134 protein-coding genes and 1 pseudogene are annotated in these 171,816 nt (G+C 73.3%); 77 read left to right on the plus strand and 58 right to left on the minus strand.

Annotated features, from left to right (window positions below; all coding sequences use genetic code 11):
• Positions 1–144: 144 nt before the first annotated feature.
• Entirely contained in the window at positions 145–1,050 is a 906-nt protein-coding gene (locus ACGF7U_RS13825) for a polysaccharide deacetylase family protein (protein WP_393106279.1), read from the minus strand.
• Positions 1,051–1,102: 52 nt separating this feature from the next.
• Here ACGF7U_RS13825 and ACGF7U_RS13830 point away from each other — a divergent pair, with 52 nt between their 5' ends.
• On the plus strand, positions 1,103–1,468 hold the full coding sequence (locus ACGF7U_RS13830; protein ID WP_393106281.1) for a MerR family transcriptional regulator: 366 nt from the start codon (positions 1,103–1,105) through the stop codon (positions 1,466–1,468).
• Positions 1,469–1,737: 269 nt separating this feature from the next.
• On the opposite strand, the gene ACGF7U_RS13835 is transcribed toward ACGF7U_RS13830, so the two are convergent.
• Entirely contained in the window at positions 1,738–2,223 is a 486-nt protein-coding gene (locus tag ACGF7U_RS13835) for a nucleoside deaminase (RefSeq protein ID WP_393106283.1), read from the minus strand.
• A gap of 357 nt (positions 2,224–2,580) precedes the next feature.
• On the opposite strand from ACGF7U_RS13835, the gene ACGF7U_RS13840 reads away from it, so the two are divergent.
• The 8 genes from ACGF7U_RS13840 (at position 2,581) to ACGF7U_RS13875 (ending at position 10,914) form a co-directional block, all read left to right on the plus strand.
• Positions 2,581–3,285 (plus strand): GntR family transcriptional regulator, encoded by a 705-nt coding sequence (locus ACGF7U_RS13840; protein ID WP_393106285.1) that lies wholly within the window; start codon positions 2,581–2,583, stop codon positions 3,283–3,285.
• 160 nt (positions 3,286–3,445) lie between these two features.
• Complete coding sequence (locus ACGF7U_RS13845; protein ID WP_393106287.1) at positions 3,446–4,309, plus strand: dihydrodipicolinate synthase family protein; 864 nt, start codon at positions 3,446–3,448, stop codon at positions 4,307–4,309.
• Positions 4,309–5,310: a proline racemase family protein gene (locus ACGF7U_RS13850; protein WP_393106289.1), complete on the plus strand. Its 1,002-nt coding sequence runs from the start codon at positions 4,309–4,311 to the stop codon at positions 5,308–5,310. Before ACGF7U_RS13845 ends, ACGF7U_RS13850 begins: the two co-directional genes overlap by 1 nt.
• Positions 5,307–6,716, plus strand: coding sequence for an aldehyde dehydrogenase family protein (locus tag ACGF7U_RS13855; RefSeq protein ID WP_393106291.1), 1,410 nt, complete (start codon positions 5,307–5,309; stop codon positions 6,714–6,716). The genes ACGF7U_RS13850 and ACGF7U_RS13855 overlap by 4 nt, the downstream gene beginning before the upstream one ends.
• Entirely contained in the window at positions 6,713–8,128 is a 1,416-nt protein-coding gene (locus tag ACGF7U_RS13860; RefSeq protein WP_393106293.1) for an aminopeptidase P family protein, read from the plus strand. Before ACGF7U_RS13855 ends, ACGF7U_RS13860 begins: the two co-directional genes overlap by 4 nt.
• Positions 8,125–9,267, plus strand: a complete 1,143-nt coding sequence (locus tag ACGF7U_RS13865; RefSeq protein WP_393106295.1) for an NAD(P)/FAD-dependent oxidoreductase — start codon at positions 8,125–8,127, stop codon at positions 9,265–9,267. The genes ACGF7U_RS13860 and ACGF7U_RS13865 overlap by 4 nt, the downstream gene beginning before the upstream one ends.
• Positions 9,254–9,508, plus strand: coding sequence for a (2Fe-2S)-binding protein (locus ACGF7U_RS13870; RefSeq protein ID WP_393106297.1), 255 nt, complete (start codon positions 9,254–9,256; stop codon positions 9,506–9,508). The genes ACGF7U_RS13865 and ACGF7U_RS13870 overlap by 14 nt, the downstream gene beginning before the upstream one ends.
• Positions 9,505–10,914: an FAD-dependent oxidoreductase gene (locus tag ACGF7U_RS13875; RefSeq protein ID WP_393106299.1), complete on the plus strand. Its 1,410-nt coding sequence runs from the start codon at positions 9,505–9,507 to the stop codon at positions 10,912–10,914. Before ACGF7U_RS13870 ends, ACGF7U_RS13875 begins: the two co-directional genes overlap by 4 nt.
• 51 nt (positions 10,915–10,965) lie before the next feature.
• Here the strand turns inward: ACGF7U_RS13875 and ACGF7U_RS13880 are convergent, their stop codons facing one another.
• Positions 10,966–12,573 carry an L-lactate permease gene (locus ACGF7U_RS13880; protein WP_393106301.1) on the minus strand — a complete coding sequence of 536 codons (1,608 nt, stop codon included), beginning with the start codon at positions 12,571–12,573 and terminating at the stop codon, positions 10,966–10,968.
• Between the two features lie 238 nt (positions 12,574–12,811).
• Positions 12,812–14,026, minus strand: a complete 1,215-nt coding sequence (locus tag ACGF7U_RS13885; protein ID WP_393106303.1) for a low temperature requirement protein A — start codon at positions 14,024–14,026, stop codon at positions 12,812–12,814.
• Between the two features lie 210 nt (positions 14,027–14,236).
• Between ACGF7U_RS13885 and ACGF7U_RS13890 the strand changes: the two genes are divergently transcribed.
• From ACGF7U_RS13890 to ACGF7U_RS13930, 9 genes are all read left to right on the plus strand, one after another.
• Positions 14,237–14,827 carry a hypothetical protein gene (locus ACGF7U_RS13890; protein WP_393106305.1) on the plus strand — a complete coding sequence of 197 codons (591 nt, stop codon included), beginning with the start codon at positions 14,237–14,239 and terminating at the stop codon, positions 14,825–14,827.
• 88 nt (positions 14,828–14,915) lie between these two features.
• Entirely contained in the window at positions 14,916–15,191 is a 276-nt protein-coding gene (locus ACGF7U_RS13895; RefSeq protein WP_393106307.1) for a hypothetical protein, read from the plus strand.
• 225 nt (positions 15,192–15,416) lie between these two features.
• On the plus strand, positions 15,417–15,941 hold the full coding sequence (locus ACGF7U_RS13900; RefSeq protein ID WP_393106309.1) for a DUF421 domain-containing protein: 525 nt from the start codon (positions 15,417–15,419) through the stop codon (positions 15,939–15,941).
• 714 nt (positions 15,942–16,655) lie between these two features.
• Positions 16,656–21,020, plus strand: coding sequence for a peptidoglycan-binding protein (locus ACGF7U_RS13905; protein WP_393106312.1), 4,365 nt, complete (start codon positions 16,656–16,658; stop codon positions 21,018–21,020).
• A 55-nt stretch (positions 21,021–21,075) separates the two neighbouring features.
• Positions 21,076–24,636 carry a DUF6603 domain-containing protein gene (locus tag ACGF7U_RS13910; protein WP_393106314.1) on the plus strand — a complete coding sequence of 1,187 codons (3,561 nt, stop codon included), beginning with the start codon at positions 21,076–21,078 and terminating at the stop codon, positions 24,634–24,636.
• 1 nt (position 24,637) lies between these two features.
• On the plus strand, positions 24,638–29,425 hold the full coding sequence (locus tag ACGF7U_RS13915) for a PQQ-binding-like beta-propeller repeat protein (protein ID WP_393106316.1): 4,788 nt from the start codon (positions 24,638–24,640) through the stop codon (positions 29,423–29,425).
• Complete coding sequence (locus ACGF7U_RS13920) at positions 29,425–33,942, plus strand: hypothetical protein (RefSeq protein ID WP_393106318.1); 4,518 nt, start codon at positions 29,425–29,427, stop codon at positions 33,940–33,942. The genes ACGF7U_RS13915 and ACGF7U_RS13920 overlap by 1 nt, the downstream gene beginning before the upstream one ends.
• Positions 33,939–35,777, plus strand: coding sequence for a hypothetical protein (locus tag ACGF7U_RS13925; protein ID WP_393106320.1), 1,839 nt, complete (start codon positions 33,939–33,941; stop codon positions 35,775–35,777). Before ACGF7U_RS13920 ends, ACGF7U_RS13925 begins: the two co-directional genes overlap by 4 nt.
• 48 nt (positions 35,778–35,825) lie before the next feature.
• Positions 35,826–37,631 (plus strand): hypothetical protein, encoded by a 1,806-nt coding sequence (locus tag ACGF7U_RS13930; protein ID WP_393106322.1) that lies wholly within the window; start codon positions 35,826–35,828, stop codon positions 37,629–37,631.
• A 140-nt stretch (positions 37,632–37,771) separates the two neighbouring features.
• Here ACGF7U_RS13930 and ACGF7U_RS13935 read toward each other — a convergent pair whose 3' ends face one another.
• Both ACGF7U_RS13935 and ACGF7U_RS13940 read right to left on the minus strand, forming a co-directional pair.
• On the minus strand, positions 37,772–39,661 hold the full coding sequence (locus tag ACGF7U_RS13935) for a glycerophosphodiester phosphodiesterase family protein (RefSeq protein ID WP_393106324.1): 1,890 nt from the start codon (positions 39,659–39,661) through the stop codon (positions 37,772–37,774).
• A gap of 124 nt (positions 39,662–39,785) precedes the next feature.
• On the minus strand, positions 39,786–41,447 hold the full coding sequence (locus ACGF7U_RS13940; RefSeq protein WP_393106326.1) for a glycoside hydrolase family 10 protein: 1,662 nt from the start codon (positions 41,445–41,447) through the stop codon (positions 39,786–39,788).
• 215 nt (positions 41,448–41,662) lie between these two features.
• Here ACGF7U_RS13940 and ACGF7U_RS13945 point away from each other — a divergent pair, with 215 nt between their 5' ends.
• From ACGF7U_RS13945 to ACGF7U_RS13975, 7 genes are all read left to right on the plus strand, one after another.
• The gene (locus ACGF7U_RS13945; RefSeq protein WP_393106328.1) at positions 41,663–42,664 is read left to right on the plus strand and encodes a LacI family DNA-binding transcriptional regulator; all 1,002 of its coding nucleotides are present in this window, start codon (positions 41,663–41,665) and stop codon (positions 42,662–42,664) included.
• Positions 42,665–43,192: 528 nt separating this feature from the next.
• Positions 43,193–44,572 carry an ABC transporter substrate-binding protein gene (locus tag ACGF7U_RS13950; RefSeq protein ID WP_393106330.1) on the plus strand — a complete coding sequence of 460 codons (1,380 nt, stop codon included), beginning with the start codon at positions 43,193–43,195 and terminating at the stop codon, positions 44,570–44,572.
• 77 nt (positions 44,573–44,649) lie between these two features.
• Positions 44,650–45,600, plus strand: coding sequence for a carbohydrate ABC transporter permease (locus ACGF7U_RS13955; RefSeq protein WP_393106332.1), 951 nt, complete (start codon positions 44,650–44,652; stop codon positions 45,598–45,600).
• Between the two features lie 12 nt (positions 45,601–45,612).
• Positions 45,613–46,500 carry a carbohydrate ABC transporter permease gene (locus ACGF7U_RS13960; protein WP_393106334.1) on the plus strand — a complete coding sequence of 296 codons (888 nt, stop codon included), beginning with the start codon at positions 45,613–45,615 and terminating at the stop codon, positions 46,498–46,500.
• 142 nt (positions 46,501–46,642) lie between these two features.
• Entirely contained in the window at positions 46,643–48,316 is a 1,674-nt protein-coding gene (locus tag ACGF7U_RS13965) for a glycoside hydrolase family 13 protein (protein WP_393106336.1), read from the plus strand.
• A 119-nt stretch (positions 48,317–48,435) separates the two neighbouring features.
• A complete protein-coding gene (locus ACGF7U_RS13970) occupies positions 48,436–51,282 on the plus strand; it encodes a discoidin domain-containing protein (RefSeq protein WP_393106338.1) in 2,847 nt (948 codons plus the stop codon).
• A gap of 101 nt (positions 51,283–51,383) precedes the next feature.
• Entirely contained in the window at positions 51,384–55,670 is a 4,287-nt protein-coding gene (locus tag ACGF7U_RS13975; protein ID WP_393106340.1) for a discoidin domain-containing protein, read from the plus strand.
• Positions 55,671–55,913: 243 nt separating this feature from the next.
• Here the strand turns inward: ACGF7U_RS13975 and ACGF7U_RS13980 are convergent, their stop codons facing one another.
• Entirely contained in the window at positions 55,914–56,861 is a 948-nt protein-coding gene (locus ACGF7U_RS13980; RefSeq protein ID WP_393106342.1) for a tetratricopeptide repeat protein, read from the minus strand.
• Between the two features lie 248 nt (positions 56,862–57,109).
• Between ACGF7U_RS13980 and ACGF7U_RS13985 the strand changes: the two genes are divergently transcribed.
• The gene (locus ACGF7U_RS13985; RefSeq protein WP_393106344.1) at positions 57,110–58,504 is read left to right on the plus strand and encodes an N-acetylmuramoyl-L-alanine amidase; all 1,395 of its coding nucleotides are present in this window, start codon (positions 57,110–57,112) and stop codon (positions 58,502–58,504) included.
• Between the two features lie 87 nt (positions 58,505–58,591).
• Here the strand turns inward: ACGF7U_RS13985 and ACGF7U_RS13990 are convergent, their stop codons facing one another.
• On the minus strand, positions 58,592–59,017 hold the full coding sequence (locus tag ACGF7U_RS13990; RefSeq protein WP_393106346.1) for a nucleoside deaminase: 426 nt from the start codon (positions 59,015–59,017) through the stop codon (positions 58,592–58,594).
• Positions 59,018–59,365: 348 nt separating this feature from the next.
• Here ACGF7U_RS13990 and ACGF7U_RS13995 point away from each other — a divergent pair, with 348 nt between their 5' ends.
• Complete coding sequence (locus tag ACGF7U_RS13995; protein WP_393106348.1) at positions 59,366–59,824, plus strand: Lrp/AsnC family transcriptional regulator; 459 nt, start codon at positions 59,366–59,368, stop codon at positions 59,822–59,824.
• A 241-nt stretch (positions 59,825–60,065) separates the two neighbouring features.
• On the opposite strand, the gene ACGF7U_RS14000 is transcribed toward ACGF7U_RS13995, so the two are convergent.
• Both ACGF7U_RS14000 and ACGF7U_RS14005 read right to left on the minus strand, forming a co-directional pair.
• Positions 60,066–60,923, minus strand: coding sequence for a hypothetical protein (locus ACGF7U_RS14000; RefSeq protein ID WP_393106350.1), 858 nt, complete (start codon positions 60,921–60,923; stop codon positions 60,066–60,068).
• Positions 60,924–61,350: 427 nt separating this feature from the next.
• Positions 61,351–61,818, minus strand: coding sequence for a MarR family winged helix-turn-helix transcriptional regulator (locus tag ACGF7U_RS14005; RefSeq protein ID WP_393106352.1), 468 nt, complete (start codon positions 61,816–61,818; stop codon positions 61,351–61,353).
• Positions 61,819–62,027: 209 nt separating this feature from the next.
• Here ACGF7U_RS14005 and ACGF7U_RS14010 point away from each other — a divergent pair, with 209 nt between their 5' ends.
• The 6 genes from ACGF7U_RS14010 (at position 62,028) to ACGF7U_RS14035 (ending at position 67,153) form a co-directional block, all read left to right on the plus strand.
• A complete protein-coding gene (locus ACGF7U_RS14010) occupies positions 62,028–63,239 on the plus strand; it encodes an MFS transporter (protein ID WP_393106354.1) in 1,212 nt (403 codons plus the stop codon).
• Positions 63,240–63,333: 94 nt separating this feature from the next.
• Positions 63,334–64,074 carry a type 1 glutamine amidotransferase domain-containing protein gene (locus ACGF7U_RS14015; protein ID WP_393106355.1) on the plus strand — a complete coding sequence of 247 codons (741 nt, stop codon included), beginning with the start codon at positions 63,334–63,336 and terminating at the stop codon, positions 64,072–64,074.
• Between the two features lie 135 nt (positions 64,075–64,209).
• Positions 64,210–64,806 (plus strand): 30S ribosomal protein S4, encoded by a 597-nt coding sequence (gene rpsD, locus ACGF7U_RS14020; protein WP_393106357.1) that lies wholly within the window; start codon positions 64,210–64,212, stop codon positions 64,804–64,806.
• Between the two features lie 135 nt (positions 64,807–64,941).
• Complete coding sequence (locus ACGF7U_RS14025; RefSeq protein ID WP_393106358.1) at positions 64,942–65,472, plus strand: pyridoxamine 5'-phosphate oxidase family protein; 531 nt, start codon at positions 64,942–64,944, stop codon at positions 65,470–65,472.
• Positions 65,473–65,531: 59 nt separating this feature from the next.
• Positions 65,532–66,746: a cyanophycinase gene (locus ACGF7U_RS14030; protein ID WP_393106360.1), complete on the plus strand. Its 1,215-nt coding sequence runs from the start codon at positions 65,532–65,534 to the stop codon at positions 66,744–66,746.
• A gap of 74 nt (positions 66,747–66,820) precedes the next feature.
• A complete protein-coding gene (locus tag ACGF7U_RS14035; RefSeq protein ID WP_393106362.1) occupies positions 66,821–67,153 on the plus strand; it encodes a putative quinol monooxygenase in 333 nt (110 codons plus the stop codon).
• 121 nt (positions 67,154–67,274) lie between these two features.
• On the opposite strand, the gene ACGF7U_RS14040 is transcribed toward ACGF7U_RS14035, so the two are convergent.
• Positions 67,275–67,622: a hypothetical protein gene (locus ACGF7U_RS14040; protein ID WP_393106363.1), complete on the minus strand. Its 348-nt coding sequence runs from the start codon at positions 67,620–67,622 to the stop codon at positions 67,275–67,277.
• Positions 67,623–68,008: 386 nt separating this feature from the next.
• On the opposite strand from ACGF7U_RS14040, the gene ACGF7U_RS14045 reads away from it, so the two are divergent.
• Positions 68,009–68,719, plus strand: coding sequence for a DUF998 domain-containing protein (locus ACGF7U_RS14045; protein ID WP_393106365.1), 711 nt, complete (start codon positions 68,009–68,011; stop codon positions 68,717–68,719).
• 102 nt (positions 68,720–68,821) lie between these two features.
• Here ACGF7U_RS14045 and ACGF7U_RS14050 read toward each other — a convergent pair whose 3' ends face one another.
• Complete coding sequence (locus tag ACGF7U_RS14050; protein WP_393106367.1) at positions 68,822–69,415, minus strand: TetR/AcrR family transcriptional regulator; 594 nt, start codon at positions 69,413–69,415, stop codon at positions 68,822–68,824.
• 68 nt (positions 69,416–69,483) lie between these two features.
• On the opposite strand from ACGF7U_RS14050, the gene ACGF7U_RS14055 reads away from it, so the two are divergent.
• Both ACGF7U_RS14055 and ACGF7U_RS14060 read left to right on the plus strand, forming a co-directional pair.
• The gene (locus ACGF7U_RS14055; protein WP_393106369.1) at positions 69,484–69,948 is read left to right on the plus strand and encodes a GNAT family N-acetyltransferase; all 465 of its coding nucleotides are present in this window, start codon (positions 69,484–69,486) and stop codon (positions 69,946–69,948) included.
• Between the two features lie 104 nt (positions 69,949–70,052).
• Positions 70,053–71,237 (plus strand): MFS transporter, encoded by a 1,185-nt coding sequence (locus ACGF7U_RS14060; RefSeq protein WP_393106371.1) that lies wholly within the window; start codon positions 70,053–70,055, stop codon positions 71,235–71,237.
• Between the two features lie 195 nt (positions 71,238–71,432).
• On the opposite strand, the gene ACGF7U_RS14065 is transcribed toward ACGF7U_RS14060, so the two are convergent.
• The gene (locus tag ACGF7U_RS14065) at positions 71,433–72,857 is read right to left on the minus strand and encodes an MFS transporter (RefSeq protein WP_393106373.1); all 1,425 of its coding nucleotides are present in this window, start codon (positions 72,855–72,857) and stop codon (positions 71,433–71,435) included.
• 238 nt (positions 72,858–73,095) lie between these two features.
• On the opposite strand from ACGF7U_RS14065, the gene ACGF7U_RS14070 reads away from it, so the two are divergent.
• Positions 73,096–73,371, plus strand: coding sequence for a heavy-metal-associated domain-containing protein (locus ACGF7U_RS14070; protein WP_393106375.1), 276 nt, complete (start codon positions 73,096–73,098; stop codon positions 73,369–73,371).
• A gap of 293 nt (positions 73,372–73,664) precedes the next feature.
• On the opposite strand, the gene ACGF7U_RS14075 is transcribed toward ACGF7U_RS14070, so the two are convergent.
• Entirely contained in the window at positions 73,665–74,144 is a 480-nt protein-coding gene (locus ACGF7U_RS14075) for a MarR family winged helix-turn-helix transcriptional regulator (protein ID WP_393106377.1), read from the minus strand.
• Between the two features lie 113 nt (positions 74,145–74,257).
• Here ACGF7U_RS14075 and ACGF7U_RS14080 point away from each other — a divergent pair, with 113 nt between their 5' ends.
• On the plus strand, positions 74,258–75,343 hold the full coding sequence (locus ACGF7U_RS14080) for an epoxide hydrolase family protein (RefSeq protein ID WP_393106379.1): 1,086 nt from the start codon (positions 74,258–74,260) through the stop codon (positions 75,341–75,343).
• Between the two features lie 185 nt (positions 75,344–75,528).
• Here ACGF7U_RS14080 and ACGF7U_RS14085 read toward each other — a convergent pair whose 3' ends face one another.
• Positions 75,529–76,071 carry a GNAT family N-acetyltransferase gene (locus tag ACGF7U_RS14085; RefSeq protein WP_393106381.1) on the minus strand — a complete coding sequence of 181 codons (543 nt, stop codon included), beginning with the start codon at positions 76,069–76,071 and terminating at the stop codon, positions 75,529–75,531.
• A gap of 327 nt (positions 76,072–76,398) precedes the next feature.
• Positions 76,399–76,543, minus strand: a pseudogene (locus ACGF7U_RS14090) (response regulator); the annotation flags it as partial.
• Positions 76,544–76,644: 101 nt separating this feature from the next.
• On the opposite strand from ACGF7U_RS14090, the gene ACGF7U_RS14095 reads away from it, so the two are divergent.
• Positions 76,645–77,799: an alpha/beta hydrolase gene (locus ACGF7U_RS14095; RefSeq protein ID WP_393106383.1), complete on the plus strand. Its 1,155-nt coding sequence runs from the start codon at positions 76,645–76,647 to the stop codon at positions 77,797–77,799.
• 508 nt (positions 77,800–78,307) lie between these two features.
• Here ACGF7U_RS14095 and ACGF7U_RS14100 read toward each other — a convergent pair.
• Complete coding sequence (locus ACGF7U_RS14100) at positions 78,308–78,907, minus strand: TetR/AcrR family transcriptional regulator (protein WP_393106385.1); 600 nt, start codon at positions 78,905–78,907, stop codon at positions 78,308–78,310.
• A 100-nt stretch (positions 78,908–79,007) separates the two neighbouring features.
• On the opposite strand from ACGF7U_RS14100, the gene ACGF7U_RS14105 reads away from it, so the two are divergent.
• Positions 79,008–80,186: an FAD-dependent oxidoreductase gene (locus ACGF7U_RS14105; protein WP_393106387.1), complete on the plus strand. Its 1,179-nt coding sequence runs from the start codon at positions 79,008–79,010 to the stop codon at positions 80,184–80,186.
• Between the two features lie 22 nt (positions 80,187–80,208).
• Here the strand turns inward: ACGF7U_RS14105 and ACGF7U_RS14110 are convergent, their stop codons facing one another.
• Positions 80,209–81,105, minus strand: a complete 897-nt coding sequence (locus tag ACGF7U_RS14110; RefSeq protein WP_393106389.1) for a LysR family transcriptional regulator — start codon at positions 81,103–81,105, stop codon at positions 80,209–80,211.
• A gap of 84 nt (positions 81,106–81,189) precedes the next feature.
• Here ACGF7U_RS14110 and ACGF7U_RS14115 point away from each other — a divergent pair, with 84 nt between their 5' ends.
• Positions 81,190–82,056 carry a polysaccharide deacetylase family protein gene (locus ACGF7U_RS14115; protein WP_393106391.1) on the plus strand — a complete coding sequence of 289 codons (867 nt, stop codon included), beginning with the start codon at positions 81,190–81,192 and terminating at the stop codon, positions 82,054–82,056.
• Between the two features lie 170 nt (positions 82,057–82,226).
• Here ACGF7U_RS14115 and ACGF7U_RS14120 read toward each other — a convergent pair whose 3' ends face one another.
• From ACGF7U_RS14120 to ACGF7U_RS14135, 4 genes are all read right to left on the minus strand, one after another.
• Entirely contained in the window at positions 82,227–83,207 is a 981-nt protein-coding gene (locus tag ACGF7U_RS14120) for a hypothetical protein (RefSeq protein WP_393106393.1), read from the minus strand.
• Between the two features lie 144 nt (positions 83,208–83,351).
• Positions 83,352–84,248: an RNA polymerase sigma-70 factor gene (locus tag ACGF7U_RS14125; protein WP_393106395.1), complete on the minus strand. Its 897-nt coding sequence runs from the start codon at positions 84,246–84,248 to the stop codon at positions 83,352–83,354.
• Positions 84,249–84,546: 298 nt separating this feature from the next.
• Positions 84,547–85,734: an NAD(P)/FAD-dependent oxidoreductase gene (locus tag ACGF7U_RS14130; protein WP_393106397.1), complete on the minus strand. Its 1,188-nt coding sequence runs from the start codon at positions 85,732–85,734 to the stop codon at positions 84,547–84,549.
• An 82-nt stretch (positions 85,735–85,816) separates the two neighbouring features.
• Complete coding sequence (locus tag ACGF7U_RS14135; RefSeq protein WP_393106400.1) at positions 85,817–86,221, minus strand: MerR family transcriptional regulator; 405 nt, start codon at positions 86,219–86,221, stop codon at positions 85,817–85,819.
• Between the two features lie 93 nt (positions 86,222–86,314).
• Here ACGF7U_RS14135 and ACGF7U_RS14140 point away from each other — a divergent pair, with 93 nt between their 5' ends.
• Positions 86,315–87,277, plus strand: coding sequence for an alpha/beta hydrolase (locus ACGF7U_RS14140; RefSeq protein WP_393106402.1), 963 nt, complete (start codon positions 86,315–86,317; stop codon positions 87,275–87,277).
• A 243-nt stretch (positions 87,278–87,520) separates the two neighbouring features.
• Here the strand turns inward: ACGF7U_RS14140 and ACGF7U_RS14145 are convergent, their stop codons facing one another.
• Positions 87,521–88,489 (minus strand): TetR/AcrR family transcriptional regulator C-terminal domain-containing protein, encoded by a 969-nt coding sequence (locus ACGF7U_RS14145; RefSeq protein ID WP_393106404.1) that lies wholly within the window; start codon positions 88,487–88,489, stop codon positions 87,521–87,523.
• Positions 88,490–88,634: 145 nt separating this feature from the next.
• Between ACGF7U_RS14145 and ACGF7U_RS14150 the strand changes: the two genes are divergently transcribed.
• Complete coding sequence (locus ACGF7U_RS14150) at positions 88,635–89,744, plus strand: FAD-dependent monooxygenase (protein WP_393106406.1); 1,110 nt, start codon at positions 88,635–88,637, stop codon at positions 89,742–89,744.
• A gap of 66 nt (positions 89,745–89,810) precedes the next feature.
• On the opposite strand, the gene ACGF7U_RS14155 is transcribed toward ACGF7U_RS14150, so the two are convergent.
• Both ACGF7U_RS14155 and ACGF7U_RS14160 read right to left on the minus strand, forming a co-directional pair.
• Complete coding sequence (locus ACGF7U_RS14155; RefSeq protein ID WP_393106408.1) at positions 89,811–91,397, minus strand: serine/threonine-protein kinase; 1,587 nt, start codon at positions 91,395–91,397, stop codon at positions 89,811–89,813.
• A 273-nt stretch (positions 91,398–91,670) separates the two neighbouring features.
• Complete coding sequence (locus ACGF7U_RS14160) at positions 91,671–92,066, minus strand: RidA family protein (protein WP_393107153.1); 396 nt, start codon at positions 92,064–92,066, stop codon at positions 91,671–91,673.
• A 118-nt stretch (positions 92,067–92,184) separates the two neighbouring features.
• Here ACGF7U_RS14160 and ACGF7U_RS14165 point away from each other — a divergent pair, with 118 nt between their 5' ends.
• The 4 genes from ACGF7U_RS14165 to ACGF7U_RS14180 all read left to right on the plus strand — a co-directional run bounded on the left by ACGF7U_RS14165 (position 92,185) and on the right by ACGF7U_RS14180 (position 95,349).
• Positions 92,185–93,165 (plus strand): helix-turn-helix transcriptional regulator, encoded by a 981-nt coding sequence (locus ACGF7U_RS14165; RefSeq protein ID WP_393106410.1) that lies wholly within the window; start codon positions 92,185–92,187, stop codon positions 93,163–93,165.
• Positions 93,166–93,322: 157 nt separating this feature from the next.
• Positions 93,323–93,742: a hypothetical protein gene (locus ACGF7U_RS14170; RefSeq protein ID WP_393106412.1), complete on the plus strand. Its 420-nt coding sequence runs from the start codon at positions 93,323–93,325 to the stop codon at positions 93,740–93,742.
• A 234-nt stretch (positions 93,743–93,976) separates the two neighbouring features.
• Positions 93,977–94,381 carry a hypothetical protein gene (locus ACGF7U_RS14175; RefSeq protein ID WP_393106414.1) on the plus strand — a complete coding sequence of 135 codons (405 nt, stop codon included), beginning with the start codon at positions 93,977–93,979 and terminating at the stop codon, positions 94,379–94,381.
• A gap of 125 nt (positions 94,382–94,506) precedes the next feature.
• Positions 94,507–95,349 (plus strand): PhzF family phenazine biosynthesis protein, encoded by an 843-nt coding sequence (locus ACGF7U_RS14180; RefSeq protein ID WP_393106416.1) that lies wholly within the window; start codon positions 94,507–94,509, stop codon positions 95,347–95,349.
• A 154-nt stretch (positions 95,350–95,503) separates the two neighbouring features.
• Here the strand turns inward: ACGF7U_RS14180 and ACGF7U_RS14185 are convergent, their stop codons facing one another.
• Genes ACGF7U_RS14185 through ACGF7U_RS14195 form a run of 3 tightly spaced genes read right to left on the minus strand, consistent with a single transcriptional unit; the run spans position 95,504 to position 98,691 of the window.
• On the minus strand, positions 95,504–97,243 hold the full coding sequence (locus tag ACGF7U_RS14185; protein WP_393106418.1) for a multicopper oxidase family protein: 1,740 nt from the start codon (positions 97,241–97,243) through the stop codon (positions 95,504–95,506).
• Positions 97,240–97,692, minus strand: coding sequence for a DUF6220 domain-containing protein (locus ACGF7U_RS14190; RefSeq protein WP_393106420.1), 453 nt, complete (start codon positions 97,690–97,692; stop codon positions 97,240–97,242). Before ACGF7U_RS14190 ends, ACGF7U_RS14185 begins: the two co-directional genes overlap by 4 nt.
• A gap of 9 nt (positions 97,693–97,701) precedes the next feature.
• Positions 97,702–98,691, minus strand: coding sequence for a carboxymuconolactone decarboxylase family protein (locus ACGF7U_RS14195; protein ID WP_393106422.1), 990 nt, complete (start codon positions 98,689–98,691; stop codon positions 97,702–97,704).
• Positions 98,692–99,342: 651 nt separating this feature from the next.
• Between ACGF7U_RS14195 and ACGF7U_RS14200 the strand changes: the two genes are divergently transcribed.
• The 4 genes from ACGF7U_RS14200 (at position 99,343) to ACGF7U_RS14215 (ending at position 102,371) form a co-directional block, all read left to right on the plus strand.
• On the plus strand, positions 99,343–99,966 hold the full coding sequence (locus tag ACGF7U_RS14200; RefSeq protein WP_393107155.1) for a sensor histidine kinase: 624 nt from the start codon (positions 99,343–99,345) through the stop codon (positions 99,964–99,966).
• A 76-nt stretch (positions 99,967–100,042) separates the two neighbouring features.
• Positions 100,043–100,705, plus strand: a complete 663-nt coding sequence (locus ACGF7U_RS14205; RefSeq protein WP_393106424.1) for a response regulator — start codon at positions 100,043–100,045, stop codon at positions 100,703–100,705.
• 86 nt (positions 100,706–100,791) lie between these two features.
• Positions 100,792–101,502, plus strand: coding sequence for a DNA alkylation repair protein (locus tag ACGF7U_RS14210; RefSeq protein WP_393106426.1), 711 nt, complete (start codon positions 100,792–100,794; stop codon positions 101,500–101,502).
• Between the two features lie 203 nt (positions 101,503–101,705).
• Positions 101,706–102,371 carry a TOPRIM nucleotidyl transferase/hydrolase domain-containing protein gene (locus tag ACGF7U_RS14215; protein ID WP_393106428.1) on the plus strand — a complete coding sequence of 222 codons (666 nt, stop codon included), beginning with the start codon at positions 101,706–101,708 and terminating at the stop codon, positions 102,369–102,371.
• 169 nt (positions 102,372–102,540) lie between these two features.
• On the opposite strand, the gene ACGF7U_RS14220 is transcribed toward ACGF7U_RS14215, so the two are convergent.
• Positions 102,541–104,109: an alkaline phosphatase D family protein gene (locus ACGF7U_RS14220; protein WP_393106430.1), complete on the minus strand. Its 1,569-nt coding sequence runs from the start codon at positions 104,107–104,109 to the stop codon at positions 102,541–102,543.
• Between the two features lie 288 nt (positions 104,110–104,397).
• On the opposite strand from ACGF7U_RS14220, the gene ACGF7U_RS14225 reads away from it, so the two are divergent.
• The 6 genes from ACGF7U_RS14225 (at position 104,398) to ACGF7U_RS14250 (ending at position 110,769) form a co-directional block, all read left to right on the plus strand.
• On the plus strand, positions 104,398–107,319 hold the full coding sequence (locus ACGF7U_RS14225; RefSeq protein WP_393106432.1) for a BTAD domain-containing putative transcriptional regulator: 2,922 nt from the start codon (positions 104,398–104,400) through the stop codon (positions 107,317–107,319).
• A 65-nt stretch (positions 107,320–107,384) separates the two neighbouring features.
• Positions 107,385–107,621, plus strand: a complete 237-nt coding sequence (locus tag ACGF7U_RS14230; protein WP_393106434.1) for a hypothetical protein — start codon at positions 107,385–107,387, stop codon at positions 107,619–107,621.
• A 71-nt stretch (positions 107,622–107,692) separates the two neighbouring features.
• Entirely contained in the window at positions 107,693–108,175 is a 483-nt protein-coding gene (locus tag ACGF7U_RS14235; protein ID WP_393106436.1) for a hypothetical protein, read from the plus strand.
• 3 nt (positions 108,176–108,178) lie between these two features.
• Entirely contained in the window at positions 108,179–109,957 is a 1,779-nt protein-coding gene (locus ACGF7U_RS14240; RefSeq protein ID WP_393106438.1) for an ABC transporter ATP-binding protein, read from the plus strand.
• Positions 109,954–110,265: a S24/S26 family peptidase gene (locus ACGF7U_RS14245; protein ID WP_393106440.1), complete on the plus strand. Its 312-nt coding sequence runs from the start codon at positions 109,954–109,956 to the stop codon at positions 110,263–110,265. The genes ACGF7U_RS14240 and ACGF7U_RS14245 overlap by 4 nt, the downstream gene beginning before the upstream one ends.
• Positions 110,266–110,268: 3 nt before the next feature.
• Positions 110,269–110,769 (plus strand): MauE/DoxX family redox-associated membrane protein, encoded by a 501-nt coding sequence (locus ACGF7U_RS14250; RefSeq protein WP_393106442.1) that lies wholly within the window; start codon positions 110,269–110,271, stop codon positions 110,767–110,769.
• 159 nt (positions 110,770–110,928) lie between these two features.
• Here ACGF7U_RS14250 and ACGF7U_RS14255 read toward each other — a convergent pair whose 3' ends face one another.
• Together ACGF7U_RS14255 and ACGF7U_RS14260 are read right to left on the minus strand one after the other, a co-directional pair.
• A complete protein-coding gene (locus ACGF7U_RS14255; RefSeq protein ID WP_393106444.1) occupies positions 110,929–111,435 on the minus strand; it encodes a hypothetical protein in 507 nt (168 codons plus the stop codon).
• Positions 111,436–111,654: 219 nt separating this feature from the next.
• On the minus strand, positions 111,655–112,749 hold the full coding sequence (locus ACGF7U_RS14260) for a response regulator transcription factor (protein WP_393106446.1): 1,095 nt from the start codon (positions 112,747–112,749) through the stop codon (positions 111,655–111,657).
• 175 nt (positions 112,750–112,924) lie between these two features.
• Here ACGF7U_RS14260 and ACGF7U_RS14265 point away from each other — a divergent pair, with 175 nt between their 5' ends.
• Entirely contained in the window at positions 112,925–114,370 is a 1,446-nt protein-coding gene (locus tag ACGF7U_RS14265) for an FAD/NAD(P)-binding protein (RefSeq protein ID WP_393106448.1), read from the plus strand.
• Between the two features lie 163 nt (positions 114,371–114,533).
• On the opposite strand, the gene wrbA is transcribed toward ACGF7U_RS14265, so the two are convergent.
• On the minus strand, positions 114,534–115,193 hold the full coding sequence (gene wrbA, locus ACGF7U_RS14270) for an NAD(P)H:quinone oxidoreductase (RefSeq protein WP_393106450.1): 660 nt from the start codon (positions 115,191–115,193) through the stop codon (positions 114,534–114,536).
• A 141-nt stretch (positions 115,194–115,334) separates the two neighbouring features.
• On the opposite strand from wrbA, the gene sigJ reads away from it, so the two are divergent.
• Both sigJ and ACGF7U_RS14280 read left to right on the plus strand, forming a co-directional pair.
• Positions 115,335–116,270 carry an RNA polymerase sigma factor SigJ gene (sigJ, locus tag ACGF7U_RS14275; RefSeq protein WP_393106452.1) on the plus strand — a complete coding sequence of 312 codons (936 nt, stop codon included), beginning with the start codon at positions 115,335–115,337 and terminating at the stop codon, positions 116,268–116,270.
• A gap of 213 nt (positions 116,271–116,483) precedes the next feature.
• Complete coding sequence (locus ACGF7U_RS14280; protein ID WP_393106454.1) at positions 116,484–117,389, plus strand: hypothetical protein; 906 nt, start codon at positions 116,484–116,486, stop codon at positions 117,387–117,389.
• 75 nt (positions 117,390–117,464) lie between these two features.
• Here the strand turns inward: ACGF7U_RS14280 and ACGF7U_RS14285 are convergent, their stop codons facing one another.
• Entirely contained in the window at positions 117,465–117,842 is a 378-nt protein-coding gene (locus tag ACGF7U_RS14285) for a MarR family winged helix-turn-helix transcriptional regulator (protein WP_393106456.1), read from the minus strand.
• Between the two features lie 84 nt (positions 117,843–117,926).
• Between ACGF7U_RS14285 and ACGF7U_RS14290 the strand changes: the two genes are divergently transcribed.
• The gene (locus ACGF7U_RS14290; protein ID WP_393106458.1) at positions 117,927–118,532 is read left to right on the plus strand and encodes a flavodoxin family protein; all 606 of its coding nucleotides are present in this window, start codon (positions 117,927–117,929) and stop codon (positions 118,530–118,532) included.
• Here ACGF7U_RS14290 and ACGF7U_RS14295 read toward each other — a convergent pair.
• Genes ACGF7U_RS14295 through ACGF7U_RS14305 form a run of 3 tightly spaced genes read right to left on the minus strand, consistent with a single transcriptional unit; the run spans position 118,518 to position 119,701 of the window.
• The gene (locus ACGF7U_RS14295) at positions 118,518–119,102 is read right to left on the minus strand and encodes a TetR/AcrR family transcriptional regulator (RefSeq protein ID WP_393106460.1); all 585 of its coding nucleotides are present in this window, start codon (positions 119,100–119,102) and stop codon (positions 118,518–118,520) included. The genes ACGF7U_RS14290 and ACGF7U_RS14295 overlap by 15 nt on opposite strands.
• Positions 119,099–119,518, minus strand: coding sequence for an SRPBCC family protein (locus tag ACGF7U_RS14300; RefSeq protein WP_393106462.1), 420 nt, complete (start codon positions 119,516–119,518; stop codon positions 119,099–119,101). The genes ACGF7U_RS14295 and ACGF7U_RS14300 overlap by 4 nt, the downstream gene beginning before the upstream one ends.
• 45 nt (positions 119,519–119,563) lie before the next feature.
• The gene (locus ACGF7U_RS14305; protein ID WP_393106464.1) at positions 119,564–119,701 is read right to left on the minus strand and encodes a hypothetical protein; all 138 of its coding nucleotides are present in this window, start codon (positions 119,699–119,701) and stop codon (positions 119,564–119,566) included.
• 24 nt (positions 119,702–119,725) lie between these two features.
• Here ACGF7U_RS14305 and ACGF7U_RS14310 point away from each other — a divergent pair, with 24 nt between their 5' ends.
• The gene (locus tag ACGF7U_RS14310) at positions 119,726–120,142 is read left to right on the plus strand and encodes an SgcJ/EcaC family oxidoreductase (RefSeq protein ID WP_393106466.1); all 417 of its coding nucleotides are present in this window, start codon (positions 119,726–119,728) and stop codon (positions 120,140–120,142) included.
• 334 nt (positions 120,143–120,476) lie between these two features.
• Here the strand turns inward: ACGF7U_RS14310 and ACGF7U_RS14315 are convergent, their stop codons facing one another.
• The 4 genes from ACGF7U_RS14315 to ACGF7U_RS14330 all read right to left on the minus strand — a co-directional run bounded on the left by ACGF7U_RS14315 (position 120,477) and on the right by ACGF7U_RS14330 (position 125,415).
• A complete protein-coding gene (locus ACGF7U_RS14315; protein ID WP_393106468.1) occupies positions 120,477–121,214 on the minus strand; it encodes a VOC family protein in 738 nt (245 codons plus the stop codon).
• Between the two features lie 262 nt (positions 121,215–121,476).
• Positions 121,477–123,753: a catalase/peroxidase HPI gene (katG, locus tag ACGF7U_RS14320; protein ID WP_393106470.1), complete on the minus strand. Its 2,277-nt coding sequence runs from the start codon at positions 123,751–123,753 to the stop codon at positions 121,477–121,479.
• A 23-nt stretch (positions 123,754–123,776) separates the two neighbouring features.
• Positions 123,777–124,205, minus strand: a complete 429-nt coding sequence (locus tag ACGF7U_RS14325; protein ID WP_393106472.1) for a Fur family transcriptional regulator — start codon at positions 124,203–124,205, stop codon at positions 123,777–123,779.
• A 316-nt stretch (positions 124,206–124,521) separates the two neighbouring features.
• Positions 124,522–125,415, minus strand: coding sequence for a helix-turn-helix transcriptional regulator (locus tag ACGF7U_RS14330; RefSeq protein WP_393106474.1), 894 nt, complete (start codon positions 125,413–125,415; stop codon positions 124,522–124,524).
• Between the two features lie 267 nt (positions 125,416–125,682).
• Here ACGF7U_RS14330 and ACGF7U_RS14335 point away from each other — a divergent pair, with 267 nt between their 5' ends.
• Positions 125,683–126,705, plus strand: a complete 1,023-nt coding sequence (locus ACGF7U_RS14335; protein WP_393106476.1) for a zinc-dependent alcohol dehydrogenase family protein — start codon at positions 125,683–125,685, stop codon at positions 126,703–126,705.
• Positions 126,706–126,981: 276 nt separating this feature from the next.
• Positions 126,982–129,849: a ricin-type beta-trefoil lectin domain protein gene (locus ACGF7U_RS14340; RefSeq protein ID WP_393106478.1), complete on the plus strand. Its 2,868-nt coding sequence runs from the start codon at positions 126,982–126,984 to the stop codon at positions 129,847–129,849.
• A gap of 136 nt (positions 129,850–129,985) precedes the next feature.
• On the opposite strand, the gene ACGF7U_RS14345 is transcribed toward ACGF7U_RS14340, so the two are convergent.
• From ACGF7U_RS14345 to ACGF7U_RS14390, 10 genes are all read right to left on the minus strand, one after another.
• Complete coding sequence (locus ACGF7U_RS14345) at positions 129,986–130,900, minus strand: DMT family transporter (protein WP_393106480.1); 915 nt, start codon at positions 130,898–130,900, stop codon at positions 129,986–129,988.
• A gap of 321 nt (positions 130,901–131,221) precedes the next feature.
• Positions 131,222–134,059 carry an L-tyrosine/L-tryptophan isonitrile synthase family protein gene (locus ACGF7U_RS14350; protein WP_393106482.1) on the minus strand — a complete coding sequence of 946 codons (2,838 nt, stop codon included), beginning with the start codon at positions 134,057–134,059 and terminating at the stop codon, positions 131,222–131,224.
• The gene (locus ACGF7U_RS14355) at positions 134,056–134,886 is read right to left on the minus strand and encodes a thioesterase domain-containing protein (RefSeq protein ID WP_393106484.1); all 831 of its coding nucleotides are present in this window, start codon (positions 134,884–134,886) and stop codon (positions 134,056–134,058) included. The genes ACGF7U_RS14350 and ACGF7U_RS14355 overlap by 4 nt, the downstream gene beginning before the upstream one ends.
• Positions 134,864–136,111 (minus strand): MFS transporter, encoded by a 1,248-nt coding sequence (locus ACGF7U_RS14360; protein ID WP_393106486.1) that lies wholly within the window; start codon positions 136,109–136,111, stop codon positions 134,864–134,866. Before ACGF7U_RS14360 ends, ACGF7U_RS14355 begins: the two co-directional genes overlap by 23 nt.
• Positions 136,108–138,504, minus strand: coding sequence for an amino acid adenylation domain-containing protein (locus tag ACGF7U_RS14365; protein WP_393106488.1), 2,397 nt, complete (start codon positions 138,502–138,504; stop codon positions 136,108–136,110). Before ACGF7U_RS14365 ends, ACGF7U_RS14360 begins: the two co-directional genes overlap by 4 nt.
• The gene (locus ACGF7U_RS14370) at positions 138,501–139,673 is read right to left on the minus strand and encodes an acyl-CoA dehydrogenase family protein (protein WP_393106490.1); all 1,173 of its coding nucleotides are present in this window, start codon (positions 139,671–139,673) and stop codon (positions 138,501–138,503) included. Before ACGF7U_RS14370 ends, ACGF7U_RS14365 begins: the two co-directional genes overlap by 4 nt.
• Positions 139,670–139,918: a phosphopantetheine-binding protein gene (locus ACGF7U_RS14375; RefSeq protein ID WP_393106492.1), complete on the minus strand. Its 249-nt coding sequence runs from the start codon at positions 139,916–139,918 to the stop codon at positions 139,670–139,672. The genes ACGF7U_RS14370 and ACGF7U_RS14375 overlap by 4 nt, the downstream gene beginning before the upstream one ends.
• Entirely contained in the window at positions 139,915–141,228 is a 1,314-nt protein-coding gene (locus tag ACGF7U_RS14380; RefSeq protein WP_393106494.1) for a condensation domain-containing protein, read from the minus strand. The genes ACGF7U_RS14375 and ACGF7U_RS14380 overlap by 4 nt, the downstream gene beginning before the upstream one ends.
• On the minus strand, positions 141,225–144,365 hold the full coding sequence (locus ACGF7U_RS14385; protein WP_393106496.1) for an amino acid adenylation domain-containing protein: 3,141 nt from the start codon (positions 144,363–144,365) through the stop codon (positions 141,225–141,227). Before ACGF7U_RS14385 ends, ACGF7U_RS14380 begins: the two co-directional genes overlap by 4 nt.
• A gap of 212 nt (positions 144,366–144,577) precedes the next feature.
• Positions 144,578–145,990, minus strand: coding sequence for a DHA2 family efflux MFS transporter permease subunit (locus ACGF7U_RS14390; protein ID WP_393106498.1), 1,413 nt, complete (start codon positions 145,988–145,990; stop codon positions 144,578–144,580).
• A gap of 87 nt (positions 145,991–146,077) precedes the next feature.
• On the opposite strand from ACGF7U_RS14390, the gene ACGF7U_RS14395 reads away from it, so the two are divergent.
• The 11 genes from ACGF7U_RS14395 (at position 146,078) to ACGF7U_RS14445 (ending at position 160,496) form a co-directional block, all read left to right on the plus strand.
• A complete protein-coding gene (locus ACGF7U_RS14395; RefSeq protein ID WP_393106500.1) occupies positions 146,078–146,683 on the plus strand; it encodes a TetR/AcrR family transcriptional regulator in 606 nt (201 codons plus the stop codon).
• A 277-nt stretch (positions 146,684–146,960) separates the two neighbouring features.
• Positions 146,961–148,265, plus strand: coding sequence for a serine/threonine-protein kinase (locus tag ACGF7U_RS14400; protein ID WP_393106502.1), 1,305 nt, complete (start codon positions 146,961–146,963; stop codon positions 148,263–148,265).
• An 86-nt stretch (positions 148,266–148,351) separates the two neighbouring features.
• Positions 148,352–150,142 (plus strand): extracellular solute-binding protein, encoded by a 1,791-nt coding sequence (locus ACGF7U_RS14405; protein WP_393106504.1) that lies wholly within the window; start codon positions 148,352–148,354, stop codon positions 150,140–150,142.
• A gap of 250 nt (positions 150,143–150,392) precedes the next feature.
• The gene (locus ACGF7U_RS14410; RefSeq protein WP_393106506.1) at positions 150,393–151,097 is read left to right on the plus strand and encodes a tryptophan 2,3-dioxygenase family protein; all 705 of its coding nucleotides are present in this window, start codon (positions 150,393–150,395) and stop codon (positions 151,095–151,097) included.
• A gap of 72 nt (positions 151,098–151,169) precedes the next feature.
• Positions 151,170–152,429 carry a hypothetical protein gene (locus ACGF7U_RS14415; RefSeq protein WP_393106508.1) on the plus strand — a complete coding sequence of 420 codons (1,260 nt, stop codon included), beginning with the start codon at positions 151,170–151,172 and terminating at the stop codon, positions 152,427–152,429.
• A complete protein-coding gene (locus tag ACGF7U_RS14420; protein WP_393106510.1) occupies positions 152,426–153,604 on the plus strand; it encodes an aminotransferase class V-fold PLP-dependent enzyme in 1,179 nt (392 codons plus the stop codon). Before ACGF7U_RS14415 ends, ACGF7U_RS14420 begins: the two co-directional genes overlap by 4 nt.
• Positions 153,601–154,632, plus strand: a complete 1,032-nt coding sequence (locus ACGF7U_RS14425; RefSeq protein ID WP_393106512.1) for a methyltransferase — start codon at positions 153,601–153,603, stop codon at positions 154,630–154,632. Before ACGF7U_RS14420 ends, ACGF7U_RS14425 begins: the two co-directional genes overlap by 4 nt.
• Before the next feature lie 215 nt (positions 154,633–154,847).
• Positions 154,848–156,002, plus strand: a complete 1,155-nt coding sequence (locus ACGF7U_RS14430) for a S8 family peptidase (protein WP_393106514.1) — start codon at positions 154,848–154,850, stop codon at positions 156,000–156,002.
• A gap of 161 nt (positions 156,003–156,163) precedes the next feature.
• Positions 156,164–156,964, plus strand: coding sequence for a helix-turn-helix domain-containing protein (locus ACGF7U_RS14435; RefSeq protein WP_393106516.1), 801 nt, complete (start codon positions 156,164–156,166; stop codon positions 156,962–156,964).
• 10 nt (positions 156,965–156,974) lie between these two features.
• Positions 156,975–157,694: an SDR family oxidoreductase gene (locus ACGF7U_RS14440; protein WP_393106519.1), complete on the plus strand. Its 720-nt coding sequence runs from the start codon at positions 156,975–156,977 to the stop codon at positions 157,692–157,694.
• A 189-nt stretch (positions 157,695–157,883) separates the two neighbouring features.
• Positions 157,884–160,496: a tetratricopeptide repeat protein gene (locus ACGF7U_RS14445; RefSeq protein WP_393106521.1), complete on the plus strand. Its 2,613-nt coding sequence runs from the start codon at positions 157,884–157,886 to the stop codon at positions 160,494–160,496.
• A 110-nt stretch (positions 160,497–160,606) separates the two neighbouring features.
• On the opposite strand, the gene ACGF7U_RS14450 is transcribed toward ACGF7U_RS14445, so the two are convergent.
• The 8 genes from ACGF7U_RS14450 to ACGF7U_RS14485 all read right to left on the minus strand — a co-directional run bounded on the left by ACGF7U_RS14450 (position 160,607) and on the right by ACGF7U_RS14485 (position 169,946).
• The gene (locus tag ACGF7U_RS14450) at positions 160,607–162,091 is read right to left on the minus strand and encodes an aminotransferase class V-fold PLP-dependent enzyme (RefSeq protein WP_393106523.1); all 1,485 of its coding nucleotides are present in this window, start codon (positions 162,089–162,091) and stop codon (positions 160,607–160,609) included.
• Entirely contained in the window at positions 162,081–163,382 is a 1,302-nt protein-coding gene (locus ACGF7U_RS14455; protein ID WP_393106525.1) for an amino acid adenylation domain-containing protein, read from the minus strand. Before ACGF7U_RS14455 ends, ACGF7U_RS14450 begins: the two co-directional genes overlap by 11 nt.
• Positions 163,379–164,587 (minus strand): cytochrome P450, encoded by a 1,209-nt coding sequence (locus tag ACGF7U_RS14460; RefSeq protein WP_393106527.1) that lies wholly within the window; start codon positions 164,585–164,587, stop codon positions 163,379–163,381. Before ACGF7U_RS14460 ends, ACGF7U_RS14455 begins: the two co-directional genes overlap by 4 nt.
• Complete coding sequence (locus ACGF7U_RS14465; protein WP_393106529.1) at positions 164,584–164,814, minus strand: phosphopantetheine-binding protein; 231 nt, start codon at positions 164,812–164,814, stop codon at positions 164,584–164,586. Before ACGF7U_RS14465 ends, ACGF7U_RS14460 begins: the two co-directional genes overlap by 4 nt.
• Complete coding sequence (locus ACGF7U_RS14470) at positions 164,792–165,883, minus strand: hypothetical protein (RefSeq protein WP_393106531.1); 1,092 nt, start codon at positions 165,881–165,883, stop codon at positions 164,792–164,794. Before ACGF7U_RS14470 ends, ACGF7U_RS14465 begins: the two co-directional genes overlap by 23 nt.
• Positions 165,876–167,207, minus strand: a complete 1,332-nt coding sequence (locus tag ACGF7U_RS14475) for an MFS transporter (RefSeq protein ID WP_393106533.1) — start codon at positions 167,205–167,207, stop codon at positions 165,876–165,878. Before ACGF7U_RS14475 ends, ACGF7U_RS14470 begins: the two co-directional genes overlap by 8 nt.
• Complete coding sequence (locus ACGF7U_RS14480; protein WP_393106535.1) at positions 167,204–168,385, minus strand: condensation domain-containing protein; 1,182 nt, start codon at positions 168,383–168,385, stop codon at positions 167,204–167,206. Before ACGF7U_RS14480 ends, ACGF7U_RS14475 begins: the two co-directional genes overlap by 4 nt.
• Before the next feature lie 271 nt (positions 168,386–168,656).
• Complete coding sequence (locus tag ACGF7U_RS14485; protein WP_393106537.1) at positions 168,657–169,946, minus strand: MFS transporter; 1,290 nt, start codon at positions 169,944–169,946, stop codon at positions 168,657–168,659.
• A gap of 274 nt (positions 169,947–170,220) precedes the next feature.
• Between ACGF7U_RS14485 and ACGF7U_RS14490 the strand changes: the two genes are divergently transcribed.
• On the plus strand, positions 170,221–170,814 hold the full coding sequence (locus ACGF7U_RS14490) for a hypothetical protein (protein WP_393106539.1): 594 nt from the start codon (positions 170,221–170,223) through the stop codon (positions 170,812–170,814).
• A 301-nt stretch (positions 170,815–171,115) separates the two neighbouring features.
• On the plus strand, positions 171,116–171,676 hold the full coding sequence (locus tag ACGF7U_RS14495; RefSeq protein ID WP_393106541.1) for a ricin-type beta-trefoil lectin domain protein: 561 nt from the start codon (positions 171,116–171,118) through the stop codon (positions 171,674–171,676).
• Positions 171,677–171,816: the final 140 nt, after the last annotated feature.

Genomic DNA, 171,816 nt, shown 5'->3' on the forward strand with positions numbered 1-171,816 from the left:
ACGTCCTCTACGCCATGCTCCGCGACAAGATCCCCTACCAACCACGCCCCACCAGCCCCGTCCCCGCTTGACCAAACCCATAGGGACACCCCCCCCGCCGGCGGGGAGACCTCCCTACCGGGTGCCGGACAGGCGGACCGGGCGCTACGCCGGAGGCCGGCCGGGTGCGACGACGGTGCGCTGGTAGTGCGCGGCGATCTCGTCGCTGGTCGTCAACCAGATGTCGGGCTGCGCCGCGAGGTACGCCAACGCCTGGTCCAGGTACTTGGCGCGGAACGGCTGACCGATGACGAACGGGTGCAGGGCCAGCGCCATGACCCGGCCGCTGTGCTCGGAGTCCGCGTGCAACTGCTCGTACTGGTCCTTGACGATCTGGACGAACTCGGGCCCGGTGACGCCCCTGCCGAACAGCAGGAGGTCGTTGAGTTCGACCGAGTACGGGACGCTGACCATGCCCGGCACGTTCAGCCGGTAGGGCTGGTCGTCGTTGGTCCAGTCCAGCAGGTAGCTCAGCCCCAGCTCGGCGAGCAACGTCGGCGTGTGGAACGTCTCGGTCAGCCCCGGACCCATCCAGCCCCGCGGCCGCCGGCCGGTGGCGGCGCCGATCGTGTCGACGACATCGGTGAGGAACCGGCGCTCCTCGTCGAGCGACATGCCAGCATGCAGGATCGAGTTGGTCCGCCCGTGCGCGAGCCAGGCCCAGTCCCGGCTCAGGCCGGCCTCGATGATCTGGGGGTGGTGGTGGGCGACGGCGGAGTTCAGCAGCACACTCGCCCGGATACCGTGCCGGTCGAGGCTGTCGACGGCGCGCCAGATGCCGACGCGGGAGCCGTAGTCCCGCCAGCCGTAGTTCAGCGCGTCGGGGACCAGGTCCGCCGTTCCGGGCCAGATGCTGGTGGAGGGTCGGTCGAGCAGGAAGTGCTCGACATTCAGCCCGATGTAGGCGGCGACCCTGGCGCCACCGGGCCAGCTGATCGGTGGGCGGTCGGTGATCGGGCTGTAGTCGAAGAGCCGGTTTTCCGCTGTGTCGGTCATGCTCGTGTCCGTCATGCCGACAAGGTAGGAGCTAACATCGGTGTCAGGTTCAAGTCCGGAGGATGCGATGCGGATCGGTGAGCTCGCGCGGCGCACCGGGGTGAGCGAGCGATCGCTGCGCTACTACGAGCAGCAGGGCCTGCTGACGGCCAACCGCACGCCCGGCGGTCAGCGCGACTATCCGGAGTGGGCGGTCGACCGGGTCATCCGCATCCAGGAGTTGTTCGCCGCGGGGCTGCACAGCAAGCGGATCGCGCGGTTGCTCCCGTGCATACGCGACGCCGACGGCGGCCCCTCGGAGATCGCCACGCCCCAGTTGGTCGCCGAGCTGAGCGCGGAACGCGCCCGCATCGATCGGATGATCACCGAGCTGACCAGTTCCCGCGACGTGCTGGACGACGTGATCAGCACGGCGTCGCGGGCCCAGCGGTAGGCGGCTGCGTCCGGCGCGCGGGCCGGCGGTGCGGGCCCCGGCCATCCGACAGGAGGCCCGCACCGCCGACCCGTACCACGTCGATGCCGGCCGCCGCGGACGCGGCGACTCGGTGCGGTGTCGACCGGGCGACCGGGGCGACGTCCGACACGACGGGCACGTACGCGGCAACCCGGCATAACAGGCTCACCCCGACGCGGGAGCGTGCCTCCGCCACGCCGATCCCGGTCGGGCCGTCCCCGCTGCTGACGGCATCACCGCGTGCGCGATCACCGCGTCCGGGCGAAACGCCGCCGGTGGAGCGACTCGACCTCGGCCGCCAACTCGTCGACCGGCCCGTCGACGCGGACCCCCGGCACGACGTCGGTGATCGGCAGTGCCGCCACCGGCGCGGCCGGCACATCCCACTCCCGCAGCCAACCCCGCAACTGCGCGGACGACGCGGCGTAGACGATGCGGCCGAGCCCGACCCAGCCGTGCGCCGCCGCACACATCGGACAGTGCTCGCCGGAGGTGTACACGGTCGCCGCCGCGCGTTCGGCCGGGCTCATGTTCGCCGCGGACCAGCGGGCGATCTCGAACTCCGGATGGCGGGTCTGGTCGCCGCCCTTCACCCGGTTGCGGTCCTCGAACAACACGGCACCGGCGCCGTCGACCAGGACGGACCCGAAGGGCTCGTCGCCGTCGGCCAGGGCCTCGGCCGCGAGTTCGACACAGCGCCGCAGGTGGCGGATGTCGGTCTCCGTGATCGGCACCGCGGGAGCCTATCACCGCTGACGGTCTCCAGCCGCTGCTCTCCGCACCCCCGACCGGGCATCCCCGCCGCCGGAGAAACCGGAGGCGGTCACATTCGTCGGGCGCGGGAAGACGCACTTCCGTGACGGGCCCTCGAAGCCGCGAAAGACGCCCGGCGGGGCGGACGAGGCCGGCGCGACCGGCGCCACCGGGTAAGCTCCGGCATCGGCGTGCGGATGGCGGTGACACCGGGACGGGACGGCGCCGCACCGCTTCGGGCACCTGAAGCCGGGCGGCGGCGTCGGCCGGGCGTACGGTGGCGCGGGACGACGGTCCGAGGGGTGAGGCGCTGGCTGACGAGCCAGGGTGGGGTGGTTGTGGCAGCCGACTGGCAGGCGGGCGGCGTTCGCCCCACCGGAGGGCCGGCGCTGACGGCGCTGCGGAACCGGCAGAGCCTCCGCGAGGAGGTGGCGCAGGCGCTGCGTGCGGCGATCGTGGCCGGTCAGCTCAGGCCCGAGAAGACCTACTCGGCCCCGACGCTGGCGACCCAGTTCGGGGTCTCCCCGACCCCGGTGCGGGAGGCGATCCTCGACCTCGCCAAGGAGGGCCTGGTCACGATCGTCAAGAACAAGGGCTTCCGCATCAGGTCCCTCTCGGAACGGGAACTCGACGAGATCACGGAGATCCGGGAGCTGTTGGAGATTCCGGTGGTCGCCGACCAGGTCGGCCGGCTGTCCACCGGGCAACTGCGCGAGCTGTCAGCCCTGGCGGAGGCGATCGTCGCGGCGGCGGGTCGGGGCGACGTCGTGACGTACGTCGAGGCGGACCACGAGTTCCACCTGACCGTGCTGCGCGCGGGCGGGAACCTGCGACTGGTGGAGACCGTGGCCGACCTGCGTAGCCGCACCCGCCTGTACGGGCTCGACGCGCTGGTCGAGAGCGGGCAGTTGGTGGCGTCGGCGAACGAGCACGTCGAGCTGGTGAAGCTGCTCGCGGCGGGTGACCGGGAGGCGGTGGTCGACCTGATGCGGCGTCACCTGCGGCACGTCCGGGGCATCTGGGCCGCCCGCCCGGAGCAGTAGGGCGCGCGGGAGGCAGTCGCGACTCGTGCGGCGGCCGGCCCGCCGGTCGCCCCCGCATGGGCACGATCGGGGCTCTTGACGGCGCCGCCGACCCTGCTACGGTGCCATGTAACATATTACTGGAGGATGCATGGCGCACATGCCCTGGCGAGGCGTCCTGGTGGCGACCGCCTTGCCGTTCCACCGCACCGACCTGAGCATCGACCACGACACCTACGCCGCCCACGTCCGGTGGCTCGCCGACAACGGCTGCCACGGTGTCGTCCCCAACGGCTCCCTGGGGGAGTACCAGGTGCTCAGCGCCGACGAACGCGCGGCCGTGGTGCGCACGGCGGTACGGGCCGCACCGCCCGGGTTCGCGGTGATTCCCGGCGTGTCCGCCTACGGCGCCGACGAAGCGCGACGCTGGGCGGAGCAGGCCGGTGAGGCGGGCTGCCCGGCGGTCATGCTGCTGCCGCCCACGGCCTACCGCGCGGACGACGCCGCCGTGCTGGCGCACTACCGCAAGGCGGCCAGGGCCGGCCTGCCGATCGTCGCCTACAACAACCCGCTCGACACCCGGGTGGACCTCACGCCGACCCTGCTGCGCCGCCTGCACGACGAGGGCCTGATCGTCGCGGTCAAGGAGTTCAGCGGCGACGTCCGCCGCGCGTACACGATCGCGGAACTCGCACCCGGGCTCGACGTCCTGGCCGGCGCGGACGACGTGGCGCTCGAGCTGCTGGTCGCGGGCGCGGTCGGCTGGATCGGCGGCTACCAGAACGCCCTCCCGGCCAGCTGCGTGCGCCTCTACCGGGCCGCCGTCTCCGGGGACCTGGCCGCCGCGACGCCGCTCTACCGGGCCCTGCACCCGCTGCTGCGCTGGGACTCCCGCACCGAGTTCGTCCAGGCGATCAAGCTCTCCATGGACGTGGCCGGCCGGACCGGCGGACCCACCCGCCAGCCCCGCCAGCCGCTCGCACCGGCGGACGCCGAGGACATCCGCGCGACCACCGAGAAGCTGATCGCGGCGGGGCACCGCTGATGCGCAGCAACCGCGTCATCCACGTGGTCGACTCGCACACCGAGGGGATGCCCACCCGCGTGGTGACCGGCGGCGTCCCGGTGCTCCCCGGCGCCACCATGGCGCAGCGCCGGGAACACCTGATGACCCACCTCGACGACCTGCGGACCTTCCTGATGTACGAACCCCGGGGCCACTCGGCGATGTCCGGAGCGATCCTGCAGCCGCCGACCCGGCCGGACGCCGACGTCGGCGTGGTCTACATCGAGGTGTCCGGCTGCCTGCCGATGTGCGGGCACGGCACCATCGGCGTGGCCACCGTGCTGGTCGAGACCGGCATGGTGGCCGTCACCGAGCCGGTGACCACCGTCCGCCTGGACACCCCGGCCGGACTGGTGGTGGCGTCGGTGGCCGTCACCGACGGCCGCGCCACCGGCGTCACCATCCGCAACGTCCCGTCCTTCGTGGCGGAACTGGACGCCACCGTCGAGATACCCGGCTACGGGCAGGTCCGCTACGACCTCGCCTACGGTGGCAACTTCTACGCCATCGTGGACCTCCCCCGGCTGGGGTTGCGCCTCGACCGGGCCGACAGGCAGCGGCTGTTGGACGTCGGCCTGGCCATCATGGCGGCGATCAACGACGAGAAGGCCCCGGTACACCCGGAGCAGCCGGAGATCTCCGGCTGCCGTCACGTGCACCTGGTCGCCGAGGGGTCGACCGCCCGCCTGTCCCGGCACGCCATGGTGATCCACCCGGGCTGGTTCGACCGCTCCCCCTGCGGGACCGGCACCTCGGCGAGGATGGCCCAACTGCACGCCCGAGGGCTTCTCCCCCTGGACCAGGACTTCGTCAACGAGTCGCTGCTCGGCACCCGGTTCACCGGTCGGCTGGTCGACACGGCCACCGTGGCGGGCCGACCCGCGGTGGTACCGACCATCACAGGCCGGGCGTGGCTCACCGGCACCGCACAGCACTTCCTCGACCCTGACGACCCCTTCCCGGCGGGATTCCTGTTGTGAGTGAACTGATCCAGAGCCGTTCCCCCCAGAACCCGGACGACGTCGTCGCGGAACACGCCCCGGTCCCCCCGCACCGCGTGGCGGACCTGGCCGCCCGGGCCCGCGTGGCGCAGGCCGCATGGCGACGGGAGGGACCGGCCGGCCGCGCCGCCGCCCTGCGCGTGGCGGCGGAGCGGATGCGCGCCCGCGCCGACGCGACCGCCGCCCTGATCGTCCGCGAGGTGGGCAAGCCCGTGGCCGAGGCCCGCGCCGAGGTCGGCCGGGCCGCCGCGATCCTCGACTACTACGCGCAGTCCTGCTTCGCCGCCACCGGAGACCTGCTGCCGCCGTCCCTCCCGGCGGAGCAGCCCGGCCTGCTGTACACCGAACGGCGACCCCGCGGCGTCGCCGGGCTGGTCACCCCCTGGAACTTCCCGGTGGCGATCCCGCTGTGGAAGGCCGCCCCCGCCCTGGCCACCGGCAACGCGGTGCTCCTCAAGCCCTCCCCCGAGGCACTGGCCTGCGCGGAGGCGGTGGGGCGCCTGTTCGACGGGCTGCTTCCCGACGGGCTGCTGCAGGTCCTACCCGGCGGCGCGGAGACCGGTCAGGCCGTCATCGACGCGGCCGACGTCGTCTCGTTCACCGGGTCGGCGGCGGTGGGCGCCGAGGTGGCCGTCGCCGCCGCCCGCGCCGGCGTGCCCGTCCAGGCGGAGATGGGCGGGCAGAACGCCGCCGTGGTGCTGCCCGACGCCGACCTCGCCGCGACCGCCGCGATGCTCGCCGCCGCCGCGATGGGGTACGCCGGCCAGAAGTGCACCGCGACCAGGCGGATCGTCGTGGTCGGGGACCCCGCGCCGCTCACCGAGGCGCTGGTGGCCGCGGTGGCGGCACTGCCGTGCGGTGACCCGGCACGGGCCGACGTCACCGTCGGCCCCGTCATCACCCCGGTCGCGCGCGACCGGGTCCGCGACGCCGTCGAGGCCGCCCGGGCCGGCGGCGGACGGGTCCTCACACCCGGCGGCGACACCGGCCTCTTCGTCGCGCCGGTGCTGCTCGACCGCCTCGACCCGAACCACCCCGTGGCCCGGGAGGAGACGTTCGGGCCGCTGGCCACCATCTTCGCCGTGCCGACCCCGGCCGCCGCCGTCGCGCTCGTCAACGACGTGCGGTACGGGCTGGTGACCTCCGTGCACGGCCGCGACATCGGCCTGCTGCTCGAGGTGGCACGCGGCGTCGACAGCGGCCTGATCCGCGTCAACGCGCCGACCACCGGGGTGGACTTCCACGCGCCGTTCGGCGGTGAGAAGGCCTCCAGCCACGGTCCGCGCGAGCAGGGGACAGCCGCGCTCGACTTCTACACCTCGACGCGCACCGTCACCCTCGCCGCTCCCCCACCCCCGCCCGTCCCCGCCGAGGAGTCCGCGTGAACCGCACCGACCTGCACACCGGCAGCCACGACCTGCCGGTCAGCCCCGCCCTGGAGGAGTTCATGCTCTCCGGCTGGGCCGACAGCGAGCAGCACGACCTGCCCGTCGACGACGTCGCCGGCTGGGCCGGGGCGCGGCGGGCGCGACTGCACGCCCGGTTCGCCGGCGAACGGCTCGTCGTCCCCGCCGGCGGGTACAAGCAGCGGTCCAACGACCAGAATTACCGCTTCCGGCCGCACTCGGCGTACGCCTGGCTCACCGGCGACCAGTCCTCCGACGGGGTCCTGGTGGTCGAACCCGACGGCGAGGCGACTCTGTTCCTGCGGCCCCGCTCGGACCGGCGCGGCGGAGAGTTCTTCCGGGACCGGGTGTACGGCGAGTTGTGGGCCGGCCGCCGTCCCACCCTCGGGGAGAGCAGCCGGCGCCTGGCGGTGCCGACCCGGCACGTGGCCGAGTTGGAGGCGGCGCTGTCCGGGCCGCGCGTCCCGACCCGGGTGCTGCGCGGCGTCGACGGGCGGGTGGACGCGCTGCTCGCCGACGCGGCCGGGCCGGGCGACGCGGAGTTCGCCGCCGTGCTGGCCGAGCTGCGGCTGGTCAAGGACGCCTGGGAGATCGACCAGCTCGAGCAGGCCGTGGCGATCACCACCCGCGGGTTCGAGGACGTGGTCCGGGCCCTGCCGATGGCGAAGCGCACCTCCGAGCGGTACCTGGAGGGGGTGTTCTGGCAGCGCGCCCGCCTGGAGGGCAACGACGTCGGCTACCACTCGATCGTGGCCGCCGGCGCGCACGCGGCCACGCTGCACTGGATCGACAACGACGGGCCGGTCCGCGACGGCGACCTGTTGCTGCTCGACGCGGGCGCGGAGACCCGGTCGCTGTACACCGCGGACATCACCCGGGTCTTTCCGGTGTCCGGCCGGTTCAGCCCGTTGCAGCGTGACCTGTACGAGCTGTGCCGGCAGGCCAACGACGCCGCCCTGGAGTGCCTGAAGCCCGGCGCCGAGTTCCGGGCGTTCCACCGGGCCGCGATGACGGTGCTGGCGTACGGGCTCGCGGACCTCGGGGTGCTGCCCTGTTCGGCGGAGCAGGCCCTGGCGGAGGACTCCGGCCTGTACCGCCGGTGGACCCTGTGCGGCTCGGGTCACATGCTCGGTCTGGACGTGCACGACTGCGCCGCCGCCCGGGCCGGCAGCTATCTGGACGGGCGGCTCGAGGCCGGGCACGTGCTCACGGTCGAGCCGGGGCTGTACTTCCAGCCCGACGACGAGCTGATCCCCGCCGAGTTGCGCGGGCTGGGCCTGCGCATCGAGGAGGACGTCCTGATCACCGACGACGGGTACCGGCTGCTCTCCGACGGCCTGCCGAGGCGGGCGGACGACGTCGAGGCGTGGATGCACCAGGTCGGTTCGTGACCGCTGCGGACGTCGTCGTCGTCGGAGCCGGGATGACCGGCGCCGCCTGCGCGTACTACGCCGCCCGGGCGGGGCTGACGGTCACCGTGGTCGACCGTGGCGGGGTGGCCTCCGGCACCACCGGCGCCGGTGAGGGCAACATCCTGGTCTCCGACAAGCCACCCGGCCCGGAGCTGGACCTCGCGCGTCGTTCCGCGGAGCTGTGGCGGGAACTCGGCAACGCCGTGGGCGGGGCCCGCTTCGAGCTGGAGCACAAGGGCGGCCTGGTGGTGGCGGCCTCGCCGGCGGAGGACGCCGCGCTGCGTGCCTTCGCCGCCGGCCAGCGCGCCGCCGGGGTCGAGGCGTACGAGGTGGCCGCCGACGAGTTGTCCGACCACGAGCCGCACCTGGCGACGGACCTGGCCGGCGGCGTGCACTACCCGCAGGACATGCAGGTGCAGCCGATGCTCGCCGCCGCCCACCTGCTCCGCGCGGCCAAGGTGACGGTGCTGACCGGCACCAGGGTGGTCGGCCTGCCCCGGGACGCCGCCGGAGCGATCCGGGGCGTGCAGACCGACCGGGGGCTGCTGCCCACGAGGGCGGTGGTCAACGCCGCCGGGGTCTGGGCCGCGGAGGTCGCCGCCCTGGCCGGCGTGCACCTGCCGATCCTGCCCCGGCGCGGCTTCGTCCTGGTCACCGAGCCGCTGCCCGCGCTCATCCGGCACAAGGTGTACGCCGCCGACTACGTCGCCAACGTCGGGCGCAGCTCCAGCGACCTGCAGGTGTCCCCGGTGGTCGAGGGGACGCGGGCGGGCACGGTCCTGATCGGGTCCACCCGGGAACGGGTGGGATTCGATCCGGCCTTCTCGCTGCCGGCGCTGCGCGGGCTCGCGGCGGGGGCGGTGCGGCTGTTCCCGGTCCTCGGCGCCGTGTCGGCGATCCGCGCCTACCGGGGCTTCCGGCCGTACAGCCCGGACCACCTGCCGACGATCGGCGCCGACCCCCGGGTGCCGGGCCTGCACCACGCCGCCGGTCACGAGGGGGCGGGGATCGGTCTCGCCCCGGCGACCGGCGAGGCCGTCGCGGCCCTGCTGACCGGCCGGCCGCCGCGCACAGACCTACGACCCTTCGCACCGGAGCGTCACGATGTTCACCTTTGACGGCCGCCCGATCCCCACCGACGGGGAGCAGACGATCGCCGCCGCCCTGCTCGCCGCCGGCATCCGCTCGTGGCGGCACACCCGTGTCGGGGGCCGGCCGCGGGGAGTGTTCTGCGGGATAGGCGTCTGCTTCGACTGCCTGGTCCGCGTCAACGGCGTACCGTCCCAGCGGGCCTGCCTGGTGACCGCCCGGCCCGGCGACGCGGTCGAGCCCCAGGACGAGCTGCGGGAGCGGGCATGACCGCGTACGACGTGCTGGTGGTCGGCGCCGGCCCCGCCGGGTTGGCGGCGGCGGTCAGCGCCGCCGACGCCGGTTGCCGGGTGGCCGTGCTGGACGCCGGGCCGCGTCCGGGCGGACAGTACTGGCGCCACCGCTCCGGCGCGGACGGCCGGGGGCACCACGACTGGTCGACGTTCACCGGGCTACGGGCCCGGCTGCGCCGGGTCGACCACCGCACGGACGCCGCCGTCTGGTTCGTCGAGTCCCGCCCCGACCCCACCGGCCCGTGGTTCGCCGTCCACACCCGGGCGGGGGTCGTGCACGGCCGGCGGCTCGTCATCGCCACCGGCGCCCACGACCGGGTGGTGCCGTTCCCCGGCTGGGACCTGCCCGGCGTGGTCACCGCCGGCGGCGCTCAGGCCCTGCTCAAGGGGCAGGGCGTGGTCTTCGCGCGGAGGGTCGTGGTGGCGGGCACCGGCCCGTTCCTGCTGCCGGTCGCGACCGGCCTCGCCGAGGCGGGCGGCACGGTGGTCGGCGTGTACGAGGCCAACGACCCGCTCGGGTACGTGCGGCAGGTCCGCCCGGTCCTCGGCGCGGCCGGCAAGCTCGCCGAAGCCGGGCGGTACGGGTGGCGGATGCTGCGGCACCGGGTGCCCTACCACCGGCGGACGACGGTGGTCGCGGCGCACGGCACCGACCGGTTGACCGGGGTGACGGTCGCCGCGGTCGGCCCGCGCGGCGCCGTCGTGCCGGGCAGCGAGACCGCTGTGGAGTGCGACGGTCTCGCGGTCGGTTTCGGGTTCACCCCACAGCTGGAGCTGGCGACGGCGCTCGGCTGCGCCACCCGGATGGACCGGGACGGCAGCCTGGTGCTGGACGTCGGGTCGGACCAGGCGACCTCGGTGCCGGGGGTGTACGCCGCCGGGGAGGTCACCGGGGTCGGCGGGGCCGGGCTGGCCCTCGCCGAGGGGCAGCTCGCCGGCGGCGCCGTCGCCGTTTCCCTGGGCCGTCCCCTGCCCTGGTCCGCCAGGCGGCAGGACCGGCTGCTGCGCACCCGGCGCCGGCTACGCCGGTTCGCCGCGGCGCTGCACGCGGTGCATCCCGTGCCGCCCTCCTGGCCGGACCTGTGCCACGACGACACGCTGCTCTGCCGCTGTGAGGAGGTGCCGGTCGGGACGGTACGGCGGGCGGTGCGGGAGTTGGCCGCCGGGGACGCCCGGGGCGCGAAGCTGCTGACCCGGGCCGGCATGGGCTGGTGCCAGGGCAGGATCTGCGGCTACGCCACCGCCTGCCTGACCGCGCGGGAGGCGACGCGGCGGCCCGACGTGGCGGACCTGGCCGGGCACGCGTCGCGCCCGCTGGCGCAGCCGATCACGCTCGGCGAGCTGGCGGCCGGGGATCCGACGGGTGACGTGGGCAGCTCGTGACGGGTCTCCTCGGGCGAGCTGTCCGGTCGTGCCGAGCGGGCCGCGCCCGAACTAGGGCACCATCCAGGACAGCAGGGGCGTCGCCTGCAACCCGACCAGTAGACACATCAGGGCGAGCAGCAGCACGCTCCAGCCGAACATGCGCCGGAACAGGTCGCCCTCCCGTCCGCTGAGCCCGACGGCGGCCGCGGCGATCGTGAGGTTCTGCAGGCTGATCATCTTGCCGAGCGTGCCGCCGGAGGCGTTGGCCGCCGCGAGCAGGACCGGATCGAGGCCGGCCCGCTGCGCCGCGGCCACCTGCAGCGCGCCGAACAGCGAGTTCGACGAGGTGTCCGAGCCGGTCAGGGCGACCCCCAGCCAGCCGAGGACGGGCGCCAGGACGGCGAAGAGACCACCCGCGCCGGCCATCCAGACGCCCAGCGTCGCGACCTGCCCGGCGGCGTTCATGGTGAACGACAGGGCCAGCAGCCCGACCACCGTCAGGACGGCCCACCGCAGCTCGGCCAGGGTGCGCCCGTACAGTCGCACGGCATCGCGCGGTGACACCCGCAGCAGCCCCATCGTGATCAGGCCGGCCACGACCAGCAGCGAACCGGGCGCGGCGAGCCAGGCGAAGCGGAAGGTCGACAGCGGCGACGGGGCGCCGGAGGCGGTGCGCACGTGCAGGCCGGGCCAGGAGACCGTCAGCGTGCCGGCGTCGAGCAGCTGCTTGACGGCCGGCACCTGGGAGACGGCGAAGACCGCCACGATCGCCGCGTACGGCGCGTACGCCCGCCACTGCGAGCCCCGCGGCGGCGGCGCGTCGCGCTCGGGCAGGCCCCCACCCGCCGCCACGGGAACCGCCCGCCGCACCGCGGGCCGGCGCGTGACGAGCAGCAGGGCGACCGTCCCCGCGAAGGCCGCGACGATGTCGGCGAGCGCGGCCGTCAGGAAGTTCGTGGTGACGAACTGGGCCGCCGCGAACGCGGTGCCGCACGCCAGCGCCGGACGCCACAGCTCGCGTACGCCCCGGCGGCCGTCGACGACGACGAGCAGGACCAGCGGGACGACGACCGCGATCACCGGGACCTGCCGGCCGGCCATCATGCCCAGCTCCGTCGCGGGCAGCCCGGTCACGCCGGCGAGCGTGGTGATCGGCAGGCCGAGCGGCCCGAAGGCGGCCGGCACCGTGTTGGCGACCAGCGCCACGGCGGCCGCCCGGACCGGGGTGAAGCCGAGCGCCAGCAGCATGACCGTCGTGACGGCCACCGGCGTGCCCTGCCCGGCCAGCGCCTCGAGCAGCGACCCGAAGCAGAACGCGATCACCATGGCCTGGACACGGCGATCGTCGCTGATCCGGGCGAAGCCCTGCCGCAGCGTGTCGAAGTGCCCCGTGTGCACGGTCATCCGGTAGATCCAGATCGCCGTGCCGAACGTCCAGACGAGGGGGAAGAGGGCGAAGGTGGCGCCCTGCCCGGCGGCCAGCAGCGTCTGCGACAGCGGCATCCGCCACAGCCACCAGGCCAGCACGACCGCCACGGCCAGCGCGCCGAAGGCCGCCACCCAGGCCCGCGTGCGCACGACCCCGAGCAGGACGAACAGGGTGATCAGGGGCAGCGCGGCGCAGGCGGCGCTCAGCGCGAGCGACCCGGCGACCGGTTCCAGGGGCTGCTGGTACATCGAGACCGCCTCCGCTGCGGACGCCCCCGGTCCTACGGCGGGCGTGGCGTACGGCTCATCTCACCGGACGCGGCGGCGCGCCACGTCTCCCAGCTTGCGCAAGCCACTCGGCCTGGCCCGCGCGGCAGCCGGCGGTCGCGGTCGCCGGGCGCAGCCACGGGCCGGCCCCGGTCAGCGGTGGACGGGCCCGCCCGTTCGAGGTCGGCCGCCCACGACCGGCGACCGGTGGGGTCGGGCTCTAGAAGCCCGGCGAGGGTGCCTCGGGCGGGCGGCCGGCGGCGTGGTGGGCGTCGGCGAGGGCGATGCCGAGCAGTACGGCCGCCGCCACGACCGACGCGGCCAGTGCCGGGGCGTAGGCGAGGGGCGCGGCGGAGGCCGCCAGCACGGCGATCCCGACCAGGCGCCGGCGCGACAGCCGGTCGAACACGACCCGCTCGAGCCGGATGCGACCGTAGAGGAAGAGCACGGGTCCGCCGAGGATCGCGGCGAGCCACGCCGATTCCGGTCGACCGGTCGGGTGGGTCAGCACGATCTCGAAACCGGCGGCCATCCCGACGATGCCCACCACCATGACGACGTGGGCGACGCCGGTGGCCTGCCCGGCCACGAGCCGGTCGGTGGCCGTGACGACGGCCTCGGCGAGAACCTGACCCGAACGGTAGAAGTAGATCCGCCACAGCAGCACCGTCGACAGGTACGCCACGACCAGCGCCGCCGAGGTCGCCGCGGTGACGGGCCGGTTGGTGAAGGTGAGGCCGACGGCGAGCACGCTCTCCCCGAGCGCGATCATCAGCAGCTGTTGGTAGCGCTCGGGCAGGTGGTGGCCGCTGTCCATCGCCCAGGCGCTGACGGGCGGCCGGCTCATCCCCGGGACCGGCCATCGCAGCTGGGCCGCGACGATGTCCACGGTGACCGCGGTCGCCCACAGCGCCGCCCGGGCGTTGCCGTTGGCCACCGCTCCGGCGACCCAGATGGACCCGCCCGCCACGCACCACAGCGACGACCGGACGTAGAGGTGCCGCAGCGCGTGACCCCGCAGGGTGGGGATCAGGACGAGTGGCCGGACGCAGTGCAGGAGCAGGTACGGCACCACGAACGCCCATCCCCGGCCGACGAACGCGTACGGCAGCGACGAGGACATGACGAGCAGACCGAAGGCGCTGGCCAGGACGATCCATTGGATCGTGGGCCGGCGGGGGTCGAACCAGCTGGTGATGTGCGCCGTGGTGATCCACAGCCAGATGAGCGGCATCGTCAGCACGAGCAGGTAGGCCAGCGACCGCCACCGCAGGACGGGGTCACCGCTGGAGAGGTCGTCCACGACCCGGTTGACGACCCCGGCGAGCGCGAACACCAGCACCAGGTCCACGAACAGCTCCAGGAAGTTCGCCTGCCGCACGTCCTGGTGCCGTCGCAGGAGGTCCCGCTCCGGTCGGCCTGCCCGTAGCCCCATGACTGCCATGCTGGCCGCTGACGTGTCGGCCGGACGGCAGGTTGCCCACCTCCACCCACACGAGGCCGCCCTCCGCGCCGGGGCGGCCCGCGGCGGGATCACGGTCGAAAGTTGCGCTCTTCGGCGGAAACAGGCGGTGGAAAGCGTTTCGGAACCCTACGGTCGGTTAGCGGGACGTGTCCGGGTACGGCCTATCCGAGGAGACAGCTCATGCAGATGACCGCGACCGACAACCACGCCCTCGCGCAGGCGGTCCACGACATCGGGTCCGCGCTCTGGTTCGGGGGCACGGTCATGGGCGTCGCCGGGGTGAACAAGTCCGGCAGCGACCTGGCCCAGGGCATCGACCGGATCCGGGTCGCCGAGTCCGCCTGGGGCCGGTTCGGTCCCGTCCAGTGGCTCGGCATCGGCGCGACCCTGCTCGCCGGGCTCCAGCTGACCCGGGTGGGCGGCCGCCGGATGGCGCTGCAGAAAGGCTTCGCCTCCGTCGGAGCGCTGAAGGCCGGCACGGCGGTGCTGGGGGCGGCGGCGACCGCCTACGCCGCCTATTGCGGCAGCCGGATCGGAATGTTGGCCGAGGAGGCGCAGCAACGCGGCGACCGGGTGGAGGTCAAGGACGCCACCATACCCACCCCGAACACCCCCGCCCAGATCGCCATGTGGCAGCGCCGACAGCGGCTCACCCAGTACGCCGTGCCCGTCCTCGCGGGCGCCAACATCGCCCTCGGCTCGTACCTCGTGCAGTCCTACCGCACCGCCGCCACGACGAAGGGGGTGCTGCGTCGGATCCTGCCCGACTGACGGGTGTGGGCGAGAGGCGAGCGGGTAGGCGCCATCGGAACGGGTGGGTGTCCGAGCGGCGGCCCGGGTCGAGCGGGATGGAGTGACGATGACGCGACGGTGGGACGAGTCCGGCGATCCGCTGCGCGAGCCGCCCGAGGCGGACGCGGTGGAACAGCGGCAGACAGTCGACGACGACCCCGACGCGGAGCCGGCACCGACGCGTCTGCCCACGGAGGCCACCGAGGCCGACGTCGCGGAGCAGGGCGCGGAGGTCCCCGGCGAGCGGGACGGCTCACCGCCGACCCTGCCCGCGGACGCCAACCCCGCCGACGTCCTGGAGCAGCGCGCGACGATCACGCCGGACGAGGAGCGCCGCGACTGACGCCACCCCGGCCGACGTCCGGGCCAATTCACCCGTGCCGCGGGCGGACCCGTCACCGCCGTGCGCCACCGCGGCAGGCATCGACGGCGACGGGGGCCCGCGTGCCCGTCCGCACCGCCCGCCGGGCCGCCTGACGGATCGACACCCACCGCCGGCCGTCGGCGACCGCGAGTTGCCGGGCGAACCGGGACGACTGGACCGGTCACGCCGCGGGTAACCGCCGCCGTGGCCGACTGGCAGAAGGTATTCACCCCGGACACGCCGCTGCTGGAGATCGTCGTCCGGGGCAGCGTCATCTACCTGGCGCTGTTCCTCCTCCTGCGGGTCCTGCTCAAGCGGGAGAGCGGCACCACCGGCGTCACCGACCTGCTGGTCATCGTGTTGATCGCCGACGCCGCACAGAACGGCATGGCGGACGACTACACCTCCGTCACCGACGGGATCATCCTGGTCTCGGTGATCATCGGTTGGTCGTACCTGCTCGACGCCGTGGCGTACCGCTGGCCCGCCGCCGCCCGGATCATCCACCCGCGCCCGCTGATGCTGGTGCGCGACGGGCGGATCCTGCGCCGCAACATGCGCCGCGAGCTGGTCACCGAGGAGGAACTGCTCGGTCAGCTCCGCGAGCAGGGCGTCGCCGACCTCGCCGACGTACGCGAGGTGCGGATGGAGTCCGACGGGCAGTTCAGCGTCATCACCCGCGGCGGCGACCAGCCGCACAAGAAGCCCGGCCGGCGCGGGGCCGCCTGACGGGTCGTCCCCGGCCCGGTCCGCACGCAGGTGGGACGACAGTCGCGGGGGTGCCGGGGCACGTCGGGCCACGCCGGCGGCGATCGCCTGCCGCCCGGGCGCGTCCGCGACCCCGCGCGTCGGTCCGACCGAGGTACCCGGCGCCGTCTCCGCTCAACGGGCGGCGGTTGTCGTGCGGACGGCCGAAAGATCCGGCCCCCGTGTCCCGGCCGCCCGGGACAGCGGACCCTGTCGCTGGTACACCCCGGGCCGACAGACTCTGCGGCGAGGTGATCGGCGGGCCCGCCGGAACCGTTGCGCCGCAACGCCTTCGGCCCGGCCACGCGCTCACGCCGTGCCGCGTGGACGCGGCCGGTCACCCGACATCCGGATCCGCGACCTCGTGCCGGCATCGACGCGCGCGGTGGCGTCCACACGGGGAGGGGAAGGTATGCGACCAGATGCGCACCCGGCCCGGCGCGGCCGGCGTTACCGCGCCGTCGCGCCCGGGAGCAAGCCGGCGTCGGGTCTCCGTCAGCGGATCGGCCTGAGTGGACAGCCGGGCCGCCCGGTCGGCCCGCCCCACCCGTCGTCGACCCGATGGTTGTCGAACGCCGGGGTGGATCTTCCGCTCCGTTGCGCGGTAGGCGCGGCGGGGCCCGGCGACTTCAATCGTCGTAGACACCGCGCGACTTCCACCGTCCCGTCGCTCGGCCCCGGGCGAAGGGATGTGCGATGACGGCTCCGTCCGATCTGCCACTGGTCCTCTGCGGTCCCGTCGTACGCCGCGTGGACCCGACCAGCGTCACCGTGTTCGTCGCGCTGCGCGCGGAGTGCACGGTGACGCTGAGCGTGTTCGCGGTGGGCGCGGCTCCCGGATTCACGCGCGGCGCCACGGTCGGCGCCGCCAGCCGTGCGACGGTGCGCCTCGGCGACCGGCTGCACGTCGTCGCGGTCACCGCGAGCGGCGTCACCCTGCAACCAGGCACGCTCTACGGCTACGACCTGGCATTCTCCGGCGGTTCGACGGCCGGCAGCCTGTTCGACCCCGGCGTGGTGGGCCTCGACGCGACGGCCGCGCGGGCGGCGTTGACGTACGTGGGACACCCGCAGGCGCCGGCCGCCGTGCCCGCGTTCCCGACCTTCGCCACCCCGCCGGGCGACCCGAACCGGCTGCGGATCTTCCACGGGTCGTGCCGCAAGCCGCACGGCGAGGGCGTCGACGCCTTCCCCGCGGTGGACCCCGTCATCGCCGCCTCCGTGGGCGATCCGAACCTGCGCCCGCACCAGCTGGTGCTCGGCGGTGACCAGATCTACGCCGACGACGTCGCCGACCCGCTGCTCGCGTTGATCCACGGCCACGACGCGCTGCCGCCGAACGGCGACGACCCGGCGGTGCCCGCGTACGTCGGGCTGGCCGCGCGGCTGGGGCTGGCCGCGGAGGTGCTGCCGGTCGGCACGACGGCCCCGCCGACGGACGCGATGTACACGCCGGGCAGGCGCGCCGCGGCGATGGCCCGGGACGCGAAGTTCACCTCCGGCGAGGCGGACAGCCACCTGATGTCGCTGCGCGAGTACCTGTGCATGTACCTGCTGGTCTGGTCGGACGTGCTGTGGCCGGCGCACTTCCCGCGGTTCGAGCACGTGCTGCCGGCGGACACCCGGATCCTGAAGGACCCGCAGGGCCACGAGCCCGGCGCGACGGTCTACGACCAGCTGCTGGCCGGGCGGGAGTACACCCCCACCACGCAGCAGAAGGAAATCGTCGAGCGGTTCCAGCGGTGGCAGCGGCAGGCCATCGCCGTGCGGGGGTTCCGGCTCGGCCTGCCGGCGGTGCGCCGGCAGCTGGCGAACGTGCCGACGTACATGGTGGCCGACGACCACGAGGTCACCGACGACTGGAACATGACCAGCGCCTGGGTGACCGACGCCGTGGTGAACGCCCCGCTCGGGCGGCGGGTGGTGCGCAACGGGATGGCCGCGTTCGCCGTGTTCCAGGCGTGGGGCAACACCCCGGACCGGTTCGCCGAGACGGGTGCCGCCGGGGAGCCGGGTCGGGCGGCGCTGGCCGCGCTGCGCGGCTGGCTGGCCGCCCCGAACGACGCCGACGACGTGGCGCTGCGGAGCCGCCTCGGGATGCCCACGGCGGTCACCGCCCAGGGCCGGCTCGCCCGGCCGGCGGGCGCGCTGACCTACCACTGGAGCGTCACCTGGCCGCGCTACCAGCTGCTCGGCCTGGACACCCGCACCTGGCGGCAGTACCCGGCCGGGGCGGGCAACCCGGGCGGCCTGCTCCACGACGACCAGCCGCTCAACGACATGATCGCCGGCAACGTGCTCGGCGACGACGCGGTCACCGTCGTCGCCCAACCGGTCGCCCTGTTCGGCGTGCCCGTCCTGGAGCAGCTCGCGCAGCCCGTCGCGAGGGCGTTCGCCGGCCGCTACGACTCCGCGCTGGAGGACGCGTGGGTGGCCAGCGACGCGGCGCTGCACAAGTTCCTCGGCCGGCTCTTCGCCGCCGCGCCGCCCGGCGCCGACGGCGTCCGGCGCCGCCGGGTCGTGATGCTCGGCGGCGACATCCACTTCGGCTCCGCCGAACGGATCCGCTACTCCGCGACCCTGCCGTACGCCTGCGGACCCGACCTCGCGAAGCCGTTCGAGGGGGTCAACCGCACCGAGGGGGTGCTGGCCGGCTTCGTCTCCAGCGGCTTGCGCAACGAGAACGACGAGACCCGCGTCCTGCACGACCTGGGGTACGTGCCGCTGCTCGACGGCACCGGGCGCATCGACCTGGTCGGGTGGGCCAACGAGCTGCCCGGCAAGGAGGGCCAGCGGACGCAGGCCGGCGTGCAGGTGACCCTGGCCGCCGACGACGTGACCGGCTGGTGGGTGTCTGGGCGGCCCGCCGTCGGCGACGTCGACGGGTTGAAGCTGCTGACCCGACCGCCGGAGTGGAACGTGCACGTGCAGTTCGTCCGCCACGACGAGGCGGACCCGCAGGCGCACCGCGACGGCACGCCGGAGCCGGTGGTGGACCCGGCCGGCCTGCCGCGCGCAGCGGCGCTCGCGCAGTACCTGGCGGCGGCCCGGAACCTGGACGGCTACAAGGGCTCCTGGGGCAACGGCAAGGAGATCGTCGGCCACAACAACCTCGGCGAGATCACGTTCGACTGGCGGGACGGGGAGTGCAAGTCGGCGACGCAGCGACTGTGGTGGCACCTGCCCAGCGAGAACCGGGCGGCCGCGCTGACCACGTTCACCGTCGACCTGTCCTACGGCTGCTCGCTGACCGTCACCGGGCCGTACGGGGGCTGGGTGCTGCGCGCGGACGACCGGGACGCCACGGCGACGACGAAGGCCCGCTACGACGGTGCCGAGCGGCCCGCGTCGCTGGTCACCGACCAGTGGGTACGCCGGCTGCAGCAGGACCTGGCGACGTTGGGGTTCCTGGCGCCGGACGCGGTCGACGGGGCGTACGGCATGGTCACCTACTGGGCGGTGCTGGAGTTCCAGACGTACGCCCGCCGCGAACGGGCGGCGGTCGAGCCGGCCGGCGCCACCGCCCCCCGCTACTCCGACCGGCTGCAACCGGTGGACGTGCCGGAGGCCGAGCGGTACCTGGGCCCGGTCAGCGGGATGGCCGACCTCGCCACCCAGGTCGCGATCAAGCGGTGGCTGGACAAGCGGTGGCGCAGCCCCGTCGTGGTCGAGGCGTGGCAGGTGGCCGGCGACGCCCCGCAACGGCTGGACAAGCCGAACGTGTGGAACTTCGACGAGGTCACCGCCGCCGACCGGCGGGTCTACTCGCGGGTGGTCACCGGCCGGCCGACCGGCGCGGGCCGCGCCCCCGAGGGACACCCGGAGCTGATCCGGCTGGGCGCCTACCGGGCGCACCCACCCGCGGCCGAGTGGAGCGGACCGGTCCTCGACGCCGAGTCGGAGCTGCTGCCCGAGGCGGTGCTGCCCCGCCCGCAGGGACACGGCACCGGCCCGTCGCTGGCCGCGCTCGTCGCGACGATCGGCGCCGGCGGGGACGCCGGCACCCGCGCCGCCCGGCAGCTGTCCACCTTCAAGGTGCTGCGGGCCGTCGCCGAGAACCGGGTGCCGGACGCCGCCGGCGGCTACCTCGACGCGGTCGCCGCCGACGACCCGGCGGTGATCCGGTTCGGCCCGTTCGGCTGGCGGGCCCACGGGCCGCTGCCCGCGCCGACGGGCGTGCCCACCCACCTGGACCTGCGCTCCGAGCCGGGCGAGATGTGGGCATACCTGGCGTTCCTGCGCGCCACCGACCGGGACGCCTACGACGCGCTGGGCGGGCACGCCGGGGTCGCCGCCGTCCCCGGGTGGGGACGCGACGGCGGCGGGCTGCTCGCCGCCGACCTGCGGGTGCTGCGGGCCCGCCCGGCGCGCAGCGACGCGGCCGGCGCCGCCCGCGAGGGCATCAGCACCACGCTGGAGCTGCTGGGGCTGCGCTCCTGGCACTGGATGCACCGCTACGCGCTGGCGCTGCGCGGCCACGACGGCGTGCGCCGCGGCACGTGGACGTTCGCCCGGCAGCGGCTGCACGACCTGCTCGCCACCGACTGGGACTCCCCCGACCCGGAGGCCGCCGCCACCGTGGCGAACGTGCCCGGCGCGGACGGCAACCCACGGCGGGCCCGCGTCGGCGACGTGTTCACCTCCGAGCGGGCGGTGGCGCTGCTCGCCTGCTGGCAGCAGCACCGGGCGCACCAGCTCGTCGCGGTCGGCCCGCCGGCCTCCACCGCCGAGAAGCCGGAGTTCCGCGGCCGGGCGCGCGCCGCCACGCAGCTGCACCTGGTGCTGACCAAGGCCCGGGAGCTGGGAGCCGACTTCGGCGGGCCGCCCACCGGCTGGACCGACGCGCACGAGACCGCGCTGATCACCGCCATCGGCCAGGTCGTCGCCGGCGACACCGAGGTCGCCACCGCGCTCACCCGGCTCGCCACCTGGCCGGCCTGGCCCACGGGACGGCACTACACGCTGCCGCTCGACGCGCTGCCCGCCGCCGACCGGGGCCTGTCGGCGGCCCGGGGATCGCTGCGGCTGGACCTCGACGGCCTGCCGAGGGTGACCGCGTGACCAGCACAGCACCGACGGCGGGCCGCCGGCGCCGACACGAGGGACGGGATGGACGATGAGCGACGCCAAGAACGCGCTGGCACTGCTGTGGAACGAGATCCGGCTGCTGGCCGAGCCGGTGCTGGGCGCGTACGACCCGTGGCGGCGGGCCCGGCTGCTGCGCGCCCTGGGCTGGGACCTGGAGGCGGTCAGCGGGTTCGACGCCGCCCGCTTCGAGGACTGGGTCAAGACCATCGAGCCGGCGCTGGACGCGCTGACGGCCGCGACGTCCGAGGCCCGGTTCGACAGCCTGGCGGCGGTGCAGAAGCTCGGCAAGGCCGCCGGTGACGCGGTCGGCAAGATCGGCGCGTTGCCCCCGACGCTGCAGTTGCAGCTGCCGGACGTGGCCGGCCTGCCCGAGGAGCTCGCCGACGACCTGCTCGACCTGCTGGTGCTGACCTACCTGCTGCGCCGGGCGCCGTGGACGCTGCCCGTGCTGGACCTGCTCGGCCTCGTCACCCCCGCCGCCGAGGCGGCGCCCAGCGCGCCGATGCCGCCGGGCGACGCCCCGATCCGGTTGCCCCGCCGCCGCGACGAGCTGCACCTGGAGCGCCTCGTCGACCTCGTCGCCGACCCCGCCGCCTACTTCCGCGCCCACTACGCGCCGGCCGGCTGGGACACCCCGGAGGGCGTCGCCGAGCTGTCCGCCCGGCTGCTGCCGCGGCTGGCCCGGGCGCTGCGGTCCCTCGGTGTCGACGCCGACCAGGGCGTACGCCCCGACGTCGGCCCCGACCAGGGCGAGGTGGGTCGGCGGCTGGCCGACAGCCTGCTGCGGCTGCGGTTCAGCGGGCTGCGCACCCCCGGCGGCGAGCCGCCACCCACCGGGAGCGCGCCGTGGCAGCCCACCTTCGACCTCGGCGTCACCCTGGGCCTGGCGAGCTGGGACGGCCGGCTCACGGTGATCCTCGCGCCAACCGGCGAGGCACACCTGCAGGGGGCGATCGGCGCGTGGAACGTCGCCACCGACCTCAGCGGCGCCGGCCCCGCCATCGCCGTCAACGCCGACGGGGTCACGTTCAGCGACGCCGCGTCGGCGGTGAGGTGGGCCGCCGAGATCGCCCGGATCGCGCCCGCCGGCGAACCCGGCTGGATCATCGGCGCGCCGCAGGGCACCCACCTCGCCGTCGGGCAGCTCGTCGTCACCGGCCGCGCCAGCCTCGGCGCCGGCCGCGACGACGTCGAGCTGGGCGTGCGGGCCGGCCGCGCCGAACTGGTCGTCCGGGCCGGCGACGGCGACGGGCTGCTGGGCAAGCTGCTGCCCGCCGACGGACTGCGGCTCGGCTTCGACCTCGGCGCCGCCTGGTCGATGCGGACCGGCCTGCACCTGGCCGGGGCCGCCGCGCTGACCGCCGAGTTCCCGGTGCACCTGTCCTGGCACGGCATCGGCGTCGAGGGGCTGCGGATCGCGCTGGCGGCCTCCACCGGGTCCCGCGCGGTCGGCCTGCTGATCACCACCACCGTGCGGGCCACCCTGGGGCCGCTGCACGTCACCGTGCAGAACATCGGCGTCCGCGCCGACCTCACCTTCCCGCCGGCGCTGCCGGCCGGCGGCGCCGACGCCGCCCGGGGCGGCAACCTCGGCGTGGCGAACCTGGAGCCCGGCTTCAAGGCCCCCGACGGGATCGCGCTGCGGATGGAGAACGGCTTCGTCTCCGGCGGCGGGTACCTGTTCGTCGACGAACCCCGCGGCATGTACGCCGGCGCCCTGCAGCTCGGCCTGACCTCGAACGCGCCGTTCACCCCGATCAAGGGTTTCCGGATCCAGGCCACCGCCATCGTCAACACCCGCAACCCGGACGGCACCCGGCTCACCGAGGCCGACGGCGGGCACACCTTCTCCCTGCTGCTCGCCGGCACGTACGAGTGGTTCCCCGGCCTGATGCTGTTCTGGGGCATCTCCATCACCGGCCTGGGTCTGGTCGTCGGGCACAACCGGCGCACCAACCCGGAGGAGTTCCGCAACGCCGCCCGCGCCGGCACCCTCGACACGCTGTTGTTCCCGCAGGACCCTCTCGGCAACGCGCCCGCCGTCATCGCCACCCTCAGCCGGCTCTTCCCGGTCGACACCACCGGCACCGTGCTCGGCGCGATGGTGCGGCTGAACTTCCTCAACGGGCAGGTCGTCGCCGACCTGGGCGTGCTCGTCGAGTTCCCCGACCCGGTGCGTGTCCTGCTGGCCGGCAAGCTGGTCATCGACTTCAAGACCGCCGGCAAGTTCCGGCTGGACTCCTTCGGCATGGTCGACTTCGCCAGCCGCGAGATCACCCTCGACGCCGCGCTGATCGACTCGAAACTGTTCGGCCGGCCGGTCTCCGGCGAGATGGCGCTGCGGGCCCGCTGGGGCTCCGGCAGCACCTTCGCCATCTCGATCGGCGGCTTCCACCCCCGCTACACACCCCCGCCCGGCTTCCCGCCGACGATGAAGCGGTTCTCCATCCAGCTGCGCAAGAACGCCAAGGGCATCAACCTGGAGGCGTACCTCGCGGTCACCACCAACACCGCCCAGTTCGGCGCCGCGCTGACCCTGAAGTTCGAGGGCGGCGGGTTCCTCATCGAGGGCCGCGCCTGGCTCGACGTGATGTTCCAGTTCAAGCCGTTCTGGTTCACCGCCGAGTTGGGCGCCACCGTGTCATTGAAGTTCCGCGGCACGGAACTGCTGGCGGTGAACCTGAAGATCGGCATCTCCGGCCCGCACCCGTGGCGGGCCTGGGGCGAGGCCCGGATCAAGTTCCTGTTCTGGGAGGCGTCGGCCAAGTTCACCTGGACCGACGGGGACACCACAAATCCCCACGAACTCACCTACCTCAACGCGGCCGGCATGCTGCGGGAGGCGCTGTCCACCCCGCAGGCGTGGGAGGTCCGGCCCGCCATCGGCGCCGGCGAGCCGGTGACCCTGCGCGACCTGACCGGCTGGACCGGGCCGATGCTGCTGCAACCCGGCGCGCACCTGTCGGTGCGGGAGAACGTGCTGCCGCTGGACACCGACCTGCAACGCATCGGGACGTCCCGGATCAGCGGACCGAACCGGTTCACGCTGACCGGGGTGCGCGTCGGCACCGGTGACGACGCCCTGGCCGGCAGCCTCGGCGACACGGTGGAGGACGACTTCGCGCCCGGGCAGTTCCGCGACCTGTCCCCCGTCGAGCAGCTCACCACGCCCGGCTTCGTGCGGCTCGCCGCCGGGCGTACCGTCGCGCTGCCGGAGGGCACCACCCTGCCGCCGGCCGACCTGACCACCTTCGCCGAGCTGGCCGGCGACGCCGCGTACGACCGGATCATCATCGACGACCCCGACGCCGCCGGCCGGCCCCTGCCCGCCCAGCCGGCCACGGCGCGGCTGGCCGCCCCCGGCGGCGACCTGCTGGCCCGCTTCGCCGCCACCGCCCCGGCCGCGTACGCGGGCCGCCGCGCCCGTTTCACCGGCCCCACCCCGGACCTGGCCGCCGCCGCGCCGCCCGCCCGCGCCGCCCGCGTGCCGGCGCAGCGGCGCGCGGACGCCGCGCCGGCCGCGCCGCGCCGCCCCCGCGTCCGGGTGCCCAAACCGAGGATCACGCCCGTCGAGCTGGAGGTCTGCTGACATGGGTGGCCTGCGTTTCCTGCCCTGGGTCCGCGACGGCGTCGCCCGCGTGGTCGCCCACACCGACACGCTCAGCGGCGCCCTGCCCCGCCCCCGCGCCGAGGTAACCCTCAGCGTCGCCGCGCTCGGCACCGACACCGCCACCGGCGACACCGAACAGATCGCCGGCACCACGACCGCGCTGCTGCACGGCCCGGGCGACGTCGTCGGCGTCGACCCGCAGGAGATCATCCGCAGCCACCCGGCGCCCGGCGCGGAGAACGTCGAGGTGTCCCTGCTGGCCGCGGTGGAATTCGACAGCCCCGACCTGCCGTGGCTCTACACCCCCGCCCGGCCAGACGCCGACGGCGCGCTGCGCCCGTGGCTGGTCCTCGTGGTGGCGCCGGCCGGCGCCGACGGCGCGGAGCTGCGCACCGAGCCCGGCCAGGCCCTGCCCCGGCTGGCCACCACGGTGCGGCACCTGCCGGTGCTGGCCGACTCGTGGGCGTGGGCGCACGCCCAGGTGCTGGTCACCGACGACGAGGACCTCGCCGAGGTCATCGCCTCCGCCCCGGAGCGCACCCTGTCGCGGCTGCTGTGCCCGCGCCGGCTCGCCGCCGGCACCGACTACGTCGCCGCCGTGGTGCCCGCCTTCGCCGCCGGGGTCCGCGCCGGCCTCGGCCAGAGCGTCGACGACACCGGCCCGCTCGCCCCCGCCTGGGGCCCCGACTCGCCGCACCCCGGGCCGGACGACGCGGTGCTGCTGCCCGTCTACCACCACTGGACGTTCCGCACCGGCCCGGACGGAGACTTCGAGTCGTTGGCCCGCCGGCTGCGCTCCCGGGTCCTGCCCGACGACGTGGGCCGGCAACCGGTCGACATCGCCGCTCCCGGCGGCGGCCTGCCGCACAGCGACGACGAGGGTGTCGAGGGCCGCTCGGTGCTCGGCTTCGAGGGTGCCCTGGCCGCCCCCGGCATGACCCCGACCGTCTGGGCCGACGACGTCCGCCAGGCCTGGCAGGACGCGCTCACCGGCCTGCTGCGCCACGCCGACGACCGGCTCACCCCGCCGCTGTACGGCAACATCCACAGCCAGCAGGGGCAGGTCCCCGCCCCCGGCGCCGAACCGCGCTGGCTGGCCGGGCTCAACCTCGACCCCCGCTACCGGGCCGCCGCCGCCCTCGGCACGCAGGTGGTGCAGCGCCACCAGGAGGACCTGGCCGCCGCCGCCTGGGAACGGGCCGCCGAACTGCGCGAGGCCAACGAGCGGCTGCGCCGCGGCCAGGCCGCCCGGGACACCGCCACCGCCCTGTTCAGCCGCCGGGTCGACCCCGCCTCCCCCGGCACGCCCCTCGGCGACGACCAGCTCGTGGCCCTGACCCAGCCGGTGCACGACCTCGTCGAGCCGGGGCCCACCGCCCGCTCCGCCGCCGCCGGTGACCCGCTGGACCGGCAACTGGACGGCAACCCGGGCGCCCGGGCCGCCACCACCGCGCCGCTGCGCCGGCTGCTGCGCCCCCGCGGGCCCCTCGCCCGCCGGGTCGACCCCGACGGCGGGCCGGCCGCGCTGGCCCGGCTCGCCGGCGGCACCAGCCCGGTGCCCGCCGCGAAGGTGCCCGCGGGCGGCAAGGTGCTGGACACGCTGGTCACCGACGGGCGCGGGCTCGGCTCCCTGACCCGCGCCGTCATCGAACAGGCCGCCCAGAACCCGTGGTGGCACACCACCACCACCGCCGCCACCGCGGCCGGCACGAAGGCCCTGGCACTCGACGAACCGGTCACCAGCGTGGCCACCAACGGCGGCGACCTGTTGAACGGCGACCGCTTCTTCGTCGGCGCCGCCGACGGGCGGCTGTTCGAGCGCCGCCGCATCGGCGACGAGTGGGTGTGGCGCGACCACGGCCTCCCGCCGGGCACCGCCGTGGCCACCTCCGGTGCCACCGTGGCGCCCCACCGGGTGTTCGTGCGCACCCGCGACAGCCGCCTGTTCGAGCGGCGCTGGGACGGCGACCGGTGGGTGTGGCGCGACTGCGGCGCGCCGCCGCTCGGGGTGCGCAGCCGACCGGCGGCCGGCGGCAACCTGATCTACCTGCTCGGCGGTGACGGCAACCTGCACCGCTACGACCCCGCGACCGGCTCGTGGGCGTCGCTGGGAGCGCCCGCGATGTGGTCCACCGAGCGGCTCTGGGGCACCCCGCGCCCGACCGGGTCGGCCGTGCTGGTCGCCACCAGCCACAACCGGCTGTTCGTCCACGGTGGACAGTGGAGCCAGGTCGGCAACGACGCCATCCCGCCGGTGTGGGGCTCCCCGGCCAGCCTGCACCCGTCCGCGTACGGGTCCCGGTTCTCCTACCTGACGCCGGACGGCTGGCTGATCTCCCAGCTGCCCGACGGGTCCCTCTACCGGCACGACGCCGCCCCCGAGGGGCGCCGGCTCGTCTCGCTCGGGCAGCAGGCGGCGCAGATCGGCGAGGACGACGGCATGTCGATCATCGCGCTCGGCGCGACCGACGCCGACCCGGCAGACCTGCGCCTGATGCGCCGCTACCGCTGGTACCACGACGGACACGAGCGGGAGTACTGGGGCTGGGGCGTGATCGAGACGGTGCCGGACGGCGGCCTCGGCCGGCACCGTCCCGGCCCGGTGCTCGGCGCGTTCCGCAGCGGCGAGATCTTCGCCGTCACCGCCGACGGCCGGCTCACCTCCTGGCCCTGGGGTCACTCGGGCGGCTGGATCGACCACGGGCTGCCGGCCGACCCGCGCGGCGCCGGCTTCGACACCGCGCTTCCCGCGCCGCACCTGCGGTTCGCCCCCCGGGTGGGGCTGCTCGCCTCGCTGCTGTTCGCGCACACCGCCGGGGCGGGCACCGCCCGGCGCGCCCGAGTGCAGGTGGGGCACAACGTGGGCGACGACGGGGCGGTGCAGGAGACCGCCCTGACCGCGCCCGTGGACGGGCCGGTCGCGCCGGCGGCGGTACGCGCCACCGCCACCACGATCGGCCGCCTGCAGCCGTCCGGCCGGCCGGCCCTGGTCACCGCCCTCCTGGCACCGGGACCGGACGGCACCTGCCGGATCAGCTACTGGATCGGCGGCGACGTCACCGCCGACGGCGCGGCGGCCGGCGGCTGGACCGGCCCGTACGAGCTGCCCGACCCGGTCAACGGCGACGCCGCCGGACTCGACGTCGTCCTGGCCGACCTCGACGGCGACGACCGGCTCGAACTCGTCGTCGCGTACGGGGTGAGCCGCCCCGGCGGCAGCGACAACCGGGTGTACTACCGGGTCGGTTGGGGCCTGGACGCCACCGGCAGGGCCACCCGTGGGTGGAGCGACTCCCAGCCCACCCCACAGAAGCTCGACACCATCTCCGCCGTCGGCGTGGACGTCGTCGACATGACCGGCGACCAGCGACCGGACCTGGTCGTGTTCGCGGCCGGCACGGCCGGCGGCAACCCGGTGGCCCGCTACTGCACCGGCGTCGGGCTCAACCGCCGGGGCCGGGTCGTCAGCGGCTGGAACCACGAGCACGCGGTGCCCGACGAGGCGGCGGTCGCCGGCGCCGCCGGGGCCGGCATCGCCGTGGCCGACGTGACCGGCACCCGCCGCCCCGACCTGGTCGTCGCCCGGCGCAGCGGCGCGAGCATCACCTACCGCGTCGCCTTCGACCTCGACCCGGGCGGCGTCCCGGTCAGTTGGAGCCCCACCGTCACCGTCACCGGGGCCGCCGACGCCCACGGTTGCTCGGTCACCATCGCCGACCTGCGGGCCGACCTCGTGGCCGACCGGGCCCGGATGGGCGACGACTTCATGACCGCGGCCGCGGCGCACCAGGGCCGGCTCGCCCCGGCGCAGTCGCTGGCCCGCGACCACCGGCCCGCGCCGGTCGACCTCGCCACCGCGGCGGCGGCCGTACGCGACACCGTCCGCCCGGAGACCGCGGTGGCCGGGGAGGTGCTGGCCGGGCTGACCCTCGGCGAGGGCGACCTGGTCGACGCCCTGCCCGACAGCGGCGACCCGCTGCGGCGGCTGCTCGCCGGGGTCACCTTCACCGTCCCCGCGTACGAGCTGCTGCGCGGGCTGTCCCAGGAGCACGTGGTGCCGAACCTGCCGGCCGTGGCGCCGGAGACCATGACCGCGCTGGCCGCCAACCCCCGCTTCATCGAGGCGTTCCTGGTCGGGCTGAACCACGAGATGAGCCGGGAGATGCTGTGGCGGGAGTTCCCCGCCGACCCGCGGCAGACCTGGTTCCGGCAGTTCTGGGACGTCCGCGGCGCCGCCTCCGCCGGCGCCCCGCTGACCGACATCCCGCCGTTGACCGACCCCGCGTGGCGCAACGGGCCGCTGGGCAGCCACCTCACCGCCGTCGGCGCCCCCGGCGAGCAGTCGCTGGTGCTGGTCGTCCGGGGTGAGCTGCTGCGCCGCTACCCCTCCACCATCGTCACCATGCGCCAGGCGGCGTGGACCGGCCCCGAGCAGCGGGAACCCACCGGGCCGGACGTGCTGCCCATCTTCCGCGCGTGGCTCTCCCCCGACCTGCTGCTGTTCGGCTTCCCGTTCACCGCCGAGGTCGCCCGGGGCGCCCCCCGGCGGGCCGCCGGCGCCCCCGGCCACTTCTTCCTGCTGCGCGAGCAGCCCGCCGCGCCCCGCTTCGGCGTCGACCTCACCGGCGACCCGCCGTCCCCGGACGCGGTCGTCTTCGCCGCGCGGCACGGCCGCAACGCCGCCGACACCGCCCTGTCCGTGCTGCAACGCCCCGTCCTGCTCGCCCGCCACGCCAGCGACCTGCTACCGAGCCCGGAGAACCAGTGATGACCACCTCGCCGTACGCCGCGAACCGGCCGCCGCTGGCCACCGTGCTGACGCAGACCCCGTGGACGCTCTCCGCGCTCGCGCCCGCCGTCATGCTGCCGGTGCGCCTGGAGACCCGATTCGCCGGCGCGACCCTGAGGATCCGCGTCTACCCCGACCAGATCCACGTCGACGACCACGAGCCGGGGCTCACCGCCGAGGAGATCGCCGCCGGCCGCAGGTACTGGGGCGAGGGGCGGCCGGGCGGTGTCACCGGCGCACCCGACGAGGCGGCCTGGACCGACCTGGTGCGCCGCTTCGACGCGCCCCGCGCCACCTGGATCGCCCGGGTCACGGAGCCGGTCGGCGGCGACTTCCCCGAACTGGTTCCCCGGCCCGGCCCCTGGTGCGAACCGGCCCGGGCCCGGCTGCTGCCCACCCGCTGGTACGCCGTGGGCCGCACCGTCAGCGGCCGGCTGTTCACCGGCACCTCCAACCCCGTCACCCCGGACCTGCCCGTCGGCCCCACCCCCGTCGCCGCCGAGGAGGACGGCACCATCGACCAGGTGCCGGCCGAGGCGCCCCCGGTGGACGCCGGGATGCGCTGGACCGTCGACTTCGCCACCGCCGAGGCCGCCGGCATGGCCCTGACGGTCACCGTCCCCCTCGGCGGCGACGGGAAACCGGAGACGGTGGAACGGCTGCTGGTCTTCGGACTCGACGCCGCCGCCGCGCCGGCCGCCTCCGCCAAGGCCCTCGGTCGCCTGCTGGAGGCGCACGCCGCGACCGACGGGCTGGCGTTCCTGGCCCCGGACACCCCCACCAACAACACCGCCGCCGCCACCCCGGCGGCGGTACCGACCACCGCCGCGCCGACCGCCGCCGACAGCGCCGCCGACGCCGGGGCGCCGGAGGCCGCCGCCGCGCTGGTCGCCGCCGCGCTCGGCGTGGCGCTGACCGCCGAGCCGGACGACGCGCTGACCGCCGCCCGGGGCAGGCCGACCCGCGAGGGCGCGCCGACCGCGCTCGCCCGCGGCGCCGGCGCGGCCGTGGCCGACCGGCCCACCGGCCGGCTGGTCCGCCGGCTGCTCTGGCCGGCCAGCTTCGGCGCCCTGCTGCGGGACCTGCTGCCGGTGGCCACCCCCGCCGAACAGGCCGCGCTGCGCGACCACTTCGTCGCGCACGTGCACGCCGAAGGACCCCTGCCCACGCTGCGCGTCGGCCGCCAGCCGTACGGGCTGCTGCCGGTGGCCAGCCTGCGCGACTGGCGCCCGGCCGGCACCGGCGAGGCCCGGGCCGTCGGGCTGCTGACCAGCCTGTGGCAGCGGGTGTGGCTGCCCTCGCCGGTGCCCCGGATCGTGCCCGGTCTCGCCGACCCGGAGCGCACCCTGCTGGACATCCTGGCCACCGACGCGCGGGTGCTGGAGGTACGCGCCCGCAGCATGCTCGGCAACGAGTACGTCAGCTGGCTGTGGCGCTTCGCCCGCCTCGGCCTCGGCGACGGCTGGCGCGAACAGCTCGTCGAACCGGCCCGGGCCCTGCTCTCCGCGCTCGGCCTGGGTGGCCCCACCGACCCGCGGCTGTCCCTGGCCGTGTTCGCCAAGGAGGCGTACGCCCTCGGCACGCCCCTGCTGGACGGACCCGGGGAGCCCGACGCCGCCCGGATCGGGGCGTACCTCGACGCGCTGGCCGCCGTCGGTGTCAAGGGCGACGAGGTGCCGGCGCGTCCCTCCGACGGTCCGGTGCCGCTGTTCCACCGGCTGCTGCGCGCCGCCCTGATCGCCGAGCACTCCGCCGCCGCGCACGCGTTCGCCGCCGAGGCGTCGCTGCCCGCCGCGGCGGAGATCCCGGAGCCGGAACTGGTCGACATCCGCCCGCACGACAGCACGCGGGTGCTGCGTCGCCGCCTCGCCGTGCCGGTGCCCGACGCCCCCGGCGAGACCGTCGGCAGCTACCTCGCCGGCTCCCAGCCCGACCCCCGCCACGTCCGGGCGACCACCGACCTGCGCGCCTTCCGCGCCGCGCTGGGCGACCTGGCCGGACAGCTCGACGACGGGCTGTCCCCCGCCGACCTGCACCGGCACGTCGCCGGCACCCTCGGGCTGGCCACGCACCGGCTGGACGCCTGGGTCACCTCGCTGGCCACCCGCCGGCTGGCCCAGCTCACCGCCGGGCCGCCGCCCGGCGTGCACGTCGGCGGGTACGGCTGGCTGGTCGACCTGCGGCCGGCCGGGCCACCGCGCCTGGTGCCCCGCCCCGCCGACGTGCCCGAGACCGTGGCGCCGCCGACGCTGCCGGCCGCCCCGGAGGGCGCCGGGCACGTGCACGCCCCCTCGCCGGCGCAGGCGGTCACCACCGCGGTGCTGCGCAGCGCGTGGCGCTCCCACCAGGGCGGCGACAACCCCCTGGCCGTCGACCTCTCCTCCCGCCGGGTCCGCCTCGCCGAGCAGCTGCTCGACGGCGTCCGCGCCGGCCAGAGCCTCGGCGCGCTGCTCGGCTACCGCTTCGAGCGTGGCCTGCACGACCACCCGGACGGTCCGCTGGACCAGTTCCTGCCGACGTTCCGCCGGCTCGCGCCGGTGCGCGCCCACCGCGTCGACGTCGGCGACGACGCCACCACGGTCACGCCGACCGTCGAGTCGGCGGCGACCGTCGACGGGTTGGAGCTGCACCGGCTGCACCGGGCCGGGGCCGTCGAGACGCAGCTGAACGCGCTGCCCGGGGCGGCCCGGACCGCCGTGCGACAGGTCCTCGCCGACCTCGCCGACGCCACCGACGCGGTGGCCGACACCCTGCTCGCCGAGGGCGTGCACCAGCTCGCCCTGGGCGACATGAACCGGGCCGCGGCGGCCGTCGACGCGGCCTCCGGCGCCGCCACCAGCCCACCGCAGTTGCACGTCACCCGCACCCCGGTCACCGGCACGGCCCTCACCCACCGGGTGCTGCTGCTGGTCAACGTCGACGACCGGTGGCAGCGGCTGCGGCAGGACTGGCCGACGGCCCGCGCCCAGCACCCGCGCATCATGGTCGCCGCCGCGGACGCGCTCGCCTCCGTGCTGCTGCCGCCGTCGTGGCGGGTGTTCTGGCGCTACCGCTGGCACGCCCCGGACGGGGTCACCGCGACCCCCTGGCGGGACGCCAGCCTGGACCGCTTGCAGATCCCGGCGATCGACCTGCTCGCCGCCCCGCCGCATCCCGGCCGCCCCGACGACGCCGAGCTGGACCGGCGCCTCACCCTCGTCGCGTGGGCGAAGCTGGTGCCCGCCGGGGTCGGTCCGGACTGGACGCTGGAGCTGGACTACGACCGCGACCCGGCCTGGCCGGCCGACAGGGTCGGCCTGGCCGAGTTCCTGCACGCCGTCAACGTGCTGCGGGACCTGGTCGGCCGGTCCCGGCCGGTCGTCGCCGCCGACCTCGGCCTGGAGCCCGACGCGCCCCCCGAGTTCGACAACGTGCTCAAGTCGCAGGCCGACGAGCAGTGGCACGCGGCGCGCGACGCGGCGACGGCACTGCACGCCGTCCCCGGCGGGGACGGGCCGGGCTGGGACGAGACGGCGGTCCGTCAGCTGCTGGACACCGCCGCCGGCTTCGGCGTCGTCGGCGCGGTACCGCCCCCGCCGACGGCCGGCAGCGCCCGCGCGGTCGCCGACGCGGCCCTGGTCGCCCGCGCGGAGCTGGACCGTCGGCTGGCCGCCCACTGCCGGGTCGTCGCCGAGCTGCACGACCGGACGCCCTGCCCGCCGGCGGCCTGCGCCTGCGACCCGGCGACCGACTTCGACCGCCCGTCGGCACCCTCGGCGCGGCGGCGCGACGCCCAGATCGCCCGCATCCGGGCGCTGCTCGGCGCCGACATGCCGGTCCTGACCCGCGCCACCGCGCCGCAGCCGGAGCAGCTGGCCACCGCCCTCGCCGCCAGCGACGCGCTGCAGGGCGGCTCCCCGCACCCCGTACGCCGGTGGCTGTCCCGCTACGGCCGCGTCCGGCCCGCCGTGGGCAGGCTGCAGGAGGTGCTGACCACCGCGCAGGCCCTGGATGCCGGCGGCGTCGTGAAGCTGCCCGCCGCCGTGCGGGTGGCGCAGCTCCCCCACGCCCCCGGCGACCGCTGGGTGGGCGAGGCGCCACCGCGGGCCGACACCGAACCGGTGTCCCTGGTCGTCGTCGCTCCCGGCGGCATCGACGCGACCCGGCCGGTGCACGGCCTGCTGGTCGACGAGTGGACGGAGGTGGTGCCCGCCGGGCGGGTGCAGACCGGCGTCACCTTCGAGTACGACGCCCCCGGCGCCGCCGCCCCGCAGGCGGTCCTGCTGGGCCTCGCGCCCGAGGGCGCCGGCTCGTGGCAGCCGGCCACCCTCGCCCAGGTGCTGGAGGAGGCCCTCGACCTGGCCGTCGCCCGCGCCGTCGACGTCGACTCCCTCGGCGCCGCCGGGCACTTCCTGCCCGCCCTCTACTTCCCCACCAACGTCGCCGAGACCGCGACCACCACCGACTTCGTCCCCGACGCGACGCTGGCGCCGCAGGGCGGACAGGAGGGCCAGTGACCACCGCCGACCCCACCCAGACCGACGCGCACATCCCGTCGGTCACCACCTGGACGCGCCTCGAACCGCGTACCCGGCGCGCCGACCTGGCCCCCGCCGTGGACGCCCGCGTCGCCGATCCCCTGTGGCTGCTGGCCCGGCAGTGGCAGCTCGGCGAGTTCACCGGCGAGGACACCGGGTCCCCGGTCAGCGCCCGCGTGCACGCCGAGATCGCCCCGTTCAGCCGCTACCGGCCCGGCACCGACTCCGGCAGCACCGTCGGGCTGCCCGCCGCCGTCCCGCTGGAGGCGGTGGTGGAGCGGGAGTCCGCCGCCACCGCCGGCGACCTGCGCTTCGCCGTGGAGAGCGGCCAGCACCTGCTGCGGCTGATCGCCGACGCCGGCGCCGGCGAACTCGCCCCCCGGCTGTGCGCCCGGTATCCCGTCCCGGCCGTCCCGCCCGACGCCGCCTCGGCGGCGGACGCCGAGACGCGGGGCTACCTGCGCATCGCCGCCGGCCGCGCGCCGCACGGGGAGCTGGCGCTGCGCGCCTGCGCCGAGGGCCGGTTCGTCGCCGAGAACGAGGTGCCGCCCGCGCTGGTCGGCGCGGTCACCGCCGCCGTCGACGAGTGGCTGGCCTGGCTGGGCGTGCCGCCCCGCCCCGCCGGCCCGCCGGACGGATATCTGCTGCAACTGCCCGCCGTGCTGACGCCGGAGCCGTCGAGGCCGGCCGCGCCACCCTGGCCGCCGGCGGACTTCACCCCGCTGTTCAGCGCACCCGGCCAGGAGGGACCGGCGTGGCGGCGGGAACGGATGGAGTACGACTTCGCCGTCGCCGCCCACGGCTCCGAAGGCGAGCTGGTGCTCACCGCCCACGAGTACGACGGGGACCGCCTCGACTGGTACCACTTCGACCACGAACCCGGGGCGACCCTCGACGCCGCGCCGAAGGTCGAGGACGTCGTCAAGGTGCTGCTGCCCACCCCCGTCGCGTACGCCGGCATGCCGTCGACCCGGTTCTGGGAGTTGGAGGACGCCCAGGTCAACCTGGCCGGCATCGGCGCCGGCGCCGGCGACCTCGCCCGCATGTTCCTGGTCGGGTACGGCCTCGTCTACGCCAACGACCACTTCCTGGTGCCGCTGGAACTGCCCGTCGGGTCGGCCACCCGGATCCGCTCGATGATCGTCACCGACACGTTCGGCATCCAGACGCTGGTGCCGGCCGCGCCCGACGACACGGCGCTGTTCCGTCCGTCCGGGGCGACCGCCGGTGGGCCGGCCGACGTGCTGGTCCTGCCCGCCACGGCCGCCACCACCCTCGACTCCGAGCCGGTGGAGGAGGTCCGCCTCGGCCGCGACGAGATGGCGAACCTGGCCTGGGCCGTCGAGCGGACCGTCACCGGCGCCACCGGCCGGCCGATCGACCGCGGCGCGCAGGTCGGCCGGGCGGCACCGCCACCGCGACCGCCCGCCGCCGACACGGTGCCCACCCCGTCGTACGCCTTCGCCACCACCGTGCCGGAGAACTGGGTGCCGCTGGTCCCCGGGCCGACGCAGGGCCGGCCCGACGTCGTGCGGCTGCGCCGGCTCCCGCTGCAACAGCCGTCCCGCGAGGGCCCGCCGGTCGCGGTCACCGGTCACAGCCGCCTGCTCGACTGGCGTTGGCGCGGCGACGACCTGGTCGAGCTGGCCATCCCCGAGGAGGAGGTGCCGCGCGCCGGTGCCCGGCTGCTGCGCCAGTGGCAGCTGGCCCGGTGGACCGACGGCTCCGTGCACCTCTGGCTGGGCCGCGCCCGCCGCGCCGGCACGGGCGAGCTGTCCAGCGGCCTGCGCTACGACACCGTCCAACCGCGCTGAACGACCCCGCCCGCGCATCGACCGAGACAGATCAGCGGAGAGCACACCATGACGATCACCTGGAAGAACGACCTGCCGCTGCCGATGGCCCGGCCCCGGTACTACGACCACCAGTACCTGCGCGCCGGCGACCTGACCCAGGCGCTGGACTACCTGCTGGCGCGGCAGAATCTCGCCGCCCGGCTGCTGCAGCCCCGAGGCGTGGTCAGCGGCCTCGGCCTGACCGCCACCGGCGGCGACGTGACGGTCGGCCAGGGCGTGGCGATCGACGGCGCCGGCCGGGTCGTCGTGCTGCCCGACGACAGCCGCAGGGCGCTGCCCACCGAGGGCAGCAGCTGGTACGTGGTGATCCGCTACCACGAGTTCCTCGACGGGATGCGCGACGAGGGCGGCGTCGCCGGGCCGACCCGGTGGACGGAGGAGGGCCGCGTCGAGTTCTCCGCCGCCGCGCCCGCCGACCCGGCCCACGCCATCGTGCTGGGCCGGGTCACCCGCGCCGGCGGCACGGTCACCGTGGAGGGCACCGGGCGGGTGGCGGCCGGGCTCCGGGTTCCGGTCGGGGCCATCGTGCCGGCCGTCGGCGCCGGCCCCCAGTCCGGCATCACCTTCCCCGCCGACCCCGGCGGCGGCCTCGGCGACGAGGCGTACATCCGGTACTGGCCGTACGACGGCGAGAACACCATCCTGCGGATCGCCAACAACAACGACCCCGACGACATCATCGCCTTCACCCAGCACAACGCGGACCGGCTGCGAATCGCCGGCGGCATGCTGCACCTGGGCAGCATGGAGGGCACGTCCGTCACCGCCGGACAGGTGGTCACCGCGCTCGGCTTCTGGGGGCCCGGCGTGCAGCACGCGCAGCTGTCGTTCCGGGCCGGCCGGGGCTTCGAGCTGGTCGACCGCAGCGCCGAGACGCCGGGGCTCGGCTACGCCGAGGGCAGCAAGCCGTACGCCGACCTGGCGGTCCGGGAGCTGCGGGCGGTGAGCCTGCGCGGGCGGGGCGGGCTGTCGCTGACCGCCGAGGGCGGCTTCGCCCTGCGGGCGACCGGCGGGGTCACCGTCGTCAAGGACGCCAACGGCAACGGCGACCTGACGGTGCAGGGTGGCCTGTCGACGGGCGGGAACATCGCCATGCCGTCCCACGGCTACCTCTCCGGCGCCAACCGGCTGCACATCAACGGCCCCGAACGGCTCTACCTGCTCAACAGCGCCGGCGTCTACATCGGCTACGGCGGCGGCACCGGCCCGGAGACCGGCTGCCTGTGGGTCGAGAAGCGCGGTTTCTTCGGCGGCAACGTCCAGGTCAACGGCCAGCTCGGGGTGGCGGTCAGCCCGAACACGGTGCCCTCCTGGAGCGGTGGCGGCATCAGCACCTACGACCTGTTCGCCTCCGGCGCGATCTACCTCGGCACCGAGGCGTCCGGGTACACGATCAGCCTGACGGCCGGCAGCGGCGTGATCAAGGGCAAGTCCAAGCAGTTCGCGATCGACCACCCGCTGGACGCCCCCGACGCCACGCAGCGCCGCCAGCTGATCCACGCCGCCATCGAGGGGCCGGAGAACGGCGTCTACTACCGGGGCGAGGCGCGGTTGAGCGACGGCGTCGCCCGGGTGGACCTGCCGGACTACTTCGAGGCGCTGACCCGGCCCGAGGGACGGACCGTGCAGCTGACGCCGGTCTTCGAGGACGACGAGCCGGTGTCGCCGCTGGCCGCGAGCCGGGTGACGGACGGTTCGTTCCGGGTCCGCACCGTCGACGGGTCGCCCGCGTCGCACGCCTTCTACTGGGAGGTCAAGGCCGTCCGCGACGACCTGGAGCCGCTCGAGGTGGAGGTGCCCGCGCCGTACTGATCCGCCCCGGGCGCGAGGCGCGCCGACGGTGGTCGGTGCGACGGCCGGGGCGCACGGCCCGCGGGTCCCGTCGCGTCGCCGACCCGGCCGGCGCCCCGCGCGGCGGCGGGCGGGTCGCCCCGCCCGCCGCCGTCGTACGGTCAGTCCGCGGCGAGAGCCCGCGCGTCGGCGGCGACGACGCGCGCCAGCTCCACGGGGAGCCGCCGGCCGGCCTGCTGGTCGGCGTGGCGGGCCAGCTCGGCGTAGCGGCCCTGGACGAGCAGCGCGCTGAGCGTGGCGCGGGTGCCCCGCTCGATGTCGGCGGTCAGGATCACGTACCCGAGCCCCGCCGGGCTCGCCTGGACGGTGAAGGCGCTGGTGGCCGACGCCCGGCCGGCCGGTCCGACGGCCTCGGCGCGCAGCGTGTGCCGGCCGGCGGGCAGGGTGGCCAGGTCCAGCGGCGCGCCGGGGTCGACCGGCCGCCCGTCGAGGGTGACGGTCACGGTCTCGGCGTGCGTCGTGGTGACGGTGAGGGTGGGCTGCTGCGCCCGGTCCAGGGTGGCGCCGTCGGCCGGCGCGGCGATCGCGACGGTCGGCGTGGCGGGCGGACGCTGCAGGTACGCGGCGTTCCAGCCGGACAGCTCCGCGGGACGGTTGGTGATGATCCCGTCGACGTCGGCCTGCTCCAGCGCCTGCCACTGGTTCGCCGAGTCGATCGTCCACACCAGCACGGCCACGCCCGCGTCGTGCAGCGCGCGCACCACGTCCGGCCGGGTCAGCAGCGCCGTCCCGCTCGGGTTGTACGCGGTCAGGCCGAGCTCGCGGGCGATCGCCACCGGGTCGGCGTCGAGGCTGCTGCGCAGCAGCCCGAGGGGCAGCTCCGGGGCCAGCTCGCGGGTGTGGCGCAGGGCGTCCACCTCGAAGCTCTGGATGAACACCCGGCCGGTCATCCGCTCGGCGCGGATCACCTCGACGATCCGGGCGACCTCGTCACGGGTGTGCGCGCCCTTGATCTCCAGCAGCAGGTTGCCGCCGCGGGTGCGCAGGTCGGCGAGCTGCTCGGCGAGCGTGGGCAGCCTCGCGCCGGCGTACGACGGCGCGAACCAGGAGCCGGCGTCGAGGGCCTTGAGCTGGGCGGCGGTGAGGTCGCGGATCCGGCCTGCGCCGTCGGTGGTCCGGTCCACGGTGGTGTCGTGCAGCACGAACGGCACGCCGTCGCGGGACGGCTGCACGTCGTTCTCGATCCAGTCGGCGTTGGCCCGGCGGGCCGCCTCTTGGGCGACCAGGGTGTTCTCCGGGGCGGCCGACGAGGCGCCGCGGTGGGCGATCACGGTGAGCGGGCTGCCGTCCGGGCGGAGGTAGCCGTTGGGGGCCAGCTCGGTGACCCGCACGTCGTCGAAGGAGACGGTGGCGCCGTTGACCAGCAGCGCCTGCCCGCCGCCGGCGGAGCGTTGCAGGCTGCTGGTCCGCAGCGCCTCGCGGCCGTCGACGAACCAGCGCGCCTGACTGCCGTGCACCTCCACGGCGACCCGCACGTCCCGCCCGGTGCCGGCGGCGTACGGGCCGGCGCCGGTGTTGGTGACGTTCCAGGCTTCGGCGGTGGTGCGCTGGGCGAATTCGAGGCCGTTGCTGGCGGTGGTGCCGCTGCGCATCGTGGCGATCCACCAGGGGGTCGCGCCGTCGGCGGGCACGTCGAGGCCCAGCGCCGTCCAGCGGGTGGCGGACGCGACGGACTCGAACCGGACGGTCGCCTCGAACCGGAAGTCGTTCAGGTGCCGGCCGAAGGTGATCTTGTTGTTCTGGCTCGAACTGGCGGAGGTGCCGTACAGCCGGCCGTTCTCCACCTTCCAGGTGCCGTCGACGGCCCGCCAGCCGGCGGGCAGCCGGCCCGCGGAGAAGTCCTCGGCGACGGCCACCGCGCCGGGCTCGGCGGCGGCCGGCGGCGACGGGGGCAGCACGGCGAGCAGGCCGGCCGACAGCGCCAGGACGGCGAGCGCGGCGACGGGACGGCTCGGGTTTCCGCGTCGGGAGCGGGTGGGGCGAGGTGTCATGGTCCGGACCGTAGGAACGTCACCGGAACGCCCGGCCAACCCGCCGTGGCGGCGGCGATAACGTCGCCCCTCCAACGCGTGCGAGGTGCTCGGAGCACCGCCGCGGCGGGAGGGCCCTGGTTCCCTACGGGGTGCCGACGGAGATCGGCGCGCTGAGTCGACCCTCGTTCCCGCTGCGGTCCAGCCCGGACAGGCAGTAGGACAGCGGTCGGTCGGTCGGGGCGGCGCGGTCGACCCAGCCGGCGCCCCGGGTGGTGCCGACGAGCCGGGCGGTGTCGCCGTCCACGCGGTAGACGGCGACGCTCGCGGCGCCGTCCGCCCGCCAGGCCAGCTCCACCCCGCCGGCGTCCGCACGCCGCGCGCCGGTGGGCGTGGGGGCGTCCGGCGGCGCCGCCGGTAGCTGCGCCATCGTGGGCACCAGCGCCGGGCCGGCATAGTGTGCCCGGCTGTACCGGCTGACCGCCCCGAGTTTGTCGGCGCGCACCTGTCTAGCACTGAAGTGGACGCTTCCGCGCACGCCGTGGCGGCGGTTGAGGGCGAGCTGGCGGTCCAGCTCGGCCGGGTCGCGCCAGGCCCCGCGCTCGCCCACCCGGTAGTCGGCCTGGCCGATGTAGAGCTGCACCCGGGTGCCCCGCGCCGTGGCCGCCCACCACGGCAGCAGCGCGGCGTAGTCGGCCCGGTCGAAGCCGATGTGCCAGTAGAGCTGCGGCACGACGTAGTCCAGCCACTGCTTTCGCACCCAGAGCCGGGTGTCGGCGTAGATGTCGTCGTAGCTCTGCAGACCGGCCGTCGCCGAGCCGGCCGGATCGGTGCGCTCGTTGCGCCAGATGCCGAACGGGCTGATGCCGAACTTCACCCACGGCTTGATCGCCTTGATCCGCTCGCTCATCTCGCGGACCAGCGTGTTGACGTTGTCCCGGCGCCAGGCGTGCCTGTCCGCGAACCCCCGGCCGTACCGGGCGAACGCCGCGCCGTCCGGGAAGTCCTGCCCGGCCTCCGGGTACGGGTAGAAGAAGTCGTCGAAGTGCACGCCGTCGACGTCGTAGCGCTGCACCGCCTCCAGCATGGCGTCCTCGACGAACCTGCGCGCCTCGGGGATGCCCGGGTTGAAGTAGAGGCGGCTGCCGGGCCGGTCGGCGCTGGGATAGGTCACCACCCAGTCGCGGTGCCGCCGCAGCGGGTGTGTCGGGGCGAGCTGGTCCAGCCGGGGGCCGGGCCCACCCACCGTGGCCGGCTGACCGCCCCGGTACGGATTGAACCAGGCATGGAACTCCAGGTTCCGGGCGTGCGCCTCGGCGACCATGAACTCCATGGGGTCCCACCCCGGGTCGCGGCCGTCGCGGTGCCCCGTCAGCCACTCCGACCAGGGCGCGTACTCCGAGGGCCAGAGCGCGTCCCCGCTCGGCCGCACGTGCACGAAGACCGCGTTGTGGTTGTGCCGCACCGCGAGGTCGAGCCAGCCCCGGAACTCCGCCCGCACGGTCTCGGCCGGCAGCCCGCGCCGGCTCGGCCAGTCGATGTTGTTCACCGTCGTGATCCACATGCCGCGCAACTCGCGTGGCGCCCGGGCCGCCCGGCCGGCGCAGACGCCAATGCCCGCCGGGCGGGCGGCGGACGGCGCGCCGAACGCGGCCACGTCGCCCGGCTCCGGTGCGCCCCCGTCGCCGACATTCCGGTTTCGCAGCGACCACGTCCCGCCCGTGACCGCCACGGCGAGCACGGCGACCACCGCCACGAGCCTTCGGGCGCGACGGGCGGTGGGGGCGGGCGGATGAGCGGTGGGCATCGCACCAGTCTGCCCAGCGCCGGCGCACCGGGTGAACCGGTTGGCGCGTTACTTAACCGTCAGCTAAGGCCGCCGTGGCGAACACGGGCCGCCCCACCCAGGATCGGGCCGCCGGGGATGCGCTGCGCAAACTTTCGGGGCCGGCTGACGCCTCCCGTCATCGCGCGGCAGGGCCCTGTTCAATTCTTGCACCGGCATGACGTAGCATTGCGGCCGTGACGAAGCGGCTGAGCGAGGTGGCCCGGAAGGCGGGCGTCAGCGAGGCCACCGTGAGCCGGGTGCTCAACGGCCGCGGTGGCGTCTCCGAGGCGACCCGCACCGCGGTGCTCACCGCGCTGGACGTGCTCGGCTACGAGCGGCCGACCAAGCTGCGCGGCGAGCGCGCCCGGCTGGTCGGCCTGGTGCTCCCCGAGTTGCAGAACCCGATCTTCCCGGCGCTCGCCGAGGTGGTCACCGGATCCCTGGCCCAGCGCGGCTTCACCCCGGCGCTCTGCGCCCGCACCATCGGCGGCGTCTCCGAGTCCGACTACGTGGAGATGCTCCTCGACCACCAGGTCAGCGGGGTCATCTTCGCCGGCGGGTCGTACGCGCTGGCCGACGCGTCGCACGAGCACTACCGGCGGCTGACCGACCGGGGACTGCCGGTGGTGCTGGTGAACGCGGGCGTGGACGAGCTCGGCTTTCCCCGGGTGTCCACCGACGACGCGGTGGCGGTGGAGCAGGCGTACGGGCACCTGCGCTCGCTCGGACACGAGCGGATCGGCATGGTGCTCGGCCCGGAGGGGCACGTGCCGTCCCGGCGCAAGCTGGACGCGATGGTTCGGGTGGCGAACTGGACCGACGCCACGGGTTTCGTCGAGCGCTCCAGCTTCTCCATGGAAGGGGCGCGGGTCGCCGCGACCAAGCTCGTCGAGCGCGGCGTGACCGGCATCGTCTGCGCCAGCGACGTGCTGGCCCTGGGCACCATCCGGGCCGCCCGGCGGCTGGGGCGGACGGTGCCGACCGACGTGTCGGTGGTGGGATTCGATGACTCCGCGTTCATGACCTGCACCGACCCGCCCCTGACCACCGTGCGGCAGCCGATCGAGACGATGGGGCAGGCCGCGGTCGACCTGCTGGTCACCCAGATCGAGGGGGCCGGCGTGCTGCACGACGAGTTGCTGTTCGAGCCCGAGCTCGTGGTACGCGCCTCCACCGCGCCCGCCCCCGGCCGCTGAGCCGGCCGGCCCGGCCATCGGTCGGCCGCCGGCCACGCTTCCCGCCGCCGACCACCGCGCCCCGGCAGTGACCGGCCCTGCGGCCGCGACCACCGTCCCGCCACCCGCACGGCGCTCCGGCCGTCGCCCGCCGCCCGCGGTCGACGGCCGTTCCGTCGTCGCCGGCATCGGCCCATCCACCGCCGTGCGGCCCACCCCGGGGGCAGCTCCGGCGATCCCCGCTGCCCGCCGGGCGATCGGCGCGAGGACGAGCACCAAAGGGGGGCGAGGTTCCCAATCCGGACAGCCCTCGGGGGGATTGTCGAAATTTACCGGGACTACAGTCGCTTCCTTGCAATCCTAAATCGGTACCTTGCGGGGATCAGTTCGCCTCGTTACAGTGACTCCACTCACAGCAGGCCCCCGACGCCGCCAGCGGCCGTCAGGTCACGCGTCGGAGCCGGATCAGTAGCAGGGCATCGCCGCGGTGGCGGTCACCGCGGATCAGCGCACGTCTCTGGAGACACCCGTTCCCGAAGGGATGGACAGATGTCCGTACCGCAGTATCGGAAGGCTGCGGCGTTGGCGCTCGTGGCCGGCCTGGGGCTCAGCCTTGCGGCTTGCTCCACGAAGAGCGACGACGCGACGAACGAGGCGAGCGGCAAGGTCACCATCACGGTCGACTGCCAGCCGGTCGGCTCCCAGAAAGAGCTGCTGAAGAACTGGAACGACGATGTCGTCGCGTTCCAGCAACAGAACCCGGACATCGTCATCAAGAGCGTCAGCGTCGGCGAGCAGTGCAACAACCCGCCGGACTTCACCGCCCGCCTGGCCGGCGGCACCGTGACCGACGTGTTCTACGGGTACATGACCGATCTCCAGCAGGTGCTCGACTCCGGTCAGGCGATGGACGTCACGGCGTACGCCAACAAGGAGACGATTCCGACCTGGGACAGCATCGACCCGGCACTCAAGGAGGTCTTCAGCGACGGCGGCAAGCTCTACGGCGTCCCGGTGAAGAACTACTCGATGGGCCTGGTCTACAACAAGGTCCTGTTCCAGCAGGCGGGGCTCGACGTGAACAACCCGCCCAGGACGTGGCCCGAGGTCCGGGCCGCCGCCAAGAAGATCTCCGCGCTCGGCAACGGCATCGCCGGTTATTCCGAGTACAGCGCCGGCAACACCGGCGGCTGGCACTTCACCTCCCTGCTCTACTCGCAGGGCGGGCAGGTGCTGACCGCCGACGGCAGGAAGGCCGACTTCAACAACGCCATGGGCAGGCAGGTCCTGCAGAACCTCAAGGACATGCGCTACGGCGACAACAGCATGGGCAGCCGCCAACTGCTGCAGTGGGGCGACCTGCTGACCAACGCCGCCGCGGGCAAGGTGGGCATGTTCATCGGCGCGCCGGACGCCACCCAGGCGATCGTCAGCCAGTTCCAGGGCAGGTTCCAGGACTGGGCGATGGGCCCGCTGCCCGGTCAGGACGGCCCGGCGAAGGCGACGCTCGGCGGCGGCGAGGGCTACTTCTTCAAGAAGGGCCTCTCCCCCGAGCAGGTCAAGGCCGGTCTGAAGTGGATCGCGTACCAGAAGCTGACGCCGGGCAAGGGCCAGTTCGACTACGTCCGGGCCAAGCCGCAGAACTACCCGGTCGGCCTGCCCCAGCCGCTGCTCTTCGCGGGCGGCAGCGAGGCACAGAAGCAGGAGTTCGAGCTGCGCAGGGCGAACGCGAACGTCGACACCGCCAACTTCGCGGTCTTCGAGGCGAACCCGGTGCCGATCAAGGGCGAACCGCGCAACGCGCAGGCGATCTACGCGGTGCTCGACGCGGCGATGTCCGGGGTGCTGACGAACCCGAACGCGAACATCGACGCGCTGCTCAAGACGGCCGAGGACAAGGTCAACCGGCTCCTCGCCGCGGAGAGCTGATCCGGCGGGTGGGGGCCGCGCCGGCCCCCACCCCAGCCGCGCCGCACCGTCCGGTCACCGACTTCGCAGGAGTTGCCTTGGCGATCACCACCCTCCCGGGGAGCACCAGGAAGACCCGTCGCCCGCCGTCCCCGGCAGGGCCGCGGCGCACGAGCCTCGGCCGCAAGGTCCGGGACAACCTGACCGGGCACGCGTTCCTGATCGGCGCGGTGCTCTGCTTCGTCGTCTTCTCCTGGTACCCGATGATCCGCGGCATCGTCATGAGCTTCCAGCGCACGCGGCGGGGCGAGACCGTCTGGGTGGGTTGGGACAACTACGCCCGCATCATCGACGATCCCAGCTTCTGGACCGCCTGGCGGAACACGTTCACCTTCACGCTCCTCGCGCTCGTCCTCGGCTACGCGGTGCCGTTCTTCGTGGCGCTCCTGCTCAACGAGTTCCGCCACGCCAGGGGGTACCTGCGGATCCTGGTCTACCTGCCGGTGATGCTGCCGCCGGCGTCGGCGCTCTTCCTCTTCAAGTTCTACGCGTACGACCCCAGCGAGGCGGGACTGTTCAACGCGATCCTCAAGGCGCTGCACCTGCCGACGTCGCAGTGGATGCAGTCCCCCGAGATGACGATGCCGGCGATGGTGATCGCGTCGACCTGGATGAACATGGGCAGCGCAGTGCTGATCTACCTGGCGGCGTTGCAGAACATCCCCGGCGAGCTCTACGAGGCGGCCGAACTCGACGGCGCCGGGATCTGGCGGCGGATCCGGCACGTGACCATCCCGCAGACCCGGCTGATCCTCGCGCTCCTGGCGATGCTGCAGATCGTGGCCACCATGCAGCTCTTCGTCGAGCCGCTGATCCTCGCCAACGGCGCGGGCGCGGAGGATTCCGCCACGTCGGTCGCGTACCTCATCTACCAGCACGGGTTCTTCCAGAACGACCTCAACGGCGCCGCGGCGCTCGGCGTGATCATGCTCGTGGTGCTGGCCGGCTTCTCCGCCGCCTACGTGCGGCTGACCGCGAAACAGGACTAGGACGGACGAGGAATGGCACAGGACTCCGCGACCCGGACACTCATCTCCCATGCCCAGCTCAGGCGGGGGCGCGGCAGGCTGGTCTACTGGGCGCTGCTCGCCGTCGTCGTCACGGGATTCACACTCGTCTTCCTCGGGCCGCTCTACTGGATGGTCACCGGCGCGCTCAAGTCCGGCCAGGAGATCGCGCAGACCCCGCCGACGCTGTTTCCGCGGGCCCCCCAGTGGCAGAACTACGCCGACGCCTGGAACAACCTCGACCTCGCCAAGCTGCTGTTCAACACGTTCTACTACGCGGCCGGCGCGGTGGTGTTCCAACTCGTCCTCGACACCGCCGCGGCGTACTCCCTGTCGAAGCTTCGACCGATCTTCGGCAACGCGATCCTCGGCCTGATGCTGGCGACGCTGATGATCCCGGCGATGGTCCTCATCGTCCCGCAGTACGTGACCGTGATCGACCTGCCGATCCTGCACGTCAACCTGCTCGACTCGCCCTTCGCGATCTGGTTGCCCCTGGTCGCGAACGCGTTCAACATCTTCCTGCTGAAACGGTTCTTCGACTCCATCCCGGAGGACCTGATGGCGGCCGCCCAGATGGACGGGGCGACACCGCTGCGCACGCTCTGGTCGATCATCCTGCCGATGTCGCGGCCCATCCTCGGCGTGGTCGCCATCTTCGCCGTGACCGCGGTCTGGAAGGACTTCCTCTGGCCGAAGCTGGTCATGCCGTCGCCCGAGACCCGGACGGTCAGCGTCGGCATCTACGCCTTCTCGGGCGGCACGCCCATGAACGTGGTGATCGCCGCGTCGGTCATCGCCGCGATCCCGACCGTCGTCGTCTTCCTGATCTTCCAGCGCAACATCATGTCCGGCCTGACCACGGGCAGCCTCAAGGGATAGCCCCGACGCCGCAGCAGACGGAAGGGCCGACCGCACCGGCACACACCACCAGCGCAACCGCCGCGGCGAACGACGACCGTTCGCCCGACACACATCCAGGTCCGGCTGACCGCCGACGTACCGACGCAGAAAGCAGGTGCCCGTGTCCACAGCAGACGACCCACGGTGGTGGCGCAGCGCGGTGATCTACCAGATCTACCCGCGCAGCTTCGCCGACGGCAACGGCGACGGCATCGGCGACATCGCGGGCATCCGGGAGCGCCTGGCGCACCTGTCCGACCTGGGGGTCGACGCGCTCTGGCTCAGCCCCTGGTACCCGTCGCCGATGGCCGACGCCGGCTACGACGTCGCCGACCACCGGGACATCGACCCGGTCTTCGGCACCCTCGCCGAGGCCGAGGAGTTGATCGCCCAGGCCCACCGCTCGGGGCTGCGGATCATCGTCGACCTGGTGCCGAACCACTGCTCGGACGCCCACCCGTGGTTCCAGGCGGCGCTGGCCGGCGGCCCGGGCGCCCCGGAGCGGGAGCTGTTCTGGTTCCGCCCCGGGCGCGGCCCGGACGGGGCGGAGAAGCCCACCGACTGGGTGTCGCCGTTCGGGGGCGGAACCTGGACCCGGACCACCGACCCGGACGGCACACCGGGCGACTGGTACCTGCACCTGTTCGCCCCGCAGCAACCCGACTTCAACTGGGACCACCCGCGGGTGCGCGCCGAGTTCGAGGACATCCTGCGGTTCTGGCTGGACCGGGGCGTCGACGGCATCCGGATCGACTCCGCCGCCATGCTGGCCAAGGACCCGGCGCTGCCGGACGCCAACCCGGACGGCCCGAGCCCGTTCGTCGACGTCGACGCGGTGCACGAGATCTACCGCAGCTGGCGGCGGATCGTCGAGCAGTACCCGGGCGGTCGCGCCCTGATCGGCGAGGTGTGGCTGCCCGACCACCAACGGTTCGCCAACTACCTGCGCCCGGACGAGCTGCACGCCGCGTTCAACTTCGACTTCCTCGGCTGCGCCTGGGAGGCGTCCGCGCTGCGCGCCTGCGTCGACGCGACGCTGGCCGCCCACGCACCCGTCGACGCCCCCGCCACATGGGTGCTCTCCAACCACGACGTCACCCGGCACGTCACCCGCTACGGCCGGGCGGACACCACGTTCAGCTTCGCCGCCAAACGCGAGGGCGTCCCCAGCGACCTGGAGCTGGGCACCCGACGGGCCCGGGCGGCGGCGCTGCTCTCCCTCTCGCTGCCCGGTGCCGCGTACGTGTACCAGGGCGAGGAGCTGGGCCTGTGGGAGGTCGAGGACATCGCACCCGAGCTGCGGCAGGACCCGATGTTCGTCCGCTCCGGCGGGGTCGACCCGGGCCGCGACGGGTGCCGCGTGCCGCTGCCCTGGTCGGGCGACGCGCCGCCGTTCGGCTTCAGCCCGGACGACGCGACGGCCCCGCCGTGGCTGCCCCAGCCGGCCGACTGGAAGGACCGCACCGCCCGTACCCAGACCGGCGACGACCACTCGATGCTGGAGCTGTACCGGGCCGCCCTCGCCATCCGCCGGAGCCATCCGGCGCTGGGTGACGGCGCGATGACCTGGCTGCCGGCCCCGGACGGGGTGCTCGCCTTCCACCGCCCACCCGGCTTCACCTGCCTGGTCAACCTCTCCGCCAGGGCGGTGCCGCTGCCGCCGCACGCCGAGCGGCTGCTGGCCAGTGGGCCGCTGGACGACGAGCTGCTGCCGCCGGACACCGCCGTCTGGCTGCGTACCACCGAACCGACGACCGACGCCACCGCGACCGGCGCGGAGCCCGCCCCGGCCTGACCCACCACCGGGTGCCGGCGGCCCGGCCCGGCCGCCGGCACCCCCACCGACGAGGAGGTTCGCGCACCGCACGCCGTACACGGGGGACCTGACCACCTGAGGAAAGGCAGAGGTCGCTCATGGCCGACCACACCACCCCACGTCACCTGAGCAGAACCCGGATCCGCACGGGGCTGGCCGCCCTCGCCGGCACCGCCCTCGCCGCGGCCTCGATCTCCGTCGTCACGCTCACCGGCACCGCCGTCCCGGCCCAGGCGGCGGGGCTGTCCCCGTTCGACATCCCCGGCCGGGGCGCCACCGTTCCCTTCGTCGAGCACGAGGCCGAGGAGGTCGCGCACACCGGCACGAAGATCGGGCCGGACCGGCGGTACGGCACGCTGCCGTCGGAGGCCTCCGGCCGGGAGGCGGTCACCCTCGACGCGGTCGGCGAGTACGTCGAGTTCACCCTCATCGCGCCGGCCAACGCGGTCACCTTCCGGTACAGCCTGCCGGACAACGCCACCGGCACCGGCCGGGACGCCACCATCGACCTGCGGGCCAACGGCACCCTGGTCAAGGCGGTGCCCGTCACCTCCCGGTACGGCTGGTACTACGGCGGCTACCCGTTCAACAACAACCCGGGCGACACCAACCCGCACCACTTCTACGACGAGACCCGGACCATGTTCGGGACCACCCACCCGGCCGGCACGAAGATCCGGCTCCAGGTCTCCTCGACCGCCCAGTCGCCGACCTTCACCATCGACCTGGCCGACTTCGAGCTGGTCGGCGACCCGATCACCAAGCCCGCCGGCGTCCTCGACGTGGTCGCCGACTTCGGTGCCGACCCGACCGGCGCCACCGACTCCACCGCGAAGTTCCAGGCCGCCGTGGACGCCGGGAAGGCGCAGGGACGGGCGGTGTGGATCCCGCGCGGCACCTTCACCCTCTGGGACCACGTGGTGGTCGACGGGGTGACCCTGCGCGGGGCCGGGCCCTGGTACTCGGTGCTCGGCGGCCGGCACCCCACCGACCGCAAGCGCGCCGCCGGCATCTACGGCAAGTACGTCCCCGGCGGCGGCTACGGCGGCGAGATCCGGCCGCACGAGGCCGGCGGCCCGAGCCGCAACGTGACCCTGCGCGATTTCGCCATCATCGGCGACATCCGGGAGCGGGTGGACGAGGACCAGGTCAACGCCGTCGGCGGCGCGATGTCGAACTCCGTGGTCGACAACGTCTGGATGCAGCACACCAAGGTCGGGGCCTGGATGGACGGCCCGATGGACAACTTCACCATCCGCAACAGCCGGATCCTCGACCAGACCGCCGACGGGGTGAACTTCCACTGGGGCGTCACCAACTCCACGGTGACCAACACCTTCGTCCGCAACACCGGCGACGACGCGCTCGCCATGTGGGCGCAGAGCGTGCCGAACGTCAACAACTCCTTCACGTTCAACACGATCGGCGTCACCATCCTCGCCAACCACCTGGTCACCTACGGCGGCCGCGACATCAGGATCACCGACAACGTCACCGCCGACTCGGTCACCAACGGCGGCGGCATCCACGTGGCCAACCGCTATCCGGGGGTGACCGGCCCGACCGCCGTCTCCGGGACGATCACCGTCGCCCGGAACACCCTGATCCGCAACGGCAACTCCGACTACAACTGGCGCTTCGGCGTCGGCGCGATCTGGTTCTCCGCGCTCAACGAGCCCATCCAGGGCGCGTCGATCACCGTCACCGACACCGACATCCTGGACAGCTCGTACGCGGCACTGCACTGGATCGAGGGCGCCACCAGCGGGATCAGCTTCACCAACGTACGCATCGACGGCGCCGGCACGTACGCCCTCCAGGTGCAGGCGCCCAGCCAGGTGTCCTTCACGAACGTGCGGGCCACCGGAATCGCCCAGGCCAACCCGATCCACAACTGCGTCGGCAGCGGCTTCCAGATCACCCAGGGCGCCGGCAACTCCGGCTGGTACACGGCCACCCCGTACTGCGGGCCGTGGCCCGAGCCACAGTGGGGTGGCGGCCCGACCAGCCCACCGCCGACCACGCCCCCGCCGACCACGCCCCCACCGACCACCCCGCCGCCCACCGGCGGGAACCTCGCGCAGGGCAGGCCGGTGACCGCGTCCAGCTCGACCCAGAACTACGTCGCGGCGAACGCGGTGGACGGCAACGCCGCCAGCTACTGGGAGAGCGCCAACAACGCCTTCCCGCAGACGCTCACCGTCGACCTCGGCGCGGCGCGCGCCGTGGACCGGGTGGTGCTGAAGCTGCCCGCCGGCTGGGAGCGGCGCACCCAGACGCTGTCGGTGCTCGGCTCGACCGACGGCTCGTCGTGGGCCACGCTCGCCGCGCCGGCCGGCCGCACCTTCGACCCGGCCAGCGGCAACACCGTGACGATCGGCGTACCGGCCGGCGACCGCCGGTTCGTCCGGATCACCGTCACCGGCAACACCGGCTGGCCCGCCGGCCAGCTCGCCGAGTTCGAGGTGTACGGCGGCGCAACGCCGCCGCCCACCACTCCCCCGCCGACCACGACGCCGCCCCCCACCGGCAACCTGGCGCTCAACCGGCCGATCGCCGAGACCAGCCACGCCGACGTGTACGTCGCGGCGAACGCGGTGGACGGCAACCCGAACACCTACTGGGAGAGCGCCAACAACGCCTTCCCCCAGTCGGTGACGGTCGACCTGGGCACCGCCCGCCCGGTGTCCCGGATCGTGCTGAAGCTGCCGCCCTCCTCGGCCTGGCAGGCCCGGACCCAGACGGTGTCGGTGCTCGGCTCCGCCGACGGCTCGTCGTGGGCCACGCTCGCCGCGCCGGCCGGCCGCACCTTCGACCCGGCCAGCGGCAACACCGTGACGATCGGCGTACCGGCCGGCGACCGCCGGTTCGTCCGGATCACCGTCACCGGCAACACCGGCTGGCCGGCCGGCCAGCTCGCCGAGTTCGAGGTCCACGCCACCTGACGTGTGGGCGGGGCCCGGACGCCGACGGGGCCCCGCCCGCACCGCACCCACCGCACCGCGCACACGCCTCTCCACGTCCCCGGAAGAAGGTGTCCCCCACCATGTCCAGATTCCGTACCCGCGTCGTCGCGGCGCTCGCCGTGCTCGGCCTCGCCGTCACCGCGGCGCCCCCGCCACCGGCCCTCGCCGCCGGCGGACCCAACCTCGCCGCCGGGCGCAGCGCCACGGCCAGCAGCGCCAACGGCCTGTACGTCGCGGCCAACCTGACCGACGGCAACCCGTCGACCTACTGGGAGAGCAGCGGCGCCCTCCCCCAGTGGGCGCAGGTCGACCTCGGCTCCGGCCGGTCGATCGACCAGGTGAAGCTGAAGCTACCGACCGGTTGGGAGGCGCGCACCCAGACGCTGTCGGTGCAGGGCAGCGCGGACGGCAGCGGCTTCAGCACCATCGTCGCCTCGGCCGGCCGGGCGTTCAGCCCCGCCAACGGCAACACGGTGACGCTCGACTTCCCGGCCACCACCACCCGGTACGTCCGGGTCGCGATCACCGCCAACACCGGCTGGGCCGCCGCGCAGCTCGCCGAGCTGGAGGTCTACGGCGCGGCGACCTCCTCGACGAACCTGGCGCTCGGGCGGACCATGACCGCCAGCGCCCACGCGGACGTCCACGTCGCCGGTAACGCCAACGACGGCAACCAGGGCAGCTACTGGGAGGGCGCGAACAACGCGTTCCCGCAGTGGATCCAGGTCGACCTCGCGGCCACGGTGAGCGTCAACCGGCTGGTGCTCAAGCTGCCGACCGGCTGGGACGCCCGCACCCAGACGATCACCGTGCAGGGCAGCACCGACGGCTCGACCTTCGGCACCGTCGTCGCGTCGGCCGGGTACGCGTTCACCCCGGGCGCCCACAACACGGTGACCATCACGTTCACCGCCGCCAGCACCTGGTACCTGCGGCTGCTCTTCACCGCCAACACCGGCTGGCCCGCCGGGCAGCTCTCCGAGCTGGAGGTCTACGGGCCGGCGACCGGCGACACCCAGCCGCCGTCCGCGCCGGGCAACCTGGCCTACACCGAGCCGGCCGCCGGGCAGATCCGCCTGACCTGGACGGCGTCCACCGACAACGTCGGAGTGACCGGCTACGACGTCTACGCCAACGGCGTCCTGCGGACCAGCGTCGGCGGGACCACGCTGACGTACACCGACACCCAGCCGGCCGGCGCCACCGTCTCCTACCACGTCCGGGCCCGCGACGCGGCCGGCAACGCCTCGGCGAACAGCAACACGGTGACCCGCACCGGCAGCTCGGGCGACACGGTCGCGCCGACCGCCCCCGGCGACCTGGCCCACACCCAGCCGGCCGCCGGACAGATCCGCCTGACCTGGACGGCGTCCACCGACAACGTCGGAGTGACCGGCTACGACGTCTACGCCAACGGCGCGCTGCGCGGCAGCGTGAACGGCTCGACCCTGACGTACACCGACAGCCAGCCGGACACCGCCACGGTCTCCTACTTCGTCCGGGCCCGGGACGCGGCGGGCAACGTGTCGGCGAACAGCAACACGGTGACCCGCACCGGCAGCACGCCGGGCGGCACCAACCTCGCGGTCGGCAAGCCCGTCACCGCCTCGTCGGTGGTGCACGTCTTCACCGCCGCCAACGCCAACGACGACGACGTGAGCACCTACTGGGAGGGCGCGCCCGGGGCGTACCCGAGCACGCTGACCGTCGCGCTCGGCGCGAACGCCAGCATCCGCGCGCTGGTGGTGAAGCTCAACCCCGACCCTGCCTGGGGCGCCCGCACGCAGACCTTCCAGGTGCTCGGCCGCGAGCAGTCCGCGTCCGGGTTCAGCACGTTGGTCGCCTTGGCGGCGTACTCGTTCAGCCCGGCCAGCAGCAACACGGTGACCGTCCCGGTGTCGGCGACGGCGGCCGACGTCCGGCTCCAGTTCACCGCGAACACCGGCTCGTCCAACGGGCAGGTCGCCGAGCTGCAGGTGATCGGCACCCCGGCGCCGAACCCGGACCTCACCGTCACCGGGATCACCGTCGCGCCGACCGCGCCGGTGGAGACCGACTCGGTCACGCTCTCCGCCACCGTGCGCAACGCCGGCACGGCGGCCTCCGCCGCCACCACCGTCGGATTCCACCTGGGTACGACGAAGGTCGGCACGGCCGGCGTCGGCGCCCTCGCGGCCGGCGCCTCGACCACCGTCAAGGCGACCATCGGCCCGCGCGACGCCGGCAGCTACCCACTGCGCGCCACGGTCGACGAGGCGAACACGGTCATCGAGCAGAACGAGGCGAACAACAGCCACACCAGCCCGACCCCGCTGACGGTCAGTCCGGTGGCCAGCTCCGACCTGGTCGCCTCGGCGGTGACCTGGTCGCCCGGCACGCCCGGCGCCGGCTCCCCGGTCAGCTTCGCGGTGACTCTGCGCAACCAGGGCACGGTCGCCTCGGCGAGCGGCGCGCACGGCATCACGCTGACCGTGCTCACCGACACCGGCGCCGTGGTCCGTACGCTGACCGGCGCGTACAGCGGGACCATCGCCGCCGGGGCGAGCGCCGGCCCGGTCAACCTGGGCACCTGGACCGCGGCCAACGGCCGGTACACGGTCCGCGTGGTGCTCGCCGACGACGCCAACGAGCTGCCGGTGAAGCGGCAGAACAACACCAGCGAGCGGTCGCTCTTCGTGGGCCGCGGCGCCAACCTGCCGTACGACATGTACGAGGCCGAGGAGGGCTCGGTCGGCGGCGGGGCGCAGGTGCTCGGGCCGAACCGGACCATCGGCGACCTGGCCGGGGAGGCGTCCGGCCGGCGGGCGGTCACCCTGAACAGCACCGGCGCGTACGTCGAGTGGACCACCCGGGCGCCGGCCAACGCCCTGGTCACCCGCTTCTCCATCCCGGACGCGCCGGGTGGCGGGGGCATCGACGCGACGTTGAACGTCTACGTCAACGGGGTGCTGCACAAGCCGATCAGCCTCACCTCGAAGCACATCTGGCTGTACGGCGCGGAGGCCAGCCCGAGCGACTCCCCCGGCGCAGGCCCGCCCCGGCACATCTACGACGAGGCGAACGTGCTGCTGAACTCCACCGTCCCGGCGGGCAGCCGGATCCGGCTCCAGAAGGACCCGGCCAACAGCACCACATACGCCATCGACTTCGTCAACCTGGAGCAGGTGTCGCCGCGGGCCAACCCCGATCCGGCCCGCTACAGGGTGCCGACCGGGTTCAGCCACTCCGACGTGCAGAACGCCCTGGACGCGGTCCGGATGGACAGCACCGGCACCCTCGTCGGCGTCTACCTGCCGGCCGGCACGTACGAGACCGCGCAGAAGTTCCAGGTCTACGGCAAGCCGGTCAGGGTGGTCGGCGCGGGCATGTGGTTCACCCGCTTCCAGACGCCGGTCAGCCAGCAGAACACCGACGCCGGTTTCCGGGTGGAGCCCTCGGCGAGCGGGTCGTCCTTCGCGCACCTGGCCTTCTTCGGCAACTACACCAACCGCATCGACGGTCCGGGGAAGGTCTGGGGTGAGCTGAAGGACGTGGACAACATGACCCTGGACAACGTCTGGGTCGAACACACGGTCTGCGCGTACTGGGGGGTGAGCGTCAGCGGCCTGAAGATCACCAACAGCCGCTTCCGGAACACCTTCGCCGACGCGGTGAACATGACCAACGGCAGCACCGACAACCTGGTCAGCAACTCCGAGGGCCGGTCCAACGGGGACGACGCGTTCGCGCTCTTCTCGGCCGTCGACCAGGGGGGCGCCACGGCCAACCACGGCAACGTCTTCGAGAACCTGACCGCCACGCTGACCTGGCGGGCGGCCGGGATCGCGGTGTACGGCGGCTACGACAACATCTTCCGCAACCTCTACATCGCGGACATGCTGACGTACTCCGGCATCACGATCAGCTCGCTGGACTTCGGCTACCCGTTCATCGGGTTCGGGGCCAGCCCGCCGACGCAGTTCCAGAACATCTCGCTGATCCGGGCCGGCGGGCACTTCTGGGGCGCGCAGACCTTCCCGGCGATCTGGGTCTTCTCGGCGTCGAAGGAGTTCCGCGGCATCCGGGTGTCCGACGTGGACATCGTCGACCCGACGTACTCCGGGATCATGTTCCAGACCAAGTACACCGGCGGCCAGCCGGAGAACCCGATCACCGACACGGTCTTCACCAACGTGTCGATCTCGGGAGCGCGGCGCAGCGGTGACGCGTTCGACGCCAAGTCGGGCTTCGGAATCTGGGTCAACGAGATGCCCGAGCAGGGCCAGGGCCCGGCCGTCGGCTCGGCCACCTTCGTGAACCTGCGGCTGACCGACAACTGGCAGGACATCCGCAACACCACGTCCACCTTCACCATCAACCGCAGCTGACGTACCGGGCGCCGTCGGGAGGACCCACCCGGCGGCGCCCGGTCTCCGGCCCGGCGCGGTGCGCCCGCCTGTGCCGCGACGATCAGCGCCGGGCCGCACCGCGGCGTCCGGCCGCATCGGTGGCCACAGCTACCCGAGCGTCCCCGGGGCTGGCGGTGACCAGGCCGCCGTCGATGATCCTCACGCCGCAGGCCCGGCGTCCGGCGCCTGCCCACCGCCAGCACGGCCTGCCTGGCAGGCGGGTCAGGCGGGCCGGCGGATGCCGAGCTGGTCCAGCCAGCCGTCGACGTCGAAGCCCTGCTCCTCGGCCCGGTCGAGCCACCCGGCGGCGCGGGCCGGGTCGGCGGGCACGCCGGAGCCGAGCAGGCACATCACGCCCAGGGTGGCCGCGGCGCGCGGGTTACCGGCGTCCGCCGCGCGCTCGTACCAGCCGGCGGCGGCGACCTCGTCCCGGGGGAGCCCCTGGCCGGTGGCGTACCCCGCCGCGACGTTGTACAGGGCACGGGGGTGGTCCCGCTCGGCGGCGCGCATCAGCCACTGCCGCGCCACCGCGTCGTCGCGCGGCACCGCGTCCCCGGTGCCGTACAGGACGTACAGCTCGAACATCGCGTCGGCGTTGCCGGCCGCGGCGGCCCGCTGATGGTCCGCGACCGCGGCCTCGCCGTCGCCCAGCAGGTAGCGCACGATGCCGGACCAGTAGGTCGCCTCCCCGGTCGGGTCGTCGGCCCACAGCGGCTCCAGCAGCGTCAGCGCGTACCGGCCCACCCGGCCCACGGCCTGCCGGCCGAGGGCGGCGAACAGGTACGCGCCCTCGCGGTTGCCGTGCCGGGCGGCCTCGGCGAAGCAGCGCAGGGCGGCGTCCAGGGTCTCGTCGCCCGCGGGGAACGGGTGCGGCGACGGCCACGCCGGCGGCCGTCCGGCCCGCGGGTCGAGCAGCCGCTTCCCCAGGGGAACCCACACGCCGGTCCGGCCGGCCAGGGCCGCGGCGGCGTAGCCCCGGACGAGCACGTCGTACGCCTCGACCGGCAGGATCCCGATCATCGCGTCGCCGCGCACGACACGGCCGTCGATCTCACGGCACAGCCCTTCGAGGTACGCGGCGTCCAGCGGATCGGCCGCCGTCACCCGCCGGGTTTCGGCGAGCAACGTCTCGGCGTGCGCGGACGAGGCGGTGGCAGGGGTCAAGGTCATGCCGTCACCCTAGTGTCGCCGGTCACGCGCCCCGGCCGTCGGCCGGTCGGCTCCCGGGCTCGACCGCGCCGGCCACTCACGAACCGTCTCCGGTGGAGACGCGCCGTCCCGGCGGTCCGTTGCCGACTGAAGGATTTCGCCATCCCCGGAGCGCATCGCTGCAAGCCGTTTACAGCGGCGTCCACAGCGGTGTATGTTACCGCCACCCATCGCCTCTCATCGATGTGGCGAACGTGAGGGAGGTCAAGGTGACCGGTCGACGCGCCGCACGGCGTGCACACGGGCTGCTCATCGCCATGCTGGCCGCGACCCTGGTCCTGTCCGGTCAATCGGTTCTGGCGGCCTCCCCGGCGTCCGCCGCCCCGGACCGGGGCTCGCCGGCGTCGGGTCAACTGGCCACCGCGTTCGACACCGCCGCACGCCGGTACGACGTTCCCCGAGATCTGCTCGTCGCGCTCGGCTACGCCGAGACCCGCCTGGACGGGCACGGTGGCACACCGAGCGCGGCGGGTGGCTACGGCATCATGCATCTGGTCAGCAACCCGAGGCTGCACACCCTGGACGAGGCGGCCGCGCTGACCGGGCTCCACCGCGGCACGCTGCGCGCCGACCCCGCCGCGAACGTCACCGGGGCGGCGGCCGTCCTGCGCTCCTACGCCGACCAGGCCGGCGTGGCCCCGGCCGGGCGCGCCGACGTCAACAGTTGGTACGCCTCGGTCGCCCGCTACGGCGGGGCAGCCACCCCGTCGACCGCCCGGCTCTACGCAGACGCCGTCTACGACCTGCTCGAAACCGGCTTCGAGACGGGACAGCCGGACGGGGTGACGGTGGCAGGGCGTCCGGTGGCCCCGCAGCGGGGCGCACTCGGTCAGGCGGCGGGCGAGGCCGGCGTCCTCAGCACCGACTACGGGCCGGCCGCGTGGGCACCGGCCAGCGCCAGCAACTACACCGTCGCCACCCGGCCCAGCAGCCACCCCGTCCGCTACATCGTCATCCACGTGACGCAGGGCAGCTACGCCGGTTCGATCAGCTGGTTCCAGAACCCGGCCGCCAAGGCCAGCGCGCACTACACGTTCCGCTCGTCCGACGGGGCGGTCACCCAGTCGGTACGCGAGAAGGACATCGCCTGGCACGCCGGCAACTGGACCTACAACACCCAGTCCATCGGCATCGAACACGAGGGTTACGTCGACAACGCGGCCTGGTTCACCGACGCGATGTACCGGGCCTCCGCGGCCCTGACCCGCAGCCTCGCCGACAGGTACGGCATCCCCAGTGACCGGGCACACATCATCGGCCACAACGAGGTGCCGGGGGCCACCCACACCGATCCCGGGCCGCACTGGAACTGGACCTACTACCTGCAGTTGGTCAACGGGCAGACCGCCATCGGCTCCGGCACGGTGAACACCGAGGGGGCCAGCCTCAACGTACGCTCCGGGCCCGGCGCCGGCTACAGCATCGTGGGTTCCGTCGCTGACGGCGCGACCGTCAGCATCTACTGCCAGGCCGTCGGCACGACGGTGACCGGCCCCTACGGCACGACGAACGTCTGGAACCGGATCGGCACCAGCCGGTACGTCTCAGACGCCTACGTCCTGACCGGCCACAACGGCTTCATACCCAACGTGCCACGCTGCTGACCGGTCCGGGGCCGCGGCCCGGCGCGGAGCACGGGGTGTCGGGACCGGGCGACCACCTGCCGCCCGGTCCCGCACGACCGCGAGTCGCTAGCGGTAGTAGCCGTCGACCGGGATCCGGGCCTCGTCGAAGAGGGCCGGCCCCTCGTGCGGCACGGGGGCGAACCCGCCGGACGGTTTGAGCGCCAGGAGCTGGTCGGTGGAGAGCGCGAACACCACGCGGCCGAGCCCGGAGCGCTCGATCGCGCCGGTGCACATGTTGCAGGGTTGGCAGCTGGTGTACATCGTCGTGCCGGCCGCCGCCTCGGCAGCGAGTTCGCGCGCCGCCCACCTGGCCAGCTTCAGCTCCGGATGGGCCGAGATGTCGGCGTCGGTGAGCGAGGTGTTGCGCTCCTCGGCCAGGACGGCGCCGTCCGCACCGATGAGCAGCGATCCGAACGGCGGGTTGCCGTCCGCCCGGGCCTCGGCGGCCAGCTCGAGCGCGCGCCGCAGATGACGTTCGTCGTCGGGGGTCACAGTTACTCCTTCACGGTTTGCCGGCGTACCGGTCGCGGTGGGCGGCCACCGTCGCGAGGGCCCGCCAGGCGACCTCGGGACGGCGGGTCTCCTCCAGGGCGCCGGACACTGCTCTGCGACGTCCGGGGTCACCGCGACATGGTCGGAGACCAGCAGTGCGTCGAACCCGAGCCCTTCGACCGTCTGCGCCCAGCGGCGCAGCACGCCGGGGTTGGTGCCGGGCCCGAAGGTGGGGACGTTGACGCCGATCTGCATGGCGGCAAGCCTATGCGGGGAAGATCGGCTCATGAACAGGCTTTTCGCGGTGTGCGGGCCGGTCTTCCGTGGATCTGCCGGTATTCTTTCGCGATGGCCGTGAACCTCGACGCGACGGACTGGTCGATCCTGGCGGAGCTGCAACGTGACGGCCGCATCCCGCTGACCGAGCTCGGGCGGCGGGTCAGCTTGAGCGCGTCCGCGACGACGGAGCGCGTCAAGCGGTTGGAGACAGCCGGCGTGATCACCGGCTATCGCGCCGAGGTCGATCTGGTCAAGGCGGGCCTGCCGATCCTCGCCGTGGTGCGCCTGAAGTATCCGGGCAGCCGGCACCAACCGCTGCACCGGCTGCTCGGCGAGCGCGGCGAGATCCTGGAGTGCCTGCGCGTCACCGGCGACGACTGTTACGTGCTGAAGGTGGCCACCACCTCGATGGCCCACCTCGAACAGGTCGTCGACGAGCTGGCGCAGTTCGGCAGCACCACCACCAACCTCGTCTACAGCCAGACCCAGGCCTACCGGGGGCCACGCGAACCGCTGTCGGGGACCTGATCCCGACCCACCGGGACCGGCACACGCGACGCCCCCTCCCGCTGGCCGCGGGCACGTACGCCGGCGAGGTGCGGGATCGGGTTCCGCGACGGGCAGGTCGACGTCCAGCATGACACGGCGGGGGGCTGCCGGGCGTTGCCGGATCGCCGGGCGACCTCGGCGGACGGTCCGCGGCGGGCGCCGGTGATCCGGCTCGGCCGCCCACGGGCGCGGGAGGTCGAGCCGGGTCGCCGAACCCGGATCACTTGACGATCGAGCGCATCCGGTCGTACAGCCGCTGCGACATCGAGATCGCCGTGGCCAGGTCCGGCTCGCAGACCTCCAGGTAGTGGTTCCCCCTGGCCACGTAGAGCTGGTACTGCTGGACGGTGTAGTCCCCGGTGGACTGGTCGACGGCCGTGCCGGCGTCCGCGCCCTGGTCGCAGGTCCAGCCGGCTTCGACGACGGCCGACGCCGCCTCGACCCGGCAGGAGTCCGCGACCAGTTGGTCGAACTGCTGCTGCGTCAGGCCGGTGAACGTGATGGTCGACTGCAGCCCGTACGTCGCGGCCCCGTCCAGTGGCGGAACCGGCACCTCGGCCAGCGCGATCGTCGCGCGGACCTTCAGCGACTGCCAGGTCAGGCTGCCGGCCGTGCAGGTGCCCGCGACCTCGCGGAGCCGGGCGAGATCCAGCCCGTCGGGCAACTGCCCGACGGTCGCGGTGAACCTGCCCGTGGTGCCCTTCGCGGCGTCGCGCCGGCTGCCGACCTGGATCCAGCCGTCGGCGGCCCTGCCCTGCTCGCCGATCGCCAGTTGCAGGGAGCCCAGGCAGGCCACCGGCGAGACGGTGGTGTCGGGGTCGGGCGCGAACATCCCCGCCGCGCCGGCCAACGACATCTCCACCAGTTCGGTACCCGCGGGGTGGTCCGTCTCGGGCAACAGGACCGCACGGAGGCCCTCCTCCGACAGCGCTGGTACAGCCGGGGCGGCGGCCGCTGCGGCCAGCGCCACCCGCTCGGATTCCGTGGCGCGGTGGTTCGCTCCCACGGCGATCAGCGCAGCCGCCACCAGGAGCAGCGCTGCGCCGGCCGCCCCCAGGGCACGACGAGTTGTCGGCATGGCACGCCTCCGTTTGCTAGGTGTTCCTGTTGTCGAGAACAGCTGTACCGCACCGGAGACATCGATCGCTATACATGTTTCAAGTGAATTTCGCCGACCTTCGGCCGTCACGGCATGGTCCGGCCGGTCGATACGGAGCGACGACCGGCCCGCGACAGGGCCGGTCCTCCGCGACGGTCACGGCAGACGTGCCGGCACACCGCACCCTGCGGGAAGACCGCCCTCGCGACGGCGACGAACGACCGCCGCCCCCGTCGGGTACGCGAGCTGCGACACGCGAAGGACCCAGCCGCCGCACGCCCGGCGCCGACCGGCGCGGGAAGGCCCGGCAGGCCGATTCAGTGAGTGCGGGCCGCCGGCCGGGCGACGACCACCCAACCCGCGACGGCCGGCGGGTCGCCGCGCAGCGAGCCGCCCGAGACGGCGGTCAGCGGTGGACCGCCTGCGCGGTCTTGGCGGGCAGGCGGTGCAGGGCGTCGACCAGCGGGGCCAGCTCGGGGAGTTCCTCGGCCCGCGCCAACGCGGCGGCGAGAGCCTCGTCGTGGGTCGGACGCGACTGGTTGAGCAGCGCCCAGCCCCGCTCGGTCAGTTCGGTGTAGATGCCCCGACGGTCGTCCTGGCACAGGACGCGGGTGAGCAGGCCACGGTCCTCCAGCCGGTTGACCAGCCGGGTGGTGGCGCTGCTGGAGAGGGCGGCGGCGCGCGCGAGCTGCTGCATGCGCATGTGCCAGCCGTCCTGGCGTGACAGGGCGTCGAGCACCGTGTACTCCACGACCGAGAGGTGGTGCCCGGCCTGCAGCGCCTTCTCGAGGGCGGTGTCGATGAGGCCGTGCAGGGCCGCGAGGGTCCGCCAGCCCTGGGCGCGGATCTCGACCGCCTCGTCGCCGATGCCCACGTCCCCGCGCTCCTCGCCGTTGCCGGTGCCGCCCCCGGCCGCCCGAACGGCCGGATGTACGACCGCAATCCTAGCCGTGCACGCGGATAGTTGCAGACGCCTGCCATGTGAGCAGTGGCACGCTTGCGCCGATAGGCGGCGCGCGCAAGTATCGGTGTTGCACGCGCCGGTAGTTGCAGGCGCGCTACATGTTCGCCACTGGAGAAACGATGTCTGCTGACCTGCGAAAGATGCCACTGGGACTGCTCGCTCTCGCGATCGGCGGGTTCGGCATCGGCCTCACCGAATTCGTGATCATGGGCCTGCTGCCCGAGGTCGCCGCGGACTTCGCCGTCACCGAGTCCGCCGCCGGGTGGCTGATCTCCGGCTACGCCCTGTCCGTCGCCGTCGGCGCCATCGGCCTGACCGCCGCCGTCACCCGACTCAACCGCAAGCACGTCCTGATGGGGCTGATGCTCCTGTTCATCGCCGGCAACCTGGCCTCGGCGCTGGCCGGGACGTACGAGCTGATGATGGTGGGACGCATCGTCGCCGCCCTCAGCCACGGCGCCTTCTTCGGCATCGGCTCGGTCGTCGCGGCGAGCCTCGTCGCGCCGTCCCGCCAGGCGGCCGCGATCGCCATGATGTTCACCGGCCTCACCGCCGCCAACGTGCTCGGCGTCCCGTTCGGCACCTTCCTCGGCCAGCAACTGGGCTGGCGATCCACCTTCTGGGCGATCACCGCCATCGGCGTCGTCGCCCTGGTCGGCATGGCCGCGCTCGTTCCGGCACACACCGCCACCGGCACCACCGACGGCCTGCGCCACGAACTCAAGGCCTTCGCCCACCCGCAGGTGTGGTTCTCGCTGCTGATCACGATCCTCGGCTTCGGGGGCATGTTCGGCGCGTTCACCTACATCGCGTACACCCTGACGGAGGTCAGCGGCTTCGCCGCCGGCACCGTCCCCTGGCTGCTGGTCCTGTTCGGCCTGGGCCTGTTCGCCGGCAACACCCTCGGCGGCAGGACCGCCGACCGGTCGGTGCCCGCGACGCTCACCGCCGTCCTGGCCGCGCTGACCGCGGTCCTGGTCGTCTTCGCCGTCACCGCGCCGAGCCAGACCATGACCATCGTCTCGCTGGCGCTCATGGGCGCGTTCGGCTTCGCCACCGTGCCCGGCCTGCAGATGCGGATCATGCAGTACGCCGGGCAGGCGCCGACACTGGCATCCGGCGCCAACATCGCCGCCTTCAACGTCGGCAACGCCCTCGGCGCCTGGATCGGCGGCGTGACCATCAGCGCCGGCCTCGGCTACACCTCCACCCTCTGGGACGGGGCGGCGCTCACCTTCGCCGGCCTCCTCGTCCTGCTGGTCGCCACCCGGCACGCCGCACGCAACACCGCGACGCCCGTCGCGGCCAGCCCCGCTGGCGCCCGGGCCTGACGCCCCCGCACGCGGGACAACGACGTCCCCGCGCCCGGCCACTGATCCCCGACGTCCGACAGAGTTGATTTCTCGTACCGCACAGGAGCCTTCCATGACCAAGATCCTGATGATCGTCACCGGCGCCGACAGCCTGACCCTCGCCGACGGCACCAGCCACCCGACCGGTTTCTGGGCCGAGGAACTCGCCGCCTCCCACCAGGTCTTCCGCGATGCCGGCGTCGACGTCGACATCGCCACGCCCGGCGGCGTCGCCCCGACCGTCGACGCGGTCAGCCTCGACGCCCGGGGCGGGGTCGGCGACGCCGAGGCGGCCACGTTCCGCGACTACCTCGCCGGCATCTCCGCCGACCTGTCCGCGCCGCTGGCCATCGCCGACGTGGACGCGGCCTCGTACGACGCCATCTACATCCCGGGCGGGCACGGCCCGATGGCCGACCTCGCCACCGACGCCGAACTCGGACGGCTGCTCACCGACGCCGACGACCGCGGCCAACTCATCGCCGCGCTCTGCCACGGGCCGGCGGCGCTGCTCGCCGCCAACCGCCCCGACGGCACCTTCACCTTCGCCGGCCGCCGGCTGGTCGTCTTCACCGACGAGGAGGAGCGCCAGGGCGGCCTCGGCGACGCCACCCCGTGGTGGGTCGAGACGACTCTGCGCGAGCGCGGCGCGACGGTCCAGGCGGGCACGCCGTGGTCGAACACGGTCGTGGTCGACGGCAACCTCGTCACCGGCCAGAACCCGCAGTCCAGCGTCGCGACCGCCCAGCAGGTCCTCAAGACCCTCGGCATCCCCCCGGCGGGGGTCAGCGGTGCGGCTTCGGTGACCGGCTGAGGCTGGCGGCGGCCGGGGCGAACCGGCGGCCCGAGGCTGCGACGCGGCCCCACCCGGACGGATCACCCGCACCGGGTGGGGCCGGCTCACCCCGGTCGGGGACACGGTGGTGGCCACGACACCGAGGGGGCACCCATGACGCTGCGCTCGAAGGCCAACATCGCGCCGACCGACGTCGTACCGCTCAAGCCGGCGCACGGTTACCGACTGCGCCGGCAGCGGCATCCGATCGGGGTCCGGGGCGGCCCCCGTCGCGCGCCACGCGGCTACCGGCTGCCCGACGCGGAGCGGCGGCAGGTCCGGGCCGCGTACGACCTGCGGGAGCGGCAGCTGGTGCGGGCTCTGGTGACGGCCGCCGGACAGCCGGGCGACGCGGCGGACAACCTGGCTGGGCAGTTGGAGCAGCGGCTGGACGCGCTGGTGCACCGGGCCGGCTTCGCCCGCACCGTCGGCGAGGCCCGCAGCCTGGTCGCGCGCAACACGTTCACCCTGGACGGGGGCAAGGTCAACCGCCCGTCGTACCTGGTCCGGCCGGGGCAGATCATCCAGGTACGCCCGGAGCGGCAGTGCCCCACCCCGGCCGTGGTCGCCGCGGGCGGGTTCCGCGACGTCGAGGCCCCGTCGTACCTGGAGGTCCGACCGGAGGAGTTCACCGCGACCCTGACCCGGGAGCCGCGCCGGCAGGAGGTGCCCGACCTGCGGGACGTTTCGCTCACCGTCCGGCCCGACTAGTGCGGCTGCGGCCGGTTGGCAAAACGGGGGAAGAAACAGGACGCAGGGTGTCAGGTTTTGGGTCGAGCATGGCGTCAACCGGTCCGCGGCGATGGTGGGCGCGCGGGCCGGGCCTACGGACAGACAAGGACCTCCATGCGCGAAACCCCAGAAGAGCTCGAAGAGCTCCAGGCCCTCCTCGACGCCTCGCTCTCCCGCTCCACCTCGCACCTCCGCTCGATCATCAACAGGGAGCGCACTCTCACCGCGGAGCAGCTCACCCAGGTCCTCACCGGCATGTGCACCCTCGCCCTGTCCACCGTGACGGCGAAGGGCGAGCCGCGGATCAGCGGCGTGGACGGGCACTTCCTGCACGGGAGGTGGCACTTCGGCACGGCGCGTGGCGCCGCCAAGGCCCGCCACCTCGCGGCGCGGCCCGCCGTCAGCGCCGCGCACATGCGCGGTGAGGACCTGGGCGTGTTCACGCACGGCAAGGCGGAGATCCTCAACCCCCGGGGCGGCGAGCCGGACGCGGACTGGCCGGACGTGCTCGCGTACCTCAAGGACTTCTACGGCGACGACCCCTTCGACTGGGACAACGACGTGGTCTACTACCGGCTGCGCCCGGACTGGATGACCGTCTACGCCCCCGACATCGCGAAGCTCACGGCGTCCCCGCAGTCCTGATCCGCAGCCGGACATTCACGTTCCTTGACGCCTGTGGCGCCGGTGTCTAGCGTCGTCCCATGACCCGGCCGAGGTTTCTGCCGCTGCTCACCACGCTGCTCGTCGCCGCAGTCGCTGGGGCCCTGCCCCCGTCCGGCGCGTCCGCGCAGCCCGGCGGGACGAACGCCGGCCCGGGCGCGATCATGCTGATCGGTGGCGCGCTGGATGACGACAACAGCGCCGTCTACGGCGAGTTCGTCCGTCGGGCGGGCGGCGCCCAGGCGCGTATCGGCGTGCTCAGTGCGTCGTCGGCGACCCCACACTGGAGCGCCAACCAGGTCGGCAAGGTCCTCGAGCGGTACGGAGCCGCGGAGGCCACCTGGATCCCGGTGACCGCGAAACGCGACGGCAGCGGCGACGACCCGTCCCACGCCGCGTTGGCCGCGTCGATGACCGGGTTCTTCTTCACCGGCGGAGACCAGTTCCGCTACGTCCAGTCGATGATCCACGCCGACGGCACTGACGGCACCGTGCTCGCCGCGATCCGGCAGCGGTTCCTCGCCGGCGCACCGGTCGCGGGCACCAGTGCCGGCATGCAGATCTTCGCCGGCCCACACATGATCACCGGCGGGCTGAGCTACTACGGGGTCCGCGACGGGTCACGGCCGGGCTACTTCGACGACGACCAGATCCTCGGCCACTGGCCGGCTGGCGGGTTCAACTTCTTCACCTCCGGGCTCGTCGACACCCACTTCGACGCCCGTGGCCGGACCGGCCGCTCGATCAGGCTCGCCGCGGACACCGGCCACGACCGGGTGTACGGGGTCGGTGAGGACACGGCGATGATCGTCACCGGCGCCGGCACGTCGAGCGAGACCGCACGGGTGGTGGGCACCAACGGGGTGTCCGTCCTCGATCTACGCTCGTCTGAGGTCAGCCAGGCCGACGGGCACTGGGCGATCAGTGGCGTGCGGTGGAGCTACCTCACCGACGGCGACTCCTACGACCCCGGCCAGTGGCAGGTCACGAAGGGCGCGGGCAGCGCACCCGCGACTCCCACCAGCCGCCAGGCGGCACCGCCGACGACCGACGTGTTCGGGCCCTACGCGCTGCGCGACGCGGCGCTCGATCTGGCCGACGCCGGCCTCGCCACCTCGACGACCGGCACCACCGCCGAACTCACTCCGCGATTCGTGGTGAACCTGACCAAGGGCTCTGCATTCCGGGCGTATAGGGTGGAAACCGCCAGTCCCGCGTCGTTCACGGACCTCACCGTCTCGGTTCACGCTGGCTGAGCCGGTCCGTCACCCACCCCGGCAATCCGGCCGGCACGGCCGAGGGGCGGGCAGCCCACGAACGGGAGATGTCGATGATCTTCATTACCGCCAAGTTCCGGGTACTGCCCGAGCACGCCGACCGGTGGCCCGAGATCGCCGACGAGTTCACCCAGGCCACCCGCCGCGAGCCGGGATGCCTCTGGTTCGACTGGTCCCGCAGCGTCGACGACCCGACGGAGTACGTCCTGGTCGAGGCGTTCCGGGACGAGGACGCCGGCGCGGCGCACGTCCAGTCCCCGCACTTCAGGACCGCGCAACAGACCCTGCCGCCCCACCTCGCCGAGACGCCCCGCATCGTCAATGTGACGGTCCCGCAGAACGACTGGTCCCTGCTCGGCGAGATGGCCGTTCCCGACCGCGGCTGACCACCAGCGGCCCACCGGCCGCTCAGTGGTGCTTCCGCGGCGAGTCCAGCGACTCCACACGGGCGCGCTCGCGACCCTTCGCGAGTGATCGTCGTCCTGCCCGGCACGCCGCGACGGTCCGCTATCGCAACAGCCCACGCTCATCGACGCGACGAGTCGGAACCCCCGTGAAGACGTCGGGCGTCGTCGGCCCGTACGCCAGATTCAGCGTGTCCAGCCGGTAGCTCCACGCGCCGCCACGGGCGGCCGGCCACGAGAACCGGTAGTTGACCTGCCAACGCACCCACTCGCCGTACTCCAGCCACACCGCCGGCGGGCGCCGCCACCGCCGCGGCACACCCCACGGCGTCACGACGAGTTCGACACGCAGCCGGCCGTCGACCTCCGTCACCAGCACCCCGGCCCGGTCAGGCTCCCCGTCCCGCACCGACCCTCGCGGCTCGAAGTCGTGCGCCTCGTCCATCGACACCTCGTGAACCGTGGGGCACCTGAGCGTCGGCAGCACGAAACCCACCGGCGCGGCGTTGCGGCGTGCCGCCGCCTGTCCGCCACGGGACCGCCTTGTCCACGACGTCCGCACCCACTGCGCCAGAACCTCCACGAACCGATCATCAGGACCGCCGCGGGGATCGGCAACCGACATCTCTCGGCTCCAGGTGACGGGCGGCGACGCTCCCGGCGGACCGACCATCACGCGGGCCAGGCGCTGCGCAGGCAGCCGGGTTGACACCGACCGTCGCAGGTATTCAACTGAGGGTGACAGCGTTGCCCGGTGCGGCCCGGCTCGCCCGGCCGAGGCCGCTGCGACAGAGGGGAGGCGACGTGTCCTCGCCCGTCAAACCGCCACAGGATGCCGTGACCATCCGCCGCCTACGCCTCGGCATCGGCACGGTCGGCATCGCGTTGCCTGTCGTGCTGACCGTCGGCAACGCGCTGCTCACCGGCGATCTCCGCCTGCTCGACTCGATCAGTTCCTTCTACTACACCGACATGCGGGACGTCTTCGTCGGTGCCATGTGCGCCATCGGCGTCTTCCTCATCTGCTACCGCTACCGCAGGCTGGACGACGTGCTGAGCACGATCGCGGGTGTGCTGGCGATCGCGGTGGCGGTGTTCCCGGCGGCGACGGGATCACCGCCCGGCGCGCTGACTCCCACCGACGTCACGATCGGGCGGGTGCACCAGGTCGCGGCCGCGGCGCTGTTCCTGCTGCTGGCCGCCTTCTGCATCTTCCTGTTTCCCAGGACCGCGTCGACGGCCCCCGCGACAGGGCGCACGCGGGTCCGCAACGGCATCTACCACGCCTGCGGCATCGTCATCATCGGCGCCATCACGCTCGCCGTGGCGAGCAACGCGCTGCCCGACTCCACCCGTGACACGCTCAAGCCGCTGTTCTGGTGCGAGGCGGTCGCGGTGTTCGCCTTCGGTGTCGCGTGGCTGGTCAAAGGCGAGGCGATGTTCAGCGACTCGCAGGGCGCCGACGATCCGGCCGGCAGCGCTCCGCTGCCGGCTGAGGAGCCGACCGGGGGCGCGGCGAGCCCGACCGGGGCGACGGCCGGCTCGTAGCGGCGACTCGCGCCTCTCCCCCCTGCCGAGCGGCCGGGACAGGATCCTGGCCCGGCCGTGACCGCGTCCGGCGGTCGACCGCGGCGCCGTCCGGATCCCGGCTCAGCTCGCTCCGGCACGGACCGGGGCGAGAGCGTTGTCGACGGCTGTCTCCTGCACGGCTGCGGAATAGGTCTGCGGGTCGACGGCGGCCAGCGCGTTGAGCCCTTCGACCAGGGCGATCAGGGTGGCGGCGGCCTGCATGGCTTGCGCGTGGCTCCACTCGGGTCGGCAGGCGGCCACGAGGCGCCGCACCCGATGCAGGAAGGCACGGTTGTGTGCCTGGTGCAGCGCGGCGAGGTCGGCGTCCGCCAACGCGGCGGCCAGGAAACCGACCCATACCCGCGCCTCCTCGCGTTTGTCGTCGCTGACGGACGCGGCCTGCAACAGCACGGCGCGCAGGGCCTTCAGCGGGTCGGCGCCGGAGGCTTCCGCGGCGTCGGCGCGCGCGCCCGTGCGTTCGTGCAGCAGGGTGCGGGCGTGGATGAGCAGGGCGCGCTTGTCGGGAAACGTGTGCAGCACCAGTCCGGTGCTGCATCCGGCCCGCTCGGCGACCGCCCGGAGGGTGAGGCCGGCGACGCCGTGCTCGGCGAGCACCGCCCAGGTGGCGGCCGACAGGCGTTGCTGGTGCGCCCGCAGGTCGCGTGATCTGGCCATCGTTCTCCCTCCGCCGTCGATAGCGTAGCATCCGTTACGGTAACGGCTGTTACGGAATGGAGACAGGCATGGACGTGCGGTTCCTGGTCGAACCGGAGCCGTGGGACGGCACCGACGGGGCACGGCTGCGCGCCGCCCAGCGCGCCGAACTCGACGCCCGCTACGGCAGTGACGACCACGAGCCGGGCGACGCACCCACCGCGCAGAGCGTGAGCGTGTTCCTCGTCGCCCGCGACGCGCGCGGCGTGGCGGTGGGCTGTGGCGGGCTGCGGTTGCTGGAGCCCGGCTCGGCGGAGATCAAGCGCATGTACGTCGAGCCGGCGGCCCGCGGCTCCGGCGTGGCCACCGCGATCCTGCGCGCCCTGGAGCACGAGGCGCGCCGCCTCGGGGTGGTCACGATGCTGCTGGAGACCGGCACCGCCCAGCCCGAGGCCATGCGCTTCTACGAACGCGAGGGCTACCACCGCACCGAGAACTTCGGCCCGTACCGGGGCGAGCCGCTGTCGGTCTGCTACGCCCGCGAACTCCGATGACCTGCGCGTCGACCAGCCGGTCGCGGGCAACCCGGGTGTGCGAATCCGTAACCGCGGTCCTGCTACCCGATGAACCCGTCGCGCGGGCGCTGACCATCTCGACCATGGGCTCGGCGCTGGCGAGCGGGCTCTTCTACACCGTCAGCGCGGTGTTCTTCACCCGGGTCATCGGCCTGACGGTCACGACGGTCGGGCTGGGCCTGACCGTCGCCGGCGCCGTCGGGGTCGCGGGGGCGTTCGGCGCCGGATACCTGGCCGACCGCGTCGGCGCCCACCGCCTGATGGTGGCCGCCACCGCCGGGCAGGGTCTGGCCCTGCTGGCATACGCCGCAGCCGCCAGCACCGCGACCTTCATCACCGTCGCCTGCGCCGCCGTGGGCCTGCGCGCGGTACAGGGCACCGCCCGCGCGGCGCTCATCGCCAGCCGCTTCACCGGGGCGGACCGGGTGAGCGTGCGCGCCGGCCTCAGCGTGGTGACGAACGTGTTCATCGGCCTGGGCACCTGCCTGGCGGCCGTCGCGCTGCTGGCCGACACCGACGCCGCGTACACCGCCGGCCTGTTGACTGCCGGCGCCGTGGTGCTGCTGTCATGCGCGCCCCTGCTGCCGGTCCTGCGCCTTCCCGGGCCCGTCGCCCGAGCCGGCAACCGGGCGCACGAGCTGGGTCGACCCGGCCGTTCGCCCCTGCGCGACCCCACCTACCTCGGGGTCGCCGCGCTCAACGCCGTGCTGACGATGCACCTGGGCCTGCAGACCGTCGGCGTACCGTTGTGGATCATCACGCGTACCGACGCCCCGCCGGTGACCGTCTCGCTGCTGCTGGCGCTCAACACGACCCTGGTCGCCCTGTTCCAGGTTCGCGCCGCCCGCGGGACGCACGACATCCGCACCGCCGCGCGCGGCGTCGCCGCCGGCGGCTCCCTGCTGGCGGGGGCGTGCGCGCTGTACGCCACCGCCGCCGTCGGCGGTTCCGGCCTCGCCGTCCTCCTGCTCGTGCTCGCCGCGCTCGCCCACACCGCTGGCGAGATGTGGGCCGAGGCCGGCAGTTGGGGCCTCGCCTACGAACTCGCCGATCCGGACGCCGCTGGCGCCTACCAAGGGGTCAACCAGACCAGCGTCGCCGTCGGCGCCATGCTCGCCCCCCTCGTCGTCACCGCCACCGCCCTCGAGCACCGGACAGTCGGGTGGGCCGTCCTCGGCAGCACCTTCGCCCTCGCCGGCGTTCTGACCCTTCTCCTCGTCCGGCGCCAGCACGCCCAACGGACATTTGGACACCAGTACGCCGGATAGGCGACGAGCGACGCCGACCCGGGCGGCGCCGGCCGCGAGAGCTGCCCGCGCACCCCGGCCGGCCGGCGGCTTCCGGCAGCGGGACCGCCAGACCTTCGGGTCGGGGCTGCCGCTGCTGTCCTGCCCGCCTTCGGGGCGGCGGCCGCTGCGGCCGTCCGCCCCGAAGACCGGTCAGGCGACGGGTGGAAGACCGCGTCAACCGACCCGTGCGGTCTCGGCCTCGGCGGTGTTCCGGCGGGGTGCGGCGGTGCGCAGGGTCACCGCGGCGATGACAGCTCCTCCGGCGGCGATGATCCCCGCGCCGATGAAGGCGGCGGAGTAGCCGTCGGTGAGGGCCGGCAGGTCGCCGAGCCGGTCGGCGCCGTGGGCGGCGGCGACGGCGGTCATGGCGGCCAGACCGAGGGCGGAGCCGACCTGATAGCTGGTGTTGACGATGCCCGAGGCGAGACCGCCCTCCTCGGGTCGGGCACTGGAGATCGCGGTGCCCAGCGACGGGATGAACGCGAGTGACATGCCCAGCGCGGCGACGAGTGACGCGGGCAGGACGTCGGCGACGAAGGTGCCGTCGGGACGGATCAGGGCGAGCCACCCGAGGCCGGCGGCGAGGATCGCGAGGCCGGTCACCACCATGGGCTTGGGGCCGAACCGGTTGATGGCCCGCGGTGCGAGGGCGACCATCCCGACCATGATGAGGACTGTCATGGGTAGCAGCGCGGCACCGCTGGGGAAGGCGCTGTAGCCGAGGACCTGCTGCAGGTACAGGTTGAGGTAGAACCACATCGGGATCCAGGCCGCCCCGAGCAGCACCTGGGCGACGTTGGCGGCGGCGAGGTTCGGGGCGCGGAAGATGGACAGCCGCATCAGCGGCTCGCGACGGACGGCCTGGATGGCGAGGAACGCCGCCAGTGCGACGACGGCACCGGCGAGGACCCACCAGGTCTGCCCGGAGGACCAGCCGACCTCGGGAGCGCGGACGATCGCGTAGACGGCGGCCCCGAGACCGACGGTCACGGTGAGCGCTCCGGCGACGTCGAGCGAGCCCCGGCGGGCGCCGCCGGCCGGCATCAACGCCGGGGTGGCGATGACGGCCAGCAGGGCGATCGGGATGTTGATGTAGAACACCCAGGGCCAGCTCACGTACTCGGTGATGACGCCGCCGAGGAAGACGCCGGCGGTTCCGCCGGCGGGCGCGGCGGCACCGTACAGCGCGAGGGCCCTGGTCAGTTCCCGCGGCTCGGCACCGAAGAGCATCATCAGCAGCGTCAACGCCGACGGCGCGATCAGGGCGGCACCGACGCCCTGGGTGGCGCGGGCGGCCAGCTCGACGGCGACGCTGTCGGCGAGGCCGGCGGCGGCCGAACCGACCAGCAGGATCAACCAGCCGGCGCTGAACACGCGCCGGGCACCGAAGAGGTCCGACAGCCGGCCGCCGAGCAGCAACAGACCGCCGAAGGCCACGACGTAGGCGTTGAACACCCAGGACAGGTTCTCTGGAGAGAAGCCGAGATCCGCCTGCATCCGAGGTAAGGCCACGCCGATGATCGAGGTGTCCATGATGACCATGAACTGCGCGAGCGCGATGAGGCCGAGTGCCCACCACCGCTTCGTTCCGTGCGACATCTCCATCACTCCTTAACACCCCAGGGGGGTATGGGTAGGTGCTGAAGGTGTACCCGGTAGGGGTATTCGATGTCAAGGTGATCCCCCTGCGGGTGCGGTCTCTCATCTAGATCTTGCGCTGCATACCCTCCGGGGGTAGTTTCATACTCCGCGGAGTACCGCCATGACGGGCAGCACCGGTCCGCCTCGTCCACAGCTGGCCGGCCTCCCGCGCCCACCCACACCGAAGGAGATGCGCATGTGCACCAACGAGTCCAGTTGCGGCTGCGCCCCCGCCGCGGCCGCTGACGCCGCTGCGTCAGCCACCGGCACCCGTACCACCTACACGGTGGCCGGCATGACGTGCGGAGGCTGCGCCGCGTCGGTGAGCAGGAAGCTGCGAGCCGTCGCCGGCGTCGCGGGCGTCGAGGTCGACGTGGCCAGTGGCGCGGTCACCGTCACCAGCGACACCACGCTGGAGACCGCCGACGTGCGAAGCGCGGTCGAGCAGGCCGGCTACCGACTCGTCGGCTGACCGCCAGCAGCCGGCCGCGTCCGCCCGGAGCAGGGCCGACGCGGCCGGCTGCTGGCGCACGAGTCCGCATTCGTCGGCCGGGGTCGAGGGCCAGGGCCCCGGTCGCCACGGCACCGCCTCCGACGAACCGAGATAGGGCGAAGATCCCTCGTCGCTCCGGGACGCATCGGCAGCGACTCGCCCCGCCCCCGGCAGGCCCATGGACGCGAGGCCGGCCGGGGGCGGTCAGGGCAGCGACGTCGGCGAGCCGGCCGTCGACGAGGGTGAACGCGACGACCGGGAGGGGAGCACCGTCAGCGCGACGGCTCCTCGGGGGCACCGGTTCGCCGATTGTGGTGATCCAACAGCCTGGACAGCAGCTCGGTCAACCGCTGTCGCTCCTCGGTTGACAGCGGAGCCAGCAGTTCGTCCTGGCGCTCGGCCAACTGCTCCTCCAGTCGCCGCAGCTGCCGCCTGCCCGCGGCGGTCAGCGAGATGATGTTGCGCCGCCGGTCGGAGGGGTCCGGGGCGCGCTCGACCAGCTTGCGATCGGCGAGTTCGTTGATCGTCGCGACCATGTCGCTGACGTGGATCCCGCTCCGGCGGCCCAGCGCGGCCTGGCTGGCCGGGCCGAAATCCTCGAGCGTCGCCAGCAGGCGGTAGTGGTAGCCGCGGGCGCGGACGGACGAGAACCCGTCGGTCACCAGCCGGTGCGCGTGGTTGGCGGTCTGGGCCAGCAGCCAGCTGGGCAGGCCCTCCCACCGGGCGGGCGCCTTCTCGGACGGGTTCTCCACGTGACGAGTCTACCGGGTCGTTGGTGGCACCAACGTTTGTGGTATCGTTCGAGCACCAAACGTTGGTCGCCCTAACATTCGGGCGCCGAATGAGATGCTGTGGAGTTGAGGCCATGATCAAGCCGTTCCGCATCGACATCCCCCAGGCCGACCTCGACGACCTGGCCGACCGGCTCTCCCGCACCCGTTGGCCCAACGAGGTCGCCGACGCCGGGTGGGACTACGGCTTCCCGCTGGCGCGGCTCAAGGAACTGGCCGAATACTGGCGCACCGGCTACGACTGGCGCGAACACGAGGCCAAGCTCAACGAGCTTCGGCACTTCACCACCGAGATCGACGGACAGAACATCCACTTCGTCCACGTGCGGTCCTCGAAACCGGACGCGCTCGCGCTGATCCTCACCCACGGCTGGCCCGGTTCGTTCCTGGAGTTCCTCGACGTGATCGAGCCGCTGTCGCGCGATTTCCACCTGGTGATTCCGTCCATCCCGGGTTACGGCTTCTCCGGGCCGACCCACGAGCGCGGCTGGGACGTCGTCCGGATCGCGCGGGCCTGGGCCGAGCTGATGCGCCGTCTCGGGTACGAGCGCTACGGCGCGCAGGGTGGCGACTTCGGGGCGGGGATATCACTGGCGCTCGGCGCGGTGGCACCCGAGCAGGTCGTCGGCGTGCACATCAACTACCTGCCGACCCGGCCGGACCCGGATGCCGACGTCGAGCTGTCCGAGACGGACGAAGCCCGGCTGGACAAGGTCAGGCAGCTGATGGCGAATCGTCCGCCGTACCAGGCGCTGCAGGCCCTGACCCCCCAGACCATCGGCTACGCGCTGACCGACTCGCCGGTCGGCCAGCTGGTCTGGATAGCCGAGCGCTTCGCGCAGTGGACAGACCCCCGCTCGCAGATCAGCGACGATCGGATGCTCACCGACATCTCGCTGTACTGGCTGACCGCCACCGCCGCCTCCTCGGCGCGGCTGCACCACGACGCTCCGCGGGGGCGGACCGCGCCGTGCCGGGTCCCGGTCGGCGTGGCGGTCTTCGCACACGACATCACGCAGTCGGTGCGGCCGCTGGCCGAGCGGCTGTACGACATCAGGCACTGGTCGGAATTCGACCGAGGCGGCCACTTCGCCGCGATGGAGGTGCCGGACCTGCTCGCCGGGGACGTCCGGGACTTCTTCCTCACGCGGATCCCGTAGGGCCATCGGGTCGCCACCCGCCAGGAGGCACTGCTGACGGGTGGCTCCCGGACACCCGCAGCGGTGGCGCGGACCGGCCGTGCGAACGGAGAAGCTCGCCAATGCCCACCAGGCTGCCCGCCACCTCGCCGCCATTTCTCATCCCGGACGTGACGACGCCGAGCGGTACGGCCCCGGGCGGCAGCCTATGCCTTCACGTCCGGTTTCCAGTCCCGGACGAGGAGCCCGAGCAGCACCTCGTCCAGGAACTCGCCCATCACCCAGGCCGAGGAGCGCAGTACGCCCTCGCGGACGAAGCCGTTGCGCTCGGCGGAGCGCAGCATCGCGGCGTTGTCCGACAGCGTCTCGATCTGCAGCCGGTGCAGGCCGCGCACGACGAAGCCGTAGTGGCACAACACCGCGACCACGTCGGTGCCGTAGCCCTTCCCCCTGCAGGACGGGAGCAGTCCAAGGCCGATGTGCGCGGACCGGTTGTGGTTGTCGATGCCCCACAGCGTCGCGGTGCCGACCAGCGTGCCGCCGCCCAACTCCACCACGGAGAACGGGACGTGCCCCTGCTCCTTGTCGTCCACCACGAGCCGCGGGTCCTTCGAGCCGGGCGTGATCGGCCGCCACGGCCGGCCCTCCGACCGCGCGGAGTTGACCACGTCGTCGTAGAGCTCCGCTTGCAGGATCGGGATGTCCTCCTCGTGCCGGGCCCTGAGCCCGACCTTGTTGCCCCTCAGCATGCGAGCTTCCTATCCGACGGGCCGGCGAGCGGCAAATCGATAGGCACACCAACGGCCAGCCGGAGAGACAGCGCCCGTCCAAAGCCTCGCGGGTGAGATGCAGGTCACCGACGGGGTGCCGGACTTCGGGGTGGCGGCACCCGGCATCTCGCACCGGCCGCCGACCATCCTGACGAACGGCTGCTGCGCCGAGGTGATCACCCGGCAACGCCACCTCGACCGCACGGCGGCCCGGCGGTCTTCGGGAGCCCGCGGCGACGCCGTGGCACGCAGTCAGACGAGGCCGGCGTCGTGGGCGAGAAGCGCTATCTGCGTACGGTTGTCGAGGTCGTCGATGTCGAACGTGGTCAGCACGATGACCTCGGGCGACCGCGGGCGACCGCGGGCGCGCCCGCAGGCGGCGGGTGGCGGCTATCCCGTCGACCCGCGGCATGCGCAGGTCCATCAGCACGACGTCGGGGGCGTGCGCGTCGGCCGGATGTGCGCGCCCGGCCCCCGCACGGCGTACGAGTCGCGCGATCACCGTCGCCGCGGGTCTGTGGGGTTCTAGTGCCCGTTGGTTATGTGTTCACGGTGGCGCTCGTCGCCTGGTGCACCTTCTTCGCCGTCGTCGCGCCGCGCCGGCCCCGACCGCTGGCGACCATGAGCTTCTGGTTCGGCCTGACCCTCAACGAGGTGCCGTTCCTGGGCATTCTGGCCCTGCTGGCCTCCACGGCACTGACCGCGGCCCAGGGCGATCTGGAGTCGTCGGGAGCCAGGGTGACGGCCGCAGTGGCGGCCGTCACCTCCGCCGGGCTGGCTGTCTCCGCCTGGCGAGGCGTGCGGACCGATCGGGTGGTCGGGCAGGCCCTCGACCGGGAGCTGGGGGCCGACTGGCGGAATCGTGTGCGCGTACCGTTGCGCCGCCGTCGGCCCTGGGCCCGCATCCTGCTGCTACCGGGCCTCATGTGGCGGCGTGACGTGGAGCGGATCCCCAACATCAGCTACGGGGACGCCGGGCGCCGGAATCTCCTCGACATCTACCGCCGCCGCGACGCGCCGCAGAACGCGCCGGTCCTGATCTACTTCCACGGCGGCGGCTACACCAGCGGCGCGAAGAACCGCGAGGCACGGCCCCTGCTGTACCAGCTCGCCAGCCGGGGATGGGTGTGCATCAGCGCCAACTACCGGCTGCGGCCCCAGACATCTTTCCCCGGCCATCAGATCGATGCCAAGAAGGCCATCGCCTGGGCCCGCGAGCACGCCCCCGCCTACGGCGCCGATCCGTCGAGGTTGTTCGTGGCGGGCAGCTCCGCCGGCTCCAACCTGGCGGCCCTGAGCGCGCTCACCCCGAACGACCCGGCGTTCCAGCCCGGGTTCGAGTCCGCCGACACCTCGGTCACCGCCGCGATCTGCCTCTACGGCTACTACGGCCACCATTTCGGCGAGACGCCCGACCGGGCGCCGTCCCCGAACCAACCATGGGCGTACCTCAACCCCGGTGCGCCGCCGTTCCTCATCGCCCACGGCACCAAGGACGCCCTGGCGACCGTCGAGGCAACCCGGAACTTCGCCCGCCGGCTGCGCCACACCTCCGCCAACGCCGTGGTCTACGCCGAACTGCCCGGCGGACAGCACGCGTTCGACCTCTTCCACTCCCCGCGTTTCGAGGCGGTCGTGGACGGCGTCGAGGCCTTTGCCGCCTGGGTCCTCGCCGCCCCGCGGCACACTGCCGACCCAGCCCGCTGACGGTGTCTGCGTGCGTTACGGCAAACCGCAACTCGTGCGAGGTCGAATCTCCCGACTGGTGGGCTCGCCGCGCGGTTCGACCGGGTAGAAGTTCGGCCCGGCCGGCTACTGGCAGAGCCGCACCGGACGCGGAGGCGCGCCCACGGGGTGGCCGGGGTGGGTCGGGCGACCCTGTTCAGGGAAATACCCACCCCGGCCAGGAACCGGCTCGGCAACGCCGGCCCCTTCTCAGTGCGGCACCGGGCCGGATTCCGTTACAGCCCTGTCCAGATGCCGGGAGTCCGGTGATCGCGGTGCCCGACGTGAGATGGGGCCGACTCGTCGTTTCGGGGCGCCGATCCTCGCCGCCGGACCGCTCGACCAGCGGCAGCTGCGTGCGGGGGCGCCGTCGGGCTCGCCCGCTCTGACGTCGACATGGTGCATGATCCGTGGTGACGGTGTTCCGTACCGCCCCTGGGCGGCATCACGCTACGTCGGCCTGTCGGTGCTCGATCCGCAAGGACTCGGGTCAGGACGGGGCAACGGCCGGGAAGCCGTTGGTCAGTGCGGTTACGGCCCGGCGAATCCGGGTGTCCGCTGTCGGGCTGGCGCCGCCGGTAGTGGCGACGTAGTGCAGCACGCCGACCACCGCCAAGGCCAGCGCCCCTGTGTCGGCGCCTGCGGGCACCCGCCCGAGTTGTTGTTCGGCGGCCAGGTACTCGGCGGTCGCGCGCTGGATCGTCTGCAGTCCGGCGCTTCCGGCCCCCAGCACCGCTTCGACGCCTGCCGCGAGTTCCGGCCGGTAGGCCATCAGCCGGGTCAGAACCAGCAGCGTGCCCGGCGGTGTTGCCAGGAGGGCCTCGCTGAGATTTCCGGCGACCGTGCCGGCCCCGGCGCGCCCGGGAAGGCCGGCCGCCTCGCTGGAGATCTGGAAGGTCCGGTCGACCGCGTAGCCGAGCAGGAAGTCGTCGAAGTTCGCGAAGTGTGCGTACAGCAGTCCCGTGGCGACGCCGGCCTCGCGGGTCACGGCCCGGCCAGTGAGTCGACTCGGTCCGTCCTGCGCGATCACCCGCTCCAGGGCGGCGAAGAGCTGCTGCCTGGGTTCCGGGGTGGCGACTCCGCGTGGCATGCCCGGATTCTAGGCGCTCACCGGAACCGTCCTTGCGCTGATATGAGCATCTGCTCATACTGGTTTGAGCAGATGCTCATTCTCGACGCGGGGAGTACGCATGAAGCGCGTGGTAATCGTCGGCGCCGGTATCGCCGGGCTGGCCACGGCCCTACGCCTCGGGCGGGACGGATGGCGCACGGTCGTGGTGGAGCGCGCCACGGGCCGGCGAAGCAGTGGCTACCTGGTGAACCTGCTCGGGCCGGGCTACGACGCCGCCGAGCACCTGGGCCTCCTACCCGCGCTGTCCGCCCGGCAACTTGGTCTGTTCACCACCGTGCTGGTTCGGGCCGACGGGCGGCCCAAGTTCACCGTGCCGTCCGCCATCGCCGAGGCCGCCCTCGGCGAACGGACCATGTCGGTGTTCCGTGGCGACCTGGAGACCGAACTGTACGAAGCGGTGCGCGACCGCACCGAGTTCCGCTTCGGCACCACGGTCGAGTCCATCGAGCAGAATGCCGACCGGGTACGCCTGGTGCTCAGCGACGGCACCACGGAGGACGCCGACCTCCTGGTCGGCGCAGACGGAGTCCACTCCGCGACCCGCACCGACGTGTTCGGCGGTGGGTTCCGAGTCGACCTTCCGTACGTTGTGGCCGCGTTCCCGCTCGCCCATCCGGTGGCGGGTGTGCCGGAGTCGTCCGCCACGACGTTCATCGGTCCGGGACGCACGGCGGCAATCATCAACCTTGGCTCGCAGCGGTCGGCGGCATTCTTCACCTACCGGTGCGCAGATCCGGGCTCGGATCTCGGACGCGGTCCGGTGGCTGCGCTCGACGCGATGTTCGGGGATCTGGGCGCGGGTGTGCCGGATGCCCTCCGTCACCTTGAGAAGGATCCATCGGATGCGTACTTCGACGCGGTCAGCCAGGTGGTCATGCCTCGGTGGAGCACCGGCCGGATCGTGCTGCTCGGAGACTCGGCGTGGTGCGTCACACTCTTCGCCGGAAACGGCGCGGCCCTTGCGCTCGCCGGCGCCGACCGACTGGGCGCAGCCCTACAACGGCACGACGACAACATCCCGGCCGCCCTGGCCGAGTGGGAGGCGGGCCTGCGCCCGGAGGTCTCCAAGCGACAGTCGCTCGCTCGCCGGGGAATGCAGCAGTACGCGCCGCCCAGCCGGTTCCACGTGTGGATGAGCGACGTGACGATCCGAGCGATCACCCTCCCGGGCATCCGCGGTCTCGTCCGGCGGGGTATCGAACGCAGCGCCCGGCGAGACCCCGCCAGGAAACGGTGACCGCGGCCATTCGGCCGGCGCATCAGCCGGCAGGGCGGGACGCACGGGTGAGGACCGCGTCGACGAAGGCGCAGACCCGGGCGGTGTGGCGGGTGGTCGGCCAGATCAGGCCGTACTCGATCGGGGGCGCGTCGCGGAGCGGGACGTAGACGATACCGGGCCGGGCGTGGTAGTCCCTCGCCCGCAACGAGGCGATGGACACCCCGGCGCCGGAGGCGACCAGCGACTGCACCTCGGGAAAGCCGGGCGCGGACGCGCCGTGCGGGATCGGCCGGCCGGACGGAGTCTGGCGGGGATAGATGTGCTCGGTCCAGAGCGGGGGGATGTCGCCCGCGATGGTCACCAGCGTCGTCTTGGCCAGGTCCTCGACCGAGACGGCGTCGCGCCGGGCGAACGGGTGCCGCGCCGGGACGAGCAGCGCGGCCGGCTCCGAGAAGATCACCGGGCCGGTGGTGAGGTCGGGCTCGGCAACCGGGAACTCGCTGAGCTGCAGGTCGAAATCGCCGGCGCGCAGCGGGCCGAGCGGGTTGTTGAGCGGCACCTCGTGCAGCTCGACCACGCAGCGCGGGTACTTCTTGCGGAACTCCTTGCCGGCATCGAGCACCAGGTCGGCCACCCACTGGGAGGAGAAGCCCACGCGGACCACGCCGTCGACCCCTCTGGCGTACGCGACGGCCCGTGCGTACGCCGCCTCGACCTGCCGATAGGCGGGCGCCAGGTCGTCGCGAAGCTCCCGGCCGACCGGGGTCAGCGTGACCCGGCGGCTGGTGCGCTCGAACAGCGGCACCCCGATGCGGCGCTCGAGCTGCTTGATGGTCTGGCTGACCCGCCCCTGCGCCAGGCCGAGCCGCTCCGACGTGCGGCGGAAATGCAGCTCCTCGGCGAGGGTGAGAAACGCCTCGATCTCGTGCCGTTCCATCGGATCCTCACTGGTGAGCGCGGCTCACTGATCGTAGATAATTCGGGTCTCGTTCCCCCGCCGGCGGCGGCCAAAGATGTGGTCATGACCGGAAACAAGCCCCCCTTCACGTACCGACCCATCACCGAGCGGGCGCCCCTGAGCTGGCCGGGCGGTGCCCGGGTAGCCGCCTACGTCGGACTCAACGTCGAGCACTTCCACATCGACAAGCCGTCCACGAGCATCTGGCCGGGCACCGCCGACCTGGTTCCCGACGCGCTCAACTACGGCTGGCGCGACTACGGGCCGCGGGTGGGCATATGGCGGGTCGCGGAGATTCTCGACCGGCACGGCATCCCGGCGAGCGTGCTGCTCAACTCCGAGGCTGCCGAGCACTACCCGCAGATCATCAAGGCCGGCCTCGATCGGAGCTGGGCCTGGCTGGCCCACGGGCGCACCAACTCCGCCCTGCACGCCGGGATGTCCCGCGACGAGGAACTGGCCGAGCTCACGGCGATCGTCGACACCATCGCCGAGGCGACCGGCACGCGGCCGCGCGGCTGGATGGGCCCCGGCCTGACCGAGACGTTCGAGACGCCGGCGCTGCTCGCCGAGCTGGGCCTGCAGTACGTGCTGGACTGGACCAACGACGACCAGCCGTACCCGTTGGACGTGCCCAGGATGATCAGCGTCCCCTACACGGTGGAACTCAACGACCTGGGCCTGTTCGGCAAGGGCACCACCGGCCCCGAGTTCGTCCAGATCGTCAAGGACCAGTACGACCAGCTGCACGCCGACGCCGCCGACGGCAGCGGCCGGGTGCTGGCGATCGCCCTGCACCCGTTCGTGATCGGCCAGGCGTACCGCGCCCGCTACCTCGACGAGGCGCTGGCGTACCTCGCCGCCCAGCCGGACATCTGGCTCACCACCAGCGACGACATCGCCGCGCATTACCTGGCGACCACGGGTTGACCGCCACGCGGCGGCTCGCCCTCCTGATGGCCGGCATCGCGACGCCAGCATCATCGCCGTCGGGTCGCCGGCCATCAGGAGACCCCGCCTTCTTCGCGGTCACGTAGCGCTGGGTGGTGAACGCCCGGCGTCCGCAGACTCGGAACCGGGCGGCTACCGCTCGGTTGTTGTCAGACCGCCGGCGTGCCTGGCCGTCCGGCCGGGTCGGCGATGCTGCCGGCACGGCGGGTGCGCAGGCTGCCGGCCAGACAGAGCGCCAGACCGAGCGCGAGCCAGGTCACCAGGGCGATGACGGGCCGAGCGGCGCCGTGACCGTCGAAGAAGCCGGTGGAGCGCAGCAACTGGCCACCGGCCCCGGGCGGCAGCAGTTGGCCGAGAGCGCCGGACCAGCCGGGCAGCATCTCGGGTGCGGTCGCGGCGCCCGACAGCGGATTGCCGATGAGCATCATGGTGATGGCGCCGAGACCGAGGCCGGCGTACCCGAGCAGTGACTCCAGCCCGAGGACGCTCACGGAGGTGGCCGCGATTGTCACCGCGATGGCGCTGGTGTTGGCCCAGTAGGCGCCGTCGAGGGATCCGAGCCAGAACTGCAGGATCGCTGCCACGGCCAGGCCGCCGGTAACCGCGAAGACGAGCGCCGCGGTGACCCGGCGGACGGTGCCGCGGACGAGTCGGGTCAGCAGCACCACGGCGAGCAGACCGCCCATGACCAGGGGCAGGGCCCCGGCGGCCAGGCCGGCGCCGCGCGGGTCGTCGGCCGGCAGGGGTACGAGGTCACGGGCGGCCGCCGTGCTGCCGCCCGGTGCCGGCGCGTGGTGGAGTCCGGCCGCGACGCTCTGCAGGGTCTGCGCGACCGCTGCGCTGGCGGCGGAGGCGGTGACGACCTGTGGGGTGCCGGAGCTGAGGTCGATCGCCCCGTACACCTCGCGGTCGCGGATCAACTGTTCGGCGGCGGCGGTGTCGGCGACCTCGGTGATGTCGAAGGCGTCCGGCAGTCGCTGGTTGATCGCGGCGCTGACCTGCTGGACCGCGGTGGCCGGCCCGGCGACGGCGATCGGCACGTCATGCAGGGACGACCGCACCGACGGCCACACGAAGGCGGTGAGCAGCACACTGATGATCACCGTGAGGATGGCGACTGCCCTGGCCACGGTCGGCCAGGGTGACGGTGACGTGTCGGCTGCGAGCGGGGCCTGAGCGGCCATGTCGACTCCCTCGATCGGAATGTTTCGCGTCACTGAGGTGGCGGAGGTTCCGCCGGTGAGCACCTCCGCCGGTCAGCGGATGCCCCTTGTTCATCGCAGAGTGAGCGGGGTTTCGACTGCGACGCGGGTCAGTTTCTCCGGATTGCGGACGTAGTAGAGGCCGGTGATGCGGGCATCCTCGACCCGGACCGCCAGGATGCCGTCGATCTCGCCGTTCAGGCGTACGAGGAGTGCCACGTTGCCGTTGACCACGGTCGGCTCACCGGTGAGCGTGCCTTCGACCTTGCGGAGACCGCCGAGCAACATGCGGACGACCTTGTCCGCGCCGATGACCGGCCGCAGCGCGGCGTGCTTGACGCCGCCGCCGTCGCTGACCAGGACGACCTCGGAGGCGAGCACGTCGAGCAGGCCGCGCGAGTCCCCGGTTTCGAGCGCGTACCGCAGCGACTCCACCGCCGCTCGGGCCTGGTCCGGCGAGACCGCCTGGCGAGGGCGGCGGGCGTCGACGTGCCGGCGGGCGCGGTGGGCGATCTGGCGGACGGCGGCGGGGCTCTTGCCGATGGCGGCGGCGATGTCGTCGTAGCTGGTCTCGAAGGCCTCGCGCAGCACGAAGACAGCGCGTTCGGTCGGCGACAGGGTTTCCAGGACCAGCATGAGCGCCATCGACATGCTCTCGGCGAGTTCGACGTCCTCGGCGACGTCCGGCGCGGTGAGCAGCGGCTCGGGCAGCCAGGGGCCGACGTACGCCTCCTTGCGGCGCTTCATCGAGCGCAGCCGGTTGAGTGACTGTCGGGTGGTGATCCGGACGAGGTAGGCGCGTTGGTCCTTGACGTGCCGCGCATCGACCTTGACCCACCGCAGCCAGGTCTCCTGCAGGACGTCTTCGGCGTCGGCCGCCGAGCCCAGCAGTTCGTAGGCGACGGTGAAGAGCAGGTTGCGGTGGGCGAGGAACGTCTCGGTCGCCGCGTCAGCGGCCTGTTCACTCATGTTCCGACGCTTCTCCTTCGCGTCCGGCTCGGCCTGGCCGGGAGCGTTCGAGCGGGCATGCACAGCAGGTTCCTCTTCCGTTGGTAGCGGTCCGCCCCGACCGGTCAGGCCGGCGCGATCGCGCGTGGACGCCGCACGATGCCCCGGCTGTGACACACGGAGGTGCGGACGACCCGTTGGCCGCTGGACTGCCGATGGCCGCACACGCGGCGGCGCGCAACCCCGCGCCCCGCACGACATACGACTCAGCTGCGTCGACGGTCGGCCGGGAGCGCCGGCGCACTCCCGGCCGACCCGTTCAGCGGATGCCCACCGCTTGGCCGCGCCTAATCCGTAGCTGTTCCTGTCGCTTGTTGTGGTTCTTGATCCATTTGTGCGAGCCGGGCTTGTGGGCCTCGTTCGTCAGGTGCTTGACGCTGAAGTTGCAGGAGAGTTCCTTGAGCTTCGCGCCCGGGCCGCCTCTGAGGTACAGCCCCATCGCGGTGTCGTCCTTGCGGGCGAGCTGGTAGATGCCGACGTCACGACCCAGGCTGATGCACATGGCGCTGAAGAGCACGCTGACGGGCTCGGGCTGCTTGGCCGCGATCCGGTTGAGCACCGTGTCGGCGGCGGCCGCGCCCAGGCAACTCGCCGCGTAGGCGCTCATCCGGTACGCCAGGTCCGACGGTGCCGACGAGTCCCCGGCCGCGACGATGCGCTCGTCGTCGACGCTGGTCAGCGTCTCGTCCGTGAGCAGACGTCCCACACCATCGGTACGTAGCCCGCTACGCGCGGCGAGATCGGGCACGGCGAACCCGGCGGTCCAGATGGTGACCTCGCTGGGAATCCGACGGCCGTTGGCGAGCTGCACGGCCGTACGCGTCACCGCCGTGACCTTCGAGTCGGGCCCGTCGAGCACCGTCACCCGGAGCTTGGCCAGCTGCTTGGCAGCCGTGCGTCGCGCCCGAGGATGCAGGTACGGGCCGAGCGCACCTCCGCAGACCAGGGTCACCCGCCGGCCCTGCTCCGCCAGCTCCGCGGCGGTCTCGATGCCGGTCGGACCGGCTCCGACGACCGTCAACGGCGTCGACGCCGGCGTGGCGTCGAGGACCGACCGCAGCCGCTGCGCCGCCTCCAGCGTGGAGACCGGGTAGGCGTACTCGTCCGCTCCGGGCACCCGCCGGTCCGTGTCCCCGCTGCCCACCGCGTAGATCAGGTAGTCGTAGCCGACCGCGCCGCCCTTCGTCAGCGTCACACCGCGCTCCGCCGCGTCGATCCGGACCACCGTGTCGACGACCACCCGGACCCGGTCGTTCAGGACCTCCCGGTAGTCGTAGACCGCGCCGTGGGACCCGCCCACCAGCTGGTGCAGGCGCAGACGCGCGACGAACTTCGGACGCGGATTGATCAACGTCACGGTCACGTCGTCGCGCTGCATCAGGCGATTGGCCGCCATCACGCCGGCGTAGCCGCCGCCGACCACGACCACCTCGGTGTTCCCAGCCATGGTGTCTCCTCTGTTTCAAGGGCTTCGGCCACAAGACACCGGCTGCGGGATCGGTGTGACAGATGTGAGTCAGGTCACTCCCCTATCGTGCCGCGTTCTCGTCCCGAATGCGGGACTTGAACTCGGGACACTCGACGAGTGGCGTGTGGGTGCACGTGGCGGCGTGCCGGAGGCTGTCCCGCATGCGCGTGAGGCGGGCGATGTCCTGGTCCAGCTCCGCCGCCTTCGTCGCCATTCGCTCCCGCAACTCGGCGTCGCCCGGATTCGCGACGAGGAACGCCGCGATCTGCGCCAGGGTGAACCCCGCGGCCTGCGCGCAGCCGATGAGGGTGATCCGGTCGATGACGTCCGGGTCGAACGTGCGGCGCAACCCGTTGCGGCCGCTGGACCGGATCAGTCCCCGCCGCTCGTAGAACCGCAGCGCCGAGGCCGTCGTCCCGGTCCGCTCGGCTACCTCGGCGATGTCCAGCACTGTCCCAAGCGACACGTCGGCGATCCTCTCGGTCGGTCTTGACTTGAAGCACGGTACAAGTCAGAGGCTGGCGGAGCACACGTCCGTCGGATCGGGAGATCACTGAACATGCCACTGCACCCGCAGGCCCAAGCCCACCTGGACCGGCTCGCCGCCGTCAACTTCGCCGGCCTGCACACGGTCACGCCCGAGCAGGCCCGCGCCGGAGCCCGTCGGTTGACCGCGGCGTCGGTCGGCGAACCGGAACCGGTCGCCGACGTCACCGACCGCGTCGTCGTGACCGAGGCGGGCGAGGTGCCGGTATGCGTCTACCACCCGCTCGGCGTCGCGACCGAAGACCGGGCCCTTCCGGTCGTGGTCTTCTTCCACGGCGGCGGCTATGTGCTGGGCGACCTCGACTCTCACGACGGCCTCGCCCGCGCCCTCGCCAACGGCGCGCGCAGCGTGGTCGTGTCGGTCGACTATCCCCTGGCACCGGAGCACAAGTTTCCCGCGCCGGTCGATGCCGGCTACGCGGCGACCGCGTGGGTCGCCGAGCACGCCGTCGAACTCGGCGTCGACCCGGCACGCCTCGCCGTCGCGGGCGACAGCGCAGGGGGCAACCTCGCCGCCGTCGTCACTCTGAAGGCGCGCGCCGCGGGACAGCCGCGGATCGCGTTCCAGTTGCTCATCTACCCGGACCTGGACTTCCGGCGCAGCAACCACTCGATCACCGCGTCCGCCGGCAAGTACGGCAACCTCAGCCGCGAGGCACAGCACTGGTTCATGGATCACTACCTCGCCGCCGGCGACGACAAGCTGAACCCGCTCGTGTCCCCGCTGCTCGAACCCGACCTCGGTGGACTCCCACCCGCACTCATCATCACCGCCGAGTACGACGCCCTACGCGACGAGGGCGAGGAGTACGGCGGGCGTCTCGCCGCCGCCGGCGTACCCGTCACCGTCAACCGCTACGACGGCATGATCCACGAGTTCCTGCGCCATCCGTTCGACGACGCCAAGGTCGCCATCGACGACGCCACCGCCGCCCTCAGAGGCGCCTTCGACCGCAAGGCCATCCCCGATGCCTGAACTCGATTCGGCGCCGGGTCCTCGTTCGGCGCACCAGCGCACCGCCGGAGCCGGTCGTGCGCCGCTCGGCGACGCCCCCGGCCGGGGAAAATCCGGGATTCGGACGGAACGGACCTCGACGCGATCGGCCGGTCCCGCGGCGGGTTGACGAGGACGCTGCATCCGGTTGTCGACCTGCGGCAGCCAACCTCGTTCGACGGCGGACGTGTCCGGCAGCTCACCGATCGCGGCGGTGTCGATCGGCTACGCGCGAGGGATCCCGACCTGGCCCGCGCGGCGCTCGATGAGCGGCGTGAGCCCGTCCAGCATGAGCCGCAGGCCCAGCTCGAAGATCCGGTCGAGATCGAGGTCGTAGCCGTCGACGGCGAAACTCGCCATCAGCCCGGCGAAGGCCGGGTACCGGCCGGTGGCGGCGATCTCGCTCATGGCTGGTCCCTGCTGCCGTATCCACTCGTCCTCGGACAGGCCGGTGGTGGCCTGGGCGTGCGCCTCCCGTTCGAGGTTCACGGCCAGGCCCTGCACGTAGCTGTACAACAGCACCTGCAGATCGAGGGTGGTGGCCGCGTCGAAGCCGGCGCTCCTCAGCGCGGCGAGGATCTGCTCGCCGTGCGCGAGAAGGTTCGGCAGCGGCAGTGGCCGGGTGAGCGGGCTCAGGTGGGCCAGCCAGGGATGGCGTCGGTGCAGCGTCCACAGCGTCCGCACCGCTGCCTCCACGCGACCCCGCCAGCTCTCGGTGTCCCGCGCCGCGGGCGGCAGCTCTCCGAACGCCGCGTCGGCCATCAGCATGACGAGGTCGTCCTTGCTGGTCACGTGCCGGTAGGCCGACATGGTCGACGCGCCGAGCCGCGCGGCGATCCCGCGCATCGACAGCGCCTCCAGGCCCTCGGCGTCGGCGATCTCGATCGCGACCTGCACGATCCGCTCGCCGCTGAGCTGGCGGTCGGACCCCGCCGCGACACGCGGTGCGTGCCGCGGCGGGTCGGCGACCGCGGCCGGCTCGGGCTGGGCCACCAGCGTGCCGACCCGTGGCTCCGCCCGGACCAACCCCTCTTGACGCAGGGTGGTCAGCGCCTTCGTCGCGGTCGCGAGGGCGACATTCCACCGGATGGCGAGCTGACGCGTCGACGGCACCCGGTCGCCGGGGCGCAGTTCGCCGTCGGTGATACGGCGGCGCAGATCCGCGACGATGCGCTGGTACGGCGGCTCGGTCACCACACCCCCCACTGCCCTGTCCTAGCACAGGCAGCCTATCAGCAGCCCTCTGTACTAGCATAGAAATGCAGGTCAGCCGCTTGTTGACGCATCCGCGTACGGCGTACATTCAGACGCGTACAGCGTTAGCGATCAAGGAGACGTCATGAAGAGTGTGCTGATCTCGGGTGCGAGCGTCGCCGGCCCGGCACTGGCGTACTGGTTGGACCGCCACGGCTTCGCCGTCACGATCGTGGAGCGTGCTCCGGCGCCGCGCGCCGGCGGGCAGGCGATCGACATCCGCGGGGTGGCGCTCGACGTGGTCGACCGGATGGGCCTGCTGGGTCCACTGCGCCAGGTGCGCACCCAGATGCGCGGCATGTCGATGGTGGACGGCGACGGCAACGAGCTGATGCGCTCGACCGAGCACACGATCAGCAGTGGCCGCCTGGACAGCGACGACATCGAGGTGTTGCGCGAGGATCTCACGGCCATGCTGTACGAGAGGACGAGCGGCACCGTCGAGTACCTCTTCGGCGACTCGATCGCCACCCTGGAGCAGGACGACCGCGGCGTGCGGGTGACGTTCGAGCGCGGGGCGCCGCGCACGTTCGACCTCGTGGTCGGCGCCGACGGGCTGCACTCGACCGTGCGCCGACTGGCGTTCGGTCCGGAGGAACAGTTCATCCACCACCTGGGCACCTACCTGTCCGTGTACACCATGGAGAACTTCCTGGGCCTGCAGGACTGGCAGGTCTGGTTCCGTGACGGCGACCTCGGCGGCGGCGTCTATCCGGCACGCAACAACACCGAGCTGCGGGTCAACCTGGGCTTCGTGGCCGGTCCCATCGCCTACGACCACCGCGACCTCGACGCCCAGCGCCGGCTGCTGGCCGAGCGGTACGCCGCGATGCGCTGGGAGGTACCGAAGCTGCTCGACGGCATGTGGAAGGCGTCGGACTTCTACTTCGACGCGATGGCCCAAATCAAGCTCGACTCGTGGTCGCGCGGACGGGTGACGCTGCTCGGCGACGCGGGCTACTGCGCCTCGCCGTTGTCCGGGCAGGGCACCAGCCTGGCCCTGGTGGGTGCCTACCTGCTCGCCGCCGAACTGGCCGCGGCCGACGGCGCCCACCCGGCGGCCTTCGCCGGGTACGAGCGGCGCATGCGCCCGTTCGTCACGGTCAACCAGGCGCTGGCCACGCAGAACCCGGGCGGCCCGGCGTCGGAGGAGTCGGTGGACCGTGCGAAGCGGGCGATCCGCCTCGACGGGTGAGGCGTCCGCCGGCCGGCGGTGGACACATCGGGTTTCGCGTACGCAGAGAGACTGCCGGCTCCCCCACTACGACGCCTGCTGGACCCACCGGTTCAGAGCGCGCGCGAATTCGATCACCGCGGCCTTGGCGGAGGGCGGCATTGACGCCAGCGATGCGCGCTGGTGCCGCACGCACACCGCGACGTTGTCGACGCGAAAGTAGACACGCACGTCGCGGTCGTGCCAACCGCGGTCGTCGAGGTCCGCCTCTTCCGCGATGTACGCCTCGTCGCCGATGCCGGGAAGCCGCTCCCCCGTCGTGGGGCAGCCCCCCAGGTTCGCGGGGAGCAGGGGGGCCTCCACGTCGAGTTCGGTGATTTCCCCGTCGCGGTCCCGGCCGGGTTCCCACTCACAACTGTTCGTGGCCTTGTGCGCGGACCGGAGCTTGGCTCTGGGGATCAACGGCGCGATGACCTCGGGGTGCTCGGTCAGGTAGAGGCACACGTTCGGTGGTGCCGTGAACCCTCTGGCCGAGGGCGACGCGGACGAGGGCACGGGCGTGGTGGCCGACGGGCTGCCGCCTGGTCGGCTCCCGTCTCGGGCGGTCTCCCGATCCGACGCCTCGCCCGGCGCGAGCGTGTAGCCCATCGCCAGTGCGCCGGCCAGCAGGGCCACGGCGATGACGATCACAGCGGCAACGCGCGTGGGCGAAACACGTCGGGCACGCGGGCCGTCCGCTTCGGTCGGCAACGGCTCGGTCCGCTTCGCGGTCAGTTCCCTGGTCGGCGCTGCGGCCTGCACCTCGGTCGACGCGGTGACCCGGACCGTCGGCTGGTCGCCGGCCGTGACGCCGACCGCGACCTCCCGCAGACGCTCCGCGGCCGCGTCGGCCGACAGGCGTTCGTCCGGGCGGCGCGCCATCAGGCCGAGCAGCGTCGGGCTCAGCGGACCAGCGCGTTCAGCAGGTCTGGGGTCGCGACTCAGCACGGCGGCGACCAGTTCCGCCGGGTCGTCCGTGTCGTACGCGGGCCGGCCTTCGACGGCGAAGTACAGCGTCGCACCGAGCGACCACAGATCGGACGCCGGCTCGACGCCCCGCCCGGCCAGCCGCTCGGGCGCCACGTAGCCCAGCGTGCCCATCACCGAGCCGGTCCCGGTGAGACCCCGCGTGGCGCCCATGACCGCGGCGATCCCGAAGTCCGTGAGTACGGCGCGGCCGTCCCGGTCCAACAGGACGTTCTGCGGCTTGATGTCGCGATGCAAGATGCCGGCAGCATGAGCGACCCGCAGGGCCGCGAGCAGGTCTTCGCCAATCTCCGCGGTCCGCTGCGGAGTCAGCGGCCCTTCCTGGCGCACCACGGAGTAGAGCGACGAGCCCTCGACCAGACCCATCACGATCCACGGTCGACCATCCTCGATCAGAACATCGTGAACGGTCACGATGCCCGGGTGGTTCAACCGCCCCGCTGCGCGCGCCTCGGTCATCGCGCGCTCCCGAAGCGCCCTGCGTTCGGATTCGCTGAGGCCGTCGGGCAGCCGCAGCTCCTTCACGGCCACGTCGCGGTCCAGCAGGACGTCCGCAGCGCGCCAGACGACCCCCATGCCCCCGCTGCCGACCGGCTCGGCCCGCAGGACGTACCGGCCGTCCGCCAGGGTGCGCCGCGTCTTCCCCATGGCCGGAAGGATATCGAGGCTCCGCCGGCGACGGAGTCCCGCCGCAGCCTCGTCACGAGGCGCGGACCGTCCCCCAGCTACGGTGCCGGCAGCGTCCGCAGGGTGACACCGACCAGAGCCTGGCTCGGGCCCGGCCTGGTGCCATTCGGTCGACATCAGCCCTGCTGAGCCCCGGACATCCCCCGCCCGGCCGTCCGGACCGCGCTCGCGCGGGCGGGCGGGCCTGCTCCTCGTGCCGCCTCCGGCACCCCTGCCGGAGGCGGCGAGGTCGCATCACGCGACGGCGGTTCCCTCGAGTTCGACCATCAGGGTGGGGATCGCCAGCCGTGTCACGCCGAGCATCGTGGTGGCCGGCGCCACCCCGGCGGCGCCCAATCTCGACGCCAGCACGCCGTAGTGCGCGAAGAGCCGGTCGACGTCGGTGGTGTAGACGTTGAGCCGGACGAGGTTCGCGAGGGACATCCCGGCCTCGCCGAGGACGGCCTCCAGGTTGTCGAGGCTCAGCGCCAACTGCGCCGCCATGTCGCCCTCGTGCTGGGGCTTGCCCTCGCTGCTCATCGCGGTCTGTCCCGCGCAGTACAGGGTCCGGGTCTGTCCGGAGACCAACTCGCCCTGGTTGTACCCCAACGCCACCGACCACGGCCACGGGTTCACCGTCGTGCGCTCCATTGCCATCTCTGCTCCATCTGTCGAGAGTGTGGGCATGCTGGGACTCGCACCCACGCGCCGGTGAGCCTCCCAGGCAATCACGACACCGTTTGTCGCGTATTCCTGGCACAATCTGCGCATGCGGGCAGACCGGTTGGTCTCGCTGGTGCTGCTGCTGCGCCAGCGCGGTCAGCTGACCGCGGCCACGCTGGCCCGCGAGCTGGAGGTGTCCACCCGCACCGTGCTGCGTGACATCGAGGCGTTGTCCGCGGCCGGCGTGCCCGTCTACGCCGAACGCGGCCGGCACGGCGGCTTCGCGTTGCTGCCCGGTTTCCAGACCGAGCTCACCGGGCTGAACCACGACGAAGCGCTGGCCCTGCTGGTCGCCGGATCGCGGCGCGGCGCGCAGGCGTTCGGCCTCGGTTCGGCGCTCGCCTCCGCCATGCTCAAGGTGGTCGACGCCCTGCCCGAAAGCCACCGGGACATCGCGGCCGGCGCGGTCGAGCGACTGCTCGTCGACCCGGAGACCGACCTGCTCTCCCGCCGGCTGGTCGCCGAGGAGGTTCCCGACGCCATAGTGACCGAGGTTCGGCGGGCGGTGTTCGCCGGGCACAAGCTGCGCATCCACTACGCGGCCGTGGGCCAGGCCCCGAAGTGGCGCACGGTGGACCCGATCGGCCTGGTCACCGTACGCGAGCAGGGCTACCTGCTGGCCACGAGGTCCGGCGCGGACCGCACCTACCGGCTGTCCCGGGTCTTGGCCGCCGAGGAACTCCCCGAACCCGCACAGCGACCGGACCGGGTCGATCTGGACCGTGCCTGGCAGGAACGCAGCACGCGGTTCCGCACCGGCGGCGACCAGGTCACCGTGCTGGTACGGGTGAACCCGACACGGCGGGAGGACCTGGTGGGCACCGCGCTGGCCGTCCACGCCGAGGAGGTCGACGCCGACGGCTGGCTACGGCTGGAGGTGACCTTCCAAGACCCGAGACATGCCGAATGGGCGCTGTGGCAGCTCGCCACGAACGCGGAAGCCCTGGCCCCGCAGTGGTTGCGTACCGCCCTGCGCGACCGCGCCGCCGCGATCGCCGCCCGCTACGACGTGCCAGTTGGGAGTTGAAGGGTGACCCGGTGACCGTCGGTGCCCATGGCTGCCGCACTGCGGTCGCTCGGCGGCGTCGGCGCGATTCGCGGGCCGTCGGCGGCCCGCTGGATGCGTTGCCGGGCCAGATCCGCCGCGGCGGCGCTTCACCTCACGCGACGCGCTCATCGATGCGATGGCCGCCTGGGCCACCCGGCGGTTCGCCGACGCCGTGGAGTCGGCCTACACCGCCACGGCCCCGGCCCTGGTCACCCTGCACCAGGTAACCGCGAACGTACTCCGCGTCAAGATCGACTGGGGGTACGCGATGAGTCGGACCACCTCACGCGATCCCGACGTCGCGCGGGTGCACGCCGAGGTCCGCAACCGGTGCGACGAGATGCTCCGGAGGGCGCGGGATGCTGGCCTGCTCCGCGCCGACGTCAATCTCGACTGGGCGCGCCGTGTCTACTACGCGCTCATCCACGAGGCCGCGACGGGGCCGGACGAGGGTCTGGACGCCGACGCCCTGGCCACCCGACTCGTCGACACCCTACTGCACGGGCTCGGTGCCGGCGCCAGCGCTTCGACCACGAACGTTCACGCTGTCGGGTGACCCGCCGCAATGGACGCCGATGACGGGTGATCGTTGACCGTCGACCCAGGTCACCGACGGCCGGTTGGCGACAAGCCGTCCAGCGCTCCGCCATCAGGCACCGGATCCACGTCATCGACCATTTCTCCCGCGGTCGAACCGCACGGTAGACACCAGATATTGCAACGAATAGTGTCTATGTCCTGCCGTCTTGGCAGATCGACGGGGACAGGAGATTCCGTGAAGAGAAGGTCAATGGCATCGGCGACTGCTCTGGTGGGCGCGGCGGTGGGGGCGATGATCCTGCTGACCGGGAACCCCGCCTCAGCAGCACCCACCGTCTACCTGGAGAAGACCCAGTACCTCACCAGCAACCCCACGGACTCGATGGGCACCTCCTGCACCAGCAAGCGGATCACCCTGGCATCGGGCAACTACACCTGGGGGAACTACTACCCCGGCTCAGTCCGTGACCAGTACCTCGGCGCCACCACCTACACGTGGACGACCTGCCTGGACCCGAAGAACGGCTACTACCAGCAGACGACAACGCTGGACCCGGATCAGTCGGGATGGGCCACCGCAACCATCAGCGATGCCCTGGTCATCTCCCCTTCCGGCACCTGGACCTGGGGTTCCTATATCGATCCCCACTTCTGATCCCGCCCGGCAGGGACAGCCAGATGCCCGGAGCATCCGCTCCGGGCATCTGGCTGTGCGGCGTCAGCGCGGCGGCAATTGTTGCTGCCGACCCCTCGACCGGGCGGGGCGATAGGATCGTGATCATGGAGATCCTGCGCTACGCCGCGTTCAGCGCCGATCCGGCGGGCGGCAACCCGGCTGGTGTCGTACTCGACGCCACCGGGATCGACGACGCCGAGATGCTGCGGGTGGCGGCCGACATCGGGTACTCCGAAACGGCGTTCCTCGTGCCTCGCGGCAACGGGCGCTTCGAGGTGCGCTACTTCAGCCCGTTGGCCGAGGTGCCGTTCTGCGGGCACGCGACCATCGCCTCGGCTGCCGCCTACGCCGAGCGGCACGGCCCCGGGGTCCTGCACTTCGACACCCGAGCGGGGCTGGTCGAGGTTTCCACCGCCCTGGCGCCGGACGGCACGACCACGGCGACGCTGATCAGCGTGGAGCCGCAGACCAAACCCATCGCCGCCGATGATCTCGCGGCGCTGCTGGAGGCGCTGCGGTGGGCACCAGGCGACCTCGACGCGACGCTGCCGCCCCGGGTCGCCTTCGCCGGCGCCTGGCACCCCGTCGTGGCCGCCGCGAGCCGGCAACGGCTCGCCAACCTGGACTACGACATGGACGCGCTGGCCACGCTGATGGCGCGGCGCGACTGGACGACGATCGACCTGGTGTGGCGCGAGTCCGCTCAGGTGTTCCACGCCCGCAACCCGTTCCCACCGGGCGGTGTCGTGGAGGACCCCGCCACCGGCGCCGCGGCCGCTGCCTTCGGCGGCTACCTACGGGAGCTGGGGCTGGTCGCGCCGCCCGTGACCGTCACCGTGCACCAGGGCCAGGACCTGGGCCGTCCCAGCGTCCTGACCATCGGAATTCCCGCCGAACCGCGAACCGGCATCGCGGTGACCGGCACCGCCGTTGCCCTTGCCGGATAGGGCCCCGGATTCCGCGTCACCGGTGCCGCGACGATGCGTGCGGCGTGTGACTGCCAGTAGGGGTAGTTGATCGGAACTGGCGCAGTACCGGACGCCGCCGACGTGAGCATGACGACCGACCTGTCGCCTACTCGACGAGGTTCACCGCCGAGGTTCACGAGTACATCAGGTGCAGCGTCATGCCGGCGTCGGCGTGTGCCAGGTTGTGGCAGTGGTTGGCCCACATCCCGGGGTTGTCGGCCCGGAACGCCACCTCCCAGACGTCGCCCGGGCGTACGTCGAACGAGTCCAGCCACAGAGGGCTTCCGGTCGCCGGTCTTCCGTTGCGGGTCAACACCAGGACGTGGTGCCCGTGCAGGTGCCACGGGTGCACGACCTGGGACCGGTTCACGATCGTGAACTTCACGATGTCGTCGAGGCGGACGACCTGGGACGGAATGTCCGGATCGGCCGCGCCGTTGACGGTGTGGGCATACCGCGGAAGCAGCCCGCGCAGGTCGAGACCGCGGTCGAGGACGAGGGTGAACTCCTTGTCGAACCGGGACCACGGCACCGGAGCGGCGACGCCGTAGCCGAGCGGATCGAGCACCGGCCACGCGCCGGTCGCCGCCGACACCGGTCCGGTCGAGTAGACCTCGCGCCCGTCGACGTACAGCGCCACCGGCGTGGCGGGCGCGGTGAACACCAGGTCGTAGCGTCCGCCGGCCGGGATCAGCACGGCGGTGTCGACGAGCTGCGTCGGGCCCCGCAGGTCGGATCCGTCGATCGCGGCGACCCGGAACGGGGTCCCGGCCAGGGCGTACCGGTGTGTCGTGCTGTCGGTGTTGATCAGCCGCAGGCGCACGGGCGTCCCCGCCTCGACCGGCTCCGTGCTCGGTGCGGGCAGTGGAAGGCCGGACAGGGTGTGCACCGGCACGGTGACGTCGACACCCGTCACCGGCGCCGGGCGCACCACCAGGACACCGTAGAGCCCCTTGCGCACGCCGATGTCGGATACCGCGTGCGTGTGGTACCAGTACGTCCCGACCTGGTCGGCGCGGAACCGGTAGACGAACTCCTGGCCGGGCAGCACCGCCGCCTGCGTCACGCCGGGCACCCCGTCCTGGCTGTTCGGCACGTCGTACCCGTGCCAGTGCAGCGTGACCCCCCGCGCGATGTCCCGGTTGCGCAGCGTCACCTCCAGGACGTCGCCGACGGTGGCGGTCAGCTCCGGCCCGGGAACCTGCCCGTTGAACGCCCACGCCGCGACGTCCCGGCCGCCCACGCTCACCGTGGCGGTCCCGGCCGTCAGGGTAAACCGCCTGGTCGGTTCGCCGACGGTCTGGGTTTCCCGATAACCATGGTCGTGCGGTACGGCGGGAGCGGCGTTCGGAGTGACGGCCAACCCGGTTCCGGTCACCAGCGCCGCGGCCGCCACCGCGAGAGCCGCCCGGGACACCGTCGGCGACGGGCGCGCGTCGAGGATGCGCCACGTGACCGCGGTCGCCGCGACGACCCCGGCGACCGCCAGCAGTCCGACTCCCGCCGAGGCCGGATAGCCGTGCAGGACCGTCACGAGCAGGCCGGCGCTTCCGGCGTACCCGGCGAAGAGAAGGGGGACCGCGACGAGCCGGATGTCGCCCGAGGCCCGCAGCAGCCGCGGCCCGGCGACGGCCACCGCCGCGAGTGACAGTGGGGCGGCGACGAGGACCTTCTCCGCGGCGAACCACCAGCCGGCGCGGGCGAGCGCGGTGATCGTGATCGCCCGGGCGAGCGTGGCGAACAGCGCGAGTGCGACCAGGCCCAGTGCGAGCGGGCGGCGGCGGGCGGCGGAGGCGGCGCCGCCGCCCAGCCACCCGGCGGCGGCGAGGACCGCGATCACCAGGTCGGCCGCGAGCAGCGAGCCGGTGGTCATGCCGGCTCCCCTCCGCCGACGGCCACCGGGGTGGCGGCGGCCGGCGTCGGGCCGGCCAGCCTCCGAGCCGCCTGGTAGACGCTGACCACGACGTGCACCGCGACGATGCCGTTGAGCGCGTGCAGCCCGGCGATGGTCAGGCCGAACGGGGTGCTGGCGCCCGCGGCGTCGGTGGACCCGTTCGCGAGCCCCGCGAGGAGCGCCTGCACGACGACCAGGCCGAGCGGCAGGGCCGCCAGGCCGACGACCCGGCCCGGCGCCTTCGCCAGCGCGGCGAACAGGATGGTGAGCAGGGTGAGAACGGGGATGACCGCCGTCCCGTTGACGCTGTGCAACGTGTACGCGTCGTCGCCCGCGGGCTTCGTGAACGCGCCCACGGCGGCGAGGACGAACTGCAGGGTGAACGCGCCGAGGGACAGCGCGCTGACGATGACGAATGCCTTGCGCATGGTGTGCTCCTAGTGGTGAGCCGGGGACAGCGCCCGGGCGACGTGATCGGTGGCCGTGATCGCGCCGTACGCGACCAGCCGCACGAGGTCGGCGTCGGCCGGATGGGAGTACCGCCAGAGGGCGACGTCGCCCGGGCTGATCGCGCTGGGCGCGAACGCCGCCAGCAGCGCTATCCGCGTCCCGACGCGGTCCACGCCGGGCACGTCCCGGACCAGATCGACGGCCCAGTCCGCGGGCCGGTCCGGGTACCGTCCGTCCTCCCACCGCACGGCGGCCGTGACGGTCTCGCGGGCCACGTCACCCAGGAGGTCTCCGCCTCGCACGGCGGCGTCCTTCAGCGACGCGTACGCGACGCCGACCGGGCTGTCCCCGGCCCAGGCCGGCGGGGCCGTCGTGCCGGCGTCGAGGAGCGCCAGGCCACGGCCGGGCTCCTTCGGCTCCCGGGCCACCCTGGCGCAGAGCCGGCCCCCGACCGAGCGCACCAGCGGGGAGCGCTGTAGCCCGCCGGGTAGCAGGTCCGGGGCGAGCAGCGCCGAGACGATCCGGTTGATGAACTGGAAGGCGAGCAGGGTGCCGGTCAGCTCGGGACGGTACGGGCTCGTCCAGTCGGCGGCCCGGGGGCTCCGGCTGGCCTCGGCCCAGGCGACGAGCTCGGCGTGCCCCGGCTCCGACGGCGTCGCGCCCCGGGCGAAGACCTCGGCCAGCTCGTGCTCGCCCAGGGCGTGCAGCAGCAGCACGTGGGCGTCGACGCAGAACCGGCAGCGGTTGGCCCGGGACACCGCCGCGGCGACGAGCTCGCGGTCGACCCGGGAGGCGTCCCCGGCGAGCAGGGCCTCCCGCATCAGCGCCCACGTCGCGGCCTGCACCTCCGGCACGGCCGAGAGCGCCTGGAAGGTGGGCACCGGCCCGAGGAACTCGTCCCGCAGTTGCCGGTAGACCTCCGCGGTGAGACCGGTCGCGGCCTTCGGGGGGACCGGGGTGAAGAAGCGGTATGTCATGGGTTCGATGCTTGCCGCGGTGGGCCGGGAAGTCGTCGTGCCGCCGCAGGCAGTTGCCCGGCCGCCGATACCGCGTCCGCGGTACGCCTCATGTACCGCCGGAGGGGGATGCTCCTTCGAAAACGGCCGCTCTACAGTTCGGTCATGCGCCGCGATCTGCCGTACGCCCTCAGTGGCCTCGCCCTCGGGGGCCTCCTGCTCGGCAACGCCGCGCTCGCGCCGGACGCCGCACCGGTGCGGGCGATCGACGTCGCCCTGGTCCTGGTCATGGCGGCGGCCCTGGCGGTGTGCCGGCGCTACCCGGTGGTGGCGGTGAGCGCGGCGACCGTCGCCATGCTGGCCCTGCACGTGCGGGTGCACGCCGGGGTCTCCGCCGCGTTCCCCGTCCTCAGCACGGTCTACGTAGCCGCCTGGCGGGGGCACCGAGCGGCCGCGGCCCTGTCCAGCCTCGTCTTCCTCGGCGGCTTCCTGGCCCGCGACGTCTCGGTCGCGCCCGCGGACCGGCCCAGCCAGCAGATCGCCGAGCGGACGGCCCTGCTGCTGGGCTGGTTCTTCGCGGCCAACGTCGCCGGACTCGTCGCGCGGCAGCGCCGGGCGTACCTGGAACAGGTCGAGCAGCGGGCGATAGAGGCCGAACGCACCCGCGAGGAGATGGCGCTGCGCCGTGCCGGGGAGGAGCGCCTGCGCATCGCCCGGGACCTGCACGACTCGCTGACCCACAGCATCTCCGTGATCAAGGTGCAGGCCGGGATCGCCGTGCACCTGGCCCGCAAGCGCGACGAGGAACCGTCAGCCGCGCTGCTGGCGATCCAGGAGGCCAGCGGCGCCGCGATGCGCGAACTTCGGGCGACGCTGGACGTCCTGCGCTCCCCCGCCGACGAGGACCGTGTCGGGCTGGCCCGGGTGGGCGAGCTGGCCGAGCGGACCCGGGCGGCCGGCGTACCGGTTCAGGTGACCGTCACCGGTACGCCGCGTGACCTGCCCGCCGAGGTCGACCAGGCCGGGTACCGCGTGGTCCAGGAGGCGCTGACCAACGTGGCCCGCCACGCCGGCCCCGCCACCGCCCGGATCCACATCGCGTACGCCCCGGCGCAGCTGACCGTCTCGGTGGACGACGACGGCCAGGCGTCGCCCGCCCGGCCGGTGACACCGGGGGTGGGCCTGCGCGGCATGCGCGAACGGGTCACCGGGCTGGGCGGGACGCTGCGGACCGCCGCCCGCGACAGCGGCGGGTTCGCGGTGCGGGCCACGTTCCCGCTGGACGCTCGCGCATGACCGAGCGCTTGCGCGAGGTCCGATGATCTCAGTCCGCCACGGTGCGTGGCGGCTCCGACCGGAGGGATGAGCGGGCATGATCAGGGTCCTGCTCGTAGACGACCAGGCGCTGATGCGGGCCGGGTTCCGGGCGTTGCTCGGCGCCGAGGACAACCTGGAGGTGGTCGGCGAGGCCGCCGACGGCGCCTCGGCCGTCGAGCTGTCGCGACGCCTGCGGCCGGACGTCGTGCTGATGGACGTGCAGATGCCGGGACTCGACGGCATCGAGGCCACCCGGCGCATCGCCGCTGCTCCCGACCTCACCGCCGTCCGCGTCCTCATCCTGACCAACTACGGGCTCGACTCGTACGTCTTCGCCGCGCTCCGCGCGGGCGCCAGCGGGTTCCTGCTCAAGGACGCCGACCCGGCCGACCTGCTGCAGGCCGTCGACGTCGTGGCCCGCGGCGACGCGCTGCTCGCCCCGGCGGTCACGCGTACCCTCATCAGCGAGTTCGTCGCCGGCCCGCCGCCGGCCGACCCCGCGGCCGGACGCGACGTGCTGACCGCCCGCGAACAGCAGATCGTCGAGCTCGTCGCCCGGGGGCTGAGCAACGACGAGATCGCCGCGCGCATGGTGATCAGTCCGCTGACCGCCAAGACACACGTCAACCGGGCGATGGCGAAACTGCACTGCCGCGACCGTGCCCAGCTGGTCGTGTGGGCGTACGAGTCGGGGCTGGTCACGCCCCGTCGCCGGTGACAGCCGGTCGGCGGCCCGCCAGCAGGTTGCTCCACAGCCGGTGAGCGGCACCGCGGGCGCCGGCGGTCGCGGTAGGGTCCACTGTCATGCCCACGAGCGCGGACGTCCGTCAGGAACTCGCCGGCCTCGCCGACCCACGTCGGGCGGAGGGATCGAGTCGGTACCTGCAAATGGTCCCCGGCGGGTACGGCGAGGGCGACCGGGCCATCGGTGTCTCCGTCCCGGACCAGCGCAGGGTGGCCGGCCGGTACTGGCGTGACCTGTCCCTGGCCGAGACGGCGCGGCTGCTGACCAGTGGCGTGCACGAGGAGCGGCTGACGTCGCTGTTCATCCTGGCGCGGAAGTTCGCCGAGGGCAACGAGGAGGAACGGGGCCGGATCTTCGGCGTCGTCCTGGCCAACACCGTCCACATCAACAACTGGGACCTGGTGGACTCGTCCGCGCCGTACATCGTCGGACCCTGGCTGATCGACAAGGACCGGAGTGTGCTGGATCGGTTGGCCGAGTCGGACCTGGTATGGGACCGGCGCATCGCCATCATGGCAACCTTCGCCTTCGTCAGGGCCGGTGACTTCCACTGGACCCTCCGCCTCAGCGAACGGCTCCTGCGCGACCCGCACGACCTCGTGCAGAAGGCGGTGGGCTGGATGCTGCGCGAGGTGGGCAACCGTGACAGAGCGGCGGAGGAGGAGTTCCTGGCCCGCCGTTACCGGGTCATGCCGCGGGTCATGCTGCGGTACGCGATCGAGAAGTTCGACCCGCAGCGACGCAGGGAGTACCTCTCCGGCGTGGCCTAGCTGACCGCCGCCGCCGGGTGGTGGTTGTCGGCGGGCAGGGTCGTGGGTAAATCCCTGGTCGTCCGACGGGCGTGTCACCGATGATGACGCCCATGGCCGCCAGCACCGCACACCCCGCCGCCACGGCGCCCGCGAGCGGACCGGTGGACGCACGGGCCAGTAACCCACCGACAGGTACGGTCGACCAGACGGGGAAGGCCACCATGGATGTCACCGACCGCCGTGAGCTCGCCCGCGGGGCGCTCGACGGCCACCTGGGTGGCAACGCCGCCTCGCTCCGAGCGACGGCCCGCGCCCTGGCGGAGGCGGAGTCGGCCGTGGCCGCCGTGCTCGTCGAGGGCATCAGCGACCAGATCGCGCTGGAGACGGCCGCAGTGGCCCGCGGCCGGGATCTTGCGGAGAAGCGGGTCGTGATCGTGCCGATCGGCGGGGCGCACGCCGTCGGTCGTTTCCTGACGAGACTGGGCCCGTTGGGCGCGGGGCTGCGACTTGCCGGTCTGTGCGACCTGCGGGAGGAGGAGATATTCCGGCGCGGACTGGACCTGGCCCGTGTCGGCTCCCCCCGCACACGCACCGAGATGGAGCAACTCGGGTTCCACGTCTGCGTCGGCGATCTGGAGGAGGAGCTGATCCGCGCCCTGGGAACGGCAGGGGTCGAAGCGCTCTTCGAGTCGACGGGCGACCTCCGGTTGTTCCGCTCGTTCCAGAGCCAGCCCGCCTGGCGTGGCCGGGAGCCCGAAGCGCAGCTGTGGCGGTTCCTGCGCAGCAGCTCGCGCCGCAACCTGCGCTACGCACGCCTGCTCGTCGAGGCGGCAGTCGGCCGGGACGCCCTGCCGCGGCCACTCGACGCGCTGCTCACCGCCGTTTGACCCGTCGAGGGCGGCCCCTCGACGCGGCAGCTCCAGCCCGGCGACAGGAGACACGGGCCGGGGAAAGCCACCCGCCGCCCTGCCCGCGAATCCCAGCGGCGGGGGGGGGGGGGGGGCCCCCCCCCCCCCCCCCCCCCCCCCCCCCCCCCCCCACGCTCGGATCACCCGGTCACGCCGACACGTGCGCCACCCCCGGCCGCCCGCTCTGCACGTGGACGCTGGCCCGCGTCGACACCGGCGCACCGGGGGCGTTGACGAAGGGCACGACCCGGTAGTCGGTGCGCATCTCGTCGCGACCCAGGTGGCACACCTGGTACCCGCGCTGGGAGTTGTGGAACTTCATGTGCGGGTTCTCGGCCAGCCAGGTCACGCCGAGGCTGTCGTGGTCCGTCCCGTTTCCGCCCGAGCTGATCGACGTACCGAGGAACTCGGTGCCGATCGTCCGCGACCCGGGGTCGGCGAAGTCGAGCTTGAGATCGGCAGCCACGCTGCGGTGGGCGTCGCCGGTGACGATGAGGAAGTTCTCGACGTTCCGCTCCGCCACGCCGGCGAAGAGGCGCTGGCGCGCGGCGGCGTACCCGTCCCAGGTGTCCATGCCGTAGCGCTCGCCCGGGCCGGCGGTGTGGTCGGCCTCCATGGCGAAGACCTGGTTGCCGAGCACGTTCCACCGTGCGGTGGACGCGGCAAGCCCGGCCAGCAGCCACGCCTCCTGCTCCACGCCGAGCATCTGCCGTTGCGGATCCCAGCGCAGCGACGCGTCGGTGAGCTGCCGGTCACGGAAACGCCGCGTGTCGAGCACGTCGAGTTGCAGCAGGTCGCCGAACCGGAGGCGCCGGTAGACCTGCATCTCCGGGCCCTGCGGCAGCGACGACGCCCGCAGGGGCAGGTTCTCGTAGTACGCCTGGTAGGCCGCCGCTCGGCGGAGCCGGAACACGGCCGGGTCCTGGTCCGGCTCGGTGTCCGGCTGCGAGTGGTCGCCGGCCCAGTTGTTCTCCACGTCGTGGTCGTCCGGAGCCACCACCCAGGGCGCGGCAGCGTGCGCCGCCTGCAACGCCGGGTCCAGCTTGTACTGGGCGTACCGGAGCCGGTAGTCGGTCAGGGAGAACGTCTCGACGGCCGGGTAGTGGGCGCGGCCGATCGAGCCGGCGCCACCGCCCTCATAGATGTAGTCGCCCAGGTGCACGACGAGGTCCAGGTCCTCACGGGCCATGTGCTCGAACGCGGTGAAGTAACCGTCGGTGTATGCCTGGCAGCTCGCGAACGCGAAGCTCAGCGACTGGAGGGCGGTCCTCGGGCGTGGCGCCGTGCGGGTACGGCCCACTGGGCTGACCTGGTCGGCGACCCGGAACCGGTACCAGTACACCCGGTCCGGCCGCAGGCCGTGCACCTCGGCGTGCACCGAGTACCCCCAGTCGGCCGTGGCGCGCCTGACGCCGCGCCGCACCACACGGCGGAAGTCCTCGTCCTCCGCCACCTCCCACCGCACCTGGACGGGGCGATCGGGCATGCCGCCGAGCCCATCGAGGGCGAGCGGGTCCGGTGCCAGGCGGGTCCAGAGCACGACACCGTCGGACGTCGGGTCGCCCGAGGCCACACCCAGGGTGAACACGTAGCCCGGCAGGGCGGTCCGCCGGCCCGAGGCCGCGGCGGGTTCGGCGGCGAGGACGGCGGCACCCGCGGCGATACCGCCCAGGGCAAGAAAGCGACGGCGCGGCAGCATGAGTGGGGACTGCGACATGTGGTGTTGCCTCCCGGACAGGTCTGGCATCTGTTCCTCGACATCCCATCGGCCCGGCCTGGCGTTCCCCGGAACGGGTGGTGAACGGGACCGATCTCGAAGTGGGCACTCCCGGGAACGTATCCCTCCTGCGGTGTGGCGCCGGGGATCGACCCGGTGCGCGAGATCGGCAGGCGGCGGCTCGCCACCCACCCGCCGGAGCGCACCGGAGGCACCGGCGACGCCCCTGGCACGAGCGCCCTGCTCCGCCCCGAGCCGACCTGCTGGACACCGCGCTAGCTTTGCCCGGTGCACGGGTATCGGATCGGCATCCTCGGACGGATCGAGTTGAGCGTCGACGGGATAGCTGTGCCGCTCGCCCCGCTGGAACGGGCGTTCGTCGCGAGCCTGGCGGCCCACCGTGGACGCATCGTCTCCGTCGACCGCCTGATAGACGGCCTCTGGCCGAATCACCCGCCCGCGAGAGCGCGCAACCGGGTCCAGGCGATCGTCGCCTCGCTCCGGCGCAGTGCGGCGCCGGAGCTGATCCTCACCAGGTCACCCGGCTACCAGTTGAACGCCGCGGTGATCGTGGACGCGACGGAGTTCGCCGCCGACGTGCAGGCCGCCGCGGCCGCCACCGACGCCCGCTGTGCCGTGGAGTTGCTCGACCAGGCGCTGGCGCGCTGGCGCGACGACGCGTTCGTCGACGTCGGCGCGGAGCTGGTCGACTTCGAGCGCGATCGGCTCCGCGAGCTGCGCGAGCACGCGGTCGAGCTTCGCGTCGAGGCATTGCTGTCGCTCGGTCTGCACCAGGAGCTGGTGCCGGAACTGACCACACTGGTGCGTGATCGGCCCCTGCGGGAACGGCTGCGCGGGCAGCTCATGGTGGCCCTGCACCGCAGCGGCCGGCAGGCGGAGGCACTCGCCGTGTACCGGGCCGGGGCCCGGGTGCTCGCGGAGGAGCACGGCATCGACCCGGGGCCGGAGCTGCGGCAGCTGCACCGGGAGATCCTCGGCAGCGAGCAGCAGACGTCCCCGCAGGCGTGGGTGCGGCCCAACCAGCTCCCCGGCGTCACCGGTGACTTCGTCGGGAGGGACAAGGAGCTCGGGCTGCTGCTGTCGTTACTGGGGCGCACCCCGGCAGCCGCCGGGGCTGCCCAGGTCGTCGTCGTGACCGGGCTTTCGGGAACGGGCAAGACCACTCTCGCGCTACGCGCGGCGCACGAGAGCCGCCACCGCTTTCCCGCCGGGTGCCTGTACGCGGACCTGCGCGGCAACACCACGGACCCGACACGGCCCGACACGGTGCTCGGCGCCTTCCTGCGCGCGCTCGGAGTGGCCGGCGAGGCCATTCCGGTGGCCGCGGAGGAACGCGCGGCACTGTACCGATCCGTGCTCGCCGACCAGCCCATGTTGGTGATGTTGGACAGCGCCGCGGACGCGGCGCAGGTGCGCCCGCTGCTGCCGCCCGCTGGCAGCACCGCCCTCATCACCAGCACGGCCACGTTGCCCGGGCTGCCGGGCACCGAGGTCCTCCCGCTCGACGTCCTGCCGGTCGACGACGGCCTGGACCTGCTGGCGGGGCTCGCCGGCGCCGAGCGGATCAGCCGGGAGGCCGCGGCGGCCGCCGACGTCGTGGAGCTGTGCGGTCGTCTGCCGCTGGCGTTGCGCATCGCCGGGGTGCGGCTGGCCGAGCGGGAGGCGATGACGGTGGCGCGGCTGCGCGACCGGCTGCGCGACGAGCAGCGCCGCCTCGACGAGCTGTCGCTCGACGGGCTCGACGTGCGCAGCAGCTTCACCGTCGGGTTCGAGCGGTTGCCACCGCCCGCCGCGCGGCTGCTCGCGGTGCTCAGCCGTACGTCGCTGCGCAGCTTCGGTATGTGGGACGAGACCACCGAGCCGCTGCTGGAACAGCTGTGCCGGGCCCACCTGCTGACCGCGGATTCCGACGGCAGGGCACGCATGCACGACCTGGTCCGGTTGCACGCCCGGGAGCGCACCGACATCGCCGCCGACCAGGTGATCGCCTGGTACGCGCGACTGCACGCGTACGCCGAACGCGCCGACGCGGCGCTGCCCTGCAAGGTCCTGCCGGTGGCGGACGTGGAGTCCGCGATCGACGCCTGGGACGCCGTCGACTGGTTCGAGGCGGAGCGGGAGAGCCTGGTCGCGGCGGTGCGGGACCTGTTGGGGCTGGACGCGGTCGACCTGGCCGGACGGCTGGCCTGCACGATGGGCAACTTCGCGACGATGCGCAGCCAACACCTGCCCGAGTTCGTCGACTGCCTGCGCGGCGTGCTCGACCGGCAGGCCGAGCTGCCGTTACCGACCCGGGTGTCGCTGCGGCTCCACCTGGGCACGGCCTACCGGATGCTGAACCGGCACGCCGAAGCCGTGCCGCTGCTGCGCGCGGCACACCGGGACAGCCGTGGGTCGCTGGTGGCGCACCGGCTCGTGGCACTGCAGGGCTACTCGCTGTGCTGTCGTCAGCTCGGCCGGTTGCGGGAGGCGGACGCCGCGCTGCTGCTGGTGGTGCGGTTGTGCGCCGCGCACTGGCCGGTCGGCCCGGTCGGCGGGCACGTGCTGCTCGCCCTCGGCATGCAGTACGGGCAGTACCAGCTCACGTCCCCGTTCGCCTTCGCCGCCTGCGCCGCGGCCCTGCAGCATTTCGAGGACAGCGGCGACCTGTGGGGCGAGGCGCTCGCGCGGGAGACCATCGGGCTGCTGCACCGGCACGCCGGGCAGTGGCCGCCGGCCCTGGAGCAGCTCCGGCAGGCGGTGGCCGCCGCGCGCCGGCTCGGCGACCGGATGAGCGTGACCACGGCCGAGCAGGCGCTGGCCGCGACGCACCTCGCGGCCGGGAACGGCGAGGCGGCTCGGCTGCTGCTGCAGCGTACGGTGCTGGCGTTCCACGACATGCGCCACGAGTGGGGCGAGGCGATCTCCCGGCGGCTGCTCGGCAAGGCGCACCTCGAGGAGGGCGACGCGGACAGGGCGGTGGTGGAGTTGGAAGGCTCGGTGGCGATGCTGCGCGGCGTCGGGCAACCGTTCCCGCTGGCGAACTCACTGCACCTGCTCGCGCGGGCCCAGGCCACCCTGAGAAGGCACGACCGGGCCGTCGCGCTGGGCGAGGAGGCGCTGCGCATCTTCGAGCACTTCGACGCCGCGTACGTCAACGACCTGCGCGAATCGCTGGCGCGCTGGCGGAGCGCAGCCGGAGCGCAGTAGAAGCGCAGGGCGCGCGCAGCGGCAACCAGCACAGTGATGGCAACCACCCACTAAGGAGGTCTGCCATGACCAAGATCATCAACCGTGTCGGCGACGCCGTGCTCAGCAAGGTGCTCGGCCGGGAGGTGGCCGGCGCCTGCGTGCCGGAGCACGGTCAGTCGTGCTGCGCGGCGTCCAACGGCTACTGCTCGGGCGGTTCGTACTTCCGCTACTACCGGCGGAGCACCTTGTCCTGCACCGGCGTGTGCTCGGTCACGACGTCGTCGCCGATCTGCTACACCAAGAAGGTCGGCGTCTGCTGACCTGGCTCTCCCTCCGGGGGCCGCGCCGGCGGCGCGGCCCCCACCCCCCGCTGATTCGCTGAGGAGTTCCCGTGCCGGGTTTCGCCTACGCCGCCATCGCCGTGATCGGGGCGGTCGCCGTGCTCAACCTTGTCCTGACCCTGGCCCTCGCCCGGCGGCTACGTGCGACGCAGACCGCCACCGCCCACGACGGCGGGGCCGCCCCCGAGGTGCTGCCCGCCCCGGGCCTGGAGGTCACCGGCCTCCCGCACGTCGACCTGACCGCCGGCCGGCGCACGGTGGTCATGCTGACCCCCACCTGTCCGCCGTGTCAGACCCTCCTGGACACCCTCACCGCCGACGCCCGACGCTACCGTCACGACACCTTCGTGTTCATGATCGGCATGGCGGAGGAGACGGCGGCGATGGCGCCCCGCCTGGCCGACTTCGACAAGGCGACCATCAACGAGGACCAGGCCGAGAAGGAGTTCGGGGTCAAGGGTTTCCCCGCCGTGCTGTCGGTCGTCGACGGCGTCGTCGTCAACTCCAGCCACCAGCTTCCGGTCCTGGCCTGAGACGTGGCCACGCTGCGAGCCGCCCTGCGACTGGGCTGCGCAGACCCCAGGGCGCTCGCCGCCACGGTCGCCCTCGTCGTCATCGGCGCGGCGCCCCCGATCGGCGTCGCATGGTTCACGAAGCTGCTGTTCGACGAGGTCGGCAGGGGCCGGTCGGCCGACCCGTCGACCGCCACCTGGTACGCCGTGGCGATCGCCGTCCTGGGCGCACTGGCGGCGATCGCCAGCCGGGTGTCCGGTTACTTCACCACGGCCCTGCAGAACGCGATCACTATCGCCGCCGACGTGCGGCTGTACCGGAAACTGAACACCTTCGTCGGGCTGGGCCCGTTCGAGCAGCCGGCACTGCGCGACCGGCTGGCGCTGGCCCAGCAGGCCGCCACCCAGGCGCCGTACGTGGTCGTCATGTTCGCGGTCGACGTGGCCCAGAACGTCGTCACCATCGGCGGTTTCGCCGCGATCCTGGCGTCCCTCTGGCCGCCGGCCGGCCTGCTCCTGCTCGCCGCGGCCGTGCCCGAGTTCCTCATCCAGCTGCGGCTGTCCCGGCGGGCCGCGCGGGCCGTGGAGGACAGCGCCGGCCTGTTCCGGGCCCGGTTCCTGTTCCAGACCGTGCTGACCGACCTGCGCGCCGTCCGTGAGGTGCGCCTCTACCACCTCGGCCGGTTCTTCCACGACCGGCTCACCAGGGCGGTGCGGGCGGCCTCCCGGATCGAGCTGGCCGCCGCGCGGCACGCCACGGTCGTGCAGGCCTGCTGGGCGCTGGCCGGTGCCGCCGTCACCCTCACGGCGACGGTGATCGCGGTGAACGCCGCGGTCCGCGGCCGGCTCAGCCTCGGCGACCTCACCCTGCTGTTGGCCGCGTTCGCCGCGACACAGAGCGGTCTGGCGGGCATCGCCGGTCAGCTCGGCGAGGCCGGCACCGCCGTGCGGCTGTTCCGGCACTTCGTCGCCGTCCTCGACAGCCCCGCCGACCTGGCCGACGGGACCCTGCCGGCACCGCCGCTGCGCGACGGGATCAGGTTCGAGGGCGTGTGGTTCCGCTACGACGAGGGCGGTCCCTGGATCCTCCAGGGCCTGGACCTCACGATCCCCGCCGGTGAGGCCGTCGGCCTGGTCGGCCTCAACGGAGCCGGCAAGAGCACCCTCGTCAAGCTGCTCTGCCGGTTCTACGACCCCGACCGCGGCCGGATCACCTGGGACGGCGTGGACCTGCGCGAGCTGCGGGTCGAGACGCTGCGCCGGCGGATGGGGGCGGTGTTCCAGGACTTCATGTGCTACGACCTGACCGCGGCGGAGAACGTCGGCATCGGCCGGCTGCCGCACACGGCCGAGCAGGTCGAGGACGCCGCCGCCCGAGCCGAGATCCACGACCGCCTCCGCGCCCTCCCCCACGGGTACGCCACACTGCTCAGCCGCACCTTCGCCGACCAGGACGGCGAGCCCGGGGTGACGCTCTCCGGCGGGCAGTGGCAGCGGGTCGCGCTCGCCAGGTCCCTGATGCGCGCCGACGCCGACCTGCTCATCCTGGACGAGCCCAGCTCCGGGCTCGACGCCGATGCCGAAACCCGCGTGCACGCCTCGCTGGCCCGGATCCGCCACGGCCGCACCGGGCTCCTGATCTCCCACCGGCTCAGCACCCTGCGCGACGCGCAGCGCATCGTCGTACTGGACGCCGGACGCGTCGTCGAATCGGGCGCGCACGACGAACTGATGGCGGCCGACGGTGAGTACGCGCGGCTGTTCCGCCTCCAGGCCGACGGCTACCAACTGGCGGTGTCATGACCGGCTGGCTGCGCCGCCGCTGGCGTCTGGTGGTCGTACGCGGGCACAGCATGGCGCCGACACTGCAGGACGGCGACCGGATCATCGTCCGGGTCGGACGGACACCGGCCCCCGGTGACCTCGTCGTCTTCCGGGCCCGCGACGTCGTCCCGGGCGCGGAGCTGACGTGGATGGTCAAACGCGTACACCGGGTCGAACCCGACGGTGCGGTGACGGTGCGCGGGGACAACGCCCGCAGCCAGGACTCGCGGCACTTCGGGGCGGTGCCCCGCGAGGCGATCCTCGGCGTGACCACAGGGAGGCGATGACACATGTACGTCGAGATCGGGTGCCGGGTGCTGCTCGGCACGGTCCTGCTGGCGGCGGCGGTCGGCAAGGTCTCCGGGCGGGCCGCCTACCGCGAGTTCACGCAGTCGGTGCGCGACATGGGCTACCGGCCGGCCGGCCCACTGGCCGCGGCCGTGGTCGCCGGCGAGTTCACCGCCGTCGCCCTGCTTGCGGTGTTCCCGCTGGCCGGCTTCCTCTCCTCGGCCGCCCTGCTGCTCGCCTTCACCGTCGCCATCGCCGGCAACCTGCGGCGGGGCGGCGCCACCTGCCGCTGTTTCGGCCGCACGGCCGCGCCCCTGGGCCGGCACCACGTGTGGCGCAACGCGTTCCTCATCGGCTGCGCGATCGTCGGCGCGCTCGCACCGGCCGGCCCGGTGCGCCCGGGCGAAGCGATCCTGGCCGTCGTCGGCGCGCTGATCGTCGGTGTGCTGGTCGTCATGCTGGACGACCTGCGCTACCTGTTGGGCGCACCCAACCGGACGTGACCTCCGAGCCGGTGGGATCGGCCGTCCACGGCGTTGCGCTCGTGCCTCCCGTCGACCGCACAGGACGCGCGCTCATGCGCCACGCGACGGAGCGCCCGCCGTCGGATCCGGCGCCCACCGGGGACCTACCGAGCGTGCCGAGCAGAGGCCACGCGAGGCTCAGGGCACGATCGCGTACAGCCGGTCGGTCGGGTCGACCACGGCGTTGAGTCGCGCCCCGACCTCCAGGCCCGGGTGCTCCTTGCACCGCGAGGCGGATGCGAACGGTTCGAATCCGGGCCCGCTGATCAGCAGGCTCAGCTCGATCCCGCTCTCCTCGCCGAGCGAGGTGGGCCGCACGGCTGTGATCTCGGCGGTTGCGGGGACCCCGACCGCCTCCAGTCGACGCTGGTCCCGTCGGGCACGGTCATCCAGCCGCGCCTCGCGCAGGGCCAGCATGACACACGAGCCGGTGACCCCGACCCCGGCGACGGCCATGATCCACCGGTTGACGGTGGGCTCGCTGGTGGCGAGGAAGGCGGCGGCGTAGACCATGAACGGGCCGATCAGCAGCAGCGGGAACCCCAGGGCCCGCGACACCAGCCGCCCGACTCCGCTGGGGGGCGGGTTCGCCTGGCGCGGCCCGTGGTCGGTGTCGGAGCCGATGAGCGCGGTTCGGCCAGGCACGTGTCCTCGTGGCACCGTCGGCATGCGTCACCCTAACGGGAAATCGAGCCCGGCTGCCGCACCACACCGCGCCGTAACGGCGGCACCGCGGTTGTCCACCGCGTCAGCGTTCACGATCGCTTTCGGCGCCGGCGACCCGTGCCTGGGCGCAGGCCGGCACGGCGGGAGAGCAGCCCTGCCCCGCCCGCTGTTGAGCCTCTCCCCTGCGCGGGCCCGCCGTCAGACGCTGCCATAGGCGGTGGCGCCCGGACGGTCGCGCAGGGGCCAGTAGTTCTCGGTGAACAGGCGGGCCACCAGCTCGCCCCGGCTGGAGACCTGGGTCTTCTCGAAGATCGTCTTGACGTGGTCGCGGACCGTGTGCGCGGAGATGAACAGCGCGGCGGCGATGTCGGTGGTGGCCAGGCCGCGCGCGATGTGCTGGGTGATCTCCAGTTCGCGGGGCGTGAGGCCGTATGCCTCGGCGATGATCGGCGCCATGTCGGAGGCGGGGGCCGGCTCGATGATGAGCGCCGTCGGGCCGGGAAGGCCGTCCGGGCCGCTGAGGCACGAGGCGTGGCAGGCGAGCCAGCCACCGTCGCGGGTACGGATCCGCACCCGCGCGGTCCGCCCGTCGCGCTCGGAGGCGAGCGCCCGCGCCTGGACGGCCGTCACGACGACGCTGATCGGGAGGCGGAGACCGAGGGCTGACGGCTCGGACGGCCCGTCCGGCAGCAGCGCGAGGTAGTGCCGGGCCTCCTGGTTGATCGAGGTGGCCGTGCCCTCGGGGGTGAAGAGGATCATGCCGGGCGCGGACGCCCCGGCGAGCGCCGGCACGGCGGACGGGCGGGCGAAGGAGCGCAGCCGCGCGCCGAGTGACGCGGACAGGCCGGCCACCAGGTCGATCTCGGCCGGACCGAATGGTTCACGTCCGATGCTCCGGAACAGGCTGACGACGCCCCACGGCTTGCCGCCCGCGCGCAGCACCGCCCGCAGCTCGTCGATCAGGCCCTGGCCGCGGAGCCGCCGGTACTGCGCGCTGCGCCCGGGCAGGTCGCCGGTGTTGTACCGCAGCGCGCCGGCCGCGGTGGCCGAGCGGGCCAGTTCGCGGAAGGGGATGACGGTCTCCTCCAGCAGCTCGCACTCCCAGTACGCGTAACACCGCGAGCCGCCGTCGAGGTTCTGCACCCACATGGGCGCGGTCACCAGCCCGGTCTCCGGGTCGGTGGCCGACCACACCGCCGCGTCGAAGACGACGCGCTCGCGGAGCCGGGCGGAGACCCGGGTGAAGAGGTCAAGTGGGTCAGCCGCCGTGGCGATCGGGTCGGGGCGCGCCATCCGGTCTCCTCTTCGGAACTGTCGATCACGCCAGCATGCCGCACGCGGAGCCGTCTCCCCACCCCGCGTTTGGGGGGATCGCCCCAGCCCGACACCCCGCTCGTGCGGGATGGGACGCACGGCCCGCGGCGGCGAGGGTGGTGACGAGACGCCCATGGACTTCTGGAGGACGGCAATGGAGATCGGAATCATCGGCGCGGGAGCGTCCACGGTCGGGCTGCTGGACGCGCTGGCCAGGCTCGCGACGGGGCCCGGCGCGGTCACCGTGTTCGAGCCGTCGCCGCACCGGTGGCGCGGGCGCGCCTTCGGGCCCGATCTGGAGTCGGTGTTGGTCAACGTTCCCCCAATGATCATGTCTGCCCGGCACGGCGATCCCGCGCACTACGGCCGGTGGCTCGCCGATCGGGGTGCCTCCCACCTCGATCGACGGCTGGGACATCCGATCGCTCCGCGCGGGGTGTACGGCGACTACCTGGAGCAGACCGCCGAGTCCGCACTGGGCCGCCTGCGCGAGCTCGGGTGGCGGACCGACGTGGTGGACGAGCGCGTGGTCGGGATCCTCCCGGCGGACCGGTCCGCCCTGATCACCGGCACTGGACGACGTCACCTGGTCGACGTCGCGGTGCTGGCCGTGGGAAGCGGCGGCCCGCAGGACCACTACGGGTTGGGTGGCAGCCCCGGATACGTCCGCGACCCGTACCCGCTGGCATCCACCCTCGCCGGCATCGCGCCCGAGCGGGACGTCGCCGTCGTCGGCAGCGGCCTGACGGCGGTCGACATCGTCGTGTCGCTGGCAGCGCGCGGCCACACGGGCCGGATCAGTCTGCTGTCGCGCGGCGGGGTGCTGCCGGCCGTCTGGCAGCGACCGGCGAAGGTCACGCTGGACGAGCTGACCGCCGACCGGCTGACGGCCCTCGCCCGGGAGCATGGGGAACTCACCCTCGACCACCTGCGGTCGCTGCTGGGCGCCGAGCTGGGCAACGACATGGACGAACTCGCCGAGGAGGTGCGGGCGACGAGCTCGGAGGATCCGGTCGAGCGGTTGCGGCGGCAGCTCTCGCTGATCGACTCGCCCGGCATGGGTCGCCGCGTCCTCCAGCAGGCCGTGCACACCCTCGGGCCGTACGCCTGGCGGCTGCTGCGCGAGGCCGACCGGGACGTGCTGCGGGAGCAGCACTCCCGCACCATCGCGAGCCTCAGCTCCCCGATGGTGCCCGGCAACGCCGCCACCATGCTGGAGCTCCTGGACGCGCGGCAACTGGCCGTGATCCGCGGGGTGCGGAAGATCGAGGCCGGGAACGACGGCTTCCGGATCTGCACCGACGATGGTGTCCGCGGCGCCGACGTCGTCATCAACGCCGTCAACCCGCCGCCGCACTCGATCCCCGAGAGCGCCGGCGCGCTGGTCACATCGATGCTCGCGGCCGGAGCGGCCGAGTTCCACCCGGACGGCGGGCTGAACGTCGAGCCCGCGACCGGGCGGTTGATGGTGTCCGGGCGGTCAGATCCTCGGCTGTACGTCGTGGGCGACCTCGCCGGGGGCGGGCTGTTCATCACCACCAGCATCCCGGGCCTGGCCGGTCGCGCCGAGGCGACCGCGCGGGCGATTCTCGCGCTCTGACGGCCGCACCGGCACAGCGGGCGCGACAACGGCGAGGCTGCCGCCGGGCACCGCGCCTGAGACCGTTCACGCTCGCCGTCACCTCGGGAACGACGAGGCCGGCCGGTGCCGGCCCGGGACCGCCGACAGGTGGGGCCCGGGCCGGCACCGGCCGCCGTGGTCCTCAGGAGGTCAGTTCGGCATCGGATGCGCCCGGCACCTGACCCCGAACCCCGCACGCGGCGCGGCCGGCCTTGAGGCAGGCCGCCGTGTCGACGACGCGGCGGGCCTGGTAGCGCGCCGCCAGCAGGGCCACCTCACCGGGCGGGCCGTCGCCGACGACGTGCGAGGTGCCGTAGGGGTTGCCTGACTGGAACTGAACGGGGTCGGTGTAGCCGGGGGGCACGATAATGCCACCCCAGTGGTAGAACGTGTTCGCCAGCGCCAGGAGGGTGGACTCCTGCCCGCCGTGGGCGGTGTTGGAGGCGGTGAAGGCCGAGTACACCTTGTCCGCGAGCTTTCCATGGAACCACAGGGGGCTGGTGGTGTCGAGGAACGCCCTGAGCTGGCTGGCCGGGTTGCCGAAGCGGGTGGGGGCGCCGAACAGCACCGCGTCGGCCCACTCCAGGTCGTCGTGGCTGGCCTCAACCACGCCAGCGGTGTCCTTCAGGTGTCGGTCCCACTCCGGCCTGGCGCTGACCGCCTCCAGTGCGGCCGTCTCGGCGACCTTGCGCAGTCGCACGTTGGCGCCGGCCTTCTCCGCGCCCTCGACGGCGGCTCGGGCCAGGGTATGTACGGTGCCGGTGGCGCTGTAGTAGATGACCGCGACGTTCACGGGTTCCATGCTCGGGCTCCTTCCTGTGCGGGTCCGACCGGTACGACGAGGCAGCCCGGCGAGATGTGAGGCGACGTCCCGGCCTCACATCTCGCCGCGACGGCTCGTCGTAGGGGGTGAGGCAGATCGTCGGAGGAAGCCGGTGACACCATGACCAACCCATCCGAGCCGGGACACGGCCAGCCCGATCCGGGCCTGAGCGCGATCATGAGTGAGCGGCGTCAGCTCACCAACCTCGCGTACCGGCTGCTGGGCTCCCTGGCCGATGCCGAGGATGTCGTACAGGAGACCTACGCCCGCTGGTACACCATGTCGCCGCGGCAGCAGGAAGCCATCGACTCCCCCGGCGCCTGGCTGACGACCGTCGCCAGCCGGATCTGCCTCGACCTGCTCGGCTCGGCGCGGGCCAGGCGGGAGCGGTACGTGGGCGAATGGATCCCGGAGCCGCTGCCCGACCGTACGGAGTGGATCGGTGGGCGGCCGGGCGCCGGCAGCGAGGACCCGGCCGACCGGGTCACCCTCGACGAGTCGGTCAACATGGCCTTCCTCGTCGTGCTGGAGTCGATGACCCCGGCCGAACGTGTCGCGTTCGTCCTGCACGATGTCTTCCGCTACCCCTTCGCCGAAGTGGCCGAGATCGTCGGCCGGAGCCCGGCGGCATGCCGCCAGCTGGCCTCTTCGGCCCGCCGGCGCATTCGCGCCGCGCGACCCGGCCCGGTCCTGGCAGCCCCGCGCGCCGACGTCGTCAGGGCCTTCAAGCAGGCATGGGAGGCCAGGGACATCGACGCCCTCATCGGTCTGCTGGCCCCCGATGCCACGGCGACCGGCGACGGCGGCGGACTCGTCACGGCCGCGCTTTACCCGATCGAAGGCGCCGAGCAGGTCGCACGCTTCTTCGCCGAGCGACCCGCCGCGGCACCCGGCGTGACGCTCGAGGAGCGCACGGTCAACGGTCAGCCGGGTCTCGTGGCTCAGCTGGACGGCGTCACCGTGTCGGTGATGGCGTTCGACGTCTCGGGCGGCCGGATCAATCACATCTGGGCGGTACTCAACCCCGACAAGCTCCGCTCCTGGCCGACGGGCTGACAGCCGCGCCATGCGCGGGTGCTTGGTCCCGCGGCGGCGTCGGTCGTGCCCCGCCGGTCCCACTCCGCGCCTGCCGATGGTTGTCCGCGCCCGTGCGGTCAACTCCGAGCCCGCTGCTGTCATGTTGCTGTCGAGATGAAGGCAAAGGAGAGTCGGCGTGGGCGACTGTGGGCGGCACCCGTTGCGGCTCCGTCCGTGGCATGATCCTTGACCGTGCGCCCCACGCGTGTCCTGCTGATGGTGTCCACCGCGGCCGGTGCGCTGTCGGTCGTGACGGCACTGACCTCCGCCGAGCGGGCCGCCATGCAGTATGGTCTCGCCGCATCGGCGGCGCTGATCGGGTACGTGCTGCTCGCCGGTCCGGCCTTGCCGCGCGTACGGCCGGCGCTGGCTGCCGGCATCGCGCTGTTCGCGGCGCCCATGACCGTGGAACTCTGGTGGTTCCCCGAGCGGCCAGCCGATGTCCGCTGGTTCACCCCCTTCTACGCGCCGCTGGGCGGTGGTCTCCCGCCGACAGGCCAGGTCCAGATCCCCGCGACGCTGCTTGACCAGTGGCGGCTTCTGATCGACCAGGAGCGGCTCCGCGCCTTCGCACTGCTGCTCGGGGTGCTCTGTCTCGCGGTGGCGGTGGTCGTGCTGCCGGTTCGCCAGCGGCCGAAGGCCACCAGGTTGGCCGGGGTCGTCGCCGTGCTGCTGCTCGCCGTGGTCGGTGCCAACGCCTGGTCCCGGATTGACGACGCCCCGCCGCTCGGCCTGCTCGAAGCCGTGTGGCCGGCGCTGCTGGCCACCCTGCTGGCGGCGGGGGTGGTGGCGCTGTCGGGTGCGCGCGCCGACCGGGCGGCGCTCGTGCCGCTCGGGGCGCTGCTGGTCGCGGTGACGGTGGCCGTCACCGCCGACGACCTCGCCAGCAGCTGGTTCACCTGGTGGACGTTCTCGAACAGGAGTGACCATTCCACGCAGTCGGGCACCGTCGTCACCTCGGCGGTCGGCACAGTGGCCAGCTCGACGGCTGGCTCGGCGGACGTCTCGGCGGCGGTGCGGGCCGCCGTGGCGCTCGCCGGGCCGGCGCTGCTCACGGTCGGCGCCCTGGCAGCGTCCCGCGAGGCCGCGACGGCGTAGGCGTTTCCTGCCATTCGTGGGCGGGCGGCGGAGTCCCGCGCTGTCGCACTGCCGGCCGGGTCGCCCGAGCGGGGCTCACAGCACCTCGCGCAGCACCTCGTCGTACGTGACCGCGGCCGCCGCCTGAACGTCGCGCCCGGCCTGGGTGATCTGCGTGTAGACGCCCCGCCGATCCGTGTCGCACAGGTAGCGCTCGAGCAGGCCGGCGCTCTCCAGCCGGGCGACCAGCCGGCTGGTGGTGCTCTGCGGCAGGCCGACGAGTTCGGCGGCCCGTTGCATCCGCAGGCAGCCACTGTCGCTGCGGGCCACGACGGCGAGGATCTCGTACTCGGGCGGGGTCAGTTCGTGACCGGCGCGCAACGCCTGCTCCAGCCGCCGGCTCACGGTCGCGTGGAGGCGATTCAGCTCCTGCCAGCGGGTTGCCCGCGCCCCGGCCGCTGTCGTCAGCGTCATGGCGCCTCCCTTCTTGACCAGACTACATCCACTCGGATAGTTTCTCACGGATACATTCATCTGGATAGACATGGGGATACAGCGATGCGGTTTCTCTTCCTCCTGGGCAGCTCGCGCCACGGCGGCAACACCGAGCTGTTGGCCCGGCGCGCGGCCGACGCGCTCCCGGCCGACGCCGAACAGCGTTGGCTCCGTCTGGACGAGCACCCGCTCTCCCCGTTCGCCGACATCCGGCACGCCGGCGGCGACGGCCGCTACCCCCAGCCCACCGGCAACGAGGCGCTGCTGCTCACCGAGACGCTCGCCGCCACCGACCTGGTCATCGCCTCCCCGCTGTACTGGTACAACGTCAGCGCCGCCACGAAGCTCTACCTCGACCACTGGGCCGGCTGGCTCCGGATCCCCCGCACCGACTTCCGGGCGAACATGCGTGGTCGGACGATGTGGGCGGTCAGCGCGATCAGCGACGAGGATCCGGCGAAGGCGGACCCTCTGGTGGCGAGCCTGCGCCTGAGTGCCGAGTACCTGGGCATGCGCTGGGGCGGCGCACTGCTCGGCTACGCCAACCGCCCGGGCGACATCCTGCGCGACGCCACCGCACTCCGAGCCGCCGACACCTTCTTCGGCCAGCCCGCGCTCGGGGACGGACCTGCGCACGAGCCGATGCCCGTCGCGTCACTCGGCGACTAGGACGCGGGCTGTGGCGGTCAGCGGCTGAGTCAGCAGCTCGGACAGTAGGTCGCCGGCGGCGTCGACGATCTCGCGCTCGCCGGTGACCAGCAGGTCCAGGATCAACCCCCGGGCGGCGGCCAGGCCCAACCTGGCCCGCCGCCGCGCTTCGGCCGGATCGAGACCCCGCTGCACCAGCAGTTCGGCGAGCGGCTCGGCCCAGGCCGCGACGACCGCGTCCCGGAAGGAGTCCGTCCACCGGCGCCGGTAGAGGGCGTGCGAGTAGATCTCGAAGAACAGCCGGGTGGCCGGCGCCAGCGCCGGATCGCTGACCCGGCGCCAGAACTGCCGGCCCACCTCGGCCAGGTCACCGTCGGACGAGACAAGGTCGGCCAGCGCTGCCCGCTGGATCGCCTCGACCCGCTCCACGACGGCGACGAGCAACTGCTCACGGGTGCCGAAGTGGTAGATGAGCATGCGGTGGCTGGTGCCGACACCCGCGGCGATCTCTCGAACGCTGAGGTCACTGAAGCCGGTCTCCTGCAGGTATGCCAGGCACCGGTCGAGGAGGGCCTCGCGGGCGGCGCTCATTCCTCGCTGGCCGCCTTGAGACCGGCGGCCTCGAGCGCCAGGAACCGGCGGGTCTTGCCGCCCATCAGCACGTTGAGCAGTCCCGCGAGCGGGCCGGTCTGGTCCACGCCGATGGTGATCTGAGTCGTGCCGTCCGGGTTGGTGGCCAGCCGGTGATAGCCGGACGTGTGCACGCCGAGGGAGCGGGTCTCCCAGGTGAATGATTCGCCCGCCCGTACCGCGCTGACCCGCCAGACCAGGGTGGGCATGCCCGGCTGCCTGATCCGGAACCGGTGCCCGAGCGTCAGGTCGCCGCCGTCGAGCGGCCGCACGTCCTGGATGGACCTGGTCCACCGGGGCCAGGTGGTCACCGCGGCCAACGCCTCCCAGGCACGCGCCTGCGTCGCCGCCGCCGTGATCGTCTGCTCATATCGCATGTACCAGATGGTACGAACGGTCGGTCGAGCCGCCACCGGCCTCGCTCACCGGGTCGGTCGACAGTGGTCGCCGGCCCCGGTCGCCCCGCGCGGCGTCCGCCGGTTGGCGGTGCTCGTCGCCGCCTGCTCGACCGTGAAGGCGACCGCTGTTCTCCAGATCACCCGGGCATTGACCTCAAGCATGGTTCAGGTTCCAAGATCTAGGTCATGAACCGAGTTGCTGACTTCGAGTCCGAGATCGCCGCCATTACGCAGGTCGTCGCCACCGTCGAACACGCCCAGCGCAACGAACTGGTCGAGGAGTTCGTCTCGCTGTTCCGCGAGGACGCCATCTGGACGACCGGGGCCGGCAAGCTCCTCATCGGGCGGGACGCGATCGCCGCCTTCACCCGGCAGGTGCTACCCGGCGCGATGAAGGGTCTCGTTCCTTCGTACGAGGTCGTACACGTGCTCTTCATCCGGCCGGACGTGGCCGCGGTCAAGGTCCGCCAGCGGTACTTCTCGCCCACGGGCGAGCTGCTGACCGCGCAGGGCGAGGGCACTCCGATGTACGTCATGTCCAAGGAGGACGGTCGGTGGCTGCTGACCGCCAACCAGAACACGGGCGTAGCGGCCAACGGCTGAGCCCTCAGGGCGTCTCCCAGCCGTGCTCGCCGTACCCGCATCGCCGAGGACGGTGCGGCCGCCGGCGCCGTCCGGGCCGGCCCGCTGGCGGACAAACTCCACCACCTCCTGTCCGCCGGCCGCCGCACGACGCTACGGCCGACGCACCCAGCGGCGCCGCGACCTCGATGACGCCCTGCCCGAGCGGCGGGTGGCCGCACACTGCCGCCCGAGCGGTGGCTCGTCGCGCGGCGGCCCCGACCGTTGGCTCACGCTCGGGGCCGACCGTGATCTTCACCCAGATCGGGCACGTCGCAGAGTCCGGGCCGTAGTGGGCCGCTGACGAGGGTTCGGGTCAGCTTGGGGCGAGGAGGCAGAACTCGTTGCCTTCCGGGTCTGCGAGGACGGTCCACGGGATATCGTCCTGGCCCAGGTCGATGACGGTCGCGCCGAGAGTCTGCAGTCTCGCCGCCTCGGCCTCCGGGTCGTCACCCGGGTACGGGCGGACGTCGAGGTGGACGCGGTTCCACACGGTCTTGACGTCGGGTGTGCGGACGAACTGCAGATATGGTCCGACGCCCTTGGCGGAGCGCAGTACGGCCTTGTGGTCGGTCACCTCGTGCAGGACCCAGTCCATGGCACTGCCCCAGAAGCGGGCCATGGCTCGCGGATCCACGCAGTCGACCACAACCGCGGCGATCGGTCCGGTGTCCCGGTAGAGCGGCCGGGGGTCCAGCACGCAGAACTCGTTGCCCTCCGGGTCGGCCATGACCGTCCACGGGACGTCGCCCTGGCCCACGTCGGCAGGTGTGGCGCCGAGATCCTTCAGGCGCGCGACGACCTCCGCCTGGTGGGCCACCGAGGTGGTGGCGAGGTCGACGTGCACGCGGTTCTTCACCGTCTTGGGTTCCGGGGAGACGATGAGGTCGACGCAGACAGCGACGGGGTTGGGGTAGACGAAGCCCTCGGGTTCGAGGTTGGTAACGCCGGGTCCCTCGCTGGAGATTCCCCAACCGAGCGCCTCCGCCCAGAAACCGCCCAGCGCGGAGTCGTCCCGAGCCTTCATGTTGATCTGCACAAGCCGCGTTGCCATGGCGACGATCCTAGGGCCCGCCGAAGATCAGCATCTGGCGAGGTCTCCGGTAGGTCGTGCAGCGACCAGCTGTGACCCGGGGCCTGAACCTGGGGCCCGATTCCGAAAGTTGAACCAGCCCGGGGCCCGGAGCACAGCCGCGATCCCGCCGGCTCGCCCACACCCGTTGGCCGCGGTGCCCGACGCGGGCGAGGAACCGAATGGCCGGCGAGCCCCGGTCGATCGCTGGTGGATCGACCGGGGCTCGCCGTTCAGGGCCGGGTCAGACCAGATCGAACCGGTCGAGTTCCATGACCTTGGTCCAGGCTGCGACGAAGTCCGCCACGAACTTCTCGCGCGCGTCCTGGCTGGCGTAGACCTCCGCGAGGGCCCGCAGCTGGGAGTTGGAGCCGAAGATGAGGTCGACCGCGGTGGCGGTCCACTTCACCTCGTCGGTGGCCAGGTCCCGGATCTCGTACACGTGCTCTTCGGACTCCGACGCCTTCCACCGGGTGCCCGGGGAGAGCAGGTTGGTGAAGAAGTCGTTCGTGAGCACGCCGGGCCGGTCGGTGAGGACGCCGTGCCGCGCGCCGCCGACGTTGGCCCCGAGCGAGCGCAGGCCGCCGACGAGGACGGTCATCTCGGGCGCCGTCAGGTTGAGCATGTAGGCACGGTCGACGAGCAGCACCTCCGGCTGGGTCTTCTCGCCCGGACGCAGGTAGTTGCGGAACCCGTCGGCGCGCGGCTCGAGGACCCGGAACGACTCGACGTCGGTCTGCTCCTGCGTGGCGTCGGTGCGGCCCGGCCGGAACGGCACGGTCACCTCGACGCCGGCGTCGCGCGCCGCCTTCTCGACGGCGGCCGAGCCTGCCAGCACGATCAGGTCCGCGAGCGAGATCTTCGCGCCGCCGGCGGAGTTGAACTCCCGCCGGATGCCCTCGAGGGTCTCCAGGACCGTCGCGAGCTGCTCGGGCTGGTTGACCTCCCAGCTGCGCTGCGGCTCCAGACGGATCCGCGCGCCGTTGGCGCCGCCGCGCTTGTCGGTGGACCGGTAGCTGGCGGCCGAGGCCCAGGCGGTGGAGACCAGCTGGGCGGTCGTGAGGCCGGACTCCAGGACCTTCGCCTTGAGGGCGGCGACGTCGGCGTCACCCACGAGCTCGTGGTCGACGGCGGGCACCGGGTCCTGCCACAGCTGGGGCTCCGGGACCCACGGCCCGAGGAAGCGGCTCACCGGCCCCATGTCGCGGTGCAGCAGCTTGTACCAGGCCTTGGCGAACGCCAGCGCGAACTCGTCGGGGTTCTCCAGGAAACGACGCGAGATCTTCTCGTACGCCGGGTCGACGCGCAGCGCAAGGTCGGTCGTGAGCATTGTCGGCTTGTGCTTCTTCGACGGGTCGTGGGCGTCCGGAATGATCGCCTCGGCGTCCTTGGCGACCCACTGCTTGGCCCCACCGGGGCTCGTGGTGAGTTCCCACTCGTAGCCGAAGAGGATCTCGAAGAACCGGTTGCTCCACTGCGTCGGCCGGTCGGTCCACGTCACCTCGAGGCCGCTGGTGATCGTGTCCGGGCCCTTACCGGTGCCGTAGGTGCTCAACCAGCCCAGACCCTGCGCCTCCAGCGGGGCGGCCTCGGGCTCGGGACCCACGTGGTCGTCGGCGACGCCGGCGCCGTGGGTCTTGCCGAAGGTGTGGCCACCGGCGATGAGGGCGACGGTCTCCTCGTCGTTCATCGCCATCCGGGCGAAGGTCTCGCGGATGAAGTGCGCCGCCGCGGCCGGGTCCGCGTTGCCGCGCGGGCCCTCCGGGTTGACGTAGATGAGACCCATCTCGGTCGCCCCGACGTCGGCCGCCATCTCCTTCTCGGAGACGTAGCGCTCGTCGCCGAGCCAGGTGTCCTCCGGACCCCAGAAGATCTCCTCCGGCTCCCAGACGTCCTCCCGGCCGAAGCCGAAGCCGAAGGTCTTGAAGCCCATCGACTCCAGGGCGACGTTGCCGGCGAGCACGAGCAGGTCGGCCCACGAGATCTTCTGGCCGTACTTCTGCTTGACCGGCCACAGCAGACGGCGGGCCTTGTCGAGGTTGGCGTTGTCCGGCCAGCTGTTGAGCGGAGCGAACCGCTGACCGCCGTCGCCGGCGCCGCCGCGACCGTCGTGGATGCGGTAGGTGCCCGCGGCGTGCCAGCTCATCCGGATCATCAGGCCGCCGTAGTGGCCGAAGTCGGCCGGCCACCAGTCCTGCGACGTCGTGAGGACCTTGACGATGTCCTGCTTGAGGGCCTCGACGTCGAGCTTGGCGAACTCCTTGGCGTAGCTGAAGCCCTTCCCCAGCGGGTTGGCCTTGGACGAGTGGGCGTGCAGCACCGACAGGTCGAGCTGGTTGGGCCACCAGTCGCGGTTGGTACGCGGACGACCTCCGGTCTTCGGCGTCGGCGAGTCGATCGCCGGGTTCTCGCTCTCGCTGCCGTGCGCGGTCACCGAGTCGTGCGCGATCGGGCAGCCGGCCGCCGCCTTCTTGTCCACGCCCTGGGCGCTGGAGGGGGCGTTGTCCTGGATGTCGCTCATCTACTTCCTTCCGAACTGGCGGATCACTGGGAGGTGCGTTCGGTCGCACAGTCGGGGCAGGTGCCCCAGTAGACGACCTCCGCCTCGTCGACCGTGAAGCCGTGGTCGTCGGAGGCGGTGAGACAGGGAGCATGGCCGACGGCGCAGTCGACGTCGGCGATCGCGCCGCAGGAGCGGCACACGACATGGTGGTGGTTGTCCCCCACCCGGGACTCGTAGCGGGCGGTCGCACCGGCAGGCTGGATGCGCCGCACCAGTCCGGCGTCGGTGAGCGCGCGCAGCACGTCGTACACCGCCTGGTGGGAGACCGTGGGCTGCTCCGCCCGCACCAGCGCGATCACCGTGTCGGTGTCGACGTGCGGATGGTCGCGCAGCGCTGCGAGCACCGCCACCCGGGGTCGGGTCACCCGCAACGAGACCGCCCGCAGCTGGGCCTCGAAGTCGGACGTCATGCGACGAACATAGTCCACTCTTTTGGAATGAATCAAGTTTTGCCACGACTCCACCCGCACTTTTTCGAGGCAGACCGGTCGGCGGCGTGCATACCGGACACGGTGCCGCCGCAGCTCGCGCTCGCCCGCGGTGTCGATCTCGACGCCGGCCGCCGCGATCACCCCGACGCGGGCGCAGGGCAGCGGCTCGGGCCACGACCGGCCGCCGCGGGCTGCGATCATGGCCCGGACCAACCGCCTCCGAAGCCGTTACCCGGCTCGCCCGCACCACGGCGGAGCCAACGGCCCAGGCTCCTCTCGGGGAATTTTGTGGAATTCACCCGGCCGAGAGCGGCCGCGTGGAGGAGCTGACGTCCGGCGAGGCTGCCCAGGAGTCGAGCAGCCGGAGGTTCTCTTCGGAGGCGGTGCCGGGCTCGGCGGTGTAGATGGCGAGGGTGAGCCCCGGCTCGGCGGTCATCGCGAGGGTCTCGAACGCGAGCGTGAGGTCGCCCACGACGGGGTGGTGGAAGCGTTTGGTGCCGGTGCCGTGGCGGCGGACGTTGTGGGCGCCCCACCGGGTACGGAAGGCGTCGCTGCGGGTCGACAGCTCCCCGACGAGGTCGTGGAGGTCCTTGTCGCGGGGGTCACGGCCGGCCTCGGTGCGCAGGACGTCGACGGTGACGTCGGCCGTCAGCTCCCAGTCGAGGTAGAAGCGGCGGGCGGCGGGATCGAGGAACTGGTAGCGGGCCAGGTTGGGCGGCTGCGGGTCGCCGGTGGCGTAGATGTCGCTGAAGAAGGCGCGGGCGAGCCGGTTGGCCGCGAGCACGTCCAGGCGTCCGTTGCTGACGTATGCGGGCCCGGCGGTGATCGCGTCCAGGGTCCACTGCAGGCTGCGATGCAGCGGCGTCTGCCTGCCCGGGCGCTGGCGTGGCCGGGTGAGCGCGTCCGAGCCTTCGGCGGCCTGGGCCAGGTGGAGCAGGTGGGCCCGTTCGGCGTCGTCCAACTGCAGGGCGCGGGCGACGGCTTCGAGGATGCCGGGAGAGACGCCGGCGAGGTTGCCGCGTTCGAGTTTGCCGTAGTACTCGACGCTGACGTCGGCGAGCGCGGCGACCTCGCTGCGGCGTAGCCCTTTCACGCGGCGCCGGGTGCCGGCCGGCAACCCGGCCCGCTCCGGGGTGATCTTGGCTCGCCGCGAGATGAGAAAGTCGCGGACCTGGTCACGGTTGTCCACGCTTTCGACCCTACGGGGCGTGGGCCGCGGTAGGGATGCACTGCCGGTACATGCTTCACCAGGGACTCCCTGCCGGGGCGAAACGGGGGTTACCTGGATGACGCGACGCTGTCGCTCCGGCGGTATGGCCGGAAGCGTCCCCGATCTGCTCGGTATCGGCCCGAGTGTCCGCCCCTCGGCGATCTCGGGCGTGGTCCCCCGCCTCGGACCGAGCGCGTCGGTTTCACACACGCGAACGACTGCCTCAACCCCGACAAGGAGAACATCATGCGTGGCGTTGTCATGCACGCCCCCGGCGACGTCCGGGTGGAGGACCGCCCGGATCCGCGGATCGAGCAGCCCACCGACGCGGTCATCCGCGTGTCGGCGACCTGCGTGTGCGGCTCGGACCTGTGGCCGTACCGCGGGGTCGAGAAGCTAGCGGGCCCGACGCCGATGGGCCACGAGTACGTCGGCATCGTCGAAGAGGTCGGCGGCGACGTCACCGGCGTCAAGCCGGGCCAGTTCGTGGTCGGCTCGTTCTGGGCATCCGACAACACCTGCGAAATCTGCCGAGACGGCTACCAGTCCGCCTGTCTGCACCGGGTGCCGATGGGCATGTTCGGCTCGCAGGCGCAGTACCTGCGGGTGCCGCTGGCCGACGGCACCCTGGTCGCCACGCCCGAGGTGCCGCCCGCCGACCTGATCCCCGGCTATCTGGCCGCCTCCGACGTGCTGGGCACCGGCTGGTTCGCCGCGGTCGCCGCCGAGGTCGGCCCCGGCAAGACCGTCGCGGTCGTCGGCGACGGCGCGGTCGGCCTGCTCGCCGTCCTGGCCGCCAAGCAACTGGGCGCGGAGCGCATCATCGCGATGAGCCGGCACGAGTCCCGGCAGAAGCTGGCGCGGGAGTTCGGCGCGACGGACATCGTCACCGAACGCGGCGACGCGGGCGTGGCGAGGATCAAGGACATGACCGGCGGGCTCGGCGCGCACTCGGTGGTTGAGGCGGTGGGCACGCAGGAGTCGATGATGCAGGCCATCCACTGCGCCCGCCCCAACGGGCACATCGGTTTCGTCGGCGTCACCCACGACGTGACCCTGCCCGGCATGGAGATGTTCTGGTCGCTGGTGCACCTGCACGGCGGCCCCGCACCGGTACGCCGGTTCCTGCCGGACCTGATGCGCCTGATCGGCGACGGCACGATCAACCCGGGCAGGGTCTTCGACCTCGACCTGCCCCTCGAGGAGGCCGCCGAGGGCTACGGAGCCATGGACAGCCGCCGCGCCATCAAGACCCTGCTGCGCCCGTGACGGCCGCACCGGTTGCTCGCCAGCGCGGCGGGCAACCGGTGCCCCGCCGAGACGACTGCCGCTTTCGTTCGATCAGGCGTCACTTTTGCTCGATGGAGCGAAAGTTCTGGACCGATAAATCGAAGTAGTTTAATGTCTTGGTGCATCACCCCCGCGTTCCAGGTGGCGCACATCGTCGGCGTCGATCGCCCCTGGCACGGGGTCGACGGCTGCCGCCTCCCCCAACGCACTCCCGCGGCCGGCCGTCCCCACCCCTACTGCCTCCCGGGAGGAACGATGGGCACACGGCTGCCGCGCCGATTCCGCAGTCCTGTCCTAGGTTCGATCGCACTCGTCCTCGCCGCCACCGGCCTGTCGGCCACGCCGGTCGCGGCGGCCCCCGCTCAGGAACCGGGCGTCACCCTGCGCGTGTACGACGTACAGGTACCGCTCGACGAGCTCTGCACCCTCAAGCCCGGTCAGACACCGAACGTCGACAAGCTGATGTCCACGGTCAACTGGACCTCGACGGCGGACTTCGGGTTCGACGACCACTTCGTGACGGAGGTGCTCGGCAACATCAACGTCACCCAGGCCGGCGCGTACGCGTTCCGGCTGACCAGCGACGACGGATCGAAACTCACCATCGGCACCTCCGTGGTCATCGACCACGACGGCCTGCACGGGCCGACACCGAAGGAGGGGACGGTGACCCTCTCGGCGGGCATGCACGCGCTGCGCATCGACCACTTCGATCGCACCGGCGGGCAGCAGGTCACGCTGGAGTGGAAGACCCCGGGGTCCTCGTCGTTCGTCGTGGTGCCCAACTCGGCCCTGAGCACCGACGCGGGCGTGGTCCGGGTCACCGCCCCCGGCCGCAAGGAGTGCGAGGGGGTCTTCGACTCACCCGGCGACGGCCTGCCGCTGACCGGCGTGCATCCCGGCTACACGTTGACCAACCTGCGGCCCAACGGGTTCCAGCCCAAGGTCACCGGCATGGACTGGCTCGCCGACGGCCGGCTGGTCATCTCCACGTGGGGCGGCAACGACCAGTCCGGCACGTCGCAGGACGGCGAGGTGTACATCCTCGACAACACCGGTGGCTCGACCGGCCCCGGCAACGTCACCACCAAGAAGATCGGCGACAACCTCAAGGAGCCGATGGGCCTGAAGGTCGTCGACGGGGTCGTCTACGTGTCGGAGAAGCAGCGGCTGACCCGGCTCGTCGACACCAACGGCGACGAGGTCGCCGACCAGTACCAGACGGTCGCCACCTGGCCCTACGGAGGAAACTTCCACGAGTTCGCGTTCGGCCTGCTCTACCAGGCGCCGTACTTCTACCTGAACCTGTCGGTGTCCATCAACTACGGCGGCGCGACCACCAACCCGCAGCCGGCGCCGAACCGGGGCACCACGGTCAAGGTCCACAAGGACACCGGCGCGCTCTCCTACGTCGCCGGGGGCCTACGGACGCCGCACGGCATCGGCTGGGGTCCCGAGGGGGGCATCTTCGTCACCGACAACCAGGGCGGCTGGCTGCCCTCCTCGAAGCTGCTGCACATCAAGCAGGACCGGTTCTTCAACCACTACATGAACCCGGCCGGCCCGTTCGACGGCAACCCGGTCACCCCGCCCGTGCTCTGGATGCCGCAGAACGAGATCGCCAACTCCCCCAGCACTCCGCTGCGGTTGCCCAGCGGCACCTTCGCCGGGCAACTGGTGATCGGTGACGTGACCTACGGCGGGCTCCAGCGGGCCTACCTGGAGAAGGTCAACGGCGAATACCAGGGCGCGCTGTTCCGGATGACCCAGGGCCTGGAGGCCGGCGTCTCGGAGGTCAACCTCGGCCCGGACGGAGCCATCTACGTCGGCGGGCTCGGCGCCGGCGGGAACTGGGGCCAGGAGGGCAAGCTGTCGTACGGCCTGCAGAAGCTGACTCCCAACGGCACCAGCACCTTCGACATGCTCGAAATGCGCGCCACCGCAGGCGGCTTCCAGATCGAATACACGCAGCCGCTGTCCACCGAGACCGCGGCGGAGCTCGCCTCGCGCTACCAGATCAAGCAGTGGCGCTACCAGCCCACCGCCAGCTACGGCGGCCCGAAGCTCGACGAGGCGGCGTTGCAGGTCTCCGCGGCGACCCTGTCGGCCGACCGCAGGACAGTCACCCTCACCGTTGCGGGCCGCAAGGCCGGGCACGTCGTGTACCTCCGCTCGCCGCGCCCGTTCACCTCGTCCACCGGCCAGCCGTTGTGGAGCACCGAGGCCTGGTACACCCTCAACGCCATCCCCGGCAGCACCCCGCCGCCGGTCGACGGTCCCAACCTGGCGCTGAACCGGCCGGCCACCGCCGACAGCTCCTGCGGGGCCACCGAGGGCCCGGAGAAGGCCGTCAACGGCAGCGTCTCCGGCGGCAACGGCGACAAGTGGTGCTCGAAGGGCACCACGAAGTACCTCCAGGTGGACCTCGGCGCCAGCCGGGAGGTGACCCGGTTCGTCCTCAGGCACGCCGGCGCGGGAGGGGAGGACCCCGCCTGGAACACGAAGGACTTCACCATCGCCACCAGCACCGACGGCACGACCTGGAGCACCCGGGCGACGGCCACCGGCAACACCGCCAGCACCACCACCCACCAGGTGGCAACGGTCGCCGCCCGCTACGTCCGCCTCAACGTCACCGCCCCGACCAGCACCACCGATCCGGCGGCCCGCATCTACGAATTCGAGGTGTACGGACCCGGTGGCGGCACCGTCACCGGCATCGGCGGTAAGTGCCTCGACGTCAGCAACGCGGGCACCGCCGACGGGACGAAGATCCAGCTCTGGACGTGCAACGGCACCAACGCCCAGCAGTGGACCCGGGTCGGCGACACCTTCCGGGCCCTCGGCAAGTGCCTGGACGTGTCGAACGGCGGCAACGCCAACGGCACCAAGGTGCAGCTGTACACCTGCAACGGCAGCGGCGCCCAGGTGTGGCAGCCGCAGGCGAACGGCTCGATCCTCAACCCCCAGTCGGGCAAGGTGCTCGAAGCCGCGGGCGGCTCCGCCGCCGACGGCACGCAGATCCAGATCTGGACGTACGCGGGCGGCGCACACCAGCACTGGGTGATCGGCGCAGGCGGCAACCGCATCCCACTCGTCGACGGCGACGACCCGGACGCCTGACCGCAGCGCCTCCGGGGCCGCCCGCACCTCTCCGGTCCGGGCGGCCCCGCCCCTTCGCCGTACGAGGTCGACGGCACGGCGAAGTCCGGGTCCCGGGCCGGCTGTCTGCCGCAGTCCTGGCCCGGGCCCCGGACGGCTAGCGGGGTGAGTAACGGGCGTGGAGCAGGAGGGCCGTGGCGAGCAGCCCGCCCCCGACGAGACCGGTGGGGCTGAGACGGTCGCCGAGGATCCAGGTCGCCAGGACCGTTCCGACAAGTGGTTCCAGCAACGCCATCAGTGCTGCCGTGCCGGCCGAGGTGGTACGCAGCCCCCGGAAGTACAGGGTGTAGGCCAGGGCGGTCGGCGCGGTGCCCAGGAGAAGCAGCAGCCCGACGGAGGTCCAGCCCGGGCTGAAGCTCACACCCGACGTCACGGTGGCGAGCGGGGCGAGCGTGGCGGCGCCGATGGTGAAGCCGAGCCCGGTCGCCGCGAGGTCGTCGAGGCCGGGCACGGGGCGGGCGCTGACGAAGGTCATGGCGGCGAAGCAGCCCGCCGAGAGCAACGCCAGCGCGGCTCCGGCAAGTACGCCCGAGGCGCTGTGACCGCTGGGCGGTACGCCGACGAGCAGGGCCAGACCGGTGGCGGCCAGTGCCACCGTCGAGAGGACAGACAGACTGATCCGTCGCCGGCCGGTGATCCACTCGGCGACCAGGACCAGGACGGGTGACGCGCCGATGGTGAGCAGGGTGGCGACGCTCACCGTGCTGAGCGACACCGCGGCGAAGAAGCAGGTCTGGAAGACCGCGGCGAGGATGCCGATCGCGGTGATCCGGATCCAGGCGGCCCGGCCGCGCGGCAGCGCCCGCCGGGTCAGCACGAGCGGGACGGCGATGAGGGTGCCGCCGATGGCAAGCCGGTACGCGGCCACCGCCAGCGGCGACAACCCCGTTTCGAGGGCGAGCAGACTGCCGGAGGGACCACCGGTGCCCCACAGCACGCCTGCGGACACGAGCAACCACAGGCCGGTGGCGGAGCGTCGAGCGGCGACCACCGGGTATTCGGAGACAAGCATGAAGGAATCGCTCCTGCGACGAGATGGAATGAGTCGCGGAAGCGGGACGTGCCCTCGACGATGCGTGAACCGCGCGTTCAGCCCGTTGAACGGCTGAACGCGATGAGCAGGGACGCCCCGCTCAGGAGCGTGGCGGCGCGATGACGTCGAAGGTGCGGTGCATGCTCTGATCCTATTGGCGACCCGGGGGCGGCGCCATCCCGTATCGGGCGGGCATGATCCCGCACCTCAGGCTGGCGGGTGCCGGGCGACGGCTGCCACCCGGATGGCGGCCGTCGCCGGCGTCCGACCCCCGGCGGCTGGTCCGGGCGGGCGTCCACGTCATCGGCGCCGCAGCCGGATCGCGTCGAGGAGGGCGGGCTCGATCTCCGCGCCCCGGTCACCGTGCGCCAGGGTGTTGGTGACCGGCACGAAGAACCAGGCCTGCTCGCCGCCGAGGAGGGGCGAGTACACCGGGACGAAACCCTGGTCGCGCAGCGAGACGACGAAGTCGACCGAGATCTCACCGCGTCGGGTGACCGCGGCCGTGCCGTGCCACGGAAGCAGCACGGACCCACCGAGCGGGGCGAATCCGCAGCGTCCCTGCCTCGGCTGGTTGACGGTCAGGCGGACCCGGTCGGGGAACATCCGGTCGTAGCCCAACGCGTGGTCCGCGCGCGCCGCCGCCAGGTAGTCGATCGTGTCGGCCCAGACGACGCGCAGCACCTGCCGCCGCGCCGCCAGCACCTCGGCCGGCTCCTCGCCGTCGAGCCGGTAGATGTCCGCGTAGACGCGCTGGGACCACGTCAGGCGAGGGCCGGGCGGTCCGGGGACCGCCACCGAGTGCAGCAACGACGTGAAGATGTCGCGGAACGGCGGCGCCTGCCCGTCGGCCCCGGGATCCACGGCGCTGGCGCGGGCCAGCGTCCGCACCGGCTGGTCGGTGATGTCGAGGCCGGCGAGGGCGGTGCGGTATTCCTGGCGGTACCGCTCAAGGAGCGTACGCCGGGTCGCCGGGGTGAGCCCCAGCCCGGCGTACGCGGCCTCGTCCACGTCGGTGAACGAGACGAAGTCGTCGGCGCCCACCAGCCGACGGTACTCGCGGAGCTTGCGCTGGTAGGCGTCGAAGGAGTCCGGCGGCCGGTTCCGGTAGTGGGTGGGATCGGTGAGGATCCGCAGCCGGATGCCCGGCGGGTACACCTGCTCGATGGTGTGTCGCAACTCGACCAGCCGGACCAGGGCCGCGAGTTCCGCCAGGTCCGGCAGGGCGCCCTCGGCCTTCAGGCCGCTGCTGGACTGCTTGAGCGGAAAGGCGACCAGCACCAGGCGGATCGGCTGGCCGCGCCGGATGAACGGCAGGGTGTCGCTCATCGCCGCGGAGAGCGGATAGCGCGACCGCGACCCGCGGTGGAACTGCTTGCGGGTCAGGATGTGGTGGACGAGGCGGGCGACGGCCGCGTCCGCGCTCTCCGCCGTGCCGGTCTCCTGCCGCAGCCAGCGGCGCGCGCCCTCGGCGGTGTTGCGGGCGTGGCCGCGCGCCTGGTCGAGCAGCCGGGCCACCAGCCGGGTCGACTGGGCGGCGGAGAGCCGGACCTGGTAGCTCCGCGCGGCCAGTCGCGGCCGCAGTTCGGGTAGGTGCAGGCCGGCGACCGACTGGGCGTACGACAGTTGCGGTCCCGCCGGCTGCCGCGACGGCGGCAGCGGATCGGGGAGTCGCTCGAACGTCGCGATCAGCGGTGCCCGGTCGGCGGGCGGTGCCCCCTCCGGGCGGTCGCTGGTGAAGTTCGGCGGTTCCACCGCCACCACGAGCGCCTCCGGGTAGGCGGCGGCCATGGCCCGCCGGTTGGCGAGGTTGTCGTCGAACACCGCCACGACGTCCCAGGGGCCGCCGCGTCTCAGGTTGGCGACCTTGAGGTCGGCGACCGGGGCGGTTCGGTCATCGGGCTGGGTGAGCAGCGGGAGGTGTCCGATGCCGTACCGGTCGAGGACGTCGCGGGTGTGCGCGCGGACCCGGTCCCGGCGGCCGGTGTTGAGCACGACAACGCCGCCGATCCGCTCGACGTCGCGGACGAACCGGGTCAGGCCGGGCGACACCCGGTCCGTGCGGAGCCGATCCCAGGGTCGGTAGAAGCCCCGCAGGAACTCGGCGTACGCCCCGGCCCAGTCCACTCCGGGCCAGGTGAGGTCCAGGCCGTTGCGGCGTACGAACCGGTCCCAGGCGGGTCGGCTGTCGGACGGCAGCACGGCGAACGCGCCGGGGTCGACGGTCACGGGTCGCCCGCCGGCCCCCCGCGCCGCCGGCAGGCGAAGTTCGCGGAGCGCGCGTACGGCCCGCTCGGTCGGCACCAGCGCGCAACAGTCGACGTCGATCACCACCGCCGGCGGCGGGAGGGCGGGCCGGTCACGCCGGGCCTGTGCCCGGGCGCGTACCCGGTCGAGCACGCCACGCAGGACCGCGTCCTGCTCGACGGGGACGGCGTGCGCGTACCTCCGCCACGGGTGCTGGCCGGCCAGCAGCGCGACGGTGCGGGGACGGAGGAAGCGCAGTTCCTCGGCGACGACGGCATCGACCCGGGCGTCGGCCCCGGCGGCCTCGCCCACCGCCCGGGCGAGCGCCCGCAGGACGTCGTGCAGCGCGGTGACCGCCGCGGTGACGGCGGCGACCGTCGGCGTGCCGCGCGGAGCTGGCGCGGCGAGCAGGATCCTGCCCGTCGGCTGGCCCTGACCGGAGAACTCGTAGCGCCACGCTCCGGCCCCGTCGGTCTCGACGAGGGTGCCGTGGCGGTCGAGGAGGGTCCGGAAGACGGCGACCACCGGACGAGCCATGAACTCGACGAAGTAGTCGAGGTCGTCCAGGTCCTTGTCGTCGCGGCCGCCGACCGCGTCCCGGATCGCCGGCCGCCCGCCGGGGCCGGACGGCGCCAGCAGGGCGCGCGGGGGGACGGCGAGCGTGTCCGGCCCGAACGCGGGATGCACCGGGGACAGCCCGCGCGGTGTCGCGTCGGCCCGCAGCGACGTGTACCGCGCGGCGTGCAGTCGGAGGACGGGGTCCTGCGCGATGCTGCTCTCCCCCGCCGGCCGGCCGTCGGCGGTGCTCTCCCGCGACGGCCAGGGCCCGTCAGCGCTCGCGCCCGGTGCGGCGGGTCCGCTGCGCTCCAGGTGCCCCCCGGTCAGCGTCATCCGGGCACCCCGGTGACCGGCTGGGTCTGCAGCCTCGCCCAGAAGCGTGGATCGCCGATCACGGAGACGCTGGCGTCCGCCTCGAACAGGACCGTCTCGGACCCGGGAGCGATGTCCCGCCAGCTCAGCTCCGGGCGATGGGCGTGCCGCCGGAGCTGGCAGAGTGTGATCGGGCCACGGTAGGGCGGCGGGTCGTAGTTCTCCTGCGCGAAGGCGTTGGCGGCCCAGAGCACCTGGTACCAGAAGAAGTCGGCCTCGTCCGCGTCGAGATCGACCTGGTGGACGTCGCGCAGCCGGCGCATCGCCCGGTGCTCCGCCCCGAGCAGGCGCTCGGCGCCCAGCAGTCGCCGCAGCCAGCCGAGCCGCATGTCGTACAGGTCGGCCGGGCCCAGTCCGGCACCGAACTCCCGGGTCCCCGGCCGGAAGCTGTTGACGACGGTCAGTGACTCGATCACGTCACCGTCGGCGGCGAGCCGGTGCGCCATCTCGTACGCCGTCGGACCGCCCGAGCAGGCGCCGACCAGCGTGTAGGGTCCCTCCGGTTGCGCGGCGCGCAGCTCGGCGAGGTACCGGTCGGCCATGTCGCCGACCGAGAGCAACGGCAGGTCGCGCCGGCGCAGGCCCCGTGGCTCGAAACCGTAGACCGGCCGGGTGACCGCCGCGCCGAGCAGGCCACTGACGAAGCGGACGTTGCCGGTTGCCCAGTGGACCCAGAAGACGGGCCGCCCGACGCCCTTGCGGAGCACGGTCAGGCTGGGCAGGTCCGCGCCCCTCGACCGGGGCGTGCCGGTCGCCCACACTGTTTCAAACTGAGGATCCTGCTGCATCGGCTCTCTCCTGTCGGCTGCTGTCGGCACGCCGGAGTGGACTGTTGAGGAAGGCGGCCCCGACCAGCACGGCGAGCAGCCCGGCCGCCACGCAGACCGCCGTGGGACCGAACCGCTCGGTGAGCACGCCGCCGGCCACCGCCCCGACCGGGACCGCCGACCAGGCCAGCACCGCGGCGACCGTCATCACGCGGCCCCGCAACCGGTCCGGCACGATGAGCTGCCGGAGGCTGGTCGCGGCGATGTTGATGGTGGCGCCGAGGCCGCAGACGAGCGCCCACAGCACGAGCCCGCCGACGTACGACCGGTTGAGCCCGAACGCCACGGTGAGCAGGCCGGTGCCGAGCTGCGCGCCGACCGCCACCTGCGCGAACGAGAACGCCGCGCGGAGCCGGGGAGCCAGCGTCGCCAGGGCGAGGACGCCGGCCGCGCCGGCCGCGTACAGCCACGCCAGTTGGGTGTCGCTCGCCCCGAGCTGCTGCTTGGCCAGGACGACGAGCAGGGCGAGCGTGACGGCGTCGACGAGGTTGGCCAGCACCATCATCAGCGAGACGGTGCGCAGCACGGGGTGCCGGATTACGTACCGGAGCCCCTCCCGGATCTCCGGGCCGACGCCCGCGATCGGCCGTCGCCCCGGCGACGGCGCGCGGAACGGCCGGCGGATGGCGAGCAGGCACGCCGCGGACACCAGGTAGGTGACCGCGTCCAGGACCAGGCAGACGACGATCGGCGCAACCGCGACGACCGCGCCGGCGAGCACCGGTCCCAGCACCCGGGCGGCGGCGGAGACCGCCTCGAGCCGGCCGTTCGCCGCCACCAGGTCGTCGGGTCCGACCAGCGTCGCGACGACCGCGAACCGCCCCGCGTCGAACGCGATGCGCATCGTGGTGAGCAGGAACGACAGCGCGTAGAGCGTGCCGACCCGCAGCAGGCCGGCGACGGCCAGCAGCGGCACGATCAGCAGGAGTGCGGCGCGGGCCAGTTCCAGCCGCACCATCAACGCCTTCCGGTCGGTCCGGTCGACGACCGCGCCGAGGACGAGCCCGAAGAGCAGGTACGGCGCGAACGACACCGCGACGGCCGTGCCGAGCGCCTGGGCGGAGCCGGTCAGCCGGTACACCAGCAGGGGGACGGCGAACAGGGTGAAGGCCGATCCCCACGACGACACGGCGTGGCCGGTGAGATACCACCGGAAGTCACGACCGAGCCGCGGCGCCGCCGTCATCGGCTGCCCGTGCCCGCCCGCCGGGGCCGCCCGTCGGCGGCCGACCGGAGCAGGGCGGCCCGGTCGACCTTGCCGTTGTCCGTGACGGGCAGGGCGTCGAGCCGGACGAACGCGGCGGGAACCATGTAGCTCGGCAGCGTCCGGGCCGCGTGCCGGCGCAGGTCCTCCGGCGCGACCGGATCGGAGCGACAGGTGTAGAACGCCACCAGGTCGGCGCCGCTCGCCCGCCCCGCCACCACGGTCACGGCCTCCGTGACGGCGGGATGGCGGGACAGCGCCGACTCCACGTCGCCCAGCTCGATCCGGTACCCCCGGACCTTCACCTGGTGGTCCGCGCGGCCCAGGAACTGGAGGTTGCCGTCGGGCAGCCAGCGGGCCCGGTCCCCGGTGCGGTACATCGTCGCGCCGTCGGGATCGTACGGGTCGCGGATGAAGCGCCGGCCGGTCAGGGCGGGATCACCGGCGTAACCGAGGGCGACGCACTCCCCGGCGATGTAGAGGTCCCCCGCGGTGCCGACCGGACAGGGCCGCAGCGACCCGTCGCGCACGTGGTATCGGGCGTTCTGCATCGGACGCCCGTACGGGATGCTCGGCCACGACGGGTCGACCGCGCCGACCCGGTAGTAGTTCGACCAGACCGTCGCCTCGGTGGCTCCGCCGAGTGCCACGACCTCCGCGCGGGGGAAGTGGCGCCGGATCTCGGCAGGCATGCCGAGGGGTATCCAGTCGCCGCTGAGGAAGACCCGCCGCAGCGCGGGCTCCCCTCCGGGCGTCCGCCCCGCCGTCGCGGAGAGCAGGTACGCCATGGCGGCCGGCGCCGAGTCCCAGAAGGTGATCTCCTCGGTCTGGAGGAGGTCGACCAGATGGTCCGGGTCCGCCAGTTCCCGGTCACCGACCAGCCGCACCGACGCGCCGGCGGCGAGCACGCCGAACATGTCGTACACGGAGAGGTCGAAGGCGAACGAGGTGACGAAGAGCAGCCGGTCGTCCGGGGTGACGCCGAACTCGCGGTTGACCCAGTCGATCAGGTTGACGACGGCGCGGTGCGGCACGAGGACGCCCTTGGGGTCGCCCGTCGACCCGGAGGTGAAGATGCAGTACGCGGGGTCCTCGGCCGTGCAGTGGGTGGCGGCGGCCGGGACGACGGCGTCGCCGTCCACCGTGGTGATGTCGAGCCGCTCCGCGCCGTGCCCGGAGGTGTCCTCCGGGATGGTGCCGACCCGCTCCGCGCCGTGCCCGGCGTCGTCCCGCGGGGCGGCGCCCAGCAGCACGTCGTAGCGTTCGGCGAGGGGCGCGGGCAGCGCGCTGCCCGTTCTGCGCAGCACCCGGGCCGCGCCGAGGCCCGGCCCGCGCAGGTCACGGAAGAAACGGGTCGGCAGGCGCAGCAGTCCCGGGTCGTCGCCGCTGCTGGGGTCGATCACGTCGGCGACGAGCACCCGGCCGCCGGGGGTGAGCATCCGGCCGCACTCGCGGAGGACCTGCTGAAGATATCGCGGCCCGGGAAGGAACTGCGCGGTGCTGGCCAGGATGACCAGGTCGAAGGCGCCGGTCACCAGGGTGGCGAGTTCGTGGGCGAACCCGACCCGCAGGGTGACCGGAGCGCCGGCCTGTCGGGCCCACTCCTGGTTGCGGCCGATCGCGACGGACGACGGATCGACGCCGACGTACTCGGACACCCTGCCGGCCAGGGCGCGCAGGATGAGCCCGGCGCCGCAGCCGATCTCGAGCACCCGGCTGCGCCGGTCGACCAGAGCGTCGGCGAGGGCGACCACGTGGTCGCGATAGGCGTCGATGTCCCGCCCGGTGAACGTGGGCGCCCCGGCCCGCAGGTTGAAGCCGGCCGCCGCGCCGAGGTCGTCGCGGGCGGCGACGGTGTCCCACAGGTCCTCCACCGCCTCGGGCGCGATGGCCCGGTCGACGGCGGTCGGCGGCCCGTCGAGCACCACGATGTCCCGCAGGGTCGGCACGAGGTCGGCGAGTTCGAAGGCGGTCCGCAGGTGCCGCACGTCGGCCAGCACGCACGCGCAGTCGACCTGGCGCAGCGCCCGGCCGATCCGGTCGAGCGGCCAGCGGGGATCGACCGGCACGTAGGCCGCGCCGGCGCGGAGCACGCCCAACAGGCCACGGACGGCCTCGGGGTGGTGCCCGGAGAGCAGCCCGACGTAGGCGCCACGGCCGACACCACGGTCGCGGAGGTGCGCCGCCGTCCGGCCGGCGGCACGGTCCAGGTCGCGGTGCGTGTAGGCGACGCCGTGGTCGGTGACGAGCGCCGGCCGGTCGGGCACCCGGTCCGCGGCGGCGGACACCAGGTCGTGGACCCGGAGGTGCCGGGGAAACGGGCGGGCGGTGTCGAACCACGCGGGCGGTGGCGGCTGGCCGAGCACGCCGGTCACCCCAGCCCCATCGAGTTCGCGATGATGACCTTCTGCACTTCCGAGGTTCCTTCGATGATGGTCATCGCGCGCACCTGCCGGTACAGGTACTCCAGGGGATGACCGCGGATCCAGCCGACGGCGCCGTGCACCTGGAGCATCCGGTTGACGACCTCGCAGGCGGCCTCGCTGGCGGCGAGCTTGGCGAGCGCGGCGAACTCGACCACGTCGTCGCCCTCGTCGAAGTGCTGGGCGGCGGCGGCGGTCAGCAGGCGTGCCGACTCCAGGGCCAGGCGGCTCGCCACGACGTGCTCCTGGACGTGCTGGTGCTCGCCGATCCGCCGGCCGAAGGACGACCGGGTGCGCGCGACCTCGACCCCGAGGGCCAGCGCCCGGGCGGCCATCCCGTTGCACTGCGCGGCGACCAGGAGGCGGCCCCGCGCCAACGCCTCGGCGCTGCGCCAGTCGGGGGCGTCGGCGTCGGCGGCACCGACCAGCGCCGACTCGTCGACCCACACGTCGTCCAGCAGCAGTTCGAAGACCGGCTCCCCCGACATACCGTCGAATCGCTGGCCGACGACGAGCCCGGCGGTGCCGGCCGGCACGGCGAATATCCCGGGCGAGCGACGGGGCGGGTCGGTGTCGATGCGGGCCACCACGAGGGTCAGGTCCGCCTGGTCGGCGTTGGAGACGAACGCCTTGCGCCCCCGCAGGAGCCAGCCGCCCTCCTTCCGGCTCGCTGTCGTGGCCAGGGCGAAGGCGTCGGAGCCGCCGTCCGGTTCGGTGAGCGCCAGGCACCGGGTGGCCCGGGCCGTGACGAGAGGGCGGAGGTGGCGGTCGTCGCGCTGCGGGTCGCCGGTAAGCAGCAGCCGGCTCGGTCCCTCGGCGTTGCAGAGGGCGGTCGGCGCGAATGGGCAGCCGCTCGCCTCGGCGTACTCGTGCAGCATGAGCTTCGCGGTGAAGGGCATGTCCTGCCCCCCGACCGACTCCGGGTAGTCACCGGCGTAGAACCCGAGGTCCGCCGAGCGCCGGCGGACGAGGCGGCGGTCGTCGGGCGAGATGGCCGCCGGCTCGTCGACTCCCAGCTCCCGGGCCATGGGTACGAGTTCGCGTTCCACGAAGCTGCGGAAGGCATCGACGATCGGCACGTGGTCCCGCAGGTATCGGCTGACCGGGGACGCGCTGGTCACGCCTCGATCACCTCCCGTACGGCGGCGGTCAGCCCACGCAGGGTGGGGTGCCGGATGAGCAGCGCCAGCCGGAGGCGCCGCCCGAACTGCTCACTCAGTTCCGCCATCAGCTCCGCGGCGTGCAGCGAGTTGCCGCCGAGGGCGAAGAAGTCGTCGTCGAGCGCGGATTCGCGGACGTCCAGACAGTCCTCCCAGGCCCGGCGGACCGTGGCGGGAATGTCCAGCTGCGTGTGTTGAACTGTCATGAGCCCTTCCTCTGAGGTGGCAGCACCTGGTGGAGCCGGCGGCGCCAGGCGGCGGCCGTCTCGGTGGCGTACGAACGTGGAACCCGGCCCGGGTCGTGGACGAGGCGGGGGCGGACGACGGCGCCGTCGAACTGCGCGGTCCCGCCGAGGGCCGCCTTCGGCGAGAGCCACGGCGGAAGCCATTCGGCGGCGACGGTGTCGCGGATCCGGATGACGGGGCGGCGCGAGACGTCCTCGAAGGCGAGCAGGGCATCCGGGTTGCCGGACCAGCCGGTGCGGGTGGCGTCGGCGACCGCCAGGACCACCTCGTCGAAGGGGGTCTCCGCGTGTTCGATGTCCGAGAAGAACCGGGTCAGGAACGGCGGCCAGGCGGCGGCCGGATCCGCCGCCGGGTCGGGCCCGTCGACCGAGATCGTCGTGTTCATGAAGCAGCCCATGAGGTGCTCCGCGCCGGCGCCGCGAGCACCCCAGGCGTAACCGACACTCGTCGGACCGGGACGACCGGTGTCCCGCAGGGCCCGGTGCAGGGCCGCCAGCAGGCGCGGAAAGAGCGTCGGCCGCAGGGACGGGGCCACCGTGACCGCGTCGACGGGGACGACGTTCGATCCGGTGTCCGGGGCGCCGGGCTGGTGCCCGGTGTCGTCGGTGTCCCGGGCGGCCACCGGTCGGAGCCGATCGACCCAGTACCCGAGCCGTTCCGGGGTGGCCGCCGCCGACTCCCCGTCGACATGTCGCCGCACCGCGTCGCGGTACTCGTCCCACCCCGACGGCGGGCGACCGGGGCGGGGCTGCCCGTCGGCGGCGGCCGCGAAGTCCGACAGGAAGATCCGCAGCGACGTCTCGTCGACCACCGCGTGGTCGAAGACGAACAGGAGCCGGTCCGCGTCGGCGCCTCGGATCAGACGGGCGCTGACCGGCCCGGAGTCGTTCCGCTCGGCGCGCGCGATGGCCGACCGGACCGCCTCCGTCCGCTGACCGTCGTCGCCCGCGGTCACCTCGTCGACCTGGCACGGCGGGTCCGGACGCCTCGCCTGCACGATCACGCCGCGGTGCTCGTCGACCCGGCACCACAGCGCGGGATGCCGAGCCACGACGCGGCCGAGGGCGGCGCGTACCGTCTCCGCGTCGAGGATGCCGGGGCACACCGTCAACGACAGCGGGACCACGAGGTTCCGCCCGGTCACCTCCCTGATCAGGAAGAACCGGCGCTGCGCGCTGGCGGCCGGCAGGATGTCCGGCGGCGGGCCGTCGGGCCAGGCCCGCGCGAAGCGGCTGGCGTACGGCACCCGCAGCCGGCCGGCGACGGTCACCGCGCACCCGCCGCCCGCGCCGGGGCGGGCAGGTCGCGGATCGCCTCGGCCAGCTCGGCGGGGCGGGGCCGTTCGAAGACGAGTCGCATCTGCACGCGCCGGCCGAGCCCACCCTCGATCAGGCCGGCGACCCGGGCGGCGAGCAGGGAGTGCCCGCCCAGGTCGAAGAAGTCGTCCTGCGCCTCCACGTCGCGTCCCAACACCTCGCGGTACGCGGCGAGCACCAGGTTGAGGACCGGATCGGCGACATCGGGGGCGGGCGGCGCGGGCCGGTCGACGGCGATCCGGCGCAGGGCCGCCCGGTCCACCTTGCCGCTGCCGGGTTGGCGGGGAAACGCGGGTACGGCGATCCACTGGTCCGGCACCGACACCCGCGGCAGGGTCTCGCCGAGGCGCCGGGGCAGGAGTTCGGCGAGGCCGGCGGGCGGGTTCTCGACGAAGCCGACCAGCCGCGCCTCGGCGGCCGAACCGAACAGCAGCACCGCGCACTCGCGGTCGCCCGAGATCCGCCTGGCGGCGAGTTCGACCTCCTCGGGCTCGATGCGGTGGCCGCGTACCTTGACCTGCCGGTCCCGTCGTCCGACGAAGCACAGCGTCCCGTCGGGGCGCCAGTAGCCGATGTCGCCCGAGCGGTAGTACGGCTCCCCTCCGCCGGCGAGCGGTCGGAACCGTCGGGCGGTCAGCTCCGGCTCGTCGACGTACCAGCAGTCGGTGCCCGCGCCGCCGATGGCGATCTCCCCCGGTACGCCGGCGGGCTGCGGCACGTCCCGGTCGTCGAGCACGACCACCCGGACACCGGGCAGCGGACGCCCGATGGGTACCTCGTCCTCGGTCGGCGCCATCGGCGCGACGTCGTGCAGGGTGGAGGTGATCGTCGCCTCGGTGACCCCGTAGGCGTTGCAGAACCGCAGGCCGGGGGCGATCGCGGCGGTCTCGCGGGCCAGCTCGGCGGGAAGCCGTTCGCCGCCCACGACGATCATTCGGAGGGCGTGGTCCCGGTCGGCGAGGCCGGCGGACAGATCGGCGACGACCGACGCCAGGTAGGCCGTGGGGAGGTTCAGCACGCTCACCCGGCGCAGCAGCAGCAACGCGGCGAGCTCGGCCCCGCTCGGGACGTCCACCCGGGGAAGGACCAGCGCGCCGCCCTGCACGAGGGTGGGCAGCACCTCCTCCAGGAAGACGTCGAAGGCGGGGTTGGTGAACTGCAGCGTCCGGTCGGCGCTGGTCAGGGCGAAGGCATCGACGGTCCGGTCGACGGCCGCGTCGAGCGACGGCCGGGAGACCGCGACCGCCTTGGGCACCCCGGTGGAGCCGGAGGTGTGGATGACGTACGCGGCGTCGATCGTGCGCGCCGTGGGCGGCGGCGGCGCGTCGGACCTGGTCCAGCCGGCCGGGACGACGTTCGTCGGGGCCTCGCGGAGTCGCGCGCACCGGTCGGGCTCGGCGATGAGCAGGACCGGACGCAGGCGCTCGACCACGCGCACGACGCGCGGGTCGGGGGTGTCGACCGGCAGCGGCGCGAACGGGATGCCGGCGTCGAGGCACGCCAGCAGGTAGACGATGGCGTCCACGCCCCGGGGCAGGACCGCGGCGACCACGTGTCCCGGACGGGCCCCCGCGTCGTGCAGCGCCGCACCCGCCTGCCGGACCCGGGTCGCCAGATCGGCGTAGCTGAGCGTGTCCGAGCCCTGGTGGATCGCGACCGCGTCGCCGAAGCGCGCGAAGGCCGCGCGGAGTCGATCAGCCACCGGCGGGGCGGCCGCGCGCTCGCTCGCCGCCACGGCGGGTGGCTCGTCCATCGGCAGTTCCCGGACGGGTGCGGCGGGAGCCGCCAGGTAGGCGCGCAACAGCCGCTCGTACCGTGCCGACAGGAGGGCGACCGCCGCCGGGGCGAATCGCTCGGTGGAGTAGTCCCAGACCATGGTCAGCGCCTCGGCGTGACCGTCGCCGAGAGCGCGGTGGCCGGGGATGACGACGACGTCGATGTCGAACCGGGCGGACTGGAGGTTGATCCCTTCGGTCACGCTGACGTCGAGGCCGGGAACGGTCCAGCGGGGCAGCGGGCTGTCGTGCTGGCTGAACATCACCCGGAACAGCGGGTTGTCCAGGTCCCCGGTGCTGGCGCCGAGCCGGCGGACGATCTCGTGCACCGGGGCGGCCTGCTGGTCCAGGGCGGCGAAGAGGCTCCGCATGGCGACGTCGACGAGGTCCGTCCCGCTCCAGCCGGGCTCGTGCCGGAGCCGTACGGGAAGGCTGTTGACCATCATCCCGATGGTGTGGCGGAAGGCGGGCGGCCGGTTGCCGACGGCGGTACCGAGCACGAAGTCGTCCCGGCCGTGGTGCCGACGCAGCAGTTCGGCGAAGAGGCCGTAGAGGACCGCGAACGGGGTGTGCCCGTCGCGTGCGGCGCGTTCGTGCAGGGCCCGGACGAGATCGGCTGGCAGCGACCGGCGGAGCTGGCCGCCGGCGAAGTCCCGGCGGGGCGCCCGGCTCCGGGCCAGCCCGTGGAAGGTCGCGGCGAGGTCGGTGCCCGCCAGCTCCTCCTGCCACCACGACAGGGCCTCGGCGACCTCGGCGCGGTACGCCGGCTGCTGGCAGTGCCGGACGTACTCGGCGTAGCCCGGCGCGCGCGGAGGACTCGGCTCCCGCCCGGTGGTGATGGCCCGGTACGTGGTGAACAGCGCCTCCACGAAGGTCGAGAACGACCGTCCGTCGTGGATCAGGTGGTGTTCGCAGTGCACCAGCCGGTGTCGGTGCTCGGCGAGCCTGACCAGCAGCCAGCGACCCAACGGCGCGGCGTCGAGCCGGAAGAGCTGCGCCGCGTGTCGCCGGAGGGCGTCCAGGAAGTCCGCGTCGGGATCGGTGGCGTCGCGCAGGTCCAGTTCGTCGAGGTGGACGCGGAGGTCACCGTCGATGATCCGCTGGGTGGGTTCGTCGACCGAGACGGCCAGCCGGAACGCGTCGTGCCCGGCGACGACCTGTTCGAGGCTCCGGCGCAGCGCGTCGCGGTCCAGCACGCCGTCGAGGTCGAAGACCGCCGTGAAGTGGTACGCCGCGCTGTCCGGCGACAGCCGCTGGTGCAGCCAGACGAGTTCCTGTTGGGCGGACAGTGCGAACGTCCTCGACGTGGTTGTCATGCGGCGACGATCCCTCCTCGGTGGTCGTCGCCAGTCTGGGCGCGGGCGCTGACGTCCGGCTTCCGTCGCGCTGTCGCGCCGCTGTCACGCCGCAGCCCCCGGAACGGCCGCACCGCCCCTCGCGGCCGTCGGCGAGGGGCGGTGCGGAGGTACGCCAGGCGCAGCGGCAGGTGGGCTGATCCCGCTGGCGCCCGCGTGAGCACGCAGCCTGCTCAGTGCGCGTGGACCCGGACCCCCACCGGGGGCTTCACGGCCGGGACCATGAGCAGTGCCAGGACAGCGGAGGCCGCGGCCACGATCGCGGCGAAGGTGAACCCGCGGGTGAAGCCCACGCCGCTGCTGCCGGCGATACTCGCCGCCGCGACACTGGACACCACGGCGACTCCGAGGGCGGCGCCGAACTCGTGGAAGGTGCTGAGAAGTCCGGACGCCAGTCCCGCCTCGTGGTGGGCGACCTGTCCCAGCGCGGTCGTGGAGGAGGCGACGAAGGCGGCGCCGATTCCCGCCGCGCCGACACTGATCCCCGCCACCACCGGTACGGAATTGGCCCAGATCGCCGGTACCACGGTGCCGAGGGCAGCGATCGCCAGGCCGGTCGTCGCGACCGGCCGGGCGCCGAGGCGACCAACGACATGACCGGCGACCTGCGCGCCGATGATCGTCGCCACGGCGACCGGCAGGAACAGCAGCCCGGTCCGCAGCGGGCCGTAACCTCTGTGGTGCTGCAGGTAGAACGACCCGAGGAAGAACACGGCGATCATCAGCGCGGTCGCCACCAGAATCAGGAACGTGCCACTGGCCACCGATCGACGGGTCAGGATCCGCAGGTCCATCAGCGGCGACCGCGCCCTGCGTTGCACGACGGCGAACAGGAGGTACAGGACGACGGCACCGGCCAGCGTCCCGAGGGTCACGGTGGTCAACCAGCCCCGGTCGCCGGCGTTGGTCAGGGCGTAGATCGCCGTGCCGGTCGCGGCCGTGACCAGGATCGCGCCCGGCACGTCCAGGCGCGCCCGAGCCCTCTGCGACAGCTCCGCCGGCAGCATCCGGGCCAGTACCACCAACACGACCAGGCCGATGGGCACGTTGATGTAGAACACCCACTGCCAGCCAGGACCGGCGGTCAGCACACCACCCAGCAGGACGCCGAACGCCGACCCGGCTCCGCCCAGGGCCGACCAGATGCCGAGCGCCTTGTTGCGCTCGTCTCCGTGGAAGATCCTCGTCACCACCGACAGCGCCGCGGGTGACAGCAGCGCCGCGCCGACGCCCTGCGCGACCCGGCCACCGATGAGCGTCGCGGCACCAGCGGCCAGACCGGTGACCAGAGACGCGACGGTGAACACGAGCAGGCCGAGCAGCACCACGCGGCGGGAACCGAACAGATCCGCCGCCCGCCCGCCGAGGAGCATCAGGCCGCCGAACATCAACGTGTAGGCACTGACCACCCAGGTCAGCGTGTCGCGTTGCAGGCCGAGGTCCGCACCGATGTGCGGTAGCGCGATCGCCACCACGGTGACGTCGAGGATGAGCATGAACTGGGCGATGCCGAGCAGGGCCAGCATGCGCCAGCGGCGCGGGTCGGCGGCGGTGGTTTCCGGTTGGTCGACGGCCTGAGCGGACACGGCGTCGCCTCCAATTCGAACAGCGGTGTTTGATTTGCGTCGAGGGGTACAGTAACTCGTACACCACTGTTCAACAAGGGGGATCGCGTGACGGTACCGACGCCGGCGAAGTCGCCGTCGAGGCGGGCAGATGCGCAACGCAGCATCGCGGCGATACTCGAGGCCGCGGTGAACGCCCTGAGCCGCAACCCGGATGCCAGCGTCAGCGAGATCGCCAAGGCGGCCGGCGTCGGGCGGGTCACGGTCTACGGCCACTTCCCGAACCGGGCCGACCTGGTCGAGGCCGCGCTCGCCCACGCGATCGAGCAGGGCCACGCCGCCCTCGACACCGTCGACCTGACCGGCGACGCCCGGCAGGCACTAACCCGGCTGATCCACTCCAGTTGGCTCCTGGTGAGCCAGTTCCGTTCCCTCCTGCTCGCGGCCCAGTCGGTTCTTCCGCCGAGCCGGATCCGCGACCTGCACTCCGGTCCCGTCGAGCGCGTCGACGGCCTGGTGCGGCGCGGTCAGGACGAGGGAGTGTTCCGCGGCGACCTCTCCACCGCATGGCTGGTCGGCGTGCTGCACAGCGTGATGCACACCGCCGCTGACGAGATCACCGCCGGGCGCCTCGATCCTGACGACGCCGCAGCGTTCATCACGGCAACCGTGCTGGCGGCCTTCACCGCGCCCGGACGTCGAGTTCCCGCCTGAGACCGCGCCGACCACCCGGTCAGCGCCGGACGGCCGGCCACCCCCGGCCCGGTCCGCGCCGGGTGCGTGGGCACGATGTCCGCCGCGCTGCCCCGCCGGCCGAGCGCCGGCCGGCGCCTCTTCGGCGCTGGCGCCGTGCTCGGCGGCTTGACCTGACGGCCTCGGCTGGGCGGCGCGGGCGTGGCACCATACTCGATGTCCTCCGCATGGGGCGGGCGGAGGAGGTCTGCCGGGGCGAACTGCTGGGCGGTCGGGACACGACGCTGATGGAGTCGGGATGACAGGACTGGCCGGCGCACCGGTGCCGGGGCTGACCCCACTGTGGTCGCACGACCCGGTCACCGCCGGCGCCTACCGGCTGGTCGGCCGCCTGGGCGCGGGCGGGCAGGGAGTGGTCTATCTCGGCGAGGACGACCAGGGCCACCGCGTCGCGGTCAAAATGATCAACATTGACCTGCGCGATCCCCGAGCTCGGTCGCAGTTCATGAAGGAGATCGCGGCGGCACGGCGGGTCGCCCCGTTCTGCACGGCGCAGGTGCTCTTCGCCGACGTGGACGGCGAGACGCCCTACGTGGTCAGCGAGTTCATCGAGGGCCCGACCCTCTACCGCCACGTCCGCGAACGTGGGGTGGTCGACGGCAACGCGCTGCACCGACTCGCCGTCGGCACCGCCACCGCGCTCGCCGCGATCCACCGCTCCGACGTCGTGCACTGCGACCTGAAGCCGGACAACGTGGTGCTCGGCCAGGACGGCCCCCGGGTAATCGACTTTGGCATCGCCCGCGCGCTGGGGGTCACCGAGACGATGACCAGCAGGGTGATGGGAACGACCGCGTACATGGCCCCGGAGCGGTTCCGCAACGACTCGGTCGGGCCGCCCTGCGACGTCTTCGCGTGGGGCGCGACGATCGCCTTTGCCGCGAGTGGCCGGCCGCCGTTCGGCAACGACTCGCTCTACGCGGTGATGCACCGGGTGCTGAACGACCCGCCCGACCTGCCCCCGCTGCCGCCGGACCTCGACGAGCTGATCCGACAGTGCCTGGCCAAGGATCCGGCGGACCGGCCGGAGGCCGAGCAGGTGCTGATCCGGCTGCTCGGGCAGGATGCCCGGACCACCGGCCCGATCCGCCGGGAGACGGTGCTCCAACTGGGCAACGAGACCGCCGGCGCGCCGACGCCGAACCAGCCGTTGCCGTTGCCCCGCTCCGCCTCGGACGCGCCGACGGCGGCACCGACCCGAGCCGGCACGGCACCGGTTCCGGCGACCCGTCCCGAGCCGATGGCACCGACGCGGGCCCAGCAGACGCCGCAGGGCCCCCCTCCGGCTCCCGCGGCGGGTACGCCCGCCACGCCGTCCGACCTGGCCGGCGGCGGCTGGGGACGACGGCTCCGCCGGGAGTCGGTCGACGCCGGGGGCATCTCGACCGCGATCTTCCTCGGCTCGGTCGGTGCCGCTGCGGGCTACGTCGCGTCGGGTGCGGTGGGCGTGGCCGCGGCGACCGGGGCGGCCACCTTCATCGTGGTCTACCTGGTCCGGCTGCTGGTCGCGGCGGCCCTCGGCGGCCGGTCCGACCGTCCCTGACCGAACGGACGCCGGATCCGGCGCCGCCGATGGCACCGCATCGATAGGTTGACTGCCACCAGCTGACCGCCGAGGAGGACGTCGCCATGACCCCAGCCCCGTCGCGTACCCGACAGTGGTTGCCGTACACCGCGGCCGTCACCGCCGGGTTGCTGGTCATCGCCGGGGCGTTCGTGCTCGTGCGGCAGCGGGACGCGGGCACCGACGGACCCCGGGCCGACTGCGCCACCAACCTGGACGTCAACTCCTCCACCGAGAAGGCGGCCCTGCTGGTCGAGCTGGCCAAGCGGTACAACAGCAGTGACCGGTCGCTCGACGGCGGCGGCTGCGCCCAGGTGCGCGTCAGCGCTCTGAACTCGGGCAAGGCCACCGAGGCGCTGGCGGCCGGCTGGAGCGGCACCGGCCTGCCGGAGCCCCAGGTCTGGCTGCCGACGTCGAGCCTGTGGACCGGTCAGCTGCAGTTGCTCGACCAGGCCGCCGGGCGGGTGCCGCAGACCCCGGGCCGGTACCCGTCGATCGCCAACAGCCCGTTGGTGATCGCGATGCCGCAGCCGAAGGCCGAGCTGGTACGCCAGCGCGGGCCGCTGGGCTGGGGGGAGATCCTCGGCCTCTCCGGGCGGAAGGGGTGGGCGGGCTTCGGTCGGCCGGAGTGGGGTCGCTTCACCTTCGGCAAGGACAACCCGAACCTCTCCACCTCGGGCCTGGCGGCGACCATCGCCACGTACTACGCCGCGGCGAACCGCTCCAGCGACCTGACCCGGTCCGACCTGGCGGATCCGAAGGTGACCCGGTTCGTCCGGCAGATCGAGGCCAACGTGTCGCACTACAGCGACGACTCGGTGGATCTGCTCCGCGACCTCGCCGAGGCCGACCTGGCCGGCGGGGGCGCCAGCACCGGCGACGTGAGCGCCATGGTCATGCAGGAGGAACTGGTCCACCTCTACAACGAGGGGGGACTGAGCCCGAGACAGGAGGGCCAGGAACGGGGCTCCCGGCCGAGGGTGCCGCTGGTCGCCGTCCACCCGAAGGAGGGCACCTTCAACCTGGACCATCCGTTCGTGGTGCTCCCCTCCGCCGACGAGCGGCAGCGCGCGGCGGCGGAGGACTTCCTGGCCTTCCTGACCGAGGACGCCCAGCAGGAGAGCTTCGCCCGCCTCGGCTTCCGGGACCACGAGCGCCGGGCATCGGCGGAGCTGCTCGCCAGCGTCGGCGCCGAGCCCACCGGCGGGCTGACCTACTTCGCGCCGCCGAACCCGGGGGTGGTCGAGGCGATGCTGGACGGCTGGAGCACGCTGCGCAAGAAGGCCAACATCCTGATCGCGTTGGACACCTCCGGATCGATGGAGGCCCCGGTCGGCAACCGTACCCGCTTCCAGGTCGCCTCGGCGGCGGCGGCCAAGGGGCTCGCGCTGCTCAACTCCGAGGACCGGGTCGGGCTCTGGTCGTTTTCCTCGGAGACGTCGAAGCGGCCCGACAGTCCCTACCGCGAGGAGGTCCGGCTCGGCGACTTCGACGAGAAGCGGATCAACAGCCGGATCGCCAGCCTGCACGTCGCCGGGGACACCGCGCTCTACGCGACCGTCCGCGCCGCCCACCGGCAGCTGCTCGACCGGTACGACCCGGAACGGATCAACGCCGTCGTCGTGCTGACCGACGGCAAGAACGAGTACAGCCGGGACAACGACCTGGCCCGGCTGCTCGCCGACGTCGCCGTGGACCCGGAGCGTCCGGTCAAGATCTTCTGCATCGCCTTCGACCGGGAGTCGGACCTCACCACGCTGGACCGGATCGCCAAGGCGTCGTCGGGCAAGGCGTTCGACGCCACCGACCCCGCCAAGATCGACGAGGCGTTCGTCAAGGTGGTCAGCAGCTTCTGAGCCTGCTCGGTCGCGACGGGGCAGGGGCGGCGGCCACCCGACATCCGGCGACAACCACCCGCGCCAGGCACATTGACCCGGGTCGTCGAATGTGACGCATTAGACACCCCTCCGGGCGACGTGCAGCCCATTCCCGGTCGGGCCAAAACAGACCGCGATCAAGGGGTAGCGCATCGCTTCTCGTCGTTGGATACTTGCCGCCGACGCACGACTGATCCCGGCGTGCCGATGCCGACGGAAAGGCAATTCCGTGAAGCGTGACCAGTCGCCCGTGTTGCCGGGCCGCGGCGCGACCGACTACGCACGCTATATGCGCACGGAGGCGCTGCTCGACCTGCAACGGTCCCCCGCCGAGATGGTCCACCGCGACGAACTGCTCTTCCAGGTGGTGCACCAGTCCACCGAGCTGTGGCTCAAGTTGGCCGCGGCCGAGTTGACCGAGGCGACCGTCCGGGTGAGCGCCGGGAATCCGGCGGCCGCCGAGGCGCTGCTGGCGCGGGCGACGCTCGCGGTGCGGCTGGTCACCGACCACCTGGAGATGTTCCGGCATCTGTCCCCTGTGGACTTCCAGAAGATGCAGCCGGCGCTGGGCAACGGTTCCGGGGCCGAGTCGCCGGGTTGGCGGCAGGTCCAGGCGGCCAGCCGGCAGCTCGGGCGCGCCTTCGCCGACTGCCTCGCCGACCGAGGGATCCCGGCGGCGCAGTTGTGCCCGGCGGACCCGGCGAACCCGGTCCACCGGCTCGCCGAGGCGATGGTGGACTGGGACGAGCAGGTGTCGCTGTGGCGGGCGCGGCACTACCAGGTGGCCCTGCGGGTCGGCGGTCACGCTCCGGCGGGCACCCCGGGCAGCCCGACGACGATGCTCGCCAAACTCGTCGGACACCGGTTCTTCCCCGAATTGTGGCAGGCCCGACTCCAGCACGCCGGCGACGATATCGACGCCACCCGGCCCTGACCCGCGTACTCGCCGGCGGAGACCGGCGGACTCCGATTGCGGCGCCGATTCGGAAATGTCGAGGGGCGATTCGTGCACGAATTGACGAGTTGGTTGTCCGGTGCGGCCGATCCGCGTACGTTTCCCTACCCGGCGGTGCTGCGCAAATTTCATGAGGTCGGCAAACACTTCGTCGAAAAGGAGCTCCTCGCCCTGCTCGACGAGAGCCGGGCGAGAGTTGCCGGCGCGTCGGCGGCCGTCGGCGACGCGCGGCGGTTGACCGACTTCCTCGACGTGGCGCTCGACAAGTGGGACGGCCGCTACGACTACCGCAGCTACCTGGCCCTGCGCCTGCTCCGGCTGCCCTGCGGCGCGGACGACCCGCCACCGGCCGGGGACGACGCCACCGCGCGACGCGCCCGAGACCGGCTGTTCGTCCGCCTGGTCGCCGACGCCCTGGCCTTCGAGCTGGCCGCCGCCGCCCACGCCACCGACCTGCTCCCCCAGCAGCGTCCGGGGCCGACCGTGGTCACCAAGCGCTGCCGCCTCGGCGTCCGGGCCGCCCTCCCCGCGCTGGCCCGCCTCGGCGTGGCCGGGGCGGTGGGCGACGGCGAGCCGGCGACGGCCGCCGCCGCGCTGCGCGCCGTCGCCGCCGACCTCGCCGCCGACGGGGATCCACCCCTGCGGCTGAGCATGTTGCCGGTTCACGTGACCCACGACGAATACCTGTTCATCCGCGTGCTCCAGGCGTACGAGTGTCTCTTCGCCGCGCTCGCGGACGAGCTGCGCGCCGCCGTCGCCGCGCTGGCCGGGCACGACCCCCGTCCGGCGGCCGAGCGGCTGCGGTACGCCGGCGACCTGCTCGCCACCGCGGGGCCGCTCTTCTCGCTGCTGGCCACCATGCAGGCGGAGTCGTTCCGGACGTTCCGGCAGTACACCGAGGGAGCCAGCGCCATCCAGTCCCGCTCCTACAAGCTCGTCGAGTCGCTCTGCCGTACGCCCGAAGAGGACCGGCTGGACTCGGTGGCCTACCGGTCGGTGCCGGAGGTGCGGGCCCGGGTGCGGGCCGGCCAGCCGACGGTCGACGAGGCGTACCGGTCGGCCGTGCGGGAGGGCCGGCTCGACGGCGCGGGCCGCGCGCTGCTGGCGCGGCGGATGGAGGCGTTCGCCGGGGCCCTGTTGCAGTGGCGGCGCACCCACCACCGGATCGCCACCCGGATGCTCGGTCCCCGCCACGGCACCGGCTACACGGAGGGCACGCCGTACCTGGCGGCGGTCCGCGCCGTGCCGGTCTTCACCGCCGTCACCACCGATTCCCGCCCGGTCGACCCGATCGGGGGCCGCAGCTCGTGAGCCGATCCGCTCCGGCATCCGGGCCCGATCTGCCCCGGTGTCTCGACGCTGCGGCGCACGCCGCGCTGCGCGCCGAGTTCCCGCTGCTGGAAACCTGTGTCTACCTGAACAACAACTCCACCGGCGCGGTGCCGAGGGGCGCCGAGCGGGTGCTGCACGACTACTGGGAGACGCTGCGCACCTGGCGGGACGACGTGTGGCAGGGCTGGCACGTCGGCCTCGACCGGTACGCCGACTCGGTCGCCGCGCTGATCGGCGCACCGCCGGGCAGCGTGGTCACCGACGCGAACCTGAGTGCCCTGCTCGCGCGGGTGGCGTCCTGCTTCGACTACCGCCCGCCGCGCGACCGGGTCGTCACCACCGACCTGGAGTACCCGACGGTGCCGTTCGTCTTCCGGGCGTTCGGCCGCTACGGCGCCCGCCTCGACGTGGTCGGCGCCGGCGGCCCCCACCTCGACCAGGACGCCCTGGAGGCGCGCCTCGACGAGCGGACGCTGCTGGTGTGCGTGTCGCACGCCAGTTTCACCTCCGGCGCCACCGTCGACCTGCCCCGCCTGGTCGCCCGCGCCCACGACGTCGGCGCGCTGGTGGTGGTGGACGCCTTCCAGACCGTGGGGGTGGTGCCGCTGGACGTCACCGCCCTCGGTGTCGATGTCGTCCTCGGCGGCGCGCACAAGTGGCTCTGCGGCGTCGGCACCGCCTTCCTCTACGTCCGCCCGGACCTGGTGCCGGAGCTGGAACCAGCCGCCACCGGCTGGCAGGCCGGCGACCGGGCGCTGACGTTCCGGCCGTCCACCGGCTGGGCGCCCGGCGCCCGGCGGTTCGCCGGCGGCACGCCGTACCCGTTCACCTCCCTGCTCTCGCAGGTCGGCCTGGATCTGCTGGCCGGAATCGGCACCGAGGCCATCCGGGGGCACTCGCTGGCCCTCACCCAGCGGGTCCTGGACCGGGCCCGCGACGCCGGCATCACGGTGGTCAGCCCCACCGAGCCGCACCGCCGCGGCGGTGTGGTGTGTCTGGACGTGCCCGACGGCGAGGCGGTGAAGCGCCGGCTCGCCGCCCGTGACCTGATCTGCAGTTGGCGCGGCTACCTGCGGGTCGGCCCGCACGTCTACAACACCCTCGACGAGGTCGACGTGTTCATGGACGCGCTGGCGAAGGAGCTGCACCGATGACCGTCACCCTCTCCCCGCGCGCCCTGATGAGCCTGCTCGCCAACGGCCCCAAGGCCATGGACGTGCTGGAGACCGCGTTCGGCATGGGTCTGCTCGACGCGCTGGAGCCCGGGCCGGTCCGCCTCGACGCGCTGGCCGCCCGGTTCGGGGTACGCCCGCTGCGGCTCTACAAGTTCCTCGACTGCCTGGAGAGCCTGGGCTTCCTGAGGCGCGACGAGCCCGACGACGACATCGGCTCCACCAGCTACCGGCCCGTGCCGGGGCTGCGCGACGCGGTCGCCGCGGTGGTCGGCCCCGGCGCGGTCGAGCGTGACCGGGACCGCTACCCCTGGCGGCGGCTGCACGGCCGACTGCCCGAGAGCCTGCGCGGCCAGGTCAGCATCGGCGACGACGACTTCGCCTGGCCGCCGAAGACCGACGCCCAGACGGCCGACTTCGAACGCAGCATGGCCGTCGGGCTGGGACCGGTGATCGAGGCGGTACGGCGGCACGCCGGTCTGCTGTGGCCGGACCGGCGTCGCCTGCTGGAGGTGGGCGGCGGCGACGGGACGCTCGCCGCGCACATCCTGGACACCGCGCCGGGCCTGCGGGCCGACGTGTACAACCTGCCGGCCGTGGCGCCGCTGGTGGCGGCCACCCGGGTCGCACGGGGGCACCCCGAGCGGCTGGGGTTCGTCGGCGGCGATTTCCTGACCGAACCGCTGCCCCGGGGGTACGACGCGATGTCGTTCGTCCGGGTGCTGCACGACTGGCCGAACGAGGTGGCCCGCCGCCTGGTGGAGCAGGCGTACGCGGCGCTGGAGCCGGGCGGGCTGCTGCTGATCTGTGAGGAGTTCCGCACTCCGGACCGGCTGGCGATGCAGTTCTTCTGGAGCTACTTCCTGATCGGGGTGGACAGCTGCGTCAGCCGGCTGCGCGAGGCGGAGTTCTACACCAAGCTGCTCGCGGAGGTCGGCTTCGAACGGGTGGCGGTGCTGCCCGGCGCCTGGGAGTTGGTCGTGGCGTACAAGCCGACCCCGGCGGGCTGACCGGCCCGCCCGTACGCACCGGCCGTGCACGCTGCGTCAGCGCCACCTCCCCGCCCGGCGGGCCGACGGCCGGCACCGGGAGCGGGCGACCCCGAGCGCCCCCAAACGAGGCATTGACGCTCGACAGCGGCCCGACTAGCGTGCCTTCTCACCACGGCGTCAACCTGCGATGACACCGGGTGAGTGTGGGAGGCAATGTGAGATCAAGAGTCCTGATGGCCTCGCTGGTTGCGGCGAGCTGCACCCTGGTCGCCGCACCGGCTGCGGCGGCACCCGCGTCCACGCCGTCCGCACCGGTGAGCGCGGCGTCCCCCGCGCCCGGCGTCCGGCCCGTGCCGGGCGAGTACATCGTCCGGCTGCGCCCGGGCGCCGACCCGCGCGGCCTCGCCCGTGCCCTGTCGGTCAACCCGCGGTTCGTCTACGAACGGGCCGTCAACGGCTTCGCCGCGGAGCTGACCGCCGGGCAGGTGCAGGCGCTGCGCCGCGATCCCGCGGTGCTCGGCGTCGAGCAGGACGCCTGGCTCGACGACGTCGCCGAGGGCACCCAGGCCAACCCGCCGTCCTGGGGCCTGGACCGGATCGATCAGCGCACGCTGCCGCTGTCCAACAGCTACACCACGACCGCCACCGGCTCCGGTGTGCACGCCTACGTCATCGACTCGGGCATCGACGTGACCCACCCCGACTTCGAGGGCCGGGCCAGCTTCGACTACAACGCCATCGACCGGCGCAACACCGACTGCGACGGGCACGGCACCCACGTCGCCGGCACGATCGGCTCGAAGACGTACGGAGTCGCCAAGGGCGTCCGGCTGCACGCCGTGAAGATCCTCAACTGCCAGGGCTCGGGCAAGACCTCGGCCACGATCGCCGCGATCGACTGGGTGACCGCCAACGCGGCGAAGCCGGCGGTGGCGAACACGTCGTGGAACTGGACGTACTCCGACACGCTGGCGACCGCGATCACCGGGATGATGAACTCCGGCGTCTTCCTGGCCACCTCGGCGGGCAACACCGGCGCGGACTCCTGCGACCGGCTGCCCCGGGCGGTGACCGCCGCGGTGGCCGTCGCCGCGTCGACCAACACCGACGCCCGGGCCAGCTACTCCTCGACCGGCGCCTGCGTCGACCTCTACGCCCCCGGCTCGGCGATCCTGTCCACGCAACCGAACAACACCACCGCCGTCTTCAACGGCACCTCGATGGCCACCCCGCACGTGGCGGGCATCGCCGCGCTCTACAAGAGCGTCAACGGTGACACCTCCCAGGCCACCCTGCACAGCTGGCTGGTCGGCAACGCCACCACCGGCGTCGTCCAGGGCGACCTGGCCGGTACGCCCAACCGGCTGGTCTTCAGCAGCGGTCTCTGACCGTCGACAGACCGTGGTGGGGTGGCCGGCACGTGCCGGCCACCCCACCACGTTGTCGCAGGCCCCGGCCCGCCACTTCCCGATCAGTCGAACCGACGGCCGTAGGGCCGCCCGCCGCGCCACCGCGACTCGTGCCGGCCCGGACGAGGAGGACGGCTGCCGTGAGCCACGTGCACTCCGTACCGGTGCGGGTTCAACCCGAGCCGTGCGAGACGATCGTCAGCCTCCCGCATCCGCGACTGCGACCGTACGTCGTGGGTTACGCGGGCTTCCGGTCCGGCTCGGGAGCCGCCGTACGGCACCGGATGCTGCCGATGAACCTGGCCACGATGATCATCGACTTCGCGGGACCGAGCAGGGTGATCACCGGGCCCAGGGATGGACCCACCGTCCACGAGCAGACGGCGTGGGGGGACGGCGTCTCCATCGGCTTGACGCCGGCCGGAGCGACCGCGCTCCTCGGCGTGCCGATGCGGGAGATGACCGGCGGCACCTTCCGGCTCGCGGAGCTCCTCGGCGACCGTGAGGCGGAGTTGGTCGAGCGGCTCGGGGAGGCACCGGACCGGCCGTCGTGGTTCCGGTTGCTGGACGAGCACCTCACCGCGCGGCTCGTCACGGACACGCGGCCGGACAGGCTGACGACGCACGCGTGGTGGCGACTCCAGCGATCCGCGCACCGGCTCCGGATCAGCGCCCTGGCCGACGAGCTCGGCGTCAGCCGGCGCACCCTCGAACTCCGGTTCCAGCGGCAGATCGGCCTGTCGCCCAAGACGGTCGCCAGGATCGCCCGTTTCCAGCGGGCCGTACACATGCTCACCCGGTCCGCCGGCCTGCCACGGGCGGCGGTCGAGTGCGGGTACGCGGACCAGTCGCACTTCAACCGTGAGATCCGCGCCATGTCCGGCCTGACGCCGACCGAGCTGTGCGCATTCCTTCAATACCGAAACCCCGCTGCCGGGTAGCGTCCCCGGCATGAGGCTCACCGGCAGGACAGCGCTCGTGACCGGCGGTTCCCGGGGGATCGGCCGGGCGATCGTGCGTCGACTCCGCCGCGAAGGCGCGACGGTCGTGTTCACGTACAAGGAGAACCAGGCGGCTGCCGACGAACTCGTCAGCCAACTCGCCGGCGCGGTCGCCGTCCGCGCCGACCAGGAGGACGTCACCAGCATCAGGGCGATGTTCCAACCGGTTCGCGACGGCCTGGACATTCTCGTCAACAACGCCGCCGTCAATCCCCGGATGCCGATCGCGGACCTCACCGAGGACGAGTTCGACCGCGTGTTGACGGTCAACACCAAGTTCCCCGTGCTGGCGATGCGCGAGGCGGCGCCGGTGCTGCGCGACAACGGCCGCATCATCAACATCTCCACCCTCAACACGGTGGTGCCGGCGCCCGGGCACTCCCTCTACTGCGCCAGCAAGGCCGCGCTCGAACAGTTCACCGCCGTCGCCGCCCGGGAGTTCGGCGGCCGTGGCATCACCGTCAACACGGTCTCGCCCGGCGCGACCGAGACCGACCTGCTCCGGGCCGTCAACCCGCCGGAGGCCCTGGCCCGGACCGCCGCCGTCACCGCGTTGCAACGGCTCGGCCAGCCCGACGACATCGCGGCCGTGGTCGCCTTCCTCGCCGGACCCGACGCGCAGTGGATCACTGGCCAGAACATCCGCGCGACGGGCGGGCTGCTCGTCTGAATCCCGCCCGGGCCGATGCGGGTGGCCGTCGGGACGCGGGCCGCGACAGCGGGCGCGGGCCGCGTCTGTCCACTGGGGAGTGACGGGGCGGCGGTCCCCGGCCCGTGCCCTGTAGCGTGTGACGCACTCTGGCAGAACCGCCCGGCGCCCCTCGGCCCCGGGCACGTGACACCTGACGTGAGGGCGCGCATGACGGCCGCCGACTTCGGCGTCAACCCGACCACCGCGACCAGCCCGGAGCAGTACGTCATACTGCTGCGTCGCATCCGCGACCAGTCCGGCCTCGCCTACCGCGAGATCGCCCGCCGCGCGCAGCGCAACGGCGACGTGCTGCCGGCGAGCACCCTGGCGACGATGCTGGGCCGTCCGACGCTGCCCCGCCGCGATCTGGTGTCGGCCCTGCTGCGGGCCTGCGGCGTGCCGGACGAGCGCGCGGCGGAGTGGCTGACGGTGTGGGGCCGGCTGGCCGCCGCCCGCACGGCGGCGAGGCCCCCGGCGGCCGCCCCGTCGGGCCGGCCCGGACACGTGCCGGTCGCCCCGGCCGCCCGCACCACCGGCCCGAGCGGGCCCGTCGCCGGGCCGGGCGCCGAAGGTCTCGGGCCGACATCCCACCCGCAGCGCTCCGCCGCCCTACGCCTGATCCCCGCAGGCGGCGGGACCGGGACGGCCGGCCCGGCACGGGGACGGGCCGCCGCGTCCGGCGCAGGGCGGGACCGGGCCGTGTTGCGTGGTCTGCCGTCACCGGTCGCCGACGAGGCGCGGCCGGCGGACGGGGGGTCAGGGGCGCCGGTTCCCTATCAGCTGCCACCGGCGCCGCCGTTGATGGTCGGCCGCTCGGCGGAAATCGACCGGCTGCTCGCGGCGACGGAGACCGACGCCGCGGTGTGCCTGGTCGAGGGTGCCGGCGGTGTGGGCAAGTCCGCGCTCGCGCTGCACGTCGCGCACCGGATCGTCGGGCGTTACGACGGCGGCTGCCTCTACGCGGACCTGCGCGGGGCCACCGACGGCATCGCGGCGGCCGAGCCCGCGGACGTGTTGGGCCGGTTCCTGCGGGCGCTGGGCGCGCCCGCCCTCCCCGCCTCGCTCGACGAGGCGTCGGCGTTGCTGCGCACCTGGACCGCCGAACGGGGCGTGCTCGTGGTGCTGGACAACGCCGCGTCGGCGGCGCAGGTCCGACCGCTCCTGGCCAGCGGGCCCGGGTGCACCACGCTCATCACGAGCCGGTGGATGCTCCCCGACCTGGACACGACCGCCCGGATCCGCCTCGACCCGTTACCCGACGACGCGGCGCACGCCCTGCTCGCCGGGCTCACCGGCGCCCAACGCGTGCAGGCGGAGCCGGCCGCCGCGGCGACGGTGGTCCGCCGGTGCGGCGGGTTGCCGCTGGCGTTGCGCATCGTCGGCGCCCGCGCCGCGGCCCGGCCGGACGCGCCACTCACCGGCCTCGCCGAGCGCATGGACGACGAGGGCATGCGGCTGGACGTCCTGGAGGTCGGTGACCTGTCCGTACGGGCCAGCCTGCACCTGGGCTACCAGGCGTTCGGGGACGCACGGCAGGGCGAACGCCGGCAGGCGGCCCGGCTCTTCCGGCTCGCCGCGCTGCCGGACTGGACGCACGTCACGTCATACGGCTGCGCGGCGCTGGCCGACCTGCCGGTCGCCGCCACGGAGCGGGCGCTGGACGCGTTGGTCGACGCGCACCTGATCGAGTCGGCCGGGGGCGACCGCTACCGCTTCCATGACGTCGTCCGGCTCTACGCCCGCGAGCGGGCGCGGGCGACCGACGACCCGTCCCACCGGGAGGAGGCCCTCGGCAGGCTGACCGCGTGGTTGCTCGCGGCCACCATCCGCGCTGCCCGGCTGCTCTATCCCGACGACCGGTTCGGCATCGGCGAGCCGGCCGGCCCGGCGCGGCCCGGCCCGCCGCTCGGCGACGCCGCCGACGCGTGGGCGTGGTTCGAGCGGGAGCACACCAACCTGTTGCTGGTAGCCCGCCAGCAGACGGCGGCCGGACGGACCCTCACCGAGGTCCGCGACCTGGCTCTCGTGGCGGCCAAGTTCCTGGACTACGCCGGACACATCGCCGAGCAGCAGCAGTTCGGCCACCTCGCCTTCGCGGCGGCGAGCCGAAGTGACGACCGCTCGGGCGCGGCGTCCGGGCTCAACATCGCCGCAGTCGCGCTGCTGCGCCAGGGCCGGCTCGACGAGGCGATCCCGATCCTGAAGCGGTGCCTGGCCGTCCAGCGCGAACTCGGCGACCGGAGCCGGGAGGCCGCCATCCTGAACAACCTCGGAAACGCCCTGCGCGACAGCGGGGACCTCGCCGGCGCCCTGCACCACCTCCAGGCGGCCCTGGTCATCCGGCGGCAGCTCGGTCACCGGCACAAGGAGGGGTCGGTGCTCGACAACCTGGCCCTGGTGTACCAGCGCCTCGGCGACTACTCCCAGGCCATCGCCTGTCACGAGGCGGGGCGCGCCGTCGCCGACGGCGGCACGGATCCGCTACGCGAGGCCCAGGCGCTGGTGAACTTCGCCGAGACGCTGCGGGCCTCCGGTGACCACCGGGCGGCGATCGGCCGGGCCGCCGAGTCGCTGGAGATCTGCCGACGCTACGAGCACCAGCGGGGCATCGGCCTGGCGTTGCAGGTGTTGGGCGACGCCCACGCGGGCCTGGGACACCTCTCCGTGGCGCGCCGGCACTGGCGGGAGGCCCTGGACCGGCTCGACGGGCTGGACCCGCAGGCGTGCGCCCGGCTCCGCACCGCCCTGGCACCGGCCACGCCCCCCGCTGCACCGCGCTGACGGGCAGCCCCGTTCCCGGGGTGTCGAAGCCAGCCCGGGGCGCCCCGACCGGCGGCGAGGCCGGCCGGCGCGACGTGCGCCCGGCGGCTGCCGGGCCGGTGTCCACCTGGTCAGCAGCGTATCCGTGGCGTCAGCCGGCTGTCGGCGGAGCCGTCGCGGTCCAGGTAGGTCGACGCGGCGAAGGCCAGGAAGCGTTCCGCGTCGGCCGCGGTCGAGGCCAGACCGAAGGAGACGCGTACCGCCCCGCCGGTCGGCAGCCCCAGCGCGGCGAGGTGCTCATCGATCGTCTCGGCCTGCGCGAGGATCGTACGGCGCAGGGAGTCCCTGCTGATCCCGAAGGCGGCCTCGGCCGCGCCCGGATTGCAGAAGCACCCCGTACGCAGGGCGAAGCCGGCCGCCGACGATTCGCGTGCGACGAGCCGCTCGTCGACGAGCGAGCCGTCCGGGTAGCGGAAGTTGAACGCCACGGTGCCGCCCCGGGCATCGCCCGTCGGCGGCCCGTAGACCCGGACCAGCGGCCGGCCGTTGCGGTGCCGCAACGCGGTCAGTCGCTCCAGCAGCCACCCGGTGAGCAGGCCGACCCGGGTGTGGACGAGGTCGACGCCGATCGAGTCGAGCCAGCGCAGCCCGAACTCCACGTCGGGGATGCTGAGGAAGTTGAGCGTGCCGTCCTCGAAGCCCGACTCGTCCCCCATCGGCTGGTGCCAGTCGCCCTGGACGCTCACCGCCCGGATGGTGCCGCCGGCGAACCAGGGGCGGCGCAGCCGGGTCAGCGCGTCGCGCCGGGCGAGCAGCGCCCCCACCCCCGTGGGGTAGCCGAAGAGCTTGTACCAGCTCAGGCAGACGAAATCCGGGCGGACGACGCTCAGGTCCAACCGGTTCGTCGGGGCGAACGCGGCGGCGTCGAGCAGCACGTCGTACCCGTGCTGCTGGGCCAGGTCCACCCACCCCAGCGGATGCTGCACCCCGGTGAAGTTGCTCTGTGCCGGATACGCGAAGAGCCCCGACGCGCCGGACCTGCGCCGCCCGGGACGCCCGGCCGGCCCGCTTCGGCCGGCGGCCAGCGCCGCGACCACGTCGGGTTCGGCCACCCGCAGGTCCGGCCCGGTCAGCGGCACGTAGCGGACCGGCGCGCGGGCCGCGCGGGCGTACTCCCGGATGCCGTTGACGGAGTTGTGGTTGTCCCAGGTCAGCACGAGCGGGCAGCCGCGACCGAAGCCGTACGCCTCGCCCACCAGGCGGCAGGCGCCGCTGGCGTTCGGGGTGAAGACGACCGCGTACTCGGTCGGGTCGGCGCGGAAGAAGTCGAGCACCGCGCGCCGGGCCGACTCGACCAGCGAACCGGCTGCCTCGGAGGTGGGGTTCTCCGAGTGCGGGTTGCTGTACAGACCCGAGAGCAACCGGTCCTGGTGGGCGACGACCTGTGCCCGTGCGGCCACCCCGGACCCCGCGTAGTCGAGGTAGGTCCGGCCGTCGCGGTCGAGGTGCCGGTACTCGGTGGCGCGCAGCTCGTCGATCCGGGCGGTGCTCGCGTACGCGGCGGTCGCGGCGACCCGTGCGCCCGGTGTCGCGGGTGCCCGCTTCTCAGTTGTCATGTGGGGTGCGGCCGATCCGGCTCAGGGCGCGCCGGTCGAGTTTGCCGTTGGGCAGGGTGGGCAACCGCTCTACCCGCTCGAACACGGTGGGAACGGCCACGGCGGGCAGCCGGTCGAGCAGGTGGGCGCGCAGGGCTTTCTGATCCACCGGTTCGGCGCAGACGACGAAGGCGACCCCCTGGTAGGGGACGGCGACGCCGGCCAGGAGCACGGCCGGGTGGGACATCAGGGCGTGCTCGATCTCGGCCGGTTCCATGCGCATGCCGCCGACCTTGAGCTGCTCGTCGACGCGTCCGTGATAGCGGAGCAGGCCGTCGGCGCCCATGCTGACCCGGTCGCCGGTGCGGTACACCGGCCCGCCGGACACCACCCCGGGCGAGCAGACGCACAGCTCGCCGTCGTCGATCGAGATCGTCGTGCCGGGGATGGGACGGCCGATGGGCACCGGATCCTCGCCCGCGGCGCATCTGTGCACGGTGCTCCAGACGGTGCATTCGGTGGGGCCGTACTCGTTGTAGAGCGTCGCGTGCGGCATGCGCTCGTAGTGCAGGTCGACCAGGCCGGGCGGGCAACTCTCCCCGGCCACGATCACGGTGGTAAGGCTGGGCACCGGCGAGCGCAGCACCAGCCGGTACAGGGACGGCACCATCAGGGTGTGGGTGGGCCGGTGCAGGGCGCCGGCGCGGATCAGCGCCCGCACGTCGAACGGCCGGTCGCTCGGGATGACCAGGGTGCCGCCCGTGCACAGCGTCCAGTAGACGCCCGCCACGGAACTGTCGAACGAGATCGACGAGCACAGCAGGAACCGCTTCGGCGGGAGACCGTAGTACTCCAGCCGGGCGCCGGTCGAGTAGCTCAGCGCCGCCCGCGACACCGTGACCGCCTTCGGCACACCGGTGGAGCCGCTGGTGAACAGCGTGTACGCGTCGGGCCCGTCCCGCCAGCCGCGGCACGCCGGACGCAGGGACGCCAGCAGGCTCTCGGTGAGCACGACGCGGGCGCCGCTGCCCGCGGCCATCAGCTCGCGGCGGGCCGCCGGGAAGGCCGTGTCGATGGGGACGTACCGCGCGCCCGCCCGTAGTACGCCGAGCATGGCCACGATGGCCCAGCGCGACAGCCGGGTCTGCACGATCACCGGCTCCCCGACGGCCACTCCCCGCTGCTGCAGGTGCACGGCGACCGCGCCGCTCAGGCCCTCCAGGTCCGCGTACGTCAGGGTCTGCTCGGGATCGATCACGGCCGGCGCCTCCCGGCGGGAGCGCAGTTGCGCGGCCAGTGCCTCGGGGATCATCGCCGCCCGGCCACGACCGGCATCCGCTTGATCCCGCCCAGCCAGGTGGACCGTACGCGCTCGACCTCGCCGGCAGGCTCGAAGGACGCGAAGGTGGCGAACAGTTCCTCGAAGAAGGTGCGCAGCGTCAGCCTGGCGACGGCCGCCCCCAGGCAGTAGTGCCGCCCGTCCCCGAAGGCCAGATGCCGGTTCGGGTGGCGGTCCATGTCCAGCGTGTCGGCGTCGGCGAAGACGTTCTCGTCGCGGTTGGCCGACCCGAGCCACACCACGACGGCGTCGCCCGCCGCGACGCGGACGCCGCCGAGCGTGGTGTCCCGCGTCGCCAACCGCATGAAGTGCCCGGCCGGCGAGGTGAACCGCAGCGCCTCCTCCACCGCGCGGTCGACCCGCTCGGGTCGCCGGGCCCAGTGCTCGTACCGGCCGGTGCGGATCAGCTCGGCCAGGGCCGCACGGGGCACGTGCGGGATGGCGGCGCTGCCGCCGAGGAGCAGGCTGTAGCAGTTGGCCACGACCGCGCCGGGGCGCAGCGGCATGGACCCCAGCACGTCCACCAGGTCCCCGCGCGGGCGCCGCCGGTGTTCGAGCACCAGGTTGAGCAGGTACGCGAACAGTTCCCGGTGCCCGCGGTCGAGGGTCGCGGCGGGGCCGCCCGGTAGCATGACCTCCGGGTCGTGCTCGGCCACCGACATGGACACCCACCGGGCCAGGGCGGGCCAGTCGGCGGCCGGGATGCCCATCAGCGGCCCCAGGAAGGCCAGCGGCAGGGCGGCGGTGAGTTCGGCGAAGTCCAGGATCCCACCGGCGGGGCGGAGCATCTCCCGGACGAAGGAACGGATGGCCGGCGCGTGCCGCGCCACCGCACGCGTGGTCATCTCGCGTTGCAGCGGCCCCCGGATGAGGCCGTGCCGCGGCGGGTCGGTCGCCGCGAACTGCTGGTTCTGCGCCGGCTCCGGCCGGCCGAGCATGTTGAGCATCACCCCGCCGGTGGAGGTGAACCTGGCGTGGTCGGCCAGGACGGTCCTGGCATCGGCGTGGCGGGTGACCGCCCAGAAGCCCGACCTGCCCTCGACCGGCTGCCAGCGGACGGGTTCCCACCGGCGCAGCGCCCGCCAGACGGCGTGCGGGTCGCCGGCGCCGTGCAGGGCCGGGTCGGCGAGGTCGACCCCGCCCGGGGGCCGGGTGTGGCCGCACGGTGGGGTTCTCATGCGGCCAGTACCTCGTCGACCAGCTCGGCGATGGTCGGCTTGAGGAACAGCACCGCGGCGTCGACCTCGACGCCGAACTGCTCGTAGAGGTCCATCAGCAGGTCGGCGGCGAGCAGCGAGTCGCCGCCGAGGGCGAAGAAGTCGTCCTCGACACCCACCGGCGTGACGTTCAGCTTCTCGCTCCAGAGCCGGGTCAGCATCGACTCAAGCTCGGTTCGCGTCGGCACGGATATCCTCCCAACTGTCGATGAACCGCCGTGTCAGGGCATGCATCTCGGCCTCCCGGTACGAGCGGCGGTACCGCAGGCAGGCGGTGTAGGCGCCGCCCGCCCCCGGCTCGAGCCAGAACGCCAGCCCGTTGATGGGCAGCACCGGCCCGCCCAGCCCGAGCCCGGCGGGGATCGTCAGCGGCTCGATCCCGGCGCCGTCCGGCACCTGGATGACCTCGAACTGGGCCAGGCCCGGTCCGCCGTCGGCGAACAGCGCATCAGCCTGCGGCACCGCGTCCAGCAGCAGCGGAAACGGAATCTCGTGCGCGTACGCCTCGGCGAACGCGCGGTGCGCCGCGCCCACCGTCGGCGCGCCGAGGCGCACCGGCAGCACGTTCATGTACAGCCCCACGGTGTCCCAGTCGGAGCGCTGCCGGCCGTGGGTCAGCACCGCAACGACGGCCTCGCCGGGGCACAGCGGGCCGAGGGCCCGCGCGAACGCAGTGAGCAGGACGACGAACGGCGTGCTGCGCACGGTCCGGGCGACCGCCGCCGCCTGGTCCTGGGTGATGCCGCTCGGCGTCCTGATCTCGGCCGTGCCGGCTTCGCTGCCCGTGCCCGGGGCGAGGGCCGGTACGTCGGCGAGCATCCGGCGCCAGAACGGTACCGACCGGGTCACCCGCCGGGGCGCGTAGGTGGACCCGCTGTCGTGGTAGGAAGGCGCCGGGCCGGTCTGCGGCTTCAACACCTCGCGGAGCAGCAGCCGCATCGACCACGGGTCGGAGACGGTGTGGTGCGCCACGAGCAGCAGTTCGCGCCCGGCCAGGTACGCCCAGAGCAGGCACCGCGCGTCGGGCGGGTACCGGCCGGCGGCGGCCGCCGCCCACACGTCGTCGACCGTGCGCAGTGGCACCGGCGCCGCACCCAGCACGGGATGCCGGGCCACGACCGCGTCCAGGGCCCGCCGCAGGGCGGCCGGGTCGGGCTCCGCGGGCAGCCGGGCGCCGCCCAGCGCCACGAACCGGTCGATGTCCGCCGGCCCGCCCGCCCAGGACAGGATCCGCTGTCCGAACGGCTGGTCATCCACCTCGTACACCTCCCATGGCCGTCCCGGCCGTGTCGACCGGCGCCCGCCCGTGCGGTGCCGGGAGTCTTGTCGGCGGTTGCCCGGCGTGCGGCGCGACGGCGTCGTCCGGGAGGTCACGCCACCGCCGCAGCGGCGAGAAGTAGAGCAGCAGGCCGGACGCCCACACTCCGGCGGCCGCGATCCACAGCGTCGGGCGCACCCCCAGCCAGCTGCCCAGCAGCCCGCCCGCCAGGGCGCCCACCGGCATCACCCCGAAGATCACCCACCGGACCGAGGCCGTCATCCTGCCCAGCAGGTCCGGCGGGCAGACCCGCTGCCGGTAGCTGACCGCCGCCGCGTTGTAGACGGCGAAGACCGCCCCCAGCCCCGCCATGCCGACCGTGTAGGCGACCGCGCCCCACCCGGGCTGGGCGACCGGTACGAGCAACACCGTCCAGCCGAGCCCCAGCGGAGCGATCCAGATGATCCGGGCGGTGCCCACCAGCCGCGCCAACCGCGCGGACACCAGGCCGCCGCCGATCCCACCCAGCGTGGTCAGGGCCAGCACCACACCGACCATGTGCTCGCTGAGGCGGAGGTCGCGCACCAGGTACAGGACCGCCAGCGCGAAGATCATCTGACTGAACAGGTTGAGCGACGCCGAGGCCACCACCAGTCTGGGCATGATCGGGTGGCGGAACACGAAGGACAGCCCGGCGGCCAGCTCGCGGCGGAAGTCCCGCCGCCGCGCCGGGGCCGGCGGCTGCTCCGGACGGCGGATCAGCAGGAGGGACACGGCGTTCACCAGGTAGGCGAGCGCGTCGATCCCCGCAGTTCGCGCCAGCCCCAGCGCCGACACCAGCGCGCCGCCCGCGCCGTAGCCGGCGATCCGCGAGACCGAGTACGTGGTCGCCAGCTTGCCGTTGGCGTCGAGCAGCTGGTTCCCGGCGACGACCGACGGAAGGAAGCTCTGGTGCGCGGTCTCGTACAGCACGGTGCAGACGCTGGACAGCAGCGCCACGATCCACAGCTGCGCCATCGTGACCCAGCCGGTCCAGGCGCCGGCGGCGACGGTGGCCACCAGCGCGGCCCGTACGAGGTGACAGGTCACCATGACGCGGCGTTTGCGCATCCGGTCCACCCACACCCCGGCGGGCAGGGAGAGGAACAGGTAGGCGACCATCCGGGTGGCGCTGAGGACGCCGACCTCCACGGCGGAGGCGTCCAGGACGGTGACGGCCAACAGCGGGATGGCCAGCATCGAGACGGCGTCGCCGACCTCGCTGAGGGTCCGGCCCGACCACAACACCATGAAGTCACGGTGTCGCCAGAGGCTGCCGCTCATGCCGCGTCCTTGACCGCGCGCAGCAGCAGGTCGGTCATGGTGGTCAGGAAGCGTTCCACCTCGGCGCGCCCGTACCCGTCGCGCATCACCCGCACGGTGAGCTGCACGTGGGGATGCACCCAGGCCATCAGGTAGAAGCTGGCCCCGCTGTACGCGCGGGGCGGGAGGAACTCGACGCGCCCGGGGACCACCTCGGACGACGCGGGACCGGCGTCGGCCGGCGCCGGGATGAAGGTGAAGAAGCTGCCGTGGTCGAAGTCCATGGGTGCGACGGCGAACGGGTCGTACACGCCGTGCTGCAGGGCACGCACCGCCGCGATGTTGATCTCACGGGCCAGCGGGCGCAGCGGCCCGTCGGGGTCGCAGGCGGCCAACATGGGCACCCACTGGGTCATGGACGACACCAGGCGCCGCACCGCGGGATCCAGCCGGTTCGCGGCCAACTGCCACAGCAACTGATCGGTCCGCCCCGTGGTCGCGGCCAGCGCCTGCGCGTAGACGGTGAGCAGGAGGGTGGGCAGGGTGACCCGCAGGTTTCGTGCCGCGTGGCGAACCGCGTCGTACGGGATGCCGGTGTGCGCGCGAGCCCGCACCAGGGGCCCCCGGGACACCGGCATCCGCGGTGCCGCCGCGACGGTCCGCTGGCGGTACTCGCCGGCCGCGGCCAGCCGGGTGCGGAACGCGTCGCCGCGCTGGCGTTCGGCCAGCTCGCGGGGTGCGGGGGCGGCGGCGGGGCGTTCTCCGCGCAGCAGGCCGTGGAAGTCGGACTCCAGGATCCGCGTCGCCGCGCCGTCGGCGGCGATGTGGTGGATCACCAGATGGACCTGCGGCGACCCGCCGTCGTCGGGAGTACGCACCCGGGCCCGCCACGCCGGCTGGGCGGCCAGGTCGAACGGCTCCCGCGCGGAGGCATCGCTGAAGCGCACGAGCGGATCGGGCAGGACCACCTGCCGCACCGCGCCGGGCTCGTCGGCCGGGCGATAGACGGTGCGCAGCGACTCGTGCCGCACCGCCAGCGCGGTGAGCGCGTGCCGCACCTGCTCCTCGGTGGTCCCGGTCGGCGTCGACCAGGTGAGGTCCTGGTTGGACTCCCACAGCTGCTCCGGGGGGCGCACCGAGAGGGCTCGCCACATGGAGAGCTGGCCCATGGTGAGCGGGTAGCCACCCTGACTGCGCATGACTCCTCCAGGCGTCGCGGGGGCGGGTGGTCACCTCGCGGCGACCACCCACCGTCATCGGCGTGTCTCAGGCAGTGCAGTCGTCCTTCCGCATCGCCCGCACCTCCTCTCGTCAGAGCGGTCGACGTCCTCCGGCCACCAGATGGGATCCGGAGGCGCGTCGCCGATGGGATGGAGCTTCTGGATCAGGTCCAGCTGGTGCCACGCTTGCGGACGCTGCGCATGCGCTTCTCCTCTCCCTACGTGGCGGCCCCGTGCCCGCCCGGTCATCTCAGCGTCGGCCGCCGCCCGCTTCGGCGGTAGGGCTGTCGGCGGTCGAGGACGTTCGACCTTGTTCGACCGGGACCTCGAACGTCACCGGCGCGGGAGCGTGCCGCCGTGGCCACAGCGGCACGAGCGCGAGGACCGCCACCGCGCCCGACACTGCGCTGAATCCGATCACCGTGGTGGCCGGCCAACGATCCGCGGCCAGGCCCGCCAAGACCATCGCCGCCCCCTGGAGCCCGCTCAGCCCGGTGATGGCCACCCCGAACGCGCGTCCCCGGTACTGCGTCGGCACGGCCCGGCCGAACAACGCGTTCAGCGGGATGGCGAAGGCACTCGCGGCACCGGCCAGCACCAACAACAGGAGCACCAGCCACAGTGGAGGGACGAGCCAGGTCGCCGCCAGCACCCCGGCGGACAGCGCGGCCAGGGGCAGGATCAGTCGCGCCCGCGCCGCCGGCGGACAGAGCCGGGTGAGGGCCACCCCGCCGAGGGCCATCCCCGACGGCGCCGCCGCCAGCAACAGTCCGACGGTGCCGGCGCCGCCGCCGTACTGGCGGGCCAGCGGCACCATCAGCCCCTCGGCGGCATAGGTGAAGGCGCTGGCCGTCCACAGGACGAGGACGTAGGCGCGCAGCCGGGAATCGGTGTAGATCACCCGCAGACCGGCGACCCGGTCCCGGCGGGCCGGGCCCAACGACGGGCGGGGCGAGGGGCGGGGACGGACGCCGATCATGATCAGCAGCGCCGAGACCAGGAACGTGCCGGCGTCCACCAGCAGCGCGCCGCGCAGCGACAGCAACGCCACCAGGCTCCCGCCGACGGCGAAGCCGACCACCTGCACGACCTGGGCGCAGATGTTGTCCACGCCGTTCGCCACCGCGTAACGGTCGCCGTCGAGCACTTCGGGCATCAACGCCGCCCGCGCGGCCACGAACGGCGGCCGCAGCAGGTTGACCGTGAAGAGCAGCACCACCAGGGCGGGCGCGGCGAGGTCCAGCAGCGCCGCCGCCGGGATGAGCGCCGCGCGAGCAAGGTCGCACGCCACCAGGACCCGCCGCCGGGGAAACCGGTCGGCGAGGCCGGAGAGCAGTGGCCCGCCCACGAGCCAGGCCAGGTAGGAACTGGCGTAGGCGGCCGCCGCCAGCGCGGCCGAGCCGGTGCCGGTGTAGACGAGGTACGCCACGGTCACGGCCGTGAGCTGGTCGCCCGCCAGGGACAGCAGGTACGCCGCGAACAGGTAGCGGTACTCGCGCACCGCGAACACCTCGGCGTACGTCGCGGCGCGCTCGGTCACCCCGTCCCCCCGTCCTGTCCCACCACCGGCTGCCAGCACGGCGCTCGGTCGAGACCGTATCCGCGCCCGCGTCGATCGGGCCGGGACCAGGCGTTCGGGCCCGTTCGGATCCGTTCGGGACAGTGCTTCGGCGGCCGGCGGGGCGGCACCCGAGGGAAGGTCCTCGGCGCGACGCGTCGCGTGGGTCGGCCGCCTCCGTTCGCGCAGTGAAACGGTGTGGGCGCACCGAAGCCCGGCCGGCCCAGGGCTCGTGTGCTCTGGCAGGATCGGGGCCATGCACCCCTTTCGGCACTTCCTTCTCGCGGGGTTCAACCAGGTCGCCGCGGACACCTGGGCCAACGACGAGCGGATCGTGATCCAGGCGGTCTTCTTCAACCTGGTTCCCGACCTACCTACCTCGCTGACGGACCTGTCCGGGCTGCGGAAGGGGATGGCGAAGATGGCGTCCACCCAGGGCGGTGCGCTGATCGAGGCCGATGTCACGCCCGTCGGTGGACAGCCGGCACTCCGCCAGGTCATCAAGGTCAAGCTGCCCAACCAGCCCAATGGTCAGGCGTTCCTGGGCAGCTACATCGTGCCGAAGGCCGCGTGCAGCGCGGTGTTGCGGGTGCAGGCCGCCGAGAGTGGGACGTCCGGCCAGCGGGAAGCGATGGTCATGTCCCAGGTCGGCCCGATGAACTACTTCAGGCCCCACCCCTATGGGGCGGACGGCGAGGGCGGCCTGCCGTCGCACGTCGCCGACGATCCGGCGTACGACCCGCAGTTCCCGCAGCACCCACTGACGCGGGTGCGCCAGGTGATGGCCCAGCTGGCCCAGCAGGTCGAACTGCATCCCGACTTCGCCGCGCTGCCGCCGTTCGCCCGCTGACCTCGCTGCTCCCGGGCGGCCACGCCCGGCGGGGGCACGCTCTGCCGGGGTGCACCGGGGGCTGTCGGACCCGACGTCCGGAACACGGCGAGATCCCCGATGCCCGCGGGTACGCCGTGCTGTCCCGGACGCTGCGGCCTCGGGACCCACGCCGGCCCGGTGATCCGTCGCCCGCCGGCCCAGCACTCCGGTTGTCGGCCGGACCGCGTCAGCGCGACGGCAGCGGGATGAAGGCGCGGTGAAAGCGCGATCCGTTTGGCTGGGGCTGGATCTGATGCCGGCCTACCGGAAGAAGGGCTCAATGAGCATGCAGAAACGAATCCGCACCGCGCTGATCGGCTTGGCCTTCGTGGCCACCGGAGCATTCGGTGCCGGGCTGGCGCCCGCGCCGGCAGGTGCTGCGGTCTCCACGCCGATCACCGCGACACTCACCGCCCAGGCCGCGCCGGCTGAATCCGGCTTCACCATGGAGCCGGCGGACGTCGGAGCCCTGGCCGGCGTCATCAGGAACAAGGCCACGAACCGATGCCTGGAGCAGGCGTACGGCGGCGCCACGGGGCACGTCTTCACGGCCCCCTGCCACTACGGGTCCACCCAGACCTGGTCCTGGGTCGGAAACTACGAGTGGAAGAACCTGATCAACAGCTGGAGCCAGGAGTGCCTCGACGGCACCGAATCCACCGGCAGGGTCTACACGCTGGCCTGCAACGGCGGCCGCTACCAGCAGTGGCGGTACAACTCGTCCACCAGCCGCATCGACCACCGAAACGAGATCAATGTCTTCAGCGCACTCGACAGCAACTGGGAGGGTTCGGTCTATCTGAACCCGCCGAACGCGGGCGACTACCAGAAGTGGTTCTGACAGACCAGACGCGCGGGCCGGGGGGGGGGGGGGGGGGCCCCCCCCCCCCCCCCCCCCCCCCCCGCCCGGGCCCCGCGGCCCCCGCCCCCCCCCCCCCCCCGGGCGGGGGGGGCGCCCCCCGCCCCCCCCCCCCCCCCCCC

Source organism: Micromonospora sp. NPDC047670, assembly GCF_043204915.1.
Taxonomy (GTDB): domain Bacteria; phylum Actinomycetota; class Actinomycetes; order Mycobacteriales; family Micromonosporaceae; genus Micromonospora.

Coding starts and splice junctions, on each gene's coding strand:
- ACGF7U_RS13825 (WP_393106279.1), bottom strand. CDS start 1,050: ATGACGGACACGAGCATGACCGACACAGCGGAAAACCGGCTCTTCGAC.
- ACGF7U_RS13830 (WP_393106281.1), top strand. CDS start 1,103: ATGCGGATCGGTGAGCTCGCGCGGCGCACCGGGGTGAGCGAGCGATCG.
- ACGF7U_RS13850 (WP_393106289.1), top strand. CDS start 4,309: ATGCGCAGCAACCGCGTCATCCACGTGGTCGACTCGCACACCGAGGGG.
- ACGF7U_RS13870 (WP_393106297.1), top strand. CDS start 9,254: ATGTTCACCTTTGACGGCCGCCCGATCCCCACCGACGGGGAGCAGACG.
- ACGF7U_RS13875 (WP_393106299.1), top strand. CDS start 9,505: ATGACCGCGTACGACGTGCTGGTGGTCGGCGCCGGCCCCGCCGGGTTG.
- ACGF7U_RS13880 (WP_393106301.1), bottom strand. CDS start 12,573: ATGTACCAGCAGCCCCTGGAACCGGTCGCCGGGTCGCTCGCGCTGAGC.
- ACGF7U_RS13885 (WP_393106303.1), bottom strand. CDS start 14,026: ATGGGGCTACGGGCAGGCCGACCGGAGCGGGACCTCCTGCGACGGCAC.
- ACGF7U_RS13890 (WP_393106305.1), top strand. CDS start 14,237: ATGCAGATGACCGCGACCGACAACCACGCCCTCGCGCAGGCGGTCCAC.
- ACGF7U_RS13895 (WP_393106307.1), top strand. CDS start 14,916: ATGACGCGACGGTGGGACGAGTCCGGCGATCCGCTGCGCGAGCCGCCC.
- ACGF7U_RS13905 (WP_393106312.1), top strand. CDS start 16,656: ATGACGGCTCCGTCCGATCTGCCACTGGTCCTCTGCGGTCCCGTCGTA.
- ACGF7U_RS13910 (WP_393106314.1), top strand. CDS start 21,076: ATGAGCGACGCCAAGAACGCGCTGGCACTGCTGTGGAACGAGATCCGG.
- ACGF7U_RS13915 (WP_393106316.1), top strand. CDS start 24,638: ATGGGTGGCCTGCGTTTCCTGCCCTGGGTCCGCGACGGCGTCGCCCGC.
- ACGF7U_RS13920 (WP_393106318.1), top strand. CDS start 29,425: ATGACCACCTCGCCGTACGCCGCGAACCGGCCGCCGCTGGCCACCGTG.
- ACGF7U_RS13930 (WP_393106322.1), top strand. CDS start 35,826: ATGACGATCACCTGGAAGAACGACCTGCCGCTGCCGATGGCCCGGCCC.
- ACGF7U_RS13935 (WP_393106324.1), bottom strand. CDS start 39,661: ATGACACCTCGCCCCACCCGCTCCCGACGCGGAAACCCGAGCCGTCCC.
- ACGF7U_RS13940 (WP_393106326.1), bottom strand. CDS start 41,447: ATGCCCACCGCTCATCCGCCCGCCCCCACCGCCCGTCGCGCCCGAAGG.
- ACGF7U_RS13950 (WP_393106330.1), top strand. CDS start 43,193: ATGTCCGTACCGCAGTATCGGAAGGCTGCGGCGTTGGCGCTCGTGGCC.
- ACGF7U_RS13960 (WP_393106334.1), top strand. CDS start 45,613: ATGGCACAGGACTCCGCGACCCGGACACTCATCTCCCATGCCCAGCTC.
- ACGF7U_RS13970 (WP_393106338.1), top strand. CDS start 48,436: ATGGCCGACCACACCACCCCACGTCACCTGAGCAGAACCCGGATCCGC.
- ACGF7U_RS13975 (WP_393106340.1), top strand. CDS start 51,384: ATGTCCAGATTCCGTACCCGCGTCGTCGCGGCGCTCGCCGTGCTCGGC.
- ACGF7U_RS13980 (WP_393106342.1), bottom strand. CDS start 56,861: ATGACCTTGACCCCTGCCACCGCCTCGTCCGCGCACGCCGAGACGTTG.
- ACGF7U_RS13995 (WP_393106348.1), top strand. CDS start 59,366: ATGGCCGTGAACCTCGACGCGACGGACTGGTCGATCCTGGCGGAGCTG.
- ACGF7U_RS14000 (WP_393106350.1), bottom strand. CDS start 60,923: ATGCCGACAACTCGTCGTGCCCTGGGGGCGGCCGGCGCAGCGCTGCTC.
- ACGF7U_RS14010 (WP_393106354.1), top strand. CDS start 62,028: ATGTCTGCTGACCTGCGAAAGATGCCACTGGGACTGCTCGCTCTCGCG.
- ACGF7U_RS14015 (WP_393106355.1), top strand. CDS start 63,334: ATGACCAAGATCCTGATGATCGTCACCGGCGCCGACAGCCTGACCCTC.
- rpsD (WP_393106357.1), top strand. CDS start 64,210: ATGACGCTGCGCTCGAAGGCCAACATCGCGCCGACCGACGTCGTACCG.
- ACGF7U_RS14025 (WP_393106358.1), top strand. CDS start 64,942: ATGCGCGAAACCCCAGAAGAGCTCGAAGAGCTCCAGGCCCTCCTCGAC.
- ACGF7U_RS14030 (WP_393106360.1), top strand. CDS start 65,532: ATGACCCGGCCGAGGTTTCTGCCGCTGCTCACCACGCTGCTCGTCGCC.
- ACGF7U_RS14035 (WP_393106362.1), top strand. CDS start 66,821: ATGATCTTCATTACCGCCAAGTTCCGGGTACTGCCCGAGCACGCCGAC.
- ACGF7U_RS14050 (WP_393106367.1), bottom strand. CDS start 69,415: ATGGCCAGATCACGCGACCTGCGGGCGCACCAGCAACGCCTGTCGGCC.
- ACGF7U_RS14055 (WP_393106369.1), top strand. CDS start 69,484: ATGGACGTGCGGTTCCTGGTCGAACCGGAGCCGTGGGACGGCACCGAC.
- ACGF7U_RS14060 (WP_393106371.1), top strand. CDS start 70,053: ATGGGCTCGGCGCTGGCGAGCGGGCTCTTCTACACCGTCAGCGCGGTG.
- ACGF7U_RS14065 (WP_393106373.1), bottom strand. CDS start 72,857: ATGTCGCACGGAACGAAGCGGTGGTGGGCACTCGGCCTCATCGCGCTC.
- ACGF7U_RS14070 (WP_393106375.1), top strand. CDS start 73,096: ATGTGCACCAACGAGTCCAGTTGCGGCTGCGCCCCCGCCGCGGCCGCT.
- ACGF7U_RS14080 (WP_393106379.1), top strand. CDS start 74,258: ATGATCAAGCCGTTCCGCATCGACATCCCCCAGGCCGACCTCGACGAC.
- ACGF7U_RS14085 (WP_393106381.1), bottom strand. CDS start 76,071: ATGCTGAGGGGCAACAAGGTCGGGCTCAGGGCCCGGCACGAGGAGGAC.
- ACGF7U_RS14100 (WP_393106385.1), bottom strand. CDS start 78,907: ATGCCACGCGGAGTCGCCACCCCGGAACCCAGGCAGCAGCTCTTCGCC.
- ACGF7U_RS14105 (WP_393106387.1), top strand. CDS start 79,008: ATGAAGCGCGTGGTAATCGTCGGCGCCGGTATCGCCGGGCTGGCCACG.
- ACGF7U_RS14110 (WP_393106389.1), bottom strand. CDS start 81,105: ATGGAACGGCACGAGATCGAGGCGTTTCTCACCCTCGCCGAGGAGCTG.
- ACGF7U_RS14115 (WP_393106391.1), top strand. CDS start 81,190: ATGACCGGAAACAAGCCCCCCTTCACGTACCGACCCATCACCGAGCGG.
- ACGF7U_RS14125 (WP_393106395.1), bottom strand. CDS start 84,248: ATGAGTGAACAGGCCGCTGACGCGGCGACCGAGACGTTCCTCGCCCAC.
- ACGF7U_RS14130 (WP_393106397.1), bottom strand. CDS start 85,734: ATGGCTGGGAACACCGAGGTGGTCGTGGTCGGCGGCGGCTACGCCGGC.
- ACGF7U_RS14140 (WP_393106402.1), top strand. CDS start 86,315: ATGCCACTGCACCCGCAGGCCCAAGCCCACCTGGACCGGCTCGCCGCC.
- ACGF7U_RS14150 (WP_393106406.1), top strand. CDS start 88,635: ATGAAGAGTGTGCTGATCTCGGGTGCGAGCGTCGCCGGCCCGGCACTG.
- ACGF7U_RS14155 (WP_393106408.1), bottom strand. CDS start 91,397: ATGGGGAAGACGCGGCGCACCCTGGCGGACGGCCGGTACGTCCTGCGG.
- ACGF7U_RS14160 (WP_393107153.1), bottom strand. CDS start 92,066: ATGGAGCGCACGACGGTGAACCCGTGGCCGTGGTCGGTGGCGTTGGGG.
- ACGF7U_RS14165 (WP_393106410.1), top strand. CDS start 92,185: ATGCGGGCAGACCGGTTGGTCTCGCTGGTGCTGCTGCTGCGCCAGCGC.
- ACGF7U_RS14170 (WP_393106412.1), top strand. CDS start 93,323: ATGGCCGCCTGGGCCACCCGGCGGTTCGCCGACGCCGTGGAGTCGGCC.
- ACGF7U_RS14175 (WP_393106414.1), top strand. CDS start 93,977: ATGGCATCGGCGACTGCTCTGGTGGGCGCGGCGGTGGGGGCGATGATC.
- ACGF7U_RS14180 (WP_393106416.1), top strand. CDS start 94,507: ATGGAGATCCTGCGCTACGCCGCGTTCAGCGCCGATCCGGCGGGCGGC.
- ACGF7U_RS14185 (WP_393106418.1), bottom strand. CDS start 97,243: ATGACCACCGGCTCGCTGCTCGCGGCCGACCTGGTGATCGCGGTCCTC.
- ACGF7U_RS14190 (WP_393106420.1), bottom strand. CDS start 97,692: ATGCGCAAGGCATTCGTCATCGTCAGCGCGCTGTCCCTCGGCGCGTTC.
- ACGF7U_RS14195 (WP_393106422.1), bottom strand. CDS start 98,691: ATGACATACCGCTTCTTCACCCCGGTCCCCCCGAAGGCCGCGACCGGT.
- ACGF7U_RS14200 (WP_393107155.1), top strand. CDS start 99,343: ATGGCGCTGCGCCGTGCCGGGGAGGAGCGCCTGCGCATCGCCCGGGAC.
- ACGF7U_RS14205 (WP_393106424.1), top strand. CDS start 100,043: ATGATCAGGGTCCTGCTCGTAGACGACCAGGCGCTGATGCGGGCCGGG.
- ACGF7U_RS14210 (WP_393106426.1), top strand. CDS start 100,792: ATGCCCACGAGCGCGGACGTCCGTCAGGAACTCGCCGGCCTCGCCGAC.
- ACGF7U_RS14215 (WP_393106428.1), top strand. CDS start 101,706: ATGGATGTCACCGACCGCCGTGAGCTCGCCCGCGGGGCGCTCGACGGC.
- ACGF7U_RS14220 (WP_393106430.1), bottom strand. CDS start 104,109: ATGTCGCAGTCCCCACTCATGCTGCCGCGCCGTCGCTTTCTTGCCCTG.
- ACGF7U_RS14230 (WP_393106434.1), top strand. CDS start 107,385: ATGACCAAGATCATCAACCGTGTCGGCGACGCCGTGCTCAGCAAGGTG.
- ACGF7U_RS14245 (WP_393106440.1), top strand. CDS start 109,954: ATGACCGGCTGGCTGCGCCGCCGCTGGCGTCTGGTGGTCGTACGCGGG.
- ACGF7U_RS14250 (WP_393106442.1), top strand. CDS start 110,269: ATGTACGTCGAGATCGGGTGCCGGGTGCTGCTCGGCACGGTCCTGCTG.
- ACGF7U_RS14260 (WP_393106446.1), bottom strand. CDS start 112,749: ATGGCGCGCCCCGACCCGATCGCCACGGCGGCTGACCCACTTGACCTC.
- ACGF7U_RS14265 (WP_393106448.1), top strand. CDS start 112,925: ATGGAGATCGGAATCATCGGCGCGGGAGCGTCCACGGTCGGGCTGCTG.
- wrbA (WP_393106450.1), bottom strand. CDS start 115,193: ATGGAACCCGTGAACGTCGCGGTCATCTACTACAGCGCCACCGGCACC.
- sigJ (WP_393106452.1), top strand. CDS start 115,335: ATGACCAACCCATCCGAGCCGGGACACGGCCAGCCCGATCCGGGCCTG.
- ACGF7U_RS14285 (WP_393106456.1), bottom strand. CDS start 117,842: ATGACGCTGACGACAGCGGCCGGGGCGCGGGCAACCCGCTGGCAGGAG.
- ACGF7U_RS14290 (WP_393106458.1), top strand. CDS start 117,927: ATGCGGTTTCTCTTCCTCCTGGGCAGCTCGCGCCACGGCGGCAACACC.
- ACGF7U_RS14295 (WP_393106460.1), bottom strand. CDS start 119,102: ATGAGCGCCGCCCGCGAGGCCCTCCTCGACCGGTGCCTGGCATACCTG.
- ACGF7U_RS14300 (WP_393106462.1), bottom strand. CDS start 119,518: ATGCGATATGAGCAGACGATCACGGCGGCGGCGACGCAGGCGCGTGCC.
- ACGF7U_RS14305 (WP_393106464.1), bottom strand. CDS start 119,701: ATGCTTGAGGTCAATGCCCGGGTGATCTGGAGAACAGCGGTCGCCTTC.
- ACGF7U_RS14310 (WP_393106466.1), top strand. CDS start 119,726: ATGAACCGAGTTGCTGACTTCGAGTCCGAGATCGCCGCCATTACGCAG.
- ACGF7U_RS14315 (WP_393106468.1), bottom strand. CDS start 121,214: ATGGCAACGCGGCTTGTGCAGATCAACATGAAGGCTCGGGACGACTCC.
- katG (WP_393106470.1), bottom strand. CDS start 123,753: ATGAGCGACATCCAGGACAACGCCCCCTCCAGCGCCCAGGGCGTGGAC.
- ACGF7U_RS14325 (WP_393106472.1), bottom strand. CDS start 124,205: ATGACGTCCGACTTCGAGGCCCAGCTGCGGGCGGTCTCGTTGCGGGTG.
- ACGF7U_RS14335 (WP_393106476.1), top strand. CDS start 125,683: ATGCGTGGCGTTGTCATGCACGCCCCCGGCGACGTCCGGGTGGAGGAC.
- ACGF7U_RS14340 (WP_393106478.1), top strand. CDS start 126,982: ATGGGCACACGGCTGCCGCGCCGATTCCGCAGTCCTGTCCTAGGTTCG.
- ACGF7U_RS14345 (WP_393106480.1), bottom strand. CDS start 130,900: ATGCTTGTCTCCGAATACCCGGTGGTCGCCGCTCGACGCTCCGCCACC.
- ACGF7U_RS14350 (WP_393106482.1), bottom strand. CDS start 134,059: ATGACGCTGACCGGGGGGCACCTGGAGCGCAGCGGACCCGCCGCACCG.
- ACGF7U_RS14355 (WP_393106484.1), bottom strand. CDS start 134,886: ATGCAGCAGGATCCTCAGTTTGAAACAGTGTGGGCGACCGGCACGCCC.
- ACGF7U_RS14360 (WP_393106486.1), bottom strand. CDS start 136,111: ATGACGGCGGCGCCGCGGCTCGGTCGTGACTTCCGGTGGTATCTCACC.
- ACGF7U_RS14375 (WP_393106492.1), bottom strand. CDS start 139,918: ATGACAGTTCAACACACGCAGCTGGACATTCCCGCCACGGTCCGCCGG.
- ACGF7U_RS14385 (WP_393106496.1), bottom strand. CDS start 144,365: ATGACAACCACGTCGAGGACGTTCGCACTGTCCGCCCAACAGGAACTC.
- ACGF7U_RS14400 (WP_393106502.1), top strand. CDS start 146,961: ATGACAGGACTGGCCGGCGCACCGGTGCCGGGGCTGACCCCACTGTGG.
- ACGF7U_RS14405 (WP_393106504.1), top strand. CDS start 148,352: ATGACCCCAGCCCCGTCGCGTACCCGACAGTGGTTGCCGTACACCGCG.
- ACGF7U_RS14425 (WP_393106512.1), top strand. CDS start 153,601: ATGACCGTCACCCTCTCCCCGCGCGCCCTGATGAGCCTGCTCGCCAAC.
- ACGF7U_RS14430 (WP_393106514.1), top strand. CDS start 154,848: ATGGCCTCGCTGGTTGCGGCGAGCTGCACCCTGGTCGCCGCACCGGCT.
- ACGF7U_RS14440 (WP_393106519.1), top strand. CDS start 156,975: ATGAGGCTCACCGGCAGGACAGCGCTCGTGACCGGCGGTTCCCGGGGG.
- ACGF7U_RS14445 (WP_393106521.1), top strand. CDS start 157,884: ATGACGGCCGCCGACTTCGGCGTCAACCCGACCACCGCGACCAGCCCG.
- ACGF7U_RS14450 (WP_393106523.1), bottom strand. CDS start 162,091: ATGACAACTGAGAAGCGGGCACCCGCGACACCGGGCGCACGGGTCGCC.
- ACGF7U_RS14455 (WP_393106525.1), bottom strand. CDS start 163,382: ATGATCCCCGAGGCACTGGCCGCGCAACTGCGCTCCCGCCGGGAGGCG.
- ACGF7U_RS14460 (WP_393106527.1), bottom strand. CDS start 164,587: ATGAGAACCCCACCGTGCGGCCACACCCGGCCCCCGGGCGGGGTCGAC.
- ACGF7U_RS14475 (WP_393106533.1), bottom strand. CDS start 167,207: ATGAGCGGCAGCCTCTGGCGACACCGTGACTTCATGGTGTTGTGGTCG.
- ACGF7U_RS14480 (WP_393106535.1), bottom strand. CDS start 168,385: ATGCGCAGTCAGGGTGGCTACCCGCTCACCATGGGCCAGCTCTCCATG.
- ACGF7U_RS14490 (WP_393106539.1), top strand. CDS start 170,221: ATGCACCCCTTTCGGCACTTCCTTCTCGCGGGGTTCAACCAGGTCGCC.
- ACGF7U_RS14495 (WP_393106541.1), top strand. CDS start 171,116: ATGAGCATGCAGAAACGAATCCGCACCGCGCTGATCGGCTTGGCCTTC.